The 230,686-nt window shown below is 68.7% G+C and carries 178 protein-coding genes, 4 tRNA genes, 6 rRNA genes, 3 pseudogenes and 1 riboswitch (2 of these 192 cut by a window edge); of the genes and pseudogenes, 77 read left to right on the plus strand and 114 right to left on the minus strand.

What is annotated here, in order from left to right:
- Both ACS5PM_RS07105 and ACS5PM_RS07110 read left to right on the plus strand, forming a co-directional pair.
- Positions 1-1,124, plus strand: partial view of a hypothetical protein gene (locus tag ACS5PM_RS07105; protein ID WP_439386902.1) — the 3' portion only. It extends 73 nt beyond the left edge of the window; 1,124 of the gene's 1,197 nt are visible here — the last part of the coding sequence; its start codon lies off the left edge, out of view; the stop codon is at positions 1,122-1,124.
- The gene (locus ACS5PM_RS07110; protein WP_439386903.1) at positions 1,121-2,389 is read left to right on the plus strand and encodes a glycosyltransferase; all 1,269 of its coding nucleotides are present in this window, start codon (positions 1,121-1,123) and stop codon (positions 2,387-2,389) included. Before ACS5PM_RS07105 ends, ACS5PM_RS07110 begins: the two co-directional genes overlap by 4 nt.
- An 89-nt stretch (positions 2,390-2,478) precedes the next feature.
- Here the strand turns inward: ACS5PM_RS07110 and rrf (ACS5PM_RS07115) are convergent.
- The 11 genes from rrf (ACS5PM_RS07115) to ptsP form a co-directional block, all read right to left on the minus strand.
- Positions 2,479-2,591, minus strand: a 5S ribosomal RNA gene (gene rrf, locus ACS5PM_RS07115).
- A 142-nt stretch (positions 2,592-2,733) separates the two neighbouring features.
- Positions 2,734-5,611, minus strand: a 23S ribosomal RNA gene (locus ACS5PM_RS07120).
- A 313-nt stretch (positions 5,612-5,924) separates the two neighbouring features.
- Positions 5,925-6,000 (minus strand) — tRNA-Ala (locus ACS5PM_RS07125).
- A 17-nt stretch (positions 6,001-6,017) separates the two neighbouring features.
- A tRNA-Ile gene (locus tag ACS5PM_RS07130) sits at positions 6,018-6,094 on the minus strand.
- A 225-nt stretch (positions 6,095-6,319) separates the two neighbouring features.
- Positions 6,320-7,848 (minus strand): 16S ribosomal RNA (locus ACS5PM_RS07135).
- 247 nt (positions 7,849-8,095) lie between these two features.
- Positions 8,096-8,208, minus strand: a 5S ribosomal RNA gene (rrf, locus tag ACS5PM_RS07140).
- Positions 8,209-8,350: 142 nt separating this feature from the next.
- Positions 8,351-11,228 (minus strand): 23S ribosomal RNA (locus ACS5PM_RS07145).
- 313 nt (positions 11,229-11,541) lie between these two features.
- Positions 11,542-11,617, minus strand: a tRNA-Ala gene (locus ACS5PM_RS07150).
- 17 nt (positions 11,618-11,634) lie between these two features.
- A tRNA-Ile gene (locus ACS5PM_RS07155) sits at positions 11,635-11,711 on the minus strand.
- Between the two features lie 225 nt (positions 11,712-11,936).
- A 16S ribosomal RNA gene (locus ACS5PM_RS07160) occupies positions 11,937-13,465 on the minus strand.
- The 16S, 23S and 5S rRNA genes sit together here with 4 tRNA genes alongside, the layout of an rRNA operon.
- A gap of 386 nt (positions 13,466-13,851) precedes the next feature.
- Positions 13,852-15,618 carry a phosphoenolpyruvate--protein phosphotransferase gene (gene ptsP, locus ACS5PM_RS07165; RefSeq protein WP_439386904.1) on the minus strand — a complete coding sequence of 589 codons (1,767 nt, stop codon included), beginning with the start codon at positions 15,616-15,618 and terminating at the stop codon, positions 13,852-13,854.
- 138 nt (positions 15,619-15,756) lie between these two features.
- Here ptsP and ACS5PM_RS07170 point away from each other — a divergent pair, with 138 nt between their 5' ends.
- Positions 15,757-16,653, plus strand: coding sequence for a GNAT family N-acetyltransferase (locus ACS5PM_RS07170; protein WP_439386905.1), 897 nt, complete (start codon positions 15,757-15,759; stop codon positions 16,651-16,653).
- 38 nt (positions 16,654-16,691) lie between these two features.
- Here ACS5PM_RS07170 and ACS5PM_RS07175 read toward each other — a convergent pair whose 3' ends face one another.
- Genes ACS5PM_RS07175 through ACS5PM_RS07185 form a run of 3 tightly spaced genes read right to left on the minus strand, consistent with a single transcriptional unit; the run spans position 16,692 to position 17,975 of the window.
- A complete protein-coding gene (locus ACS5PM_RS07175; protein WP_439386906.1) occupies positions 16,692-16,961 on the minus strand; it encodes an HPr family phosphocarrier protein in 270 nt (89 codons plus the stop codon).
- Positions 16,930-17,385 carry a PTS sugar transporter subunit IIA gene (locus ACS5PM_RS07180; protein WP_439386907.1) on the minus strand — a complete coding sequence of 152 codons (456 nt, stop codon included), beginning with the start codon at positions 17,383-17,385 and terminating at the stop codon, positions 16,930-16,932. The genes ACS5PM_RS07175 and ACS5PM_RS07180 overlap by 32 nt, the downstream gene beginning before the upstream one ends.
- Before the next feature lie 23 nt (positions 17,386-17,408).
- Positions 17,409-17,975, minus strand: a complete 567-nt coding sequence (locus ACS5PM_RS07185) for a hypothetical protein (protein ID WP_439386908.1) — start codon at positions 17,973-17,975, stop codon at positions 17,409-17,411.
- 69 nt (positions 17,976-18,044) lie between these two features.
- Here ACS5PM_RS07185 and ACS5PM_RS07190 point away from each other — a divergent pair, with 69 nt between their 5' ends.
- The gene (locus ACS5PM_RS07190; RefSeq protein ID WP_439386909.1) at positions 18,045-19,400 is read left to right on the plus strand and encodes an ATP-binding protein; all 1,356 of its coding nucleotides are present in this window, start codon (positions 18,045-18,047) and stop codon (positions 19,398-19,400) included.
- An 18-nt stretch (positions 19,401-19,418) separates the two neighbouring features.
- Here ACS5PM_RS07190 and ACS5PM_RS07195 read toward each other — a convergent pair whose 3' ends face one another.
- Positions 19,419-20,114, minus strand: a complete 696-nt coding sequence (locus tag ACS5PM_RS07195) for a DUF4197 domain-containing protein (RefSeq protein WP_439387289.1) — start codon at positions 20,112-20,114, stop codon at positions 19,419-19,421.
- A 12-nt stretch (positions 20,115-20,126) separates the two neighbouring features.
- Between ACS5PM_RS07195 and ACS5PM_RS07200 the strand changes: the two genes are divergently transcribed.
- Positions 20,127-20,630, plus strand: coding sequence for a TlpA disulfide reductase family protein (locus tag ACS5PM_RS07200; protein ID WP_439386910.1), 504 nt, complete (start codon positions 20,127-20,129; stop codon positions 20,628-20,630).
- Positions 20,631-20,696: 66 nt separating this feature from the next.
- Here ACS5PM_RS07200 and lipA read toward each other — a convergent pair whose 3' ends face one another.
- Positions 20,697-21,695 (minus strand): lipoyl synthase, encoded by a 999-nt coding sequence (gene lipA, locus ACS5PM_RS07205; protein ID WP_439386911.1) that lies wholly within the window; start codon positions 21,693-21,695, stop codon positions 20,697-20,699.
- 12 nt (positions 21,696-21,707) lie between these two features.
- Positions 21,708-22,400, minus strand: coding sequence for a lipoyl(octanoyl) transferase LipB (lipB, locus tag ACS5PM_RS07210; protein ID WP_439386912.1), 693 nt, complete (start codon positions 22,398-22,400; stop codon positions 21,708-21,710).
- 85 nt (positions 22,401-22,485) lie between these two features.
- On the opposite strand from lipB, the gene ACS5PM_RS07215 reads away from it, so the two are divergent.
- Positions 22,486-23,163: a tetratricopeptide repeat protein gene (locus ACS5PM_RS07215; protein ID WP_439386913.1), complete on the plus strand. Its 678-nt coding sequence runs from the start codon at positions 22,486-22,488 to the stop codon at positions 23,161-23,163.
- Here ACS5PM_RS07215 and ACS5PM_RS07220 read toward each other — a convergent pair whose 3' ends face one another.
- Genes ACS5PM_RS07220 through ACS5PM_RS07250 form a run of 7 tightly spaced genes read right to left on the minus strand, consistent with a single transcriptional unit; the run spans position 23,164 to position 28,229 of the window.
- On the minus strand, positions 23,164-23,439 hold the full coding sequence (locus ACS5PM_RS07220) for a DUF493 family protein (RefSeq protein ID WP_439386914.1): 276 nt from the start codon (positions 23,437-23,439) through the stop codon (positions 23,164-23,166).
- A gap of 6 nt (positions 23,440-23,445) precedes the next feature.
- Complete coding sequence (locus ACS5PM_RS07225; protein WP_439386915.1) at positions 23,446-24,351, minus strand: D-amino acid aminotransferase; 906 nt, start codon at positions 24,349-24,351, stop codon at positions 23,446-23,448.
- Positions 24,352-24,394: 43 nt separating this feature from the next.
- On the minus strand, positions 24,395-25,558 hold the full coding sequence (locus ACS5PM_RS07230) for a D-alanyl-D-alanine carboxypeptidase family protein (protein WP_439386916.1): 1,164 nt from the start codon (positions 25,556-25,558) through the stop codon (positions 24,395-24,397).
- 34 nt (positions 25,559-25,592) lie between these two features.
- Complete coding sequence (locus ACS5PM_RS07235; protein ID WP_439386917.1) at positions 25,593-26,222, minus strand: alpha/beta hydrolase; 630 nt, start codon at positions 26,220-26,222, stop codon at positions 25,593-25,595.
- A 21-nt stretch (positions 26,223-26,243) separates the two neighbouring features.
- Entirely contained in the window at positions 26,244-26,570 is a 327-nt protein-coding gene (locus ACS5PM_RS07240; protein WP_439386918.1) for a (2Fe-2S) ferredoxin domain-containing protein, read from the minus strand.
- Between the two features lie 51 nt (positions 26,571-26,621).
- A complete protein-coding gene (locus ACS5PM_RS07245) occupies positions 26,622-27,764 on the minus strand; it encodes a VanZ family protein (protein WP_439386919.1) in 1,143 nt (380 codons plus the stop codon).
- A gap of 24 nt (positions 27,765-27,788) precedes the next feature.
- On the minus strand, positions 27,789-28,229 hold the full coding sequence (locus tag ACS5PM_RS07250) for a CopD family protein (RefSeq protein WP_439386920.1): 441 nt from the start codon (positions 28,227-28,229) through the stop codon (positions 27,789-27,791).
- Positions 28,230-28,465: 236 nt separating this feature from the next.
- Between ACS5PM_RS07250 and hemB the strand changes: the two genes are divergently transcribed.
- A complete protein-coding gene (gene hemB / locus ACS5PM_RS07255; protein WP_439386921.1) occupies positions 28,466-29,467 on the plus strand; it encodes a porphobilinogen synthase in 1,002 nt (333 codons plus the stop codon).
- Between the two features lie 22 nt (positions 29,468-29,489).
- Positions 29,490-30,596: a magnesium transporter CorA family protein gene (locus ACS5PM_RS07260; RefSeq protein WP_439386922.1), complete on the plus strand. Its 1,107-nt coding sequence runs from the start codon at positions 29,490-29,492 to the stop codon at positions 30,594-30,596.
- 4 nt (positions 30,597-30,600) lie between these two features.
- Here ACS5PM_RS07260 and ybeY read toward each other — a convergent pair whose 3' ends face one another.
- From ybeY to ACS5PM_RS07275, 3 genes are read right to left on the minus strand one after another with little or no spacing between them, the layout of a single operon-like run.
- Positions 30,601-31,062, minus strand: coding sequence for an rRNA maturation RNase YbeY (ybeY, locus tag ACS5PM_RS07265; RefSeq protein ID WP_439386923.1), 462 nt, complete (start codon positions 31,060-31,062; stop codon positions 30,601-30,603).
- The gene (locus ACS5PM_RS07270; RefSeq protein ID WP_439386924.1) at positions 31,059-32,015 is read right to left on the minus strand and encodes a PhoH family protein; all 957 of its coding nucleotides are present in this window, start codon (positions 32,013-32,015) and stop codon (positions 31,059-31,061) included. The genes ybeY and ACS5PM_RS07270 overlap by 4 nt, the downstream gene beginning before the upstream one ends.
- 60 nt (positions 32,016-32,075) lie before the next feature.
- On the minus strand, positions 32,076-34,358 hold the full coding sequence (locus tag ACS5PM_RS07275) for a YncE family protein (RefSeq protein WP_439386925.1): 2,283 nt from the start codon (positions 34,356-34,358) through the stop codon (positions 32,076-32,078).
- A gap of 186 nt (positions 34,359-34,544) precedes the next feature.
- On the opposite strand from ACS5PM_RS07275, the gene ruvA reads away from it, so the two are divergent.
- Both ruvA and ACS5PM_RS07285 read left to right on the plus strand, forming a co-directional pair.
- The gene (gene ruvA / locus ACS5PM_RS07280) at positions 34,545-35,117 is read left to right on the plus strand and encodes a Holliday junction branch migration protein RuvA (RefSeq protein WP_439386926.1); all 573 of its coding nucleotides are present in this window, start codon (positions 34,545-34,547) and stop codon (positions 35,115-35,117) included.
- Positions 35,118-35,275: 158 nt separating this feature from the next.
- Entirely contained in the window at positions 35,276-37,378 is a 2,103-nt protein-coding gene (locus tag ACS5PM_RS07285; protein WP_439386927.1) for a TonB-dependent receptor, read from the plus strand.
- Positions 37,379-37,384: 6 nt separating this feature from the next.
- On the opposite strand, the gene ACS5PM_RS07290 is transcribed toward ACS5PM_RS07285, so the two are convergent.
- The 3 genes from ACS5PM_RS07290 to ACS5PM_RS07300 all read right to left on the minus strand — a co-directional run bounded on the left by ACS5PM_RS07290 (position 37,385) and on the right by ACS5PM_RS07300 (position 39,305).
- Positions 37,385-37,819: a copper chaperone PCu(A)C gene (locus ACS5PM_RS07290; protein ID WP_439386928.1), complete on the minus strand. Its 435-nt coding sequence runs from the start codon at positions 37,817-37,819 to the stop codon at positions 37,385-37,387.
- A gap of 16 nt (positions 37,820-37,835) precedes the next feature.
- Positions 37,836-38,816 carry a transporter gene (locus tag ACS5PM_RS07295; RefSeq protein ID WP_439386929.1) on the minus strand — a complete coding sequence of 327 codons (981 nt, stop codon included), beginning with the start codon at positions 38,814-38,816 and terminating at the stop codon, positions 37,836-37,838.
- A 108-nt stretch (positions 38,817-38,924) separates the two neighbouring features.
- On the minus strand, positions 38,925-39,305 hold the full coding sequence (locus ACS5PM_RS07300) for a DUF2946 family protein (protein WP_439386930.1): 381 nt from the start codon (positions 39,303-39,305) through the stop codon (positions 38,925-38,927).
- Between the two features lie 38 nt (positions 39,306-39,343).
- On the opposite strand from ACS5PM_RS07300, the gene ruvB reads away from it, so the two are divergent.
- A complete protein-coding gene (ruvB, locus tag ACS5PM_RS07305) occupies positions 39,344-40,417 on the plus strand; it encodes a Holliday junction branch migration DNA helicase RuvB (RefSeq protein ID WP_439386931.1) in 1,074 nt (357 codons plus the stop codon).
- Between the two features lie 66 nt (positions 40,418-40,483).
- On the opposite strand, the gene ACS5PM_RS07310 is transcribed toward ruvB, so the two are convergent.
- On the minus strand, positions 40,484-41,419 hold the full coding sequence (locus ACS5PM_RS07310) for a hypothetical protein (RefSeq protein WP_439386932.1): 936 nt from the start codon (positions 41,417-41,419) through the stop codon (positions 40,484-40,486).
- 131 nt (positions 41,420-41,550) lie between these two features.
- Between ACS5PM_RS07310 and ACS5PM_RS07315 the strand changes: the two genes are divergently transcribed.
- The 4 genes from ACS5PM_RS07315 to ACS5PM_RS07330 all read left to right on the plus strand — a co-directional run bounded on the left by ACS5PM_RS07315 (position 41,551) and on the right by ACS5PM_RS07330 (position 47,051).
- Positions 41,551-42,129, plus strand: a complete 579-nt coding sequence (locus ACS5PM_RS07315; RefSeq protein WP_439386933.1) for an RNA polymerase sigma factor — start codon at positions 41,551-41,553, stop codon at positions 42,127-42,129.
- A gap of 48 nt (positions 42,130-42,177) precedes the next feature.
- Entirely contained in the window at positions 42,178-42,750 is a 573-nt protein-coding gene (locus ACS5PM_RS07320; protein WP_439386934.1) for a carboxypeptidase-like regulatory domain-containing protein, read from the plus strand.
- Entirely contained in the window at positions 42,734-45,589 is a 2,856-nt protein-coding gene (locus ACS5PM_RS07325) for a CHAT domain-containing protein (protein WP_439386935.1), read from the plus strand. Before ACS5PM_RS07320 ends, ACS5PM_RS07325 begins: the two co-directional genes overlap by 17 nt.
- A gap of 130 nt (positions 45,590-45,719) precedes the next feature.
- Positions 45,720-47,051, plus strand: coding sequence for a S8 family serine peptidase (locus ACS5PM_RS07330; protein WP_439386936.1), 1,332 nt, complete (start codon positions 45,720-45,722; stop codon positions 47,049-47,051).
- A 59-nt stretch (positions 47,052-47,110) separates the two neighbouring features.
- Here ACS5PM_RS07330 and ACS5PM_RS07335 read toward each other — a convergent pair whose 3' ends face one another.
- Positions 47,111-47,494: a hypothetical protein gene (locus ACS5PM_RS07335; protein ID WP_439386937.1), complete on the minus strand. Its 384-nt coding sequence runs from the start codon at positions 47,492-47,494 to the stop codon at positions 47,111-47,113.
- Between the two features lie 225 nt (positions 47,495-47,719).
- Here ACS5PM_RS07335 and ACS5PM_RS07340 point away from each other — a divergent pair, with 225 nt between their 5' ends.
- Complete coding sequence (locus tag ACS5PM_RS07340) at positions 47,720-48,835, plus strand: hypothetical protein (protein ID WP_439386938.1); 1,116 nt, start codon at positions 47,720-47,722, stop codon at positions 48,833-48,835.
- A gap of 54 nt (positions 48,836-48,889) precedes the next feature.
- Here the strand turns inward: ACS5PM_RS07340 and ACS5PM_RS07345 are convergent.
- The 5 genes and pseudogenes from ACS5PM_RS07345 to ACS5PM_RS07365 all read right to left on the minus strand — a co-directional run.
- Positions 48,890-49,960 (minus strand): annotated as a pseudogene (locus ACS5PM_RS07345) (sterol desaturase family protein); the annotation flags it as partial.
- Positions 49,961-50,062: 102 nt separating this feature from the next.
- Positions 50,063-50,701, minus strand: coding sequence for a histidine phosphatase family protein (locus ACS5PM_RS07350; protein WP_439386939.1), 639 nt, complete (start codon positions 50,699-50,701; stop codon positions 50,063-50,065).
- Positions 50,701-51,039, minus strand: a complete 339-nt coding sequence (locus ACS5PM_RS07355) for a DUF1840 domain-containing protein (RefSeq protein WP_439386940.1) — start codon at positions 51,037-51,039, stop codon at positions 50,701-50,703. Before ACS5PM_RS07355 ends, ACS5PM_RS07350 begins: the two co-directional genes overlap by 1 nt.
- Before the next feature lie 44 nt (positions 51,040-51,083).
- Positions 51,084-53,216, minus strand: coding sequence for an EAL domain-containing protein (locus ACS5PM_RS07360; protein ID WP_439386941.1), 2,133 nt, complete (start codon positions 53,214-53,216; stop codon positions 51,084-51,086).
- Complete coding sequence (locus ACS5PM_RS07365; protein WP_439386942.1) at positions 53,216-54,496, minus strand: cyclic di-GMP phosphodiesterase; 1,281 nt, start codon at positions 54,494-54,496, stop codon at positions 53,216-53,218. The genes ACS5PM_RS07360 and ACS5PM_RS07365 overlap by 1 nt, the downstream gene beginning before the upstream one ends.
- 168 nt (positions 54,497-54,664) lie before the next feature.
- Here ACS5PM_RS07365 and pcaF point away from each other — a divergent pair, with 168 nt between their 5' ends.
- The gene (gene pcaF, locus ACS5PM_RS07370) at positions 54,665-55,867 is read left to right on the plus strand and encodes a 3-oxoadipyl-CoA thiolase (protein ID WP_439386943.1); all 1,203 of its coding nucleotides are present in this window, start codon (positions 54,665-54,667) and stop codon (positions 55,865-55,867) included.
- A gap of 50 nt (positions 55,868-55,917) precedes the next feature.
- On the opposite strand, the gene ACS5PM_RS07375 is transcribed toward pcaF, so the two are convergent.
- Positions 55,918-56,838: a helix-turn-helix domain-containing protein gene (locus ACS5PM_RS07375; protein WP_439386944.1), complete on the minus strand. Its 921-nt coding sequence runs from the start codon at positions 56,836-56,838 to the stop codon at positions 55,918-55,920.
- Positions 56,839-56,933: 95 nt separating this feature from the next.
- On the opposite strand from ACS5PM_RS07375, the gene pobA reads away from it, so the two are divergent.
- Together pobA and ACS5PM_RS07385 are read left to right on the plus strand one after the other, a co-directional pair.
- Positions 56,934-58,106: a 4-hydroxybenzoate 3-monooxygenase gene (gene pobA / locus ACS5PM_RS07380; RefSeq protein ID WP_439386945.1), complete on the plus strand. Its 1,173-nt coding sequence runs from the start codon at positions 56,934-56,936 to the stop codon at positions 58,104-58,106.
- A gap of 48 nt (positions 58,107-58,154) precedes the next feature.
- Positions 58,155-59,213 (plus strand): homocysteine S-methyltransferase family protein, encoded by a 1,059-nt coding sequence (locus ACS5PM_RS07385; protein ID WP_439386946.1) that lies wholly within the window; start codon positions 58,155-58,157, stop codon positions 59,211-59,213.
- A gap of 20 nt (positions 59,214-59,233) precedes the next feature.
- Here ACS5PM_RS07385 and ACS5PM_RS07390 read toward each other — a convergent pair whose 3' ends face one another.
- The 3 genes from ACS5PM_RS07390 to ACS5PM_RS07400 form a co-directional block, all read right to left on the minus strand.
- Positions 59,234-60,406 (minus strand): hypothetical protein, encoded by a 1,173-nt coding sequence (locus tag ACS5PM_RS07390; RefSeq protein WP_439386947.1) that lies wholly within the window; start codon positions 60,404-60,406, stop codon positions 59,234-59,236.
- A 303-nt stretch (positions 60,407-60,709) separates the two neighbouring features.
- Complete coding sequence (locus tag ACS5PM_RS07395) at positions 60,710-61,933, minus strand: HD-GYP domain-containing protein (RefSeq protein ID WP_439386948.1); 1,224 nt, start codon at positions 61,931-61,933, stop codon at positions 60,710-60,712.
- Positions 61,934-62,010: 77 nt separating this feature from the next.
- On the minus strand, positions 62,011-62,625 hold the full coding sequence (locus ACS5PM_RS07400) for a hypothetical protein (RefSeq protein ID WP_439386949.1): 615 nt from the start codon (positions 62,623-62,625) through the stop codon (positions 62,011-62,013).
- A gap of 94 nt (positions 62,626-62,719) precedes the next feature.
- Positions 62,720-62,832, plus strand: a riboswitch (S-adenosyl-L-homocysteine riboswitch).
- A gap of 71 nt (positions 62,833-62,903) precedes the next feature.
- On the opposite strand from ACS5PM_RS07400, the gene metH reads away from it, so the two are divergent.
- Positions 62,904-65,678, plus strand: a complete 2,775-nt coding sequence (metH, locus tag ACS5PM_RS07405) for a methionine synthase (protein WP_439386950.1) — start codon at positions 62,904-62,906, stop codon at positions 65,676-65,678.
- 56 nt (positions 65,679-65,734) lie between these two features.
- Here metH and ACS5PM_RS07410 read toward each other — a convergent pair.
- The 4 genes and pseudogenes from ACS5PM_RS07410 to cysQ form a co-directional block, all read right to left on the minus strand.
- Positions 65,735-66,844: pseudogene (locus tag ACS5PM_RS07410) on the minus strand (capsule polysaccharide biogenesis protein); the annotation flags it as partial.
- A gap of 402 nt (positions 66,845-67,246) precedes the next feature.
- Positions 67,247-69,370, minus strand: a complete 2,124-nt coding sequence (locus tag ACS5PM_RS07415; protein WP_439386951.1) for a capsule polysaccharide biogenesis protein — start codon at positions 69,368-69,370, stop codon at positions 67,247-67,249.
- On the minus strand, positions 69,354-70,880 hold the full coding sequence (locus ACS5PM_RS07420) for an alkaline phosphatase D family protein (RefSeq protein ID WP_439386952.1): 1,527 nt from the start codon (positions 70,878-70,880) through the stop codon (positions 69,354-69,356). The genes ACS5PM_RS07415 and ACS5PM_RS07420 overlap by 17 nt, the downstream gene beginning before the upstream one ends.
- Before the next feature lie 90 nt (positions 70,881-70,970).
- Positions 70,971-71,756, minus strand: a complete 786-nt coding sequence (gene cysQ / locus ACS5PM_RS07425) for a 3'(2'),5'-bisphosphate nucleotidase CysQ (protein WP_439386953.1) — start codon at positions 71,754-71,756, stop codon at positions 70,971-70,973.
- An 84-nt stretch (positions 71,757-71,840) separates the two neighbouring features.
- Here cysQ and ACS5PM_RS31985 point away from each other — a divergent pair.
- The 9 genes and pseudogenes from ACS5PM_RS31985 to ACS5PM_RS07470 all read left to right on the plus strand — a co-directional run.
- Positions 71,841-72,029: pseudogene (locus tag ACS5PM_RS31985) on the plus strand (helix-turn-helix domain-containing protein); the annotation flags it as partial.
- Positions 72,030-72,482: 453 nt separating this feature from the next.
- Positions 72,483-73,727 carry a sulfate adenylyltransferase subunit CysD gene (gene cysD, locus ACS5PM_RS07435; protein WP_439387290.1) on the plus strand — a complete coding sequence of 415 codons (1,245 nt, stop codon included), beginning with the start codon at positions 72,483-72,485 and terminating at the stop codon, positions 73,725-73,727.
- A gap of 117 nt (positions 73,728-73,844) precedes the next feature.
- Positions 73,845-75,746 (plus strand): sulfate adenylyltransferase subunit CysN, encoded by a 1,902-nt coding sequence (gene cysN / locus ACS5PM_RS07440; RefSeq protein WP_439386954.1) that lies wholly within the window; start codon positions 73,845-73,847, stop codon positions 75,744-75,746.
- A 141-nt stretch (positions 75,747-75,887) separates the two neighbouring features.
- Positions 75,888-77,765, plus strand: a complete 1,878-nt coding sequence (locus ACS5PM_RS07445) for a DUF1800 domain-containing protein (RefSeq protein WP_439386955.1) — start codon at positions 75,888-75,890, stop codon at positions 77,763-77,765.
- Positions 77,766-77,793: 28 nt separating this feature from the next.
- A complete protein-coding gene (locus ACS5PM_RS07450) occupies positions 77,794-79,326 on the plus strand; it encodes a DUF1501 domain-containing protein (RefSeq protein ID WP_439386956.1) in 1,533 nt (510 codons plus the stop codon).
- A 121-nt stretch (positions 79,327-79,447) separates the two neighbouring features.
- Positions 79,448-82,285, plus strand: coding sequence for a glycosyltransferase family 61 protein (locus ACS5PM_RS07455; RefSeq protein ID WP_439386957.1), 2,838 nt, complete (start codon positions 79,448-79,450; stop codon positions 82,283-82,285).
- Positions 82,286-82,320: 35 nt separating this feature from the next.
- Positions 82,321-85,215, plus strand: coding sequence for a glycosyltransferase 61 family protein (locus tag ACS5PM_RS07460; RefSeq protein ID WP_439386958.1), 2,895 nt, complete (start codon positions 82,321-82,323; stop codon positions 85,213-85,215).
- On the plus strand, positions 85,212-86,318 hold the full coding sequence (locus tag ACS5PM_RS07465; RefSeq protein ID WP_439386959.1) for a DegT/DnrJ/EryC1/StrS family aminotransferase: 1,107 nt from the start codon (positions 85,212-85,214) through the stop codon (positions 86,316-86,318). Before ACS5PM_RS07460 ends, ACS5PM_RS07465 begins: the two co-directional genes overlap by 4 nt.
- On the plus strand, positions 86,315-87,100 hold the full coding sequence (locus ACS5PM_RS07470; RefSeq protein ID WP_439386960.1) for a class I SAM-dependent methyltransferase: 786 nt from the start codon (positions 86,315-86,317) through the stop codon (positions 87,098-87,100). Before ACS5PM_RS07465 ends, ACS5PM_RS07470 begins: the two co-directional genes overlap by 4 nt.
- A 42-nt stretch (positions 87,101-87,142) precedes the next feature.
- On the opposite strand, the gene ACS5PM_RS07475 is transcribed toward ACS5PM_RS07470, so the two are convergent.
- From ACS5PM_RS07475 to rfbC, 8 genes are all read right to left on the minus strand, one after another.
- Positions 87,143-87,574, minus strand: a complete 432-nt coding sequence (locus ACS5PM_RS07475; RefSeq protein ID WP_439386961.1) for a sugar 3,4-ketoisomerase — start codon at positions 87,572-87,574, stop codon at positions 87,143-87,145.
- A gap of 77 nt (positions 87,575-87,651) precedes the next feature.
- Complete coding sequence (locus ACS5PM_RS07480) at positions 87,652-88,623, minus strand: GNAT family N-acetyltransferase (protein WP_439386962.1); 972 nt, start codon at positions 88,621-88,623, stop codon at positions 87,652-87,654.
- 6 nt (positions 88,624-88,629) lie between these two features.
- The gene (gene lpxA / locus ACS5PM_RS07485; RefSeq protein ID WP_439386963.1) at positions 88,630-89,412 is read right to left on the minus strand and encodes an acyl-ACP--UDP-N-acetylglucosamine O-acyltransferase; all 783 of its coding nucleotides are present in this window, start codon (positions 89,410-89,412) and stop codon (positions 88,630-88,632) included.
- The gene (locus ACS5PM_RS07490) at positions 89,409-90,713 is read right to left on the minus strand and encodes a porin family protein (RefSeq protein ID WP_439386964.1); all 1,305 of its coding nucleotides are present in this window, start codon (positions 90,711-90,713) and stop codon (positions 89,409-89,411) included. The genes lpxA and ACS5PM_RS07490 overlap by 4 nt, the downstream gene beginning before the upstream one ends.
- 147 nt (positions 90,714-90,860) lie before the next feature.
- Positions 90,861-92,255, minus strand: coding sequence for an undecaprenyl-phosphate glucose phosphotransferase (locus tag ACS5PM_RS07495; RefSeq protein ID WP_439386965.1), 1,395 nt, complete (start codon positions 92,253-92,255; stop codon positions 90,861-90,863).
- A 130-nt stretch (positions 92,256-92,385) separates the two neighbouring features.
- Entirely contained in the window at positions 92,386-93,840 is a 1,455-nt protein-coding gene (locus ACS5PM_RS07500) for a mannose-1-phosphate guanylyltransferase/mannose-6-phosphate isomerase (RefSeq protein ID WP_439386966.1), read from the minus strand.
- A gap of 189 nt (positions 93,841-94,029) precedes the next feature.
- On the minus strand, positions 94,030-95,370 hold the full coding sequence (locus ACS5PM_RS07505; protein ID WP_439386967.1) for a UDP-glucose dehydrogenase family protein: 1,341 nt from the start codon (positions 95,368-95,370) through the stop codon (positions 94,030-94,032).
- Positions 95,371-95,377: 7 nt separating this feature from the next.
- Positions 95,378-95,923 carry a dTDP-4-dehydrorhamnose 3,5-epimerase gene (gene rfbC, locus ACS5PM_RS07510; protein ID WP_439386968.1) on the minus strand — a complete coding sequence of 182 codons (546 nt, stop codon included), beginning with the start codon at positions 95,921-95,923 and terminating at the stop codon, positions 95,378-95,380.
- A 227-nt stretch (positions 95,924-96,150) separates the two neighbouring features.
- On the opposite strand from rfbC, the gene ACS5PM_RS07515 reads away from it, so the two are divergent.
- On the plus strand, positions 96,151-96,849 hold the full coding sequence (locus ACS5PM_RS07515) for a helix-turn-helix transcriptional regulator (protein ID WP_439386969.1): 699 nt from the start codon (positions 96,151-96,153) through the stop codon (positions 96,847-96,849).
- Between the two features lie 131 nt (positions 96,850-96,980).
- On the opposite strand, the gene rfbA is transcribed toward ACS5PM_RS07515, so the two are convergent.
- From rfbA to ACS5PM_RS07545, 6 genes are all read right to left on the minus strand, one after another.
- Positions 96,981-97,877, minus strand: coding sequence for a glucose-1-phosphate thymidylyltransferase RfbA (rfbA, locus tag ACS5PM_RS07520; RefSeq protein WP_439386970.1), 897 nt, complete (start codon positions 97,875-97,877; stop codon positions 96,981-96,983).
- The gene (locus tag ACS5PM_RS07525) at positions 97,874-98,737 is read right to left on the minus strand and encodes a WecB/TagA/CpsF family glycosyltransferase (protein WP_439386971.1); all 864 of its coding nucleotides are present in this window, start codon (positions 98,735-98,737) and stop codon (positions 97,874-97,876) included. Before ACS5PM_RS07525 ends, rfbA begins: the two co-directional genes overlap by 4 nt.
- A 14-nt stretch (positions 98,738-98,751) precedes the next feature.
- Entirely contained in the window at positions 98,752-99,939 is a 1,188-nt protein-coding gene (locus ACS5PM_RS07530; protein WP_439386972.1) for a glycosyltransferase family 2 protein, read from the minus strand.
- A gap of 111 nt (positions 99,940-100,050) precedes the next feature.
- Positions 100,051-102,174 (minus strand): NAD-dependent epimerase/dehydratase family protein, encoded by a 2,124-nt coding sequence (locus tag ACS5PM_RS07535; protein WP_439386973.1) that lies wholly within the window; start codon positions 102,172-102,174, stop codon positions 100,051-100,053.
- 14 nt (positions 102,175-102,188) lie between these two features.
- Entirely contained in the window at positions 102,189-103,196 is a 1,008-nt protein-coding gene (locus ACS5PM_RS07540; RefSeq protein ID WP_439386974.1) for a glycosyltransferase family 2 protein, read from the minus strand.
- 144 nt (positions 103,197-103,340) lie between these two features.
- Positions 103,341-104,936, minus strand: a complete 1,596-nt coding sequence (locus ACS5PM_RS07545) for an O-antigen ligase family protein (protein WP_439386975.1) — start codon at positions 104,934-104,936, stop codon at positions 103,341-103,343.
- Positions 104,937-104,992: 56 nt separating this feature from the next.
- On the opposite strand from ACS5PM_RS07545, the gene ACS5PM_RS07550 reads away from it, so the two are divergent.
- Positions 104,993-106,435, plus strand: a complete 1,443-nt coding sequence (locus ACS5PM_RS07550; protein ID WP_439386976.1) for an oligosaccharide flippase family protein — start codon at positions 104,993-104,995, stop codon at positions 106,433-106,435.
- A 13-nt stretch (positions 106,436-106,448) separates the two neighbouring features.
- The gene (locus ACS5PM_RS07555; protein WP_439386977.1) at positions 106,449-107,396 is read left to right on the plus strand and encodes a glycosyltransferase family 2 protein; all 948 of its coding nucleotides are present in this window, start codon (positions 106,449-106,451) and stop codon (positions 107,394-107,396) included.
- Here the strand turns inward: ACS5PM_RS07555 and ACS5PM_RS07560 are convergent.
- From ACS5PM_RS07560 to ACS5PM_RS07605, 10 genes are all read right to left on the minus strand, one after another.
- On the minus strand, positions 107,363-108,619 hold the full coding sequence (locus ACS5PM_RS07560) for a glycosyltransferase family 4 protein (protein WP_439386978.1): 1,257 nt from the start codon (positions 108,617-108,619) through the stop codon (positions 107,363-107,365). The two genes, ACS5PM_RS07555 and ACS5PM_RS07560, sit on opposite strands and share 34 nt — an antisense overlap.
- Positions 108,620-108,782: 163 nt before the next feature.
- Entirely contained in the window at positions 108,783-110,627 is a 1,845-nt protein-coding gene (locus ACS5PM_RS07565; protein ID WP_439386979.1) for a hypothetical protein, read from the minus strand.
- Positions 110,628-110,859: 232 nt separating this feature from the next.
- On the minus strand, positions 110,860-112,719 hold the full coding sequence (locus tag ACS5PM_RS07570; protein WP_439386980.1) for a hypothetical protein: 1,860 nt from the start codon (positions 112,717-112,719) through the stop codon (positions 110,860-110,862).
- 167 nt (positions 112,720-112,886) lie between these two features.
- The gene (gene epsI, locus ACS5PM_RS07575; RefSeq protein ID WP_439386981.1) at positions 112,887-113,585 is read right to left on the minus strand and encodes an exosortase-associated protein EpsI, B-type; all 699 of its coding nucleotides are present in this window, start codon (positions 113,583-113,585) and stop codon (positions 112,887-112,889) included.
- 4 nt (positions 113,586-113,589) lie between these two features.
- A complete protein-coding gene (xrtB, locus tag ACS5PM_RS07580; RefSeq protein WP_439386982.1) occupies positions 113,590-114,414 on the minus strand; it encodes an exosortase B in 825 nt (274 codons plus the stop codon).
- A 140-nt stretch (positions 114,415-114,554) separates the two neighbouring features.
- Positions 114,555-115,466 (minus strand): CpsD/CapB family tyrosine-protein kinase, encoded by a 912-nt coding sequence (locus tag ACS5PM_RS07585; RefSeq protein ID WP_439386983.1) that lies wholly within the window; start codon positions 115,464-115,466, stop codon positions 114,555-114,557.
- A 12-nt stretch (positions 115,467-115,478) separates the two neighbouring features.
- On the minus strand, positions 115,479-116,909 hold the full coding sequence (epsF, locus tag ACS5PM_RS07590; RefSeq protein WP_439386984.1) for a chain length determinant protein EpsF: 1,431 nt from the start codon (positions 116,907-116,909) through the stop codon (positions 115,479-115,481).
- A gap of 10 nt (positions 116,910-116,919) precedes the next feature.
- Positions 116,920-117,792: a polysaccharide export protein EpsE gene (gene epsE / locus ACS5PM_RS07595; RefSeq protein WP_439386985.1), complete on the minus strand. Its 873-nt coding sequence runs from the start codon at positions 117,790-117,792 to the stop codon at positions 116,920-116,922.
- Positions 117,789-118,781, minus strand: coding sequence for an EpsD family peptidyl-prolyl cis-trans isomerase (locus ACS5PM_RS07600; protein WP_439386986.1), 993 nt, complete (start codon positions 118,779-118,781; stop codon positions 117,789-117,791). Before ACS5PM_RS07600 ends, epsE begins: the two co-directional genes overlap by 4 nt.
- Before the next feature lie 178 nt (positions 118,782-118,959).
- Entirely contained in the window at positions 118,960-119,802 is an 843-nt protein-coding gene (locus ACS5PM_RS07605) for a hypothetical protein (RefSeq protein WP_439386987.1), read from the minus strand.
- Between the two features lie 294 nt (positions 119,803-120,096).
- On the opposite strand from ACS5PM_RS07605, the gene ACS5PM_RS07610 reads away from it, so the two are divergent.
- Complete coding sequence (locus ACS5PM_RS07610; protein ID WP_439386988.1) at positions 120,097-121,086, plus strand: alpha/beta hydrolase; 990 nt, start codon at positions 120,097-120,099, stop codon at positions 121,084-121,086.
- A 72-nt stretch (positions 121,087-121,158) separates the two neighbouring features.
- Here the strand turns inward: ACS5PM_RS07610 and ACS5PM_RS07615 are convergent, their stop codons facing one another.
- The gene (locus tag ACS5PM_RS07615; RefSeq protein ID WP_439386989.1) at positions 121,159-121,842 is read right to left on the minus strand and encodes a sulfotransferase family 2 domain-containing protein; all 684 of its coding nucleotides are present in this window, start codon (positions 121,840-121,842) and stop codon (positions 121,159-121,161) included.
- A gap of 15 nt (positions 121,843-121,857) precedes the next feature.
- On the opposite strand from ACS5PM_RS07615, the gene ACS5PM_RS07620 reads away from it, so the two are divergent.
- Entirely contained in the window at positions 121,858-123,102 is a 1,245-nt protein-coding gene (locus ACS5PM_RS07620; protein WP_439386990.1) for a hypothetical protein, read from the plus strand.
- Positions 123,103-123,109: 7 nt separating this feature from the next.
- On the opposite strand, the gene ACS5PM_RS07625 is transcribed toward ACS5PM_RS07620, so the two are convergent.
- From ACS5PM_RS07625 to ACS5PM_RS07635, 3 genes are all read right to left on the minus strand, one after another.
- Positions 123,110-123,811 carry a sulfotransferase family 2 domain-containing protein gene (locus ACS5PM_RS07625; protein WP_439386991.1) on the minus strand — a complete coding sequence of 234 codons (702 nt, stop codon included), beginning with the start codon at positions 123,809-123,811 and terminating at the stop codon, positions 123,110-123,112.
- Between the two features lie 30 nt (positions 123,812-123,841).
- Positions 123,842-124,771: a sulfotransferase family protein gene (locus tag ACS5PM_RS07630; RefSeq protein WP_439386992.1), complete on the minus strand. Its 930-nt coding sequence runs from the start codon at positions 124,769-124,771 to the stop codon at positions 123,842-123,844.
- 94 nt (positions 124,772-124,865) lie between these two features.
- A complete protein-coding gene (locus tag ACS5PM_RS07635; protein ID WP_439386993.1) occupies positions 124,866-125,558 on the minus strand; it encodes a sulfotransferase family 2 domain-containing protein in 693 nt (230 codons plus the stop codon).
- 73 nt (positions 125,559-125,631) lie between these two features.
- Here ACS5PM_RS07635 and ACS5PM_RS07640 point away from each other — a divergent pair, with 73 nt between their 5' ends.
- Positions 125,632-126,333, plus strand: a complete 702-nt coding sequence (locus tag ACS5PM_RS07640; protein ID WP_439386994.1) for a sulfotransferase family 2 domain-containing protein — start codon at positions 125,632-125,634, stop codon at positions 126,331-126,333.
- A 210-nt stretch (positions 126,334-126,543) separates the two neighbouring features.
- Here the strand turns inward: ACS5PM_RS07640 and ACS5PM_RS07645 are convergent, their stop codons facing one another.
- From ACS5PM_RS07645 to ACS5PM_RS07755, 23 genes are all read right to left on the minus strand, one after another.
- Positions 126,544-127,281: a sulfotransferase domain-containing protein gene (locus tag ACS5PM_RS07645; protein WP_439386995.1), complete on the minus strand. Its 738-nt coding sequence runs from the start codon at positions 127,279-127,281 to the stop codon at positions 126,544-126,546.
- Positions 127,282-127,381: 100 nt separating this feature from the next.
- Entirely contained in the window at positions 127,382-128,191 is an 810-nt protein-coding gene (locus ACS5PM_RS07650; protein WP_439386996.1) for a hypothetical protein, read from the minus strand.
- Positions 128,192-128,266: 75 nt separating this feature from the next.
- Positions 128,267-130,615: a glycosyltransferase gene (locus ACS5PM_RS07655; protein WP_439386997.1), complete on the minus strand. Its 2,349-nt coding sequence runs from the start codon at positions 130,613-130,615 to the stop codon at positions 128,267-128,269.
- A 214-nt stretch (positions 130,616-130,829) separates the two neighbouring features.
- The gene (locus ACS5PM_RS07660; RefSeq protein WP_439386998.1) at positions 130,830-131,585 is read right to left on the minus strand and encodes a hypothetical protein; all 756 of its coding nucleotides are present in this window, start codon (positions 131,583-131,585) and stop codon (positions 130,830-130,832) included.
- 135 nt (positions 131,586-131,720) lie between these two features.
- Positions 131,721-132,902: a glycosyltransferase gene (locus ACS5PM_RS07665; RefSeq protein WP_439386999.1), complete on the minus strand. Its 1,182-nt coding sequence runs from the start codon at positions 132,900-132,902 to the stop codon at positions 131,721-131,723.
- On the minus strand, positions 132,899-133,930 hold the full coding sequence (locus tag ACS5PM_RS07670) for a hypothetical protein (protein ID WP_439387000.1): 1,032 nt from the start codon (positions 133,928-133,930) through the stop codon (positions 132,899-132,901). Before ACS5PM_RS07670 ends, ACS5PM_RS07665 begins: the two co-directional genes overlap by 4 nt.
- On the minus strand, positions 133,927-135,231 hold the full coding sequence (locus tag ACS5PM_RS07675) for a glycosyltransferase family protein (protein WP_439387001.1): 1,305 nt from the start codon (positions 135,229-135,231) through the stop codon (positions 133,927-133,929). The genes ACS5PM_RS07670 and ACS5PM_RS07675 overlap by 4 nt, the downstream gene beginning before the upstream one ends.
- A 26-nt stretch (positions 135,232-135,257) precedes the next feature.
- On the minus strand, positions 135,258-136,238 hold the full coding sequence (locus ACS5PM_RS07680) for a hypothetical protein (protein ID WP_439387002.1): 981 nt from the start codon (positions 136,236-136,238) through the stop codon (positions 135,258-135,260).
- Positions 136,239-136,288: 50 nt separating this feature from the next.
- A complete protein-coding gene (locus ACS5PM_RS07685; RefSeq protein ID WP_439387003.1) occupies positions 136,289-137,041 on the minus strand; it encodes a DUF6478 family protein in 753 nt (250 codons plus the stop codon).
- A gap of 48 nt (positions 137,042-137,089) precedes the next feature.
- Positions 137,090-138,022: a sulfotransferase family protein gene (locus ACS5PM_RS07690; protein WP_439387004.1), complete on the minus strand. Its 933-nt coding sequence runs from the start codon at positions 138,020-138,022 to the stop codon at positions 137,090-137,092.
- 76 nt (positions 138,023-138,098) lie between these two features.
- Entirely contained in the window at positions 138,099-138,863 is a 765-nt protein-coding gene (locus ACS5PM_RS07695) for a hypothetical protein (RefSeq protein ID WP_439387005.1), read from the minus strand.
- Between the two features lie 189 nt (positions 138,864-139,052).
- Positions 139,053-140,810, minus strand: a complete 1,758-nt coding sequence (locus ACS5PM_RS07700) for a sulfotransferase family 2 domain-containing protein (RefSeq protein ID WP_439387006.1) — start codon at positions 140,808-140,810, stop codon at positions 139,053-139,055.
- Entirely contained in the window at positions 140,803-141,594 is a 792-nt protein-coding gene (locus tag ACS5PM_RS07705; protein ID WP_439387007.1) for a hypothetical protein, read from the minus strand. The genes ACS5PM_RS07700 and ACS5PM_RS07705 overlap by 8 nt, the downstream gene beginning before the upstream one ends.
- Before the next feature lie 2 nt (positions 141,595-141,596).
- Positions 141,597-143,324 (minus strand): beta-1,6-N-acetylglucosaminyltransferase, encoded by a 1,728-nt coding sequence (locus ACS5PM_RS07710; protein WP_439387008.1) that lies wholly within the window; start codon positions 143,322-143,324, stop codon positions 141,597-141,599.
- Complete coding sequence (locus tag ACS5PM_RS07715) at positions 143,315-144,295, minus strand: glycosyltransferase family 2 protein (RefSeq protein WP_439387009.1); 981 nt, start codon at positions 144,293-144,295, stop codon at positions 143,315-143,317. The genes ACS5PM_RS07710 and ACS5PM_RS07715 overlap by 10 nt, the downstream gene beginning before the upstream one ends.
- Before the next feature lie 4 nt (positions 144,296-144,299).
- On the minus strand, positions 144,300-145,550 hold the full coding sequence (locus ACS5PM_RS07720) for a ParB N-terminal domain-containing protein (RefSeq protein WP_439387010.1): 1,251 nt from the start codon (positions 145,548-145,550) through the stop codon (positions 144,300-144,302).
- 4 nt (positions 145,551-145,554) lie between these two features.
- Positions 145,555-147,324, minus strand: coding sequence for a sulfotransferase family 2 domain-containing protein (locus tag ACS5PM_RS07725; RefSeq protein WP_439387011.1), 1,770 nt, complete (start codon positions 147,322-147,324; stop codon positions 145,555-145,557).
- A complete protein-coding gene (locus ACS5PM_RS07730) occupies positions 147,321-151,649 on the minus strand; it encodes a glycosyltransferase family 2 protein (protein WP_439387012.1) in 4,329 nt (1,442 codons plus the stop codon). The genes ACS5PM_RS07725 and ACS5PM_RS07730 overlap by 4 nt, the downstream gene beginning before the upstream one ends.
- Positions 151,650-151,665: 16 nt before the next feature.
- Positions 151,666-154,299, minus strand: a complete 2,634-nt coding sequence (locus tag ACS5PM_RS07735) for a glycosyltransferase (protein WP_439387013.1) — start codon at positions 154,297-154,299, stop codon at positions 151,666-151,668.
- A 62-nt stretch (positions 154,300-154,361) separates the two neighbouring features.
- The gene (locus ACS5PM_RS07740; protein ID WP_439387014.1) at positions 154,362-156,125 is read right to left on the minus strand and encodes a polysaccharide biosynthesis/export family protein; all 1,764 of its coding nucleotides are present in this window, start codon (positions 156,123-156,125) and stop codon (positions 154,362-154,364) included.
- A 4-nt stretch (positions 156,126-156,129) separates the two neighbouring features.
- Positions 156,130-157,227, minus strand: a complete 1,098-nt coding sequence (locus tag ACS5PM_RS07745) for a KpsE/RkpR family capsule polysaccharide export protein (RefSeq protein ID WP_439387015.1) — start codon at positions 157,225-157,227, stop codon at positions 156,130-156,132.
- Positions 157,224-157,898: an ABC transporter ATP-binding protein gene (locus ACS5PM_RS07750; RefSeq protein ID WP_439387016.1), complete on the minus strand. Its 675-nt coding sequence runs from the start codon at positions 157,896-157,898 to the stop codon at positions 157,224-157,226. The genes ACS5PM_RS07745 and ACS5PM_RS07750 overlap by 4 nt, the downstream gene beginning before the upstream one ends.
- 7 nt (positions 157,899-157,905) lie before the next feature.
- Complete coding sequence (locus tag ACS5PM_RS07755) at positions 157,906-158,691, minus strand: ABC transporter permease (RefSeq protein ID WP_439387017.1); 786 nt, start codon at positions 158,689-158,691, stop codon at positions 157,906-157,908.
- A 268-nt stretch (positions 158,692-158,959) separates the two neighbouring features.
- On the opposite strand from ACS5PM_RS07755, the gene ACS5PM_RS07760 reads away from it, so the two are divergent.
- Positions 158,960-160,189 (plus strand): glycosyltransferase, encoded by a 1,230-nt coding sequence (locus ACS5PM_RS07760; RefSeq protein ID WP_439387018.1) that lies wholly within the window; start codon positions 158,960-158,962, stop codon positions 160,187-160,189.
- A 16-nt stretch (positions 160,190-160,205) separates the two neighbouring features.
- A complete protein-coding gene (locus ACS5PM_RS07765; protein WP_439387019.1) occupies positions 160,206-161,201 on the plus strand; it encodes a glycosyltransferase family protein in 996 nt (331 codons plus the stop codon).
- Positions 161,202-161,208: 7 nt separating this feature from the next.
- Here the strand turns inward: ACS5PM_RS07765 and ACS5PM_RS07770 are convergent, their stop codons facing one another.
- A complete protein-coding gene (locus ACS5PM_RS07770) occupies positions 161,209-162,753 on the minus strand; it encodes a YifB family Mg chelatase-like AAA ATPase (RefSeq protein WP_439387020.1) in 1,545 nt (514 codons plus the stop codon).
- A gap of 247 nt (positions 162,754-163,000) precedes the next feature.
- Here ACS5PM_RS07770 and ACS5PM_RS07775 point away from each other — a divergent pair, with 247 nt between their 5' ends.
- The 4 genes from ACS5PM_RS07775 (at position 163,001) to gshA (ending at position 167,084) form a co-directional block, all read left to right on the plus strand.
- Complete coding sequence (locus tag ACS5PM_RS07775) at positions 163,001-163,723, plus strand: TorF family putative porin (protein WP_439387021.1); 723 nt, start codon at positions 163,001-163,003, stop codon at positions 163,721-163,723.
- A 25-nt stretch (positions 163,724-163,748) separates the two neighbouring features.
- Positions 163,749-164,087: a P-II family nitrogen regulator gene (locus ACS5PM_RS07780; RefSeq protein WP_439387022.1), complete on the plus strand. Its 339-nt coding sequence runs from the start codon at positions 163,749-163,751 to the stop codon at positions 164,085-164,087.
- Positions 164,088-164,114: 27 nt separating this feature from the next.
- A complete protein-coding gene (locus tag ACS5PM_RS07785) occupies positions 164,115-165,623 on the plus strand; it encodes an ammonium transporter (protein WP_439387023.1) in 1,509 nt (502 codons plus the stop codon).
- A gap of 165 nt (positions 165,624-165,788) precedes the next feature.
- A complete protein-coding gene (gene gshA / locus ACS5PM_RS07790) occupies positions 165,789-167,084 on the plus strand; it encodes a glutamate--cysteine ligase (protein ID WP_439387024.1) in 1,296 nt (431 codons plus the stop codon).
- Positions 167,085-167,407: 323 nt separating this feature from the next.
- Here the strand turns inward: gshA and ACS5PM_RS07795 are convergent, their stop codons facing one another.
- From ACS5PM_RS07795 to ACS5PM_RS07805, 3 genes are all read right to left on the minus strand, one after another.
- Complete coding sequence (locus tag ACS5PM_RS07795) at positions 167,408-169,318, minus strand: potassium transporter Kup (protein ID WP_439387025.1); 1,911 nt, start codon at positions 169,316-169,318, stop codon at positions 167,408-167,410.
- A 228-nt stretch (positions 169,319-169,546) separates the two neighbouring features.
- On the minus strand, positions 169,547-170,239 hold the full coding sequence (locus ACS5PM_RS07800; protein ID WP_439387026.1) for a response regulator: 693 nt from the start codon (positions 170,237-170,239) through the stop codon (positions 169,547-169,549).
- On the minus strand, positions 170,236-171,837 hold the full coding sequence (locus ACS5PM_RS07805) for a sensor histidine kinase (RefSeq protein WP_439387027.1): 1,602 nt from the start codon (positions 171,835-171,837) through the stop codon (positions 170,236-170,238). Before ACS5PM_RS07805 ends, ACS5PM_RS07800 begins: the two co-directional genes overlap by 4 nt.
- An 84-nt stretch (positions 171,838-171,921) precedes the next feature.
- On the opposite strand from ACS5PM_RS07805, the gene crcB reads away from it, so the two are divergent.
- A complete protein-coding gene (gene crcB / locus ACS5PM_RS07810; RefSeq protein WP_439387028.1) occupies positions 171,922-172,311 on the plus strand; it encodes a fluoride efflux transporter CrcB in 390 nt (129 codons plus the stop codon).
- On the opposite strand, the gene ACS5PM_RS07815 is transcribed toward crcB, so the two are convergent.
- Positions 172,294-174,354 carry an ATP-dependent helicase gene (locus ACS5PM_RS07815; RefSeq protein ID WP_439387029.1) on the minus strand — a complete coding sequence of 687 codons (2,061 nt, stop codon included), beginning with the start codon at positions 174,352-174,354 and terminating at the stop codon, positions 172,294-172,296. The two genes, crcB and ACS5PM_RS07815, sit on opposite strands and share 18 nt — an antisense overlap.
- A gap of 120 nt (positions 174,355-174,474) precedes the next feature.
- Entirely contained in the window at positions 174,475-174,897 is a 423-nt protein-coding gene (locus ACS5PM_RS07820; protein ID WP_439387030.1) for an Lrp/AsnC family transcriptional regulator, read from the minus strand.
- Between the two features lie 223 nt (positions 174,898-175,120).
- Here ACS5PM_RS07820 and ocd point away from each other — a divergent pair, with 223 nt between their 5' ends.
- The 4 genes from ocd (at position 175,121) to ACS5PM_RS07840 (ending at position 179,563) form a co-directional block, all read left to right on the plus strand.
- Positions 175,121-176,191: an ornithine cyclodeaminase gene (ocd, locus tag ACS5PM_RS07825; protein ID WP_439387031.1), complete on the plus strand. Its 1,071-nt coding sequence runs from the start codon at positions 175,121-175,123 to the stop codon at positions 176,189-176,191.
- Between the two features lie 128 nt (positions 176,192-176,319).
- Complete coding sequence (locus ACS5PM_RS07830) at positions 176,320-176,907, plus strand: CBS domain-containing protein (protein ID WP_439387032.1); 588 nt, start codon at positions 176,320-176,322, stop codon at positions 176,905-176,907.
- A gap of 72 nt (positions 176,908-176,979) precedes the next feature.
- A complete protein-coding gene (locus ACS5PM_RS07835; RefSeq protein WP_439387033.1) occupies positions 176,980-178,554 on the plus strand; it encodes an alkaline phosphatase D family protein in 1,575 nt (524 codons plus the stop codon).
- 1 nt (position 178,555) lies between these two features.
- Positions 178,556-179,563 carry an AEC family transporter gene (locus tag ACS5PM_RS07840; protein ID WP_439387034.1) on the plus strand — a complete coding sequence of 336 codons (1,008 nt, stop codon included), beginning with the start codon at positions 178,556-178,558 and terminating at the stop codon, positions 179,561-179,563.
- Here ACS5PM_RS07840 and ACS5PM_RS07845 read toward each other — a convergent pair whose 3' ends face one another.
- A complete protein-coding gene (locus tag ACS5PM_RS07845) occupies positions 179,564-180,148 on the minus strand; it encodes a GNAT family N-acetyltransferase (RefSeq protein WP_439387035.1) in 585 nt (194 codons plus the stop codon).
- Positions 180,145-181,200 carry a S66 family peptidase gene (locus ACS5PM_RS07850; protein ID WP_439387036.1) on the minus strand — a complete coding sequence of 352 codons (1,056 nt, stop codon included), beginning with the start codon at positions 181,198-181,200 and terminating at the stop codon, positions 180,145-180,147. Before ACS5PM_RS07850 ends, ACS5PM_RS07845 begins: the two co-directional genes overlap by 4 nt.
- A 177-nt stretch (positions 181,201-181,377) precedes the next feature.
- Here ACS5PM_RS07850 and ACS5PM_RS07855 point away from each other — a divergent pair, with 177 nt between their 5' ends.
- Positions 181,378-182,382, plus strand: coding sequence for a peptidylprolyl isomerase (locus ACS5PM_RS07855; RefSeq protein WP_439387037.1), 1,005 nt, complete (start codon positions 181,378-181,380; stop codon positions 182,380-182,382).
- Between the two features lie 213 nt (positions 182,383-182,595).
- Here ACS5PM_RS07855 and ACS5PM_RS07860 read toward each other — a convergent pair whose 3' ends face one another.
- The 3 genes from ACS5PM_RS07860 to ACS5PM_RS07870 are packed head-to-tail and all read right to left on the minus strand — an operon-like array spanning position 182,596 to position 184,088.
- Positions 182,596-183,276 (minus strand): helix-turn-helix transcriptional regulator, encoded by a 681-nt coding sequence (locus ACS5PM_RS07860; protein ID WP_439387038.1) that lies wholly within the window; start codon positions 183,274-183,276, stop codon positions 182,596-182,598.
- Positions 183,276-183,665: a VOC family protein gene (locus tag ACS5PM_RS07865; protein ID WP_439387039.1), complete on the minus strand. Its 390-nt coding sequence runs from the start codon at positions 183,663-183,665 to the stop codon at positions 183,276-183,278. The genes ACS5PM_RS07860 and ACS5PM_RS07865 overlap by 1 nt, the downstream gene beginning before the upstream one ends.
- A 24-nt stretch (positions 183,666-183,689) precedes the next feature.
- Entirely contained in the window at positions 183,690-184,088 is a 399-nt protein-coding gene (locus ACS5PM_RS07870) for a VOC family protein (protein ID WP_439387040.1), read from the minus strand.
- A gap of 140 nt (positions 184,089-184,228) precedes the next feature.
- Here ACS5PM_RS07870 and ACS5PM_RS07875 point away from each other — a divergent pair, with 140 nt between their 5' ends.
- The 10 genes from ACS5PM_RS07875 (at position 184,229) to ACS5PM_RS07920 (ending at position 198,989) form a co-directional block, all read left to right on the plus strand.
- Complete coding sequence (locus tag ACS5PM_RS07875; protein ID WP_439387041.1) at positions 184,229-184,780, plus strand: ECF-type sigma factor; 552 nt, start codon at positions 184,229-184,231, stop codon at positions 184,778-184,780.
- 12 nt (positions 184,781-184,792) lie between these two features.
- A complete protein-coding gene (locus tag ACS5PM_RS07880; RefSeq protein WP_439387042.1) occupies positions 184,793-187,600 on the plus strand; it encodes a serine/threonine-protein kinase in 2,808 nt (935 codons plus the stop codon).
- Positions 187,601-187,676: 76 nt separating this feature from the next.
- Positions 187,677-188,351 (plus strand): hypothetical protein, encoded by a 675-nt coding sequence (locus ACS5PM_RS07885; protein ID WP_439387043.1) that lies wholly within the window; start codon positions 187,677-187,679, stop codon positions 188,349-188,351.
- Between the two features lie 438 nt (positions 188,352-188,789).
- The gene (locus ACS5PM_RS07890) at positions 188,790-191,402 is read left to right on the plus strand and encodes an RICIN domain-containing protein (protein ID WP_439387044.1); all 2,613 of its coding nucleotides are present in this window, start codon (positions 188,790-188,792) and stop codon (positions 191,400-191,402) included.
- A gap of 345 nt (positions 191,403-191,747) precedes the next feature.
- Positions 191,748-193,565 carry a GDSL-type esterase/lipase family protein gene (locus tag ACS5PM_RS07895; RefSeq protein ID WP_439387045.1) on the plus strand — a complete coding sequence of 606 codons (1,818 nt, stop codon included), beginning with the start codon at positions 191,748-191,750 and terminating at the stop codon, positions 193,563-193,565.
- A 315-nt stretch (positions 193,566-193,880) separates the two neighbouring features.
- A complete protein-coding gene (locus tag ACS5PM_RS07900; protein WP_439387046.1) occupies positions 193,881-194,471 on the plus strand; it encodes a DUF2087 domain-containing protein in 591 nt (196 codons plus the stop codon).
- Positions 194,472-194,543: 72 nt separating this feature from the next.
- On the plus strand, positions 194,544-195,845 hold the full coding sequence (locus ACS5PM_RS07905) for a tryptophan--tRNA ligase (RefSeq protein ID WP_439387047.1): 1,302 nt from the start codon (positions 194,544-194,546) through the stop codon (positions 195,843-195,845).
- A 16-nt stretch (positions 195,846-195,861) separates the two neighbouring features.
- On the plus strand, positions 195,862-196,605 hold the full coding sequence (locus ACS5PM_RS07910; RefSeq protein WP_439387048.1) for a glycine-rich domain-containing protein: 744 nt from the start codon (positions 195,862-195,864) through the stop codon (positions 196,603-196,605).
- A gap of 145 nt (positions 196,606-196,750) precedes the next feature.
- A complete protein-coding gene (locus ACS5PM_RS07915) occupies positions 196,751-198,034 on the plus strand; it encodes a DUF805 domain-containing protein (RefSeq protein ID WP_439387049.1) in 1,284 nt (427 codons plus the stop codon).
- A 58-nt stretch (positions 198,035-198,092) separates the two neighbouring features.
- Positions 198,093-198,989, plus strand: a complete 897-nt coding sequence (locus tag ACS5PM_RS07920; protein WP_439387050.1) for a COG3904 family protein — start codon at positions 198,093-198,095, stop codon at positions 198,987-198,989.
- A gap of 55 nt (positions 198,990-199,044) precedes the next feature.
- Here the strand turns inward: ACS5PM_RS07920 and ACS5PM_RS07925 are convergent, their stop codons facing one another.
- Both ACS5PM_RS07925 and ACS5PM_RS07930 read right to left on the minus strand, forming a co-directional pair.
- Positions 199,045-199,812, minus strand: coding sequence for a hypothetical protein (locus ACS5PM_RS07925; RefSeq protein ID WP_439387051.1), 768 nt, complete (start codon positions 199,810-199,812; stop codon positions 199,045-199,047).
- A gap of 135 nt (positions 199,813-199,947) precedes the next feature.
- Positions 199,948-200,991 carry a Gfo/Idh/MocA family protein gene (locus ACS5PM_RS07930; RefSeq protein ID WP_439387052.1) on the minus strand — a complete coding sequence of 348 codons (1,044 nt, stop codon included), beginning with the start codon at positions 200,989-200,991 and terminating at the stop codon, positions 199,948-199,950.
- Positions 200,992-201,167: 176 nt separating this feature from the next.
- On the opposite strand from ACS5PM_RS07930, the gene ACS5PM_RS07935 reads away from it, so the two are divergent.
- Positions 201,168-201,707 (plus strand): hypothetical protein, encoded by a 540-nt coding sequence (locus tag ACS5PM_RS07935; RefSeq protein WP_439387053.1) that lies wholly within the window; start codon positions 201,168-201,170, stop codon positions 201,705-201,707.
- 11 nt (positions 201,708-201,718) lie between these two features.
- Here ACS5PM_RS07935 and glpK read toward each other — a convergent pair whose 3' ends face one another.
- Positions 201,719-203,215 carry a glycerol kinase GlpK gene (glpK, locus tag ACS5PM_RS07940; RefSeq protein ID WP_439387054.1) on the minus strand — a complete coding sequence of 499 codons (1,497 nt, stop codon included), beginning with the start codon at positions 203,213-203,215 and terminating at the stop codon, positions 201,719-201,721.
- The gene (locus ACS5PM_RS07945) at positions 203,212-203,979 is read right to left on the minus strand and encodes a DeoR/GlpR family DNA-binding transcription regulator (protein ID WP_439387055.1); all 768 of its coding nucleotides are present in this window, start codon (positions 203,977-203,979) and stop codon (positions 203,212-203,214) included. The genes glpK and ACS5PM_RS07945 overlap by 4 nt, the downstream gene beginning before the upstream one ends.
- A gap of 210 nt (positions 203,980-204,189) precedes the next feature.
- Here ACS5PM_RS07945 and glpD point away from each other — a divergent pair, with 210 nt between their 5' ends.
- The 13 genes from glpD to ACS5PM_RS08010 all read left to right on the plus strand — a co-directional run bounded on the left by glpD (position 204,190) and on the right by ACS5PM_RS08010 (position 220,071).
- Positions 204,190-205,770: a glycerol-3-phosphate dehydrogenase gene (gene glpD / locus ACS5PM_RS07950; RefSeq protein ID WP_439387291.1), complete on the plus strand. Its 1,581-nt coding sequence runs from the start codon at positions 204,190-204,192 to the stop codon at positions 205,768-205,770.
- Positions 205,761-206,831, plus strand: a complete 1,071-nt coding sequence (locus ACS5PM_RS07955) for an ABC transporter ATP-binding protein (protein ID WP_439387056.1) — start codon at positions 205,761-205,763, stop codon at positions 206,829-206,831. Before glpD ends, ACS5PM_RS07955 begins: the two co-directional genes overlap by 10 nt.
- A 173-nt stretch (positions 206,832-207,004) precedes the next feature.
- A complete protein-coding gene (locus tag ACS5PM_RS07960; RefSeq protein ID WP_439387057.1) occupies positions 207,005-208,078 on the plus strand; it encodes an ABC transporter ATP-binding protein in 1,074 nt (357 codons plus the stop codon).
- The gene (locus tag ACS5PM_RS07965) at positions 208,075-208,962 is read left to right on the plus strand and encodes a carbohydrate ABC transporter permease (protein WP_439387058.1); all 888 of its coding nucleotides are present in this window, start codon (positions 208,075-208,077) and stop codon (positions 208,960-208,962) included. Before ACS5PM_RS07960 ends, ACS5PM_RS07965 begins: the two co-directional genes overlap by 4 nt.
- Positions 208,959-209,774 carry a carbohydrate ABC transporter permease gene (locus ACS5PM_RS07970; RefSeq protein WP_439387059.1) on the plus strand — a complete coding sequence of 272 codons (816 nt, stop codon included), beginning with the start codon at positions 208,959-208,961 and terminating at the stop codon, positions 209,772-209,774. The genes ACS5PM_RS07965 and ACS5PM_RS07970 overlap by 4 nt, the downstream gene beginning before the upstream one ends.
- A gap of 259 nt (positions 209,775-210,033) precedes the next feature.
- The gene (locus tag ACS5PM_RS07975) at positions 210,034-210,342 is read left to right on the plus strand and encodes a DUF2160 domain-containing protein (protein ID WP_439387060.1); all 309 of its coding nucleotides are present in this window, start codon (positions 210,034-210,036) and stop codon (positions 210,340-210,342) included.
- Positions 210,343-210,442: 100 nt separating this feature from the next.
- Positions 210,443-212,173 carry an ABC transporter substrate-binding protein gene (locus ACS5PM_RS07980; RefSeq protein ID WP_439387061.1) on the plus strand — a complete coding sequence of 577 codons (1,731 nt, stop codon included), beginning with the start codon at positions 210,443-210,445 and terminating at the stop codon, positions 212,171-212,173.
- A gap of 223 nt (positions 212,174-212,396) precedes the next feature.
- Entirely contained in the window at positions 212,397-214,301 is a 1,905-nt protein-coding gene (locus ACS5PM_RS07985; RefSeq protein ID WP_439387062.1) for a TonB-dependent receptor plug domain-containing protein, read from the plus strand.
- Positions 214,274-214,849 (plus strand): YfiR family protein, encoded by a 576-nt coding sequence (locus tag ACS5PM_RS07990; protein ID WP_439387063.1) that lies wholly within the window; start codon positions 214,274-214,276, stop codon positions 214,847-214,849. Before ACS5PM_RS07985 ends, ACS5PM_RS07990 begins: the two co-directional genes overlap by 28 nt.
- 9 nt (positions 214,850-214,858) lie before the next feature.
- Positions 214,859-216,976 (plus strand): putative bifunctional diguanylate cyclase/phosphodiesterase, encoded by a 2,118-nt coding sequence (locus ACS5PM_RS07995; protein ID WP_439387064.1) that lies wholly within the window; start codon positions 214,859-214,861, stop codon positions 216,974-216,976.
- Between the two features lie 87 nt (positions 216,977-217,063).
- Complete coding sequence (locus tag ACS5PM_RS08000; RefSeq protein ID WP_439387065.1) at positions 217,064-218,785, plus strand: TIR domain-containing protein; 1,722 nt, start codon at positions 217,064-217,066, stop codon at positions 218,783-218,785.
- A gap of 34 nt (positions 218,786-218,819) precedes the next feature.
- On the plus strand, positions 218,820-219,419 hold the full coding sequence (locus tag ACS5PM_RS08005; protein WP_439387066.1) for a hypothetical protein: 600 nt from the start codon (positions 218,820-218,822) through the stop codon (positions 219,417-219,419).
- 88 nt (positions 219,420-219,507) lie between these two features.
- Positions 219,508-220,071 (plus strand): DUF3617 domain-containing protein, encoded by a 564-nt coding sequence (locus tag ACS5PM_RS08010; protein WP_439387067.1) that lies wholly within the window; start codon positions 219,508-219,510, stop codon positions 220,069-220,071.
- 214 nt (positions 220,072-220,285) lie between these two features.
- On the opposite strand, the gene trhA is transcribed toward ACS5PM_RS08010, so the two are convergent.
- Positions 220,286-220,957 carry a PAQR family membrane homeostasis protein TrhA gene (gene trhA, locus ACS5PM_RS08015; RefSeq protein WP_439387068.1) on the minus strand — a complete coding sequence of 224 codons (672 nt, stop codon included), beginning with the start codon at positions 220,955-220,957 and terminating at the stop codon, positions 220,286-220,288.
- 68 nt (positions 220,958-221,025) lie between these two features.
- On the minus strand, positions 221,026-221,775 hold the full coding sequence (locus ACS5PM_RS08020; protein WP_439387069.1) for an SDR family oxidoreductase: 750 nt from the start codon (positions 221,773-221,775) through the stop codon (positions 221,026-221,028).
- 311 nt (positions 221,776-222,086) lie between these two features.
- Between ACS5PM_RS08020 and ACS5PM_RS08025 the strand changes: the two genes are divergently transcribed.
- Positions 222,087-222,770 carry a hypothetical protein gene (locus ACS5PM_RS08025; protein WP_439387070.1) on the plus strand — a complete coding sequence of 228 codons (684 nt, stop codon included), beginning with the start codon at positions 222,087-222,089 and terminating at the stop codon, positions 222,768-222,770.
- 108 nt (positions 222,771-222,878) lie between these two features.
- The gene (locus ACS5PM_RS08030; RefSeq protein WP_439387071.1) at positions 222,879-224,558 is read left to right on the plus strand and encodes a tetratricopeptide repeat-containing sulfotransferase family protein; all 1,680 of its coding nucleotides are present in this window, start codon (positions 222,879-222,881) and stop codon (positions 224,556-224,558) included.
- On the opposite strand, the gene moaC is transcribed toward ACS5PM_RS08030, so the two are convergent.
- On the minus strand, positions 224,535-225,014 hold the full coding sequence (gene moaC, locus ACS5PM_RS08035; RefSeq protein ID WP_439387072.1) for a cyclic pyranopterin monophosphate synthase MoaC: 480 nt from the start codon (positions 225,012-225,014) through the stop codon (positions 224,535-224,537). The genes ACS5PM_RS08030 and moaC overlap by 24 nt on opposite strands.
- 132 nt (positions 225,015-225,146) lie before the next feature.
- On the opposite strand from moaC, the gene ACS5PM_RS08040 reads away from it, so the two are divergent.
- From ACS5PM_RS08040 to ACS5PM_RS08055, 4 genes are all read left to right on the plus strand, one after another.
- Entirely contained in the window at positions 225,147-226,790 is a 1,644-nt protein-coding gene (locus ACS5PM_RS08040) for a M48 family metalloprotease (protein ID WP_439387073.1), read from the plus strand.
- A 64-nt stretch (positions 226,791-226,854) separates the two neighbouring features.
- Positions 226,855-227,547 carry a lysoplasmalogenase gene (locus tag ACS5PM_RS08045; protein WP_439387074.1) on the plus strand — a complete coding sequence of 231 codons (693 nt, stop codon included), beginning with the start codon at positions 226,855-226,857 and terminating at the stop codon, positions 227,545-227,547.
- A 189-nt stretch (positions 227,548-227,736) separates the two neighbouring features.
- Complete coding sequence (locus ACS5PM_RS08050) at positions 227,737-229,530, plus strand: S8 family peptidase (protein WP_439387075.1); 1,794 nt, start codon at positions 227,737-227,739, stop codon at positions 229,528-229,530.
- Between the two features lie 138 nt (positions 229,531-229,668).
- On the plus strand, positions 229,669-230,686 hold the 5' portion of the coding sequence (locus ACS5PM_RS08055) for a S8 family peptidase (RefSeq protein ID WP_439387076.1). It continues 827 nt past the right edge of the window; only the first 1,018 of its 1,845 coding nucleotides appear in the window; its start codon is at positions 229,669-229,671; its stop codon lies off the right edge, out of view.

The following is a 230,686-nucleotide window of genomic DNA, read 5'->3' on the forward strand; positions in this document are numbered from 1 at the left end:
TTCAAGCGAGCGTGAACGGGGTGCGAATCGACGTCGGTGCGAGGCAACGGTCTGGCTCGAATGCTGCCTGGGACGTGCACTGGCATTCGCCCGATGGCGCAATGGCCGTGGAGACACGCTACGAATTCCTTCGTTGGGATGACATCGTGCGGCAGCATTGGCCGCGCGGCCAGGGGCGCTTGCTGGCGCTGACATTGGCGGCTACAGCCCGCATGCTGGCCAATGGTTCGCTGTGGCGCATCTTGCAGACCAGCTGGCCAGCCTTCGTGGCGCTTGCCGCCCCAGCGGCCGTGATCCTGGCCGTGACGGTCGGCCTGCTGGGCATCGGCGGGCTGGCCGGCTGGGTTTGGCGCGCCTCGCATCCTGCTCTGGCAGTCGGTGGGGCCGCGACGTTGGTCACGCTGCTGTGGGCGCTGGCGCGCCGCGCGCAGGCCAAGGTGCAGATGGCTTGGCTGATGAGGAGCGCGAGCGTCATCCTCGAGCAGGCCCGAGGTCACCTGCCCGCTCTGGAGCAGCGCCTGGACGATTTCGCGTCCCGCCTCATCGAACTGGCGCGCTTGCCGGAGGTCGATGAAGTCCTGGTGGTCGGGCACAGCTCCGGCGCCATGCTGGCGGTCAGCGTGATGGCGCGTGCCTTGGCACGGGAGCCCCGGCTACTCGAGCAGAACGCCTGTGTGGCACTGCTTACCCTTGGCCACTGCATTCCGGTGCTGAGCTATCAGCCGGAGGCGATGCGCTTTAGAGGTGAATTGGCGCGGCTGCGGCAAGAGCAGCGGCTGACCTGGCTTGACTTCACGGCACCGCCGGACGGGTGCTGTTTCGCCTTGATGGATCCGACCGAAGTGTGCCTCGACGGACTGCAAGGCTCGGGATCACTCCCGCCGGGCGGGCCCAAGCGTCTGTCCCCTCGATTTGCACAGAGTTTCTCGTCGGCTCGCTATCGCTCGATACGGCGCGACAAGTACCGCTGCCACTTCCAGTACCTCATGGCCACTGAGGTGCCGGCGGCCTACGACTATTTCAGCGTGACGGCAGGGCCGATCCGCCTGGCCGACCGGTTTGCCAATCTAAGCAGCGTCACCGGGTTCCGAGACTTTCAGTGTTTCGGTGGACCGAAGCGATGAAGTTCGCCATCGTCACGCTGGGCAGCGCAGGCGACCTCCACCCGTTCCTTGCGATCGCCCGCGCACTGGTGGAACGCGGACATGAAGTGCACCTCCTGACCCAGGCGCCATACGAATCGGAGGTACGGGCGGAGGGGGTCGATTTCTTCCCGGTCGCAACGCAGGACGAGCATGAGCGCACTCTGCGGCACCCTTTGCTCTGGCATCCGCTGCACGGGTTCGGCGTGCTTTGGCGCCATCTCGCCGTGCCAGCCATAGGTCCTACCCTTCACGCGATCGACCTGCTTTCTGCGAGCGGGTCATTGACAGTGCTCGCCTCTCCCCTTGCGGCCGGGGCACGCCTGGCGCGAGAGCTCTGGCCCGGTCGCGTTCGACTTCTTTCGGGCTACACGGCCCCCATGGGACTGCGCAGCACTTCCGATCCGATGTTCATGGGGTCTTGGCGGGTCCCCAGCTTCGTGCCGCGCGGCGTGCGAAGTGGACTGTGGAAAGCCCTGGATCGATGGAAGCTCGAGCCGATGGCGCAGCCCGCCATGCGCCAGTGGACCCATCGTTTGGCGCTGCCCCCGTTCAGTGGCTCGCTTTTCGGCGAAGCTCTGCATTCACCGGATGGGGGAGTGGCGCTGTTTCCGCCCTGGTTCGCCTCGGTGCCGCTCGAGTGGGCGAGGCGAGGCGTACGCCAGACGGGTTTTCCAGTCTTCGAACCAACCCAGACTCTCGGACTCGGCGAGGACGTGGTCTCGTTCCTCGACAAACCGACCCGCTTTGCCGTGGTCTACCCTGGGTCAGCGGATCGACGAGCTGAGTCAGTCACCGGGCCCATCCTGGCGGCCTGTCGCGAGCTGGATCTGCGCGCGTTGGTGCTATCACGATTTGGTCCTCAAGGCGCCACTCCGGAGGCCAACACTCTGTGGACCGCCAACGCCCCGCTGAGGCTGATCCTGCCTGCCGCGTCCGCCTTTATTCACCATGGTGGCATCGGCAGCATCGCGCAGGCCTTTGTCGCCCGGGCGCCACAGCTCATATTGGCTTCGGCTTACGACCAGTTTGAAAATGGAACCAGGGTCGAACAACTGCACCGAGGTCGTTGGCTTCAGGCAGCAAACGCATCCGCGAAATCAGTTCGCGGCGCATTGGAAGAGCTCAGCGCCATGGCGAAGGCAACTGTCGTGATCCCGCTCCAACTCGCCAGCCTACCTGGTCGCCCCAATCAGGCGGTACAAGAAACCTGCAATATTCTCGAGGACCGCAAGGGTGCTGCTTGAATCCGCGCCCCTGATCCGGTCAGCTCCCGTCTCGCAGCCCAAAAAGAAAAAAGCCCGAACGCTATCAAGCATTCGGGCTTTTGATATTAGCCTGACGATGTCCTACTTTCACACGGGAATCCGCACTATCATCGGCGCAGAGGCGTTTCACTGTCCTGTTCGGGATGGGAAGGAGTGGGACCACCTCGCTATGGTCATCAGGCTTAACTTGTTGCCTGGCAGTCGAGTGGACTGCCAAGCCAATTCAATAGAGTCGAATCAGATGATTGCGTACACCGAGATTTTCGGCATAACTATAAATTCTCACCCAGTCTGCTCTGACGTAGATTCTACATCAAAGTTATAGGGTCAAGCCTCACGAGCAATTAGTACTGGTTAGCTTAACGCATTACTGCGCTTCCACACCCAGCCTATCAACGTCCTGGTCTCGAACGACTCTTCAGGGGGCTCAAGGCCCCGGCAAGACTCATCTTGAGACGAGTTTCCCGCTTAGATGCTTTCAGCGGTTATCTCTTCCGCACTTAGCTACTCGGCGATGCCACTGGCGTGACAACCGATACACCAGAGGTGCGTCCACTCCGGTCCTCTCGTACTAGGAGCAGGCTCTCTCAATCTTGCAGCGCCCACGGAAGATAGGGACCAAACTGTCTCACGACGTTTTAAACCCAGCTCACGTACCTCTTTAAATGGCGAACAGCCATACCCTTGGGACCGGCTACAGCCCCAGGATGAGATGAGCCGACATCGAGGTGCCAAACACCGCCGTCGATATGAACTCTTGGGCGGTATCAGCCTGTTATCCCCAGAGTACCTTTTATCCGTTGAGCGATGGCCCTTCCATACAGAACCACCGGATCACTTTGTCCTACTTTCGTACCTGCTCGACTTGTCAGTCTCGCAGTCAAGCACGCTTATGCCAATGCACTATCACCACGATTTCCGACCGTGGCTAGCGTACCTTCGAACTCCTCCGTTACACTTTGGGAGGAGACCGCCCCAGTCAAACTGCCCACCATACACTGTCCCCATCCCGGATAACGGGACAAGGTTAGAACCTCAAACACACCAGGGTGGTATTTCAACGTTGGCTCCATGGCACCTAGCGGCACCACTTCAAAGCCTCCCACCTATCCTACACAGATCTGTTCAAAGTCCAATGTAAAGCTACAGTAAAGGTTCATGGGGTCTTTCCGTCTTTCCGCGGGGAGATTGCATCATCACAAACATTTCAACTTCGCTGAGTCTCTGGAGGAGACAGTGTGGCCATCGTTACGCCATTCGTGCAGGTCGGAACTTACCCGACAAGGAATTTCGCTACCTTAGGACCGTTATAGTTACGGCCGCCGTTTACTGGGACTTCAATCAAGAGCTTGCACCCCATCATTTAATCTTCCAGCACCGGGCAGGCGTCACACCCTATACGTCGACTTTCGTCTTTGCAGAGTGCTGTGTTTTTAATAAACAGTCGCAGCCACCGATTCTCTGCGACCCCATTGGGCTCCGTTTGTACAACTTCACCTACTAGGGGTACACCTTCTTCCGAAGTTACGGTGTCAATTTGCCGAGTTCCTTCTCCAGAGTTCTCTCAAGCGCCTGAGAATACTCATCACGCGCACCAGTGTCGGTTTGCGGTACGGTCGTCTATAGCTGAAGCTTAGTGGCTTTTCCTGGAAGCAGGGTATCACTCACTTCGGAGGCAAGCCTCCTCGTTATCACACCTCAGCTAAGCCCTCCGGATTTGCCTAGAGGGCACGCCTACATGCTTGAACCGGGACATCCAACACCCGGCTGAGCTAACCTTCTCCGTCCCCACATCGCACTATAGATCGGTACAGGAATATTGACCTGTTTCCCATCAGCTACGCATCTCTGCCTCGCCTTAGGGGCCGACTCACCCTACGCCGATGAACGTTGCGTAGGAAACCTTGCGCTTACGGCGAGGGGGCTTTTCACCCCCTTTAACGCTACTCATGTCAGCATTCGCACTTCTGATACCTCCAGCAGACCTCACGATCCACCTTCACAGGCGTACAGAACGCTCTCCTACCACTTGCTATTGCTAGCAAATCCGCAGCTTCGGTAACTGGCTTAGCCCCGTTACATCTTCCGCGCAGGACGACTCGATCAGTGAGCTATTACGCTTTCTTTAAATGGTGGCTGCTTCTAAGCCAACATCCTGACTGTTTTAGCCTTCCCACTTCGTTTCCCACTTAGCCAATTTTGGGGACCTTAGCTGGCGGTCTGGGTTGTTTCCCTCTTGAGTCCGGACGTTAGCACCCGGTGCTCTGTCTCCCAAGCTGTACTCATCGGTATTCGGAGTTTGCAATGGTTTGGTAAGTCGCCATGACCCCCTAGCCATAACAGTGCTCTACCCCCGATGGTAATACTTGAGGCACTACCTAAATAGTTTTCGGAGAGAACCAGCTATCTCCAGGTTTGTTTAGCCTTTCACCCCTATCCACAGCTCATCCGCTAGTTTTGCAACACTAGTCGGTTCGGACCTCCAGTGCGTGTTACCGCACCTTCATCCTGGCCATGGATAGATCACCTGGTTTCGGGTCTACACCCAGCGACTAAGACGCCCTATTCGGACTCGGTTTCCCTTCGCCTACCCTATTCGGTTAAGCTTGCCACTGAATGTAAGTCGCTGACCCATTATACAAAAGGTACGCCGTCACCCTTGCGGGCTCCGACTTTTTGTATGCATGCGGTTTCAGGATCTATTTCACTCCCCTCCCGGGGTTCTTTTCGCCTTTCCCTCACGGTACTAGTTCACTATCGGTCGATTACGAGTATTTAGCCTTGGAGGATGGTCCCCCCATCTTCAGACAGGATTTCACGTGTCCCGCCCTACTTGTCGCACGCCTAGTTCCACAATCGGCTTTTTTCATACGGGGCTATCACCCGCTATGGCCGGACTTTCCAGACCGTTCTGATAAACCAACTGCTAAAACGTGCAGGCTGTTCCGATTTCGCTCGCCACTACTTTCGGAATCTCGGTTGATGTCTTTTCCTCGAGCTACTGAGATGTTTCAGTTCACCCGGTTCGCCTCGCATGACTATGTATTCATCATGCGATACCCTAAAAGGGTGGGTTTCCCCATTCGGAAATCTCCGGATCAAAGCTAATTTGCCAGCTCCCCGAAGCTTATCGCAGGCTATCACGTCCTTCGTCGCCTGTAATCGCCAAGGCATCCACCACATGCACTTAGTCACTTGACCCTATAACTTTGACGTCCAATGCTTTAGAACGTCGGTCAAGGACTGGTATCCATCGCCCACGCTAGAGCGATCGATATTGTGAGTATTCGCGTTATGCCGTTCTTCAATCTTGCTGTGCAAGTTGAAGTCTGGTGACGCAATCATATGTCGTCGACGGCACGGTGCACTTCAGGCCTTTACCCCCGAGATGCTTTCCGTCGACAACTAGATTCGACTCTATGAATTGTTAAAGAACAACAGCCAACTTTCGTCAGCAAACCCAAGCACCTGGACCAGATGTTTGGGTTTGCTTGCGAAGCGTGTGAGTGAAGGTTGGTGGAGGATGACGGGATCGAACCGACGACCCCCTGCTTGCAAAGCAGGTGCTCTCCCAGCTGAGCTAATCCCCCACGATGTGACAACCGTGTGGTGGGTCTGGTTGGATTCGAACCAACGACCCCCGCCTTATCAAGACGGTGCTCTAACCGACTGAGCTACAGACCCACGCATCTCTAACGAACGCGAGCCCGGTGTCTTTCCACGTCAGCCGGCTTGCTAGACAACAACCAAGGCCATCTTGACGCTCACCAGGCTCACGCTCTCTCACTCACTGTTGTGTTCACAGCCGATAAGTGTGGGTGCAAGAATTTGAGTGCTTCTGTTTTGACCTTGGCTACGCTTTGCACTGCTCTTGCGAACAACATCAAAGTCGCGCTTCGGTATTTCCAGAAAGGAGGTGATCCAGCCGCACCTTCCGATACGGCTACCTTGTTACGACTTCACCCCAGTCACGAACCCTGCCGTGGTAATCGCCCTCCTTGCGGTTAGGCTAACTACTTCTGGCAGAACCCGCTCCCATGGTGTGACGGGCGGTGTGTACAAGACCCGGGAACGTATTCACCGCGGCAAGCTGATCCGCGATTACTAGCGATTCCGACTTCACGCAGTCGAGTTGCAGACTGCGATCCGGACTACGACCGGTTTTCTGGGATTGGCTCCCCCTCGCGGGTTGGCAGCCCTCTGTACCGGCCATTGTATGACGTGTGTAGCCCTACCCATAAGGGCCATGAGGACCTGACGTCATCCCCACCTTCCTCCGGTTTGTCACCGGCAGTCTCATTAGAGTGCCCTTTCGTAGCAACTAATGACAAGGGTTGCGCTCGTTGCGGGACTTAACCCAACATCTCACGACACGAGCTGACGACGGCCATGCAGCACCTGTGTCCTGGTTCTCTTTCGAGCACTCCCACATCTCTGCAGGATTCCAGGCATGTCAAGGGTAGGTAAGGTTTTTCGCGTTGCATCGAATTAAACCACATCATCCACCGCTTGTGCGGGTCCCCGTCAATTCCTTTGAGTTTCAACCTTGCGGCCGTACTCCCCAGGCGGTCAACTTCACGCGTTAGCTACGTTACTGAGAAGGAACCTTCCCAACAACCAGTTGACATCGTTTAGGGCGTGGACTACCAGGGTATCTAATCCTGTTTGCTCCCCACGCTTTCGTGCATGAGCGTCAGTGCAGGCCCAGGGGATTGCCTTCGCCATCGGTGTTCCTCCGCATATCTACGCATTTCACTGCTACACGCGGAATTCCATCCCCCTCTGCCGCACTCAAGCCTTGCAGTCACAAAGGCAGTTCCCAGGTTGAGCCCGGGGATTTCACCTCTGTCTTACAAAACCGCCTGCGCACGCTTTACGCCCAGTAATTCCGATTAACGCTTGCACCCTACGTATTACCGCGGCTGCTGGCACGTAGTTAGCCGGTGCTTATTCTTCAGGTACCGTCATCCCCCCGGGGTATTAGCCCAAAGGATTTCTTCCCTGACAAAAGCGGTTTACAACCCGAAGGCCTTCTTCCCGCACGCGGCATGGCTGGATCAGGCTTGCGCCCATTGTCCAAAATTCCCCACTGCTGCCTCCCGTAGGAGTCTGGGCCGTGTCTCAGTCCCAGTGTGGCTGGTCGTCCTCTCAGACCAGCTACAGATCGTAGGCTTGGTAGGCCTTTACCCCACCAACTACCTAATCTGACATCGGCCGCTCCAATAGCGCGAGGTCTTGCGATCCCCCGCTTTCACCCTCAGGTCGTATGCGGTATTAATCCGGCTTTCGCCGGGCTATCCCCCACTACTGGGCACGTTCCGATGCATTACTCACCCGTTCGCCACTCGTCGCCAGGTTGCCCCGCGTTACCGTTCGACTTGCATGTGTAAGGCATGCCGCCAGCGTTCAATCTGAGCCAGGATCAAACTCTTCAGTTCGATCTTGAATTTCGCTCAAAGAATTGAAGTGAACTTCACTTCCATGAGCATTTAAAGTCTTGCGACTCGCTTGATTTCTCAAGCAAGCACTCGCCTTCAAACACCCACGCTTATCGGCTGTTACTTGTTAAAGAGCAGTGATCTTTCGATCTATCCAGCTTATCGCTGAAGGATGAGATCATAACACAATCTCATCCTTCAGAGATAAAAACGCCCGGCTTACACCGGGCGTTTTCCTCGGATATTAGCCTGACGATGTCCTACTTTCACACGGGAATCCGCACTATCATCGGCGCAGAGGCGTTTCACTGTCCTGTTCGGGATGGGAAGGAGTGGGACCACCTCGCTATGGTCATCAGGCTTAACTTGTTGCCTGGCAGTCGAGTGGACTGCCAAGCCAATTCAATAGAGTCGAATCAGATGATTGCGTACACCGAGATTTTCGGCATAACTATAAATTCTCACCCAGTCTGCTCTGACGTAGATTCTACATCAAAGTTATAGGGTCAAGCCTCACGAGCAATTAGTACTGGTTAGCTTAACGCATTACTGCGCTTCCACACCCAGCCTATCAACGTCCTGGTCTCGAACGACTCTTCAGGGGGCTCAAGGCCCCGGCAAGACTCATCTTGAGACGAGTTTCCCGCTTAGATGCTTTCAGCGGTTATCTCTTCCGCACTTAGCTACTCGGCGATGCCACTGGCGTGACAACCGATACACCAGAGGTGCGTCCACTCCGGTCCTCTCGTACTAGGAGCAGGCTCTCTCAATCTTGCAGCGCCCACGGAAGATAGGGACCAAACTGTCTCACGACGTTTTAAACCCAGCTCACGTACCTCTTTAAATGGCGAACAGCCATACCCTTGGGACCGGCTACAGCCCCAGGATGAGATGAGCCGACATCGAGGTGCCAAACACCGCCGTCGATATGAACTCTTGGGCGGTATCAGCCTGTTATCCCCAGAGTACCTTTTATCCGTTGAGCGATGGCCCTTCCATACAGAACCACCGGATCACTTTGTCCTACTTTCGTACCTGCTCGACTTGTCAGTCTCGCAGTCAAGCACGCTTATGCCAATGCACTATCACCACGATTTCCGACCGTGGCTAGCGTACCTTCGAACTCCTCCGTTACACTTTGGGAGGAGACCGCCCCAGTCAAACTGCCCACCATACACTGTCCCCATCCCGGATAACGGGACAAGGTTAGAACCTCAAACACACCAGGGTGGTATTTCAACGTTGGCTCCATGGCACCTAGCGGCACCACTTCAAAGCCTCCCACCTATCCTACACAGATCTGTTCAAAGTCCAATGTAAAGCTACAGTAAAGGTTCATGGGGTCTTTCCGTCTTTCCGCGGGGAGATTGCATCATCACAAACATTTCAACTTCGCTGAGTCTCTGGAGGAGACAGTGTGGCCATCGTTACGCCATTCGTGCAGGTCGGAACTTACCCGACAAGGAATTTCGCTACCTTAGGACCGTTATAGTTACGGCCGCCGTTTACTGGGACTTCAATCAAGAGCTTGCACCCCATCATTTAATCTTCCAGCACCGGGCAGGCGTCACACCCTATACGTCGACTTTCGTCTTTGCAGAGTGCTGTGTTTTTAATAAACAGTCGCAGCCACCGATTCTCTGCGACCCCATTGGGCTCCGTTTGTACAACTTCACCTACTAGGGGTACACCTTCTTCCGAAGTTACGGTGTCAATTTGCCGAGTTCCTTCTCCAGAGTTCTCTCAAGCGCCTGAGAATACTCATCACGCGCACCAGTGTCGGTTTGCGGTACGGTCGTCTATAGCTGAAGCTTAGTGGCTTTTCCTGGAAGCAGGGTATCACTCACTTCGGAGGCAAGCCTCCTCGTTATCACACCTCAGCTAAGCCCTCCGGATTTGCCTAGAGGGCACGCCTACATGCTTGAACCGGGACATCCAACACCCGGCTGAGCTAACCTTCTCCGTCCCCACATCGCACTATAGATCGGTACAGGAATATTGACCTGTTTCCCATCAGCTACGCATCTCTGCCTCGCCTTAGGGGCCGACTCACCCTACGCCGATGAACGTTGCGTAGGAAACCTTGCGCTTACGGCGAGGGGGCTTTTCACCCCCTTTAACGCTACTCATGTCAGCATTCGCACTTCTGATACCTCCAGCAGACCTCACGATCCACCTTCACAGGCGTACAGAACGCTCTCCTACCACTTGCTATTGCTAGCAAATCCGCAGCTTCGGTAACTGGCTTAGCCCCGTTACATCTTCCGCGCAGGACGACTCGATCAGTGAGCTATTACGCTTTCTTTAAATGGTGGCTGCTTCTAAGCCAACATCCTGACTGTTTTAGCCTTCCCACTTCGTTTCCCACTTAGCCAATTTTGGGGACCTTAGCTGGCGGTCTGGGTTGTTTCCCTCTTGAGTCCGGACGTTAGCACCCGGTGCTCTGTCTCCCAAGCTGTACTCATCGGTATTCGGAGTTTGCAATGGTTTGGTAAGTCGCCATGACCCCCTAGCCATAACAGTGCTCTACCCCCGATGGTAATACTTGAGGCACTACCTAAATAGTTTTCGGAGAGAACCAGCTATCTCCAGGTTTGTTTAGCCTTTCACCCCTATCCACAGCTCATCCGCTAGTTTTGCAACACTAGTCGGTTCGGACCTCCAGTGCGTGTTACCGCACCTTCATCCTGGCCATGGATAGATCACCTGGTTTCGGGTCTACACCCAGCGACTAAGACGCCCTATTCGGACTCGGTTTCCCTTCGCCTACCCTATTCGGTTAAGCTTGCCACTGAATGTAAGTCGCTGACCCATTATACAAAAGGTACGCCGTCACCCTTGCGGGCTCCGACTTTTTGTATGCATGCGGTTTCAGGATCTATTTCACTCCCCTCCCGGGGTTCTTTTCGCCTTTCCCTCACGGTACTAGTTCACTATCGGTCGATTACGAGTATTTAGCCTTGGAGGATGGTCCCCCCATCTTCAGACAGGATTTCACGTGTCCCGCCCTACTTGTCGCACGCCTAGTTCCACAATCGGCTTTTTTCATACGGGGCTATCACCCGCTATGGCCGGACTTTCCAGACCGTTCTGATAAACCAACTGCTAAAACGTGCAGGCTGTTCCGATTTCGCTCGCCACTACTTTCGGAATCTCGGTTGATGTCTTTTCCTCGAGCTACTGAGATGTTTCAGTTCACCCGGTTCGCCTCGCATGACTATGTATTCATCATGCGATACCCTAAAAGGGTGGGTTTCCCCATTCGGAAATCTCCGGATCAAAGCTAATTTGCCAGCTCCCCGAAGCTTATCGCAGGCTATCACGTCCTTCGTCGCCTGTAATCGCCAAGGCATCCACCACATGCACTTAGTCACTTGACCCTATAACTTTGACGTCCAATGCTTTAGAACGTCGGTCAAGGACTGGTATCCATCGCCCACGCTAGAGCGATCGATATTGTGAGTATTCGCGTTATGCCGTTCTTCAATCTTGCTGTGCAAGTTGAAGTCTGGTGACGCAATCATATGTCGTCGACGGCACGGTGCACTTCAGGCCTTTACCCCCGAGATGCTTTCCGTCGACAACTAGATTCGACTCTATGAATTGTTAAAGAACAACAGCCAACTTTCGTCAGCAAACCCAAGCACCTGGACCAGATGTTTGGGTTTGCTTGCGAAGCGTGTGAGTGAAGGTTGGTGGAGGATGACGGGATCGAACCGACGACCCCCTGCTTGCAAAGCAGGTGCTCTCCCAGCTGAGCTAATCCCCCACGATGTGACAACCGTGTGGTGGGTCTGGTTGGATTCGAACCAACGACCCCCGCCTTATCAAGACGGTGCTCTAACCGACTGAGCTACAGACCCACGCATCTCTAACGAACGCGAGCCCGGTGTCTTTCCACGTCAGCCGGCTTGCTAGACAACAACCAAGGCCATCTTGACGCTCACCAGGCTCACGCTCTCTCACTCACTGTTGTGTTCACAGCCGATAAGTGTGGGTGCAAGAATTTGAGTGCTTCTGTTTTGACCTTGGCTACGCTTTGCACTGCTCTTGCGAACAACATCAAAGTCGCGCTTCGGTATTTCCAGAAAGGAGGTGATCCAGCCGCACCTTCCGATACGGCTACCTTGTTACGACTTCACCCCAGTCACGAACCCTGCCGTGGTAATCGCCCTCCTTGCGGTTAGGCTAACTACTTCTGGCAGAACCCGCTCCCATGGTGTGACGGGCGGTGTGTACAAGACCCGGGAACGTATTCACCGCGGCAAGCTGATCCGCGATTACTAGCGATTCCGACTTCACGCAGTCGAGTTGCAGACTGCGATCCGGACTACGACCGGTTTTCTGGGATTGGCTCCCCCTCGCGGGTTGGCAGCCCTCTGTACCGGCCATTGTATGACGTGTGTAGCCCTACCCATAAGGGCCATGAGGACCTGACGTCATCCCCACCTTCCTCCGGTTTGTCACCGGCAGTCTCATTAGAGTGCCCTTTCGTAGCAACTAATGACAAGGGTTGCGCTCGTTGCGGGACTTAACCCAACATCTCACGACACGAGCTGACGACGGCCATGCAGCACCTGTGTCCTGGTTCTCTTTCGAGCACTCCCACATCTCTGCAGGATTCCAGGCATGTCAAGGGTAGGTAAGGTTTTTCGCGTTGCATCGAATTAAACCACATCATCCACCGCTTGTGCGGGTCCCCGTCAATTCCTTTGAGTTTCAACCTTGCGGCCGTACTCCCCAGGCGGTCAACTTCACGCGTTAGCTACGTTACTGAGAAGGAACCTTCCCAACAACCAGTTGACATCGTTTAGGGCGTGGACTACCAGGGTATCTAATCCTGTTTGCTCCCCACGCTTTCGTGCATGAGCGTCAGTGCAGGCCCAGGGGATTGCCTTCGCCATCGGTGTTCCTCCGCATATCTACGCATTTCACTGCTACACGCGGAATTCCATCCCCCTCTGCCGCACTCAAGCCTTGCAGTCACAAAGGCAGTTCCCAGGTTGAGCCCGGGGATTTCACCTCTGTCTTACAAAACCGCCTGCGCACGCTTTACGCCCAGTAATTCCGATTAACGCTTGCACCCTACGTATTACCGCGGCTGCTGGCACGTAGTTAGCCGGTGCTTATTCTTCAGGTACCGTCATCCCCCCGGGGTATTAGCCCAAAGGATTTCTTCCCTGACAAAAGCGGTTTACAACCCGAAGGCCTTCTTCCCGCACGCGGCATGGCTGGATCAGGCTTGCGCCCATTGTCCAAAATTCCCCACTGCTGCCTCCCGTAGGAGTCTGGGCCGTGTCTCAGTCCCAGTGTGGCTGGTCGTCCTCTCAGACCAGCTACAGATCGTAGGCTTGGTAGGCCTTTACCCCACCAACTACCTAATCTGACATCGGCCGCTCCAATAGCGCGAGGTCTTGCGATCCCCCGCTTTCACCCTCAGGTCGTATGCGGTATTAATCCGGCTTTCGCCGGGCTATCCCCCACTACTGGGCACGTTCCGATGCATTACTCACCCGTTCGCCACTCGTCGCCAGGTTGCCCCGCGTTACCGTTCGACTTGCATGTGTAAGGCATGCCGCCAGCGTTCAATCTGAGCCAGGATCAAACTCTTCAGTTCGATCTTGAATTTCGCTCAAAGAATTGAAGTGAACTTCACTTCCATGAGCATTTAAAGTCTTGCGACTCGCTTGATTTCTCAAGCAAGCACTCGCCTTCAAACACCCACGCTTATCGGCTGTTACTTGTTAAAGAGCTGCGTCGTAAGCTTTGCTTTTCGACGTCGCCGATCAGTGATCAGCAAAGAAGGTGGATTATGGTTCGATTTAAAAACCTTGTCAAGCGCTTGGTTATCTACCTGACATCACCTTCTTCCGTTTGCGCGGGATTTCTTTGGAAATCCCGGGTGCGCCTTGGTTTCGTTAGAAACTTCGAAAGCACCCTGCAACCGAGCCCACGACTATAGCAGCGTTTTCGGCCGCAGCGCAAGTGCTTCGGAACTTTGCGTCAATGGGGACGCATCTTCATCAACGCCATCGACGCTTCCAGCGGCGACTCTGCTGCCAGGACCGCGCCCAGCTGCGCTTGGAGCGTGCGGACGTCCGCGCGCAAGACGCGCTGCTTGATCGACGCCACTTGTGCGGGGTGCATGGAGAAGCTTCGCAGCCCCATCGCGAGCAACAGCTCCGTGAAAGCTGGATCACCCGCCATTTCCCCGCACACACTGACCCCCTTGCCCGCCTCGTTGGCGCAGGCGATCGTTCGCTCGACCAACTGCAGCACGGCTGGATGCCACGGGTCGTAGAGGTGCGCCACGGACTCGTCTGCCCTGTCGATGGCGAGCGTGTATTGAATGAGATCGTTGGTGCCGATCGAGACGAAGTCGAAGTGGCGCACGAGCGTCGGCATCATCAGGGCCGCGGCCGGCACTTCGATCATGGCTCCGAGCTCAACGGCAGAGTAGGGATGGCCGGTGGCGTCCAGCTGCGCCTTGGCGCGCTCGACGGCCTGGGCGACCTGCCTGGCCTCGCCGACGTGGGCCACCATGGGGATCAGGATGCGCACCTTGCCGAAGGCGCTGGCACGCAGGATCGCGCGCAGTTGCTCGCCGAACATCTCCGGCTCAGCCAGGCTCCAGCGGATGGCTCGCAGACCCAGGGCCGGATTGAGTGAATGCTCATGCCTCAACTCATGGGCCGACATGCGGTCCAGCGGCTTGTCCGCCCCGATATCCACGGTGCGAATGGTCACCGGAAGTCCGCCCATCGCCTGCACCACGGTGCGATAAGCCTCGAACTGCTCATCCTCGTTGGGCAGCTGGCCTTCGCGATTCATGAAGAGGAACTCGCTGCGGAAAAGGCCCACTCCGACCGCGCCTGCTTCGATCGCAGGCGTCGCGTCCGACGGCAGCTCGATGTTGGCCAACAGTTCCACCACCTGGCCATCGAGCGTGACCGAGGGCGTGTGCCGCAGCCGGTTGAGCTTGGCGCGTTCCAGTTCAATCTGGCGCTGCCGGAACCGATACTCCTCGAGCACGATGGGCGACGGGTTCACGATCACGAGGCCGGCATCGCCATCGATGATGACCCAATCGTCCTGGCGGACGATGCGGCTGGCTTCACGTGCCCCGACGACTGCTGGAATGTCCATGCTCCGGGCGACGATCGCCGTGTGCGACGTCCTTCCGCCGACATCCGTGATGAAGCCCGTGAAGACGCTTCGCTTGAACTGCAGCATGTCGGCGGGCGCGATGTCGCTCGCAACCAGGATGAGCGGATCCTCGCCGGCGAAATCCCTTGCCGCACTCGAACTCGCCGCGGCTCCGGTCCCGGCCTGCCGAGACAGCGCCTTCAACAGCCGCTCGACCACCTGCTCCAGATCGGCCTTGCGCTCGCGAAGGTAGTCGTCCTCCATCTCGTCGAACTGGCGCGCGATGACCTCCAGCTGCGCCGACATCGCCCATTCGGCGTTGTAGTGGCGCTCGACGATCCACTGCTTCGTCGCGTCTGAAAGGAGCTCGTCGTGCAGAAGCATGAGGTGCACGTCGAGCAAGGCGACGAGTTCCGCGTGGGCCTCCTCGGGCACCTCGCTCTTGAGTGCCACCAGTTCGGCCGCCACCTCGTTGCGGGCGTCCCGAAGGCGGGCCACTTCTGTCTCGATCTGCTCGGGATCGATGAAGTAGTGCGCCACGTCGACTCGACTGGAAGCCACCAGCACGGCGCGGCCTATCGCCACGCCACGAGACACCGGCTGACCGAAGACCTGGATGCTCATGGGCTCACTTTAGCAGCCGCTACGAGGGCCTCGTAGTGGGCATAGGAGTCCTGTCACGCCAGCGTCACCGCGCGGTCATGCGCGGGTCACGGCGCAGGGCCAGCATCGGTGCCGAAGATGCCAAAGGAAGACGCTGTCATGAAGGAACTGCCCAGTCCCACCCTGCCCTTGACCAGCCTGCTGGACTTTCGTCTGGGTTTCGGGTTGCTGTCGCCACGCAGTCGCATCCAGTCGGCCAGGACCCAGGCGCGTCCGCCCGTCGCCGCACCCGAGTTGCCGCTGCGCCAAGCCGACGCCAGCCCCGAGTTCGAAGTCGTCTGGGCGCGCCATGCGGACGACGTCCGTGCAGCGCAGCGCCTGCGCCACGAGGTCTTCGTCGACGAAATGGGAGCCCGTCTGAACGTCCCTGCCGGCACGCCGCCGGGACATGACGCAGACCTGTTCGACGACTTCTGCGAGCACCTGCTCGTGCGCGTCCCGTGTCGTGGAGACGCGCCCGCTCAAGTGATCGGCACCTACCGTGTGCTCACCCCTTCTGCTGCGCGTAGAGCGGGCGGCTACTACAGCGATACCGAGTTCGACCTGACACGCCTGCGCCCGTTGCGCGAGCGGATGGCGGAGCTGGGCCGCTCCTGCGTTCATCCGGAGCACCGCTCGGGCGGCGTCATCATGGCGTTGTGGGCCGCGCTCGCCGCCTTCATGAACAGCAACCGGCTGGACACCATGGTCGGCTGCGCCAGCATCGGCATGCGCGATGGCGGCCATGCCGCCGCCAGTCTGTGGGCACGTCTTCGCCAGACGCATCTGGCCGGCGTCGAGTACCAGGTGCGGCCGCGGCTGGCCCTGCCCGTGGAAGAACTGGAGCAGGCGCTTGCAGTCGAGCCGCCGGCGCTGGTCAAGGGTTATCTGCGCTGCGGAGCCAAGGTGCTCGGGGCGCCGGCATGGGATCCGGACTTCAACACCGCCGACCTGCCGATGCTGTTGCGCCTGGCCGACCTGCCTGCGCGCTATCGCAAGCACTTCCTCGGGGAGTGAGGCGCCAGGGTCGTCGCCGCCAGGAGGACCGGGACGCTCTACTGACCTTCGCCGAACTTGTCGTCGATCAGTGCGACGATGGCATCCATCGCTGCCTGCTCGTCGGCACCTTCGATCTCGATCTCGACTTCGGCGCCCAGGCCAGCCGCCAGCATCATCACACCCATGATGCTTTTGGCATTGACGCGGCGCCCGCTGCGGCTCATGAACACCTCGGACTGAAAGCCCCCCGCCAGCTTGGTCAGCTTGGCCGATGCGCGGGCGTGCAGGCCCAGCTTATTGCTGATGGTGACTGTGCGACGGATCATTCGGCACGCAGTGTAGTGGCTGGTCCTGCGGTTTCTGGACAGACGCCGGCATCACTCCCTGAGTCGCGCCGGAGAGCGCTCGCTCGACCAGTTCATCCAGCGGACGTTCGGCATAGCAAAGTGCCCGCCACAGCATGGGGACGTTGACACCGCAGACGAGCCGCCACCGCGTCCCGTCCGCCACGCGCTGCGCCGCGTTGCTCGGCGTGGCGCCGAACACATCGGCCAGGATCAGGATCTCCCTTGCCGTGCCCGCCGCCTGTTCCACCGCCGTTCGCAGTGCCGTCTCGGCCTGCTCGGCCGACCACTGGGGCAGCACATCCACCGCGACCAGCCCCGCAACCCGATCGGGAAACACATGCGCGGCAACCGCCTGCAACGCGGTCGCCAAGGGCGCATGGGCAACGATCACCAGGCCAGCCATGGGCGGATTATTGGCGATGCCGGTCAGCGGACAAATCGCAGCCCCTCGAAGAAGGGCTCGCTTTCTCGACCAGTGGCCGTCGCCGAGCCGATCACGCTGGCCTGCACCACCCATGTGCCACGCGCAAAGACGGCCGTATCCATCCTCACCGGCGGCCGCCCGGCTGGTACATGCGTCAATGTCCACCGACCCGCGGCAGGCTGCGGCGTCATGCCGGCCACCTGCCAGGCGTCGCTGGCGGCGGATGCACCCTGCGGCGACCCGAGCTTGGCGAGACTGGAGTCACGCAAGGAGTTCAGCACGGCGCCCACCTCGGCCGGATCATGCACGTCCACCGCCATCACGGCATAGGTCCCACCATCGGACTCGCACGCGTCCAGTCGGGGCGAGAGCGCAAGGCCTGCCAGCACCACTTCGCGCGTCTGCGCGACGGGCCGGCAGGGGAACATCGCCACCAGGCCCGGCCCCTCGAGCCTGACCTCGCGCCAATTGAGGGCAGGCGAGCATCCCGACACGGCCAGCGATGAAAAGGCCGCGGTGCAGGCTGCAGCACACCTCGCCCGCGAAGCACGGTCCTGCCCCAGTTTCATGCTCGGATTATCCCGTCCGACCCCGCGCCAACTTTCGGTGACTCATCCAGGGTCAAGCCTGGCCGCGCCTTGACGCACGCTCCGGCTCTGCCGACCATCGCACCTGTTCCCAACAGACGACATGGCGCCGAAGCGAGCATTAGTTCACGGGAATCCGCGCTGAGGCCCCCACATCCCAACAACTGTGGGATGTCAGGTCTTGTCACAGACAGTCACCATTCGCGCCAGCTGCCGGGTCTTGACCGGCCCCGTGACCGACCTGCCATGAACGCGCCCGAACGACTTCCTTCCACCATGCGTGCCACGAACGCCCCTTGGCCGCCCGAAGGGCAGGAAGAACATTTCCGGGCGCTCATCGCGCAGATCGGCAGCGAAGTCGGCTCATCCCTGTCGAGCGCGCTGGAACGGGTCAACATCTTGGCCACGACAGGCAAGATAGACCGGCCCAGCCTCCGCGCCCTGCGCGACGAGATCGAGCAGGCCCGCCGGGTGGGAATGATCGGCCAGCAACTGGCGCGGTTCGCGTCTGGCCGCATCCGCCAATCGCCTGAAGCCCTGAGCCTGACGCAGATGCTGCGCGACGTGCTGATGCAGCGTGGGCGCGAGATCTCGGCGCGCGGCATCGATGTGCGTCAGGCCATGCGCCCGGTGGAGGTCATCGTCGACGCCACCTTGCTGCACACGATGCTCCAGGCGCTCATCGACTGGACGCTCGAGCATGCCTTGGCCAACCTCGAGTTCCGCATCGACCTTCGCCCCTGGCCGCCGCACGCGCGCCTGAGCTGCCACTTCAGCCACCGCCCGGTGGCGGAACTGAATGACGGCGTGGTAGCGCGGCACGATGTCGACGTCCCTCCCGATGCGCTGGACACGCTGAGCTGGCGGCTCGTGCAGCAGGTTGCCTGGTCGCTCAAGCTGGGCCTGGAGAGACACGACGGCCCGGAGGGCATCACCGCGGTGACGTTCGAGTTCCCGCAGACGGTGACCGAACAGATGGAGGGCGTCACGGCGATCGAGATCGACCAGGGCTTCGGCGTCTCGGACAACTCCAAGCCCTTGGCCGGCGCCCATGTCCTGGTGCTCGCGGTGCGGCGCGACCTGCGCAACGACATCCGCGAGGCCACTCGCCACATGGGCCTGGTTGTCGACTTCGTCGGTTCGGTCGAGGAGGCGGAGGAGTTCTGCCGGGAGACGCTGCCGCAGGCGGTGATCTACGAATCCTCGCTTTCCGGACAACGCTTCGAGCGCCTGCGCAAGGGCATCGAAAGCGAAGTGCCGGACTTCGTCTTCATCGAGATCGCGCAGGAGGGCCACAGCTTCGCGCTTTCGAACGAAGGCGATCGCCAGCACGCCACGCTCGGCCGGGAAGCGGTGCTGAGCTCGCTGCCTTCGGCTCTGATCTTCGAGCTTTCCCGTACCCTGTGAGCGGGGACGGGGCGCCGTTCAGCCCCGGCCGAACACTTGCTTGAGGATGTCGCTGCCGGTGCCCACCGGGTCGCGGCGGATCTTCTTCTCCTCCTCGCCGATCATCCAGTACAGGCCGTCGAGAGCCTTGCGGGTCACATAGACCTGGACGTTCGCGTCGTCCTTCTTGATCAGGCCGAATCCGCTCGCCTTGCCGGCGACCGCGTTGTATTTCTCGGCCAGGGCCACCTTCTCGGTGGCGGCCGTGACGATCGGCAGGAACTTCTCTCCCAGCGGCGTGCGCGTGCGAGTCGAGAAGTATTGGGTAACCGAGGTCTCGCTGCCTCGCACGATCTTCACCGCATCCGCCACGCTGAGGGACTTGACGGCGTCCAGCAGCAATGCCTCGGCCTCGGGCACCGCGGCTTCAGCCGCCCGGTTCATCGCGGTGACCAGTTCGTCGACCTGCTTCTGCTGGCCGGCGAACTTCAGCAATTGCGCCGCATCCTTCAAGGCGCCAGGCAGGGGAATCATCACCTTCGGATTCTTGAGGAAGCCGTCGGTGCGCCCGAGCAGGCTCACGGCCGCCTGTGCACCGCGCTCCAACGCCGTCTTCACGCCCAGGGACGCATCGCCCTCGCTGAGGAATCCCAGGGCGGCACGAACCGGCGCCGACATGCCAAGGCCTGCCAGCAGCGTACCGCCAGCCACCGTCGTAAACTTCCTTCGCTTCATCGCCTCACCTCCATGGACATCCAGCGTCGCCGCCATCTTGCCTTGTCGCTCGGGTTGGCCGCCAGCACCTTCGGCCTGGCGGCGTGCTCGGCGCGAGAGCGCGCGCCCAACGTAAGCTACACCCTTCTCGACGGCGCCAGTTCCGATTTGAAGGCCCGGCAGGGCAAGGTGGTGCTGGTGAATTTCTGGGCGACGAGCTGCACCACGTGCATGCACGAGATGCCGCAGATCATTTCCACCCACGAGAAATTCAAGGCACGCGGCTTCGAGACCCTGGCAGTCGCCATGAGCTACGACCCGCCGGCGTACGTCTCCAACTACGCGCAGTCGCGACAGTTGCCGTTCGGGGTGGCAATCGACAACACCGGTGCCATCGCCAAGGCCTTTGGCGACGTCCGCCTGACGCCCACCACCTTCCTCATCGACAAGCGAGGCGGGATCGTCAAGAAGTATGTCGGAGAGCCCGATTTCGCTGCCCTCCACGGACTGATCGAGGATCTGCTGAAGGAGGCCTGACGCCGCCCCCGGTGAGGCCCTCCTATCGCCTCGGGGCGGCCTGTTCGAAGCCGCCGCCGAAGCAGCTCAAGCGTCGGTCTGGGCGACCACGCCGGCCTGGGCGGCCTGCTTGTCGGCGTGGTAGCTGGAGCGCACCATCGCGCCCACGGCGGCGTGGCTGAAGCCCATCCTGCCGGCCTCCTCTTCGAACATCTTGAAGGTGTCCGGATGCACGTAGCGGCGCACCGGCAGGTGGTGGCCGGACGGTGCCAGGTACTGGCCGATGGTCAGCATGTCGACGCCGTGCGCGCGCAGGTCGCGCATCACCTGCAAGATCTCTTCATCGGTCTCGCCCAGGCCCACCATCAGGCCGCTCTTGGTCGGCACGTCGGGCACGGCCTCCTTGAAGCGCTTGAGCAGGTCCAGGCTGAACTGGTAGTCGGAACCCGGCCGCGCTTCCTTGTACAGGCGCGGCGCGGTTTCGAGGTTGTGGTTCATCACGTCGGGCGGCGCGGCCTTCAGGATGTCCAGCGCCCGGTCCATGCGGCCGCGGAAGTCGGGCGTGAGGATCTCGATCCGCGTCGCCGGCGACTGCTCGCGCACCTGGCGGATGCAGTCGACGAAGTGGCCGGCACCGCCGTCGCGCAGGTCGTCGCGGTCGACGCTGGTGATCACGACGTACTTCAGCTTCAGCGCCGCGATCGTCCTGGCGAGGTTCGCCGGCTCTTCGGTGTCCAGCGGGTCGGGCCGTCCGTGGCCGACGTCGCAGAAGGGGCAGCGGCGGGTGCACTTGTCACCCATGATCATGAAGGTGGCTGTGCCGTGGCCGAAGCACTCGCCGATGTTGGGGCAGGAGGCTTCCTCGCAGACCGTGTGCAGCTTGTGCTCGCGCAGGATCTGCTTGATCTCGTAGAAGCGAGTGCTCGGCGAACCGGCCTTGACGCGAATCCAGTCGGGCTTCTTCAGCACCTCGGCCGGCACCACCTTGATCGGGATGCGAGCCGTCTTGGCCTGCGCCTTCTGCTTCGCGGTCGCGTCGTAATCGGCGCCCGTCTTGGCTTCGTGGGTGGTGTTCTGCGTGGCCATAGGACTCCGGTCTCAGCGGCTCAGATGCATCGCCAGCCGCTCGGCCAGGAGGCCCGCGACGTCGTCAGGGTTTGCACGAATGCCCAGTGTAGCCAGGTCGACCGTGCGAAGGCCTGCGTAGCCACACGGATTGATTCGGCTGAAAGGCTCAAGGTCCATCGCCACGTTGAGCGACAAGCCATGATATGTGCAGTGGTTACTCACTTTGACGCCAAGGGCTGCAATCTTGCCCAATCCCTGGAACGGATCCGGCCTGGGGCCGGCGGGCAGGCGGGCAGTCAGCGGATCGGCGAGGTTCACGTAGATCCCCGGCGCACCTGCGACCCGGAACCCCACCACCCCGAAGGCCTCCAGACTCTGGATGGCCGCCACCTCGAGCCTGAAGACGAATTCCTTGACGAAGTAGCCCAGCCGGCGCAAGTCGACCAGCGCATAGGCCACCACCTGCCCCGGGCCGTGGTAGGTGACCTGACCGCCCCGGTTGGAGGCCACCACGGGGATGTCGCCCGGCGCCAGCACATGCTCGGCCTTGCCGGCCAGGCCCTGGGTGAACACCGGTTCATGCTCCACCAGCCACAGCTCGTCGGGCGTCTCCGGCTGGCGCCCGGCGGTGAACCGGCGCATCGCGTCGTAAGTTTCGGCATAAGGTTGCCGACCGAGAAAACGGGTACGCGGCGTGCTCGGGCTGTCGGGCATGGTCGACATTGTCGAGCCGACGCGCGAAGGCCCCGGCGGCGCGATGTCGGGCCGAAGCAGGTATACGGACAGCTGACGCACCGGGAAACCGAATATGACGATGAACCAAGGCTGGATGGGGCTGCTGCTGGCGGCCGGTTTGTTGGCAGGTTCCGGCGGCGCCCGGGCAGACGAGATGACCCCCGCCGAGCGGCATACGGCCCTGGCCCAGGCGGTGGCGGTGTACGAGAGGGGCGATTTCGCCGCGGCGGAATTGCGCTTCACCGCCCTGGCCAACGCCGGCGAACCCGCGGCGTGGCACAACCTGGCCGTCATGCATCTGCGCGGCGAGTTGCCGGGGGCGAGCGACGACAAGGCGCGCGAACTCTTGCTGAAGGCCGCCGAGCGTGGCTTCGTGACGGCCGCACTGGCCCTGGGAGAGCTTTACGAAAGCGGCCGGCTGGGTGCGAAGGACCTGCCGCAAGCCCTGGCCTGGTATCAGCGCGCCGCCGACGCCGGCAGCGTCGACGCGCAGGTGGCCACGGCCACCGCCTACTTCATGGGCCGCGGGACCCGGCCCGATGCGGTGCAGGCGGCCCACTGGTACCGCATGGCGGCCAACGGCGGCGACGTGGGAGCCCAGTACATCCTGGGCTCCATGTATGAGAAGGGCGACGGCGTGGCGCCGGATCTCCGGCTGGCGCGCTACTGGTATGCGGCGGCGGCCCGCCAGGGCGACGAGGCGGCGCCGGCCAAGCTCAAGGAGATCGACTCCCGGCTGGGCTCGCAGTGACTACAGGACGACCTTCACCATCGGGTGGCTCGACAGCGTGCGGTACAGCTCGTCGAGCTGCTCGCGGCTGGTGGCCGTGACGGTGATGGTGATGCCCAGGTAGTTGCCGCCCTTGCTGGGCCGCTTCTCGACCGTGGCCGGATCGAAGGCGGGGTCGAACTGCACGGCGACGGCGACGATCGCCTCGACGAAGCCCTCCACGTGGGCCCCCATCACCTTGATGGGAAAGGCGCTGGGATATTCGATCAGCGACTGGTCGGGCGGGATGTCAGGCATCGGGATTCAGATCGATTGCTCGCGCTTGGCGCGTTGGTAAGCCTCGTACAGGCGGGCGTAGACAGGGCCGGGCTTGCCACGCAAGGCGCCGTGGCCCACCGGGTCACCATCCAGGCGTGTCACCGGCAGCACCTCGCGCCCGGCGGAGCTGAGCAGCAGCTCGTCGGCCGCGCGGACATCGGCTTCGCTGATCGGGCGCAGGTTGAAGGCGATGCCCTCCTCCTCGCACAGCTCGCGCAGCAGGGCGACGCGTATTCCCTCGAGCAGGTGCTCGCTCATCGGGGGGCCCAACAGGGCCCCTTCATGCACGATCCAGACGTTGCTGGAGGAGCCCTCGGTGAGCCACGGGCCGCCCTGCGGCCCCTCGCGAAAAAGGATGGTCTCGGCCGCACCCTGGTCCACCGCGATCTGGCGTGCCATCACGTTGCCCAGCAGCGAGGTGCACTTGATGTCGCCGTGCTCCCACCGGACGTCGCGTGCGCCGACACACGCGACACCGTGGTGACGCTGTTCCGCCGGCACCGGCTTGTAGGGGTTGCTCATCATGAACACCGTCGGCTCGAGACCGACCGGCATCACGTGGTCGCGCATCGCCACCCCGCGGGTGACCTGGATGTAGAGGAACTGGTCGCTCGAAGGTTGCGCGGCGATGACCCGGCGGGCGCGGGCCAGCCAGTCGTCGCGATGGCCTAGGCCGGTCGGCGCGGGGATGCGCAGCTTGTCGAGGTTGCGCGCCAGCCGGGCCATGTGCTCGTCGAAGCGGAACAGGCGCCCGCCGTAGACCGGGATGGCTTCGTAGATGCCGTCGCCGAAGATGAACCCTCGGTCCAGCACGCTGACCTTGGCCTGCGACAGCGGGAGCAGTTCGCCATTCAGGTCGCACAGGGTGTCGGGAAGCGGCACGGGGCTCATCGGGTCCTCCGGGGCACCTGGCAGTCCGGTGCAAGCAGGCAGATTACTTGATCCACAGGCGAATGGCATCCCAGGCGCGGCCGAAGATGCCGGCCTGCGGCACCTCTTCGGCCACCACCAGGGGCAAGGCAGCAACGGGCGTACCCGCGGCGGTCGTGACCTTCAAGGTGCCCACGCGCTGTCCCTTGGCGAGCGGCGCGACCAGCGGATCCGTGCGCTCGATCGAGGTCTTGAGCTTGTCGCCCTCTCCGCGAGGCACGGCGACGAAGACAGGCCCTTCGGCCACCAGCTTCGCCTCGTTGGCCTGGCCCTTCCAGACGGGAACAGTGGCGATCGGCTTGCCGGCTTCGAACAGCCGCACGTCGTCGAAGGCGGTGAAGCCCCAGTTGAGAAGCTTCTGGCTCTCGTTGGCACGGGCCTGGGTCGAATCGGCACCCATCACCACCGAAAGCAGGCGCCGCTTGCCGTTCGGGAAGTCGCGCTGGGCCGACGCGATCAGGCAGTAGCCGGCGGCGTCGGTGAAGCCCGTCTTCATGCCGTCGACGGACGGATCGCGGCGCAGCAGCAGGTTGCGGTTGTCCTGCCGGATGTTGTTGAAGCTGTATTCCTTGACCGAGTAGTACGGATAGCGGTCGGGAAAGTCGCGGATGATGTGCTGGGCGATCACGGCCAGTTCCCGCGTGGTGCTCGAATGACCCGCCTCGGTCAGCCCGGTGGCGTTCTTGAAGCTGGTGTTCTTCAGGCCCCATTCCTGCGACTGCCGGTTCATCATCGCGACGAAGTTCTCGACCGTGCCGCCCACGCCCTCGGCCAGGGCCACGGAAGAGTCGTTGCCCGAGACGATGATGGTGCCGCGCAGCAGCTCGTCCACCGTAGGCGTCATCTTCGGGTCGATGAACATCAGCGAGCCCCCGCCCTTGCGCTCGGCCCAGGCGCGGGTGGACACGGGCAGGCGCTGCTCCAGCGTGAGCTTCTTGTCGCGCAGGGCGACGAAGGCCAGGTAGGCCGTCATCAGCTTGGTGAGCGAAGCGGGCTCCGCGGGGGCATCCGCGTTGCGCTCGGCCAGCACCTGGTTGGCCGTCATGTCGACCAGGAAGTACGAGCGCGCGGCGATCTCTGGCGGCTGCGGCGGGGTCTGGGCGAAGGCGCCCAGGCTGAGGGTGGCGCCGAGCAGGCTGGCGCCCAGGACTCTGAGGGTTCGGTTCATCGAAAGAGGAAGAGGGAAAAGAAAAGGGATCGCGTCACGCCGGCCGGTGCCAGGCGTTGACCACGATGGACTTCAGCAGCGTGAGCTGACCGTGGAAGAAATGGCCGACCCCGGGCACCACGACCACCGGCAGGTGCTGGGGTCGCGCCCAATCGAGCGTGGCGGACAGCGGCACGACGTCGTCGACTTCGCCGTGGACCACGAGCGTGTCGGCCGGCACGGGCGCGACCTCGAAGTTCTGCGTCGCCGGGCCGACCAGCACGAGCCGCTCGGCCGCCTCGCCCGCCTCGGCCAGGCGGCGCGCGGCCTGCGATGTGACATAAGCGCCGAACGAGAAGCCGGCCAGCGCCAGGGGCAAGCCGGCAACGCGCTGCCCGGCGATCACGGCCAGCGCGTCGTCGATCTCGCCACGGCCTTCGTCCCAGCGGCCCTGCGAGCCCCCGACGCCCCGGAAGTTGAAGCGCACGGCCCGGTAGCCGAGCTGCACGAAGGACCGCGCCAGCATCTGGGCGACCTTGTTGTCCATCGTGCCCCCGTGCTGGGGATGCGGGTGGCAGATCACCGCCACGCCGCGGAGGGCGGAATCGCCCGGCGGCACATCGATGGCGATTTCCAGCGCGCCGGCCGGTCCGGGAATCTGCAGGCGCTGGGTGTTCGCGTTCATCGTCGACAGGGTGGGACCGGCTCAGCGGCCGACGTCCGGCGCCAGGATCAGCCGCTCGACGGGCTGGCCGCCCTTCAGGTGCGATTCGACGATCTCGTCGATGTCTTCCTCGTCGACATACGTGTACCAGACACCTTCCGGATAGACCACCGCCACGGGCCCGCCCGCGCAACGATCCAGGCAGCCGGCCTTGTTCACCCGTACCCCTCCGGGTCCGGCCAGACCTGCGGCCTTGACCTGCGCCTTGCAGCGCGCGAAGCCCTCCTGCGCTGCATGCTGCATGCAGGCCGCCTCGCCGTTGTCGCGCTGGTTCAGGCAGAAGAAGATGTGGTGCTTGTAGTAGCTCATCGTCCGAAATTGTAGGAGCCGGGGTCGGGCGGGTCGGTTCCGTGCCTGGCTTCAGGGAGGCGGCTCGGACCGCGAGGAGGCCAGGTGAGCCGCCAGCCACAGCAGCGCGGCCAGCGGCCACAGCCACCCGACCCACTGCGCCAGGCCGTGGAAGTGGATGAAACGCCCTTGTTCCCAGGCCTGCAGGCTGAGCGCGAAATATGGATCCGATGGCGCCTGGGCGACGAGCATGAGGCCGGCGGAGGTCACGGCGAGGCCCAGCGCGGCCGCCATCCGGCCCGCCGAGCGCAGCAGAAGCGCCGCCAGGCCGAGCGCCAACAGGCAGGCCGGCGCCACCAGCGGCGTGAGCCAGGCCAAGGCATGCGTCGGCCCGAAGTTGAGCGCCGCCGACAAGGTGGTGGTGGCCAGCCCCACGACCGCGATGGCGACGCTCACCGCCGCCCGCCGCCAGCCCGGCCGCGTCACCACGAAGGCCAGCAGGCAGGGCGCCAGCAGGCCGAGCGCGATGCCAATGGCCTCCGGCAACGCGGAGAGCTGGCCCGCCGGGGGGGGCGAGTTCTCGAGCCAGGTCAGCAGGTCCTCGGCGCCGCGCACGTCCACCAGCAGGTCCATCAGCCCGTCCTGCAGCCGGCTCCAGCTCGGCCCCAGGCCGAAGGGCATCGGCGTGGGAAACAGCAGCCCCAGCGGCCAGGCCAGCAGCAGGGCCAGGGCGCCGGCGCTGCGGCGGATGAACCATCTGTCCCGGGCCGCCTGCCAGTGGTCCGTCCAACCCAGGCGCAAGGCCAGTGCCGAGAGCGTGGCCCCGGTGGTGGCGCCCGCGGCGTTGAGCGCCCAATCGAGCCGCGACGGGAAGCGCGGCGGCAGGAACTGCTGAGTCAGTTCCATGGCATAGGACAGCAGCGCACAGCCCACGGCAGCGGCGATCCAGCAGCGCCAGGGTCTGCCACCTCCGCGCACACCCGCCGCATACACCAGCCCGGCCACCGGCGCATAGCCGAGGTAGTTGGCCCAGATGTCGAAACGGTAGCGCTGTGGCGGCAACGGAAGCCACATCAGTTCGGTCAGGCTCGCGCCTGCGGGCCATCGCCAGTCCGTGAAGGGATACAGGCTGGCGTAGATCACCAGGCACACGGCCAGCCCCGCCAAAGGCAGTGCCGAGCTCACGTGGCGGCGCTGGGCGGCCGGGGTAGGCACGGGGTGCGCCAGCTCTTCAGCCGCTCAGAACGGCTTGACCACGACGAGCACGACGATCAGCGCGAACAGCAGCACCGTGAGCTCGTTGAAGACGCGGAACCAGCGCTCGCTGCGCCGGTTCTGCAGCGACTCGAACTTGCGCAGCAGCGTGAGGCACGCGTGGTGATAACCCACGGCCAGCACCACCAGCACCAGCTTGGCATGCAGCCACCCGTGCCCCGCCCCGCGCCAGACCGAGAAGCCCAGCCACAGCCAAAGCCCGAGCAGCAACGCAGGCACCATCAGCAGTGTCGAAAAGCGGTAAAGCCGCCGCGCCATCATCAGCAGTCGCTCGCGCTCGGCGTGGCTGTCGGACGGCACCGAAGCCAGGTTGACGAAGAAGCGCGGAAGGTAGAACAGACCGGCGAACCAGCTCGCCACGAACACCAGATGGAAGGCCTTGACCCAGAGATACAGACTCGTCATCCGGCCGATTATGCGGTGCACAATTTCACGTTTTGCACCGCACAAAGAAAGAGCCCCGGCCATGGGCCGGGGCTGAAAAGCCTTGACGCTGTCATCACGTAAAGGCACCTGCTCAGGGAGGAAAAGCAGGGAGAAACGCCCTCACGGGCATCGCTCAGGAGCAACTTTAACACCGCTTGCCGGCTCTGTACCATAGCTGCCGGTCACAAATTTAGCCCTTGCGGCGTCCCCTTTTCATGCTGCCAGCCTATCCCGCCAGCCGCCCCCGGCGCCTTCGCCGAGATGCCTTCAGCCGAGCCCTGGTGCGCGAGCATTCGCTGGCATCTTCGGACTTGATCTACCCGGTGTTCGTGCTGGATGGCGAGCAGCGGCGCGAGGCCGTCGCGAGCATGCCCGGCGTCGAGCGCCTGAGCGTGGATCTGCTGTTCGCGCAGGCCGAATCCTGCTTGTCGCTGGGTGTGCCGGTGATGGCACTTTTCCCGGTCATCGACCCGGCGCTGAAGACACCCGACGGCAGCGAAGCCACCCGGCCCGATGGCCTCGTCCCGCGGGCCGTGCGGGCGCTGAAGGAGCGCTTTCCCGAACTGGGCCTGCTGACCGACGTCGCGCTCGATCCCTTCACCAGCCACGGCCAGGACGGCCTGCTCGACGAGCGCGGCTACATCATCAACGACGAGACCGTGCAGGTCCTGGCGCGACAGGCCGTGGTGCAGGCCGAGGCCGGCGTCGACATCGTCGCTCCGTCGGACATGATGGACGGCCGCATCGGGGCCATCCGCTCGGCGCTCGAATCGGCGGGCCACATCCACACGCGGATCATGGCCTACAGCGCGAAGTACGCGAGCGCCTTCTACGGTCCCTTCCGCGACGCGGTGGGCTCGGCCAGGAACCTCGGCAAGAGCGACAAGAAGACCTACCAGATGGACCCGGCCAACAGCGACGAGGCGCTGCGCGAAGTGGCGCTGGACATCGCCGAAGGCGCCGACATGGTGATGGTGAAACCCGGCATGCCCTACCTGGACATCGTGCGCCGGGTGAAGGACGAGTTCCGCATGCCGACCTTCGCCTACCAGGTCAGTGGCGAGTACGCGATGCTCAAGGCCGCGGCTGCCAACGGCTGGCTGGACCATGACGCGGTGATGATGGAATCGCTTCTCGCCTTCAAGCGCGCGGGCGCGGATGGCGTGCTCACCTACTTCGCGCTCGACGCTGCGCGGCTGCTCAGGCCAGGCGCCTGAAGGCGTCATCCAAGGGCCGCCGATGCGCATCTTCCACATCACGGCCGACCGCTTCGCCGAATGCGAGGAGCTGCCCGAGCAGCTGCCTCCGCAAGGCTTCCTCTGGATAGGCAGCGGTCGGCGCGAGTTCGAGGTCCAGCGCGAGCTTCTGCAGGGCCGGCTGCAGCGCTGGGTCGGCGCGGGCATCGTCGACCTGCACGTCAGCGACCTGCTCAACAACCAGCTGCCGTCGCACTTCGAAGACACCTCCTGGTACGACATGCTGGTCTTCCGGCGGCTCGCCGCCGCCAGCGCGGGAAGAAACCTCTTCGTCGACGACGAGCACGGCACGCTCGCCTCGGCCCGGCGCGCACTGGACGCGATCGACACCAGCCCCGTGGGCTTCGTCGTCTTCGACCGTGTGCTGTTGACCGTGCATCCCACCGAGTGCTCGGTCCGCGAGCACTTCGCACGGCGCCTGACGCAGCATTCGCAGGAGTCCGACCTGCGCGGCACGGGCCGCCTGCCCAGCAGCCCGGCCGACCTGATGCTGCGCATGCTGAACTTCATGGTCGACAGCTACCTGGACCTGCGGCGCCTGCTCACGCGCCAGCTCACCACCCTGCAGAACGAGCTGCTCGATCCCAAGGGCCACTTCCGCGACTGGCAGGTGCTCCTGGCCAGCCGCAATGCGCTGAACGTGCTCGAGGACACCTGCGAGGATCAGCGCGCGGCGGTGCAGGAGTGGATAGACGCGCTGGACGAATGGCCGATCCAGGCCGATGACAGCGCAGCCAGGCGCGAGCGCGAGCTGCTGCGGGTGCGCTCACGGGACGTGCTCGAGCACATCGAGCGCGTGCTCACGCATGTGCGAAGGCTGGAGTCCTCGGCGGAGGCCGCCGTCCAGATGCACTTCTCGGCGCTGAGCCACCGTACCAACGACATCATGCGCACGCTCACCGTGCTGACCGCGATCTTCCTGCCGCTGAACCTGATCACCGGGATCTTCGGCATGAACTTCGAGGTGATCCCGCTGACGCACGCGGTGACCGGATTCTGGGTCGCCATCGGCATCATGGCCGCCACCGCCCTCGGCCTGGGCGCCTTCTTCTGGCGAAAGCGCTACCTGGGGACGCACGTCCGGCCGTGAGGCCTCAGCGGCGCTTGCGGTAGGGGTCCTTCAGGCCCAGGGCGAGCAGGATCTGGGTCTCGCGGGCCTCCATGGCCTCGGCGTCTTCTTCGCTGGTCTCGTGCTCCCAGCCCTGGGCGTGCAAGGTGCCATGCACCAGCAGGTGGGCGTAATGGTCGGCGACCGCGATGCGCAGCTCCCGGGCCTCGCGCGCGACCACCGGCGCACACAGGATGAGGTCGGCCTGGACCACCGGCTCCCGCAGGTAGTCGAAGGTGAGCACGTTGGTCGCGTAGTCCTTGCCGCGGAACTCGTGGTTGAGCGTGCGGCCCTCGTCTTCGTCGACGATGCGCACGGTGATTTCGCCCGGCGTGGCCAGGGCCGAACGCACCCAGCGCGCCACCCGATGGCGGGGCAGCTGGTCGCGATGGCGAGGGTCGGCGAACTGCAGGCTCAGGGCCAGCGAAGGGCGTGCGACTCGACTCACGAGGGAGCCTTCTGCTGCGCCTCGTAGGCCTCGACGATGCGTGCCACCAGCGGATGACGAACCACGTCGGTGGAGGTGAAGCGCGTCATGGCTATGCCCTTGACCGTCTTCAGCACCTCGGCCGCATCGACCAGCCCGCTGGGCATGCCGCGCGGCAGGTCGATCTGGCTCACGTCGCCGTTGACCACCGCCTTGGAGCCGAACCCGATGCGGGTGAGGAACATCTTCATCTGCTCGGGCGTGGTGTTCTGCGCCTCGTCGAGGATGACGAAGGAGTGGTTCAGCGTGCGCCCGCGCATGAACGCCAGCGGTGCGACCTCGAGCAGGCCCTTCTCGAAGGCCTTGGTGACGCGGTCGAAGCCCATCAGGTCGTACAGCGCGTCGTACAGCGGGCGCAGGTAGGGATCCACCTTTTGCGTCAGGTCGCCGGGCAGGAAGCCCAGGCGCTCGCCGGCTTCCACCGCCGGGCGCGTCAGCAGGATGCGTTGCACGCCGCTGCGCTCCAGCGCATCCACGGCGCAGGCCACCGCGAGGAATGTCTTGCCGGTGCCGGCCGGGCCGATGCCGAAGGTAATGTCGTGCGAGAGGATCTGCCGCAGGTACTGGACCTGGTTGGGCGTGCGGCCGGTCAGGTCGGCGCGCCGCGTGTGGAGCACGATCTCGCCGTCTTCGCCCAGTGCCACGTTGGCCGAGGCGGGCCGGCGCAGGTCATCCAGTGCCAGCTGCAGGGTCTCGGCATGGAGCGGCTTCTTCGCCCGCTCGTAGAGCGACACCAGCAGCGCCAGCGCTCGCTCCGCATCGCGCTTGGCCCCCTCGACGCGGAAGGTGCCCTGCCGGTGCGTGATGGTCACCGGCAGCGCCGCCTCGATCGCGCGAAGGTGCTCGTCGAGCGCTCCGCACAGGTGCGAAAGACGAGTGTTGTCGAGCGGGGTGAAGGTGTGGCGGAGGATCAAGAGCCGGGCTCGCGGTTCGGTCGAGCCCGGCATTGTCCGGCAAACGCCGGCTGGCCGGGCTCAGGGGCCGACCGGGATGAAGACCAGCTTGGGATCCGTCGTGGTCGCCACGAGCATCAACGCATCGCCGGTGAAGACCAGGTTCTGCCCCGCCAAGGTCTGGGCGTAGCCGGCGACCTTGTACTTGCGAAGCAAGGCCCCTGTCTTGCTGTACAGGCAGATGTCGTAGTCCTCGTAGGTGCCCGACACGCCGCCCGCGACGCGGCCGTCGCTGGCGGCCTCGACGCTGGTCGGCCAGATGGTCACCGGCGGCAGGTGCCCGATGGCCGAGAGGGTCGTCGCGTCAAAGGTCTTGAACACGTACGGCGCGCCGTTGTTCGAGGTGCTGCTGGCCGTGTACAGCGTCGCGCCATCGGCCGACACGGCGATGTCGTCGCCGTCGCTTCCCACATCCATCGAACTCGGTATCGGCGTGGTCAGCAACGCGCCGCCAGCGGCAGCGGTGTAGTCGGCCACATAGCCGCCGGCGCTGGCCGGGCTCAGGCCCCAGTTGATGTAGTAGAGATGCGAACCGTCGCGCGACGCCGTCATGTGATAGCGCAAACCGGTCGCGAGTGAAACCACGGCACCGTCGCTCGCACGGTAGGCGGTGCCATCGCCTCCGAGAAGAACCTCGACGCCGGTGACGCGCGTCGCCACCAGCGTGTAGCCGGCGTCCGTCGGGCCGCTGGTCGTGATGGTCCGGGTCCTGGCCATCGTGTTGAGGTCGATCACCGCGATGCGCTTGAAGCCTTCATCGACCACATACAGGTTGCGGCCGTCGGTGCCGACGGCCATGTCCCGCAGGGTGTTGCCCACCCCCGTGATCGTCGCGACCTTGGCCCCGGTGTAGGCGTGATAGACGTCGATCGTCGACGTGCCATCGTGGGCGTAGACATATGGCCGGACCGGGTCGTTCGCTATGCGGATGTAGTTGACCCCCGTCTTGGTCACGACCGCCGCCGGCGTGCTCGCTCCCTTCCACAAACCCACGCGCACCGTCGCGTTGGCGATCTTGGAGTCCGAGGTCTTGATCGTCACGGTCGCGATCGAGAGCGAATCGGTGGCCACAGCCGCGGGATTCGCCGTCAGCACCAGATTGCCGCCCGCCACGCCGCTGGAGGTCACCGACAGCCAGGACTTGTCGGAACTGGCGGTCCAGGCCACCGCCTGCCCGAAGTTCTCGTTCACCTTGATCGTGCGGGTCAGGCGCGACCAGGAGGGCGTCGAAGCGAGCGCTACGCCATCCTCGCTGGCGTGGAGCCGATGCCCGTCCACCTTGAGCGCCACGCTCACCTGCTGCTCGACGAGGTCTCCATTGACGTGGGCGACGAAGGTCAGGGTCGCGCTGGACTGGCCCTGGCCCGCTGCCGCGAAATCCGGCGTGAAGGAGACGTCCTGCGGCGCGGATGAGACCGTGCCGCTGGTGGCGCTCGGGATCAGCCAGGCCGGGAACGATTGCAGCTCCCACTCGTACGCGTTGCCGTCGGTTCCCAAGCTGAGTTGCAGCGTCTGCGCACCGGCGTCCCGGCCGGTGGCCCCCCCGAACGACAGGCTCGTCGACGACACGCTCAGCGAAGTGGAGGTGAGGGTGAAGGTCACCGGGATCGTGATCGACTGCCCGTCGGTCGAGGTGATGACGATGCTGCCGGCATGAGTTCCGGAGGCCAGCCCGCTGTCATCGACATCGACGTCGATCTGCGCCGGGCCCGTCCCGCTGGCGTTGCCGATCCTGATCCAGCCCTGCGGGCTGCTGGCCGTCCAACTCAAGCCCTCGCCCGACACGCTGAAGTGCACCGTCTCCGGCGCAGCCGCACCGTTGACGCCTTCCATGGCGATCGTCGGCATGTCGGTTCGAAGGCGGGCCACGACCTTGTAGGTCACCACGATGGGCGTCGAGTCCAGCACATTGCCCTTGTCGTCCACGGCGCCGAAAAGCAGGTGGGCCGTGTGTTCGCCGGGCGTGGTCGGCGATGCGGCGCCGATCGTCAGCTGGTAGGACGGCGCTGCGCCGGCCAATTCGGCGCCTACCCAGTCCTCGGCCGGATACGCCGGGTCGTAGGCCAGGCCGACATCGGCGATGCCGTGTCCGGTCACCTGCACGTTCAGGGTCTGGGGCGCCGGATATTCATCCTCATAGGTGTCCGCCAGGGCAACCGTCGAGCGGTCGACAGTGACCGTCGCCGCGGGGCCGTCGCTGCCGCCGCCCCCACCGCAGGCCGACAGCACCGTGGCGATGGCCAAGGCGGCGAATACGCGAACACGCCAACCCGCCTGCGCGAGGCGCGGGAAATACGAAATCATGGATCCCTCCGTGGATGCGACCGGGGCGTCGCTTTTTCGAAACCAGGCGCTGGCGCCCTGCCGACGCCTTGCGTCGTCGGCCCTCCCTTTACAAATCCTAACCGAGAGGCCCCGAATCTCGATGAGCAGTTCTCATCGAATTGCTCAAGCGCGCACGCTCGCCGCCCAACCCGATAATCCGCCGCCATGATCGGCCGACTCACTGGAATGCTGGCGGAGAAATCGCCGCCCTTGGTGCTCATCGACGTCAATGGCGTCGGCTATGAGGTCGACGTGCCGATGAGCACGTTCTACAACCTGCCGGCCCTCGGCGAACGCGTCACCCTGCTGACCCACCTGGTGGTGCGCGAGGATGCGCACCTGCTTTACGGATTCCTCACCGCCGCGGAACGCAGCACCTTCCGCGAGCTGGTCAAGATTTCGGGCATAGGGCCACGCACCGCGCTGTCGGTGCTGTCGGGTTTGTCGGTGGCCGAGCTTGCCGCCACCGTATCGCGCCAGGAGGGCGGGCGCCTGCAAAAGGTGCCCGGCATTGGCAAGAAGACCGCCGAGCGCTTGCTGCTGGAGCTCAAGGGCAAGCTGGCCCCCGAGCTCGGCTCGCCGGCCGCGCAGGTGGTTTCCGACGCCCAGGCGGACATCGTGCAGGCGCTGATCGCGCTGGGCTACAACGAGAAGGACGCGGCGGCGGCGCTGAAGAAGCTGCCGGCGGACGTGGGCGTGAGCGAGGGCATCAAGCTGGCGTTGAAGGCGCTGGCGTGAGGCGCAGAGCCGGGCGGTGAGGACTGGCCTCCCGTTCAGGCGGCTTTGCAAAATTCCTGCAATGGGCGGGCCGTAGGCTTCGCGGGTGAATCGCTCGCGACGCATCCGCCGCGGCTGGACGGGCGTATCTGCAGCACACCGCCCGCGAGACCGCCTCGATGCTCCACGCCCCCTTTCGCCGCAGGCCGCTCGCGGCCTTCCTGTTCGCCGCATGGGCGGGCCACGTCGCCGCCCAGTCGGCCAGCAACGACGACACCCTCACCGTGGCCGCTGCCCAGCAGATCGAGGTCATCGGCCGGCACTACGACAACGCCATCGGCATGAGCGACGCGGCCTCGCAAGGCACGATCCGCGCGGAGCTGCTGAGAAGCCGCCCCGCCCTGCGTCCCGGCGAGGTGCTGGAGTTCGTGCCCGGCCTCATCGTCACCCAGCACTCGGGCGACGGCAAGGCCAACCAGTACTTCCTGCGCGGCTTCAACCTCGACCACGGCACCGACTTCGCGACCACCGTCGCCGGGATGCCGGTCAACATGCCCAGCCATGCGCATGGCCAGGGCTACACCGACCTCAACTTCCTGCTGCCGGAGCTGGTCGACCGCATCGACTACCGCAAAGGCCCGTACTTCGCCACGCACGGCGACTTCGCCTCGGCCGGCGCCGCCGACATCGTCTACAAGACCCGGCTCGATGCGCCCTTCGCGCAGCTCACGCTGGGCGAGAACGGCTATGCGCGCGCCGTCGGAGCCGCCTCGTTCGACTTGTCCACGGGCGGCACGCTGCTCGGCGCCGTGGAAACGATGGTCAACGACGGCCCGTGGACCGTGCCCGAGGGCCTGCGTCGGAACAACGCCTTGCTCTCCTATGCGCAGGGCTCGCGCCAAGGCGGCTGGTCCGCCAGCCTCATGGCCTACGACGCGCGCTGGACGGCCACCGACCAGGTGCCGCAATCCCTCATCGACCAGGGCCGGCCCGACGGCACGCCCTTCGGCCGCTTCGATTCACTGGATCCGACCGACGGCGGCAGCACCTCGCGCTACAGCCTCTCGGGCGAATGGCACCGGCGCGGCGATGAAGGCGACACGCAGGTGTCGGCCTATGCCATGCGCTACCGCCTGAAGCTCTTTTCCAACTTCACCTACGCGCTGGAGCGCCCGGACACCGGCGACCAGTTCTCGCAGCAGGATGCCCGCACGGTGTGGGGCTTCAAGGCATCTCACGGCTTCTCGCACACGCTCGCCGGCCTGGACGCCTTCAGCGAATTCGGCCTGCAGCTGCGCCACGACGATGCGACGGTCGGCCTCTTCGGCACCGAGCGCCGCGCCCTCATCGGCACCACACGCGTCGATGACGTGCAGGAGACGATGGTCGGTGTGTACGGCCAGACGCAGCTCACGCTCACGCCCTGGCTGCGCAGCGTCATCGGACTGCGTGGCGACCACGTGCGCTTCCATGTCGACAGCCTCGGCAGCGCCGCCAACTCCGGCCGCACATCGGACCAGCAGCTGTCACCGAAGCTCTCGCTGATCGCCGGCCCCTGGGCCCGGACCGAGTTCTTCTTCAACGCCGGCCGCGGCCTGCACAGCAACGACGCGCGCGGCACGACCGCCACGGTCGACCCGAAGACCGGCGACCCGGTGGACAAGGTGCCGGGCCTCGTCGCCTCGCGCGGCATCGAGTTCGGCCTGCGCACCGAGGCCATCAAGGACCTGCAGAGCTCGGTCGCGCTGTGGCAGCTGAAGTCCGATTCGGAGCTGGTCTACGTCGGCGATGCCGGCGCCACCGAGGCCAGCGGCGCGAGCACGCGCCGCGGCATCGAGTGGAACAACCGCTGGACGCCCGGCGAGCACTTCCTGCTCGATGCCGACCTGGCGTGGACGCACGCCCGCTTCGACAACGCAGACCGCATCCCGAACGCCGTCGACTCCGTCGCCTCGGTCGCGGCCGCGGTCAGGAACATCGGCCCCTGGTCGGCCAGCCTGCAGTGGCGCTGGCTCGGCCCGGGTGCGCTGGTGGAGGACAACTCGGTGCGGTCGTCGCCCTCTTCGACCTTCAACCTGCGCATCAGCCGAGCCCTGCGCGACTGGCTGCAGCGCGACGCCGAGCTGACGCTGGACGTCTTCAACCTGCTCGACGCGAAGGTCGACGACATCCAGTACGTCTACGAATACCGGCTGCCGGGCCAGCCGACCTCGGAGACCGGCAAGGTGATCCACCCGGCCGAGCCTCGCAGCGCGCGGCTCACGCTGCGGGTCGCGTTCTGAACCCGGCTATTGCCCCAGCGCCTTCACCGGCGCGGTGACCTGCAGCGTCTCTTTCTGGCCGCCCTTGCCTTCGATGGTCAAGGTCAACGGCACCTTGTCACCCGCCTTGAGCTGCTGCTTCAGCCCCATCAGCATGACGTGGTAGCCGCCGGGCTTGAGCTCGACAGCCTGGCCGGCAGGCAAGTCGAGCGAGGGCACGGCGCCCATCTTCATCACGCCGCCGTCCATCTTCATCTCGTGCACCTCGACGGTGGCCGCCACCGGCGAGCTCACGCCCACCAGCTTGCCGCCCTCGGCCGAGGTGATGCGCATGAAGGCACCGGAGGCCTGCTGCTGCGGGACGGTGCCGCGCGCCCAGGCGTCGGCAACCGTGGTGGCGGCATGAGCGGTTCCCAGCGCCGCGAAGAACGTGGTGGCGGCGATGACGGAGTTGAACTTCATGGCTTTGTCCTTGGAGTCAGAAGGAATGGGTCCAGCCGGCGGCGAGGCTGGCGGAGGGAACGAGCTGGACGCCGTTCACCCGCTGCACAACGGGCACTTGCACCAGGCCGTAGACGACGTCGTCGTGACCAAGCGAAACACTCACGCCCGGCGAGAGGCTGAGGCTGGTGCTGCCGCTGTTGTCCGGTTCGGCTTCGGCGCCCCGATCGCGGCCGCGCCAGCTGGCATTGGCCTGCAGCAGCAGGCTCCACGCCGGGGACATGGCATGGGCCCAGCCGAAAGACAGGTCGACCCGGTCGCCGGGGCGGTAGCCCTCGCTTTCGCCGAAGGCGTGGGTCCAGGTGGCTTGCAGGTTCAGGGCGTCCGCGAAAGTGACGACCCAGCGGGCCGATGCACCGAGCACGCCGGCCGTCGTGCCCGTGCCCGGCTGCAGGCTGCGCTCGGCCACCGCACCTTCGGCATTGGCTACGTCGTGGCTGCCGGTCGGCAGCTGCAGCCCGGCGGTGAGCGCCCAGGCGAAATCGGCATCAGCCGCGACCGGCGCCTGCCAGCGGGCGAGCGCCTGCACGTCGCCCAGGCGGGTGAAGCGCCAGCGCTCGCGCGCGCCGAGCTCACCCGTCTCCTCGTCGATCAGGTCGTGCAGATGGTCGCGGTGCATCACCGGCAGGCGCAGGGCCAACGACCATTGCGGGCTGAGCGCGTAGTCCAGCGTCGTGACCAGGTTGGTGCTGCGGGTGTGGCGTTCCACGGCCTCCTCGCCCTCGGGCAGTTCGTCGGGCGAGAGGGTGTGGCTGCCGTGGCGCAGCTTGTCCTGGTCGATGGTCTCGACACGCAGGTCGACGCTCCAGCCCTGGTGATCCCAGGTGCCCAGGGCGAAGCGGTCGTTCAGGAGGTTGCAGAAGGCGGCGCCGCAGGAGGCGTGCGCCAGCGGGACGCAGAGCAGGGTCAGGGCGGCGGCGAGGGCACGCGGCCGCGCAAGGCAGACAAGAGGCTGCATGGGAGGGGTCTTTCGTCGATGCAGCCCGCGAACGCGCGTGGGATCGAACGCGAGCACGCGGGCAAGAGCCGGACCGGCGCGCGAAGGCGGCGCCGGGAACTGTGAAGCTCAGGCGATCGACGGCGGCCCGCGGGGCCGGGAGGATGTCCACGCGAACAGCGGGCGCGGCGAGGCGCCGAACAGGCGCGGCAGGCCCTCTCGCAGGGTCGGCAGCGGCAAGGCCGCGGGCGACGTGGGCGGCAGCAGTGCGACGCCGGCCAGGCTGCACAAGGGGCAATGGTCCAGGTGCGCATCGGCCAGCACGGGTGCCGGGGACTCGCTGCCGGTCGCCACGCGTTTGAGGCCGCTGGGCGTGCAGACCTCGGCCAGCTCGGCGCTGCCCGTGGCTTGAGCCAGCAGGCGCGACACCGTCGGCAGCAGTGCGAGCGCGGCGATCGCCAGCAGGGCGAAGGCGGTGAGCTCACGGAGGTGGCGGCGCAGGGTCAGCACCGGGCGATTCTAGTTTTGGCCAGGGCGATAATCGCTGTATGTCCATCCAGACCGACGACTTCGGCCTGCCCGAGCGCCAGGCGGCGCCGCGCATCATCACCGCCAGCGCGGCCTCGCCGCAGGAGGAGGCGCTCGAAAGGGCGCTGCGGCCCAAGGGCCTGGCGGAGTACGTCGGCCAGGCCAAGGCCCGCGAGCAGCTGGAGATCTTCATCGGCGCCGCGAAGAAGCGCAGCGAGGCGCTCGACCACGTGCTGCTCTTCGGCCCGCCCGGCCTCGGCAAGACGACCCTGTCGCACATCATCGCCAACGAGCTGGGCGTGAACCTGCGCCAGACCAGCGGCCCGGTGCTGGAAAAGCCCAAGGACCTGGCCGCCATCCTGACCAACCTCGAGCGCCACGACGTGCTCTTCATCGACGAGATCCACCGCCTGTCGCCGGTCGTCGAGGAGATCCTCTACCCCGCGCTGGAGGATTACCAGATCGACATCATGATCGGCGAGGGCCCGGCGGCCCGCTCGATCAAGCTGGACCTGCAGCCCTTCACCCTCGTCGGCGCCACCACCCGCGCCGGCATGCTGACCAACCCGCTGCGCGACCGCTTCGGCATCGTGGCCCGGCTGGAGTTCTACACGCCCGAGGAGCTGGCCCGCATCGTCGGCCGCTCGGCCGGCCTGCTCGAGGCGCCCATCGATCCGAGCGGCGCGATGGAGATCGCCCGCCGTTCACGCGGCACGCCGCGCATCGCCAACCGCCTGCTGCGCCGCGTGCGCGACTACGCGGACGTCAAGGGCAACGGCCACATCGACAAGCCCACCGCCGACGCCGCGCTGAAGATGCTCGACGTCGATCCGGTGGGCTTCGACGTGATGGACCGCAAGCTGCTCGAGGCGGTCGTCCACCGGTTCGACGGCGGCCCCGTGGGCCTGGACAACGTGGCGGCCGCCATCGGTGAAGAGCCGGGCACGATCGAGGACGTGATCGAGCCCTACCTGATCCAGCAGGGCTACCTGCAGCGCACCCCGCGCGGCCGCGTGGCCACGGTGATGGCCTATCGCCACCTCGGCCTCACCCCGCCGGTGCGCGGCGGTGGCGACCTGTTCGAAGCCAGCTGAGCGGCGTGCGCGCCGCAGCGACGCGCAGAGCTCTCGACCAGACCGGCAGCCCTGTGCGCCTGGCTTTCACGGCGCGCGCGGGTTCAGACGATCGGCGGCCCCGACCGGGAACGGGGAGCCCAGCACCACCGCCTTGCCCTGCACGCGGTTGCGCGCCTGGCATTCCTTGTCGCATTCCTTGGCCGACGGCGCGACTTCCACCGCGTCCTCGCCCATCACCATGCCCATGCGGCCGCCGCTCTTGACATCCCAGCGCGAGACGCCGCCGCAGTGACTCACCGTCACCGGCTGGCCGAAGCGGTTGATGATGGTGTTGGGGCAGGTCGGCTCGCTGCGGCGCGTGGCCAGCTGCGGGCTGTCGCGGCCGACGAACTTCGGCGAGAAGTCGTTGCCGAAATTGACCCGCGCCGTCACCGTCATGAAGACGTCGCCGAAAGGCAGCTGATCGCCCTCGCGCTCGCGGAAGTTCCGGTTGTCGAAGTAGAAGGGCGTCAGGTTCTGGTTGGCCGGGTTCGTGGCCAGCGTGTGGGTGAACAACGTGGCCTGGCCGTCGTCGCGCTCGACTTCCATCTGGAAGATGCCGCCCTGCGCGCAGTCCTTGGCCTGGATCTTCATGTCCACCTTGCCCTGGCGGCGGATCACCAGATCGCCGTCCTTCAGCTCCAGCTCCGCCGGGCCGGACAGGACCGCACCGCGCAGGTCGGGCACCTTGCTCTCGAACACCGGCGTGCGCACGCCACCGGTGATGTCCAGCGCGTTGGCGGCTCCGGTCATGGCGTAACGGCGCACGGCAAAGGTGGCCGAGTCGATCTCGAACTCCACGTACTTGCCGCGCACGGCAAAGCTCGTGCCGAGTTGGGCCGCCGGGACGTCGACCTTCACGTTGCCGCTGTAGCCCAGGGCACTGAAGCCTCCGCCCTTGCAGGCCGCGGAAGTGGCGGCGAAAGCCGGCGCTCCAGCCAGGCCGGCGGCGAGCACCAAAGTCGTCAGACGAAAGAACATGCAGTCACTCCTTCAAACAGGATCACGGGATGGGGATGACCCACAGAGCGGCCGCCTGTGCTTGAGATACATCAACCTTTCCGGCACCTCGCTTGCACTCACAATGCCGCCCACGCTGTGCTTCACCCGCCTTGACCGCCTCGTCCGACCTCGATGACACCCAGCTGATAGAGCGCTGCCGCAGTGGCGACGCCTCCGCCTGGGGCGCGCTCGTCTCGCGCTACCAGCGCCTGGTCTACGCCATCGTCACCCGCATGGGGCTGGACGAACACGCGGCGGCGGACGTCTTCCAGACGGTGTTCGAGAAGCTGATGCGCCACCTCGGCGGCCTGCGCGAACCCGACCGGCTGCAGGCCTGGATCGTCACCACGGCCAAGCGCGAAGGCCTCGCGGCGCGGCGCGCCGGGCAGCGGCACGTGTCCATGAGCCGGGCCGACGAAGCGGATCCGGAGGGCCACGAGGAATGGGACATCGCCGACGAGACCCCTCGCGCCGAGGAGCAGCTGGAGGGACTGCAGGAGTTGCATCGGCTGCGCGTGGCGCTGGACCGGCTGGACGAACGCTGCCGCGAGCTGCTGCTGCTGGTCTTTCGCGACGAGGACGACCGCCTGGGCTACGATGAAGTCAGCCGCCGGCTGCAGCTGCCGGTGGGCAGCATCGGGCCGACGAGGTCCCGCTGCCTGGGCAAATTGCGCAAATTGCTGCCGTGATCTGCCTCGTCACTTGTATTTGCTGGTGAGCACCGCGCTCTGTCCCGCATGGATGCCGATCGCACCCCCGACCCGCTGAAGCAGCTCGCCGACGATGAACTGCTCGCCCGCCTGCCCGCGGCCGCCGCGCTGCCGGATGCGCCGGCCGCCTGGGTGCAGCGCGCCATCGAGGCCTGGCAGCCCTCGCTCTCGGTCCGCCTGGCCGAGGCCGCGCAGGGTCTGCGTGAACAGGTCCAGGCCTGGCTGCGCTTCGACAGCTGGACAGCGGCGCCCCTGGCAACCGGGCTGCGCTCCACCGGCACCTCGGCCACGCGGCAACTGATCTTCAGCGCCGAAGGCCGCGACGTCGACCTTCGCATCGTGCCGGCCGAAGGCTCGCACTTCAGCGTCAGCGGCCAGGTGCTGGGTCCGGACGAGCGCGGCACGATCACCCTGGCCCGCGAAGACGGCACCGCCGCCCGCGAGGCACCGCTGGACGACTTCGGCGAGTTCCACCTGCCGGCCGTCGAGCCCGGGCGCTACCGGCTTCGCCTCGTGCTGCCGACGCAGGAGGTGCAGCTGCCGGCCTTCGACGTGGGCGGCCCGATCCGCTTCGTCGGCAAGGATGGCGACCCCGCCTGAACCCGCGGCGCTGGCCCAGGCGCTGATGAACGGCGGCCCGCTGCCAGCGGCGCCGGACGAGCCGGACGAGGCCATCGCCCTGGCCTGGGCCCTGAAGGACGCCTGCTACGCCGCCTGGAGCAGCGAGCCGCGGCGCGCGGTCGACGCCGCCGCCAGGCTCCACGACTGGCTGGCTCGCCTGCAGGCGAGCCGTGGCGACGGCGACTGGCGCGAGGTGCGCGCCCTGGCCCACTGGACCCGGGGGATCGCCGAGGTGACCGATGGGCGCATGACCGAGGCCGTGGCCTCCTTCGATGCCGCGGCCACTGATTTCGACGCGTTGCAACAACCCGGTCCCGCCGCCCAGACCCAGGTGCCCAAGATCATGGCCCTCGGCATGCTGGGCCGCCACGCCGAGGCCCAGGCCTGCGCCGAGCGGACCCAGGCCGCCTTTGTCGGGCAGGGCAACTGGCACGCCGCGGCCAAGGTCGGCCTCAACCTGGGCAGCCTGAACCTGCGCCAGGATGACTACGCCCCGGCGGCGCGGCACTACCGCGAGGCGGCGAGGCTGTTCGCCCGCGCCGGGGACAGCGAGCATTCGGTGATGGCCGACATCGGCCTGGCCGACGCGCTGACCGCCCAGGGCGATCTCGACGAGGCCGAGCGCATCTACACCCGGGCCGGTGTGCGGGCCGCGGCGCACGGGCTGCCCGTGCTGGGGGCGCTGGTCCATGAATCGATGGCCCTGCTCGATCTTTCGCGCGGCCGCTATGGCGCCGCCCTGGCCGGCTTCGAGCGCTCCCGCTCGGCCTACGAGACGCTGGCCATGCCTCAGCACTTGGCGATCGCCGAGAAGCAGCTGGCCGACGCCTACCTCGAGCTGCGCCTGCTGCCCGAGGCCGAGCGGCTGCACGGGCTGGCCCTGTCCCAGTTCGACGCGCTGCAGATGCCCGACGACCGGGCCTGGACGCTGGCGCAGCTGGGCCGAGGCCGCGCACTGCAGGGTCGGGCCGCGCAGGCCGGTGCAGCCTTCGACGAGGCCCTGGCCCTGTTCGACGCCGAGGGCAACGCCGCCGGCCGGGGGGCCGTTGCGCTGGCCCGCGCCGAACTGGCCCTGTCGCAACAGGACGCTGCCGCGGCGCTGGAGGCCGCGCAGGTCGCCTTCGCCGCCTATGCCGATGCCGGCGCCGACGATGGCGCGGCACGCGCCGCCCTGGTCAGGGCCGAGGCCCTGCGCCTGGCCGGCCGGCCGGCGAAGGCGTTCGAAGCCTTCGATGCGGCGCTCGGCCAGGCGCGCCAGCAGCGGCGCCTGGCGGCCGAGGTGCGGGCCCTCGTCGGGCGCTCCCTGGCCGAGCAGGCCCTGGGCCGGGACGCCGCCGCGCGAGCCGGCTTCGAGGCCGCCGTCGCCTTGTTCGAGGACCTGCGCCTGGCACTGCCGGGCGACGAGATCCGCCGCGCCTTCCTGGCCGACCAGCTGCGGCCCTATCGCGCTCTGCTGCACTACGCCTTGGCGGATCACGAGCGCGAACCCACGCCGGCGCATGCGGAGGCGGTCCTGCTCGCGGCCGACCGCCTTCGGGCCCGCACGCTCAGCGAGCGCCTGGCCGTCGTCGCGCAGGCCGAGGCGCCGGCGGACGCGGACACGGCCGCGCTGCGGGCGCGGGTGAGCTGGCTGGCGCGACGCGCCGAGGGCCTGCAGGACGACGACGACGTGCCCTCGCCGGCCCTGCGCGAGGAACTCCAGGCCAGCGAGCAGAGCCTGCTGGAGCGGGTGCGCCGCCAACGCCTGGCCGCGGCCACGCCAGCCGCCACCAGCGATGGCCTGGACGCCCGGCGCCTGGCCGCGACGCTGGGCCCCGGCGACGCCCTGCTCGAGTTCGCCCTCGACGGCGACGAACTCTTCGCCTGCCTGGTCCGCCCCGACGGCATCGACGTGCATCGCCGGCTCGCGAGCTGGCCCGACGTCTTGCAGGCGGTGCAGGCAGCGCGCTTCCAGCTGGAGGCGCTGGGCCACGGTGCCGCCGCATCGCTGCAGGACAGGCTGCCCACCCTCGCCGCCCGCTGCGACGCCCGGCTGGCGCAGGTCCACGCCCTGGTGTGGGCGCCGCTGGAGCCGTTGCTCCACGGCGTACGGCGGGTCCTGCTGGTCGCGCCGCCGCCCTTGTCCGCCCTGCCCTTCGGCGCCCTGCATGACGGACAGGCGCCGCTGGCCGCCCGCTTCGAGCTGGCCTGGGTACCGAGCGCCGCTCACGCCGCCTCGGCTTCGCAACGCGTTCCGTCCAGTTCCCCCGGCGCCGCTTTCGTGCTGGGCGAATCCAGCCGGCTGCCGCATGCCGGCGCCGAGGCGCGGGAAGTGGCCGCGGCCTTGCCGGGTGCCACCTTGCGGCTGGACGCCGAGGCCACGATAGTCGCCCTGCGCTCGCCGGACGCCGCCGCGGCCGGGCTGCTCCACCTGGCGTGCCATGCCCAGTCCCGCACCGACAGCCCCACCTTCTCGGCGCTGCACTTGGCCGATGGAGCCCTCACCGCCGAGCAGGTGGAGGCCCTGCGCTTGTCGGCCCGGGTGGTGGTGCTGAGCGGATGCGAGACGGCCGCCGGCGACGATGCGATCCGGGCCGGCGGCGGGGACGAATGGGTCGGCCTGGTCCGCGCCTTCCTGCTGGCCGGCGCCGGCCGGGTGGTGGCCAGCCTCTGGCCGGTCGATGACCGGATCACCGCCGGCTTCATGTCCCACCTGTATGCCGCGCTGGCCGCCGGCACCTCGCCGGCAGCGGCCCTGCGGCACGCGCAGCTGACCTGGCGGACCGAGCATCCCCACCCCTTCCACTGGGCTGCCTTCGCGCTGTACGGAGGCCTTTGAACGTGCCCTCAGCCATTTGTTGAGCCCCGGCAGGAACGATCGAGGGGAACCCACCGTACGCTCGTGTATCAACCCGGTGCGCGCCGCCTCTGTTGCGCGTCGAAGACCGTTGACCGAACCGAGGTGGCCCATGCGCATCGTCAGAACTTCCCGTGCCCGTCCCGCTCCGCCATCCCGCCTGCTGCGGGTGACCCTGGGCGTCACACTGGGCGTGCTGAGCCTCGCGGCCAGCGCGAAGGACCCCAGGGACCCTTATCTTCCCGGCGAGATCCTGGTGCGCCTGCATTCGGCCGCCAACATAGGCCCGCTGATGGCCCAGCACCACCTGAGCCTGGTGTCGCAGTCGGGCCAGCGGCCCTTGTTCAGGCTGGACGTGCAGGACGGCATGTCCGTGCCCGACAAGGTCACTGAGCTGCTGCTGGACCCGGAGGTCATCGCCGCCGAGGCCAACGTGCAGCCGCGTTCGCCGGAGGCACGCAAGAACGTGGTCTGGGCCATAGGCTCGGAGACGGAGTACCACGAGCAATGGGCGCCGGCCGCCATGCGCCTGGCCCAGGCCCAGGCCATCACCCAGGGGGCCGGCGTGCGCGTGGCGGTGCTGGACACCGGCGTCGACCCGACCCACCCGGCCCTGGCCGGCAAGCTGCTGCCCGGCCATGATTTCGTCGACGACGACGGCGACCCGAGGGAGGAAGGCACGAAGGACGACCCGGGCTTCGGCCACGGCACGCACGTGGCGGGCCTGGTCGCCCTGACCGCGCCGGCGGCCCGGATCCTCCCGGTGCGGGTGCTGGACCCGGCCGGCCGCGGCAACGTGTGGATGCTGCAGACCGCCCTGCTGTATGCGATGGACCCGGACGGCAACCCGGCCACGGACGACGGTGCACACGTCGTCAACATGAGCCTGGGGACGCTGGACCGCACCCGCATCATGGACGCCGTGATGACGCTGGCCGCCTGCGTGATCCCCAAGCAGACCGCCCAGCCCGACACCGACTACAGCGACCCCGGCTACGACGCCGACAAGGCGCGCTGCGCCGCCAGGCACGGCGCCGTCATCCTGGCCGCGGCGGGCAACGAGGGCAGCCGCCGGGCCAAGGAGTACCCGGCCGCCGAGGGCCTCTACGGCCTTGCCCCCGTGGGCGCCACGGCCGAGGACCACCGCTTCGCCGACTTCAGCAACAAGGGTTCCTGGGTGGACATCGCCGCGCCCGGAGACAAGATCACCAGCACCGTGCCGGGCGGCGGCTACGGCACCTGGAGCGGAACCTCCATGGCCTCGCCGCTGGCGGCCGGTGTCGCGGCCCTGGTGCGCGCCCAGTCGCCGAGGCTCAAGCCCAAGGACGTCGCGCGGCGCCTGGAGGATTCGGGTGCGCAGATGTGCGGCGACACCAACACCGTGCAGGTCGACGCGCTCGCCGCCGTCACGAACCAGGTGGCCCCGCCCCTGACCTGCAAATAGCTCCTGCGCAAACAACAAGGCGGCCTCGAGGGCCGCCTTGTTCATGGTGAAGGCCGCGATCAGCGCTGGCGGCAGTTCACGGTCTTGCTGGCAACGACATTGCCGTTGGCGTTCAACAGCTTGCCGGTCGCCTGGCCGTTCACGATGAAGTTCTTGGCGATCTCGGTCGCCCCCTGCCGGACGTCACGGCGGTTCGAATCGAAGTCGAATTCCACCTCGTCGCCGACGGTGTGCTTCGGCAGGCTCTGGGCACTGTTGGCGCCGGAGACCAGCACCGCGGAGTAGTTGCCCGAGGCCAGGTTGCTGCCGTCGACGGAGGCCCTCGAGCGATCGGAGCGGACCTCGCAGGTGACGCGCAGCGCGGCGCTGGCATCGACGGCGAACACGCTCAAGGCGGACAGCGTGGCGAGCAGGGTCAGGGTGCGGGACAGGGTCTGAGACATGGCTTTCTCCAGTGATGGTGGTTGGTGAGGGTTCGTCAGGGACATGGGACCGAAACCTTCCGGGGCTCGGTCTCCCACAGAGCACCTTCTCGAAAGCCAGATACATCAGACGTGAAATCCTGCCCGTGAAGGACATGCGTACCACTGGGGTGCTAGGGATGCTTTGTGCGGCGCGCCCTTCCTACAGTCCCCGCGCATCCACCAACGACCACAGGGGGCCCTTCCATGGATTCATCCTTCGCCACGTTTTCCCGCTGCAGCGCCGTGCTGCTCGGGCTGATCGCCGTTTGCGCCCACGCCGGCCTGCCGCGCTACAGCTGCGAGCACCTGGCCGCCACGGGCGACGGCCGGTACGCCGAGCCGAACGCGATCAACAAGTACGGCCGCGTGGTCGGCACGGCCTCGTTTTCCATCGGCGGCGGCCACTGGCAATGGGGCGCCGTCCACTGGAAGGACGGCAGCCACGCGACGCCGCTCGATCCCCTGCTGCCGCCCGGCTACATCGGTGCGCAAGCCCATTCCATCAACGACAACAACCTGATCGTGGGCATCGCCCAGCCCGAGTGCGACGAGGACTGCTGGATCACCCACCCGGTGGCCTGGCATGGCACCACCGCCACGCTGCTTTCGCTGCCGCCGGGCAGCCTCTCGGGCCGGGCCTACGCGGTCAACCGGCACGGTCGCATCGTCGGCCGCTACTCTCTGCCCGACTCGTTCACGGAGCACGCCGCGATGTGGCACGGCGGCCGACTGCGCGATCTGGGGACGCTCGGCAGCCGCAAGAACCGCGACTGGCAGGACAGCACCGCCACCGCCGTCAACGAAACCGGCACCATCGTCGGCTTCAGCGACACGGACGACTTCCAGACGCATGCCGCGCGGTGGGATACCGACGGCCAGGTGCACGATCTCGGCGGCCTGCCCGGACTGCTCGAATCGCAGGCCTGGTCCATCAACAGCAGCGGCCTGGTCGTCGGCAACTCCATGCACTGGCAGGGCAGCGACCGGCTCACGCATGCGGTCGCCTGGGTCGACGGCAGCGTCGTCGACCTGGACCCGCAGGCGCCGGCCGACGCGCGCAGCACGGCCACTCAGGTCAACGACCAGGGCGCCATCGTCGGCTACAAGCTCAAGCCGAATGGCACCGTGGCAGCGCTGTACTGGCCGCGCTGGGACCACAAGGCGGTCCACCTGGCGGACCTGGTCGACGGCGACTGCCATGCAGGCGGGGAATCCTTCAGCCTCGGCTACACGCACGGCATCAACGACAGCGGCGCCATCGTGTCCACCGGCCAGAGCGCCAGCGGCCGCACCGCGGCCTTCCTACTCACGCCCCGCTGACGCAAGCCGATCGCCGGCGCCGAGTCAGTGCGCGGCGATGCCGGCCGCTGCGGGCCCGGACCGCGGCGTGCAAAGCTCGCCGGCGATCCACAGCAGCGCCACCACGCCCGCGGCAGCAGCGGCGAGCGCGCTGCCAGCCAGCGCGTGGGCAAACCACAGCAGCCACAGCGTGGCCGCCATCGCGGCCACGAAGGCCACGCCGGCGGCCACCTGGCGTGCCGGCGTCAGCGGCAGGTCGTAGCGCTCGCGGTGCAGGTCGAAAGCTTCGCCAGGGAAGCGCTGCGCCACGTCGGCCGGCCGCCACCCGGGCGGGGCGAACCAGCGCCGGAGCTTGTCGGACCAGCGCCGCGTGTGCCAGCTGTCACGCGCCAGCTCGGCATAGAAGCTGAGGTTGGCCCAGACCGGATTCCAGCTGCGAAGCGGCTTGAGGGTGCCGTAGACGCAGGGCTCGGCGTCGTCCTCCTCGACGAAGGTGCCGAACAGGCGGTCCCACACGATCAGGATGCCGCCGTAGTTCCTGTCGAGGTACTTCTCGTTCACCGCGTGGTGCACCCGGTGGTTCGAAGGCGAGCAGAACCAGCGGTCGAACCAGCCGAGGCGGCCGATCTGCTGGGTGTGGACCCAGTACTGGTAGAGCAGGTCGACCAGCGCCACGACGCCGAAGACCAGCGGCGGGAAGCCCAGCACCGCCATCGGCAGGTAGAACAGCCAGCCGGCGATCCAGCCCGACGAGGTCTGGCGCAGCGCGGTCGAGAGGTTGTAGTCCTCGCTCTGGTGATGCACCGAATGCGCTGCCCACAGCAGCGCCATGGTGTGGCCGAAGCGGTGCAGCCAGTAGTAGCAGAAGTCGTAGGCCAGCAGCCCCACGATCCACACCCACACCGCATCGGCCGGCAGCCTGACCAGCGCGGCGTGGTCGTAGACCCAGGTGTAGAGGCCGATCGCCGCCAGCTTGGTGAACAGGCCCACCACCTGGCTCATCATCCCCAGCCCGATGCTGTTGAAGGCGTCGGCCAGGCGGTAGGTGTTGCGGCCGCGCGCCCAACCCACGGCGAACTCGACCGCGATCAGGCCGAGGAACACCGGCGTGGCCAGGACGATGACTTGGGCGGGCGTCAGGCTCATGGTGGCCCGATGATCCTGCAAGCGGCGCGGCGCCAGGAGTCGACCGAGGGAAAGTCCTGCTCGGCATCGCACGTCATCCGGGTGACGTGCGGCCGCTTCGGGTCAGAGCTCGTCCAGCGCGAGGTCGTCGTTCAGGTGCTGGGTGTCGCCCCAGCCGACCAGCGTGAAGCCCTCGGGCGTGTAGAGAAGGCGGTTGACGCCGGTGTTCGCCAGCTCCCAGGTGCGCGGCGCATTCAGCGGGATGCGCGAGGCCGCGCGGTACAGGCAGTCCAGCACGCCGCCGTGGGTGACGAGCAGCAGGGTGCGGCCGGGATGCGCGGCCGCCAGGCGGGTCGCGGTGGCGACGCAGCGCTCGTAGAAGCCGGCGAGCGTCTCGCCCCCGGGCGCGCCGAAGTCGGGTTCGCGCTTGCGCCAACGGGCGCTTTCCTCGGGCCAGCGCTGCTCGACTTCGGCGTAGGTGTGGCCCTGGAAGATGCCGAAGTGACGCTCGCGCAGGCCGGCGTCCGTGGCGAGCGGCAGGCCGGTGCGGTCGGCCACCGCCTGGGCGGTGTCGCGGGCGCGCACGAGATCGCTCGTGACGATCGCCTCCACGCCCTCGTCGGCCAGCGCCTCGGCCAGGCGCCGCGCCTGCTCCTGGCCGATGGCGTTGAGCGAGATGTCGGTCTGGCCCTGCAGGCGCGTGTCGACGTTCCAGGCCGTCTCGCCGTGGCGCACGGCGAGGATTCGGGTGACCTCGTCCACTACACGCCCCAGGTGATGGGTTCGTTGGCGGCCTGGGCTCGCTTCATCATCTCGACGAGGGGCCAGACGCGCTGGCGCAGCGAGACCTTGTCATGGCTGCCCGCAGCGGCATCGTCCTCACCGGCTTCGCGGGCCTCTTCGCCCGAGGCGCGGCGTGAGCGCGCGGCGTCGTCGGCGGCCACCGCATCGGCCAGGGCCTGGATGGCGGCCGGCATCTGGGCGGGCTCGATGATGCCTTGCGGAGTCACGTCCTTGCCGATCAGGCCCAGTACCCGGTCGCCGGTGGGCTGCAGCATGATGACGTCGCCCGCGGCCTTGCTCTTGAACTTGTAGATCATGACCTGGCGATCATCGCACGAGCGATGCCGGCCTGGGGCCGTGTTCAGCGCACGCGGGCCAGGCCGGCGCCGCCGATCTTCCGGTCCTGCGCCAGGCGCGTGACCATGCTGGCCGCATCCAGCGGCCGGCTGTGCAGGAAACCCTGCCACCCGCAGACGCCCAGGGCCAGCAGCGGCTGCCGTTGGGCCTCGGTTTCCACCCCTTCGGCATGGACGATGAGGCCGCAGGCACGAGCCGCCGTCGCCAGGGCTGATGCCAGGCCGGCATCCGGCTGGCTGCCGCGGGCCAGGCCCTGGACGATCTCGCGGTCGAGCTTGACGGCGTCCAGCGGGAAGCGGCGCAACAGCGCCAGGCTGGCCTCGCCGCTGCCGAAATCGTCGAGCACCAGTCGCACGCCCAGCTGGCGCAGGGCCTGCAGCTGGGCCAGGGCGAGCTCGGGTTCGGCACGCAGGGCGGCCTCGGTGATGTCGAGCTCCAGCAGCTCGGCGGGCCAGTCGACCGTCTGCAGCGCCGCGGCGATGCGGCGCGACAGGCCCGGCTGCAGGCATTGCCAGGGGCTGAGGTTCATGTTGATGCGCCAGACGTGGCCGGCTGCGCGCCAGCGCGCCGCCTGGTGCAGGGCCTGCTCCAGCGCCCAGTCGTCGAGGGCGCCGGCCAGCCCGGCCCGCTCGGCCAGGCCGAGGAACTGCGCCGGCGGCAGCAACCCATGTTCTCCGTCGTGCCAGCGCAGCAGCGCCTCGACGGCCTGGATCCCGCCGCTCGCGACATCCAGCCGCGGCATGTAGCGCAGGCGCAAGGACTGCCCGGCGCCGCCTTCGCGCAGGCAGCGCTGCAGGCGGGCCAGGCGCGGGCCGTCGTCGGTGCCGTGGAAGCCATGCACGCTCCAGGCCGAGCCGCCGGCGCGGCGGGCCTGCTCGAGCGCCCGCTCGGCATGGTCGAGCAGGTCCTCGGCGCACAGCCCGGCCTGCGGATAGGCTGCCACGCCGATCGACACCATCAGGCCCTCGGTGGCCAGCAGGCCGCCCGAAGCCGACCGGCCGTGGTCGACCAGCCGGCGCGCCACCGCCTCGGCCGCGGCCTCGCCGCCCTGGCGGACCAGCACGCCGAAGCGCACGCCGCCCAGCCGGGCCAGCTGGTGCTGCACCGGCACGTGGGCCCTCAGGCCCTCGACGATCTCGCGCAGCGCCCGGGCATGGGTTTGGCCGTCCAGCGCATACAGCCGGTCGCGGTCGAACTCGACGCACAGCAGCGCCAGCGGCGTGCCATCACGGCGCGAGGTGCCCACCGCATCGTCCATCTGGGTCACGAAGCCGCCGCGCTCGGGCCACTGGCTCGCCTCGTCGACGGCGCCTCCGCGCAGCAGCCGGGGGGCACCGCGGCGGTTGGCGTTGAGTTCGCGGAAGGAACAGACCCGCCCGATGGGCCGGCCGCGGCTCCACTGGGGGCGGATGTGGCGCTCGAGCTGCGCGCCGTCGAGCAGCTGGACGGTGTCGACGGCGGTCAGCAGCGCGTGCGCCTCGATCTCCGCCAGCCGCGCCAGGTAGGAAGCCGGGGCCAGCGTCTGGCTGCTCATCCAGCGCTGGATCGCCTCGTCGTCACGCTGCGTCAGCGCCGATTCGGGCAGCGACCACAGCTCGGCGAAGCGGCGGTTGAAGGAGCGGATGCGGCCGTACAGGTCGGTCACCAGGATGCCGTCGGCCGTGGCTTCGAGCGTCGCTCGCAGCTCGGCCAGCAGCGCGTCGCGCTCGCGCTCGCCGCGGTACTCCTGGCTGCGGTCGCGCAGCAGGACGAGGTAGGCGCCGACGCCGCCGCGTGGCCCTCCAGCGCCGGCAGCGCGGACGAGGTCGCCGATAGGCACGATGCGCCTGTGGACCCAGGCCGCCTGATGGTCCGGCCGCGCGAGCTCGGTGTCACTGGCCAGCCCTCCGTGGGCGCCGCCGCGCACGTCCGCCCAGAAGGCCTGGTCCTCCAGCGTGGGCAGCAGGCTGTCGGCCGGCCGGCCCTGCAGCGCCGACGCCTCCACGCCGAACCAGGCGGCGGCCGCGCGATTGGCATGCAGCACGCACGCGTCGGCCGCGTCGACGAGCCACGCCGGGTCGTCGAGGCTGTCGACGAGTTCGGCGCGCGCGCCGGCCTGGCCGGTCAGCCACGCGATGCCCGCATCCGGCGCGCTCATCACACGGGCTCTTCCTGCGCCGGCCGCGCCGACACGTCGAAGAAGTAGGCCACCCGCTGCCGAGGCGCCAGCACCTCGGCCGCGCGGGCGGGCAACTGGCTGGGCTTGAGGCTGCGGCGGATGCCGAGGTCGGGGCACTCCTCCAGGTTCAGGTGCAGGCTGCGATTGCCGCCGCGCGAGGTGTCGTGCACGCGCACCTGCGGTTTCAGCGGCCGCGAGGAGTTCACCGAGGTCACCATCGCATAGCGGTCGTCCGACAGCTGGACCAGCGAGCCGGGCGGATAGATGCCCATCATCCGGATGAAGCCGTTCAGGATGGCGGCGTCGAACTTCGCCCGCGACTGGGCGAACATGCGGGACAGCGCCTCGTGCGGCGTCAGCGACTTGCCCACGTTCGCGGCATTGCACAGGTTGTCGTACTGGTTGACCAGCGAAACGATGCGCGCGCTCATCGACATGCGCTCGGAGGTCACGCCCTTGGGGAAGCCCGAGCCGTCGGCCAGCTCGTGGTGCTGCGCGACCACCAGCAGCGAGCCCGGCGGCAGCCCCATGCGCCGCGCCTGGGTGATGCCGTGGGCCACGTGGTCGCGATACAGCGAGGCTTCGGCGTGGGTGAAGTCGTCGTGCGGCAGGCGCACGCGATCGGGCAGGTCGAGCTTGCCCATGTCGTGCAGCAGCGCGCCGGTGCCGAGGTCGGCCATCTCGGCCTCGCCGACCTGCATCGAGCGGGCCAGCAGCAGCGAGACGACGGTCACGTTGATGGCATGGGCCGACTGCCGGTCGCCGGCGGGCTCGCCCAGCACGCGCACGCACAGCTCGCCGTCCACCAGCATCTTGTCCAGCAGGGCGCGGGTCAGGGCCTGCGCGCTTTCGCGGGCACGCTCGGGTTCCCCGCTGATCGATTCGTTGATTCGCCGCAGGTCGCGGCAGGCCTCGTGGTACTGGCGCTCGCACACCCTCAGGGCGGCCGCCTCCGCCTCCGCACGGGCCTCGGCCAGGCGGCGGGCCTGCTGGGCCGGGTCTTCCTCGACCGGCGCGGCAGCAGGCTGGGCCTCGGCCACGCCGCCCGTCCCCGCGGCACCCGAGACGACCTCGGCGGGCAGGTCGCTGCGCTCCGGGCTCCAGCGGACCTTCTTCAGGCCGAGGGAGCGGATGGTCTGGATCTGCTCTGCGCTGGCGATCTTGAAGCTCGACAGCGGAAACGGATGCGACATCCATCCTCCATCGAGGTGGATGAACATGCCGATTCGCAAATCCTGCGGTTCAACGGTGCTGGTCATGTAGCGGCGTCCCTGCCCCGGGCAGGCGAGCCCGGTCTTCTTCCCTGTGAATCGGCACGCCCGACGGAAAACTTGAGACGCCGGAACAAGCCAGCCGTGGCGAGCTAGCATCGGCGACCGCCCTTGCGGCCACCTTTCGGGCGCCGGCCCTGCTCCGGCGTTGCTGCCATGACCCACGCCTACATCTGTGATGCATTGCGCACTCCCTTCGGCCGCTACGGCGGCGCCCTGTCGGCGGTGCGCGCCGACGACCTCGCCGCAGTGCCCATCAAGGCCCTGATGGCGCGCCACCCGGGCCTGGACTGGGCGGCTGTCGACGACGTGCTCTACGGCTGCGCCAACCAGGCCGGCGAGGACAACCGCAACGTCGCCCGCATGGCCGCGCTGCTGGCCGGCCTGCCGGTGGACGTCCCCGGCGGGACCATCAACCGCCTGTGCGGATCGGGCATGGACGCCATCGGCTCGGCCGCGCGCGCCATCCGCGCCGGCGAGGCGCAGCTGATGTTCGCCGGCGGCGTGGAGAGCATGAGCCGTGCGCCCTTCGTCATGCCCAAGGCCACTTCGGCCTTCTCGCGCGAGAACGCGGTCCACGACACCACCATCGGCTGGCGCTTCATCAACCCCTTGATGAAGGCGCAGTTCGGCGTCGATTCGATGCCCGAGACGGCCGAGAACGTGGCCAGCGACTTCGGCATCTCGCGCGAGGACCAGGACAAGATGGCGCTGGCCAGCCAGCGCAAGGCCGTCGCGGCCCAGGCGCGCGGCTTCTTCGATGCCGAGATCACCCCGGTGACCATCACGCCCAAGAAGGGCGAGCCCATCGTGGTCGCGAAGGACGAGCATCCGCGCGAGACCTCGCTCGAGTCGCTGGCCAAGTTGAAGGGCGTGGTGCGCCCGGACGGCACCGTGACCGCCGGCAATGCCTCCGGCGTGAACGACGGCGCCTGCGCGCTGATCCTCGCCAGCGAGGAGGCCGTCGCCCGCCACGGACTGACGCCGCGTGCCCGCGTGGTCGCCATGGCGACGGCCGGCGTTCCGCCGCGCATCATGGGCATAGGCCCCGCGCCGGCCACCCGCAAGGTGCTGCAGCTCGCCGGCCTGTCGCTCAGCCAGATCGACGTGATCGAGCTGAACGAGGCCTTCGCCGCACAGGGCCTGGCGGTGCTGCGCCAGCTCGACATCGCCGACGACGACCCGCGCGTCAACCCCAACGGCGGTGCGATCGCGCTGGGTCACCCGCTCGGCGCCTCGGGCGCGCGCCTGGTCACCACGGCGATCAACCAGCTCTACGCCAGCGGCGGCAAGCGCGCGCTGTGCACCATGTGCATAGGCGTGGGCCAGGGCATCGCGATGGTCGTCGAGCGGGTGTAGGAACGAAGGGACGTGCTCGCGTTCAGCGGGATCCGGCCGGCGCGCCGGATTCAGGCCTGGTGGGCCTGCTGCCTCCAGGCGGTGGGCGACACGCCGCACAGGCGCTGGAAGAAGCGCGTGAAGTAGCCGGGGTCGGCGAAGCCCAGGTCCAGCCCGATGCGCTTGACGCTGAGGGTGGTGTAGGCGAGCTGGCGCTGGGCCTCCAGCGCCATGCGCTCGTGCAGGAGCTCCAGCGCCCCGCGGCCGAACTGGGCGCGGCAGAGCCGATTCAGCTGGGTCGCGCTGATGCCGAGTTCGCCCGCCAGCGAGGCGACGCTGGGCTGCAGGCGGAAGCGCGCGTCCACGAGCGCCCGGTAGCGCGCCAGGTGCGCGGGCAGGCTGGCGGCGGCCGGGCCCGCAGCCGCGTCCGGCAGCGCGCGTGCGAGGGCCAGCAGCAGGCGCGTCAAGGCCGCGTCGATGGCCGCCTGGCGCCAGCGCTGGTGGCCGCCGAACTCGTCGGCCAAGGCCGAGACGGCCGAGGCGACGGGCCGCTCGTCGCCCTGCGCGCGCAAGCCGCCGGCCGCTGGTGCCGCGTCGCCCCAGCCCAGCAGGAGCGGCCTGTCGAACACCGGCCACAGGCCCGGCTCGCCAGCCAGCAGCGAGCGCACGTGCAGTTCCTGCGCCGTGATCACCCAGCCGTCGACCGAAGGCTCGAACGCGAAGCCGTGGGCCGTGGCCGCCGGCACCAGCACCGCCGCGGGGCCGGCAAGAGCCGAGGCCCGGCCGTCCAGCCGGGCCTCGGCATGGCCGCGGGCGATGTACAGAATTTGAAACAGCAGTTCGTGCCGGTGGGGGCGGATCTCCCAGTCGTGCAGGCGGCTGCGCGAGGAGATGGTCTCGACGTGGAGCCGCTCGGGGACAGAGGCCGCGCCGGGTTCGCCGTAGAGCTGGTAGGAGGGCAGCGAACGGGCGGCGCGGCGAACGGGCGGCATGTTCGAATTGTGCAAGGCTTGGCCGAATCCGTCCATTGAAGACAGGCCCCTCGCGGCCTACGCTGCGAGGCATTCCACATGAACGGAGACAAGCGATGCGCACCCAAGTCGCGATCATCGGCGCGGGCCCGTCGGGCCTGTTGCTCGGCGCCCTGCTGCACAAGCACGGGATAGCCCACGTCATCATCGAGCGCCAGACCCCCGATTACGTGCTGGGCCGCATCCGCGCCGGCGTGCTGGAGCAGGTCGCGGTCGACCTGCTCGACGAGGCCGGCGTGGGCGAGCGCATGCACCGCGAGGGCCTGCCGCACGACGGCTTCTCGCTCGCCTTCGACGGCGGCCACCACCGCATCGACCTGCATGCCCTGACCGGCAAGCGCGTCATGGTCTACGGCCAGACCGAAGTCACGCGCGACCTGATGGACGCGCGCCGCTCCGCCGGCCTCACCACCGTGTACTCGGCCGAGAACGTGAGCATCGCCGGCTTCGACGGCCGGCGCCCGACCGTGCGCTACACGGTCGACGGCCAGGCGCAGGAGATCGAGGCCGACTTCATCGCCGGCTGCGACGGCTTCCACGGCGTGGCCCGCGCCAGCGTTCCGGTGAGTGCCATCCGGAACTACGAGAAGGTCTACCCCTTCGGCTGGCTGGGCGTGCTGGCCGACGTGCCGCCGGTGCACGAGGAGCTCATCTACGCCAACCACCCGCGCGGCTTCGCGCTGTGCAGCATGCGCAGCAAGACCCGGGTGCGCTACTACGTGCAGTGCTCGCTCGACGACCACGTCGAGGACTGGAGCGACGAGCGCTTCTTCGGCGAGCTCAAGCGCCGCCTGCCCGAGGCGGACGCCGCCCACCTGATCGAGGGCCCGTCGATCGAGAAGAGCATCGCGCCGCTGCGCAGCTTCGTGGCCGAGCCGATGCGCTTCGGCCGGCTCTTCCTTGCGGGAGACGCCGCCCACATCGTGCCGCCGACCGGCGCCAAGGGCCTGAACCTCGCGGCTTCGGATGTCGCGCTGCTCAGCCGCGCGATCGCCGAGCACTATCGCGGCTCGGACGCCGGCCTCGACAACTACTCGCAACGCGCCCTGTCGCGCGTGTGGAAGGCCGAGCGCTTCTCCTGGTGGTTCACGTCGCTGATGCACCGCTTTCCCGAGACGGGCGAGTTCGGCCGCAAGATGCAGCAGGCGGAGCTGGACTACCTGGTGAAGTCCGAAGCCGCGATGCGCTCGATGGCCGAGAACTACGTCGGCCTGCCCCTGGACGCCTGACCCCTTGGCGGGCGGGGGACAAGGGCCGGCTTTCTACAATCGGGCCCCATGAAGCCCACCCCCGCCTACACCCGCGGCGCCGCCCTGCCGGCCATCCTTGCGCAACGCATTGCCATCATCGACGGGGCGATGGGCACCATGATCCAGCGCTACAAGCTGGGCGAGGCCGACTTCCGCAACGAGGCGCTGAAGGACCATCCCAAGGACCTCAAGGGCAACAACGACCTGCTCGTGCTGACCCGGCCGGACGTGATCCGCGAGATCCACGAGCAGTACCTGGCCGCCGGCGCCGACATCATCGAGACCAACACCTTCGGCGCCACTTCCATCGCGCAGGAGGACTACGGCCTGGCGCCTCTCGCACGAGAGATGAACGTGGCCGCCGCCCGGCTGGCCCGCGAAGCGGCGGATCGCTACAGCACCCCCGACAAGCCTCGCTTCGTCGCCGGCGCGCTCGGCCCGACGCCGCGCACCGCGAGCATCAGCCCCGACGTGAACGACCCGGGCGCGCGCAACGTCAGCTTCGACCAGCTGCGCGAGGCCTACAAGGAACAGGCCGCCGGCCTGCTGGAAGGCGGCGTCGACCTGTTCCTGGTCGAGACCATCTTCGACACGCTCAATGCCAAGGCCGCCATCTTCGCGCTCGACGAGCTGATGGAAGAGACCGGCGAGCGGCTGCCGGTGGTCATCTCCGGCACGGTGACGGACGCCTCCGGCCGCATCCTTTCGGGCCAGACGGTCGGCGCGTTCTGGCACTCGGTTCGGCACGCGCGGCCTCTGGCGGTGGGACTGAACTGCGCCCTCGGCGCGGCGCTGATGCGCCCGTACATCGAGGAACTCGCGCGCCTGGCCGACGACACCTACGTCAGCTGCTATCCCAACGCGGGCCTGCCCAACCCGATGAGCGACACCGGCTTCGACGAAACGCCCGAGGTCACCAGCGGCCTGCTGGAGGAGTTCGCGAAGAGCGGCTTCCTCAACATCGCCGGCGGCTGCTGCGGCACCACGCCAGAGCACATCGCCGCCATCGCCAAGCGCGTGGGCAGCTACCGGCCGCGCCATCGGCGCGATCCGCTGCTCACGCACCTGGTGGCCGAAGCCGCCTGAGACGTTCGCCGGCCGCAGGCTCAGCTCGCGGTGGCCGTTGCCATCGCGTGCCCGCTCAAGCTGGAGGTGACCCGCTCTCGCAGGCGCTGCAGCGCGCCTTCGCCGACATCGTCCGAGGCAGGCGCGTGCGCCAGGGTGTTCAGCACGTGGGCCTTGGCCAGCTTGTAGTCGGCTTCGGGCAGGACGCTGGCGAGCCAGGCGAACTGCACTTCGATGCCGCAATCGGCGGATTTCTGCGGCGTCATCTGCGGCCCGGTCGGCTCCAGGTCCACTCCGTCGGGGCCGAAGGTCTGCAGCCACACCCACAGCGGCAAGCCGGCGCCCGGGGCGCGCCAGGCGCCGTCCTCCTGCTCCGTGCGGTCCGAGAAATTGACGACGCGGTTGTTCAGGAACCCCATGGCACGGCCCGCGTCTTCAAGCTGCATGACCTTTCCAATGGCGGGATGCCGGGTCGTGAGACCAACTGCAAGACCGAGGCCGTCCGACAGATGGCCCCAGCCGTGCGAATTGAAGATGCTCAGCTGGACCTGCCTGCCTGGCAGCCGGGTGGCGGAGATCGCGAGGGCGTGGGCCTCGTCTCCCACCTCCTGGGAGACTCTCACGAGCAGATGCTCCCCTTCCTTCAGGCGGCTCAGCCTGTCACCCGGATCGACGGGGTCGCCATCGGCCGCCCTGCTGAGATAGCCGCCCGACGGGGTCGGCACCAACTCGACAGCAATCGATTTCGCCAGCGATTCGCGTGCACGCCGCACGGCCGCCGGGTCGGTGCAGTTCGCCTCGATGTGGCGCAATGCGCCTTCCATGACCCTGGACAGCGCGGCTTCTGCGGAAGCGGACACGCCGGCAGCCGGCGTGCCGGCCGCTGTCCGGGCCAACATCTGCAGCAAGTCAGGCTCGACGCGCGACACGGTCTGCATCAACGCCGGCTCGACGTACAGCTCTTCACCCGGCGACGGCCCTTGGGCCAGGTTCACCGGGATCGGTCCCGGGTCGAGCCCGCTGCGCGCCGGGCGCTGTTCGCAGCGGCTTTCGAGCGGCCCGCTCACGCCATCGGCCAGGAAACGAAGCGTGTCGGAAGGGCCCGCCTCCAGCCGACCAGAGGAGGCCTCGCCGTTCGGCCATCGAAGCACCGCCCGAGGCGGCAGGAAGGCATCGGCCTGCGGACTCGACGCCCTGCTTTCGCGCGCAGACAAGCCCTCCGGCGAGGGCGACGGCTGGGCTGCGGTCGGTCGCGGCGCTCCTTCAGACCGGTTGGCGCCAGCGTCGCGCGTCAGCGAGGGGGAGTGGGCTTGATGACGATGTGCTTTCGTCGAGAGGCATTGACCCATGGTGTCGCAGGCAGGACGCTTCGGAAGTGCACGGATCGCGACAGTAGGGTCGCTGCGCCTGGCTTGTCGAACCCATGCGAAGGGGCGAGCGACTTCCCGAAGCCGACCGCTCCCGCCGACCAGCGAATGCAGGCGCCGAATCCTCCAGCGGCTGGCGAAGCTCGAGGCTCAGACCAGCTTGTGCAACGCGTCCAGGTTCGGCTGCACCCGCACCTCGCCCGCGGGCACGCCCGTCTCGACCTGGTACTTCGGCAAAGCCGTGTGGCGCACCGCCGGCACGGCCAGCGGCAGGCCTTCGCGGTTGACCAGGCTGACCACCGTCAGCGCGGCCTTGGGGTTGGGCTGGCGCTTCATCACGAGCGCGATCTCGCCGCAGGTCAGCTTCACCCACGCGCCGGGCGGATGCAGACCCGTCTCGGCCAGCAGCGCCTGCCCGGCCTCGTCGGGGTGGCCTCCTTCGTCGAAGAAGGCCGCCTGCGCGGCCGCCTTGGCCGACAGCGCCGCGCGGTGGCGCCGGGCCGACAGTCGGGCGGCATAGCGGTCGGCCCGCTGGATCAGTCGCGCCAGCCGCAGGCCGGGCTCCAGGCGATCCAGCGATCCGCTGGGGGCGTCGTGGTGATGGCGCACCACCTGCAGCCACAGAGGGTCCTCGATCCCTGCCGACGCGAGCAGCTCGACGCCGCGTGCGGCATGGGCATCCACCTGGACCCGCTGGGCCGGACTCAGGGGCCGCGTCTGGCGGACCAGTTCGTTCTGCAGCGGCACCATGCCGACGTTCATCGACAGGGCCGCGCGGGTCAGCGGCCGCCGCCATTGCGGCTGCCAGCCGGGCAGGCGCGGCCCGGCCAGCGCGCACAACAGCATCACCAGGATGGCGTGCAGCGTGCTGTAGTCTTCGGGCCGACTGGCGGCGGCGTGGAAGAAGCGCAGCAGCGTCGCATCGACCTGCCGCTGCAGCCTCGCCAGCATCTCCTCGGCCAGTTCGTCCAGGCGCTGCTCCCAGCGGGAGGTGCGGGTGTCGGCACCGGACCCGGGGGCGCTCAGCAGGACGCGTGCGCGGGCCTCTAGATCCGGCCATTCGAGCGGACGCTCGCCCGGCTTCGGCAGCTCGACGGCGCGCCGTTCGTAGTCGGGCTTGAGCGCGGCGATCTCGGCCAGCGTCGCCTCGCCGGTGCGCAGCAGGTGGTCGACCTGGGCGTTGAGCTGGCGCTGCACCAGGTCCTTCTCACCCTCCTCGATGAACAGCGCCCGCGCCAGCAGGTAGCCGAGCTGATGCGGATCGGCGATCGCCGAACCGCGGTGCACGAGCACCTGGCCGTTGACATCCCGCAGCGAGAAGGCCAGCGGAATGCCCGGAGCGAGACCGTCAGGGGTGATGGGGACGAGTTTCATGGCGGACAGGCACCGGCCCGTCGCGCGGGGCGGCCGGGCCTTCCGGGGATTTCGGCCGCCGACCGGGGAAGTTGAGCTCAGCGAGAGGCGCTGCTGGCGGCCGCCGCGGGGGGCGGCACGACGCGCGGCGCCGGCGGCAGGGTGGCGTCGTCCAGCTTGCGCAAGCCCCCGGCCGGCGCGACCAGGCGCAGCAGCACCTGGTCATCCTCGGCCGAGGCGGCCGCGGCCACGCGCCAGCTCGGCACGCCGCGCCCGGCCAGATGGGTGCGGATCGCCGCCATGCGCTCGGCCGAGGCCTTGCCCGAGGGCGGCGCCGCCTGGAGCCTGGCCGCGGGCTGGCGCTTCAGGCTCTGGGACAGCTTGTCCAGCACCGCCTGCAAGGGCGGCTTGGGCGCCGCGGCCGCCGGAGCATCGAAGGCGTATTTCATCGGCACCACCAGCCGGACGCTGCCGTCACGCTCGCCGCTGACCTGCACCGGCGTGCCCGCGAAGAGCTCGCCCAGCCACCGCGACTCGGCGGCGAGCGGGGCATCGGGCGGCATGGCGGGCTTGCCGGGAGAGGGCTCGACCGCCTCCGGAGCCCCCGGCGCAGGCGACGGGGTCGTGGCCGGCTGGGTCGTCCGGCAGGCCTGCAGCGCTGCAAGCAGAAGCAGGCACAGCCCGAGGCGGGAAAGAAGACGGCCGGGAGTCATGGCGGCATTCGAGCAAACAGCCTGCCCGGTAGCGAGCGTCCAGGTGTAAGCGTCGTCAGGCTGGGTGAATGGGGGCTTGCGTAGAATCCCTGAACCGTCCGAGGAGCGTTGCGACGGCGTGCCCGCGAGACTGCCGCCGGTTGCGCCGCCAGGCTCGGCACGGTGCGCACGGCAGCCCGCCGGGCGCTCCAACGGCGCTCACCCGGGCCGCAGCGCGGCCGCCGCGGGTGAGCCGTGGTGGTGGTCGCGGCCCTTTCCCCGCTGTCCCCTCCGCCGCCATGAACGCCATCGCCTCCTCCGCCGAACGCTCCGCCAACGTCGCCCCGCCGCCCATGCGCCTGTCGGGCCTGGAGCCGGTGTCTATCGGTGCCGGCACCCTCTTCGTCAACGTCGGCGAGCGCACCAACGTCACCGGCTCCAAGGCCTTCGCCCGGATGATCCTCGCCGGCGAGTACGAGAAGGCGCTGGCCGTGGCGCGGCAGCAGGTCGAGAACGGCGCCCAGGTCATCGACGTCAACATGGACGAGGCGATGCTCGACAGCCAGGCGGCGATGGAGCGCTTCCTCAAGCTGGCGATGAGCGAGCCCGAGATCGCGCGCGTGCCGATCATGGTCGACTCGTCCAAGTGGAGCGTCATCGAGGCCGGGCTGAAGTGCCTGCAGGGCAAGGGCATCGTCAACTCCATCTCGATGAAGGAAGGCGAGGCGGAGTTCAAGCGCCAGGCGAACCTCGTGCGCCGCTACGGCGCGGCCGCGGTGGTCATGGCCTTCGACGAGCAGGGCCAGGCCGACACCTTCGCCCGCAAGACCGAGATCTGCGCCCGGGCCTACCGCATCCTCGTCGAGGAGGTCGGCTTCCCGCCCGAGGACATCATCTTCGACCCCAACATCTTCGCCATCGCGACCGGCATCGAGGAGCACGACAACTACGCGGTCGACTTCATCCAGGCCACGCGCTGGATCAAGCAGAACCTGCCAGGCGCCAAGGTCTCGGGCGGCGTGTCCAACGTGAGCTTCAGCTTCCGCGGCAACGAGCCGGTGCGCGAGGCGATCCACACGGTCTTCCTCTACCACGCGATCCAGGCCGGCATGGACATGGGCATCGTCAACGCCGGCATGGTCGGCGTGTACGACGAACTGGACGCCGAGCTGCGCGAGCGCGTCGAGGACGTGGTGCTCAACCGCCGCAAGGATTCGACCGAGCGGCTGCTGGAGATCGCCGAGGCGGTCAAGGGCGCCGCCAAGGATGACTCGACGCGCCTGGCCTGGCGCAACGCGCCGGTCGAGGAACGCCTGTCGCACGCCCTGGTCAACGGCATCACCGACTTCATCAACGAGGACACCGAAGAGGCCTGGCGTGCCATCGAGGCCCGGCAAGGTCGGCCGCTGCACGTGATCGAAGGGCCCTTGATGGCGGGCATGAACATCGTCGGCGACCTCTTCGGCGCCGGCAAGATGTTCCTGCCGCAGGTGGTCAAGAGCGCCCGGGTGATGAAGCAGGCGGTCGCGCATCTGCTGCCCTACATCGAGGCCGAGAAGGCCACGCTGGCGGCCGCCGGCGGCGAGACGAAGGCCAAGGGCAAGATCGTCATCGCGACCGTCAAGGGCGACGTGCACGACATCGGCAAGAACATCGTCACCGTCGTGCTCCAGTGCAACAACTTCGAGGTCGTCAACATGGGGGTGATGGTCGCCTGCCAGGACATCCTCGAGAAGGCGCGGGCCGAGGGCGCCGACCTCATCGGCCTGTCGGGCCTGATCACGCCCAGCCTGGAGGAGATGCAGCACGTAGCGGCCGAGATGCAGCGCGACGCTTGGTTCCGCGAGAAGAAGCTGCCGCTGCTGATCGGCGGCGCGACGACCAGCCGCGTGCACACCGCCGTCAAGATCTCGCCTCACTACGAGGGCCCGGTCGTCTACGTGCCGGACGCGTCCCGCGCGGTGGGCGTGTGCTCTGAGCTGCTGTCCGACGACCGCGCCGCCGCCTACGTCGACGAGCTCAAGGCCGACTACGACCGCGTGCGCACCCTGCACGCCGGCAAGAAGGCCACGCCGCTGGTCAAGCTCGCGCAGGCCCGCGCCAACAAGACGCCGATCGACTGGTCGACCCCGCCCGCGAAGCCGCGCTTCATCGGCCGGCGGCTGTTTCGCCACTACGACCTGGCCGAGCTCGCCCAGCACATCGACTGGGGCCCCTTCTTCCAGACCTGGGACCTGGCCGGCCCCTACCCCGCCATCCTGCAGGATCCCGTCGTCGGCGACGCGGCGCGCAAGGTGCTCGAAGACGGCCAGAGGCTGTTGAAGAGGATCATCGACGGCCGCTGGCTGCAGGCCCAGGGCGTGATCGGCCTGTACCCGGCCAACACGGTGGACGACGACGTGATCGAGGTCTACGCCGACGAGTCGCGCGAGCAGGTGCTGCTGCGCTGGGCGCCGCTGCGCATGCAGAGCGAAAGGCCGGTGATCGACGGCGTGAAAAGGCCCAACCGCTCGCTGGCCGACTTCGTCGCTCCGAAGGGAACGCAGCCGGACTACGTCGGCCTGTTCGCCGTCACCGCGGGCATCGGTGCCGATGCCAAGGCGGCCGAGTTCGAGGCTTTGCACGACGACTACCAGTCCATCATGCTCAAGGCCCTGGCCGACCGCCTGGCCGAAGCCTTCGCCGAGCGGCTGCACCAGCGCGTGCGGACCGAGCTCTGGGGCTATGCCGCGGACGAGCAACTGAGCACCGAGGAGCTGATCGCCGAGAAGTACCGCGGCATCCGCCCCGCCCCCGGCTATCCGGCCTGCCCGGACCACGGCGTGAAGGCGGACATGTTCCGCGTGCTGGGCGCCGACGAGATCGGCATGGGCCTGACCGAAAGCCTGGCGATGACGCCGGCGGCGAGCGTGAGCGGGTTCTACCTCGCCCACCCCCAGTCGACCTACTTCAATGTCGGGCGGGTCGGGGAGGACCAGCTGGCGGCCTGGGGCGCGGCGCTTGGCCTTTCGGAGGCCACCGCACGCCGGCGGCTCGTCTCGGTGATGGACGGCAGCCCGGGCGCCGCAGCGTAGAAGCTGGCGTTCAGCTGGGTCTCGCGCACGAGGTAGGTGCGAAAGCGCTGGAACAGCTCGCTGTCGACCGGGCCGGGATCGGCCCAGAAGCTGTCCAGCGGCCCGGGGTGGACCAGGCCCTCGATCGCGTACATGCACTCCCCCAGCGCGATCACCGGCGTGCCGTGGTAAAGCGCCTGCAGGCCGGTGGTGCTGTTCACCGTGACGACGCCGCAGGCATGCTTGAGCAGCGTGGGCAGGTGCTGGTCGTGGATGTAGTGCACCCGCGCGTCTATGCCCAGGCGGCGGGATTCGCGGGCGATCAGGCGGGTGTAGTCGTTGTACGGCCGATCCAGGGGATGGTGCTTGAAGACCAGCAACTGGTGGCCAGGCGCATGCGCCGCGAAGGAGGCCAGCACTTCGCGGATGAAGGCGGGCACGCTCTTGTAGCGGGAATGGCGGCGGATCTGGCTGTCGTTGTAGACCTGCAGGGGCACCAGGAAGAAGCGCTTGTGCTGCTCCGGCGCGCTGAGAAAGGCCTGCATCTCCCGCTCCGCATAGCGGTACCACCACTTTCGCCAGGCTCCGTGGGCCCACTTCAGGCCCTGGCTGACCGGCGCTATCGAGCGGTGGTGGCGGTAGTGCGGGTAGCGCGCATGGCCGAAGGCGCGCGCCATGGAGTAGGCGATGGCCGCCGCCGCGACGGCGCGGAAACTCTGGCCCGTCGGAACCGGTGCAGGCAGCGGCTCGGCATTCAGGTCGCGATAGAAGGCCGGATCGCGCGGCAGCGACGAAGCGGCGTTGACGCCGCCGACCTCCAGCGTGACGTAGTCGGGCCGGACATAGCCCTCCTCGAACACGAACACCGTGATCCCCAGGGCCTCGGCTTCGGCAATCGCTGCCTGGTGCATGCGGCGCGACTGGCCGAACAGCACGATCGCGTCCAGCCTCAGCTCGGCCACCAGGCGCCGCAGGCGCGCCGGCCACTCGTCCATCGGCTCGCGGAACTGGATCACCTGCTCGCCGCGGAAGAACAGGTCGTCACCGGCGTTGAAATTGACCTTCCAGACCTGCTGGCCGTGGGCCCCGAGCGTGACCGCCAGCCGCTCGAAGAACGGCCCCATCGGACCCTGCAACAGCAGCGTCCGACGCTGGCAGAGCAGGCGGTCTAGGGAGGTCGGAATCATCGGAGAACTTCGAACAACGGTCCGTGGTGCCGGTCAGGGTGGCGACACCCTGGACCGTATGGGGTAAAGCTTGAAGACCTGGCAACCCGCATTCCCGCCGGATCGGACGCCCCGGCCGGTGCGCACGCGGCGCTCGGTGACGATTCACTGTGACACTCTAGGCAGGGGAGCGCGAGGTGACGATCCCACGAATTGGTGTCAGCTGGCCCGTATTTGATGTTTGTTGACGGTGTCTTCGGCCGCGAATCCGACACGGACAGCTTCGGGGGCACCACCTTGGCCGGACGATTGTGCAGTACAGCACGAACAGGCTTGTGACGAGTTGCGTGGGCCAGACCGGTGCGCAGCAGGCACCAACATCGCTCACCTGCTGCAAGAAGCGCCGAATGTGCGCTTCAGGTGTCAGCGGGCCTCGCCTGTCCACAGCCGGCGCAGCGCCACCGTGTGCCTCAGCGTCCATCGCCAGGCCCGCCGGCCGATCGAGACCTGGGACGCCACGGGCGGTACTCCCCGGGCACGCCACGCCTGCAGCTCGTCCAGCGCCCGCTCGGCCGTCGTGAAGTGCCCGGTGTCGCGGCTGACGTAGGTGGGATACAGCAGCAACGCGCCGGCGACCAACGCATCCAGGCTGAGGCGCCTCCGCCGGCGCGGCATGGGCTCGCGGTCGTCCGTCAGCCCCCAGCCGGCGTAGAACGGGCAACCCCAGCACGTCACGGGCTTGCCACGCAGCAGCGCCTCGAAGCCGGCGAGCGAGGTGATGACGTGCACTTCGTCGACCTGACGCAGCACCTGGTCCATGGGAGCGTCCACAACGATCTCGTCGCACCATCGGGCCGCCTGGCCCTCGCCCCGGCCGGCGTCGCGCAGCTGCGCCACGACGTCGGGGTGCGGCTTGTAGACGAGATAGGCGTCCGGGCGGGCGGCGCGCACCGCCTTGAGCAGGCCGAGGTTGAAGCGCAGGCCGGGCGCGCCCAGGCGGATCGAAGCGTCGGCCTCCACCTGCCCCACGACCAGCACCACGGGCCGGTCGACCGGCGGCCGCTGCCACGACGCCTGGCCCACGTTGTACTTGGTCAGGCCCGCGGCCAGGATGCGCTCGCGCAGGGCCGCCGCCCGGGCGCACAAGGCCGGGTCGAATTCGGCCCCGCCCAGCACCTGCTCCAGCGCCGACGGCGCGGTGGCGTCGTAATACATGCCGACGTCGTCCATGACCCATGACAGCGGCCGCACCAGGTCGGCCCCCAGCCCCACCGAGCGCAGGAAGCCGTCTTCCAGCCGGACCTGCACCGCCGCCGCCTGGCCCTGCGGCACCGGCCGCCGGCCCCACAGCACCAGCCCGGCGCCCTCGGGCAGAGGCTTGTTGGCCCCCTGGAACCGCAGCTCGCTGCCGGCAAAGAAGGCGCGGGCGATGGGCTTCTTCCAGCGCGAGAAGCCCACGGCCACCATCTGCGCAGGGAAGCGCTCGCGCATGCGCCGCTGCAGGGCGATCCACTCGAGCAGGCGTTCGGGTTCGCAACGCTGCCGCGTCTCGGGATCGAGGTAGCGCGGATAGTCGACGAGCGCGGCATGCCACAGCGCGGCGGCGCTGGCGCCTCCACGTCGGGCCGGCGGTGGCAGCTCATCTCGCGTGAGGCCCCAGCCGGCGTAGAACGGCAGCCCGAAACAGCGCACTGGCCGCCCCCAGAGCAAGGCCTCGAAACCCATCTGGGAAGTCACGGTGTAGACCGCCTGGGCCCGCTCCAGCAATCCGCACGGATGGGCCGGGCTCGCCAACAGTTGGACCCGGGCTGCCGCGCCGGGCGAAAGTTGCGCGAAATGGCCGCGCTTGCGACCAGCGAGCACATCGGGGTGGACCTTGAGCAGCACCCGTGCGGCGGGCTGCTCGTCCAGCGCCGCCTCGAGCATCCGGTGGAAGCTGGTGGGCGTGGCAACGCCGTAGGCGATGGACGCATCGCCGAAGGTCTGGTCCACCACCAGCACGTCGCCTTCACGCACCAGCGCGGCCGCTTCGCGCGCCTGGTTGTACTTGGAAGCGCGTGCGGCCCGCCACTGCGCGGCCAGGGCCAGGGCCCGGTCCTGCTGCGACGGGTTCAGGGGGCTGGCGATCAAGCGCTCCAGGCGCGACGGCGCGCCGGCGTCGTAGTAGATGCCCAGGTCGTCGACGACGATGGACAGCGGCGGCTCTTCGTTGCCGAGCCCGACCGAGCGCAGGAAGCCGTCCTCCAGGCGGATCAGCGGCAGCCCGCGAGCCGCCGCCCAGGCCTCGGCGTGACGCGCACTGGGCTTGCGGCCCCAGGCCAGCACGCCGTCGGGGCGGCGCCGGCCGGCCTGGCGGCGATTGATCAATTCGATTTCGGGCAGCAGTTCCGGCAGCGTCGGCTGCCGGGTCAGCAGCGCCCCGCCGTGGACCAGCGCGCGCCGCCAGCCGGCCAGCGGATCCTCGCGAGGGGAGGATGCGCCCGCCTCGGCCGTCAGCGGCCTCGGCGTTTCGAGGGCAGGGTTGTCCGGGCTATCGAGCGAGCTCAAGGGTCATGTCCACGGGACTTCCGTCGGCAGCATAGCCGCGCCGGAGCTGGCCGGCCGAGTCCATCACGCGGAGCGTGGCCGTGCTGGCGGTCACGTCGACCTTGAGGTAGCCCGGGTTGGCAGCCCCGGGCAGCGGGTACGGCGGCGGCCCGAGCGGTCCGACCCGCTTCTTCGAGTAGTCGGTGCCCAGGCAGGCGACGGTCGCGCCCTGCAGGTTGGGGTCGACCAGGCCGCCCTTGGTCCAGGTGCCGCCCGCGCTGAGGAGCACGCGGCTGTCGTTCGGGTCCAGCCGGCAGTAGGTGTCGACCCAGGTCGACGGCATGTTGGCGTGCGGCACCGAGGCTTCGGGCAGGCCCGCATGGCTGCCGTCGTCCAGCGCACCGCCGGAATGGATGTCGGCGCTCAGCACGACCACGTTGCGGATGCCGTGGGCGGCGATGAAGTCCAGCACTTCCGAACGCTCGGCCCCGAAGGCCCCCCAGGCATCCCAGGGCTTGGTGCCGGGATTGAAGGTCACCGGGGAGACGATGAACTTCCAGGAGGCGGTCGAGGCCGCCAGCCCGTCGAGCAGCCATTGCTTCTGGCAGGCGCCCAGCATCGTCGTGCCAGCCCGGCCGCGCTGGCTGCGGGCGTCGAGCAGGAAGAACTCGGCCAGGCCGCCGTGGGTGAAGCGCTGCCAGACGCCACCGGCAGCCCCTGCGCATCCCGCGAGCCCGTTGTCGGCCGCCGGGACGAAGTACTCCGCGTAGACCTGTCGCGCCGGGTCGCCGAAGGGGCAGGCGCCGTCGGCGCCGTTCATGCAGAAGTCGTGGTCGTCCCAGACGTAGTACAGCGGGATCTGCAGCTGCTGCGGCGTCTTGGAGGCGACGAAGGCCTTCACGAAATCGGCGCCCACCGGACGCGCCGGGTCGCGCATCGCACGCCGCATCTGGCGCAGGTTGGCCACCACGGTCGGCGCGTCTTCCGGCGGAAGGTAATCCTGCGTGCCGGGTTCGCGTGCCGGATCGGAGTGGTCGAGGTCGCCGATGATCAGGCCGAAATCCGGCCGAGGCGTGGCCGCGCTGCGCAAGGCGGCGGCCGCCTTCTCCTTCGTCATGAAATCGGCCAGGACGACGAAGCTCAGCGAGGTCGGCAGCTTGGCCGGGGTCCGGAACCAGGCGTTGGGGGTGTTGGCCGTCTCGCCGGTGTCGGCCGTGAATTGCAGCGTGTAGAGGTAGCTGGTGTTCGCCTTGAGGCCCGCCAGCGCGAAGCTGCCGGTGAAATCGTGATCGGCGGTGATGGTGGCGGTCGGACCGTCGACGAGCGTCGGGCTGCCGGTGGGGCGGTAGCGGATGCGGGCCGTTCCCGGTGCGTCCCAGCGGCTCCAGACCACCACCGAGTCGGTGCGCAGCGCGCCGACCATCGGCCCGTGCGTCAGACCGGTGGCACCCGCCGGACCTGCCAGCCCCAGCCCCGCCAGCAGCGCGGCGGCCGCCAGGCGGCGCAGTGATTTCCAAGCAGGCATGGCCATGCTCCCTTGTTGTTGCTCGTTACGCCGGAATTCTGGCGTGCCAGGCACCGCCCGGGAGCATGGGCAGCGGCAGGCGCCTCAACGTCTTGATCAGTTCAGGCCGCTGGCCGCGAAATGCGGGTTGTCGAAGCCGGGCTTGCCGTAGCGCAGGTCCGCGCCATCGGCTACCACCGTGACGCGGCCGCCTGCCGCCCGCAACACCGCGTCGCCGGCGGCGATGTCCCACTCCATGGTTCGGCCCAGCCGCGGGTAGAGATCGGCTTCGCCGGCAGCCACCAGGCACAGCTTGAGCGAAGAGCCCGCGTTGGTGCGCGAGGCCACCTTGCGACCGTTCAGGAAGGCATCCAGCGCCGCCTCGTCGCCGTGCGAGCGGCTGGCGACCACGGTCAGGCCGTCGGCCGGAACCGCGCGGCAGCGGATCTCGCGCAGCGCCTTCCCGTCTTCTTCGAGCCAGGCGCCCAGCCCGGCGGCACCCGTGAACAGGCGGCCGATGGCCGGCGCGTAGACCAGGCCCAGCACCGGCCGGCCATGGTCGATCAGCGCGATGTTGACGGTGAACTCGCCGTTGCGGCTGATGAACTCCTTGGTGCCGTCCAGCGGGTCGACGAGAAAGAAGCGGTCGCTCACATCGGGAATATCGCCTGCGGCGACGGCCTCTTCGGCCACGACCGGAATGTCCGGCGCGATCTGCTTCAGGCCCGCCAGGATCACGGCCTCGGCCTTCTGGTCGGCCTGGGTGACGGGCGAGTCGTCGCCCTTCTTCGTCACGTCGAAGTCGGTCGCGTAGATGTCCATGATCACCTGGCCGGCGTCACGGATCAGGGGCTTCAAGCGCTCCAGCAGTGCAGCGGCGTCGGACGTGGAAAAGGTGGTCATGAGCATGAATAAGCAAATGAGGGATACGCCATTGTGCCGACTGCGTGCCACAATCAAACCCCCTAAAACATTTTCTGACCGTGATTGGCCGCCCCACCCACCCCAGACATCGCTGCGCTGAATGCGCGCCGTCGCCGTGCGGTGGAGTTGCGCATAGACGGGCGCAGCCTGAGCGAGATCCACGCGGCCATCGGCCTGTCGGTGCCGACCATCATCCAGGCGTGCAAGGCCTTCGAGGCGGGCGGCTGGTCGGCCATCGCGGTAGGCCCGCGCGGCCGGCCCAAGGGCGATGGACGGGTGCTCAGCAGCGCACAGGAACAGTCCTTGAGGCTGGCGGCGCTGGGCGACCCGCCCGAGAAGCACGGCCTGCCGCCGGCGCTGTGGACGTCGGACGGCCTTCGCCAGCTGGCCCATCGCCATTTCGGCGTCACCCTGGAGGCGCGGGCCGCCTCACGCCTGCTCGAGCGCTGGGGGCTGGCGCTGGTCTCGCTGCGCTCGTCGCAGGCCAGCCGCACGCCGGCCGAGGCCGGCTGGCTGGCCCACGTCTGGCCGGCAGCGGTCGAATCGGCGCGCGCAGCGGGTTCTCAACTGGCCTGGGCGGGCAGCCTCGCGCACCCGGACAGGCCGGCGCCGGGCGGGCTGCTCGTCGCCTCCCGCCCCGTGGGCAGCCTGGCCTGGCTGCCCGTGACCGGCTCGCTGGCCTCGGCCGACGCCTGGCTCGATTTCATGGCACGCCTGCTCCGCAGCGACGCCGCACCCTGGCAGCTTTGGCTGCACGGACCGGACTTCCGCCGGGTGCCCGCCGTCCAACGCTGGCTGCAGGGACATCCCCGGCTCAGCTTGCAAGCCGGCGTTCTGCCACCCCGCGTGCGGCGAGCGGCCGAGCCGGCCCGGCCCGCCGAGCCCCTGCCGGCCGTGCCGTTGCAGGCCACGCCGACATCCGTCACGTTTTCCCCCGACGAAGCGCCGGTAGCGCCAAGCGCCCCTGCGATCATCGCGGCGCCCCGCAGCCGGGCCGCCGCATCCGCCTCAATCCCACCTTCCCTGCCTGACCACACGGACGCAAACCCCATGAACCTGACCCACCTTCAGCGGCTGGAGGCCGAGAGCATCCACATCATGCGCGAGGTCGTCGCCGAGTCCGACAACCCGGTGATGCTGTACTCGATCGGCAAGGACTCGGCGGTCATGCTGCACCTGGCCAAGAAGGCCTTCTTCCCGTCGCCGCCGCCCTTCCCGCTGCTGCACGTGGACACCACCTGGAAGTTCCGCGCGATGTACGAGATGCGCGACCGCATGGCCAAGGAACTGGGCATGGAGCTTCTCGTGCACCACAACCCCGAGGCGATGGAGCTGGGCATCAACCCCTTCACCCACGGCTCGCAGATCCACACCGACATGTGGAAGACGCAGGGGCTGAAGCAGGCGCTGGACAAGTACGGCTTCGACGCGGCTTTCGGCGGCGCCCGCCGCGACGAGGAGAAGAGCCGGGCCAAGGAGCGCATCTTCAGCTTCCGCTCGGCGCAGCACCGCTGGGATCCGAAGAACCAGCGCCCCGAGCTCTGGCGCCTGTACAACGGCCGCAAGCAGAAGGGCGAGTCGATCCGCGTGTTCCCGATCTCGAACTGGACCGAGCTCGACATCTGGCAGTACATCTACCTCGAGAACGTGCCCATCGTGCCGCTGTACTTCTCGGCCGAACGCCCGGTGGTCGATCGCGACGGCACGCTGATCATGGTCGACGACGACCGCTTCCCGCTGCGCGACGGCGAGGTGCCGATGATGAAGAAGGTGCGCTTCCGCACGCTGGGCTGCTATCCGCTGTCGGGCGCCGTCGAGTCCGAGGCCGACACCCTGCCTTCGATCATCCAGGAGATGCTGCTGACCAAGACCAGCGAGCGCCAGGGCCGCATGATCGACCACGACCAGGCCGCGTCCATGGAGAAGAAGAAACAAGAAGGTTACTTTTGAACCCCCACGCCCCCCTGCCAGGGGGCTGCCCCCCGAGGGGGCTCGCGCAGCGGACCGGCAGAGCCGGATCCGCGCACGCCCTGGGTTGAAGACTCCACCGTATTTAAGGAAATCGACATGTCCCACATCTCGGACCTGATCGCCGTCGACATCGAGAAGTACCTCAAGCAGCACGAGAAGAAGAGCCTGCTGCGCTTCATCACCTGCGGCTCGGTGGACGACGGCAAGTCCACCGTCATCGGCCGGCTGCTCTATGAATCGAAGATGCTCTTCGAGGACCAGCTCGCCGCCATCGAGAACGACTCCAAGAAGTGGGGCACGCAGGGCGGCGACATCGACTTCGCGCTGCTGGTCGACGGCCTGGCCGCCGAACGCGAGCAGGGCATCACGATCGACGTGGCCTACCGCTTCTTCTCCACTGACAAGCGCAAGTTCATCGTCGCCGACACCCCGGGCCACGAGCAGTACACGCGCAACATGATCACCGGCGCGTCCACTGCCGACGTGGCCGTGATCCTGATCGACGCGCGCAAGGGCGTGCTGACGCAGACCCGCCGCCACAGCTTCCTGGTCAGCCTGATCGGCATCCGCAAGGTCGTGCTGGCCATCAACAAGCTGGACCTGGTCGACTACTCCGAGAAGGTCTTCCGCCAGATCGAGGAGGAGTACCGGGAGTTCGCCAAGCAGATCGGCCTGACGGACATCACGCCCATCCCGCTGTCGGCGCTCAAGGGCGACAACATGCTGGAAGCCAGCGCGAAGACGCCGTGGTACCACGGGCCGACGCTGATGGGCTTCCTCGAGACCTGCGAGATCGACGAGACCCGCCTGCAGGGCCTGCCCTTCCGCATGCCGGTGCAGTGGGTCAACCGGCCCAACCTCGACTTCCGCGGCTTCTGCGGCGTGGTCACCAGCGGCATGGTCAAGCCGGGCGACAAGATCCGCGCCCAGCCTTCCGGCCGCGAGAGCAAGGTCGCCCGCATCGTCACCGTCAACGGCGACCTGCCGTTGGCCGTCGCCGGCCAGTCGGTCTGCATCACGCTGGAGGACGAGATCGACATCTCGCGCGGCGACGTGATCTCGGCCACCGATTCGCCGGCCGAGGTCGCCGACCAGTTCGAGGCCTCGCTCGTGTGGATGCACGACGAGCCGATGATGCCCGGCCGCTCCTATCTGCTGAAGATCGGCAGCCAGACCGTGACGGCGTCCATCACCGAGCCGAAGTACAAGGTGAACGTCAACACGATGGAGCACCTGGCGGCCAAGAAGCTCGACCTGAACGAGATCGGCGTCGTCAACCTCGCCCTCGACCGGCCGATCGCCTTCGACGCCTACACGGACAACCGCGACACCGGCGGCTTCATCCTCATCAACCGCCTGACGAACAACACCGTCGGCGCGGGGATGCTGCACTTCGCGCTGCGCCGCTCGCACAACATCCACATGCAGCACGTGGACGTCGACAAGGCGGCACGTGCCCAGGCCAAGGGCCAGCGCCCCGGCGTGCTGTGGTTCACCGGCCTGTCGGGCGCGGGCAAGTCGACCATCGCCAATCTGGTCGAGAAGAAGCTGCACGCGATGGGTCGCCACACCTACCTGCTGGACGGCGACAACATCCGCCACGGGCTGAACAAGGACCTGGGCTTCACCGAGGCCGACCGGGTGGAGAACATCCGCCGCGTGTCGGAGGTCGCGCGCCTGATGGTGGACGCGGGCCTCATCGTGCTGACCGCCTTCATCTCGCCGTTCCGCTCGGAACGGGCGATGGCGCGCGGCCTGCTGAGCCCGGGCGAGTTCGTCGAGATCCACGTCGACACGCCGCTGTCGGTCGCCGAGGATCGTGACGTCAAGGGCCTGTACAAGAAGGCGCGCCGCGGCGAGATCGCCAACTTCACCGGCATCTCCAGCCCCTACGAGGCCCCGGAGTCGCCGGAGCTGCGCATCGACACCACCTTGCTCAACTCCGAGCAGGCGGCCGACGCCGTGATCTCCAAGCTCAAGGAGCTGGGCCTGATCTGAAAAAAGTCACGCCTTGTGCCGCCAAGCGGCCACGAGGCGTGAGCTTTACCGAACACTGGCTACAACCCCAGGAGGACCCGCCGATATCTCGAGACAGAACGCGCCCGGAAGGCGCTTCGCCACTTCTGCATCGAGATTCGAATGTCCTCCTCTCCCGCTCCGGCCCCCTGGCGCCTCACGCGCCTGGCGGCGCTGCTGACGACGATCTGCCTGGCCGCGTGTGGTGGCGGCGGCGGCGATTCCTCCACCGATACCGACACCGGCGTCGGTGCCGGCTCCGGTGACACCCAGACCGGGGGCCAGACCGACGGCTCCGGCGGCCAGACCTCCGGCACCGACACCGGCGGCGGCGCAGGTGTCGATGGGGGCGACGGCCAGGGCGTAGGCACCACCCGCGCCGATGCCTTCCGTCTGTTGACGCAGGGGACTTTCGGCCCAACCCCGGCCGACATCACCCGCACCATCTCGCTCGGCGCCGCCGGCTGGGTGGACGAGCAGCTCGCCAAGCCTGCTCAGGCCGTGCACGTCGCCCGCTGGGACGCCGACGACGCCGCCGTCAAGCTCAAGAACCCCAAGGACACGGCCGGGGCGCCCAGCGTCATCTCCTCCTTCTACCAGCAGGCGCTGCAGGCCGATAACCAGCTGCGTCAGCGCACGGCCTTCGCGCTGTCCGAGATCTTCGTCGTCTCGCTCACCGACCTGGCCAGCGAACGCGGCCGCGCGGTCGCCTCCTACCAGGACATGCTGGTGCGCAACGCCTTCGGCAACTTCCGCACGCTGCTGCAGGACGTGGCCACGCACCCGGCGATGGGCTTGTACCTGTCGCACATGAAGAACCGCAAGGAGGATCCGACGGTCGGTCGCGTGCCGGACCAGAACTTCGCCCGCGAAGTGATGCAGCTGTTCTCCATCGGCCTGGTGCAGCTGAACAACGACGGCACCGTCAAGCTCGATGGCAACGGCAAGGCGATCGAGACCTACGGCGTCGCCGACATCGAAGGCCTGGCCTCGGTGTTCACCGGCTTCGCCTGGGGCGGCCCCGACACGCTGACGTCCCGCTTCGCCGGCAGCCTGCAGGACCCGAACCGGATGATCCTGCCGATGCAGGGCTACCCGCAGTTCCACTCGACGCTGGCCAAGAGCTTCCTCGGTACCGACGTGGCGCCGCAGTCGCCGGCCAACCCCGCAGCGAGCCTGAAGGCCGCCATCGACACGCTGTTCAATCACCCGAACGTCGGGCCTTTCATCAGCCGGCAGCTGATCCAGCGCCTGGTGACCAGCACGCCGAGCCCGGCCTACGTCGGCCGCGTGGCCGCCAAGTTCAACAACAACGGCTCGGGCGTGCGCGGCGACCTCAAGGCGGTGGTGCGCGCCATCCTGCTCGACGACGAGGCACGTTCCGCCGCCACCGCGGCCGGCGCCCAGTACGGCAAGCTGCGCGAGCCGGTGCTGCGCCTGACCGCGTTCCTGCGCGCCTTCGGCGTCAAGAGCGACAGCGGCCGGGTACTGATGACCTACACCGACGACCCCGGCCTGACCCTGGCGCAGACGCCGCTGCGTTCGCCGAGCGTCTTCAACTTCTTCCGCCCCGGCTATGTTCCGCCCGGCGGCGAGGCCGCAGCCGCCGGCATGACCCTGCCGGAGATGCAGATCACCAACGAGGCCAGCGTCGCCGGCTACGCCAACTACATGATCGCCGGCGTGCAGCGCGGTGTCGGCCAGAAGGGCGCGGATGGCAAGGCCGTCCGGCCCGACCTTCAGGTCGACTACAGCGCCTTCCTGCCGCTGGCCACCGACCCCGGGGCGCTGGTCGACAAGGTCAACGAGCGCCTGCTCGCCGGCGCGGCGGTCAACCCCACCCTGCGCAGCGAGCTGGTGGCCGCCGTGGGCTCGATCACCATCCCGGCCCTGCGCGCCGACGGCAGCAACCTCGCGCTGGTCGACAAGGCCAAGGCCAACCGCGTCTGGGCTGCCACGGCACTGGTGCTGGTGACGCCCGAATTCATCGTCCAGAAGTGACGGTCATCCCGACGAACACGTGCAAGCCATGAACCGTCCGCTCTCCAATCCGACCCGCCGCGAGCTGCTTCGCCGTGGCGCCCTGCTGGGCCTGTCGCAACCGGTGCTTTCGGGCCTCGGCGGCTTCGGCCTTTCGCTGGCCGCGATGGGGCCCGCTGCCGCCGCCAACACCGGCGGCTACAAGGCCCTGGTCTGCCTGTTCCTGTTCGGCGGCAACGACGCCTACAACACGCTGCTGGCCACCGACAGCGAGTCCTGGACGGCCTATGGCGCCGCGCGTCAGTCCGGCACCGAAGGCATTGCCCTGGCCGCCCCGGGCGTGCCGCCGAAGAGCGGCGCCTCGCTGCATGCGCGGCTGGGTGGCGTGCTGCCCATCAGCCCGCTCAACCCGCAAGGCCGGACGCTGGCCCTGCATCCGGTCCTGTCGGGCGTGCGCGATCTCTTCGGCGCCCAGCGCCTGGCCCTGGTCAGCAATGTGGGCCCCTTGTCCGGCCCGACCACCAAGGCGGCCTTCCTCTCGGGGACCGCGCCGCGGCCGCCGAAACTGTTCTCGCACAACGACCAGCAATCGGTCTGGCAGGCCTTCTCGACCGAAGGCGCCACCCGGGGCTGGGGCGGGCAGATGGCCGACCGCGTGCTGGCCGGCAACGGCCGGGCGATGTTCACCTCGGTCTCCCTGTCGGGCAATGCGGTCTGGCTGTCCGGCCAGTCTGCGCGGCAGTACCAGCTCTCCCCCTCGGGGGCGATCCACATCGGCGGACTGACGGACAAGACCTTCAACTCCGCCACGGTGCAGCAGAAGATGCTCTCGCTGATGCGCAACGTGCGCAACAACAGCGTGGCCGAGCGCGAGCACGCGGCCGTCGTCGGCCGCTCGGCCGACGCGGAAGCCCTGCTGCGAACCACCCTGCCCGCCTCGGGCGCAGGCCCCTGGGGCACGGGCGGCCTGAGCGGCACGCAGGTGGACCCGCTGCTGCAGCTCAAGGATCCCGAGACCGGCACACTCATGGTCAACCCGGCAGCCGAGCAGCTGCAGGCCGTGGCCCGCATGATCGCCGCGCGCAGCGCGCTCGGCATGTCGCGCCAGGTGTTCTTCGTCGGGCTTGGCGGCTTCGACACCCACGACACGCAGCAGCAGCGCCACACCCGCCTGATGGCGCAGCTCAACCACGCGCTCGCCTACTTCGACGGCGTCACCACCCAGATGGGCGTGTCCGAGCTCGTCACCACCTTCACCGCCAGCGACTTCGGCCGCACGTTTGCCGCCAACGGCGACGGCTGCGACCACGGCTGGGGCGGCCACCACCTGGTGATGGGCGGCGCGGTGCGCGGTGGCGACCTGTACGGCAAGCTGCCGGTCTACGGCCTGTCCGACGGCAAGGGCGGCTTCTCGAGCGACGACCAGCTGGAGTCCGGCGCGCTGCTGCCCTCGACCAGCGTCGAGGCCTATGCCGCCACGCTCGGCAAATGGTTCGGGCTGACCGACAGCGAACTGCTCGCGGTGCTGCCGAACCTGAAGAACTGGAACCAGAGCCAACGCAACCTCGGCTTCATGGCCTGACGTGCTCTGACGAGCGGCCAGGGGGTGCTGAAAACAGGCAGGGCTGTGGTGTACTTGATGCGTGCCTTCCGCCGCAGTACCCACCTCCCTGCTCGTCCCGCCACCGCCTGACGCGCTCCTTGTGCGATTGCGGTCGCTGGCCGCGGCACGACATGGCGACGGTGCCGTGCCCGGCGGCGAGGCGCTCGCCGCCAAGCTCGAAAAAGGCGCGGCTCCCCCAGCAGCCTGGGGCCGCATGGCCCACGCCATCCATGCCGATTGGCTCAAGGGCCATGACCAGCCGCCGTCGGAGCACCAGGCGCTCTTCGTCGACTGCGTGGCCCACGCCTGGCAGGGCCTGGACGACGCCGAGCGCCTGCGCAGCGGCTTGTACCCGGCGCTCATACGCGCGCTGGCCGCCGCGGGACAGGACGAGGCGCTGTCCGCCCTGGCCCAAGCGCTGGCGCCCCTGGCCGCGCAGGACGATGCCGAGCACGCGCTCGCCGCCCTGCTGCGCCAGTTGCGCCAACGGCGGCTGTTCGTCCCGCTGCATGGCCTGCTGGATGCGCTTCGGCCCGCCTGGCGACCCTCGCGGTCCTGGAGCGCACCGCTGCTGGCCGGCGTGCTGGCGCTGGCCCGGGACGCGGACGATTTCGACGCCCTGCAGACCGCCGCCGCGTGGCTGCCCGAGCTCGTCGACGCGGCCCGCGCGGAAGAGGCGACGGACGCGGCCACCTGGCGCGAGCTCGGCAAGCTGGCCTTGCGCACGCTGCAGGTCGGCCCCATGCAGAAGGCCGCACAGGCCCTGCTGGACGACGGCGGCCTGCAGCAGTCCGAGACGCAACCCCTGCTGCTGCAGCTGCTGGGCCTGCTCGCCACCTTCGCACCCGACGACACGACGCGCGCGTTGCTGGCCGAGGCCACCGGCCAACCGCCAGGGCATGCCGCCCTGCGGCTGGCCCTGGCGCGCATCGCCCACGCCGAAGGGGCAGACACCACGGTGCTGCGCGGCCTGCTCGAAGGCATCGAGCCCGGCCAGCCGGGCGGCGCCGCGGCCCTCGGCTGGCTCGCGGGAACGCTCTTCCACAACGGTGACGAAGGCGGGGCGCGCGCCCTGTACGAGCAGCTTGCCGACCAGGAGCTACTCACCGGGCCGGACCACCTGCGCCTCGCACACCTGAGGGCTCGCGACGACAGCGCGGCACCGGCGTCCGGCAGCGCCGCGCCCGCCGAGGCGCCGCCCGCATGGCCCACCGACATCGTGAGCCCCTTCGCGCCCGCCTTGGAGCCGCTGATCGAGCTGCTGGAGAGCGCTCCCGTGCACGACAACCCCGACGACGCAGCCACCCTCGCGCTGGCCGGGGAAGCCGCCGTGGCAGCGTGGCGAGCCGCGTTGCCCACCTTGCCTGAGCTCAGCATGCAGGCCTGCCTCCAGCTGGCCCGCCACCTGGCCCAGCTCGAGGCCGCCGTCTTCGCGGCGCACAGCCAATGGATCGAGGCCTTCCCCTTCCCGCTGGGCCCCGCCTACGGAAGGATCGACCCGATGCGCTGCCGCGCCCTCGGCCAGGCCCTGCTGCGACACATCGTGGTGCTGGCCGATTTCGCGCTGGACCGGCCTCATCCGCTGCAGGGCTCTCCCGGCCAGGCCAGCCTGCGCCAGGCGCTGGACCTGGCGGAGCTGCGAAGCGAAGCCCGCTGGAGCCTCGGCGAAGCGGAAGATGCGCTGGGCGACGTGGCCTCGCTGCAGCAGCGACTGGGCGCAATGGGCGCCGCTCCGTTGCAGGATCTGAAGGCCCGGGCCCTGCTCACGCTCGGCCGCCTGGACGAGGTGCGTGAGTGGGTCGCGGCAGGCGGCGACGAGGTCCTGCCCCTCGTCGGCTGGGACGATTGGATCGCGGCGGAGGACAAGCAGCCGCACACCCTGGTCGACGACACCCCGCCCAGCGGGAGCTTCGAGGCGGTCGGGCCGGACGGCGTCGTGCGCCAGCATGCCCACGCACTCGCGCCGACGCGCATGTCCGCCCTGCACCACACCGACCTGGGCGTGCGCAATTCGCACCTGCTGATCGGGCCGCGCGCCGGCATCCTGCGGCCCGGCCCCTGGCATCTGAGCATGGGCGAGTACCCGTACGAGCATCGCCACGTCCGACTGCGCGGCGGCGGGCCGCGCTCCTGCGGCGCCGTGCTGCGGCCGGCGCGATGGCAGACGGTGTCGACGCCGGTGCTGGTGCTGGCCAACATGGACGCCACCTACCACCGCAACTACTACCACTGGATGCTGCTGCTGCTCACCCGAATCGAGGCGGTGCGGGCGCGCGGCCTGCTGCTCGGCGGGCGCAAGCTGCTGCTGCCGAGCGAGCTGTCGGGCTGGATGCGCAGTTCGCTGGCCGACCTCGGCCTGGGGGAAGAGCACCTGCTGCTGTACACGCAGGACGATGACCTGCGACTCACCGACGCGCTGCTCGTCTCGCCGCTGGACTATGCCTGCCCCTCGCTCGTCGAGGGATTGCGCCAGGCGCTGTGGCGGCGCGCAGGGCTGGAGCCCTCGGCGCCGCCCGCGGCCGAGCGGCTGCTCTACATTTCGCGCCGGGGCGAAGGACGCCGACCGCTGGTGGAGGAGGCCCGGATAGAGCTCGCCGCCAGCGCGCTGGGCTTCGAGACGGTCGCTCCGGAGACGCTGAGCCTGTCGGACCAGGTGCGCCTGTTCGCCACGGCACGCGGCATCGCAGGGCCGCCCGGCGCCGCCTACACCAACCTCGTCTGGGCCCAGCCGGGCGTGCGCGTGCTGTCGATCTTCAAAGAGGAAGCCAACTTGCCGACCTTCATCGACCTGTCCATCATCCGCGGGCAATCGCACCGCTGGCTGCTCGGGCGAAACCTGCCGGGCTATGCACTGATGTCGAGCGTCAATGCACCGTTCAGCGTCGATGTCGCCCTGGCCGAACGCGAGCTGGCCTGGGTCGCCGGCGCCAGGGTCTGAGGCGGCAGGAAACAAGCGCCACGAGAGGGATGGGGATGAGCAGTTCACAAGCCGTGGTGCCCGCGCTGGGCCGCGTGTGGCTAGACCGGCTGGCCGATCGTTGCGGCCGCGAGGGCCTGCTGCTGCCGGGCGGCGAGAGCCTCCACCGCAAGCTGGCCCAACCGGACGTGCCGGTGGGTCTGCGGGGCAAGCTGGCGCATGCGATCCACGTCGACTGGGTCAAGGGCCGCAACGAGGCGCCCCCCTGGCAGCTGGAGACGCTGGTCGAGGCCATAGAGGCCTGGTGGCACGTCCTGCCGGAAGGCGAAGAGCCGCTGTCGGCCGGCCTCGCTCCGGCCTGGGTGCGCGCGCAGGGGGCGCTGGAAAGGGTCGAGCCGCTGGCCGAGGCCGCCCTGCGATGGCGCGAAGCCCTGGCAGCGCCCGAGCACGAGGCCGTGGCGCTGGCGCTGCTGCGCCAGTTGCGCCGGCTCAAGGGCGAGGCCGCGATCGAGCCGAGCCTGGCGCTGGTGGACGCGCTGGGCAGCCGCTGGGAGCCCGGGGTGGCATGGACGGCCGACGTCGCCGGCACGCTGGCCATGGTGGCCCGCAGCGCCGAAAGCCTGGCGCCGTTGCAACGCGTGGCCGGATGGGTGGAGCGGCTGGCCCCCCATGCCGCAGCCTCCCCTGGCGAGCCGTGGCTCGCGCCCTTGACGGCCGCCGCCGTGCGTTGCGCCTGCCTGCCGGCGCTGCAGCAGCTGGTCACCGCGATGCTGAACCTGGCCGACCCGGAGCCGGGCATGGGCCTGACGCTCGCCAGCGCCATCGAGGTCCTGGCCGAGTTGATGCCCAACGACGGCGCCCGCGGGCTGGTGATGCGTGCGGCCAAGGCCTGGCCGAAGCAGCCGACCATCCAGATGGAGCGCGCTCGTCTGGCACGCGCCGCGGGGGCGACGGTGCAACAGCTTTCCACCTCCCTGCTCGCGCTGGAGGCCACCCATCCGGCCACTCCGGCGGCCTGGCAACTGCTCGCCGAGTACGCCTTCCACGATGGCGATCTCGAGCTTGCCCAGGAGTGCTACCAACGGCTGGCCGAGCTGGACCAGCTGGATGACCAGGCCCAGCTGCGCCTGGCCCACCTCAGCCTGCGCCGCACGGGTGCCGGGGGACCGCTGCCGGCAGACGTGCCCGAGGCCGGCCCGCCGGAACTCGACGAGGGCCAGCTCGGGGCGCTGGCCCCGCTGCTCGCGCCGCTAGGCCAGCTGCTCGCGCTTTCGCCACGCCATGACAGCCCCCACACCGTGGCCGACCTGGAAAGGCGCGCCGCTGCCATCCTGTCCGCCTTCGAAGTCGCGCTGGCCGGCGAAGACGAGCTGACCCTGGCCGACGCCAGCGCCGCGGCCAGCCACCTGTGGGAACTGGCCAATGGCGGGGCACTGGACCTGGCCCACTGGGAAGGCGTGTTCCCTTTCGACCTGGGCCCGGCCTTCGGAACGCTGGACGGCTACCGCTGCCGCGCCCAGTGCCGCGCGGTGCTTGGCCACCTCGTGGCGCTGGCCCGCCACGCGTGGCGGCGCGAGCGGCCGCTGCGCGGTGCGCCGGGCGACGCCAGCGTCGAGATGCTGATCGAGCTGCTGCGCCAGCAGCTCGATGCCCAGCTGGCCCTGAAGCAGCCGCGCGAGGCCGGGGCCGACATGGAGCAGGCCAGGGAAAGCCTGGGCCCGCTAGGCGCCACCGCCCTGCTCGCCCTGCGCGAACGCGCCCTGCTGGCCGCCGGCGAGATCGATAGGCTGCGAGCCGATCTCGCCGCCGTGCCCGGCGCCCAGCCCGAAGCGCCGCGCAGCCCGGAGCCGCTGCCCCTGCGAGAGTGGGAGGACTGGCTGCGCGCCGAGGGCGCATCGGCCCATGCGCTGGTGCAGGATCCGGCCCTGCCCGGCCGCTTCGAGGTCGTCGATGTCGATGGCCGGGTGCGCAGCGAATCGCACGAAGCGCTGGCCACCTCCCTGAGCCTCACGCGCATGACCGACCTGCGCGTGCGCAACCTGCACCTGCTCGTCACGCCGCGAGGCGGCGTGCTCAAGCCGCATGCGTGGCACCTGCAGATGGGCGAGTTCCCCTATCCGCATCCCAACGTGCTGGCGCGTGGCGAGCAAGGCACGGTGCTACGCCGTGCCGGCTTGTGGAAGCGACTGGACGAGCCGCTGGTGGTGCTGGCCAACATGGACGCGCCCTTCCACCGCAACTACTACCACTGGATGGTGCTCACGCTCACGCGCATCCAGGCCCTGGCCGCGAACGGCATCCTCAAGACCCGCAAGCTGCTGCTGCCGAAAGAGCTCACGGGCTGGATGCTCGGCTCGCTGCGCGACATCGGTCTCGATGAGTCGCGCATCCGTTGGTACACCGCGGAGGACGACCTGCGGCTGACGGATGCGGTGGTCGCCTCGCCGGCCGAATTCGCCAGTCCCACGCTCGTCGAGGGCCTGCGCCGCACCCTGATGAAGTCGGCCGGCCTGGATCCGCAGGCGCCTCCGGCGGGCGAGCGGCTCATCTACCTCGCCCGCCGCGGCGAGACACGCCGGCCCATGGTCGAGGCGGAGCGGGTCATCGACATCGCGGAGGAACTCGGCTTCGAGATCGTCGCCGCCGAGACCTTCAGCCTGCTCGACCAGGTGCGCCTGTTCGCCTCGGCACGCGGCATCGCCGGGCCGCCGGGCGCGGCCTTCACCAACCTGATGTGGGCGCCCGCCGGCGCGCGGGTGCTGACCCTCTTCAAGCAGGACATCAACGGCCCGACGTTCTTCGACCTGTCCTTCCTGCGCGGGCAGCAGCACCGCTGGCTGCAGGCCAGGAGCATCGCGGGATTCGAGTCGGTGTCCATCGTCACGTCGCCCTTCTCGGTCGACCTCGCGCTCGCGCGGCGCGAGCTGCAATGGGTGAAGGACGGCTCATGATCAGGTTCCTGGACCTGCAAGCGGTGTATCGGCAGGACCAGTCCGCCTACGACGCCGCCTACCGCCGCGTGATGGACAGCGGCCGCTGGATCCTCGGTCCCGAGCTGGAGGCCTTCGAGGCCGAGTTCGCGGCCTTCGGCGGAAGGCGCCATGCCATCGGCGTAGGCAACGGGCTGGATGCCCTCGCGCTCGCGCTGCAGGTGGCCGGCATCGGGCCCGGCGACGAGGTGCTGGTGCCGGCGCACACCTTCATCGCGAGCTGGCTGGCGGTGCGGCTGGTGGGCGCTGTGCCGCGTCCGGTGGAGCCGGCCCCGGGGCTCTACAACATCGACGCGGCCGGGGTCGAGGCGGCGCTGACATCCCGTACCCGGGCGGTCATGCCGGTCCACCTGTACGGCGCACCGGCCGATCCCGCGGCCATCCGCCGCCTGTGCGAAGAGCGAGGCCTGCTGCTGCTGGAGGACGCGGCGCAAGCCCACGGCACGCGCCATCGGGGCGAGCCGACCGGCGGCTTCGGCCGCCTGGCCGCGTACAGCTTCTACCCGGGCAAGAACCTGGGAGCTTTCGGCGACGCCGGCGCCGTGGTGACGGACGACGATGCCCTGGCCGCGGCGCTGCGCAACCGGCGCAACTACGGCAGCGCTGTGCGCTACCAGCACGACAGCGAAGGCGTGAACAGCCGGCTCGACGAGTTGCAGGCGGCCTTCCTGCGCGTGCGCCTTGCGCGCCTGCCGGCCCACAACGAGCTGAGGTGCGCACAGGCTGCACGTTATGCGGTGCGGCTGGCTGCAGCGCCCGATCTCGCGCTTCCGGCCATTCCCGAGGGCGACGAGCCGGTGTGGCACCTCTTCGTCGTGCGCCATCCGCGGCGCGACGCGCTGCGCGAAGCGCTCGCCGCCCAGGGCATAGAAACGCTGATCCACTATCCCAAGCCGGTCTACCGCTTCCCGCCCTTCGCGCAGCATGCGACGGCGGGGCGCAGTGCGAGCGATGAACTCTGCGACGAGGTGCTGAGCCTGCCGATCGGGCCACACCTGGGGCTGGACGAGATCGATCGCGTGGCCGACGCGGTGTCGGCGTTCTGCGAAGGGCGGCCGCGGTGAGCGCCGGCGAGGCCCCGGCCGGCAAGGCCCTCAGCGCAGACGAGTACGCGGCCCGCCACGACGCCGCGCTGGATTTCGAGACGGTGTGCCTGGCGGCGCGGCAGCAGTACAACCTGGACCAGGTCGAAGCCCTGCAACCCGCCGTGGTGCTGGAGGTCGGCTGCGGGCCGGAGCTGCTGAGCCTGCAGGCGCTGGCGCGTCCCCACCGCCTGCGCCAGTGGGTCGCCGTCGAGCCGGCCGCACGATGGGCCGACGCCGCCCGCACGGCCGCAGCGAACGAGCCGCGGCTGCACGTGGTGCACGACTACATCGAAGGCGCAGCACAAGCGCTTGGAGCGCTGTGGGGCGACCAGCCGGCAGCCGACCTCGTCATCGTCTCCGGCGTGATCCACGAGACCGCCGAGCCTGAGGCCCTGCTGCATGCGGCTGTGCGCTGGCTGGCACCGGGCGGGCACCTTCTGGTCAGCGTTCCCAATGCACTGTCCTTCCACCGGCTGCTGGCGGTACAGATGGGCCTGATCGAGGCGCCGGAGGTGTTGAGCGAACGAAACCGGCTGCTGGGCCAGCCGCGGGTCTACCGGCCCGAGGACCTGCGCGAGACGGTGGCCGGGCTGGGGCTCACCGAGATTCGCCTGGACGGCTACCTCTTCAAGCCCTTCACCCATGCCCAGATGGCGCTGCTGCTGCCATCGCTGGGCGAGCGCGGCGTGCAGGGCCTCATCGAGCTGGGCCGGCAGTTCCCCGCGCAGGCGGCCGAGATCGCGCTGGTCGCGCGGCGGTGACGTCTGTGGATGGCGTAGCGCGGCCGGCACAGGGCCGCGGCGCTAACCCGCCGCCGGGGGCTGCTGTTCCTGGAACCAGCGCATGAAGTCCACGTGTTCGCGGATGTAATCGGCTTCGTCGAACAGCTCCGAAGCGAGCACCAGCAGGCAGGCGTTGGAAGAGAAGCCGTGCAGCTCGCGCCAGATGCCGGGCACCATCAGCAGGCCCTCGTTGGGGTGGCTGAGCGTCACCACGCGCTGGTGCACGCCGTCATCCAGGTGGACCTGGAAAGAGCCCGACATGGCCACGTAGAGCTGGCGCAGCTTCAGGTGCGCATGGCCGGCGCGCGAGGCGCGCGACGGCACGTCGTAGGTCCAGTAGGCGCGCTTGATCGGGAACTCGAAATCCACGCCGGATTCGACGAAGGAGATCGACCCGCGGTGGTCGTAGACCGTGCGCAGCTCGACCAAGCGGCAATCGTCGACATGGGCCATTCCTCATTCCCTCCAAGCAAGTTCCACGAACCGATATTCGCGCCGTCGCTGAACTGTCCACCCAACCAGGATGGGGCTCAACAGGTGATGAGGTAATGATCATGCACCACGGTGCTGGCGCCGAAGCTTTCCTTGTAGAAGGCGAGGCCCGGATTGAGCTCGCGGCCCTCGTGCTCGTTGGAGTGGCCGAAATCGAACCACTTGCCGGCCGTCTGGGCCCGGGCGATGGCCTGCTCCAGCAGCAGGTCGAGCGCTGCGCAGCGCCGGCCCTGGTCGGCGGCGGCCATGTACTGCAGGTGCACGACGGTGGGCGTCTCGAACAGCACCAGGCCGCCCACCAGCTCACCCGACCAGCGCGCCCACTGCAGGGAGATCGCGGCGGGAAAGCGTGCGGCCAGCAGGCGGATCTCATCGGCGCTGTGCACCGGGTGGCTGCCGTGCCGTGCCTGCAACTCGCGCTGCAGCAGGACCCAGAAGGCCGACCAGTCCTGCACCGCTTCTGCCGGGCAACCCGCGTGGCCGCCCAGCGCCAGCTCCGGGCGTTGGCGCGTCGCCCGGGTGATGGCCCGGCGCCGGCTCGCCGGCCAGTGAGCCGGGGTGGGGCCTATCACGGCCAGGGCATCGCGCCTGGCCAGCTGCGCGCCGCAGCGCCACAGTGCCCAGCGGTCTTCCTCGCACGGCAGCCGGTGGTAGATCGAGGGCACGGTCTTGTACAGCAGCTCGCTGACGCCCTGGGCCCGGCAGTGCCGCTGCAGGGCTTGCAGCAGATCCCAGGTGGCTTGCTGGCCCAGCGTGTCGGCCAGCACCAGGCCGCCGTAGCTCAGGCCGCCATGGCTTTCCAGACGCCGCCCTAACCGGTTCGCGGGCAGCACGGCGGCCAGCCTGCCGCGGCGCTCGATCACCAGCGACGCGTCGTCGAAGCGATCCGCGTGGTAGCCCATGAAGCCGCGATCGAACAGGAAGGTTCCGTTCGGGCTCGCCGCGACGAGCGCGTTCCACGCGGGCTCGTCAGCGGCGACGTACGGCCGGAAGCTGAACTCGTCGGCCATCGCGGCTCATCGGGTGATGCCATGCACCGACGGCGCCCGGGCGAAGTCCAGCACACGCCGCACGACCGGATGGGCGGGATCGAAATCGGCCTCGGCATCGGCGATGACCTGCGCCAGCGACTTGTCGGTGCCCTGGAAGCGCTCCAGCAGGTGGCGGGCAATGTCGATGTCCTCGCGCGTGAAGCCGTGGCGCTTCAGGCCGATCAGGTTGGCGCCGCGCAAGTGCGCCAGGCCCTCGCTGCCGTAGGCGATGGAATACGGCAGCACATCCTGCGCCACGGCCGACATGGCCGAGACGAAGGAGTAGGCGCCTATGCGCACGTACTGCTGCATGCCGACCATGCCGGCGATGACCGCGTGGTCGTCGATCGTGCACAGGCCGGCGATGCCGGTGTAGCTCGTGATGCGGCAGTGGTGGCCCACCTCGACGTCATGCGCGAGGTGGACGTAGGCCATGATGAAGTTGTCGTCGCCCAGCACGGTGCGGCCGTGACGGCGCGTGGTGCCGCGGTGGATGGTGACGAACTCGAAGACGTGGTTGCGGTCGCCGATGACCACCTCGGTCGCCTCGCCGCCGTAGGCCTGGTCGTGCGGCTCGCCGCCTATCACCGCATGCGCGCCGAAGTGGTTGTCGGCGCCTATCGTCACCTTGCCCTGCAGCGAGACCCCGTTCATCAAGCGGGTGCGAGGGCCGATACGGATCTCGCCTTCGAGCACGCACCAGGGGCCGATGTGCGCGCTGGGGTCGATCTCGACCTGGCCGCTGATGACGGCGGTGGGATGAATCATGGGCGGAACCAGAGCGTCGCCAGGCAGCCGGCGACGAGGGAGTCGTACGGCCGGGTGACCGTCTGGTCCACGGTGTTGGTCTCTCGGTGCTCGTGCCCGATGTCGCAGCCCAAGTCCAGCCAGCGTTGCGGGCTGTAGCGCAGGCCCAGCTTGAGGGCCGTCGTGCGGTCGACGACGTGGCTGGTGGTGGCCGGGATCAGGTCGGAATAGCGGCGGCGCGAATATTCGGCGCCGGCGGTCAGGTTGATCTTGGACGTGGCGGCCCACTGCGCCGTCCAGATGAAGGCGTCGCGCAGCAGGTCGCCCGCGCGTGCCGGCGCTGCGCCGGTGGCATCCGGCGTGATGACGCTGCCGCTGCCGCCTTCGGCGTCGCGCAGCAGCTGGGTCTTCAGCAGCAGCTTGCCGCTGGGCATCCAGTCCCAGCCGATGCCGCCGGTCCAGTAGCTGCGATCCTCGGCCACGCTGTGCTTCTCTTCGGCGCGGCCGATTCGCAGGTCCAGCTTGCTGGCCCCGGTGGCCTGCCAGTTGGCACTCAGCTCGGCCTCCCTGCGGGCCACGTCGTCGCCGGGCACCAGGTCGGTGTCGGGCCGCGAGATGCGGGTGTAGCGAAGGACCAGCATGGTCGACAAGTCCGGGCTCGGCTTGTAGCCGATGCCGCCTTCGCTGCTCCACTGGGACAGGCGGTTGAGCTTGTCGAAGGTGTCGTCCGAATACTTGCGGTCCAGCGAATCCGCGCCGGCATGCAGCGACCACAAGCCCATGCCGCCCAGTTGCGCGCGGAAGTTCGCGGCCTGGGTGCTCTCGATGTTGCGGCCCTGGAAGGGCGAGGCGCTGTCGAGGCCGAACTGGTACTGGCGTTTCACCGACTGCACGCCCAGCACGCCGGACAGCTCGCCTATCGTTTCCCAGTCGAGCTCGAGGCCGAGCTGGTGGCCGGTGTTGTCGAGATCGTCATGGTCGCGGTAGCGGTTCGCCTGCAGCGAGCCGATGCCGCGCAGGCGCTGGCGGCCGAAGGCCTCGTCGAGCGCGAAGTTCAGTGCCGTGGTCGACGTCCAGTCCGACTCCTCCCCGGAGCTCAGGCGGAAGATGTTCGATTCGTGCGTCAGCGTCTGCGACACGCCGATGCTGAAGGGCGAGGCGGGCGGCGTGGCCGGCTGGGTGATCGGCGGTGGCGAAGCCACCGGAGGCGGCGGCGGTGCGTCGACCTGGGCCTGCGCGAAAGCCGTGCTGCCCAGGCAGCCGAGCAGGGCCGCCAGCGCCGTGCGGCGCGGCTCGAAGGCGGTCGGGAGCTTGGTGATCATGGCGCCTCGTCGTCGGTTCGTTGTCGTGGTTCACATGTCGTTCGACTCATGCCACTGCGCGCCGGTCTCAAGGTACCGAGGGTCGCTCCCGAGTTCCCGGATCCCCTCGGGGGGAAGCCGTGCAAAAGCATGGCCCTGAGGGACCGCTCAGTACGCCTTGCGATCGAAGAACATCAGCTTGGCGGTGCGGGCGATGATCAGCAGATCGAGCCCGAGCGACCAGTTGCGCAGGTACTCCAGATCGTACTCGACGCGTCGCGCCATCTTGTCCACCGTGTCGGTCTCGCCACGCAGGCCGTTGACCTGGGCCCAGCCGGTGATGCCGGGCTTGACCTTGTGGCGGGCCATGTAGGCCTTGACGATCTTGCGGTACTGCTCGTTGTGGGCGACCGCGTGCGGGCGCGGCCCGACGATGCTCATCTCCCCCTTGAGGACGTTGAAGAACTGCGGCAGTTCGTCGAGCGAAGTCTTGCGGATGAAGCTTCCGAACCTCGTCACCCGCGGGTCGTTGCGGGTGGCCTGCTGCACGACCGAGCCGTTGTCCTGCACGGTCATCGAACGGAACTTGTAGACCTCGATGATTTCGCCGTCCAGGCCGGTGCGCCGCTGGCGGAAGATGACCGGCCCGCGCGAGCTGAGCTTGACGCCTATCGCCACCGCGAGCAGCACGGGCGAGATCAGCAGCAGGATGAGGGTGGCCAGCACCAGGTCGCTGGCGCGCTTGAGCAGGCCGTTGATGCCGGTGAAAGGCGTCACCAGCAAGCCCACCACCGGCACGCCGCCCATGTCCTCCAGCCGGCCCTGGATGATGCTCACGCCGAAGACATCGGGCACGAAATGCACCGAGGCCGTCGTGTTCTGCAGGGTCTCCATCAGCTGCAGGATGCGCGGCTGGGAGGTCAGCGGCAGCGTGATGAAGACATCCTTGATGCCGCGCTGCTCTATGAATTGGGGCAGCTCGTTCAGGCCGCCCAGCAACGGCACGTCGAGGGGCAGCTCGAGCCGGGTGGCGGAGCGGTCGTCGAAGTAGCCGAGCAGGTCATGGCCGTAGCCCTTGCGGGCGCTGAGCATCTCGGCCACGCGCTGGCCCATGCGGCTCGCGCCCACGATGACCGCCGGTCGCCGGTACTCGGGCAGCGCCGCGCGGTGCCGCATGTAGGCGGTGCCGAGCACCACGCACAGCCAGTGCGCCAGCGGCGTCGCGATGGCCCAGCCCAGCAGCAGCCTCGGCTCGAAGGCGCCCAGGCCGCCGGTGGCGTAGCCCACCATCAGCAGCACGGCGAGCACGCCTATCCACGACAGGAAGATGTCGATGCCGACACCGATGCCCGTCTTGCCGAAGCGGTTCAGCCCCGGGAACATCAGGACCAGCAGCAAGATGGCCATCGCCATCGCCGCGCCGCCGAAGGGCTCGTCGAAGATGGCATGGAAGACCGCCAGCATGACGGCGGCCAGCACCGGCTCCAGCACCGCGGCGATGGCCGACGGCACGCTCGGCGGCGCGTTCAGGAATTGCTTGCGGGCGCTTCGTTCTTCAAACATCTAGCCAAGCCGCGTTCGCCGCCGCGACACAGGTCGCCGCCAGGCCGTCCCACAGACGACTGGCCCCCAGCGCCCGCAAGGGGCTCTCTCGAGGGCTTGGAACTCCGTCGCCGCAGGCGACGCAGGGGGCTCACGCCGTCCTGCCGTACGTATCCTCGTAGCGGACGATGTCGTCTTCCCCGAGGTAGCTGCCCGATTGCACCTCGATGATCTCGAGATCGACCTTGCCCGGGTTGGCCAGCCGGTGCACCTCGCCGAGCGGGATGTAGGTGCTCTGGTTCTCCGTCAGCAGGATCTTCTTCTCGCCGCAGGTCACCTCGGCGGTGCCCGTGACGACGATCCAGTGCTCGGCACGGTGGTGGTGCATCTGCAGGCTCAAGGTGGCGCCCGGGCGCACCATGATCCGCTTGACCTGGAAACGCGGGCCCGCGTCGATGGAGTCGTACCAGCCCCAGGGGCGGTGCACCTTGCGATGCAGCAGGCCCTCGCCGCGGCCCTTGGCGGCCAGCTTGCTGACGATCTTCTTCACGTCCTGGCTGCGCGCGGTGTCCGCCACCAGCACCGCGTCGGCCGTCTCGATGACGACCAGGTTGTCCACCCCGACCGTGCTGACCAGCCGCCCCGAGGCGTGCACCAGCGTGTTGCGGGTGTCTTCCATCATCACGTCGCCGACCGAGGCGTTGCCGGCCGTGTCCTTGCCCGCGACCTGCCACACCGCGTCCCAGGCGCCCAGGTCATTCCAGCCGGCGTCCAGGGGCACCATGCGGATGTCGAAAGCGCTGCCGGGGCACCGCTCCATCACGGCATAGTCGACCGACTCGGCCGGCACCTGCTCGAACTCCTTCTTGCCGGGCCGGATGAACTTGGCATCCGCGCGCTTGGCCTCCCACGAGGCCTTGGTCGTCTCGAGGATGTCGGGACGGAAGTGCTGCAGCGCCTTCAGCCACACCGAGGCCTTGAGCACGAACATGCCGCTGTTCCAGTAGTAGCCGCCCTCGGCGAGGTAGCGCTCGGCGGTCGGCAGGTTCGGCTTCTCGACGAACTGCGCGACGGCGGCCAGCTCCGCCCCGACGGCGCCCGGGCTGACGCGGATGTAGCCATAGCCGGTCTCGGGCCGGTCGGGCGTGATGCCCAGGATGACGATGGAGCCTTCGGCCGCGCCGCGCACCGCGCGTTGCAGGGCGGTGGTGAACGCGGGCAGCTCGGCGACCGTCTGGTCCGCGGGAGTCACCACCAGCACCGGATCGGCCCCGCCCTCCTGGGCCTGCAGCGCCGCGAGCGTCAAGGCGGGCGCCGTGTTGCGGCCCGCCGGCTCCAGGATCACCGCCGTGCTGTCCATGCCCAGCTCGCGCAATTGCTCGAGCACCATGAAGCGATGTTCGGCATTGCCGACGACCACCGGAGATTCGACCTGGATGTCGTCACTGGCCAGCTGCGCCACCCGTTCGGCGGCCTGCTGGAACAGCGTGGTCTCGCCGGTCAGCACGAGGAACTGCTTGGGATAGCCGGCACGGGACAGCGGCCACAGCCGGGTGCCGCTGCCGCCGGCCATGATCACCGGCAACACTGGAATGGATCGGGACATGAACACCTCTATGGCTGGTCTGCAATGCGGGCAGCGAGACGGCACTCCGCCTGGCGCAGGGTCCGGACTATTGTGGCAAAGATACCTGGGCCGGCCGGCCCCCTAACAGGTCGGGCCGGGGCCGTGGGACGCGGCAATCCTTCACGTTGCGCGGCCGCTGAAAACTGCACCGTGATCGAGCGGTGTGGCTCAGCGCCGGCCGATCGAGCGGTAGTCGAGGCCGAACCCGCGCACCAACGCGGGGTCGTACAGGTTGCGGCCATCGAAGATGCGCTTGTCCTCGAGTGCCGCCGCGAGCGATTCGAAATCCGGCGTACGGAACTCCTTCCACTCGGTGACGATGATCAGGGCGTTCGCACCGGCCACCGCCGCCGGCGCGGAAGACGCGAAGCGGACGCTAGCCATCGCCTGCGGGCCCAGGTCAAGCGCAAGCACGCGCCGTGCCTCGGCGGCGGCGACCGGGTCGTAGGCCTGGACCGAGGCGCCGCGCCGGACCAGCTCGGCGATCACGACGCGGCTGGGAGCCTCCCGCATGTCGTCGGTGTTGGGCTTGAAAGCCAGGCCCCAGACCCCGAAGGTCCGGCCCGTGAGGTCCTCGCCGTACACCCCGACGACCTTCCTGACCAGCACCTGCTTCTGCTCATCGTTGACGGCCTCGACGGCCGTCATCATCTTGCTCGGCAGGCCTGCGTCGGCGGCCGTGCGGGCCAGCGCCTTCACATCCTTCGGAAAGCAGCTCCCGCCGTAGCCCGCGCCCGGATAAAGGAAGTGCGTGCCGATGCGAGGATCGGAGCCTATGCCCACCCGCACCTGCTCGATGTCGGCGCCCAGCGCTTCGGCCAGCCGCGACAGCTCGTTCATGAAGCTGATGCGGGTGGCGAGCATCGCGTTGGCCGCGTACTTGGTGAATTCGGCGCTCCGGATGTCCATCACCAGCAACCGGTCGTGGTTGCGCACGAAGGGCGCATAGAGCGCACGCAACAGCAGCGTGGCACGCTCGTCCTCGGTGCCGATGATGATGCGATCGGGCTTGAGGAAGTCGTCGACCGCCGCGCCCTCCTTCAGGAATTCGGGGTTAGAAGCCACCGAGAACGCCAGCTCGATGCCGCGCTTGGCGAGTTCATCCGCCACGGCCTCTCGCACCCGGTCGGCGGTGCCGACGGGAACGGTGCTCTTGTCGACGATGACCTTGTGGTCGGTCATCAGGCGGCCGATGTTTCGCGCGGCGGCGGTGACGTACTGCAGGTCGGCCGAGCCGTCCTCGTCCGGCGGCGTGCCCACGGCGATGAACTGCAGGGTGCCGTGGGCCACCGCGCGGGCGACGTCGGTGGTGAACTCCAGCCGGCCGGCGGCGGCATTGCGCTGCACGATCTCCTGCAGGCCGGGTTCGTGGATGGGGATGCCGCCGCTGTTGAGGATTTCGATCTTGCGGGCATCGACGTCGAGACAGACGACGTGATTGCCCATTTCGGCGAGGCAGGCGCCGGTGACCAGGCCGACATAGCCGGTGCCGATGACGGTGACTTTCATGGGGTGTTCAGACGGTGAGCTCGCTCAGGCACGGCGCGGCGGCGTCCTTGGGGGACAGCAGGGCAGGCACGCCGGCGTCGGGCCAGTCGATGCCGATGGCCGGATCGTCCCAGCGCAGCGAGCCCTCGGCCTGCGGGGCGTAGTAGTCGGTGGTCTTGTAGAGGAAGTCGGCGCTGTCGCTCAGCACCAGGAACCCATGGGCCAGACCGGGCGGGATCCACATCTGGCGGTGGTTCTCGGCGCTCAGCACCGCGCCGGCCCAGCGTCCGTAGGTGGCGCTGCCCGGACGGATATCGACGGCGACGTCGAACACCGCTCCGCTGGCCACCCGCACCAGCTTGCCCTGGGCATGCGGAGCGCGCTGGAAATGCAGACCTCTCAGCACGCCGCGGGTCGAACGCGAATGGTTGTCCTGCACGAACGCCACGGGGTGCCCGACCGCTTGCTCGAACAGGCGCTGGTTGTAGCTCTCCATGAAGAAGCCGCGCTCGTCGCCGAAGACCTTGGGCTCGAAGATCAACACGTCGGGGATCTCGGTTCTCTCGAACTTCAATTCACCCCCTCGGCGCTGCGCGCGGTCCCCGGGAGGGGGTATCCATCCTTGAGGCGGCTGTGCAATCTCATGCGCCGGGATTGTCCCATGGGGCCCCGCGCGGCCGCTCAAGCCGTCCATCAGTAACCAATTGTTCACGCTTTGGTGCCCGGCGCACCGCGCGGCACCCTGTCGGATCGCGGCGAGCTGACCGATGATCAAGTGACCCCCTTTGCAGCCGCCCCGTCTTGAACCCTCCCATCATGAATGCCGCGCTCGTCGTCGCCCTGGAAACTGAGCTGGCCTACCGCGGCCCGGAACGCCGTGGCGGCGAGAACGCGGGCCTCGTGCGGCTGATGGCCGCCGTGCTGGACGAGGTCGACTACGGCCTGATGCTCTTGTCGGCCGACGGCCTGGTGGTGCACGCCAACCACGCGGCCCTGCGGGAAATGGGTTCCGCCCATCCGCTCGAACTGCGCAGCCGCCGCCTGCGCGCACGGGACCCGCACGAGCAGCAGCCCTTGGTCGACGCCCTGGAAGCGGCGCGCCACCGGGGCGTGCGCTGCCTGCTCAACCTGGGCAGCAACGAGGCCCGCATCGGACTGTCCATCGTGCCGCTGCCTCTGGCACTGTCTCGCCACGCCAGCGGGAACGCGGTCCTGATGACGCTGCAACGGACGCAGCTGGTCGAAAAGCTGTCCGTCGGGGCCTTTGCCCGGGCGCGTGGCCTTTCCCAGCGCGAGGAAGAAGTATTGACTGCGTTGTGCGAGGGACTCCGGCCGACACAGATCGCCGAGCGCATGGGCGTCGCAGTGGCCACGGTGCGCAGCCACGTGCACAACCTCAAGGAGAAGACGCATTGCCGCAGCATGGTCGAGCTGGTCAAGCAGATCGCGCTGCTTCCGCCGCTGGTGACGGCCTTGAAGACCCCGGGTCGCATGGTCTGAGGCCCGCGGGCCGGCCGGATCCGCTGGCTGGGCGCAGCCCGACCCTGGGGGCACTCAAGCAAATGTGGCTCTGCCACTTTGCTTGAACCCCCTCGGGGGGCGGGCCGGGTGCAGCCCGGACCTGGGGGCAATCAGAAAACGCGGTCCTTCAGGATCTGCTGCAGGTACTGCCCGTACCCGCTCTTGGCCAGCGGGGTGGCCAGCGCGGCGAGTTGCTCGTCGCTGATCCAGCCCTGGCGCCAGCAGATCTCCTCGGGGCAGCAGACCTTCAGGCCCTGGCGCTTCTCGATCGTCTGCACGAAGGCTCCCGCCTCCAGCAGGCTGTCATGGGTACCGGTGTCGAGCCAGGCATCGCCGCGCCCGAAGATCTGCACATCAAGCTGGCCCGCCTCGAGGTAGCGGCGGTTCAGGTCGGTGATCTCGAGCTCGCCCCTGAGACTGGGCTTGAGCGCCCTGGCATGCGCGACGACCTGCTCGTCGTAGAAGTACAGGCCGGTGACCGCATAGCGGCTCTTGGGCTGCTTCGGCTTTTCCTCCAGGCTCACGGCATGGCCCGCTTCGTCGAACTCGACGACGCCGTAGCGCTCGGGATCGGTCACCGGGTAGGCGAACACCGTCGCGCCGCTGTGCCGAGCCGCGGCGGACTGCAGCCGTCGGCCGAGGTCATGGCCGTAGAAGATGTTGTCGCCGAGCACCAGCGCGCTCCCGGCCCCGGCGAGGAACTCTTCGCCGATCAGGAAGGCCTGGGCCAGCCCCTCGGGCCTGGGCTGCACCGCATAGCGCAGCGACACCCCCCAGTTCGAACCATCGCCGAGCAACTGCTCGAAGCGGGGCGTGTCCTGCGGCGTGGAGATCAGGAGGATGTCGCGGATGCCCGCCAGCAGCAGCGCCGACAGCGGGTAGTACACCATCGGCTTGTCGTAGACCGGGATCAACTGCTTGCTCAGGGCCAGCGTGGCCGGGTGCAGCCGGGTGCCGGCGCCGCCGGCCAGGATGATGCCCTTGCGGGCGGGCAGGTCTGTGCTCACGGGCGGTCTCCTGGAAGGGGCCTGGGCAGGGCGACGGCCTGCGGGAAGGGATCGCGATACTGGCCGGCGCGGTCCTGCGCCATCCACCAGAGAAAGCGCGCATTGCGCAGGTAGCGCCGGCCGTAGCGCCCGGGCTCGGTCAGGACGCGGTAGCTCCACTCCAGGCCCAGCTTGCGCATCCACACCGGCGCGCGCCGGACCTCGCCGGCTTCGTAGTCGATGGTGGCACCCACCCCGATGAACACCCGCACCTGGGGCAGGGCCGCTCGATGGCGGGCGAGCCAGATCTCCTGCTTGGGCGCCCCCAGGCCGACCATCAGCGCCGTGGCGCCACTGGCCCGCACCATCGCGAGCACCGACTCGATCTCGGCGGGGTCGTCGACGAAGTCCATCGACGGCCCATGCGCCCCGACGACCAGCTCGCGGCCGGCGGCGGCGTTGATCCGGTCGGCGGCTTTCCGGGCGACGCCCGGTTTCGCACCGAGCAGGAAGATGCGCACCGCGGGATTGGAGGCGTGGCGCCGGAAATACGCCGGCACCAGATCCGAGCCGGTCACCTTCTCGGCCACGCCGCAGCCCTGCCAGCGCAGCGCCCACCAGACGTACTGGCTGTCCACGGTGACGAAGTCCGCCGCCCGGTAGGCCGAGACGAAGGTCGCGTTCGTCTGCAGGTGGTAGAGGTGGTCGGGATTGACGGTGAAGACCAGGCCACCGTCCGCATCCAGGCGATCGAGCAACTGGTCCATCGTGAGGTCGTCCGCCCACACGTTCAGCAGCGGGACGCGCCGCCAGGGCCGCGCAGGGATCGCGAAGGCCGGCCCGGGGGCAGCGGCAACCGGAGGCGCGGTCTTGGCAGGCACGCGGTTCATTGTGCTCACTTCCTGTCGGTGCGGACCCAGTCCTTCTGCCGGCGCGACCAGAAGCGCAGGTAGATGGCCAGCTTAGACACGGCGTACAGCGGCGCGCCGAGCAGCTGCAGCGGGGAAAGCACGTCGCGCCCCCAGCGGATCCAGGCCGCCAGCACGGCCCCGGACAGCAGCGCCAGCAGCAGGCTGCAATACCACCAGGGGCCTGATCCACCTAGCGTCCACGCGGCCAGCGCGGCCAGGCACCACAGGGCCGCGGTCACCAGCACCAGCAACGCCAGCGGGGGCACGGCCAGGTCGAGCGCGAGGCCGAACAGCCCCCAGTCGCCGCACCTGAGCGCCTGTCGCAGCAAGGGCAGCGCGTGGTGGCCGATCAGACCCAGGTGACCATGCTCCCAGCGCGTGCGTTGGCGCTGAGCGGCGGCCGTGCCGGAAGGGAAGTGGCTGTCGACCAGGGCGGCTTCGCAGAAGCGCGGGGCCTGGCCCTCGCGCGCCAGAGCCAGGCCGAGCTGCATGTCCTCGACGATGCTGCCGCTGGCCAGCGGCGCCTCGGCGATGAGCGGCCAGGGGAAGGCCATGCCGCTGCCGGTGAGCTGGCAGGGCCAGCCCAGCCGCGCCGCGCCGCGCGGCCGCACCCGGTTCTTGACGCGCCAGGCGAACTCGGCGATGCGACCGTTCAGGCCGACGGGCCCGGCGTTGCGCATCAGGTAACAGGCCTGCACCGGTGCGTTCCAGCGCACGCAGGCCGCGGCCAGGGCATCGAGCGCGCCATCTTGCGGCAGGCAATCGGCATCGACGATCACGACCAGCGGCGGCGGCGCCTCGCGCAGCCGCTCGACGCCGAATGCCAGTGCGTAGCCCTTGCCGCGCTGCTCCGCGTGCTGGCGCTCGGCCACCTCGGCGCCTTCCGCACGGGCAACGCCAGCGGTGTCGTCGCTGCAGTTGTCGGCCACCACCAGCAGCCGGTCGCCGGGGCGCAGCTGAGCTCGCAGCGCACGCAGCGTGGCCGCGATGCCGGCCGCCTCGTCATGCGCCGGCACCAGCACGGCCAGCTCCGGCCGCGGCAACGCGCCGACGCCACGCCGAGCCGGCAGCCAGGCGGCAGCGACTTCCAGCACGAACACCAGCACCGGCACCGCCAGCATCAGGACGAGCAGCCCGATCAGGCCCGTGGCCAGCAGGGACAGCACCGTCATCACGCCACGCTCCCGGCACGCTGCACCAGCACGACTTCATGCCTGCAGGCCTCGGTCGCAAGGGGGCGGGAACGGTCGGCCGGCCGGGCGCGTGCACTCATGCGCAAGTGCTCACCGGAGGTAGTGGCGGACGGAGGCCGCGATGCCGCGCTCGACGAGGGCCTCGCGCGTGCCGGCGGGCTGCCAGCCCAGCGCCTGCCGGCTGTGGCTGTTGTCGAAGCGTGCGGCCAGCTGGCGGCACGCCCAGTCGTGATGGCTGGGCCGCTTGCGGTTGGGATGCCGGATGGCGTTCTTCACGGTCTCCTTCACGACATCGAGCAGGAAGAACTTCCACACCGGCACCGGCGTCGCTCGCAGGCGCGTGCCGGTCAGGCGCGACACTTCGGCCACGTACTCGCGCGCCGTCAGCAAAGGTGCGTCGGTGAGCAGGAAGGCCTGGCCCTCGATGCCGGGCTTGTCCAGCCCGAGCACGAGCGCGTCGGCGACATCGTCGACCAGCACCAGGGGCAGCTTGTGTTCGCCGCTGCCCCAGTACTGCACGCGGGTGTCCGAGTGGAACATGCCCACGCCCCAGTGCGCCGGCGGGCAGCCCTCGCCTATCACCACCGCCGGCCGGAAGATGACCAGCGGCAGGCCACGGCTGCGATGCAGGTCCAGCAGCAGCGCCTCGCAGGCGGCCTTGGAGCGGGCGTAGAGATTGCGCGAGCCGATCGCCGGGTCCAGCGGCGTGCCGCCGCCTATCACCTTGTCGGCGCTGGCGGCGTCGTAGGAGTCGATGGTGCCGGTGTAGATGAATCGCTTGACGCCCGCCGCGAGCGCGGCTTCGGCCAGGACGCGGGTGGGCTTCTGGTCGCCCTCGACGTAGTCCTGCCAGCGCTGGCCAATGGCCTTGGCCAGGTGATAGACCACCTCGATGCCCTGCAGCGCGCGGCTCACCGCCGCCGGGTCGTCCAGCGCCCCTTCGGCGACCTCGACCGGCAGGCCCTCCAGCTCGTATTGCGCGCCGGCCCGGCTGCGCGACAGCACGCGCACGCCGTGCCCGGCTGCCAGCAGCGCGCGCACCAGGCGCTTGCCGATGAAGCCCGTGCCGCCGACGACCAGCACCTTGGCCGGCTGCGCGGGCACCGGGGCGGCCGGCGCCGGCCGCGGCTGCGCCGAGGCACCACAGGCCGCCGCGATGCGCTCGCAGCTGCCTATCACTTCGGCACCGAAGCGGCCGCCCAGCCGCTCGTCGAGCCGGCCTTCCTCGATGCCGCGGTAGAACGCCGCCACGCTGCGCGAAATGCTCTCCAGGAAGACATTGGCCTGCGGGCCCTTGCGCAAGGTCGCCGCGAACTGGCGCCGGAAGTTGGACCAGGCCTGCCCGCGCCAGGCGGCCGAGCCGCGGCGTGCCTGGCCCAGGCTGTCGAACAGCGCGCTGTTGCTGCGAGCCTCGGCGGTCAGCAGCAGGTCGCGCTCGAAATCCAGCTCCGCGCTGGCGGCGTAGCCGCGCACCCGCAGGCTGCGGTCGGGCTGGCCGGGCTGGACCGACAACTCCAGGCTCACGCCGGTGGTGCCACGGCGGCCGATGACGCTCCAGTGGCGCCAGACGCGCTGCGCGCCTGGCAGCTCGATGGGCAGCGAGGCACTGGCCTGCAAGTCGTCCAGCGGCCCGACCAGGTCGTGCAGGAAGGCCAGCAGGTGCGGCCCCAGCTCGAACAGCAGGTTGGACTCGGCCCTCAGCATCCAGTTGTTGTAGGGCCCGAACTGGATCAGGCCCAGCGGGTAGAGCCAGCGCAGCGAGACGTGGTCCAGGCGGCCGATGGTGCCGTCCTTCACCTGTGCGCGCAGGCGCTCGTAGGCGGGCAGGAAGAGGAAGTTGTGGTTGACGCCCAGCATCAACCCGCGCGACTCGGCCTGCGCGGCCAACGCGTTGCAAGCCGCCGCGTCCAGGCCCATGGGCTTCTCGACGAAGACATGCACGCCCGCATCGAGCAGGCGGCGGGCGACATCGACGTGCAGCTGCGGCGGCAGCAGCACGTGCACGGCATCGAGGCCGGCGGCGAGCATCTCGTCGACCGACGTGAAGACGCCGGGGATGCCGAAGGCCGCCGCGGCCGCCGCGGCCCGGCCGCGCGAGACATCGCAGACGGCCGCGAGCTCGACCTGCCCGGGCAGAGCCCGGAGCGCCTTGGCATGGGCCTGCAGGATGTAGCCGGCGCCCAGCAGGCCGACACGCCTTGGTCTTGTTGTCATGTTCCCTATGCGTGTTACTTGTATTCGATGATCCGGTAGCGGCCGCGCGCCAGGTTCCAGTGGAACTTGATCAGCCCCAGCGCATTGGCGAACTTGGCCAGCAGGTTGAAGCGGGCGTACAGCGCGCTGTCGGCCGGGCTGTCACCGCGCACACGCCGGTACCGCCAGATACGCCAGCCCAGCACGCCGTAGCCGCCCAGCAGCAGCACGCTGGCTCCGCGCGTCGGCCACAGCGTGAGCAGCACCCACAGGGGCAGCGCGACGCCCCAGAACCAGGTGCTGCGTCGCTCGCGCGCGCAGTCGCGCTGCGGGCCGGCGCCGTGCAGGTGGGCACGCTGGCCGATGGCGTGGCCGGCCCGCACGGCGCGCGTCCACCACTGCGAAAACCGGTGGATGTCGGCGTCGTGCTGCGCCATCGGCACATCGAGCTTGCGTACCTGGTGGCCGGCGGCGCCGACACGAACGCCGAACTCCGAATCCTCGCCGGCGATGACCTCGGTGTTGAAGCCGCCCAGGGCCTCGAAGACCGAGAGCCGGACCATCATGATGCCGCCGAGCGCGCCGAAGTTCTCGATCACGCCGGCCGGTGCCAGCCACTCGAGCGCGCACAGCCGGTTGTAGACGGAAGCGTTGGGGTGCAGCTCCTGCAGGTGGCCCAGCACGACGGCCGTCGCGGGCACGGCGCGAAGCGCTCCTTCCGCGGCTTCCAGCCAGTCGGGCAACATCAGGCAGTCACCGTCGAGGAACTGCACATAGCGCAGATGCGGGTGGCGGGCACGCAGCAACGCGGCACCCTCGTTTCGTGCTCGTGCCGCCGAGAACGGCCGCGACGGATCCAGCGGCAGCACCGCATCGACCAGCCCGCGCGCACGCTCGACGCTGCCGTCGCTGGAGCCCGAGTCCACGTAGATCACCGGCCGAGGCTGGGTGCGCAGAGCCTGAAGGCAGGCCACCAGGCGCTGGCCCTCGTTGCGGCCGATGACGACGATGCCGGCGGCGGGCAGCTCTTCAGGCGTGCTCATGGTGCGGCGCCGCGGGGGCGGCGAACGGCAGGCAACAAAGGGGGCGCGGAGCGGGTGCGAAGGCCATGCAAGGGGTGCGCGAACGCAACCCGCCAGAAGCACGCGCCGACTGGCCAGCCGCGAGGCGCGGGCAGCGAGCGCGCATTATGGTCGACGCACCGGCAGCAGGCCCGGGGGGGTCGAGGGCCTGGCCAGAGGCCGCTGCGGCGGGCCGGCGGGACGGCCGGCCATGGGCCCCGCATCGGGTTGCAACCGCCCGCGCTCGGGCATGTACAACCGCGCGCACGAAACGCTGAGCCCGGCCAGCATGTAGGTCAGTTGCAGGACCACCACGATGCTGCTGGTGGTGACCAGCACGAACAGCAGCGCGATCGTCGTGGCGATCAGGTAGTTGGCCATGTGCCGACCCTCTGCACTGGCGTCGGCGTGCCCCCGTAGCCGCCAAAGCGACGACAGGGTGGCGAGGAAGATGCCGACGAAGCAGGCCAGGCCCACCACGCCGGTGGTCAGCGCGATGCCGAGGTAGGAGTTGACGATGTCGATGATGCCCTGGCCCTGGCGCAGCTCCTCCATGTAATTCAGGTAGCCGGGCACCCCGAGCCAGGGGCTGTTGGCGATCAAGCCGAGCGAGATCTCGAGCAGGCGCTGCCGGTATTCGACGTTCTCGGAGTCGACGTGGCCTACGAAAGGCAGCATGTCGACCACGAAGTGCAGGGCCGGGATCAGCGACGCCACCGCGACGATGCCGATGCCACCGACCACCGCGTAGACGAGCCGGCGGCCGGCTCCTTCGCCCAGGAAGATCAGCAGCACGAACATCAGCGCAGCCCCGAGCCACGAGCCACGGGCCAGCGAGGCGGCGAGCCCACCCACCAGGGCCAGCGTGCCGAGCCAGGCCAGCGCCCGGTAGCGGACGTCGTTCTTGATGGCGCCCCAGAAGCCCAGGCCCAGCACGAGCACGCAGCCGAACATCAGCGAATGTCCGGCCGACGCCTTGGCGCGAAGGAATCCGGCCCGCTCGAGGAACACGTTCATGTCCCAGTCGATGTTCCAGCCCTCGGGCACCGCGTCATACAGCGGCCAGCGGCGCACCGACTCGAACATCGCGAGCAGGGACAGCACCATCGCCACCAGCACATAGGCCCGCAGGGCGCTGCGAAGGCCCTCCGGCGTGGTGAAGGCGCGGCTGAAGACCCAGTACGGCAGCAGCGTGTCGACGCCGAGCACGAAGGCCTGGCGGATGAGGTCGGTGCGCGACGCGTAAGGCAGCATCACCGCCAGCTGGACCCCGAAATAGGCCAGCACGAACCAGTCGGCCGCGACCCCCAGCGGACCGGGTTGGCGCGGACCTCGGCCGATGCCCAGCATCGCCGGCAGCAGCAGGGCGAAAGTGAGAGCGCGCGAATGCGTCATCTCGAAGAAGTTGCCTATCGATCCGAAGCCGGGGATGTAGGCACCGAGGTTGGGCACGGCCAGCAGCAGCAGCGCCCACAGGATGGCTGCGCGCTCCGCCTTCTGCCTGGCCGGCAACATGAAAGCGAGCACCACGACGGGCATCGCCAGCGTGTAGACCCAGATGCTGGGCGAGACGAACGACAGCGTCGTGACGATGAGGAAGGCCCACCGCAGGCGGCCGATCTCGCCTTTGCGCGCCTGCTCGGGCCAGGCCAGTCCGGCGATCCAGAACAGCAGCAGCGCCGTCGCCAGGATGATGGGCAGCGGCTTGAGATGTGGAGACATGTGTCGGTGCGAAGGCTGCGGCGCGCAGCAGGCCGAAGCAGCAAGGAGCGTACCGCATGGCCGCCGCCGGACCGGTGATGCGGCACGGCGAAAGACCAACCATCTTGGTCACAATAGGCGGCTTCGCCCACGCCATGCCGCCACCACCCGCCGCCACATCGCCCGCCACCGGAACCTTGCGCCAACGGGCCGGCTCCGCCGCGCTGTGGATTGGCCTGGGCTTCGCCCTCACCCAGGCCGTGCGCCTGGGCAGCAGCATCATCCTCACCCGGCTGCTGGCGCCGGAGATGTACGGCCTGATGACGATGGGCACGGTCATCATCGCGGCGGTCGTGATGATGTCCGACTTCGGCTTCTCGCAAAGCGTCATCCACAACCCGCGCGGCGACGAGCCGGAGTTCCTCAACACCATCTGGACACTGCAGCTGGCCCGCGGCCTGGCGCTGTTCGTGATCATGAACCTGGCGGCGCTGGCGCTCTGGGGCGCGCACACCTGGTGGCCGGGCCTGCTGCGCGGCAGCTATGCCGATCCGAACCTGCCGCCGGTGGTGGCCATCCTGTCGCTGGTGCCCATCGCCATGGGGCTGGAGTCCACCAACCTCGCCCGGGCGCAGCGGGCGCTGGCCATGGGGCAGGTGGTGCGCAACGAGGTCATGGTCCAGCTGGGCGTGACCGCGCTGATGATCTACCTGTCCCTGCACTGGCCGGCGTACTGGGTGCTGCCGGTGGGCTGGCTGGTGTTCGCAGCCGCCGTCTCCGTGCTGAGCCACCTGACCCTGCCGGGGCCGCGCAACTGCCTCGGCTGGGACCGCAGCGCCGCTCACGCGGCCTGGCACTTCTCGAAGTGGATCCTGCTGTCCTCGCTGCTGACCTACCTGTTCCGCGAAGGCGACCGCATCCTGCTCGGCGGCATGCTTTCGACGGCGGAGCTGGGCATCTACGCGATCGGCGTGCAGCTGGTGAACGCCACCAAGGAGGTCATCTACCGACTCGCCGCCTTCGTGGGCATGCCGGCGCTGGCCGAAGTGGCTCGCGAGCAGCCCGACAGGCTGGCCCGCGTGTACCGCCAATGCCGCTGGCCCATCGATGCCGTGTGCGTAGCTGGCGCCGGGTTCCTGTTCGCCGCCTCCGATCGCATCATCGGCCTGGTCTACGACGGTCGCTACGGCGCCGCCGGACACGCCCTGGCGGTGCTGTCGCTCGGACTGATCGCCTTCCGGTACACGGTGATGGACCAGTACCTGATCGCCACCGGCGAGACCCGGCAGCTGTTCAAGCGCGGGGTGTTGCAGAACATCACGCTTTACACGGCCGTGCCCGTCGGATTCGCGCTGTGGGGCACGACGGGCGCCCTGGCAGGCATCCTGCTAGCCCAGTCCTCGGTGGTGCCGTTCATGTTCAAGGTGCAGCACGACCGCGGGCTGCTCGACTGGCGTTTCGAGATCGGGACGCTGGCCTTCTTCCCGCTGGGCTGGGCCCTGGGATGGCTCGTGAGCTGACTGCGTTGGCACCATGCAACTGACCACCATCATCGTGAGCTACAACACCCGGCACCTGCTGGACGACTGCCTCGCGTCGCTGCATGCGGCCGAGGCCGCCATCGGCGGCGGCGCCTGCGTGGTGGTCGACAACGCTTCACGCGACAGCTCCGCCGATCACCTGGCGCAACGGCATCCCGAAGTGCAGCTGATCCGCCTGCCGCACAACGTGGGCTTCGGGCGTGCCAACAACGCCGCCCTGCCGCACGTGCACACGCCCTTCGTGCTGCTGCTCAACACCGATGCCTTCATGACGCCGGAGTCGCTGCGCCTGTCGCTCGACTACATGGCCGCCCACCCCCGCTGCGGCGTGCTGGGCGCCCGGCTGCTCAATCGCGATGGCAGCCCGCAGCCCAGCGCGCGGCGCTTTCCGACGCCGTGGAACGTCTTCCTGCTGCAGGCCGGCCTGGAGCGCTGGTTCCGCGGCACGCCGCGGATCGACCCCAGCGACTGGGACGCCGACCGGCCGCAGGAATGCGATTGGGTGCCCGGCTGCTACTACCTCATCCGCAAGTCGGTGATCGACCAGGTGGGCCTCTTCGATCCCTTGTTCTTCCTCTACGCGGAAGAGGTCGACCTGTGCCGGCGGGTCAAGAATGCCGGTTGGCAGGTTCACTACTTCCCGGATGCGCACGTGGTGCACCTCGGAGGGGAGAGCGCCAAGGCCGAGGGCGAGGTGACGGCCAGCCGTCAGCTCGACGCCCTGTCCATCGAGAGCAACCTGCTGTACTTCCGCAAGCACCACGGCCGCGGCGGCCTGTTCGCCCACGTCTTCCTGGAGGGCCTGGCCGCGCTGCTGGTGGGCCTGAGGGAGCTGGCGCGGCGCAGCAGCCTGAGCCGTCTCGCGACAGGCCTTCAGCGCTGGCGTGCGACGCTGGGCCTGCTGCGTCAGACGGCGTTCGGCACCCGCCCGACGCGCTGAGCGGTCAGCGACCGGTACAGCCCCAGCCACTGCTGGACCACCTCCGGCCAGCGCCAATCGGCCGCCTGCGCACGCGCGGCGATGGACATCCGCTCCGCGAGGGCCGGGTCCTGCGCCAGCCGGTCCAGTCGATCCGCGATGCCGCGGGTGATCGCCTCCAGGCTGTCCGGCCGCACCAGGAAGCCGGATTCGCCATCCTTGACCAGGAGTTGCGGCCCGCCCCAGTCGAGGCACACCGGCGGCAGGCCGAGGGCCATCGCCTCCTGCACGACCATGCCGTTGGCATCCTCGATGCTCGGCAGCACCATGCCGCGGTAGGCATCGAAGCTGGCGATCAGGTCCTCGTGCCGCTCATACCAGTCGAGGAAGCGCACCCGGCCTTGCAGGCCGAGTTCCTCCACCACCTTCCGGCAGGTCTCCAGCTCGGGGCCGCGGCCGACCACATCCAGCTCTATCGGCAGCTGCGTCTGTGCCAGCGCGCGGATGGCGAGCGCCGTGCCCTTGTGGAAGACGAGCCGGCCGAAGTGCACGAAACGCAGGTTGACCCCGTGGTGCGTCAGCCGCGGCCGCGCCAGCAGCGACTCGGCCACGCCGCAGTCCACCGTGTCGACCAGCGTGCCGTCGTCCATGCCGGCGGCCAGCAACGACTGGCGCGTGCGCTCGCCACCGGCCACGAGCACCAGCTCGGCATCCCTTCGCAGCGGGGGCAGGCAGCGGCGCAGCCACTGCAGCGGCATGTGCAGCCGGCGGCGCATCCCGGCGCTGAAGCTCTCGTGCCGGCGGAAAAGCCGCGGATAGTAGATGTTGCCGTTGATCGGACCCAGGACGTTCGGGAAGCGGCGCGACAGCCACCGCGGCATCACCGGAGAATTCGGCTCGACCTGGTGGATCACGATCGCCCTTCCGGCGCTGGCAGGCTCGCGCGCCAGCTGCTCGGCCAGCCGCACGGCTTTCCAGGAGAACCACGGCCCGAGTGCCGGGCGAAAGACCACGCTTCGCCACAGCAGCAGTGACAGCCGGGTGTCCGACACGAAATGCACCCCGGCGAGGCCCAGGCGGGCGATCTCGGCGCGGTTGCGGTCGTGGGTGATCTGCAGCGTCTCCGGCAACACCCGTTTCAGCTCCCGCAGGATCTGCAGGGCCTTCATGGCCTCTCCTCCCATCTGCTCGCTCACGTTGGGCGCGATCAGCATCACCAGAGGGGGGACAACGGCATCGTTCAAGGGCGGCTCGGCAAGCTTCATGGGGCGGGACGCAGTGGCGCCCTGCAGCATAAGGCTTCACGCATCAGGAAAGAAAAAGGCTGGCGGGCGAGCGGAACAGGCGGCCCCCAAAAAAAAGCCGCCGGCTGGACGCCGGCGGCTTGTCTTGCAGGGGACGCTCAGGTCAGCGGGCGCAGCCAGCCCACCAGCAGTCCTTGGTGTCGCGGTAGGGCAGGACGGCTTGCCACTTGACGTTGTTGTTCTGGAACTCGGTTTCCTTCAGGCCCCAGACGCCGTACTTGCTGGGCGTGTACACGTGGTTGAACATCGTGTAGATCGTGCCGCCCACGGCTTGCCAGTCGGTCAGCGTGCGGGTGTAGGCCGTGGCCATGCGCGGGTCGCGGTTGGCGGCGGTCATCAGGTTGAGCCACTGCTGGTCGGTGTCGCCGGGGTACATGATCAGGTGCTGGCCACCTTCGTAGGCCAGCATCGGCAGGCCGCGGGTCGACGAGACGTTCTTGTTGGCCGTCATCCAGGTCTTGACCTGAGCGACCGCGCCGTCGATGTAGGACTCCTTGGTCTTGCCGTACAGGGGCGGGGTGACCTTGTTGCCGTTGGCATCCTGGCCCAGGATCTCCTGGAACAGCTTGCCCACGCCGCCGTCCGAGTCGGTGTACCAGGTCTTCACCGTGCCGCGAACCGCCGGGTCACCGATGTAGCCACCGAAGTACGGGGCGACCGCCAGGCCGTCCATGCCCTTGTAGCAGGCCTGCCCGCCCATCTTGGACAGGGCATACGGGCAGTCGAGCTGCTGCTGGCCGATCCAGGAATTCGAAGCCTGGCCGTTGAACACGCACTTGACGCGGGAAGCATCGGCACCGAATTCGGTCTTGACGATCTTGCACAGCTGCGCGGCGCGCATGCCATACCAGCTGGGCTGCAGCTCGTAGACGCTCACGCCCTTGGCGATCTGGTCAGGCCAGGTCGCGGCGGCCTGGTCACGCATCCACAGGGCCTGGCTGAAACCGTAGTTCCAGGGCTCGTTGCTGTACTCGAGGATCAGGTTCAGCTTCGGCGCCAGCATGCCCTTGATCTGGCGGGCGAACTTCAATGCGTAGTCGTCCGTCGCGTGGGTCGGCAGGTTGACCCAGGGGTCGGCGCCGACTTCGTTGGCCAGCGAAACCATGGCGTTCACCGGCACGCCGGCGGGGCCGGTCCACAGCGCATCGGCCAGGCGCGGGCGGTCTTCCCAGTTCGCCAGGGGCGAAGAGTTGGTCTTGTTCCAGTCCAGGAAGCGCAGGGTGCGGAAGCCCTTCAGGTCGGCGACGAACTGCGGGTGCCAGATGCGACCGGTCGTGTTCTCGAAGGTGACCAGGCTGCCCAGGCCCTTGCTCGCGCATTCGGCGTCGGTCAGCGCGAAGACGGCGCGGTTGCCCGAGCAGACGCCGCCCGGGGGCAGGACACGGATGTTGCGGATGTAGTTGCTGGGGTTGGTGGCGCTGATGGTCAGCAGCAGGCCCGAGGAGTCGCTGTTGGTGACCTGGACGACGTCACGCCCGGGCTTGGACTCGGCGGCCACCTTGGTGCCGGCCATGGCGTATTCGATGGTGCCTTCGCCCTCGTACACTACGGTGTACTTGCCGGCGGGGTGGACGCGGCTGTCGTCCTGGAACATCAGGACCGACACGCGGCGGTACTTGACGTTGGTGTCGTTGGCCGCCGGCAGGCTCGTGGGCCAGCCGTTCGCGTCCAGGTTCATCTTCGACTGCTCGAGCGTGTCCCAGCCGCTCTGGCCGTTGGTGAAGTTGTTGCAGCCGGCGTCCTTGGGGTAGCTGCACTGGGTGAACCAGCCGCCCGCGCGCTTGAACTGGTCGACGGTCGGCATGTCGGGCGAGTAGTACTCGAAGGCGTTCAGGTTGACGCCAACGCCGTGGTTGGACGGCACGCCATAGGCGTGGGCCGCGCCGGCGAAAGTGAGGGCCACGACGGCGCCGAGAGAGGCGCGGCGGGCGGTCAGTTTGATGTTCATGGGTGGCAAACCTTAGGGGGAAGGGAATTCGATGCAGGAGGAGGCCAGTGCCGCTTCACCGAACAACACCGATCTGCATGAGCGACGAAGAGCTGATCGACGTCACACCCGGGGCGTGAACCTGACGACCGCAAGAAAAGCCTCGCTTCTGAAACGAAAGGCAACTCGGGGGTGATCCATGCGTTTATCCGCGGATCGAGGCCTACAGCCTTGAAATACACGGCCGGGAGCGTCACTGCTCGCAACCCGGCCACCAGCAGGCCAGGCCGTCGCGCTGGGCGCGGACGGCCTGCCACTTGGTGCTGTCGTCGGAGAACTGCGTCTCCTTGAGTCCCCACGCGCCGGCCTGCGAGGGCACGGCCAGGTGGTTGAACCAGACGAAGAGCTGCCCGCCGGCGGATCGCCAGTCGGACAGATGGCGTTCGTAGGCCCGCCCCATGCGGCGATCGCGGTTGGCGGCCACTATCAGCTTCAGCCAGGCCGGATCTTCGACACCGCCGGGCGGCGTCAGGTGCTGGCCGCCTTCGTAGGCCCACATGGGCAAGCCGTGGGCATCGGCCACGGCCTTGGCCGCGCGCATCCAGCCGGCCGACTGGGCCAGGGCACCGGCGTCGGCGGCATCTTTGTGGCCTTGCAACGGGGGGCGAGCACGGGCGCCCTGGGGATCCTCGGCCAGCAACTCCTGGAACAGGCGGTTCAGGCCGCCATCGGGATCCTTGGGCCAGGACACCACCGCCGTCCGCAGGCTTGGCTCGGCGAGGTAGCCGCCGAAATAGGGCGCGATGGCCACCGCGTCGACGCCCTTGGCGCAAGCCTTGCCGATCTGCGCGGCCGCCTGAGGGCAGGCCAGCACTTGCCGGATGAGTTCGGGATTGGCGGCCTGGGTGTTGACCACGCATCGCACCGGCGCCGCCTGGGCGCCCCATTCGGCCTTGACCATCTGGCAGATCTGCACCGACCGCCACGCATACCAGTTGTTGGCCAGCGCGACGTCGCCTCCGACCTTCCTGCCGGCCCCGGGCCACTGCGCCTGCGCCCGCTGGTGCATCCAGCCGGCCACCGGGAAGGCCTGGTTCCAGGGCTCGTTGGCGTACTCGACGATGGCGACCCGGCCGGGCGGAAGCTGCTGGCGCAGCAGCTTGGCAAAGCCGCGCACATAGTCGTCGCTGGCCCGCATCGGCAGGTTCAGCCAGGGGTCGGCCCCGGCGACGCGGGACAGGTCGAGCATGGCCTCGATGGGCACGCCGGCATCGCTTGCCCAGATGGCCGCATCGGGCTGCGCGCGCTCGCGCCAGTCGGTCACGCGCGTGCTGTTGGTCTTGCCCCAGTCCATGAAGCGAAGCACCCGAAAGCCCCGCAGGTCCTGCACGAAGCGCGGGTGCCATCGGCGCTCGGCCGGGAACTTCTCGAAGGGCACGAAGGCCCCTTGAGTCTTCGGTTCGCACTCCGCCGGTGTGGCGGCGTAGCGGTCGAGATCCTTCGCGCAAGCGCCGCCCGGCGGGAAGACACGGATGTTGCGGAGGTGGTCCTTGGGATCGGTGGCCTGGATGGCGATGCGCCAGCCGCCGTCGGCCTGGTTCGAGACCTCCACCACGTCGCGCCCTGGGCGGGACTCGCGATCGATCTTGCGGCCGAGCAGGTCGTGCACCAGCACGCCCTTGCCCTCGTAGGTAACGATGTACTTGCCCGCCGGGTGGGCGTGGCCGTTGCCGTTGAACAGCAGCACGCCGACCGACCGGAAGCGGACGTTCGGGTCATCCGACGCGGGCAGCCGCTTGACCCAGCCTTGCGCGTCGAGCTCGAGCCGATCCTCCTCGCGGGTATCCCAGGAGCTCGCCTCGCCGCTGAAGCCCTGGCAACGGGTGTCACGGCTGGGTTCGCACTGGGTCAGCCAGCCGGAGCTGCGCTTGAACTGGTCGACCAGCGGCAAATCGGGGCTGAAGTAATCCCAGGTGGCGAGGTTGAGTCCGATGCCGGAACGGGCTACCGCCGGCGAACCGCCGAGGGCGGCCAGCAGCAGCACCGAGGCGAGGCAGGCCCGCCGCCAGCCGCAAAGCTTCTCCCTCCCGACCTCAGCCGAGCCCTCCTCCACGCCGCCAGCTCCCGAATTTGAATGATCTAGCGCCCTCCCGGATTAGGGGTTGCGCATCCAGCGACAGATCATGCATTCAGTGCCCCGCCCGTGCAGTGACAGGACTCCCGCAATTGGTAAGAGATTGCTGCTGTTATGGGTGAGTAAAGTAACGAGGCGTATCGTCGTCACGGGAGCGCGGCGAGCCGTCGCCGGGCGGCCGGCGTGAGGCTGGCGAGCAGGTCCCGGATGAACTGGTCCTGCAGGGCAAAGGCGGCCGCGGTGTCGATGTTGATCGACGAAACCCGAACCAGCATGCCGTCCACGATCTCGCCCCGCAGCCCATGGCGGATCTCGGCCAGGCGCTTGTCCAGCCCGCTCATCGTCAACTCGTCGCCGATCACCGTCCAGTAGGTCACCGGCTCGTGCCGGACGGTGGAGAAGGTGGTCTCGAGGCGTCGCACCGGGATCCTCCCGTAGGGCAGGTCCAGCCTGTCCTCGCGACGACCTTCGAGCTGGAATCCCTGGGCGGGATAGCAGACCTCCGGATAGTGCATCTGCAGGCTCACGTCGGACTGGTCGGCGCCGTAGGCGATCGACAGCATGATCCGCTCGCCCGGGCCGCGCACGTAGGTTCGCTCCAGCGTCTCGGTGTAGATGCGGCGCAGCAGTTCCTCCGTCTGCGGGTTGACGACGATGCCCCGCGCCCGCGGATCGACGACCCAGCCGGCGAATCGCTCCGGCACCGCCTCGGCCAGGGTGAACTGTCCGCGCCGGTCGGCCATGCGTCGCGTCGGGATGAGCGCGGCGCCCAGCGTCGATGCGCCGACCATGAGCGCCGCCAGCACGGCCGCACGGCGGTTCAGCGGCGGCGTGTCGGCGGCCATCGGGTCAACTCGCCGGGCGCGCCCAGCGCAGAAGCGAATCGCAGCCCACGATGAGCATCAGCGCCGACAGGAACAGCACCATGCCTGCCAGCCCATGCAGGAAGCCCTGGCCCGCGGCGTCGCCGAGGTGGTAGGTGATCAGGGACAGGGCGATCACACGGATCACGTTGGCGACGAAGGAGATGGGCACGATCAGCAGCGCCAGAAGCACGTTGCGCACCGTCGACGAGAAGCGCACGACGTTCAGGTAGAGCAGGCCCATCGCCTCGAGCGTGAACAAGGTGTACAGGCCGGCACAGGCGTCGGCGACCAGCAACTGGTAGGGCCCGACCTGCAGGATGACGCCGCTGCGCGCCACCGGATAACCCACGGCATAGAGGAGGTCGGCCGCCACCGACGACACGGCGAGCTTCATCGGCTGGGTCACCGCTTCGACCAGCGCCGCCGGCAGCGGCACCAGGAAGAGCATGAACAGCAGCGGGAACCACATCGCCCGCGCCGCCCGGACACCGCGGAACAGCAGCAGGATCCCCAACAGCACGGGGACGGCCGACAAGGCCTGGGCGCTCAGGATGCGCTGCGAACGGCCGAACACGTGCAGCAGCAGCGCCACGGCCAGGATCGCCCAGCCCCAGGCGGGCCGGGTGAGATCAATGCCCGCCCGTGGCTCGGCGAGCGCGCTGCGCTGGCGCCAGAACAGCCACAGGCAAAGTGCCAGGACGACCGGGCCGTGCCCCTGCTCGTCGGTGGACCAGACCGTCTGGAACAGGTCGCGCAGCGTCGGGCCGTACAGCGCCGCCAGGCCCGCGGCCGCGAGGGCCCACGGCACCCACCTCGCCGAAACCTCGGACGTCGGAGCCGGCGGGACGGCCGTCGATGGCACGGCGGTGGGCCTCTCAGGCCAATGTGGCTTGGCCACTTTGCTGGCCCCCTGGGGGCGGGAATGACGCCGTCATTGCCTGGGGGTTCTCAGTACTCGTTCATCACCACGCCAGCCAGGCGGGTGTTGGCGGATTGCAGCGAGGCGACCAGGTCCTGCAACTTGGAGATCTTGCTGGTGTTGCGCCGGGCGACCACCAGGGCCGCCCCGCACCGGGCGGCCACCACCACCCCGTCGGTGCCGAACACCGAGGCCGGTGAATCGATCAGCACGTGGTCGAACTTCGAGGTGAGTTCGCGCAGCAGCAGGCCGAAGGCCGGGCCCTCGACGAGCTCCAGCGGGTTCGGCGGCTGCACACCGACCGGCATGACCCAGAGGTTCGGCACGTCAGGCACCGCCTTGACCACGTTCTTGCCGCCCCGCCCGGCCAGCAGGTTGGACAGGCCCTTGGAGTTGTCGACGCCGAAGATCTGGTGCATGCGCGCTCCTCGCATGTCCGCATCGACCACCAGCACCTTGCCGCCCAGCTGGGCCAGCGCGACGGCGAGGTTGGCGCAGAAGTAGGTCTTGCCGTCGCCGCTGTCCGGGCTGACCACGGCCAGCGCGCGGCGCATCGTCTCGTCCTCGGTGTGCATGCGCAGCAGGATCTGGCTGCGGATGGCCCGGAAGGCCTCGGCCTGGTGGCCGAAGGGCTGCACCAGCGCCACCAGCTCGGGATTGGCCTTGCGCCGGTGCTCGTCGCCGTACGCATACTGGAATTGCTGCGACAGCGCATACAGCACGTCCTCGGCGTTGGCGAGTCCCAGGGCGATCGCGGCCTCGCCGAAGCGCATCTTGTGCTCGCGCTGGTACTTGCTGATGCGCTCCACGTCCTCGGCCGACAGGTTGCGCGCATCCCGGATCAATTCGCCGATGGCGCGGACCTTGGTCTCGGCCACGTCCATCGGCGAATGGATGGAATCGGAGAAGTCGTGCTGGGTGGGATCCCCGGTGTCGCTCATGGACTGCTCTGGTTAGGCCTTCGGAGGCGCCGGCAATCGGCGCCCCGAGATCATGCGGTCCTGGTTCTGGGCCAGCTGGACCCGCATTCGCCGGCCGATGGTCGGCGTGGGCATGATGCCTATGACGGGCAGTCCCAGGGCACTGAGCGCGTCCGACGGGACGCGCAGACGCTTGTCCAGTTGCTCCAGCGCAAAGGCGACGCCCAGCCCGACGGCGACGCCGAAGAACATGCCGATCAGCATGTTGGCAGCCACCTTGGGCGAGGAAGGCGCCCCGGGCGGCGTGGCCCGCGCCAGCATCGACGCGTTGCTCTGCCGGTTCTGGCTCTCGAGATTGCTCTGGTTGTAGCGGTTGAGCAGCAGGTCGTACGAGCGCTGGGCGTTCTCGACATCCCGCTGCAGCACGCTGCCCTGGTCGCGCACCTGTTTCAGCCTCAGCACCTTGGCGCGCTGCTCCTCCAGGCTGGCGCGGACCTGCCCCTCGCGGGCGCGGTCGATGTTGGCGCTGACCGAGACGCTGCCGGTCACGTTGCGGGTCTCGGTGGCCAGGCGGTTGCGCAGCTCCGCCAGGGTCGCCTTGGCCTCGAGCACCTGCGGGTGCTGGTCCCCGTAGCGGGCATTGAGCTCCTTGACCCGCGCCTCCGCACGGCCGACATCCGCCTTGATCGCCGCGACCAGCGGGTTGTTCAACACGTCGGACATCCGGTCGGCATTGTTGGCCACCTGGGCCTGACGGCTGGAGGATTCGCTGCTCAGCGCCTGCGTCGAGACCAGCTGCTGGCTCAGCATGTTCAGCCGGGCCATTTCGACGTCGTAGCGCTCGTCGGTGACGATGATGCCCTGGTCCTGCTGGAACTTGGACAAGCGCTGCTGCGCCGCCTCCAGCGCCGTCCTGGCCTCGTCGACCTGCTTGCCGAAGAAACCACTGTACTCCCGCGCCGGGTCGACCCGCAGCTCGACCGCCGTCTCGAGGTAGGCCTGCACGAAGGCGTTGGCGATGGTCGCGACGAATTGCGGCTCGGTGCCCCGGTAGGCCACGTTGACGACGTTGCTGCCCGCCCTGGCGACTTGCACGTCCAGGTTCTTCAGCATGAACTCGACCAGCCAGTCCTCGATGGTGCCGTCGCCCTTGCTGACCTTTTCCCACAGCTTGCGGATGGGCGGCACCTCGGTCAGCTTGAGGTTGCGCACCACCCGCAGGGCCACCCGGTCGCTGCGGATCACCTCGACCTGGGTGTTCATCATCGCCGGCGAGGCGGCGCCGCCGTAGAGCATCGAGGTGACCGGATCCGGCTTGATGTCGATCACCAGCGTCGCGGTGGCGGTGTACATCTTGGGCGCCAGCATCGTGTAGCCGATCGCGGCGCCGAACACCAGCGCGAAGGCCAGAACCGCCGGCAGCCAGCGGGCCTTCAGGACGGCAATGACATTGGCCAGATTCATGATGGGATTCCTAGAACAGGCTCTCGCGGACGAACACCACGTCGCCTGTTTGGAGTGCATCGTCCAGCGTCAGTTCGAGCTGCTGCACCTGCCCGTTGGCGGCGCGCCGGCTCACCCTCAGGCCACGCTGGGTTCCACGCTGGGTCAGGCCGCCGGCGCTGGCCAGGGCCTGCATCACGGTCATCCCGCGCTCCAGCCTCAACTGGCCCGGGCGCTGCACTTCGCCGTAGAGGTAGACCACCGGGTAGCGGTCGACCCAGATGGCGTCGCCCGGCTGGATCACGATGTCGTGCTCGCGCCCGCCCGGGGCGAACACGCGCGGCAGGTCCACCTCGCTTCGGAAGGGCTGGCCGTTGCGAAGACCGGTCACCACCACCGTGTCCGAGCCGGCATTTGCGGCCACCCCGCCGGCCAGGGCCAGCACGTCCGTCAGCCGCATGCCGGCCACGTCCAGGGGGATGCGGCCGGGCTTGCCGACCTGCCCGAGCACGTTGACCTGGTTGGCCCGCACCTGGGTCACCATCACCGTGACCTGCGGGTTCTTGATGAAGTCGCCCTTTTTCAAGGCGGCGGCCAGGGCCGCCTCGGCCTCGCTGACCGTGCGGCCGCCCAGGCGGATGGCTCCGATCAGCGGATAGCTGATGACCCCCGCTTCGGTCACGCGGGCCTCGAGCGTGAGATCCGGACTCTGGTAGACGGTGATGCGGACCGTGTCTCCGGGGCCGATCCGGTAGAGGTCGGTGTCGATCGCCGCCGGTGGCGGTGCCGGCGGCTGCGCGGGGCGCGCACCGGCCTGGGCCGCAGCACCAGGAGCCCAGACGAGAAATGCCGTCGCGAGGGCGAGCGCCGGCAGGATCTTCACCGAATCAGACAAATGCTTCATTTCAGTCCCATCCCTTTCTTGGCCAAGTCCGGATCCATGGCGCTGCCGGCGGCGCGGGGCAGCGGAGCGGCGTCCGGCATCGCCAGCCGCACGGGCTCGGAAGAGCCCTCCTCCGGCAGCGCCACCTGCACCGGCACCGGAGACATCGGTGGCAAGGCCGGTGCCGAAGCGCCCGCCGCGGCGCTGGCCGGCCCGCCCGCGAACTTGCCCTGGTAGGTGATCTGCGCGGCCGTGCGAAGCGCCTTCAGGTTGTCGTCGATCGCCCGGCGCCGGGCCAGCGTCGCCAGGTACTGCTCGATGGCCGGAGCGGCACGCTCGTACGACACCGGCTCCGTGCGCGAGGCGGCGACGAACACCACCCGCATCGCCGGCGCATCGGCCAGGATGGCCGCCTCGCCATCCTTCATCTTCGCGAAGCGTTCGACCAGCCCCATCGGCAACTGTTCCGCCGGCTTCACGGCGTGGCTGCCGCTGTAGCGCAGGCCCTCGGCCTTCAGGGCGTCGGCGAAGTCATCCACCGAGGTGGCCCGGGCGAGCCGCTCCTTGATCCAGTCCTGCCGCGCCGGCGGGGCGTCGATGAGCAGTTCCTGCAGGGAATAGACCCTGCGCTGGCTGAACAGGTTCGGCGTGCTGTCGTAGAACCTTCGCGTCTCCTGCGGCGTGGGTCGCGGGGCCCCCTGCGTGATGCGCTCCTTGTAGGCCCGCGCCAGGACTTCACGGCGGGCCGCCTCCAGCGCCTGCACGGTCTGCGGATCGCGGTCCAGCTTGAGCTCGACGGCCTTCTGCACCGCCAGTTCCTGGTCGATCAGCGACTCCAGGATCCGCTTGCCAGCGGAGTCGGACTGGTCCGGCCGGACGTTGTGCTCCTGCTGGAGCACGAAATTGATCTGGTGGACCGTGATGTCGCTCTGGTTGACCCGCGCGGCGACCTGGGTGGCATCGGCCTTGCGTTCGCCGCAGGCGGCCAGCGCCAGGGCCAGGGAGACCATCACGAGTGCACGGCTAGCGGATGGCGAAGCAGGCCGCGCAGGCGGGCGTCGGCAGGGATGCGGTCGGGTCTCGTCGGCGAGCGTCATGCAGGTCGGGCTCCTGGCCGGCGGCGTGTGGCGCAGCCTCGTTGCGAACGATTCTACGAACGCGGGCAGATGCCCGCCCCGGGGGCCGCGTTCAAACGTGGGGGCGCGTGTAGCCGAATCGCTCAATGATGAACTTCTCCCGGCGCGTCACGAGATCGGTGCTCGCGGCATCGTAGAAGCGCTCGATGCCCATGGAACGGGCGGCCTTGCCGGTCGGCTTGGCGTCATAGATCATCTTGCGCTGCTCGTCGGTGAGGCTGACACCACTACGCTCCAGGGAGCTGACCAGGTCCTCGGTGAGGCTGTCCTGGCGGATGATGTGGTCGAGCACCAGGTGCTGGGCTTCGAAGGAACGCAGCCCCTCCTGGGTGCCGATGGTGACCGGGATGTGCGAGGCCCCGCGCACGTACAGCTGGAAGTAGCGGTAGGTCATCAGGCCGGCGACCTTGCTGATCGGGGACTGGGCGAAACCGGACTCGACGACCCGGCGGGTCTGCAGCGCGCACACGACCCGCAACCATTCCCGGAAAGCCTCGACGTTGTCGTCGCTGGCGTACCAGAAATCGCGTGCCCTCTCGGCTCCCAGCTGCTCCGGCAGCGAGATGCGGCGGCTGTCGTCGGCCGGCGCCTCCTTGCTGCGCGCCTTGGCGTTGGCCTCGATCTTCTCCAGCAGCTTGCGCCACGACTTCTCGTTGACCATGCGCTGGTAGAGCTCGCCCTGCTGCGCGCAACCAAAGGTCCACAGCGACAGGTACCAGCCCCAGGGGTCGCGGATCGAGCCGAACATGGGCCGCTTGCTGGCCAGCAATTCCTCGGTCGGCACGCGGATGGTGTTATCGACCTCGCCGCCGACGATCTTCAGCAGCAGTTTCTCGACATGGGAGGCGCCGGTGTTGCGGAATTCGATGAAAACAAGCTTGTCCGAAATGAGCATGCGGTCGGCGCCTTGCGAGCGAAATCAACAACAATCCTCATGCGCCGCACGCGGCCGCGGCGGCAGGCACAGGGCGCTGCGATCATAGACGACAGCCGCGCCCCCAAAAGGGCCGCCAAGGCGTGATGCAGCACACGTGCTGATCGCCCCGGGCATCGTTCTTGCGAAGGCCCACTGTGCTAGCATCGTCTGCACGCTTGTTCAGCAGTCGCGCGCGGTTTTTTCCGCTCTCACGAAGGGCTTTCGGCACCCTGCCCGGTCGCTTCGGTTCCTCAACCTTGCAAGCAGTCCTCCATGTTCAATCTTGTGCCCGATGAGGGCTCCGACATTCCCTTCCTGCCGGACAACAACGCCGAGATCACACGCGAAGCCGCGTCGACGGTCGAATTGAATGGCGACTGGACCATTCCCGCCAAGGCCATCACCGTCCTGCGCGTGAAGACGGGCCATTTCAGCGTCAACGTGTCGATCAACACGCTGCGTCCGGCGGACAAGCTGGTCGTCACCTTCCAGGGCGCACGCGCCGGCGGCAAGGAGACCACCAACGCCATGCGCCCGATGTTCGCGCGTCGCAACTGGGAGGCGCTGTTCGAAGCCCCCATCCTGGCCATCAGCGATCCGATGACCGAGATCGACTGGAACTCCAACGTGCCTCGTTGCGGGTTCTACATGGGCACGCTCGAGAACGACCTGGTGCCTGAGCTCAACGCGCTGATCGACGTGGTCTGCGCCAAGCTCGGCATCCCGGTCGACAGGGTGATGATGTACGGCTCGTCGGCAGGCGGCACCTCGGCCATCCTCGTCGGTAGCCAGCGCACGACCAAGACCGGCATCGTCGCCGTGTGCCCGTTCCTGCGCCCGGACAAGTACCGCGAAGGCGTGGTCGCCGCCGGCATGCGGGCCATCGGCAAGACGATGGACGACTATGAGGAGATGATGCAGAAGACGCCGTGGCGCTTCAATGCGCTGACGGCCCTGAAGGATGCGCACAACGAAGGTCGCGACATCCGCCTGGTGGTCGGCCAGAACCTGAAGGACGTGACCACGATCAACCGACACTTCCCGGGCCTGTGGCGCCGCTGGGACGTGGATCCCGAAGGCGGCGTGTCGCCCGACGGTCACGTGATGACGCTGATGTACAACTCGGCCGAAGCAGGCCACGGCCCGGAGCCGGTCGAACTGTCGATGCCGCTGTGGAAGCGTGCCGTTGAATTCTTCGAGGCGCCGCTGAAGCGCACGCCGAAGAAGGCCAAGAAGACGGCCGACGCGAACAACGACGACTGAGCGAGCGGCAACGCATTGCGACAAAGGGGTGCCAACGGCGCCCCTTTTTGCTGGCGGCCCGCCCTGGGCGCCTCAGCCGAACCGGTAGTCGAAGCGCTCGATGATCGGCGCATAGGCCCGCGCGACCAGCTCGCGACTGGCGTCGTCGTAGAACTCCGTGTAGTGGCGTTTGGCGCTGCCCTGTGCGCGTTCGCTCGTGACGTTCTCGGACACGATGGGAATCGGCCGGTCGATGCCCAGCCGCTGCAACACTTCGTCAAACCCGGCTTGCAGCGCCTCGAAACGAATCACGTAGTCGGCATGGTCGAGGTACTCCAGCGGTCCCTTGACGGTCTTGTCCTTTTCCGTGTGGCGCTTGAGCTGGCCAGCCAGCCACTCGGGGAACGGCAACTCCTGCGCCGCCTCCATGCTGGCCTTGATCTTCGGGTTGTCCTGCGCCCAGCGGTACTTCTCGGGTTGGTCGACGAAGCGCCCCTTGCGCTTGAGGTAACGACTGACCAGCAGATCGTAGGGGTTGCGCACGCTCGTGAACTTGAAAAGCCTGTCGAGCTGTTCGCGCGTCATCAGGCCGGCCTCCAGCAGCTGCCGCCATGTGGCGTGATGCTTCTTGGCGATCACCTCACCGCTGCGGGTGATCTCCCTGTCGGGCATGGGCTGCCCTTCGAGGGCCTCCTGCAGCGTGCGCGCGATGGCCTTGCTCGCCGTCTGCGGATTGGCGAAGAAGATGTAGTTGTAGCGAGGAGAGTAGACAGCCAAGACAGACCCCCAAATTTGGATGCGGCGCGCCGCCGCGGCCCGCGAAGGTGCGAACCTATACTAGGTCCGCCTTGCCAACACAAGACCAAATCCGCCATGCTCACCTCCGACAAGCTGATCCTCGTTGAACTTCACAAGGTCGGCTCCACGCGATTGAAGAAGCTGGTCGGTGATCTGGTCGGGGGCGAGACGAGTGCCAAGCAGTCCGCCTACTCTGATGACCTCGCGGCCATGGGCAAGCCTGTCGTTGGCTACGTGTGCAACCCATTGACCTGGTACCTCGCCCAATGGAAATTGGGTTGCAGCGGCAAGGGCGAGTTCCACAAGCGCCTGACCGATCAGACGAAGTGGGATCTGCTTCGTTCGAAGCGCGCCCAGTTGCCGCCGAAGACCGAAGCGGCCGGACAAGCCAAGGCCCTGCCGGAAGGCTGGAACGCCGCGCACGCCAAGGACTTCTGGTACGGCGACGCCGACAACGTCGAGGCCTTTCGTGAATGGCTGCAGGCCGTGGCTGCGCATCGTGGCCTGCGGCGGCTCGTCGACCATGGCTACAACAACTCGCCAGTGGCCAAGCTGGGTGGCCTGATGACCTACCAGTTCCTTCTCATGTTCGTGCGCAACGCCGAGAACATGGAAAAGTCAGTGGACTCGATGGAAGCGCTGGAAGCGCGCTATCAGCAGCAGGCCATCACGTCGCACTTCATCCGCTCAGAGGCCATCAGCGAAGACCTGAAGAAGGTGCTGGAGGCCTTGCACGTGCCCTTGAACGCCGAGCAGCGCGCAGCCGTGGAGGGCCTGAGGGTGCGGTCCAGTGCGCAGGACGAGGCGATCATCCGCTTCTACGACCCCACCAGCCTTCGCTTGATCGCCAAGCGCGAAGCCTTCATCAACAAGCTCTTCGACTATGGTCCCCCCAGCGCAGAATCGCGCACCGTCGCGCGTGCCGCGAGGAACGAGAAGGCGGACAGCGAAGGCAAGGCCGGCAAGGGCGAAGGCGCCAAGCTGAGCAAGGCCGAAAAGGAGCAGAAGCGCCAAGCCCGTGCCGAGCGCCAGGCCGCCAAGGCGGCCAAGGCGGCCCGGAAGGAGGCGGGCGGAAAGAAGGAAGAACCGGCAGCAGCGCCGGAGACCGGCAAGCCAGCCCGTCCCGCCCGAAAGACGGAAAAGAAGGCCGACAAGAGTGCCGCAGCGCCCAAGCCGGAAAAGCTCAAGCGCGTGAAGAGCAGGCCCCTGGACGAAGACGTGATCGAGACCGACGAATGAAGCTCGCTCAGTCGCCGAAACGGTAGTTGAAGCGATTGATGATCGGCTCGTAGAGCTTCTCGACGACCTCGACGCAGGCCGTGTCGTAGTACTCGGTGTAGTTCTTCTTCTTTTTCTTCACCTTGGCCGCATCCGGCGCGGCAGCGCCTCCCTCGGCGCGCCCCTTGGTGATGTTGTACTCGGTCACCGACAGCGGCTCAGTCACGCCGATGTGACGCAGGAACTCGTCGAAGCCCTCCTGGAGCGCTTCGAACCGGATCACCAGGTCGGCGTGGTTCAGGAACTCCAGCGGGCCCTTGGCCAGCTTGTCCATCTCGCCATAGAGCCGGCTCAGGTGCGCCACCCATTGGGGGAAGCTGTTGTCCGGCGCGGCGGCCTCGACGCCTTCCAGCCAGGGGTACTTGGACGGGTCGTTCGCCAGGCGGTCGCAATGCTTGATGTACTTGCTCACCAGCTGGTCGAAGGGGTTTCGCACACAGGTGAACTTGAACAGCTTGCCGAGTTGATCCTCGGTCAACAAGCCAGCCGCCAGGATCTGGCTGTAGGTCGTGTGATGAGCCCGGGCCACGGTCTTGCCGTTGCGCGTGATTTCGCGGTCCGGCAACGGCACGCCGCTCAGGCTGCGCCTCAGCGTCAGCGCGATCGCCTTGCTGGCGGTCTGCGGGTTGGCGAAGAAGATGTACTGGTGCTCAGCTGAATAGACGGCCACTTCAAGTCTCCCTCCGGGACGATTCCTCGGTCAGCCGAGCGCGCCCGGCGTGCTCCACTGCTGGATCCAGGGCGCGCAGGCCGCCTGGATCTTCTCGATCTCTTCGGGCAACAGCACCTTGTGCGCGTCAGAGGCGCGCTTCTGGATGGCGTGAGCCTTTTCCGACTTGCCTTCCGCCTTGCTGCCCGTGGCTTCGGACGCAATCATGTTCGGCACGAACTCCATGCCGGCCCATTCGCAGATGGCCTGGATCGAATCCGCCGGCGAGTCGATCAGCCAGTCGTACGGCGCCATGTACATGGACTTGCCGTACTTGGGAATGGCTTCGTTGACCAGGCGGGTGAAGCGCTCGAACACCCCGATCATCTCGTCCACGCCCTTGTCCAGCCAGCCGGTCTTCTCGGGCGGCTCGCCGTCCGCCTTGGCCTTGACCAGGCGCTTGCGATAGGAGGCAACGACATCCACCGGATCGCGGCTGCAAACGAGGATGCGCGCGTGGGGGAAGACGTCGAAGACCAGGTCCAGCTTTCTGAGGTGGCCTGGCGTCTTCTCCAGCGGATGCCGGCCCGGATAGATGCGGTTGCCGGCGAAGTAGAAGAAGGCCCTGATCGAATCGGCCTCGCCCAGCTCGCCGAACTCTTCTTCGTAGGGCTCTATCCACTCGCGCAGCGCCATCAGGTTGGGCCGGCCCTTGAGGTAGGCGCGAGTCGGGAAATGGATCGGATCGACGTAAGGCTGTCGTGGCCGCAGGAAGATGAAGGTTTCGCGGCAGTTGGCGATGTCGAACATCGTCGGATGCTGAGCGAAGGCCACCTGCAGCATCGACGTGCCCGAACGGGCCAGGCCCACGATGAAGATCGGGCGGCTTTGCTCGCACCAGCGCCGCAGTTCGGCCAGGTCGAGCATCGGGGCGGATTCAGCCTCCGGCTGTCCGGTCAGTCGCTTGAGCAAGGTGCGCATGGGTGTAACGAATTCTAGGAGTTCATCGCTGGACGCCCGGCCCCCTCACTCGCCTCCCGGCCCCTTCGGATAAGGGGGGCGGGCGTGATCGCTTTCACGTCTTGAAGCGAGGGTAGCCAAAGGTCTCGAAGTCATCCTTGTACGCCTCGTACAGCGCCTGTTCCACTTCCGGCTCGTCGGTCAGCAGCTTCTGCAGGGCCTCGTCGTCTGCATCGCTCTTGTTTCGCTTGGGCGCGGCCAGGGTCTGCTGGGGGCGCTTGGGCAGGCCGGGGATGGCCTCCTGGATCAGGCGCAGTTCCGAGTCCAGCGACTCCAGATGCCCGACCTGGCTGACGAGCAGCTTGCCGGACTCGTCGCACAGCCATTGCGTCTGCGACCAGAGCAGGCGGTGGTACTGCTTGCGCTTGAGCTTGGGGCTCAGGGCGAAGGTACGGAAGTCCGGCATGTTCTCGATGAACTTCAGGCGATCCATCTCCTTGTTGCCGCGCCAGCGCTTCATGAAATGGAAGGTGCTCTGCGCGCGGGCATAAGGATTGCGAACGATGCCGAACGAGTAGTAGCTGGACCACAACTCGGGCCCCACGATGGAGCGGATCTCGCCGGCGGTGGCGTGCTTGGTGAGCCCGTAGCGCTTCTTGAATTCGTTCTGCATCGCCTCGCCGAGCGCCGTGCCGCCGACTTCGAGATCGCGGTAGCTGCTGTACTGGCTGAACAGTTCGGTGACCGAGGTACCTGCCGACTTGGGAACGTGAACGAAGATGAATTTGTGGGTATGGTTGACGATCACAGGGGTCGGCTCCAATGCGGGTCACGGATAATAACGACGCCCCGGCGGGAGAAGGCGTGCGAAAGAAACATCGATGATCATTTCACTCAACAAGCGCTACGTATTCGTTCACATCCACAAGTGCGCCGGGACGAGCATCGAGGTCGCTCTCGCCAAGATGCTGCGCCACAACGACATCGTGCTGGGCTCGACCAAGAGCGGCGAGAAGTACCAGGAGTTCTTCAAGCGCACGATCGGCCTGAACAAGCACAGCACCGCCCTGGAAGCGCGCGACTTCCTCGGCGAGACCCTGTACGGCAAGTTCTACAAGTTCGCCTTCGTACGCCATCCGATCGATCGCCTGCATTCGCTGTACTCGTATGCCCTGAAGCTCGCCCACGATGCTGAAATGAGCGACGACGAGCGACGCAACTTCGATGCCCACGGCCGCTGGCCGGACCGGCCACCCTTCCGCTACAAGGCGGTGGCCGCGGCCCTGGAGTCACGCTCGTTCAGCGACTTCGCCCTGCATCCGCTGACCTGGGCCGACGCCGGTGCGCAGCCGCAGTGGCAGAGCGTCTGCGACGCCTCGGGCAAGCTCATCGTCGATTTTGTCGGCAAGGTCGAATCGATCGAGCAGGACTTCACCCAAGTGTGCGAGAAGCTCGAGGTCAGCGTTCCGCTGGAGGTGCGCAACTCCAGCCTCGAGAAGAAGTCGGCCCTGGAACTGTCACCCCTGGCGCTTTCGACCGTGCGGGAGCGCTTCGCTCGGGACTTCGAGCTCTTCGGGTACTAGAGGCCCCCACGGCCCCTACCGGGGCCTGCCCCCCGAGGGGGTTCGCGCAGCGGACCGGCAAAGCCGGATCCGCGCACGCACTCGTATGGAGCGGCGCTGCGCGCGCTAGGAGGGCAGCCCCTGCCGGGCCTGCCCTGAAGGGGGGTCGCGCAGCGGACCAGCGGACCGGCAAAGGCGGATCCGCGCACGCCCAGGGTCGGTCCCCGGTGGCTACCAGTTGGAGCTTGATTCGTAGCCCAGGCGCTGCAGGGCTTCGGGGAAGCGTTCCTTGAAGGCTGCCTTCAGCTCGGGGGTGAAGGTCTTGACCCACTGGCGGCTCTCGCCGGAGCGGATGTGGTCGGCGGGGTCGGAGCCGGCGGCACCGCCGAACAGGGACTGCTCGGCGACGTGCTTGAGTGCCATCTCCAGGCGCTCGCCTTCGTAACCGAGGAATTCCATCATCGGCCTGAACACCTTCAACTCGCGGTCGACGATCAGGTCCTCGTAGCGCACCTCGAAGCACAGGTCCTTCTGGGTGTAGTCCCAGCCCTGCATCTCGCGGATCGTCTTGCCCGCCGTGTGGTCCATCTCGAACACCAGCTTCTCGTGATCGGTCGGCAGGGCGCTGATGGCCTGGCGGTAGGACTTGCCACCGTATTCCTTCTTCGGATTGTTGGCCCACTTCTCGACGGTCTTCACGTGATAGAAGGCGCCCGAGATGACCACGTCACGAGGGTCGCGTATCACGTGGACCGCGCGCACGCCCCGCTTCGGGAAGCGGGCCTGGAGCGCCTTCAGATCGACCTTGCTGTGGTCCTGCAGGAAGATGTCCGTGGCCGGGGGCAGGTCGGCCTGGGCCTTGTAGTGCAGCTGCAGCTTCTCGGCGCGCTTGATGGCGCGAAAGATGTTGGCCATCCAGACCGAACCGGTCTTGTGGTGGGTGCAGACGACGATCAGCGGGGATTTCATCGGGCAAGGCAGGGCGCGCTCGGTCGGCGCGCCAGGATGGGATGGGGGTGGGGCGCGCGAGCCTCGGCATCTGCGGCCTACACGGCCGGCCGGGCCAGGCTCACAGCGCGGCGGTTTCCAGGTCTCGGATCTCTTCGTAGTTGGTGATCACCGCCGACAAGGGCTCGTCGATCACCTTCTTCAGGGCCGGCTGGCGCTCGAACTGGTTGTCCACGCCAAGGAACTCGGCCAAGCGCTCGCACACCGCGGGCTGGAAGTCGCCCGCCTCGTCGAAGACGCCCTCGTAGTCGATCGACAGGCGCTGGGCGTCATCGAACCCGCCGTCGACGGTGTCGGCGGCGCGCTTGCGCTTCTTCATCGAGGACAGCACCAGGGCGCGCTCCACGGAGACCGGACGCTTCTCGGGCAGCTTGGCAGAGTCGTCCGCCGGCTTGTGGTAGCGGCCGGTCTGCACCGCGACGAGGTTGGACAGCACCGAAAAGAAGTGCTGCCGCCGCAAATGCACCACCTTGAGGCCGGTGCGCTTGATGAGGCGCAGCATCGGCGGGTTGGTGAAAGGCAGCTGCCAGGCGTCGTGGATCAGGTTCAGGTGCTCGTACTTGATGTCGAGCAGCGCGATGCCGTCCTTGTCCTTCGGCACCAGGGACGCCACGTAGCCCAGGAACACCTTGCCGTGGTGCTCCGGGAAGGCGAGGTCCGGGTTCTGGGCGATCTGCTCGCGGAAGTACTTGAAGAAGCCCTGGGGGTTGTTCGAGTTGAAGATCTCGCCGCGGTCGCGCACCCGCGGGTGAGAGGCCAGCATGCGGCGGAACACAGTGGTGCCCGAGCGCACGCCTCCCATGAAGAGCACGATGCGACCCAGGTCCTCTTGGCGGATGGGATCTTGGGCCGGACGGTCTTTCTGCTTCATGCGCGCTGGCTCCCGATGGCTTCGATGGAGAAACGTTGTTGGCCGCGGGGCAGCCAGATGATCAGTTTAAGCGGCCTACCAGAGCACATTCTTGACCGAGATGGATTTCCAGATCTGATTCCAGCCGGCATCGCTGCCGTAGCGTGCCTTTTCCTCGCGCTGCGCCTGCGCCGCCAGATGAGCAAGATTCCGGCCCAATCCCAGCACGAGCTCGGTGAGCTGCCACAGGCTGATCTCGTCGAGGCGGCCATTGGCGCCTGCCGGCTGGATCACCGGCACCTCGGCGCGGCGGAAGGTCTCCCTGAAGACCTCGTACTCCGGCGCGTCGCCCGACAGGTCGAGCACGGCCAGGGGCAACGGTCGCAACAGGCGGAAACGGCCCAGCATGGACCCGGCGTGCAGCCGCCGGCGCCGGCTGCCCTCGCCGGCCAGCGGCACGGCCAGCGTCGCATCGCCGACCACCACCTGCGACGGCTGCCAGTCCGGGTGGAAACGGTCCAGCGCGTCGGCCAGGGTCTCGGCCAGCTGGAGCTGGTCGTCGCGGGCCAGAAGAAGCACCCGCTGGGGGCTGCCGTCGTTGTTCAGCAGCCAGGGCCGCCAGCGCCAGAACGGCACGGTCACCGACCGGGCTTGCGGCGCCGCGGGCACCGGCTCGGCCAGCGGATGGCTGTCGATCAGCGTGGCCTCGTGGAACTGTGCGGTGAGGTGCGCCATGGCGCTGCCGAGCATCGCCGGCTGCAGCATGCGGATCACGTCTAGCCGCACGAACAACGGCAGGCGCGCGGGCTGCTTGCCGAGCGTCAGCATCTCCGGGCACACGCGTGTGACCCACAAGGTGACGCGGCCATAGGCGCTCAGGACCTCCTGCAGGCCGGCCTCGGCGCTGGGCAATCCCAGCGAGCGGCCGCCGGGCGGCTCTATCCCGGGCGCGACCGCGAGCTTGCAATGCGTGGCCATGCCGTGGAAGGCCTCGAACAAGGCGCCCTGGTTGGCCGGCAGGGGCTGGTCGAAGTACAGCACCACCTGCGCCAGGTGGCGCATGAGGTTGACGGTCTGGAAGATGTGTTCGCGGTAAGGCGAATCGAGCTCGAAGAAACCGCGGTCGACGGTCATCACCACCGTCGGGAAACTGGTCAGGCGGCGCAGGGTGTCGTCGAAGGCGACCTTGGCCTGGGCGCGCACCAGCTCGTAGGTATGGGTCGTCGACTCGTTCAGGCCCTTGAGCAGCTGCCGGTCGAAGGCGACGTCGCAGCAGACCTCGGCCACCTCCTCCATCGACTCGCACCGGTGCCACGGGTGCCTGGTCGGGATGCCCTCGAGCGCGTGGCCCATGGCGACCAGCGGCATGCCGGTGGCGAAGGCCTCCACTGCCTTGATCTTCAGGCCGGTGGAGAAGGCCAGGGGCACGATCACCAGGTCGACGTCACGGTAGAACTCGTCGGTCGAATCGACCGGGCCCATCAGCTCGACGCCGGGCAGGCCTTCCAGGTCAGGCAGCTTGCTGCACATCACGCCGACGAAGCGGATGACGACCGGCGCCTCGCGCCGCGCAATGATCGGCAGGGCGACCTCGACGAAGGCGCGCGCGTTGTTGACGTTGATAGCGTTGCCCGAGCCCAGCATGCCGATCACCAGGCGGTCGCGGTCTTCGGGACGGCGCACGCGAGCCACTCGAGCCTCGGGCTCGATGTGGGGCATGGTGATGCAGGGCGTGGAGCTGATGCTGCGGTAGAAATCGCGCTCTTCGTCCTTGATGGCCCAGACCAGCTGCGCGCGGTTCATCGCGATCGCTTCCTGGTCCTCCGTCGTGTAGAAGAACTCGGGCGCGATGCCGTTGTCGTCCAGCAGCTTGCGGCGGCCGGTGAACTTGTCGTGCGTGTCGAGGATCTTCAGCGTGTTCGCGGGCGCGTACTCGAACGCCTTGCTCAGGTAGGCGTAGTTGACGATGAAGGCGTCGTAGCGGTTGCGCTTGAACAGCCACTGCAGGTAGTCGCGGATCGAGTCGTCCCACCACTCGTCGATCTTGTAGTCCGCGCCCTCGGGGCGGGTGTAGGTGTGGCGGGTTGCGGGCAGCAGGTGGAAGCTGTCCCACTGCTTGCTCATCTCGCGCACCAGGTCGTCCGGCAGGTAGTCGAACCACCACTCCTGCGGATAGAAGACGAAGTGGATGCGCGCGCCGCGGCGCTGCAGTTCACGGCAGACCGCGTAGATGCGCTTGCGGTTGCCCTGGTCCGTCGGGGCGGTGGGCGTGGGGGAAAGCACCAGGATGTCGGAGCCGAGCAGGCTGACCTCGGGCTCTAAAAGGCGCGCTCTCAGCTCGACGTGCAGCGGATCATCTGCCTCGGGCGAGGGGACGGCCGCCAGCACTCGTGACCCGGCAGCGGCAGCGGCTCGCGTCGGGGTGGCTTCGGCTCGACGATTCATGGGAGCACCCTGGGTCCTGCGGCCGGTCCCGCCAGGCGGAAATGAGCCTCTACGGGCGGCCGAGCGAGGTTCATGGGCACCCTACGGCCTGCGGCCGGTCCCGCCAGGCGGGAATGAGCCCCTACGGGCGGCCGGGCGAGGTTCATGGGCACCCTACGGCCTGCGGCCGGTCCCGCCAGGCGGGAATGAGCCCCTACGGGCGGCCGGGCGAGGCTCATGACGCCGCGTCGGTCGTGGCCGGTGCAGCCTGGGGGCGGTTCGGCGCCACCGTGTCGCCGGGCTCGACGGCCTTCAGCCAGTCGGCCACTTCGGCCTCGCTCGCCTCGTTGACCGCCAGTCGCAGGAATGGCACGCCGAGCTGGCGGGTGGCGTTCTCGTCGGAGTCGGACGTGACGGTGCTGACACGCTCCGCGATGAAGGTCAGGCGGGTGACGCCGAGCGCTTCGCGAGGCATCAACAAACCTTCGAAATCCAGCACCCGATGGCCCGCTCGGCGAACGAGCGGCAGGGTCATCTCGTCGCTCATCGCGCGCAGGCCGGCGGCATGGTCCCCACCCCACTGCGGCATCTGAAGGATGAAGCGCAGCGGCACGGAGCGGTCGAGGTGGAAGTCGAAATGGAAGGCCTGGCCCGGACCTGTCCAGCGGAACGGGTTGCCGACGCCGTCGCGCTCCAGGGCGTAGAAGCCGTGGTCGGCGGGCATAGGCATGCCGGCTTCGACCACCGCCTTGCGGCGCCCGGCGTACTGGTTGCGAGCCTGGGGCAGGAGGATGTCGCGGCTTTTCTGGACCAGGCGGATCGCCTCCAGCTCGCGCTTGAGGCCCGCCATCTCCTGTGTCAGCTCGGCGATGGCCAGACGCCCTGCGGCGAACTCGCGCGCCAGCGCATCCAGCACGTTGTGTTCGCCCAGCTCATCACGGATTTCGCGCGCGAGCGCCTTCAACCGTACTGCCTTGTCTTCGTCGCTCATGTCTGAAACCTGTGGTGCGGGTCAGCGCCAGTGTAGGCGGCGGAGATTACCAGCCGACCCCAGGAGCGCCCTTCCCTAGGATGGTTACGTCGAGTCACCCACGCCCGGCGGCGAGCATGCCGGGCGTGACGCGATTCACACTCGCGAGGCCAGCCATCGGGCCAGGCGTTCGACCTGGCCGTCGTATTCGGCATCCAGCGCCCGTCGGGTGGTGGCCGCCTGCGCGGTCAGGTGAGCCAGGAGATCGCGGCCGCCCCGCGCGAAATTCTCGAAGAGGTAGTCCGTCAGCGCGTTGTTGTCCTCGAACATCGGCAACTGCCACAAGTGGGTCAGGCCCTGCGCCCCAGGCAGCGTGGTGAGCACCGGGCGGCCGTAGCAAAGCGGTTCGACGGTCTTGATCTTCAGGCCGGTGCCGCCGACCATGGGGTTCAGCGCGATGTCGATCGCGTCGTAGAAGGTGTGAAGCTCCTGCACGAAGCCGAGCTTGATCACGCCGGCGCCCTCTCGCACATGGCGGCACACGCCGCCGGCGACGACGATGGGATGCGGAAACGGCACGCCGCGCGCCTGCACCTTGGACAGGAACTCCGTCATGCTGAGGATGTTCCAGTCGTTGGCGCTGCCCAGGTAGCCGAAGGTCAGGGGCCGATCGCCGCCCCGCGGCGCGAAGGGGCGCAACGCCGGCTCGACGTAGGGCAGGTAGAGGATGTTGCGGTGGCCGCGACCGGCGAGTTCGGCCGCCTCCTCCTTCTGGATGGCGAGCGCCGCATCCGCGCGGCGCAGGGCGCTGTCCTCGTCGGCGTAGGTGGTGCTGAACCACTGGGGCTTCATGCCGGCGGCGGTGTACTTGGCCCGGCGCTCGCCGAAGATGTCGTGCGTGTCGAGCACCTTGACCACATCCGGGCCGAACTGGTCGAACAGGGGCGCATACCAGACGTAGTTCACGTGCACGACGCTGTAGCCGCGCAGGCGGTGCATGTCGCGCGCGGCGGCTTCGAGCCCGCGGTCGTACCAGTCGGCGATCCGGCACACGTGGCCGGGCTGGATGTGCTTCGGTGCCCTCGACCGGACCACGTTGACGCGGCCGAACTCGGACGTGAGTGCATGCGACAGCGCGGGGTCGAACCCCTCCTCGTTGTGGTACAGGAGGTCGACTTCGAAACCCTGCGCCTTGTACAGCCGGACCATCTGCATGATCCGGCGGGCGTTGCCCTGGTCGGCCGGCACCAGACGGTTGAAGCTGACCACCAGGACGCGCGGCGCGGCCAGGCCGCTCGGCAGGAACGGCACGGGCGAAGTGTTGGACAGATCCATCATGCCGTCTCGACGGTGAACTCGGCCGCACCGATGTCGCAGAAGCCGTCGCCCGGGACGGCGTCCCGCGGCAGCGACAGGTGCAGCAGAGCATCCTGCCCGGGCGCGACGGCCGGTATCGCGAGCCGAAGGAATGCACCATGGTCGGTGTAGTCGACGGCCGTCGGCGAAAGCGCGTGCTCTCCCAGGGCGATGGCACTCGAGTCGACGCGCGCTCGAACGTTGCGCAGCAGCAGGCGCGCCTGGCAGGGCGCGCCCCAGGGCAGCAGGATGGCCCCCAGTCCACGGCTGTTGAACAGTGCCCGGCCTTCGTGGGCGATGTGGTGGGCCAGCGTCTGGCTTCCGGCAGCCACGACCTGCACCGGGTCGATGCGAAGGCGCAGCTTCACGCGGCCATCGTGCAGCCTTTCGAGCAGCAGGTCGGCCTGGCGCGAGCGGGCGAGTTGCGCGGAAAAGGTCAGGGCACGCTCGATGTCGCGCAGGCCGGCATCGCCCAGCAGGCCGGCGAGGCCGGCACTGGCCAGCACGCGGGCGTCGGAGGCCTGGACCGGCTGCAAGGCGCCCTGCCGGATGATCCCCTCGAAGGCCGGCCAGCCTGCCACCGCGGGCGGCCCGTACAGCAGCACCGGGACCCGCGCCTGCAGCGCCTTGGACACCAGGGCCGCCATCTGGATCGCCGGCGCCCGCTCGGCCGGCACCGCGGCCAGGCACAGGGAGGCTCGACGCAGCAGCCGGGCGGCATCGCCGGGCGCGCCGGCGGCATCTATGCGCAGACGCGGCGCCGGTTGCCCTTGGGCCACCGCCATGTAGTCCTGGTATCGCCAGGGGGCGGCGTGGATCCAGCCGACGGGGCCCTGGGACTCCAGCAGCGGCAAAGCCCGGAGCGTGTCCGTCAGGACCACCGGCAGGCCGTTGCCCAGGGCGCCGTTGCGGGCCACGGCGGCGGCGAACAGATCCACCCACACGTCGATGACCAGGCCCGCGCGGGGCGAGGCCGGCGCGCTGGCGAGTACCGAATCGGCGTCGATCATCGGACGCCCTCCCAGGCCGTATCCAGCAGCTTGCGCACGCGGGGGTACAGCGCGCGCGGGCTCAGCGACTCGACGCGTTGCGCTTCGGCGGCGCGCCTCTCGGCGCGGGCAGCGACGCTGGGCAGGCCTGCACAAGCCGATTCGATGCTGGCATGAAGCGCATCGACCAGGCCGGCGCCTATCGACACGTGATCGATCAGTGGCGATTCGAACTCGGGGTAGGAGCCGATGTCGACCGTCACGACACGGCCGCCTCCCATCACCGCACGGGGCAGGATGCCGGAGGTCTCGCCATACGTCGGGTAGCGCAGCACGAACGACAGGTCGGCGCGGCCGAGCAGGACATCGAGCTCGCGTGCGTCCAGGTAACCGGTCACGCGCGGGCCATCGCCGTCCGGCCACAGCCGGCGGATGCGATCCGACACCGCGTACTCGCTGGCGCGTTCCTCGCCGGCGAACAGCAGCTTCAGCCGAGGATGGGCGGCGCGCGCTCGCGCATAGGCGACGAGCACCTCGTAGAGCATCTTGTTGCCGGTGAGGAAGCCCGGCACCAGCAGCAGGATGTCCCCGGACTCCACACCGAAACGCTGCAGCACTTCTTGCGCATCGGCTGCCGCGGGCGCCGGCGGCAGGACGAAATGCGGGATGCGCTCCACCGGCCGGCCGTGCTCCACGCCGAGCGGCACGTCGAACGCGCCGCCGCGAAACCGCGCCTCGGCGTAGCGGCTGTGAAGCATCAGGCCGCGCGCCGAGCCGGCGATGCGGCGGACCATCAGGCACTCCTGGTACAGCAGCCCCGGCGTGCGGGTGAGCGAGCCGTCGCGGCCGACGAAATCGGCAGGGACTTCGTAGCCGGTGTCGCGCACCCAATGGTTGAACATGCCGTTGGCGCGCTCCATCTGCAGCGCCACCTGGTGCAGGTAGAACAGCGACACGTCATGAACGATCACCGTGCCCGGGAAGCGGTGCAGATGGTCGAGCATGTAGGCGCAGTCGCCGTTGTTGCCGACGTTGTAGAGGATCTGCGCGCCAGGCTCCGGTTGACGCGCCAGGAAGGCCGCCTCGTCGAGCACCTTCAGCCGCATTCCGGCCAGCGCGGCGGAGGCCTCTGCAGTGCGGCCACTTTCGGCCACCAGGCACAGCTCGAAATCGGCCGCGAGCATCGGCAGGTACTCGACGATGTAGTCGGCCAGGCCGTTGCGCTGAGGAGGTAGCGGGGAGAACAGGTACAGGCGTCGGCGCGCGCCCGGCCAGCGGGCGGGCGGGGGCGTGCGGAGACCGGTGTCGGAAAAGTTGAACACGGCGCGCGAATCTTCCCTGCGCGACTTCAGGCCTTCGTCGCGGCCGACTGGCCGCCCCGGGCGCTCGCCACCGCCGGCCTGGCACCCGGCGCAGGGGCCGCCTGGCCAGGCTCCAGCGCGGCGATCTCAGGGCGGGCCAGCCATTCGCGTTCGAAGTTCGTGCGCTGCAGGGTCAGCATCTCCGAGCAGATGTTGACGATCTCGCTCTTGAGCAGTGCCAGTCGCGCCGGCAGTGCCTCCGGGTTCTGGGTCAGCACCAGGCGCTTGAGGAAGGCGACCTCGGCCTCCAGGGCCGCCAGCTTGCGGTCGTGGTCGCCCAGGGTGGCCACGCCGACCTGGATCGGGTAGCTGCCCAGCGGCTGGCCATCCGGGCCCACCACGCTGATCTGGTTCGCGCCGTCGACGAGGCGGTCTATGCGCACCGGGATCGAGAAGTGGTGCACGCTGCCGTCGGCGGCCGACTCGTAGAACGCCAGCGGCTCGGCGTTCTGGTCGTTCAGGCGAGCCATCAGCGCCGGGCGCTGGCTGACCCGGTGCAGGTTGGTCACGCAACCCTGCACGGCGCCGCCGGTCAGGCCGTGGAAGCGCACCTGGTAGAGCAGGTCGACCGGGGCACCGTCGGTCAGGCGCAGCAGCTCGTGCAGGCCCTGGACCGTCGTCTCGAGCACCGGCGTGCCGCGGGCCGAGCGGACCTCGAGCATCACCGCGCCCTCGCCCACCTGCCCCGGCAGCAAGGCCGCCTGGGGGATGCGCAGTTCGAACGCGGAGTGCTCGCGCGAGGGCAGGTTGAGCCCGGCCAGGTCGCGCACGAAATCGAACACCGACAGGTTGGCCACGGCCGAGGCCACGCAACGGCCGTCCAGCCACAGCTGGACCACGTCGAAGGCCAGGGCGTCGTCGCCCGGGACCGAGAAGCCGATGATGCGGCCGCGCCCCCAGTCGATGCGGGCCTGGGCAAGCGGCGCGGCGCCGATGGCGGCGGGGTCGTTGGCGTCGGAGGGTGTCATCGTGGGACCTGGCTGGACAAGGGCGGCGGCCAGGAGGCCGCCGCGGCGCCTCAAGGCGCGGTTTCGAACACGCTGGAGGTCAGCGGCGCTTCGCTCGGCGGCGTGACGACCAGCCCCGCGGTGAGGCGGCGGATCTCGAAGCTGCCGCGGCCGACCGGGTTGAAGAACAGGTGGAAATCGAGCGCGTTGATCTGCGACGGATCGAGCATGTCGATCGCGAAGCTGTCGGCGGCCAGCTGGCCTGGCGACAGGCGCAGCGCCCGCTCGCTCCAGTGTTCGCCGACCTTCCAGGCGCACTTGGCATTCAGCCCGGGCGCCGGGGTGCCGCGCACCTCGACGGCCAGCGACAGGCGCGCCGGGCCGGCCGGCATGTCGGCCAGCAGCGCGCGCGCATCGACCACGATGGACAGGAAGCTGCCGTCGAAGTCGGCGTGGTTGACGACCAGCGCGTAGCGCTCGTCGGCACCATGCGGCTGGTTGACCTGGATGATCTGGATGAAGCCGTTGCGGTAGTCGCTGTACAGCGCGGTGTCGTTGGCCAGGCGATGGCCCGACACCGGATTGCTGGCCGAGGCGCTCGCGCTCGGCACGCGCAGCCAGGACGGCGCCAGGCTGCGCTCGGCGTTGCCGCTTTCCTGGCCCGCCAGCGGCGACAGGCCGACGGGCGCGCCACCGATGTCGTGGCCGGCGACCAGCTGGCACAGCTGGTCGATGGTTTCGTTGAGGCGCCCGCGCAGCGCCTGGAGCTCCAGCGTCAGCCGGTGCACCTGTTCGTGGCGGCGGGCATCGATGGGTTGGGACATGGGCAATCGAACGGCAGAGGACGGATCCCGCATGGGGCTCGGGTGATATTAGCTCGCGGCCGGCGACAACTTCGTGGGCTTGCGTGCACCTGGAACTTTGTTTGAGATCATGCCGCCCGACGCCGCATCGGCCGTCTGGGCGGGATGCTCGTAGCCATAGCGGCGGCGACCGGCCGAGCAAAGGCGCCGGACCACCGCCAGCTCGTCGGCCGAGAGCACGCCCTCGTCCTGGTGATCCACCTGGCGCGTGTTGAGCGACGAGAACCACTTCGGGTCGAAAGGCTCGCCGATGAAGTCCAGCAGCAGTTTCAGCTGGGTGGCCGGCTGGGCGACGAAATCCTCGTAGCGCAGCTCGTAGACACGGGCCGGATAGCCGCGCTTGAGGCCGCCGACGATCTGCACCGCCTCGTTCCAGTAGTTGCACGCGCCGGTCAGGTTCTCGACCTTGACGATGCGGCCGATGCGCAGGCTGGCCACGACGTTGACCGGCTCGCGCACGATGTGGATGAACTTCGAGCGCGGCATGCTGGTGGCGGCCAGCAGGGCGCCGTAGACGTTCTGCGGCGTCTTGTCGAACCAGCGCCTGGCGCCCGGCTTCTTGCGCTGCATGTACAGGGCCATGTAGCGCATGTAGAGCTCGGCGCGCGAAGTGCATTGCTTGAGCAGCTCGGCGAACTCGGCCTCGCTGATGCCGTCGAGATCGCGGTGCTTCTTCAGCACGGCGTTGTTCGACAGCGCGCGGCTCATCGCCTCCGTCCCGTAGGGCTCGCCCCAGCGGAAGAAGTGCGTCTCCTCGGGGCAGGCCAGGTGCGGATGCATGCGCAGCGCATCGCGCAGCATCGTGGTGCCCGAGCGGACGCAGCCGACGACGAAGAAAGGTGCCGGCATCTGCGCGGCATCGTGCTCCGCCCGGCCGGCAGCTGGCTTGGCGGACGCCGTGCGGGGGGGCGTCTTGGGCGCGGGAGCCGATTTGTCGTTCATGGATCGAGGTCGGGTCGTCGAGGGTTCCAGGCCCGGAAGGGCCGGGGCGTTCAGATGATAGGTTTCAGGGTCCGGCTCAACGGAACCATCGGGCCAGCTGGCGGCGCTTGAGCTCTTCCAGCAGCTTCGGGAAATCGAGGATGCGCTCTTCGAGCGTGCCCGGGTTCTGCTTGCGGATCGGCTCGGTCACGGCCTTGAACTGGTGTTCGGAGCCTACGAAGCGGGCGATCTCGTTGAGCTTGGCGAGATCCTTGATCTCGTTGTAGTCGACCTGCAGGTAGCGCTGGCCTGTCTGGTGCAGCACCGTCTGCACGTCGTTGTAGTAAAGGCTTTGCCGCAGGGCGAAGGTGACGAGCTTGTTGATCTCGACCTTGACCGGCTTGGGCGGGGCCTTGGCGGCCTCGGTGGTCAGCCACACGCCGGTCTCGCGCGCGGTCTCGAGCGAGATGTAGGCCTCGAGCAGGTTGCGCGACAGCACCACCTTCGCCACGCCCGGGTCATACAACAGGCGCGCGGTCATCTGCGCACTGTGGTCGAGGAAAAGGCGCAGGCCGACGACGCGGCGGTCGCAGGCCTGGTCGACCTGGGCGATGAAGGCATCCTCGTCCGCGTTGCGTGCGCCCGTGTCCTCGCGGGCGTAGCCGGGGGGTCGGCCGGCCGCCTCGTGGCCCAGGCCGACGAAGGCCGGATTGAACAGCTCGCCATGACAGCGCACGTCCGGCAGCAGGTTGAGCTGGCGCTCGAGGAAGTTCGATCCGCTGCGCATCATGCCCACCAGCAGGAAGGCCGGGCGCTTGAAGACGGGAGTCCTGTTCTGTGGCGTCTTGATGGAGATCTTCAATCAGCAATTCCTTGAGAGCGCCTCAGGCCGACGACATCGTCGCCCACCCCCGAGGGAATGAGTCAAATGGCGGATCCCATTGACTCAAGAGCAGCTGGCAACGCCACGCAGCGCGCGGGAACTGTACCCGAATGCTCCCTGTGCAGACGCCACTGGGCGCAGTGGATCGGAAACCGTGCGTAGCAGGCTTCACGCCAGCTGCCGCGGCCCGTCGTCCACCGCCCGGGCCCGATAGCCCAGGTGGCGGTAGTCGGAGCCGTATAGGCGATCGAGCCGGGCCTGCAACTCGGGCGTGATCACCTCGTCGAACGAATACGGCGCGGGGGACGTCTGCCAGGGACGGTACAGCACATCCGGAATGCGGCGCACGCCCGCCTTGTGCAGCACCAGGGCCATGTCGGCGGCGAAATTCTCGACCTTGCCCACGACGTCGATCTTCAGGTGCTGGCGGTACTGCACCAGCATCGGGCCCTGCGGGCACCAGTGAGGGTCGCGCCGGATGTCGGTGTCGCCGGCCAGGTTGGCCTCGACGAAGCGAAGGAAGGCCGCGAAGTTCTCACGCTGGCGCTCCAGCGAAGGCGACTCGTCCGGCGCTGGCGGGCGCAGGCCCCAATCCCTCTGCAGCACCTGGCGGATCGCCATGAAGCTGTGCCGGCCGGTCAGCATGAACTTCTCGTGGAAACAGGCATAGGCCCGGCGGCCGGGATCGCGCACGAAGGTGAAGACCAGTGCCCCCTCACCCAGCTGGCGTCCGATCAGCTCGTGCGTCTCGTCGCTGTCCTCGCGGCTGCGACGCAGGCCCGGGTGCTGGTGGATGGCCTGCGGATTGTCGGCGTAGCGCCCGTGGGCGATGTAGAGCAGGTGGTTCTGCAGGGTCGTGCTGGCGGACTTGGGCAGGTTCAGGTAGACCAGCGGCACCCGCGCCGCCGTGACCACGCCCATCGGCCAGCGCTTCACGCGAGGGGTGGCAGGGGCTGCAGCGGCCGGGGGCGGGGCAGCATCGCCGCCCTGCCCTTCTGCCGGCACGGCCTCGGGCGGCGCAGGCTCTGCGGGCACGGCGGCGCGGGTCCATAGCGGTTGCAGCAGCGTCGCCCGGGCGTTCGAACGGTCCATCGCCAGGGCCCGATCGAGCTCGCGCAGCCGGCGCGGCATCCACACGCCGCGTTCGGCCAGTCGGCAGTGGTAGTCGGCCAGTTCGCTGCGCTTGCGCGCCATCTCGCGAAAGCCGGCTTCGTCGAGCGTTCCGGCCAGGGCCTGGTCGAACACCGTGCCCAGCAGGCCGAGGGCGTTCAAGGTCTGTGGGGTCGTGTGGCCCACGAAGGGCAGGCGCAGGTTGACGCGGTTGTGGGCAGGCAGCCGCTCGGCGTGAAGCCGGTCCTTGATCTGGTAGGGGTCGTAGCAGACGTAGACGCGACGGGCCAGCTCGGCGCCCTGCACGCCATCGACGAGATCGCCGGCCCAGGCGGCTGCGCGGGCGCCGGCGAAGCGCTGGTCGAACCACACCTTGTCGGGCGCCAGGCTCGACTGGGGATTGAGCGCGAGCACGGTGCAGCCCGGAGCGCAGGCCGCGAAGGCGAGCGCCGCAAAGCCCCCCATCGAGGGACCGTAGAAGATCACCTGCGGGAACCGGTCGAACCATCCGGCCGCCTGCAGGGCCCGGAAGGCCTGGTGCAGGCCGGGATTGCGGTACCAGTCCGTCGCGACCCGCTTGACGCCCAGCACCGAGTGGCCGCGGCGCTGGAGGTAGGCCTGGCCCCAGGCCGGTCGATCGAGGTCGGTCCCGGCCTTGCCGAGGGCGGCGGGCTCGAAGGTGACCGCGAGCACCGGCCCGCCGGGAAGGAAATCGACCTGGTGCTTGCCCAGGCGAAGGCTCGCCAGCTGCATCGCCTGGCAGCGTTCGACGAAGGCCGCGCTGGAGGTCACGGCCTGCGGGCGAGGCTCAGGCACGGGCGTCCGCCGCTTCGGCCGGCGCCGGCTGCTGTGCTTGCAGGCGTGCCAGTTCGCTCTCGATGCCACGGCGCAGGTCCAGCAAGGCCGGCGACCACGCCGCCAGGCCCGCGGTGTAGTGCTGCCCGGACCAAAGGAAGCGCAGCAACGAGGCGTCGTCGATCGCCGCCTCGCGCGGGCCCAGCCCGGCGAAGGCGAACATCTCGTCCACGGCGGCCAGGCCGGCCACGCCCCGCAGGAACAGGCGCTCGTACCGGCACACCAGCACGCTGGCGGCGCAGGCGCCCACGGCGCGCTCGAACCACTGGTGCGTCTGCCATTGCTGGTCGATGCGCTGTCTCAACTCCTGCGCGGACGGGGTCGCGAGCTCCTCGCCCGCCTGCAGCCGCTCCCGCAGGCGCACCACCGCAGCCGCATCGCTGCAGTCATGGGCGTCGGCCACGATGATCGAGAACAGGTGCTCCACGCTGGGCGCACGTTCGACGAACAGCACGTGATAGCCCGCCTGCGCCAACGCGTCCAGAAGCATCTGGTTGAAGTCCCAGGACTCGGCGTCGTAGCAGTGCCGGAACAGCGCCCCGGCGCCCAGCGCCTCGTCGAGCAGCCCCCGCGCGCGCTCGGGCGAGCCCTGGTGGAACTCGCGAGACACCTCTCCCCAGGCGTTGTCCCAGTGGAAAGGCTGGGCCCCGACCGTCGGGCCGCCCAGGGCCGGCCCCAGCAGGCGAAGGACGGCATCGGCGCCACTGCGCCGGGCCGAGAGGATGGCAAGGCGATGGGCAGGCATGGTCATTCGCTCGTGTCACCGAACAGGCGAAGCCGGGCGTCGGCCTCGCTCGTCGCGAAATACGCCCGGGCGTCGACCGCCCGCCAGGCCTGCCGCACGGCCAGCAGGGTCGGGTCGGCTTCGCCGGGGGCGATCGAATCCACGGCCAGGAAGCGGCAGCGGTGCTTGGATTCGCGATGCGCCTGTTCGAAGTGATCCTGCGGCAGCCAGCCGGGCACGCCGGCGGCACGGACCGTCTGCTCGAACAGCGCGGCCTCTTCCATCGCGCTGATGTCGCGCAGCGCCGCTTCGGCACGCTGCAGCTTGCCGAGCCCGCGCGGATCGCAGCAGACGAGCGTCGCGTGTTCGTCCCACAGAGCGAAGTCGCGCAGCCATGACGGCGTGGCGGCGTCGACGCACATCACCGTCCTGTGCAGCGGGTCCAGGTGGATGAGCTCGTGCGCGAAGCCGGCCGGGTCGTGATCCCGGCGCGCGCGCATGCCGCACTGGATGCCACGCCAGGCAGCAGCTTCTTGCGCAGGCACCAGGCGCAAGGGATCGAACACGAAATCGAAGGCCGGCAGCGACGGATCGTGCCTTCGCATCTGCCGGGCCACGGCCGCCGCCAGCCGGCGCGACGCTGCGTAGAGCAGCACGTACGGACGCTCGTTGAGGCCCATCACGCCACGCCAGGCGTCGGGCTGTGTCGCGACGCGAGAGCGCGAGATGTTCACCGTCAGCGCCCGCGCCAGGTACTTCGCGTAGTGGCCGCTCGGCGAGCCGACATGGGCGAAGTAGCTCCAGTCCAGTTCGGGGTTCGCCACGTGCTCGTGGATCTGCTCGGAGAGTCGGGCGGCATGGGGCGACAGCTTGCGGGCGAAGAAGAAGGGCTGGCGCAACAGGTGCTCGAAATGGCCGTTCTCGAGCACCAGCGGCCGGCCCTGGTCGTCGAATTCGTAGTAGGTGAGGTTGTGCCCGGCCACGCGCTCGGGCCGCTGCGCCGCCATCACCAGCGACTGGATCGCGAACTCGTCGGGGATCCAGCTGGCGGCGAAGAATTCGCGCAGCGCCGGCTCTGCCAGGCGGGTGGCCACGGACGCAGCGGTGGCGCGCGTGAGGCAGAACCACTGCGAGCCGAAATGGATCTTCAGTCCGCCGGGCGGCTGGCGCCTGCGGCCCAGGCGGCGCTGCAGCGCGGTGAAGCGCTCGAACGCCCAGCGATGGGTGCGGAAGTTGAAGGGAAAGCGGAACTCGTAGCGCTCCTTCTCCAGCCCGCCCTTGACCCAGCTGCGGCGGTTCACGTCCACCGCCTGGATGAAGTCGATCCCGTCGCGCCGCCGCAGGAACTCCTGCAGGCTGGCCAGCGGCCGGATGGGCACGCAGCTCGCGCTGCTGAGCAGCAGGTAGTCGGGGGTGAAGGACTCGTCGCCGATGGCCGCCTTCAGCATGCGGTGCGTGGCCTCGACCAGGGTGTAGTCGCCCCACGCGCAGGCGACACGCTCGGCAATGAAGGCGTGCTGCACCTGGGGCGGCACGAGCGCCGCCAGGGCCTCGCGCTCGGCCTCGCTGCGGCGCGCGTCGTAGTGGATGTAGAGCTTCAGGTCGGCACTGGCGAAGAAGGGCGAGCGCAGCGTCTGGGCCACCTGGCTCGGCGACTCGTGGCACAGCAGCAGCACGGCCACCCGTGGCAGCCGCTCGTCGGCCTTGGAGGCTCCCGGCGCAGCCATCGGACTCTCGGCACTCAGAACCATGTACCGGCCTGCATGAAGCCCAGCCGCTGCAGCTGGCCGCTGCCGGCATAGCGCAGCGAGATCTCGGGGTCGTACAAGCGCACGTCGCCCGCCTCGAAGTAGGCCTTGTACTCGGTGCTGCCGGCGTAGTGCTCGCCGCGGACCATTTCTTCCGAGGCCTTCTCTCGAAGCAGGCTCACGTACTTGAAGTGGAACAGCACGCCCGACACCGCATCCGCCCGGCCGTTGACGGTGCAGTTCAGGCTGGTGTCGTTGAGGTGGTGCATCGAAGAGACGTAGCGCAGGCCGTTTGCCCACCGCACCAGCGGCACCTTGTTCAGCGCCGGCGCCTGCTCGGGGTTGTCGGCGAAGAAGCGCCGCATCCGCACACCGCCCTGCACCCAGAAGCTCTGCGTGCCGGCGTCGAAGCGCTGGGTGAGGTTGAAGCGGTCGAACCAGGGGCAGACGGCGAACGGATCGGCGCCGGGCGTCAGCGTGGTCTGGCTCAAGGGGCCTTCGCCATAGGCGTCCAGCAGCACCGTGAACAGGCTGGGCTGGCCGATCGCCTCCAGCCGCACGGTGAGGCTGTGCAGGTCCCGCTCTTCGCAATGCGGGTAGACCAGCAACTCGTCCGGGTCCACCGTCACGCACCACTTGCCCACGCCGTACTGCGCGAGCAGCACGTTGCACCAGTCCATGCCGAAGTTCGAAGCCTTGTAGCTGCCGTCGGCCAGCCAGGACGAGCAGTCGGGCTGCTGGCCGAGGTAGTCCTGCAGGCCATCCTCGGACTGGTTGTCGACCACCAGGAAGTGCCCGACACCCAGGCGCCGATAGTGGTCGAGAAAGGCCGGCATGCGGGGCATCTCGTTGCGCGCGCAGCACACGAGCAGGCTCCAGGCGGAGGCGATGGCCTCGGCGCGCACGGTGCGCGGCCGCAGCTGCTGCCGGCTTCGTTCGATGCGGCGTTCGGCGGTTCGGTCCGTGCGGATCATCGGGTCAGCGGCTCGGGCCCAGGGCCTCTTGGTTCCAGAAGTAGATCTTGCCGACCCAGCCCGGCAGGCGCACGGACACACTCGGCGGGACGCCGTCGTTCCATTCGGTCAGCTGCTCCTCGGTGACGCCGGTGGACGCGCCGCCGGCGGCGGCCGCATCGTACTGTTCCGGCACGACCATGACGAGATTTCGCCCCACGCGCCGGGCCTCGAGGAAGCACTCGCGCTGCATCGGCCACAGGTGCTGCAGCACGCGCAGCGCCACCACCACTTCATAGCGCTTGTCGGCCACCGGCCAGGGCAGCTGCTTCGGGTCCTGGTGGAAGACCTGTCCCTGGCCTTCTCCGGCGCCCTTGTCCGCCCATTTGCCGGTCGGATCCAGGGTGTCGCTGCCCTTCACGATCGGCACGCCCTGCGCGCCGATCTCGAGCACGTCCGAAGCGCTGGCGGGCTTGCACAGCCGCGCGAAGTCGATCGCGCTCTTGTAGTACTCCCAGCGGGCCTGGGCGTTCTTCGCCGGGCCATCGGGCACGCGGCGGATGATGGCCAGGTAGTCGGCCTGGCTGATGAAGGCCGCCGGCCGGTCGTGCGCCGCGTTCAGGCGGTCGAACAACTCGCCCAGCATCGCCGTCATGGCCGCCGGGTCGCTGGCCGCCTCCGGCCGGTGCTGGCGAACGTACTCGGGGTGCACGAATACCACCCGCACCGGGATGCGGGCGATGCCCAGCAGCTTGGCGATCGCCATCCGGTGTCGGCCGTCGAGGAAGAGCAGCCGCCCGTTCTCGCTGACGCCGAGCTTGATCTCGTGCGTCGGGCTCAGGCTGCTGTGGTAGTCGTCGCCGGCGAAGCGAGCAAAGACCTCAGGCTCCCGGTGCGCACGCTCGGCGATCTCATCCTGCCGCAGGAAGCCGTGCCGTGCCATCGAGGCGTACAGCGAACGCACCTCGCGGTTCAGCCGCTCCAGCAGCTCCTCGCCGCTGCGGCACTCCCAGAGCACCCGGCCCTTGCGGATCAGGCCGAGGTTGTACTTGAACCAGCGGGTCGACTCCCAGGGCTGGCCGGCGACGAACACGGCGTGGAAGGCCTCGTGGACCATGCCCTCCTCGAAGCGCGTGCCCTCGCCCAGCGGCGCATCGGGCGCCAGCTGATGAAAGCGGTTGACCTTGCCCCAGTTGTCGGTGCCGAAGGCGCTCGGGCTCAGGGGCGACTCATAGACGTCCGTCCGGCTGTGGATGTGGAAAAGCGCAGGCGGCATGTCGTCAGCGCAAAGCCGCGGGCGAATACAGCCCGGCGAGCATCTCGTAGTCGGCCGCGTACAGCTCCACCAGCTTGTCGAAGGCCTTCGCCGGCAGCTGGTCGAGCGGGATCCTGGAGGCGCGCTGGGAATGCGGCAGCTGGGCCTGCAGGCCGGTCCGCTGCTGCAGGTCGGCCACCATGTCGCGCAGACGCTCGAAGGGGTAGACCTTGTCGAAGGCGGCGAGCGAGGCGCAGAACTCGCTGACGGGGCGGCAGTGGTGGGCGATGGTCGGGATGCGGCGGTAAAGGTCGAAGCGTTCGACGAAGGTCTGCAGGTCCGGGTCGAAGGGGAAATCGTCCCAGTCGATCGCGGGGTCGAGCTGCAGGTTGAGCAGCTTTTCCCGCGACAGCTCGCGGTGACGCAGCACCCGGCTGCTGTAGGCCGAGAGGAAGCGCTTGATGGGGTCGCGCACGACCACGAAGCGGAAGGCTGCCGCGCTCACGTCGCGGTGGCGCTGGGTGAAGTAGTTGTGCACATGGCGGGCGCCGTCCCCCAGCGCCGGCGAGAACGGCTGGCCCACCGTCATCCGGAACAGCATCTCCTTGATCGACGTGCAGGCCGCCTTGGGGATGGGCTGGTAGCCGATCGACCAGCGGGAAAGGTAGATGCCTTCGATCGGCTCGCGGTCGATCGGCTCGAAGGCCAGCTCGGCCACCGGCACGGCGCGAGCCCCGGCCTGGGCAGCGAGGGTCAGCTTGACGGGGTGCCGGCGCGACGCCCGCACGCCGACGGGCCGGAATCGCGCCATGTGGGCCGCCTCGACATCGCCCAGCCGCGCGGCCACGCCGGGAGAGGCCTGGCCCCAGTTCAGGCGCCGGCGGTCGCCGGCCTGGTGCAGCCAGAGCCTGCCGCCTGCGGCGGGCGCCTGCGCCGGCACGACCACGCCGGCCAGGCGGACCGCTTCACCTTCGCGCAGCACGGGCGGCAGGCGATCGAGCTTGACCAGGCGGACCGGCCGGTCGGGGCCATCCTGCGCCCGTAGCACCGGGGCCATCGCGGCGGGCGGCAGCTCCAGGCCGGCGGACCACTGGGCCTCGCGCGCCAGGCGATCCTGCCAGGCGGGATCGAGCGTCGCGAGAGCGGCTTGCAGCTCGTCGCGCAGGCGCTGCGGCCAGCGGGACGCCTGCGACCGTGCCGGGATCGCGCCGAGGAAGTCACGCAGCGACTGCCAGGCTGGCGATTCGCCCGGCGCGCCCGCGGCGAGGCCCTCCAGTGCCAGCCTGTGAACCGGCACGCCTGCGCGGGACAACGCCAGCTCGGTGCAGGCCAGGTGGTCCATGACCGCACGGTCCTGCTGCACCAGGGTCGCCACGGCGGGCGGCATCGGCAGGCCGGCCAGTTGGTCGGCGAGCCGCAAGGCCGGGTCGGACAGGCTGAGGATCAGGTGCCGGATGGGCCGCCGGCCGGCGGCCGCCACCATCGCCCGCAGCACCGCCGGGTCGCAGTCGGCGACACCGTGGGAAAGGGCTCGCAGGGGCTTGAGCAGCCGGGCGAGGCGTTTGTCGTCCGCCTCGCGCGGCGGATCGGTGCGCCAGGCTTCCACGGCCTCGCGATGCGGGCCCCCAACGGCCAGGGGCTGGACGGCCGGCGCGACGTGGCCCAGTGCCTCCAGCAGGGCTTGCGGGAACCAGCGGCCGGCGCGGCCCAGGCCATGCCAGATCCAGACAGCCGGCGGCAAATCGATACTCGCGGCCGCCGGGGATGCCGCGTCGGATGCAATCAATGGGGTCATCTCGGGTTCAACCAGGTCCGGCTGCCAGCGTAGAAGGCGCTGGTGCCCGGCTCGTGCAGCGAGCGCCGTGCTTCGGCCAGCATCGCAGCGTACTTCTTGTATTCCTCGGCTCCATTGAAGTGCTGGAGGCGGGCGACCTCGGTGTGAACCTTGCGACGAAATCCGGCGTGGTACTTGAAGTGGGCGAACCACACGGGCTCGGGCGCCGGCCGCAGGTTGCTGGCGTAGTGCAGGCCCTCGGCCAGCCGCACCCACGGTGCGTAGCGGAAGACAGCGATCTTCTGCGAGGTGTAGAGGTTGGGCGCCGAGTCGGGGATCAGCCGGTGGCGCAAGGCGCTCAGGTAAGTGGGCGCATTCGAGTACGAGCCCGAACCGAGCGCCCAGTGCACCAGCGGCTCGCGGTCGAAGCAGGGCGCCGCCTCGAACGGCGCCTGCAGGCTGAAATCAGCCTGGTCCATGTCGCCCGCGGGGTACATGTCGACCATCATCACTCGGGCGGCGTCGTGGCCGGCGGCCTCGAGCTCGTCGAGCCAGGCGCCGATGGGGCGCTGTTCGCAGTCCGGGTAGACGAGGAACTCGTCCAGGTCGGCCAGCACCACCCACTTGCCGAGCGCGTGGGCCCCCAGCACCGCCTGCTGCCAGCTCACGCCGTAGTGCGAGTGCCGATACTCGGTGTCGGCCGAATACAGCACGACGTCCGGTTGGGCCGCCAGGAATTCCCGCGTGCCATCGTCCGACAGGTTGTCGATGAAGACGAAGGCCTGCACGCCCAGCGAGCGGTAGTGCGCGAGGAAGTGCGGCGCCAGCACGCGCTCGTTGCGGGCGACGGCGATGAGCACCACCGGCGCCGTGGCGAGGATCTCCAGGCGCGAATCGGGGCTGGGGGCGCTCACCAGCTCCAGCTGGTTGGTGCCGGAGCCTCCGAGCCGCACGGGCCCATGGGTGGGCCACACGCGGGGCGGCAGGAGGCGATCGCCCGCCTGCCCGGCCTGCACGGCGGGGAGGTCTTCGTGTCCATCGAGGTGCGAGACCAGCGTCGGGCTGTATCGCGAGGGATAGAACAGGTTCTCGAAGGCGTTGACCGGGATCGCGCCGGGCCCGAATCGCCGCCTCACGAGGCTGTAGTGCCCTTCGTTCGACAGGTCGATCCCGCGCAAGGCGAGCAGGTCGCCCAGGAGCTTGTCCTCGAGGAAGGAGCTGCGCACCAACCGGGCGCCGGCGGTGGTCTGCAGCGCCTGGACGACCTGCGCCATCGCATGGCGGCTCAGGCAGTAGGCGGCGCCACCATCGGCGTAAAGCGAGGGTTCGGGCGATTTGTCGGCGGAATGGGCCGCGCGCTCGGTCGAGGAACGGTTCTGGTGCCAGACCCGGTCGGTGCCGCCGATGCCACGGTGCAGGCGCCGGCCGTGGTAGTGGTGGGCCAGGTACGGCGCCGCAGCGAAGTAGGCGGCCACCGAGAGATGACAGTCGTCATCGATCTTCAGCAGGTGCTCGAAGCGGGTGTGGCGCCAGGCCCAGTCCACCAGGGCCAGGGTCTTGGCCGGCAGCGCCTCGTAGGCATCGGAGACCGCGAGCTCCAGCACGTCGCCGTTCAGCTCCCCGGCCCCGTCGCCCACTACCACGATCCAGGGGATGCCCAGCGCGTCGAGATCGCGGCCCCAGCTGTCGCGGATCGCCTGCACGCGGGTGGGCAGGTTGCGGCGGCAGGAGTAGATGGCCACCAGGGTCGAGTAGGCAGGCCCGCTGACGGCCAGGCTTGGCTGGGCGCAATGGCGCCCTTCGGAGCAGCTCACACGCTCGCCATAGCGCTGCTGCAGCCGTTGGCGCCACTCCGCCACGACGCGGGCCAGCACTCCGTCCGGCCGATCGGCCAACGCGCCATCCAGCAGGCTGAAGGCGCTGATCAGCGCGGCCGGCGGATGGGGCATGTCGGAGCAGGCATCGAAGGCCTCGATCCACAGCTCCCGCAGGGCGACAAGGGCGGCCTCGCGCTGCGGCGCCGCCAGCGTGTCCCGGCATCGCAGCCAGTCGGCCGCCGCCAGCCGGACACCGAGGAAGTGGCTGCGGCGCCGGCCCAACGCCCTCACGGCCCGTACCGCAGCGGGATTCAAAGGGACGGCTCCCGTCCGATCGGCCAGGCAACGCGCGATCAGGTCGGCCGCGACGGCCCGCTGGGGGGCGGCCGCCACCTCGGCGAGGGCACGGATGTCGTCCGCCAGTCCGGCCATGCGCTGCGGCGACAGCACGCCGGGCGCCGCGCCCGGGCTGGCCGCCAGACGCAGCAGGTCGTTGCTCTCGTGCAGCAGCACAGCCGTGGCCTGTGCAGCGACGCTGGTCGTGGCGCGGGAAGCGAGGGCCATGGCAAGCTCCCGCGCCACCAGGTCGGCGTCCACGTTTTCGAGCGACCGCAGCCAGGCAAACGGCTCGACCAGCGCCGTCAGCGCCGTGACGTCCACCTCCTCCGGCCGGGCCAGGGCCTGCCGAAGCTGCTCGAAACCGGCCCGGGCGCGTTGCAGCGCGGGCGGCCAGCCGCCGACGGGCTCTTCCACGCCGTCCAGTGCCCGCCAGAAATCCGGCACCAGTGCGCAGGCCCGCAATGCCAGCCATTCGGCGTGCGACTGCAAGGTGTCGTCGACCGCCCCCGCGTTCGCCAGCACCGCGGCCAGGCCCTGCAGCAGGTTCGCGTCGTGCAGGCGCGACCAGTAGCCGACCGAAGCGAGGTGCGCCAGCAGATCCAGGAAGCCATGCAGAAAGGCGGAGACGGCGGTCGCCTGGCGCGGCACGCTCTCGTGGCTGGCCAAAGCGGCTCGGACCGCAAAGGCGACGCAATCGGTGTTCAGCCACCCGGCCCGTCCGGCAGCAATCTTCTTCATGGCCAGCCGGGCGAGTCGGAAGTCACCGGAGGCGGCCGCTTCGGGCAGGAGCAGCGAAAGCTCCCAGGCGGATTCCGTGCGGACCAGCTGGCGCAGGCGGCCGGCGTCCAGGGAAGGCCGCAGCGCCGCATACCGCCCCAGGCTGCAGAAATAGGGGATGACCGACCAGAGCAGCCGCTGGCCGACCGTGCCGGTGGCCCGTCCGTCGGCCAGCACGGCCTGCAGCGCCGCCTCGGGCTGCGCCGGATCCTGGTTCACACGAGCGTTGAAGTCGCGCAGCAGGCGCCAGACGACCGTGGTGGCGTAGTCGTCGGTCGCCGCGCCGTCGACGACCGGATCCGCGGCAGGCTCGTCCGCGGGTGCATCGGCGAGCAGCGCGCCCACGCCGTAGCGCTGCGCCTGTTCGCGCACGAAGCGGCGCTGGGCCTGGTCGAGCCCGTCCCACAGGCCGGCAGCCGAGACATGCTCGACGAGAAGAAGGGTCGCGTACTGGCGTTCGCGGCGCTGGTCCGCCGTTTCTTCCGCCGGGGCCGAGGCTTCGACCTCGCGCTGCTGGTCCAGCCAGGCGCGCAGCGTCTCGCGCCGCAGGACCCACGGCGCCGCGCCGAGTGGCCGGCCGGCGACCCACACGCTCAGCGCGAGCTCGCCCGACTCGCCGGCGCGCTGCCAGAGTGTTGCGGGCAGCTCGATCTCGAAGCCCAGCCGCTGCCGAGCGGAATTCAAGGCGCGCTGCACGTCGGCGCGTTCGACCCGGATGACCGAGCAGTCGACCGGCTCGCCGTTGCAGCTCAGGCCGATGGCCTCGTCGTCGAGGAAATCCAGGCACGCCCAGCCCTGGAGGACGCCTCGGTCAACGCGCTCGACGTGGCCGAGCGGCGCCACGCCGGCGTGGCTGGCCAGCGCGTCCAGCACGGCCCATCCGCCGCGCAGGCGCACCTGCGCTTCGAGCCAGTCGCGAAGATCCGCCTTCAGGTCAGCCTGGGCACCGAGCTGCCGGACCTGCAATGCCAGCTCGACAAAACGATCCTCCCAATCGCCGTCGCGGCCGTGACGCAGGGCCTCGACAAGCACTTCGATGGAGGCCGGCAAGGCCACTGGCACCTGCAGCGTATCGGCTCGCAACTCGACGTGGGCGGGGGCGGCGCCCGCACGGCGCCACACCTCGCCCGGCAGGTGAAGCCTGAAGCCCAGTGGCGTGTCGCCTGAGGCCTGCAGGGCATCCAGTACGTCCTGCCGGTGCATGCGGTCGACACGCGCCGCTACCGGCTGGCCGTCGACCAGCAGCACGACCTCGGCACAGGCGCCGCCTGGGCGTGCCGCCCAGCCGACCACCGTCAAGCCTTCGATGCGCTCGATCACCAGCCGGGTCGGCGCCTCGCCGGCAGTGGCGACGGCTGGGGCCGAGGCCGCGGGGATTCCAGGCGAAGAGGAACGGAAGAAGGACAAGCTCATCGAGACGCGGTGGGACTCATGCCGCCGGGCGCCACTGCGCCGGTTCGGAGTCGATGTAGACGGTGGCGAGCAGGCGGTCGGCCAGCTCGTCGGGCCGTGTGGCGAGCTCCAGCGGCAGCAGCAGATGGCGCGGATCATGCCGGCGGGCCCGCTCGGCCTGCGCTCCGAGGTCGAACACCGCGATGCGCCGGCCGCTCCTCAAGGCGCCGGAAAGCACATAGCAGTACGTCTCGGGCCAGATGGAGGGGATGAGCACGATGTGCGGGTCGGCCGCGCTGATCTTTTCGAGCAGTTCGTTGTCGAAGTAGCGGCCCAGCAGGGCGACGCCCTGGTCGGCCAGGCGGGGGTCGTCCATCGAGTAGCCGAGCAGCGAGACCTTCAAGGGCAGGCCCCGGGCCCGGACCGAATGCGCCAGGCCGTGCACGACGTCATACCCCTTGATCCGGCTGATCGCGCCGATGACCAGCACGCGCAGCGACTCGCCAGGCGCGAGGACAGGAGGCGCGAGCTCGTGCGGAGGGGGCTCGTCCTCGTGCGGCTCGATGGTGACGCGCAGCTGCGGCGCCATCTGGGCCAGGCGCCGAGCCACGTCGGAAGACGGCACCACCACCTGCTGGGCCGCCGACAGCAGGTGCAGGGACTCGGCGCGCCAGGCCTCTATCGGGCCGGTCTGCTCGATCAGGCGATCCTGGGCCAGGCAGTGGTTGCAATCGGCGGTCGTCGGCTCGCCGCAGTGCCTTCCGTCCGGGGTGACGAGGTTCACCCGCGGGCAGACGGCGTAGTAGTCGTGCACGGCCAGGCGGATAGCCAGGCCCAGCCGCTGGGCGGCGCCGAGCAGGTGCTGCGCGGTGCCGCTCGGGAAGTCGATCAGGTGATGCAGGTGGATCTCGGTGATCGCGAGCTCGCGCAAGGCCTCTTCCAGCATGCCGTCGACGTGCAGCGGCAGGGCGGCCAGGTTCTGCAGGCCGTAGAGGCCGGGATGCAACAGCGCGACGCAGCCGGCCTCGTGCGAGGGCCGCAACTCGAAGGCCGCGGCACCCTGGGCCAGCAGGTGCTGCGACTGCTCCAGCAAATGGCGCTCGGTTCCGCCGCCGCGGTTGTGGCACACCAGGAGCACGTTTCGTTCGGCCTTCAGGCGCTTCAGGCGAGCCAGGTCGATGCGGGTCCGGTAGACCCAGGCCGGATCGTCGGAGATGTGGCGCGCGACATCGGCTTCGTAGTGCGGATGCAGCCGCGACAGCGTCTTGATGGCCTTGGCCGTGCGCTCGGCCGCTTCGCCCTTGAAGCTGACCGAGCCGACGTGGCGCACGTAGGTGTCGCAGGCGATGGCGTTGGTCCAACCTCGCCGGATGGCGCGCTGGCAGAAGTCGTTCTCTTCGCCGTAGCCGCGCCCGAAATGGCGCTCGTCCAGCAAGCCGATGTCGCGGATCGCCTCGCGCCGCATGTACATGCAGAAGCCCACGCCGGTGGGGGTGGGCACGTGCTTGCCGGGGTTGACCGCCGCGGCCATCTGGTCGATCTCGGCGTGTCCCACCTCCAGGCCGAGCCGGTTGTCCGACAGCGTCTCGGGGTAGCTGCAGATGGTGGCGTTGTTGGACAGCGGCGTGACGGTCGCCAGGCGGGGGTGCTCGGTGGCGTGGCGCAGCAGGCGGTCGAGCCAGTCGTTGTAGACCTCGGTGTCGCTGTTGAGGATCACCACGTCGCGCTCGCGGTGCATGCGCAGGCCATGGTTGACCGTCTTGACGAAGCCCTGGTTCGCCCGGTGCTGCTCCAGCGTGAACAGGCCGCGACCAGCCAGGCTGCGCAGCATGGCGTTCAGCTCGGGCACGGGGCCGGCGTCGTTGATGACGATCACCTCGTGCGGCGTGGCCACCGGCGTCGTCAGGACGGTGTAGAGGCAGCGCAGCGTCTCCTGCGCGCCGCCGTAGACGGGGATCAGCACGTCGACCGTCGGCTCGACCGTGCGCGGCCGCGGCTGCACGCCGGCCCAACGGGCCGGATCCAGCATGTCGACGTCGGCCACGTCGACCACCGGCGGCGGTGAAGGGACACGCGCCTCGCGGTGATCCATGCCCTTCAGGTGGTGCGCCAGGTGGCCGTTGGCGAACAGCGTCAGCGGATTGCCCTTGGACACGCGCAAGCCCGGCTGCGAGCCGAGCAGGCGGCGCATGTCTATTCCCGGCAGCGGGCTGCGGCCCTCGCGCCAGCCCCAGCGCTGGAAGTGCTCCAGCGCGTCGAGGCCCGACTGCGCGACGTCCGGGTTGCTCTGCAGGTAGTACTCGGCGTCGAACCAGGGCGTCGGCGACATGCCGCGGAAGCGCGCCACCAGGCCGTAGTGCAGCAGCCGGTTGACGTGGCGGCGGCCGCACAGTGCGTCGTAGTGGCGCAGGTCGAACAGCGGCGTCGGCGAGAGGTTGGCCGCGTCACCAATCAGCACATAGTGACGCAGGGGCGACATGCCTCGCAGCTCGCTGGGCTCGATCTGCGCGAGGTAGTGCTCGCGATCGAACAGCCCCAGGTGCCGGGTGAGCTCGATCTCGAACGACAGCAGCGCCTGTCGATTGCCCCACAGGCGGCCGACGGCGCGCACCAGGCGGATGCCTTGCAGCATCACCTGCGCGTCGAAGGCCCGCTTGGGTACTGCGATCACAAGGCTGCCTCCAGATCCGACTTCTCGCCTGCGCCGGCCGGCCCGAGGGCCGGCCCTGACCGTCAGAAGGTGGTCAGCACCTTGGCCGAGATGGCCAGCTGGTACAGGATCGACGTGATGCCACGCGCGACCTCCACCCACTTGGTCTCGACCTTCGGGAACACGATGATCTCGTCGCCCGCGCCCGGCTTGGCGCCGCTCGGCGCGATGCTGCCGTCGGGACGCAGCAGCAGGATCTTGCTGCGGTCCGAGCGCTGGGTATAGCCGCCGACGAGGTCGACGTACTGGTCGACGTCGTAGCTCGGGTTGTAGATCAGCGTGTTGGCGAAGGTGACCTCGCCGCTGACGGCGACCAGGTTGCTGCGCTCGGGCAGGCGGACCACGTCGCCGTCTTCCATCACGGTCTCGCCCGCCTGTTCCTTGCTGGCGAGGACCACCTGGCCCTTGGGCACGATGGCGCGGGCGCGCTCGACGAACTGCAGGATGAGGTCGGCCTCGGTCTTGCGCAGCGTTGCTTCCTCCATCGTCGAGGAGCGTGCCGTCAGGGCGGCCACCTCGAGCCCGCGCAGGGTCTGGTCCAGGCTCTCCTTCTGCTTGGCCGCCACCGACAGCCGGTACAGCTGCAGGGCATCGATGTTGGCCTGCGGTGCCGGCTTCAGGCGGGCGACCACGTCCTTCAGGCGCGAGCCGTAGGGCATGACGAAGGAGCGCTCGCCGAGGTGGGCGCCGTCGATTCGCACCAGGATAGTCGCGGGGTACTTGTCGGCCGTCACGCCGACCACGTCGCCCGCCTGGATGACGACCTCGCCCGCCTTCTCGATCGGGTGGTATTCGCTGCGCCGCTCGGCGCCGATCGAACGCACGATGCTGATGTGGGTGGCGTTCGGATTGGGCTGGGCCAGGGCCATCAGCTCGGCCGCGGTGACTTGCGGCTTGTTCAGCTCGAACTGGTAGGGATTGAGCACCTCGCCGGACACGACGACCGAGTGCTGGCGCGGCGGCACGACGATGGTGTCGCCGTCCTGCAGCTGCAGCGCCTCGATCTTGCCCTTGAGCAGGAACTGGTAGAGGTCTATGCGTGCGCGCTGCTTGCCGTTGCGCATCACGTCGACGGCCAGGTAGCTGCCGCGGTCCGGGTCGATGCCGCCGGCGCGGTCGAGGTAGTACAGAACCGAGTCGGAAGACAGGCCGCCATACAGGCCCGGGGCGCGCACGAAACCGGTGACGTAGACCTTGACCGGCTGTGCCGCCTGCAGGGTGGCGTACACGCCGACATTGGCGCGGAACACCTTCTTCACCGCGGTGTCGACCAGTTGGTTGAGGTCGCCGTTGCGCACGCCCACGACCTTCACGGGACCGACGTTGGGAATGAAGATGTTGCCCTGCGCATCGATCGGCTGGACTGCCTCGTAGACGATGGCTCCCCACAGCCGCACCAGCACGTTGTCGCCGACCGCCAGCTGGTAGTCGGGATTGAAACCGCTGAAGGTCACGGCGCCGAAGCGGCCGGAGAACATCTGCGAACCGAAGACGACGGGCTTGGCGCCCGTGGTGCTCGTCGGCGACGGCGGCAAGGGCGTGGCGGGCTGCGGCGGGGCGACGACCGGGGCGCCGACGGGCACGGGCGCCGTTGGCGAAGCCGCCGTGCCGGCCGTCGGCACGCCGGTGTTGGGCGTGGGAGTCGCGCTCGTCGTCGTCGTGCCGGTGGTCGTGGTGCCGGAAGGCGGCGTGCCGTAGCCGGGTTGCTGCGTCTGCGCCGCCGCGAAAGGCACCAGCACACTCAAGGTTAGGGCAGCGATCAGGGCGCGTGCGGACAGTCGGTTCATGGTGTTAGTCCTGATGTTCTTGGATGGTGGCGACGATCAGCCGGACCACCGAGTAGACGATGGCGCACAGCGCAAGCAAGGTCAGTAGGTTGTAGATGCGGCGCGGGTACTCGGCGGTCTCGGCCTTCACCGGCGCCTGCACGATGACCAGGCTCTTGAGCTTGCGCGCGGCCTCTATGCGCGCGGCCTCGAGAGCGGCGTTGGCCTGCTTGTACTGGTCCTCGGCGATGGCCGCGTTGAGCAGCAACTCCTGGTACTTGGTGTTCAGGGTGCCGAGCCGGTCGCCGCTCTGGCTGCTGGTGGTGCGGGCCTTCTCCGCCTCCAGCTGGGCCCGGTTCGCATTGACCTGCTCGCGCAAGGTGACGATCTGCGGCGCATCCGGCTGCATGAAGGACAGCTTGCTCTTGAGCTCGGCCTCCAGCCGCGCGACGGTGGCCTGCAGCTCCGCGGTCAGCGCCGACGCGGCGGTCGTCTGGGCGATCGGGTCGAGGATCCTGTTGGTGGACTGGAACTCGTTGAGCTTGGCCTTGGCCCCTTGCCACTTCACGGCGGCGGCATCGAACTCGCCCTGCGAGAACAGCATCTGTTCGGCGGCGATGCGGTGGGAGAACTCGTTGACGAAGCGCTCGGCCGAATTCAGGATGGCGCGGTTGATCTCCAGCGCCTTTTCGGGCGTGAAGCCCTGCGTGCGGATGGTCAGCAGGCCGTTGACATCGCTGAACTCCACCTCGACGCGCGAGCGGAAGTACTTGACGAACCACTCGTTGCTGATGCCCGGCCACAGGCGGTAGAGCAGGTCCGGGCCGGACTCCTGGTAGTGCTTGCGCAGCCCGAGCTTCTGGTCGAGATCCAGCGCCAGGGGCGTGGAGTGCACGTAGTCCATCACGTACAGCGTGTCCTGCCAGCCGAGCAGCCCGGTGCCGGCGCCCAGCGAGACGGGCCCTCCGACGCCGGGACTGACCAGCGCGGACTGCACCGCGATCATCGACTCGCTGGTGTAGCGGTCGGCTGCGATCACCGTGTAGTAGATCGCGCCGAGCAGCATGGGCACCGCGATCAGCGCGATCTTGAGCCGCCGGGGCGTGAATGCTTTTGCCTTCATGGTTGCGATGCCTTCAGTAGCTCCTGGAACGCCGCGAGACCTTCGTCCACGTCGTCATAGACCGCCGCATGACCGTTGTGAAGGAACACGACGGTACTGCAGAAATCCTTGATGTCCTTGTGGTTGTGCGAGACCAGGATCACGCCGGCGCCCGCCAGCTTCTCCCGGAACACCGCCGCCGCCTTCTTGCGGAAGATCGGATCCCCCACGGCCATCACCTCGTCGATGAGGTAGTAGTCGAAGTCGAAGGCCATGCTGATGCCGAACGCCACGCGCGACTTCATGCCGGGCGAGTAGGTGCGCATCGGCAGGTCGAAGTAGTCGCCGATCTCGGCGAACTTCTCGACGTACTCGATCTTCTCGCGCTTCTCCGGGCCGGTGGCGCCGAACACGCGGCACACGAACCGCACGTTGTCGCGGGCGGACAGCGAACCCTGGAAGCCGCTGCCCAGGCCGACCGGCCAGGAGATGCGCTGGTTCGTGACGACCTCGCCGCGGTCGGGCGAATCCAGCCCGGCCAGCAGCTTGAGCAAGGTCGACTTGCCGGCGCCGTTGCGGCCAATCAATCCGACGCCCGAGCCGGCGGGCAGCGTGAAGGACAGGTCCTTGAAGACGTACTTGCGCCCGTGAGGCGTGGGGTAGGACTTGGTGAGGCCTCGCAGCTCGATCATCTCGGCCTCACTCCCGGATCATCAACCGCTGGCGGTTGACGAAGAACAGCGAAACGCCGAGGAACAGCACGACCAGGCCCCAGATGAGCGGGTATTCCACCGTCACGCCCATCAGCGGGTGATAGGTCGGGAAGAAGGCCCACCGGGACAGCTCGACCATGTGCAGCAGCGGGTTCCACAGCAGGATGGGAATGACGGTCGCCGGAAAGGAGTTGACCGGAATCAGCACGCCGGAGGTGATGTACAGCGGGAACGAGGTCAGGTGCAGGAAGGTGTCCAGCGCGGGGTACTTCTTCACCCCGACGGCCGACATCAGGCCCAGGCCGACGCCCCACATGATGAACAGTCCGACGACGCCCAGGTACTCCAGCGGCTGGTACGGCACCGAGCGGTAATCCATCCAGGCGAAGATCAGCATGAACGCGAGGAAGATCATCGCGTACATGGTCGATTCCATGATGGCGCGCGCCGCCATCGCGTCGGCCGGCTTGACCTGCCGGTAGCCGAACAGGCCGGCGTTCGCGTCGACCGCCGACATCATGCGAAACCAGATGTTGCGGAAGATGAAGAACGGCAGCATCGCCACCACCAGGTACACCGCCGGCTCGATCTGCACCCCGGTGTAGCGCTGGCGCACGACCACGCGGAGCACGAGCACGCTGCCGATGTTGGCCATCGGCTCGAACAGCACCCAGAACAGCCCGACCATGCGGTTGCCGAAGCGAGTCTTCAGCTCGCGCAGCATCAGCGCGAAGACGACGGCTTTCTCGATCTGCCAGGAGCTGCGTTTCATGGTCGGTGGGCGGCATTGCCGGCCATGGGCGGCGGCAAAGGCGGAACTCTATCCGACCCTTCGAGGACCCTCCCGAGCGGTCTGTCAGCAAGTATCAGCACGTCGGTCCCTCCGCGGCCGGCACCGGGCGGCCAGCGCGTGTCTTGTCATTCGCGCTTGCATTCTGCCCCCCATCGGTCGTGACCCACTCCACGAATTTGGGGGGATTCGCCTCCACATCGGGCCCAGGCGTGATGTGTTTGCCACAAGACACAATTCGGCGCCCGCCATGAACATCCTCTTCATCCACCAGAACTTCCCCGGCCAGTTCCGGCACCTCGCGCCGGCGCTGGCCGCGGCCGGGCACCGGGTCGATGCGCTGGCCATGCACCGCCGCCCTCCGCCTGCGGGCGTCACCCAGCATGCCTACGGCGTCAGGCGCCCGGCGGGCAAGGATGTGCATCCGCTGTTGCGCGAGGCCGAAGCCAAGGTCCTGCGGGGCGAGGCCTGTGCGGCGGCCATGCTGCACCTGGCCCGTGGCGGCTACCGGCCGGACCTGGTCGTCACCAACCCCGGCTGGGGCGAGGCGCTGTTCGTCAAGGACGTGTTCCCGGACGCGAAACTGGTCAGCCTGCTCGAGTTCTTCCACGGCGCGCCGGGCGGGGATTTCGGCTTCGATCCGGAATTCGGCCAGCCCTCGCTCGAAGCGCGCATGAAGCACCGGCTGAAGAACCTCGCACTGGTCGAATCGCTGCTGGCCATGGACCACGGCGTCGCGCCGACCACCTGGCAGGCCTCGCGCCTGCCGGCCGAATACCGGCACCGCGTGGACGTCATCTTCGACGGCATAGACACCGACCAGGTGCGGCCCGATCCCGACGCGCACTTCACCCACACGCAAGTGCCCGAGACGCTGCGCGCAGGCGACCCCGTCGTCACCTTCGTCAACCGCAACCTGGAGCCCTACCGCGGCTACCATGTCTTCATGCGCGCCCTGCCGGAGATCCAGCGCCGCCTGCCCGATGCCCGGGTGCTGCTGGTCGGCGGGGATGGCGTCAGCTACGGCGCCGCCGCCCCGGCCGGCACCACCTGGAAGCAACGATTTCTGGACGAAGTCGCCCCACGGCTGGACCTTGCGCGCGTGCACTTCCTCGGCCAGCTGGCCTATGCCCAATACCTGAAGCTGCTGCAGGTCTCGGCGGCCCACGTCTACCTCACCTACCCGTTCGTGCTGTCCTGGAGCTGTCTCGAGGCCATGAGCGCCGGCTGCCACGTCATCGCGAGCCGGACGGCGCCGGTGGAGGACTTCGTCGAGGACGGCGTCAACGGCCACCTGGTGGACTTCTTCGACGCGCAGGCGCTCGCCGCGGCCGTGCAGAGCGCCGTGCAGGATCGCGATCGACATGCAGGCTTGCGCGCGACGGCCCGCCGTACCGTGGTCGAACGTTGCGACCTCAGACGCGTCTGCCTGCCGCAGTGGCGTGCGCTGCTGTCGCGCCTGGCCGGGCAGCCGGCATGAGGGGAGCAACAGCCTGATGTGGCAGCGCCTGCTGGGCCGCACGCTGCCGCCCATCCCGCCAGCCGGCACGCCGAAGGACGCTGCGGCGGCCCGCCGGATCCTGCTGCTGGAGGAAGGCACCACCCCCAGCGGCGACTACATCCTTGGGCCCTGGCTCGCCATGCTGGGTCCGCCGGTGCTGCGGATGGACGCACGCCAGCCGCCACGCACGGGGCAGATAGAGCGTGGCGACTTCGTCGTCGTGCAGCGTTACCTGCACGCACCCTGGCGCCATGCGCTGGAGCGCCAGCGCCAAGACCTGGCCGGCCTGGCCTGGTTCCTGGATGACGACCTGCTCGACGAGCGGGCGCTGGCCGAGCTGGCGGCGCCTTACCAACGCAAGGTCCGCCAGCTCGCGTTCCGCCAGCGGCCGTGGTTCGAACAGATGGGCGCGCAATGGTGGATGGCCACAGAGGCGCTGGCGCTCAAGTACGCCGCCGCTTCGCCGACCGTGCTGCCCTTCGCGCCGCCGCGCGCGCTGGCCTCGCCCGCGCACGGGGTGCGCATCGTCTACCACGGCACCGCGTCCCACCAGGCCGAGATCGACTGGCTGCGCCCGGTGATCGCCGAGGTCCAGCGTCGCCGGGACGACACGCACTTCGAGCTGTTCGGCGAGTTGCCGGTGAACCGCGGGTGGCGCGACCTGCCCCGCGTCGCGGTCCTGCACCCCATGCGTTGGGAAAGCTACCTCGCCCACACCGCCGCGCACCCTGCGGACATTGGCCTGGCGCCCTTGCTGCCCGGGGTGTTCAACGCAGCCCGCGGCCCGGTCAAGTTCGTCGACTACACCCGGCAGGGAGCACTCGGGCTCTACAGCCGCGTGCCGCCGTACGAGGCCTACGTTCGCGACGGCGTGGACGGCGTGTTGCTGCCCAACGAGCCGGCCGCGTGGGTCGAGGCCATCGTGCGCTGGGCCGGCGACGCGGCCGGGCGTGCACGCTGCGTGGCCGCAGCGCGCGATCGTTTCGTCTGAGGCGGGATCAACGCTCCGGCAGGGCCCGCCGGTACTGCACCGCCTCGGCCACCGCGGCCATGCCCACATCGGCCGCCCCGGCCAGGTCCGCGATCGTGCGGGCCAGCTTCATCACCCGGTGCAGGCTGCGGCCGGACCAGCCGAGGCGCCCGGCAACGCCCTGCAGGAATTGCGTGGCCGATGGCTCCAGGCGGCAGGCGGCATCCAGCTCCGATGCCGGCAGCGCGCCGTTGGCCGCGCCCTGGCGCTCGTGCTGCCGCGCTCTTGCGGCCACCACCCGCTCGACCACCGCGGCGCTCGGCTCACCGTCCGCCGCGGCCATCAGCTCGGCCGGTGCGATGGCCGGCACCTCGACCTGCATGTCGATCCGGTCCAGCAGGGGGCCCGACAGCTTGCCCTGGTAGCGGGCGACCGCCTCGGGCGTGCAACGGCAGCTGCGGCCGGTCGCGGCGAAGGCGCCCAGCCAGCCGCAGGGGCACGGGTTCATCGCCGCCACGAGCTGGAACCGCGCCGGGTAGTGCGCCTGGCGCGCGGCCCGTGAAATGGTGATGTGGCCGGTCTCCAGGGGCTCTCGCAGGGCCTCCAGCGCCATGCGGGGAAACTCGGGGAGTTCGTCGAGGAAGAGCACGCCGCCGTGCGCCAGGGAGATCTCGCCCGGACGCGGAGGCGAGCCGCCCCCGACGAGCGCCACCGCGCTCGCGCTGTGATGTGGCGCGCGCACCGGCCGCACCCGCCACTGGGCCGCCTCGAAGCCCCCCACCGAAATGCTCTGCAGGGCCGCCGTGGCCAGCGCCTCGTCATCGTCCATCGGCGGCAGCAGGCCGGGCAGGCGCTGGGCCAACATCGACTTACCTGTGCCTGGCGGGCCGACCAGCAGCAGGCTGTGGCCGCCGGCGGCGGCGATCTCCAGCGCGCGCTTGGCGACGGTCTGGCCCTTCACGTCGCGAAGGTCGCGCCCCGTCGCCGGCTGGCGGGCCGCTTCGGGGCGGGCACGCGGCAGATCGGGCGCCGCCGCGCCGGCAACTTCGCCTGGCACGGGCTGCAGGGCCTGGACCACCTCCGCGAGATGGCGCGCGGCTCGGATGTCGAGGCCTTCCACCCGCGCCGCCTCGGCTGCACTCGCGGTGGGCAGCACCAGGATCGGGCGCGGCGCTGCCTCGCGGGCCGCGAGGGCCAGTGCCAGCGCACCACGCACGGGACGCAGTTCGCCCGCCAGCGACAGCTCGCCGGCGAACTCGACACCCGCCAGGCGCCTGGCATCGACGATGCCCTGCGCAGCCAGGATGCCGAGCGCGATGGGCAGGTCGAAGCGACCCGACTCCTTGGGCAGGTCGGCCGGCGCGAGGTTGACGGTGATGCGCTTGTTGTGCGGGAAGGCGAAACCGCTCTCCGCCAGGGCGGCCCGCACGCGTTCGCGCGCCTCCTTGACCTCGGTGTCGGCCAGGCCGACCAGCGTGAAGTGGGGCAGCCCATTGGCCAGGTGCACTTCCACTCGCACTTCGGGCGCCGCCAGCCCGTCCAGGGCGCGGCTGGCGACAACGGCCAACGACATCGTTCCCCCTTTGAATGTCCCCGGGATTGTGCGGAGCCAGTTCGCCCGGGGCTTCCCCCCGCTTGGGGGACCCCTCTCGTCGCACACGATTGGTGCGCACACACCACCAATCACCATGAAGGTGCGCCTTCGGCCGGCATTCACGCACCGAGTTGCGCCGGGCCCGCCGTCCATGCACCGGCCCGGTCGTGGCACGGAAGCTGCAGAGCTGGCCCGGGAGCTTTTTTGTTTGAGGAGTGGACACAAGATGACGAGCAAGACCCTGGCATTCATGGCGGCCGCACTGACGGCCGGCGCACTGGCCCCGACGGCTGCCTTCGCGGACGACTATTCGCTGGCATACAACGTCGGCGCCGTCAGCGAGTACCGATACCGCGGCATTTCGCAGAGCCGGCTGAACCCCGCGGTGCAGGCGGGCATCGACCTGGGCCTGCCCGCCGGCTTCTATGTCGGGACCTGGGCATCGCAGATCAGCTGGATCAAGGATGCCGGCGGTGGCGCCGACGTCGAGATCGACGTCTACGGCGGCTGGAAGGGCGAGGTCTACAAGGGCCTGACGCTGGACGTCGGCGCGCTGACCTACCAGTACCCCGGCAATGACCTGCACCCCAGCACCAACACGACCGAGCTCTACGGCGCGCTGACCTACGACGTCGTCACGGCCAAGTACTCGCACAGCCTGACCAACCTGTTCGGCTTCGCCGACTCCAAGAGCAGCTGGTACCTCGAGATCGCCGCCACGATCGAAGGCCCGTACGGCATCTCCATCACGCCGCACGCCGGCCACCAGCGCGTCGAGAACGTCCCGGCCGCCAGCTACAACGATTACTCGCTGACGTTCAGCAAGGACTTCAACGGCCTGGTGCCCAGCCTTTCCTTCGTCGGCACCAGCACGCCCAACTACGTCGACAAGTTCGGCAACGACCTCGGCAGCACGCGCACGGTCGTCGGCGTCAAGTACAACTTCTGAAGCCCTAACCTAGGAGCAAGCAACCATGAAGATGGTGACCGCCATCGTCAAGCCGTTCAAGCTGGACGAAGTGCGTGAGGCCCTGAGCGCCATCGGCGTGCAAGGCATCACGGTGACCGAAGTCAAGGGCTTCGGCCGTCAGAAGGGCCACACCGAGCTGTACCGCGGCGCGGAGTACGTGGTCGACTTCCTGCCCAAGGTGAAGATCGAGGCGGCCATCGACGATGCGCTCGTCGATCGCGTCATCGAGGCGATCGAGGCCTCGGCCCGCACCGGCAAGATCGGCGACGGGAAGATCTTCGTGACCGCGCTCGAGCAGGTCGTGCGCATCCGCACCGGCGAGACCGGCAAGGACGCCCTCTAACTACATATCGACCGAGACAACCCGATCATGAGAAAATTCCTCGTCTCCCTCGCCTTGGGGCTCGCCGCCCTGGGATTTGCCGGGGTCAGCGCCGCGCAGGACGGCGCCGCCTCGGCGCCCGCCGCCGCCACGGCCAGCGCGCCGGCCGCCACCACGGGCGCGGCCGCGGCCGCCGCCCCTGCAGAGGCCGCCTCGGCCGCCCCGGCCCCCGTGCCGAACAAGGGTGACACCACCTGGATGCTCATCTGCACCGCGCTGGTGATCATGATGAGCATCCCCGCCCTGGCGCTGTTCTACGGCGGCCTGGTGCGCAGCAAGAACATGCTGTCGGTGCTGATGCAGGTGTTCGTCACCTTCTCGCTCATCACCGTGCTGTGGGTGATCTACGGCTACAGCCTGGCCTTCACCGAGGGCAACGCCTTCATCGGCGGCTTCGACCGGCTGTTCCTGAAGGGCATCTTCGACCCGGCCACCGGCTCCTTCGCCAACGCCGCGACCTTCAGCAAGGGCGTGGTGATCCCCGAGCTCGTGTTCGTCGTCTTCCAGGCGACCTTCGCGGCCATCACCTGCTGCCTGATCGTCGGCGCCTTCGCCGAGCGCATCAAGTTCTCGGCCATGCTGATGTTCATGGTGCTGTGGTTCACCTTCAGCTACGCGCCCATCGCCCACATGGTCTGGTTCTGGATGGGTCCGGACGCCTACACCGGCAAGGAAGTGGTCGACGCGATGAACGCCAAGGCCGGCCTGGCCTGGCAGTGGGGCGCGCTGGACTTCGCCGGCGGCACCGTGGTGCACATCAACGCTGCGGTCGCAGGCCTGGTGGGCGCCATCATGGTCGGCAAGCGCATCGGCTACGGCAAGGAAGCCTTCACCCCGCACTCGCTGACGCTGACCATGGTCGGTGCCTCGCTGCTGTGGGTGGGCTGGTTCGGCTTCAATGCGGGCTCCGCCCTCGAAGCCGGCAACAGCGCCGCGCTGGCCTTCCTGAACACCTTCTCGGCCACCGCGATGGCGGTGCTGGCCTGGTGTGCCGGTGAAGCGCTGCACAAGGGCAAGGCCTCGATGCTGGGTGCGGCCTCCGGTGCCGTGGCCGGCCTGGTGGCCATCACCCCGGCCGCCGGCAACGTCGGCATCGTCGGCGCGCTGGTCGTCGGCGCGGTCGCCGGCTTCGCCTGCCTGTGGGGCGTGAACGGCCTGAAGAAGCTGATCGGTGCGGACGACTCGCTGGACGTGTTCGGCGTGCACGGCGTGGGCGGCATCGTCGGCGCCCTGCTGACCGGCATCTTCAACAACCAGGCGCTCGGCGGCCCGGGCCTGGTGACCGACTGGGTCACCGCCACGGTCGGCTCCAACGGCATCTTCGACCAGTTCCTGATCCAGGCCAAGAGCGTCGGCCTGACCCTGGTCTGGTCCGGCGTGGTGTCCTTCGTCTGCTACAAGATCGTCGACCTGGTGATCGGCCTGCGCGTCACCGAGGAAGAAGAGCGCGAGGGCCTGGACATCACCTCGCACGGCGAGACCGCCTACAACCGCTGATTCGAGTCCCCTCGATTCCAGCCCAGGCCGCCTTCGGGCGGCCTTTTTCATGGCGCGATTCGCTTTCCTTGCGCCTGCATCGCGGCCGTCGCCGGCACCCTTGCCAAACGGGGCGCCCGACCCCATCTGACAGAATCGATCCTCCACCGCCGCCTCGTCCACGCCATGGTCCCGCACCTCGTCACCGCGCTCACCGGCCCGATCAACGAACTGGAGCAGCGCATCCTGGAGTCGATGCCGGCCATCGAGCGCTGGTTCCGGCTCGAGTGGATGGAGCACACGCCGCCGTTCTACAGCTCGGTGGACATCCGCAACGCCGGCTTCAAGCTGGCGCCGGTGGACACCAACCTGTTCCCCGGCGGCTTCAACAACCTGACCCCCGACATGCTGCCGCTGGCGGTTCAGGCGGCGATGGCGGCGATCGAGAAGATCTGCCCCGAGGCCAAGAACCTGCTGCTGCTGCCCGAGAAGCACGACCGCAACAAGTTCTACCTGATGAACCTGCAGCGGCTGATCCAGATCTTCTCGCTGGCCGGACTGAACGTGCGGCTGGGCACGCTGGACGAATCGATCACCGAGCCCACCACGCTGGACCTGCCCGACGGCAGCCACCTCACGCTCGAGCCGCTGGAGCGCAGCCGCCGTCGACTGGGGCTGAAGAACTTCGACCCCTGCACCATCCTCCTCAACAACGACCTGTCGGCCGGCGTGCCCAAGGTGCTGGAGAACCTGCACGAGCAGTACCTGCTGCCGCCGCTGCACGCGGGTTGGGGCATGCGCCGCAAGACCCACCACTTCCACGCCTACGAGGAAGTGGCCAAGAAGTTCGCCAAGCTGCTGGGCATGGATCCGTGGCTGATCAACCCGATGTACACCCGCTGCGGCCAGGTCGACTGGGCGGCCGGCCAGGGCCTGGACTGCGTGCGCGACAACGTCGACGCGCTGCTGTCCAAGATCCGCCGCAAGCACAAGGAATACGGCATCAACGAGAAGCCGTTCGTGGTCGTCAAGGCCGACAACGGCACCTACGGCATGGGCATCATGACCGTGCGCGACGTCAAGGAGCTGGACGACATCAACCGCCGCACCACCGACAGGATGGCCGCGGCCAAGGACGGCCAGACGGTGACCGAGGTCATCATCCAGGAGGGCGTGCCTACCTACGAGCGCGTCAACGACGCGGTGGCCGAACCGGTGGTCTACATGATCGATCGCTACGTCGTCGGTGGCTTCTACCGAATCCACGCCGACCGCGGCATCGACGAGAACCTGAACTCCCCGGGCGCGAGCTATGTGCCGCTGGCCTTCGCCGAGAGCCACCACCTGCCCAAGCCGGGCGCGAAGCCGGGCGCCAGCGCTCCCAACCGCTTCTACATGTACGGCGTGATCGGCCGGCTGGCGATGCTGGCCGCCGCCTACGAACTCGAAGCCACGGACCCCAACGCCGAAACGTATGAATAGTTGGCCCCCACGGCCCCTCCCGGGGCCTGCCCCCGAGGGGGCTCGTGACATGGTGCCCCCACGGCCCCTGCCGGGGCCTGCCCCCCGAGGGGGCTCGCGCAGCGGACCGGCAGAGCCGGATCCGCGCACGCCCTGGAGGGGAGCGGCGCTGCGCGCGCTCGGAAAGCGTCGCTGACCTGGCAAGAGGGGCGCAGCGGACCGGCAGAGCCGGATCCGCGCACGCCCTGGAGGGGAGCGGCGCTGCGCGCGCTCGGAAGGCGGCGCCGACCTGGCGAGAGGGGCGCAGCGGACCGGCAGAGCCGGATCCGCGCACGCCACTGGGTCTAGATCTGCACGCGGGTGCCGAGTTCGACCACGGTGTTGTCGGGCAGGCGGAAGTACTCGGCGGCGCTCTTGGCATTGCGCGACATGGCGGCGAAGACGCGCTCGCGCCAGGTCATCATGCCGGCGCCGGGCGTCGGCACCACGGTCTCGCGGCTGAGGAAGTAGCTGGTCTCGAAGGCGGGGACCCGCAGCAGGCCCTGCTTGTCCATCTGGGCCAGGGCCTGGGGCACGTCGGGCGTTTCCATGAAGCCAAAGTGCAGGCTCACGCGCCAGAACGCGTTGCCCAGCGCCTGCACCGTCACGCGTTCTTCCGAAGGCACCCAGGGCACCTCCTCGTAGTGCACGGTGACGATGAGGTTGCGCTCGTGCAGAACCTGGTAGTGCTTCAGGTTATGCAGCAGGGCCTGCGGGACCATCTCGGCATTGGCCACCGGATAGACCGCCGTGCGGGTGCTGCGCTGCAGGTCCGATGGATCCAGGCTCGCGATGAAGGGCTGGAGCGCCAGGCCGTCGCGCTCGATGCTGTCCAGCACCAGCGTGCGGCCGCGGGCCCAGGTGCTCATGGCGGCGAAGATCAGCAACCCCAGGGCCAGTGGGAACCAGCCGCCGTCGGTCAGCTTGACGGCGCAGCTCAGCACCAGCACGCCATCGACCGCGAGGAAGAGCGCCGTCGCCCCCCAGGCCAGCGGCGCCGGCAGGCGCCAGCCCTCGCGCACCACGAAGAAGGCCAGCACGGTCGTGATCAGCATCGTCATCGTCACCGCGATGCCATAGGCCCCGCCGAGAGCCGAAGAGCTGCCGAATCCCAGCACCGCACCCAGCACGCCGGCCAGCAGCACCCAGTTGACCGCCGGCAGGTAGATCTGCCCCATCTCGCGGGCGGAGGTGAAGCGGATCGTCATGCGCGGCAGGTAGCCGAGCTGGATGGCCTGGCGGGTCATCGAATAGGCGCCGGAGATGACGGCCTGCGACGCGATGATCGCGGCCAGGGTCGCCAGGCCGATCATCGGCAGCACCCAGGCGGCGGGAAACAGGCGGAAGAACGGGTTCTCGAGCGCCGTCGGGTCGCCGATCAGCAAGGCGCCCTGGCCGAGATAGTTGAGCGCCAGCGAGGGCATGACCATCGCGCCCCAGGCCAGCTGGATGGGCAGCCGGCCGAAGTGACCCATGTCGGCGTAAAGCGCCTCGGCGCCGGTCAGCGCCAGCACCACCGCGCCGACCAGCGCGAACACGTGCCAGCCGCTGCCGCGCAGGAACTGCCAGGCCCGCAGCGGGTTCAGGGCGTGCAGGATCTGCGGCTGCTCGGCGATGTGGACGATGCCGATCACCGCCAGCACGAGGAACCACAGCACGATCACCGGCCCGAACAGCCGGCCGACGGCGGCGGTGCCGAAGCGCTGCACGACGAACAGCCCGACCAGGATCAGGATGGACAAGGGCAGGATCCAGCTCTTGAGGTCCTCGGAGACGATCTCCAGCCCCTCCATCGCGCCCAGCACCGAGATGGCCGGCGTGATCACGCTGTCGCCGTAGAAAAGCGTGGCACCGAAGACGCCCAGCAGCAGCAGCACCTGGCGCAGCCGCGGCTTGCCCGCGACCGCATGGGCTGCCAGCGCGGTCAGGGCCAGCGCCCCGCCTTCGCCCCGGTTGTCGGCACGCAGGATCAGGACCACGTACTTGAACGTGACGACGAACATCAACGCCCAGAAGATCACCGACACCGCGCCGATCACGTTGTCCGGCGTCAGCGCCGCGCCGGTCGATGGCGAGAAGATCTCCTTGACCGTGTAGAGCGGGCTGGTGCCGATGTCGCCATACACCACGCCGATCGCCCCCAGCGTGAGCGCCCCGAGCGACGAGCGCTGCAAGTGGGCGGCCGGCGTCTCGGCCGTGGCTGCGATCGAACTCATGAAAGACCTTCTTCGGGATGGAACAGCCCCGATGGTCTTCACCCCCCCGTCAGGAACGCATAAAGATTTGTGAAGATGTGACACCCGGCTGCGGAGTACCGCAGCCACCCTCCGAGGGGGTGCGCGGCCGCCGAACTGCGACACCCGGCTGCGGAGTACCGCAGCCACCCTCCGAGAGGGTGCGCGGCCGCTTCGGAGCGGCCGTGCGCTGGCCACGCCAGACCCCCGTCAGGCGCTTTCGGCGAGGCGGTAGCCCACGCCGGGCTCGGTCAACAGCCGGCGCGGGTCGGCGGGGTCGGCTTCGAGCTTGGCCCGAAGCTGGCCCATGTACAGGCGCAGGTAGTGGGTGTGCTCGGTGAACTCCTCGCCCCAGACGTCGGCCAGCAGCTGGCGGTGCGTCACCACCTGGCCGGCGCTTCGCACCAGCCGGGCCAGCAGCTTGAACTCCGTCGGCGTCAGGTGCACCGCCTCCCCGCGCAGGTCGACGCGGTGAGCGGCCAGGTCGACCGTCAGGTCGTCGGCCTCGTACCGCGTGAGTGCGGGCTTCAGCGCGGTCCCACGGTGACGCAGGGCCACCCGCATCCGGGCCAGCAACTCGCCCACGCTGAAGGGCTTGACGAGGTAGTCGTCTGCCCCGGCATCGAGCAGGCGGATCTTCTGGCCGTCGGCCTGGCGGGCGGAGATCACCAGCACCGGCGTCGACTCGCGGCGCCGCAGCGCGGCCAGCAGCGTCTCTCCGTCGCCATCGGGCAGGCCCAGGTCGAGCACGACCAGGTCCGGGCCGCTGCGGGCATGGGTCCACAGCGCGAGGCCTTCGCTCAGGCTGGCCGCCGTCGACACGTCGTAGCCTTCCAGGGCCAGGGCGTCGCGCAGGGTCGTGCGCAGTTCGCGGTCGTCCTCGACCAACAGCACCCTCATCATTCGGCGGCCTCCGCGGGCGGCGTCACGACCGGCAACCAGAGTTCGAAGCTGGTGCCCCCGTGCGCCCGCGGGCGAAGCCGCAGCTCGCCGCCATGGGCGCGGGCGATCGCGCGGCACACCGCCAGGCCGACGCCGACGCCTCGGGCGGCACCGGGCGCACCGGCCGCATGGCCGCGCTGGAAGACCTCGAACACCCGCCGTCGGTCCGCCGGCGCCACACCGGCGCCGCGATCGCGAACGGCGATCACGACGTGTGCGGCGCCGGTCTCGCCGGGCAGGGCCGCCTGGTGGCGGACCACCAGTTCGACCGGGCCGGTGCTGTACTTCAAGGCGTTGTCCACGAGGTTGTCCAGCAGCTGGGACAACAGCATGGCGTCGCAACGCAGCAAGGGCAAGCCCGGCTCGAGGCGGGCGCGCACCCGATGGTCATTGTCAAGGCGACGGGCATGGGCCAGGGCGGTGCCCACGATCTCCTCGGACGACTCCCAATCCAGCCGCAGCGTCACGCCAGGCGCATCGAGGCGGGCCAGCTGCAGCGTGTTGTCGGTCATGCGCGACAGGAGGCGGACCTCGTCGACGATCTGCGTCGCCAGGTGCGCACGCTGCGAAGCTGACAGGCGCTCCCCCTGGTCCTGCAGGGACGAAGCCGCGCCGAGGATGACCGCCAGCGGCGTGCGGTAGTCGTGCGAGATCGAGGCGAGCAGGGCATTGCGCACGCCTTGCGATTGCGCCATTTCGCGCGCCGCTTCGCTCTGTCGCGCCAGGGTCGCGCGCTGCAAGGCGACGCCGAGCAGGTCGCACAGCGCCTGGGCCCGGATGCGGCAGATCTCGCTCGCCGAGCCGGGGTCCGCCAGCCGGACGAGGGCGGCGCCATGGCTGCCACCGCGCGAACGCAGCGGCAGGTACCACGCCGGCTGCTCGGTGTGGCGCCCGGTGCCGGGACCGAAGGACTGCGATTGCCTGAGGCACAGCCACAGGCCGGCACGCTCGTCGGCGTCGATGGTCCCCTGCACGCGCACAGCCTCGGCGCTGTCGGCCGGCGGGAGTTCATCGTGCAGCAGCATGAGGGCGGCCGGAGCGCCCCCCAGATCGGCCAGCGCCTCGGCGACCGGCCGGGCCTGGTCGGCCGGCTCGGCGCTGTCGCGCAGGGCCTCGCCCAGCGCCTGCAAGCGGCCCGCCCAGCGCGCCGCATCACGCGCTGCGGTGGCCTGCGCGCGCAGGCGCCAGACCAGCCCGGCGATCAGCCAGCTCACCGCCAGCATGGCCGCGAGCAGCACGGCGTGTCGCTCGAAGTCGACCTCCAGGCTGCCCCGGGGCGGAACGAAGCCCCAGTTGAAGCTGAGCATGCAGGCCAGCGCGAAGGCGAAGGCGGCCGGGGCCGACAACCAGATGCTGGCCACCACCGAGGCGATGACGAACAGCATCGCCTGGTTGGCCAGATCGACGTGGTGGTCCAGGACGGTCGCCCCGCCCCACGCCGCTGCCCAGAGGACCGCGGCCCCGGCCCCCCCGGCCACGCGGCCGCGCCAGCTGGCGCGCCGTGGCGCGGCGATCACGGTGTAGAGCCCCTGGTTCAGGCCGAGCATGACGGCGTTCATCCCTGCGAGGCTAACCTCGGCGGCGTCAGGATGGCATCAGGACGTGCGGACGCTCGACATAATGCCGCGCGAAAGGAAAAGAACATGAGCGGGCTGGCGTTGTTGGCGGTATTCGCCGGGGCAGGAATGGGGGCGCTGCTGCGCTTCGGACTGGGCGGCTGGCTCAACCCGCTGTTTCCCACGGTGCCGCTGGGCACGCTGGCCTCCAACCTCATCGGCGGCCTGCTGGTCGGCCTGGCCAGCGCCTTCTTCCAGCTCCATCCGCAAATACCCCTGGAATGGCGCCTCCTGGCGATCACCGGCTTCCTGGGAGGGCTGACGACCTTCTCCACCTTTTCCCTGGAAGTGGTCACGCTGATGGGCCGCCAGCAATATGGCTGGGCCCTGGGCGCCGCCGGCATCCACCTGCTGGGCTCGCTGGCGCTGACGGGCATCGGCTTCGCGTTAGCGACGGCGCTATTCGGCCGCGGATGAGGCCGGGGCCGCCTTGGCGGCCAGCTCGGCGCGCAGGCGCTTCAGGCGATCCTTGGGATCCTCGCCGGCCCGCGCCTGGTCGAGCTTCATCTCGGCGATGAAGCGGCTGGGGACGCCGGCCACCGTGTCGCGCCCCTTCTTGCGACGGCGCAGGGTGCTCACCACCAGCGTCTTCTGGGCGCGCGTGATGCCGACGTACATGAGGCGCCGCTCCTCCTGCAGGCGCTCGGGCGTCATCTCCTCCTCGTCCGCCTTGAAGGGCAGCAAGCCCTCGTTGACGCCGACCAGCACCACGTGCGGCCACTCCAGGCCCTTGCTCGCGTGCAGGGTGGACAGCACCACCTGGTCCTGCTCGTCGCCGCGCTCGGCCAGCGAGAGGATCACGCTGATGGTCTGGGCCACGTCGAGCACGCTCTTCTTCTCGGTCTCGAAGGTGCCGCCTTCCTGCGTGATCTCGCCGCCGCAGCGCTTGGCCACCCAGTCGACGAAGTCCATCACGTTGGACCAGCGCGAGGCGGCCAACTTCTCGCTGTCCTCGCTGTCGTACAGGTGCTGTTCGTAGCCGATGTCCTTCAGCCAGCCCATCAGCAGCGCCTTCGCGTCCTCGGCGCCGACGGTCGTGCGGGCCTTGTGCTCGAGGTCGTTCACGTAGCGTCCGAACTCGTGCAGCGAGCCTATCGCCTTGGCCGGCAGCGCGGTGCCGAGGCTCTCGGCGAACAAGGCCTCGAACATGCTGGTCTTCCACTTGCCCGAGAACTCTCCCAGCTTGCCGATCGTCGTGTGGCCGATGCCGCGCTTGGGCGTGGTCACCGCACGCAGGAAGGCCGGGTCGTCGTCCTGGTTCACCAGCAGGCGCAGCCAGGCGCACAGGTCCTTGATCTCGGCCTTGTCGAAGAAGCTCTGCCCGCCCGAGACCTTGTACGGGATCTGCGCCGCGCGCAGCTTCTGCTCGAAGGCGCGGGCCAGGTGGTTGGCGCGGTAGAGGATGGCGAAGTCGCTGAACTTGATGCGCGCGTCGTTGCCGCGCAGGGCCTGGATGCGGGCCACCGCACGCTCGGCCTCGTGCTCCTCGCCGTCGCACTCGGCCACACGCACCGGCTCGCCCTCGCCGTGCTCGCTCCACAGCTTCTTCGGGAAGATCTTCGGGTTGCCGGCGATCACCTCGTTGGCCGCGCGCAGGATGGCGCTGGTCGAGCGGTAGTTCTGCTCCAGCGGGATGACCTTGAGCTGGGGGAACTCCTCGGGCAGGCGCTTGAGATTCTCGATGGTGGCGCCGCGCCAGCCGTAGATGCTCTGGTCGTCGTCGCCCACCGCGGTGAACATGCCGCGCTGGAGCTCGTCCGGGTGATCCACCAGGGACTTCAGCAGCTCGTACTGCACGGCGTTGGTGTCCTGGTATTCGTCGACCAGCACATGGCCGAAGAAGCTGCGCCACTTGGCCTTCGCCTCGGCGCAGCGGGTGACGAGCTTGAGCGGCAGGCTCATCAGGTCGTCGAAGTCCACCGCCTGGTAGGCCGCGAGCCGCTCTTCGTACAAGGCCATCACCCGGGCCGCGACGCGCTCGTCGTCGTCCTTGGCCGCGGCGAGTGCGCCGCTGCTGTCCAGGCCCTGGTTCTTCCACAGGCTGATCGTCCACTGCCAGCGCTTGGCCATCGCGTTGTCGGTGCAGGCGCCCGCGTCGCGGATCACGCCGAGCACGTCGTCTGAATCGAGGATGGAGAAGTTCTGCTTCAGGCCCAGCTGCTCGCCGTCCTCGCGCAGCATGCGCACGCCCAGCGAGTGGAAGGTGCTGATCGCCAGATCCTTGGCGGCCCGAGGGCCCACCAGCGCCTTGGCGCGCTCGCGCATCTCCATCGCCGCCTTGTTGGTGAAGGTGATGGCGGCGATCTGCCTGGGCGCGAGGCCGGCCTGCAGCAGGCGCGCGATCTTGTGGGTGATGACGCGGGTCTTGCCCGAGCCGGCGCCGGCCAGCACGAGGCAAGGGCCACGCAGGTACTGCACGGCCTCCATCTGGGCCGAATTCAGCGTCGCGGGAGCATTCATAGTGTCAACTTCCGAACCGCGCCGACCCAACCAAGGGATTTGCGCGGATCCGGCTCTGCCGGTCCGCTGCAAAAGCCCCCTCGGGGGGCAGCGACCGGAAGGGAGCGTGGGGGTCGCATTTCACAGTTTGTGGGTGGAGAGCAAGAGGCTCGTCTCGGTGTGGGCGATGCCTTCGATGAGTCGGATGCGGCTGAGGACGCGGTCGAAGGCCTCGAGGCTGTCGGCTCGAAGCTCGGCCACGATGTCCCAGCGGCCGTTGGTGGTGTGCAAGGTCTGGACCGCCGGGTCACCTCGCAGCGCGCGGATGACCGAGTCGGCGGCATTGCCCTCGACCGCTATGGTCATGAGGGCCGCGATGCGGTTGGTCTCGGTCTGCGGCTTCAGGCGCACGGTGTAGCCGACGATGGTGCCGTTGCCCTCGAGCTTGGCGATGCGGTTCTGGACCGTGCCGCGCGCGACCCGCAGCGACTTGGCCAGCGAGGCCACCGAGGCCCGGGCATCTTCCCGAAGCAGGCTCAGCAGTTGGTGGTCGACGTCGTCCATGGCAAATGATCAAAGTGCCAAGCCATTCTAGCGTTCTGCTCAAAGCTTCGATCAGATTGCACAGTTTGTTGTCTTCTTGTTGGCTTCACACCTGAAGACAATCCAGTTCAAGGCGTTGTTCGGGGGCCGCGACCGACGCTGTTGGCACTCACTCACCCACCCCATCGGCGAGTGAGAGCCCATTCGAGACACCCAGGCCCACCAACCGCAAGACGAGAGTCCCATGGTCGACTACATCGGCATCGCCGACATCCAGCGCCTGGTCCAGCAGATCGGGCCCGGCACCTTCATCGAACGCCTGGCCACCGAGATTGAATCGGACTACCGCCGCTGGGCCCAGTTCGAGAAATCCGCCCGCCTGGCCAGCCACTCCGACGTGGGCGTGATCGAGCTGATGCCCACCTCCGACGGCCAGCTGTACTCCTTCAAGTACGTCAACGGCCACCCGAAGAACACCTCCGAAGGCCTGCTCACCGTCACCGCGTTCGGCGTGCTGGCGGATGTGGACACGGGCTACCCGGTGCTGCTGTCCGAGCTGACCGTGACCACCGCGCTGCGCACGGCCGCCATGTCGGCCCTGGCCGCGAAGTGGATGGCGCGGCCCGACAGCCGGGTGATGGCACTGATTGGCAACGGCGCCCAGAGCGACTTCCAGGCGATCGCCTTCCACCGCATCATGGGCATCCGCGAGCTGCGCCTGTACGACGTGGATCCGCAGGCCACCGCCAAGCTGGAACGCAACCTGCGCGCCCTGCCCGAGCTGGCCGACCTGGCCATCATCCGCTGCGCCTCCACCGGCGAGGCCGCGATGGGCGCCGACATCATCACCACCGTCACCGCCGACAAGCGCAATGCGGTGATCCTGGAGCCGGCCATGATCCGGCCCGGCGTGCACATCAACGGCGTCGGCGGCGACTGCCCCGGCAAGACCGAGCTGCACCGCGACATCCTGCTGCGCCCGGATGCACGCGTCATCGTCGAGTACGAGCCGCAGTCGCGCGTCGAAGGCGAGATCCAGCAGCTGCCGGCCGACTTCCCGGTGACCGAGTTCGCCGACATCGTCGCCTCGGGCCACAGCGCCCGCACCAGCGGCGCGCAGGTCACCATCTTCGATTCGGTCGGCTTCGCGCTGGAGGATTTCTCCGCCCTGCGCTTCCTGCACCTGCTGCTGAACGAACAGCGCGAAGGCGCGCGCCAGATCGACCTGGTGCCGCGCCTGGACGACCCGAAGGACCTGTTCGGAGGCGTGCTCGGCGGCACGCCGGCAAGGGCCAAGCTGCGGCGCGTCGCCTGAGCCACATTGCTGCTGCGTAAAGAAGCCCGGCGCCGCCCGGGCTTCTTCGTTTTCGCCAGCGTGTCCTTATGCGGCCCTGATGCGGCGAGTCACAAGCTGCAGGCATTCGAACCACCGAAAGGCATCACATGCCCTCGCTCGCCGAGTTCCAACGCCTGCCGCTGACGCCCGTCTCCGGCCCCCTGCAGCTGGCCGCCTTCGCCCCCCGCGCGACCCTGACCGACGCCGCCACCAGCCTGATGACCGACCTGGGCCTATCGTCCTGCGTCACCGTCGACCAGCACGACGCCATCGCGCCGACGCTGCACGTGATGCAGCGCGCCGGCGTGCGCATGGCCTTCGTCACCGGCCTGGGCGGAGAGCTCGTCGGCCTGGTCACCGCCGACGACCTGCAAGGCGAGCGTCCGCTGCTGCGCGCCCTCGCCGACCACATCGCCCTCGAGGAGCTGACGCTGGAGCAGGTGATGCATCCGCGCAGCGACTGGCTGGTGGTCGACGCCTGGCAGGTCGAGCACAGCCGCCTCGGCAACGTGGCCGCCACCATGCGAGCCCACGGCCTGGCCTATCTGCTGGTGGCCGAGCGCAGCGAAGCCAAGGCCAGCCGCATCCGCGGGCTGTTCTCCGCCCGCCGGCTGGAGACGGCGCTGGGCGTCGATCTCGCCACCGGCCCGGTGTCGCGCAGCTTCGCCGAACTCGAAGCCGCGCTCGTCCGCTGATCCGCTGCCGGCGGCGCAGGCCGCAAGGTAAGCTCGGCCGCCCGCCGCGATGCGGCGTCCCGAGCCGGTGCCTTGACGTACGCCCTGCCTCGCCCGCCTGCCGGGCCTGACCGCCGAACCGATCCCCGCCGCCGCGCGCTGCTGGCGGCCGCACTTGCCGCCGGCGCCGCGCCCGCCTTTTTGCGCCACGCGCTGGCCGCGGACCAGCCGCGTTTCGAGCTCGGCGTCTCCAGCGGATTTCCGCGGCCGGACGGCATGGTGCTGTGGACCCTGCTCACCGGCCCGGCCCTGCCGGAACGGGTCGAGGTACGGTGGGAGGTCGCCCGCGACGAGGCCTTCCGCGACATCGCCGCCCGTGGCACCGAGAACGCCGAAGCGGCCTGGGGCCACAGCGTTCACGCCGAGCCCGCCGGGCTGGACGCGGGCCGTTGGTACTTCTACCGCTTCGAGGCGCTGGGCGCCCGCAGTGCCATCGGCCGCACGCGCACCGCACCGGCATCGGATGCCGAGGCGACGCTGAACTTCGCCATCGCCAGCTGCCAGCGCTACGACCACGGCCGCTACGCCGCCTGGCGGCAGGCGGCCAGCGAGCCGCTGGACCTGCTGCTCTTCCTGGGCGACTACATCTACGAGTACCCCTCGCCACCCACGGCGCCGCGCTTTCACGAAGGCAGCTGGCTGCGGACGCTGGACGACTACCGTGCCCGCTACGCCACCTACCAGCGAGACCCGCAGCTGCAAGCCGCTCATGCCGCCTTCCCGTGGCTGCTGGTGTGGGACGACCACGAGGTCGAGAACGACTACGCCGGCCTGCAGGGCAACCAGCTGCAGTCCTGGTTCCCGGCCCAGCGCGCCGCGGCCTACCAGGCGTACTGGGAGCACCTGCCCCTGCCCAGGAGCATGCGGCCGCGCCTGGACGCGCCCGGTGCCGAATCGCGGATCTACGGCGCGCACGACTGGGGCCGGCTCGCCCGCATCCTGCTGCTGGACGACCGCCAGTGGCGCGACCCGCAGGCCTGCCCCAGGCCGGGCCGCGGCGGCTCCAACACCGTCGCGCTGAAGGACTGCGCCAGCCTTGCCGACCCGCGCCGCACGCTGCTCGGCGAGGCGCAGGAGCGCTGGCTCGCCGGCGCCTGGAGCAGCGGCCATCCGTGGAACCTGCTGGCTCAGCAGACTTTGATGTCCCGCTTCGCCTGGTCAGACCCTGCCGGCGCCGACGGCGGCCAGTACTGGACCGACGGCTGGGACGGCTACGCGCCGGCTCGCCAGCGGCTGCTGAACGACCTGGCCTCGCGCAAGCTCGGCGGCGCGGTGGTGCTCGGCGGTGATGTCCATGCGCACTACGTGTCCGACCTCAAGGCCGACTTCGCCGACCCGCGCTCGGCCACACTGGCCACCGAGTTCTGCGGCACGTCGATCACCAGCCAGGGCCTGGAGCAGGCGCGCATCGATGCCGCGCGCGGCTTCAACCCGCACCTGCGGTTTGCGCGTGCCGACCAGCGCGGCTACGTCAGCTTCAGCCTGTCGGCCGCCTCCCTGCAGGCGCGGCTGATGGCGGTCGCGGACCCGCTCGATGCGAACAGCCCGGTGGCCATCGCCGCCCGCTTCCACGTCGAGGCCGGCCGCCCCGGCGCGCAGCCGGACTGAAATGGTCCAGATCTTCGTCGTCACCCTGCCCTTTTTCGCGCTCGTGCTCTGCGGCTACGTCGCTGCGCAGCGCCACCTGTTGCCGGCCAGCGCCATCCCCGGCCTCAATGCCTTCGTGCTGTTCTTCGCGCTGCCTTGCATGCTGTTCCGCTTCGGGCTGAGCACACCGCTGCTGCAACTGCTGAACCCGGCGCTGCTGAGCGTCTACCTCGTGTCGGCACTGGTGATCGTGTTCTTCACCATCGCCGTCACGCTGTCGGCGCGCATAGGCTTGAAGGACGCCGCTTTCGGCGCGCTGGTCGCGGCCTTCCCCAACTCCGGCTTCATGGGCGTGCCGCTGCTGGTGGCGGTGCTCGGCCAGACCGCGGCCGGGCCGGTGATCTGCACCATCTTCACCGACATGCTGGTGACCAGCTCGCTGTGCCTGGGGCTCTCGCAGGCGGCCGGCGCGGGCGCGGCCGGTGCCCGGGCGGCCGCCGGTCGTGCACTGCGCGGCGCCTTGTCCAACCCGCTGCCGTGGTCCATCCTGCTCGGAGCCGCGGTCGGTGCCGCGCCGTTCACGCTTGCGGGGCCGGTGCAGGCAGTGATCCGCATGCTGGGCGATGCGGCCAGTCCGGTGGCGTTGTTCACCATCGGCGCGGTGCTCTGGCGCTCGGGCGACCCGGCACACCGCAGCACCGACGTGCCCGATGCGTCAGTGCCGATGCCGGCGACCACGCCGCTGGCCGACGTGCTGCCGGTGGCCGCCATCAAGCTGCTGCTGCACCCGCTGCTGGTGTTCGCCCTGTGCCTCGCCGGCATCCGGGCCGGCCTGCCGATCAGCAGCGGCCAGCTCACCGCCCTGACGCTCACCGCGGCCCTGCCCAGCGCGAGCAACGTCTCGATGCTCGCCGAGCGCTACGGCGCCGACAACGGCCGCATCGCGCGCATCATCCTGGCCTCGACCGTGCTGGCCTTCTTCAGCTTCAGCGCGCTGGCGGCGCTGTTCGAGGTGCGGCCGGGAGGCTGATCAGCGGCGCGCCATCCAATCGGCGCGCAGCAGCCCGTACATGGCCGAATCGGAGACCTCGCCAGCCACGATCCAGCGCTCGCGCAACAGTCCCTCGCGTTGGAAGCCGAGGCGCTCGAGCGCGCGACAGGAGGCGGCGTTGCGGGGGTCGATGTCGGCCTCGATGCGGTTGAGCTGGAGGTCGTCGAAGGGCGCGCCGGGGCGGTGGTCGAAGGCGCAGTCGATGACCGCGGCCAGCGCCTCGTTCATCAGCCCGCGCCCTTGCTCGGCGCGAGCCAGGGCGTAGCCGATGTCGGCGCTGCGGCAGGCGGCGTTGATCTTGTACAGGCTGAGCGTGCCGACCACGCGGCCATCGCCGCCGTGCGGCACCAGCCCCAAGCGCAGGTCGCGCCGGCCCGCGAGCGCCTCGCGCTCGCCCTCCAGCAAGCGCAAGGCCTGGGCGGTATCTGCCCATGGCGGGGTCGACCAGTAGCGCATCACCGCCGGGTCGGAAAAGATCGCGAACAGCGCGTCGGCGTCGCCATCGTCCAGCGGGCGCAGCAGCAGCCGCGGCGTCTGTATTCGCAGCTCGGCAAAAGGCGTCATGCCATGTTCTCCCAGGTCTGAGCCAGGCGACCGGTGCCGCCTTGGTAGTGGAGTTCGCCCAGCGCGCCGTTGACCAGCGTGAGCTGGGGCTGCCGGTGGCCGATGTCGAGGTCCAGCAGCACCGGGCAGGGCAGGTCGCCCAGCGCGTCGCGCACGGCGGCGGCGTGGGACAAGCGCGACTCGTCCGTCACCTCCGGCGCAGCGCTGCGGCCCAGCAGCACGCCGGCCAGGCCATCGAACCAGCCGTGCAGGCGCAGGCTGACGAGGCTGCGCAGCATCTCGCAGGGGCTCAGCTCGCAGTTTTCGAGGTACAGCAGCGCACCGTCGGCACCGTGCTCGCGCACGAAAGCGGGCACGTCGCCGAAGGCCGTGCCGGCGAGGCGGCTCACGGTGTCCAGGCAGCCGCCGATGAGCCGGCCGCGCAGTGCCAGCGGCTCGTCGTCGCGGCCGTCCAGGCGCCGCCAACGCGTGGTCTCCGTCTGGTTCCAGCGCGCCGCAGCGTCGGTCTCGAAGGGGATCCAGTGGACCTGGTAGTGCGCCGAAGCGTGCTGGACGAAAGCCTGGCGTCCGTCGTGCGCGAGCAGGTCGAACACGCCGGTGACGAGCGGCTCCGTCTGGCTCGGTGCCACGTCCATCAGGTTGCTGCCGTGGGCGCTGGCCCAGCCCGAGCGCAGGGCCAGCGGCATCTGCAAGGTGCTGATGTCGGAGAAGCCCAGCAGCCACTTCGGCGGCAGCCCGCGCAGCGCATCGAAGTCGAGCAGGGGCAACAGCTCCATCGCACGCTCGCCGCCCCAGGGCGGCAGGACCGCAGCGATCTCCGGGTCGGCCAGGAACCGCATCAACTCCCGGGCGCGCTGGGCGGCCGGCGCGCTCTGGTCGTGCCGCTGCGCGCGCAGGTTCTCCCCTTCGACGACCTGGAAGCCGCGTTGTCGCCAGTGGCCCAGCACCAGGTCCAGGCGCTGCAACGCGCCGGCACTGCCCACGCCGGATGAGGGTGCGGTGATGGCGACGGTGTCGCCGGGGCGCAAGGGGCGGGGAAAGCGAAGCGTCATGGGAGTCGTCGGCCATCGAAGGCCCGACAGACTAACCCAGGCCCGAGCCGCGTTCGCCTGGCGGCCGCGGCTCTGGCCTGCTGCGAGGTGCAAGCCATGAATCCAGCCGAATCAGCCGGGCGTGGGACGTCCTGGTGCTGGCGTAAGCTGCAGCGCTTTGGTTCAGCTGCCGTTGCGATGACCCGACTCCACCGTGCCTTCCCCGCGATGCTGGCCGTCGCGGCCTTGCTCGCCGCCCCGGCGGCCTTTGCCGCGACGACGACCACGCCCGGCAAGTCGGCCAAGCCGGCGACGCCCGTGCGCAAGCCCGTCGCCAGGAAGCCGGTCGCGGCGGCGGCGTCGACGCTCACCGTGGCCGAGGTGCTCCAGCAATCACCCGCCAGCGACTGGCGCCCTCTGGACCCGCAGAACACCCTGTTGATGGAGCTGGCCTCGGGGCCGGTGCTGATCGAACTCGCGTCCCGCTTCGCTCCCCGTCACGTGGCCAACATCCGCGCCTTGGCACAGCAGGGCTACTGGGACGGCCTGGCCATCGTCCGCGTGCAGGACAACTACGTCACCCAGTGGGGCGACCCGGATGCCGAATCGGCCGACAAGGCCAGGCCGCTGGGCAGTGCCGCGCGCCAGCTGCCCGCCGAGTTCTCGGTGCCGCTGAAGGGCTTGGCGCTGGATCGCCTGCCGGACGCGGACGGCTGGGCGCCGCTGAACGGCTTTGTCGACGGCATGCCGGTCGCCGCCGATCCGAAGACCGGCCGCGCCTGGCTGGCGCACTGCTACGGCATGGTCGGCGCCGGCCGCGACATGGCCCCAGACAGCAGCAACGGCGCCGAGCTCTACGCCGTGATCGGCCAGGCGCCGCGCGGCCTGGATCTCAACATCACGGTGGTGGGTCGCGTGCTGCAAGGCATGGAGCGGCTTTCTTCGCTGCCCCGCGGCACGGCCGAGATGGGTTTCTACGCCGAGCCCGCCCAACGCACGGCGATCCGCCGCGTGCGGCTGCTGGCGGACGTGCCGGAGGCCGAGCGCCCGGCGCTGGAGGTGCTGCGCACGAGCAGCGCCACCTGGCGCGCCCTGCTCGACGCGCGTCGCGTGCGGCACGAGGAGTGGTTCGTCCACAGCCCGCGCCACATCGGCCTGTGCAACGCGACGGTGCCGGTGCGGCCCAGGGCCGCGACGAAGTGACTGCGTGCCGCCCCTAGGCGATCGATCCCCTCGGCGGACCGACGCCGAAGGCGGCGTAGGGGCCCTCAATCGCCGACGGGCCGCCCCTAGCGATCGATCCCCTCGGGGGACCGACGCCGACGGCGGCGTAGGGGCCCTCAATCGCCGACGGGCCGCCCCTAGGCGATTGATCCCCTCGGGGGACCGACGCCGAAGGCGGCGTAGGGGCCCAAATCAGTCTCCCTCGTAGGCCCGCTGGAAGTCCGCCAGCGTCTTGCCGGCCTCGTCGCGGAAGGGCTCGTCGAGCATCGTGAGCGTGACGATGCGGTCGACGCGGAAGCTGCGGAAGTCGTCGCGGTGCTCGCACCAGGCCCCCAGGGTCCAGACGGCGCCCCAGAAGAAGCAGCCGAGCGGGCGGATGGTGCGCTCGCTGTCGCGGCCGCCTTCGTCCCGATAGGCCAGGTGCAGCTTGCGGCGCAGCTCGATCGCGCCACGCAGGCGCTCCAGCCGCTCGCGCACCGGGTCGTGGCCGCTCCACGAGGGCGCGTAGATGGCGAGGCTCTCGGCCGCGGCGCGCGCAGCCGACGGCAGCACCGCCAGGATCTTCGACAAGGCGCCTTCGGCCGCGGCCGCCAGCTCGCCGTCCAGCCGCGGCTGGGCGATGCGGACGGCGGCCACCAGGGCCTTGGCTTCGTCGGACGAGAACATGAGCGGAGGCAGGTCGTAGCCCGCGCCGAGCCGGTAGCCCACGCCCGCCTCGCCCTCGATCGGCACGCCCTGCGCCTGCAGGTCGGCCACGTCGCGGTAGACGGTCCGCAGCGAGACCTCCAGCCGCGCCGCGAGGAACGCCGCCGTGGACAGGCGGCGCCCGCGGATGAGCTGGACGAGTTCGAACAGTCGGTCGGCTCGGCGCATCAATCCATCGCGGTGCAGATCTCGACCAGCGTGCCGTCCGGGCAGCGCACGTAGGCCACGGTCTGTCCCCAGGGCTTGACCTTCGGCGGCGCGAGCAGCGTCGCGCCGGCGGCGACCGCACGCTCGCAGGCCGCCGGCACGTCGGTCGCCACGAGCCCGATCTCCATGCCGAGCGGCTGCTTCGAGCCGTCGGCCGCCACGTAGTCCTGACCCAGGTTGCCGCGCGCGATGTCGTGGTGGGCGAAGGACAGCGTGGTGCCGCCGGTGTCGAGCTCGCCGTAGCCCTCGCCGGGCGCGAGGAAGCGGCGCTTGAGCCCGAAGGCACGCTCGAAGAAGGCCAGCGACTTCTCGACGTTGGCCACGTAGACGATGGTGTAGGCGAAGTGCATGACGACCTCCGGCAAACCGATACCCTACTTCAACGAATGAAGGCCGACGCGGTTGCCTTCGGAGTCCTCGATGTGGGCAAAGGCACCCATGCCCTCGGGCAGTTCCGTGCGCGGCACCAGCAGTTTGCCGCCGGCCTCGGGCAGGCGGGCCAGCACCACATTGAGCGAAGGCTCCGCGCTGAGGTAGACCACCGTGCCCTCGGTGGTCGGGGCCGGGGCCTTCGAGCCGGCATACAGGCAGCCGCCGACGCTCGTCCCCGGCTCGTATTCGAAGACGGCCAGCGTGGTCTCCGGGCCCATGGCCTCGCGCCGCAGCGGCCGATGGAACAGGGTCTCGTAGAAGCGCTGCGCGCGGTCCATGTCGCGCACCGGGATCTCGAACCAGTGGATGGCCTGGGTGGGCTTGTGGGTGGTCTCGCTCATGGGTTTCTCTCCTGTCGGTTAGGGGGTGGGCGCGCCCGGCTCCAGGGCGCCTGGCAGGGCTGGATGCTGCGACACGGCTGCTGACAGCGTGATGGCAGCAAGGGATTGCGCGGCGCGGGCGGCAGGACTCCAATCGCCGGATGTCGCCCACCGAGCTCCCGCCCGAGGCCGGGCCACCGCACGGCCAGCTCGACGCCCTGTACGCCGATGCCTATCGCGAACTGCGGCGCCTGGCGCGCGCACGCCTGCACGGCGGCGGCCGCAACACGGTGCTCGACACGACCGCGCTCGTGCACGAGAGCTATCTGCGCCTCGCGCGGCACGGCGAAGTGGCGTTCGAGGACAGGCTGCGCTTCATGGTCTACGCCGGCCGCGTGATGCGCTCGGTGATCATCGACCTGGTGCGCGAGAGGCAGGCCGAGCGGCGGGGCGGCGATGCGGCCCACGTCACCCTCAACACCCAGCTCGGGGCGGACCTGGGGCCCGACGCCGGCGAGGCCGAGATCCTGCGGGTGCACGATGCGCTCGACGAGCTCGCGAAGGTCGACGAGCGCATGGCCCACGTCGTCGAGCTGCGCTACTTCGCCGGCATGACCGAGGGCGAGATCGCGCAGGCGCTGGGCGTCACCGACCGCACCGTGCGGCGCGATTGGCAACAGGCCCGCTTGTTCCTCGCAGAGGCGCTGAGGTAGCGCTTCTTCGCCGTGAGCGCCGCACCGCTGTTCGATCTCGCCCCCGGCGATTTCGCGGTGTTGCGGCATCTGCTGGACGAGGCCCTCGACCTGCCGCCCGGCGAACGTGCGGCGTGGCTCGCGAGGCTGCCCGAGGAGCAGGCCGCGCTGCGGCCGCGGCTGGAAGGGCTGCTGGCGCACGCCGATGACTCCGGAGAAGGGCAGCGCACCACCTCGCGCTTCTCGCTGCCCAGGCTGAAGCCGCTGGACGAAGCCGAGCCCGCCCTGCCGCCGGACGCGGGCCCCTACCGCGCGATCCGCCTGCTGGGCGAGGGCGGCATGGGGCGCGTCTGGCTCGCGGTGCGGACGGACATGCTGCACGGCCGGCCGGTGGCGCTGAAGCTGCCGCACGCCGCCTGGCGCCACCCGAAGCTGGCCGAGCGCCTGGCGCAGGAGCGCGAGATCCTGGCCGTCCTCGACCACCCGAACATCGCCCGCATCTACGACGCCGGCGTCGCAGCCGACGGCCAGCCCTACCTCGCGCTGGAGTACGTGGAGGGCGAGCGCCTCGACACCTACGCCCAGCGAATGGCCCTGGGCGTGCGCGATCGCGTGCGCCTGTTCCTGCAGGTGACCGCGGCGGTGGCCCACGCCCATGCGCGCCTGGTGGTGCACCGCGACCTGAAGCCCGGCAACATCCTGGTCAGCGGCGACGGCCAGGTGCGGCTGCTGGATTTCGGCATCGCCAAGCTGCTGGCGGCCGACGCCTCGGCCGCCGAGCTCACCGCCCCGGCCCAGCGCGCACTGACGCCTCAATACGCCGCGCCCGAGCAGATCCTCGGCCTGCCCATAGGCACCGCGGCCGACATCTATTCGCTCGGCGTCGTGCTCTACGAGCTGCTGACCGGCGAACTGCCCTACAAGCCCCGCCGCGCCTCGGCCGCCGCGCTGGAAGAGACCATCGTCCAGGCCGAGCCGCCGCGGCCCAGCCAGCGCGCGGCCGACCCACAGCGCCGCCGTGCGCTGCAGGGCGATCTCGACACCATCCTGCTCAAGGCGCTGAAGAAGGAGCCGGCCGAGCGCTACCCCACGGCGCAGGCTTTCGCCGACGACCTGGCGAACTGGCTGGCCGACCGGCCGGTGAGCGCGCGCCCTGACGGCGCCTGGTACCACGCCCGCAAGTTCGTCCGGCGCAACCGGCTGGGCGTCGGCGTGGCGGCGGGCTTCGTGCTCTCGCTCGGCGCGGCGCTCGGTGTCGCGCTCTGGCAGGGCAGCCAGGCACGGGCCGAGGCCGCCAAGGCGCAGGCCATCACCGGCTTCCTCGTCGGCCTGTTCAAGGCGAACGACATCGAGCAGGCCGACGGCGCGGCCAAGCGCCAGCAGAGCGTGCAGCAGCTGCTCGAGCACAGCGCCGACGCGCTGGGCGACGGCCTGGCCGGGCAACCTGCCGTGCGCGCCGAGCTGCGCCACATCGTCGGCGGCCTGCTGAGCGACCTGGAGATCAACGGCGCGGCCATCCGCCTGCAACGCCGCCAGGCCGAAGACCTCGCCAGCCGGGGCGCCCCGGCGGCCGAGCAGGTCGCGGCCTGGCGCGCGCTGGGCCAGAGCCTGTTCCGCGACAGTGACCTGAAGGCCGCGCGCGAGGCGCTCGCCCGGACCGACGCGGCCTGCGCCTCGCCGAGCGGCGACAAGGTCCCCGGGCTCTGCCTGGGCGTGGCACTCGACCGCGCGCAGATCGACAAGACCCAGGGCCGGCTGGATGCCGCGCAAGCTGCCGCCGAACCGTTGCCTGCGGCTCTCGCCCAGCACCCCGAATCGGCCGACGACCTGGCCGATGCCTACGAACTGCTCTCGCAGATCCGCGACCTGCGCAACCAGCCCGAAGAGGCACGCGCCTTCTTCGAGCGTGCGCTGGCCCTGCGCCGCGAGCAGTGGGGCGAGGGCTCGGTGCGCCTGGCGCAGATGCGCTACCGTTTCGGCCGCATGCTGTGGAACCTGCGCCGGCTGGCCCAGGCCGAGGCCGAGATGACCGCCGCGTGGCAGGCCACCCGGGCCGCGCTCGGGCCCGAGCACGTGGCCAGTGCGCGCAACGAGCTGCACCTGGGTCGCCTGCAGTTCTACGTCGGCACGAGCGACGAGGGCATGACCCGCCTGCGACATGCGCACGCCGTGCTGTTGGCGCAAGCCCAGCGGCTGGATCCGCAGGAGCTGCTGACGGCCCGGACCTTCCTGGCCAACGCGCTGGTGCTGGACGAGCGCTGGGCCGAGGCCGGCCCGGCGCTGGACGCCGCCGAGCAGGAGCGCGAGCGACTGGGCCGCAATGCCGGCTCCGGCGTGACGCTCGACCTGTCGCGCGCCCTGTGGCTGGCGGGCGTCGGCCGCCTGGACGAATCCCGCACCCTGCACCAGCGCCTGCGCGACGACACCATCGCCCAGCTGGGCCCGCGCCATCCCTATGTCGCGGAACGGCGCCACCGGCTCGCCCGGGTGCTGCTCGCCCTGGGCGACACCGCCGCAGCGCAGCAAGAGCTGCAGGCTGCGCTGCAGACGCAGGACGGCGTCGAATCGGTCTTCGGCTCGGCCAAGCACCGGGCGCGCATCGCGCAGGTCCTGCTGCAGGTGGCCGAACGGCAGGCGAACGAGGCGGCCGCACAGGCCGATGAACTTCTGGCGCAGGCCGCTCGAACCGACCGCCGGGAGATCTACCGCGAGACCCTCGCGATGCTGCACGACGCGGCAGCGCGCGCCTACCAGGCCGCGGGCCGGACCGCCGAGGCGCAGGCCCAGCGCGAGAAGCTCGCGGCTGTCCCCCACCCCACGTCCGAGGGGGCGGCACGCTGAGCATGTCCGGATCCCCGAGCCCCAAGCCGTCTCTCTCGACAACCCGCTGTCATCGCGAGAACCAGGAGCCTGCACCATGAGTCGTTTCGCCCCCATCCGCCTGCTGCCCCGCGCCGCGCTGGCGACACTGCTCGGCCTGGCCAGCGCCCAGGCCGCGGCCCACGGCCCGGAGGCCGACAAGTGCAACGAGAACCAGGGCCTGCAGGGCGCGGTGTTCGACGCTGCGCCCCTGCGCGCCGACCTGACAGGCATCCCGCTGTTGCCCGGCCACACCGAGCTGACCGAAGGCACCAACCTCAGCGAATCGGGCGAACTCGTCGGCCCGCTGGAATTCGAGCTCACCGGCAAGTTCAAGTTCATGGCGGCCGGTGCCCTGGTGCAGGGCAGCTATGCCGAACAGAACTACACCGGCACCGACAAGCGCTGCAAGCAGCACCTGAAGGTCAAGGTCAAGAACGGCTGCATCGAGAAGGTGCGCCTGCATCAGTACGTCCATCCCCTGGCGCTGGACCTGGTGGCCGACTTCCGCGACGACCTGCCGGGCCAGATCCGGTCGGACACCGCGAGCCGCTCCGTCGACGGCACGGTCATCGAGTTCCACCTCGCGACGCCGGTGTGCGCCGGCCACAACACGCGCTGGCTGCTGCTGAACACCAGCATCGACACGATGATGCTCGTCAGGGGCCTGGAGTTTGTCGCCCCGACCGGCGAGCACTCCAGGCTCAGGCCGATCCACGTGCCCCTGCACTGAATCACGCGGCCAGGGTCTTCTGGCCGCTACGCCGTCCCCGAAGGCCCGACAGGCATGACCACGGGCGGCGACTCACGCGGGCGTGAATCCGGCATCCGGCGTCCGCTCTGACGCGCGGACAACCGGCGCGGCAGTGCGCCCGTGCAGGGCCTCGTGAGGCGCCGGCCTGCGGCGTGAGCCGGATCAGTGTTTACCTGGAATTGTTCATGCGGCGAACAAACTAACATCGGTGATATAGCGCTACATCATCTCGGGCGCTCTGCCCATCCCATGTTCATCCGCTCGTCCGTCCGTCGTTCGCCGCTGCGTCCTGCCGGACACCCTTGACTCGCGCAGCCGGCCGACGACCGCCGGCCCCGCTCGAGCTGCGCCAACAGCGACCTGCGCACCCGCCATCCCGTTGCGCGGAGGAAATGGTCGCCCACAACGGAGACGTTCATGACACTTGGGTTCCTCAGGCCGCTCCTGGCCTTGATTCTTTCCCTGGCGGCGGGCACGGCGCTCGCTCAGGGCTACCGCTGGCAAAACGTGGCCATGGGTGGCGGCGGCTTCGTGTCGGCATTCATCCCGAGCCGCACGCAGCAAAACCTCTTCTACGTGCGCACCGACGTCGGCGGCGCCTATCGTTGGGACAACGCGAACGCGCAGTGGATACCGCTGACCGACTGGCTGTCCGAGGACGACATGGGCCTGATGGGCGCGGAGTCGCTGGCGCTCGACCCCAAGAACTCGGCCGTCGTCTACCTGCTGGCCGGCACGTCCTACTTCAGCAACGGCAAGACCGTGGTCATGCGATCGACCGACTACGGCGCCACCTTCTCGCAGATCACGGACGTCAGCAACCAGCTGCGCGCGCACGGCAACGGCATGGGCCGGCAGAACGGCGAGCGCCTGCAGGTCGACCCCGGCAGCAGCAGCGTGCTCTTCCTGGGCTCACGCAACAATGGTCTGTTCAAGAGCACGAACAGCGGGGCCAGCTTCTCCCGCGTCAGCGCCCTGAACGTGACGACCACGCTGAACGGTGCCGGCATCAGTTTCGTCTGGCTCGACCCGTCGAGCGTTTCGGGTGGCGTCGCGCAGCGCATCGTCGTCGGCGTGTCGCGCCCGACCAGCGAAGGCGCCAACCTCTACCTCAGCACCAATGCCGGTGCGAGCTTCAGCGCCATCTCCCCGGGCGCACCGGCCAGCCACATGCCGCAGCGCGCGGCCTACGCGAGCAACGGCAACCTCTACATCACCTACGCCAACGGCGCCGGCCCGCACGCGCAGGAGATGAAGGACGGCAACGGCAATGTCATCCGCACCGACGCGATGAACGAAGGCCAGATCTGGCGCTACACCGTCGCCACCGGCGCGTGGACCAACGTCACGCCCTCGGGCTACACGACGCCGTTCTCGGGCATCTCGGTCGACCCGGGCAACGCCTCGCGGCTCGTCGCTTCCACCATCAACACCTACATGGCCCAGGGCAGCGCCTGGGGCGACCAGTTCTTCGTCAGCACGAATGGCGGCGCGAGCTGGACCAACGTGGTGCAGCGCGGCTACGCGCTCGGCACGGGCGGCGTGACCTGGGTCGGCAACCAGTCGATCCACTGGGCCGGCTCGATCGAGTTCGATCCGTTCAACGCCGCCGCGGTGTGGGTCACCTCCGGCAACGGCGTGTTCCGCACGGCGAACATCGACAACACGCCCGCCACCTGGACCTTCACGGTCAAGGGGCTCGAAGAGACCGTGCCGCTGAACCTGGCCAGCGTGACGGGCGGCCCGCTGCTTTCGGCGATCGGCGACTACGACGGCTTCCGCCACACCGATCTGGCGGCCTACGCGCCCATGCACTCGCCGGCCATGGGCACCACGCCCGGGCTGGCGATGGCGGCCGGCAACCCGCAGCTGCTGGTGCGGGTGGGCAACTCGATGTACTACACCACGAATGCCGGCTCGAGCTGGTCGCAGGTGAACAACATCAGGGGCACGCACGGCCAGGTGGCGCTGTCGGCCAACGGCTCGGTGCTGCTGCACACGGTGACGGTCTGGAACAGCGATGGCAGCTCCACGACCACCACCTATCGCTCGGCCAACTTCACCAGCGGCAGCCCCAGCTGGACGACGGTATCGGGCCTGAGCAACAACGCGACGCGCCCCTTCGCCGACCCGGTGAACTCCAACAAGTTCTACGCCTACGACAACACCACCGGCACCCTGCTCGCCAGCAGCAACGGCGGGCTGACCTTCACCAACGCCGGCTCGCTCTCTGCCTGGGGCGCCAGCATCGGCCGCGCGGCGCCCGGCCGCGAGGGTGACCTCTGGATCGCGCTCAACGGCGGCGGCCTCGCCCGCTCGGCGAACTCCGGGGTCAGCTTCTCGACCTTCTCGAATGTGAGCCAGGCCAGCGCAGTGGGCTTCGGCAAGACGGCCACCGGCGCGAGCTACCCGACCGTGTTCATCTGGGGCGTGGCCAACGGTGGCCCGCGCGGCGTGTACCGCTCCACCGATGCCGGCGCGAGCTGGGTGCGGGTGAACGATGCCACCCACCAGTACGGCGGCCCGGGCAACGGCCAGTTCGTGATGGGCGACATGAACACCGAGGGCGTGGTGTACATGAGCACCGTCGGCCGCGGCCTGGTCTACGGCGCGCCGACGACCAGCCGACTGCAGGCACGTCACAGCAGCAAGTGCATGGATGTCCCGGGCGCCAGCACCGCCTCCGGCACGGGCCTGGTCCAGTGGGCCTGCAACGGCGGCGCCAACCAGCAGTGGGCGGCTGATGACCTCGGCAACGGCTACGTGCGGCTGAAGGCGGCGCACAGCGGCATGTGCGCGGACATTGCCAGCCAGAGCACATCGAACGGCGCGGCCATCGTGCAAGCATCGTGCGGTGCCGGCAACAGCCAGCAGTGGGTGAAGGAGACCACCGACAGCGGCTACTTCCGCCTCAAGTCGCGCCACAGCGGCCTGTGCATCGATGTGAACGGCGCGAGCAACTCCGACGGTGCGACGCTGATCCAGTGGACCTGCGGCGGCGGCACCAACCAGCAGTGGCGCAGTAACTGACCCTGCCACTGTAGGCATCGCGGCCGACGACGAGGCTCGCCACGAGCGCACCAGCGCCATGGCGATGCCTCGTCCCAGTCCAGGGGCATCGGCACTTCGGCACGGCGGAACAAATGCTCAGTCGTTACGTCCTGCGACAACGTGAAAACCACACGGCCGCAAGTCCGCCTCCAGACCTTGCCTTGGGGTATTCCTGGAGTGGTCCGTGGGATCACCCCCCTAGGATCGAACCATTGATATGGCGCCATATCAATGGAAGTGGCAGTTGCAGTGCACCTATTAGAAAGGTAATGAGACATGACTCGTGGTGGTAGTACAGCCAGGAATTCGGTCCTGGGGCGTTCCGTGCGTTTGGCTCTGTTGGGGATGATGGTCACCGGCAGCGCGTCCGTCCTCGCGGGCATCGGCAACGGTGACCTGACGGACACCAACATCAACTACGTCGGACGCTGGGACAAGAGCAGCAGCACGACCTACCGCAGCTACTGGAACGGCACCTACCTGACGACGAAGTTCACCGGCACGACGGTGAAGGTCAAGGTGGGGACGGTCAAGCACTTCACGGCCATCGTCGACGGTGTCGCCAGCGACTACTGGGATGCGAACGGCACGATCAACCTCACGCCCACGCCGCTCGCGAGCGGCACGCACACCCTGAAGATCGTCGCCAAGTACAAGGAGATGGACAAGGAGATCCCGTTCCAGGGGCTGGTGCTGGACGCCGGAGCCTCCACCGTCAAGGCCGACGCCCTGCCCATCGTGGAGTTCATCGGTGACTCCATCACGGCCGGAGAAACCTTGAACGACTTTGCGCTCGGGGACTACGCCTGGCAGACCGGCGAAAGGCTGGGCGCCGACCACACCCAGATCGCCTACCCCGGCATCACCCTGTCCCAGGGGTACCACTACGACTGGAACAAGTTCCCGGGCATGGAGACCCTGTACTTCAAGATGCAGCAGGCTGACCGCTGCGTCGACGAGACGTGCGCCGCCAACCCGGCGTGGGACTTCTCCAAGTACACGGCCAAGATCGTCGTCGTCAACATCGGAACGAACGACGCCAACAACTCGGTGCCCTCGGCAACCTTCCAGAGCCGCTACACCACCTTCCTGCAGAACGTCCGCGCCAAGTACCCGAACGCGGACATCTTCGCGCTGCGCACCTTCGGCGGCTACTACCAGGCCGAAACGCAGGCGGCGGTGACCGCGCGGGTCAACGCGGGTGACGGCAGGGTGCACTTCGTCGATACCTCGGGCTGGCTGCAATCCCCCGGCGACTTCAGCGACGGCCTTCACCCGAACGCGGGCGGGCACATCAAGGTCACCAACCAGCTGATGCCCATCCTGCTGCCCTACATCGGCAACGTGACCAGGAACGACAACCAGTTCAGCTACGACAGCGCCAACAACTGGCCCAGCGGCTGGCAGGGCGGCGCCTACAACAACGACAACCACTGGTCGAGCGTCTCCAATGCGTACTACCAGGTCCCGTTCAACGGCACCCAGGTCCGGCTCTTCGGCGGCAAGGCGCCGTCGCACGGCATCGCGGCGGTCTCGGTCGACGGCGGTGCAGAGACCTTGGTCGACACCTACGCTGCCTCGCGGGCTGACGGCGTGCCTTTGTGGAGCAGCCCGGTGCTTTCGGCCGGCAACCATACGCTGACGGTGCGCGCCACGGGCCAGAAGAACGCGAGCTCGTCCAACACCTTCGTCACCGGCGACCGGGTCGACGTGATCAACGGCGGCGTGAACCTGCTGAGCAACCCCGGCTTCGAGGCCGGTGGCAACGGCTGGAGCGTCGTCTCGTCGGGATCGAACCAGTCGGTCATCGACACGACGCGGCCCAACTCCGGCGCGTCGCACCTGACCCACTCCAGCACGGTCCCGTACTGGGTCGCCACCTACCAGATCCTGAGCGGCCTGCCCAACGGCTCGTACACCCTCAAGGCCTGGGTCCGTGGCACCGCGGGGCACCAGCTGTACGTCAAGAACTTCGGCAGCCCGGACTCGATGTCGATGACCACGTCGGCATCGGATGCCTATACGCAGCTCGTGATCAGCAACATCAACGTCACCAACGGCTCCGCCGAGATCGGCTTCTGGACCAGCGATGGGTCGGGCGGCTGGCTGAACGTCGATGACATGACGTTCTACAAGCAATAGGCGCTCGCGACGCCGGCGCGCAGGGATGCGCGCCGGCTTGTGAACGAGGCAAGCGGGCGCAACGCCTGCAAGCGGTCAGGACCAGAGGGGCGCTGCCCGCCGGCGCTATGATGCGCGCCGGTCGGCAGTTCACCCAGGCGTCGCCGCGGGACCCTCCCGAGCTAAACCTGCCCTTCTTTCCCTTCATGGCCTTTCGGTTGCGTGTGACGGCTTTCCTGCCGCGCGTGAGCCGCCAGGCTGCAAGTCGGCGACCCCAGCCCCCGGTCCACCGCCGGGCCCTGCGGCTCATGCGCGCGCTTTGACGAAAGACGCACCATGACGACCTCACCCGCCTCCTCCACCGACACCCGCGGCCGCGAGCGCATTGCGCTGCACAGCGACGACCTGTCGCAGTTCGCCAAGACCCTGCGCCAGCAACTGGCTGATCACCTGCAGAAGAGCGAAGGCACGGCGCCCAGCCACGTGCAGATGCTCAACATGCTCGCCCGCGCGGCCGGGCACCGCAGCGTCCAGGCGCTGCGGGCCCAGGCGCTGCTCAAGCCCTCGGCACCTCCGCCCTCGGCCGCCGATGCCCCGCCCGCCCTGAGCGCCCACGCCGCCAAGGCGCTGACGCAGTTCGACGCCCACGGCCGACTCTCGCGCTGGCCCTTCAAGTTCGCCGTCCAGCGGCTGGCGATGTGGGGGCTGTGGATGCGTTTCAATTCGGGACGCACCTACACCGAGCGCGAGGTGAACGACATCCTCAAGGCCTGGACGACCTACGGCGACCACGTCACGCCCCGGCGCGAGCTGGTCGAGATGGGCCTGCTCGGGCGCAAGGACGATTGCTCGTCGTACTGGAAGCAGCCGCAGCGGCCGAACGATGAAGTGCGCTCGCTGCTTCAGGCACTCAGATCGCGGCGCTGAGCACAACGAGACGCGGCGCGGCGCCCGGCCCGCCGCTTCTTGAAGCCCGTTGAAAGCCGCGACAATCGACCCATGACCACCCGCGTACTCACCGGCATCACCACCACCGGCATCCTGCACCTGGGCAACTACGTGGGCGCGATCCGCCCATGCATCGTCGCGAGCCGCCAGGCCGACGTGGAGAGCTTCTTCTTCATGGCGGATTACCACGCGCTGATCAAGTGCGACGACCCCGACCGCATAGAGCGCTCGCGCCTGCAGATCGCCGCCACCTGGCTGGCCGCCGGCCTGGATCCGTCCAAGGTCACCTTCTACCGCCAGAGCGACATCCCCGAGATTCCCGAGCTGACCTGGCTGCTCACCTGTGTGACGGGCAAGGGCCAGATGAACCGGGCCCATGCCTACAAGGCCTCGGTGGATGCCAACCTGGCCGCGGGCGAGGACGCGGACGCCAACATCTCGATGGGCCTGTACAGCTATCCGATCCTGATGGCCGCCGACATCCTGATGTTCAACGCCCACGTCGTGCCCGTAGGCAAGGACCAGGTGCAGCACATCGAGATGACCCGCGACGTGGCCCAGCGCTTCAACCATCTCTTCGGCCAGGGGCACGACTTCTTCGTCCTGCCCGAAGCGCAGGTGGATGCCGAGATGGAGCTCCTGCCCGGCCTGGACGGCCGCAAGATGAGCAAGAGCTACGACAACGTGATCCCCTTGTTCGAGGGCGGCGCCAAGGCCCTGCGCGAGGCCATCGCGCGCATCGTCACCGACTCGAAGCTGCCCGGCGAGCCCAAGCAGGCCGAGGGCAGCGCGCTGGTCACGATCTACGACGCCTTTGCCACGCCTGCGCAGCGGGCGGCCTTCCGCGCCGAGCTGCAGGCGGGCCTGGCCTGGGGCGAGGCCAAGCAGCGGCTGTACGACCTGATCGACGCCGAGATCGGCCCGATGCGCGCGAAGTACGAGGCCCTGATGGCCCACCCGGAGCGCATCGAAGCCACGCTGCAGGAGGGCGCGGCCAAGGCGCGCGCGCTGGCCGCACCGCTGATGGCCCGCCTGCGCGAGGCCGTGGGGCTGCGGCGCTTCCAGGCGCTGAAGGCCAGCACCAAGGAAGTGGCCAAGGCCAGGCCCGCGCTGCCGGTGTTCAAGCAGTACCGCGAATCCGACGGCCGCTTCTACTTCAAGCTCAGCGCCGCCGATGGCCGTGTCCTGCTGCAAAGCCAGGGCTTCGAAGGCGGCCGTGACGCGGGCGAATGGGTCAAGCGCCTGAAGACCGAGGGCGCTGGCGCGCTGGCCGCCGCACCCGTCGAGCGCGGCGAGGGCGTGAGCGAAGCCGAAGTCGCCGAGGCCCTGTCGGCGCTGCTGGCCGCCGAGTGAAGCCCGCGCACAGCGGATGCCGGCGACCCTGGCCCTGACGACGCTGCTCGCCGCCACGGCCGGTGGCGGCTGGTGGCTGTGGAGGCGCCAGGTGGCCTACCGGCGCGAAGCCTTCATCCGCGAGGCCGTGCTGCCTCGCGGCCTGTACGACAAGCTTCGCCAGCGCCGTCCCGAGCTGAGCCTGAAGGACTGCCAGCTCGTCGGCAACGCGCTGCGCCAGTTCTTCCTCGTCTACCTGAAGAGCGGCCGGCGCTACGTGTCCATGCCTTCCCAGGTGGTGGACGAGCTGTGGCACGAGTTCATCCTCCACACCCGCAACTACGACGCCTTCTGCCGCCAGGCGTTCGGCGGCTTTCTTCACCACACCCCGGCCGTCGTCCTGCAGCGGCGCGCCGACCAGGCCAATGCAGGCCTGCGACGCTGTTGGTGGTACGCCTGCCTGGAGGAGCACCTCAATCCACGCCGCCCCACCCGGCTGCCGCTGCTCTTCGCGCTGGACGCCAAGCTCGGCATCGCGGGCGGCTTCCTCTACGTGCTGGACTGCTCCGGCCTGAGGAGGGAAGGCGCCGACGGCAGCACCGTCGTCCATTGCGGCGGCGACTTCGACAGCCCGGCCTTCGATGGTGGCACCGAGGGCTTCGGTGACGGCGGCGGCTGGGGTGAAGGCCATGGCGGCCAGGGCGAAGGTCACGGCGGCAGCGATGGCGGCGGTGACGGCGGCGGCAGCAGCTGCGGCGGTGGCGGTTGCGGCGGCGACTGAGCAGCGGAACAAGCGCTCAGCAATCCGTTGAGTTCCGGCCCGCAGACCCCGCGCGGCGTGACTTCCTGCGCCCGTCGAACGCCCTGACGCTGCTGATAATCCGCCGCGTTCGAACACAAGAACGACGGCGCAGGAGGGGCGCGCGATGGAGGGAACGGTCCAACTCATCTATTCCGGCGAGGTGCTGGAGGGCTTCTCGGCGGACGATGTGCGGCGGCGCCTGGGCGAGCTGTTCAAGCTCGACGAGACCAGGCTGGCCGCGATGTTCTCGGGCAGCCAGGTGGTGGTCAAGCGCGGCCTCAGCCCCGAGCTTGCCAGGCACTGGGTGGCGCAGTTCCAGGCGATGGGCGCGCGGCTGCACATGCAGCAGGTGGTGTCGTCCGTGCCCGACACGGTGGCACAGCCCATGGCCAAGGCGCGCGATCCGCTCGCGCCGGCGCCCGCCGCCATCGTCGTCAACACGCTGCCACCGACCGAGGAGATCACCTGCCCGAACTGCGGCGAGCGCCAGCCCAAGCGCATCCTGTGCCGCTCGTGCGCGACCGACATGCCGCGCGCCATTGCCGCCCGCGAGGAAGAGGCCGCCGCCGAACGTGCCCTGCGGCGTGAACAGGCGTTGGCGCGGCGTGGTGTGCGCAGCACCTCCACGCACGCTTCGAGCCGCTTCTCCGCATCTGTGGACACCAGCGACGGCGACGCCCCGCTGTTCGGCCTGTCGTTCAGCGGCCGCATCAGCCGCATGCGGCACCTGCTGGGCAGCCTGCTGAACCTCGCGCTGCTGGTGTGGCTGCTGATCCTCGTGGGCCTGGCCCCCGGGCGGCTGACCGGCATGCTGCTGGTCCTCGGCCTGGCGTTCTCGGTTGTCTGGGGCTGCCGCCTGACCGCCCTGCGCCTGCATGACACCAACCACAGCGCCTGGTGGTTGCTGTTGATGTTCGTGCCCTACCTCAACGTCATCTTCGGCCTCGTGCTGCTGCTATGGCCCGGCGAGGATGGCGACAACGAGCATGGTTCGCCACCCCAGGCCGACGACTCCATCCCCGCGGTCGGGGCGCTGGTGGTGCTGTGCCTGAGCGTGGCCCTGGGCTGGAGCATGGTCTCGTCTGCGTTGCAGCGGCAGTTCGCCGAGTTCAGGGACTCCGCGCAAGCCGAGGAGCAGGCCGATGCCGAGGAGCCCGCGCTGCCCGCTCAGGAACTCCGGCGCGTGCTGCACAGCGACGAGGCCGTGGGCGAGTTCCATCGCTACATGGGCGCGCCGGGTCACCGCGCGTTCGCCGTGTCCGGCAGCGGAGCCTGGGGCTGGCACTCCGGCGCCGCGCGCCCCGACCAGGCCGCCGAGACGGCCCTGGCCGATTGCGAACGCCGACGCCCGCCCTACACCGGCAACTGCCGGCTGGTGCACCTGAACGACCAGTGGGCGATGAACTGAGCTCGAGGCCCTGCACAGACTCCAGCATCTTCCGGCGAGCGGATCGGTCGCCCCACCCATGACATCCCACTTCTATTACGGCACCGGCCGCCAGGGTCCGGGTCCGGTGCTGAAGCACCTGCTGGGCGAGTACTCGCTGGCGCGGTCCTACTGGCTGCACACCGTGGTGCTCGGCTGGGGCTTCGCGGCGCTCGGGGGCTGGCTGCTGCATGCACTCGCCGAGCGCGCGCCCATGCGGCATGTGGCGGTGGCTGCGCTGGTGTTCGAGGCCTTCGCCCTGCTCGTCTGGCTGTGGTCCGCCGCCGGCACCTGGATGGCGGCCCTGCGCCGGCTGGTGATGGGCGGCGGACGCTTCTGGGCCGTGGCCGCCATCCTCACCATCGGCCTGGCGATGTTCGCGACCGTGCGCGAAGCCTGGGAGTGGCGGCCCGGCGTGGAAGACCTGTGGGCCGTGGCCCAGGGGCGGCAGCCGACGCAGAGCTTTGAACTCAAGCTGCAGCCCGGGGGCCGCGAGCTGCTCTACCGCGGCGGGATCAACGAGGGCGCGGCCGAGGCCCTGGAGCGCGAGCTGGCGAAGGCATCCCCCGCCTTGACCACGCTGCTGCTGGACTCGCCCGGCGGCTGGATCCGCGAAGGCCAGCGCCTGGCGGACACGGTGCACCGCCACCGGCTCGACACCCGCGTCGCGCACGAGTGCTATTCCTCCTGCACCCTGGTGCTGCTGGCCGGACGCGAGCGCAGCGCGGCGCCGGGCGCCGTGGTGGGCTTCCACCGCGGCCGCCCGATGGGCCAGACACGCCGCCCGACCACCCCGGCCAAGGCGGAAGAGGCCCAGCTCTACCTGGACGCGGGACTGGCACGGGATTTCGTCGACCAGATCCTCGCCACGCCCAACGATTCGATCTGGATCCCCAGCCGACAGGCCCTGCTCGAGGCCCGCGTCCTGACGCGCTGAGTCCGGCTCTCGAGCCTACGTGGGCGGGCCAGGCGCGGCCAGGCCCTGGGATCCCTCAGAACGCGTACTGCAGACGCAGCGTGAACATGCGGGCGCGCTGGTTGTAGGCGCGGCCCACCAGCACGGCCGCCTGGTAGAGCAGGGACTGTTTCGAGCCCTGGCCGAGGTCGACGCGGCCGAAAAGAGCCGGTCCGGCGCGGTGCGACTGGCTGCTGGCGTCGCCCCAGTGATCCCAGGCGCCCACTTCGCCGAAGCCCTGCACGCCGAAGTCCATCCAGTGCTGCCAGCGGTGGCGAACCTGCCACTGGTACTTGAGCTGGATCGGCGTCGGCTCTTCGCTGTCGAAGCTGCGCTCGAAGAACAGGTTGGCGTTCAGCTGCGTGCGGCCGACGTCGGTCTGCAGTACCGGCCCGTATTCGAGCGAGTAGTGGGGCTCGTAGCCGATCTCGCGCACCAGCATCGCGTGCATGGCCACGTCGACCGGCCACTCGCCCTGGGTCAGCAGGATCTCGTTCTGCCAGCTCAGGTTGCTGGGCACGATGTCCCAGTTCGAGGGGCCGATGGTGCTGTACAGCAGCTCGGTGTACCAGCGGCTGTTCACGCCGTAGCCGAGGCCCAGCTCGGGCCAGATCTTCTCGCGCCGGCCGGAGCGCTTGACGCTCCAGTAGCGCAGGTCGACCGAGCGCTGGCCTTCGTTGTCATAGGCGGTGACGACGTAGTAGCCGGGATCGGCGTGGGCGTTGGCGCACGGTGCGAGCCAGGCCGACAGCCAGCCCAGCCCGAGCGTCACCACGCGGGCAAGGAGCAGGCAGGCTCGGCGCACGGGGTTCTCCAGAGGGCCGCGCAGGGGCTGCGGCCTCAGGCAGAAGTCTGGCCGCCGCGGCCCGCGCCGATGCGCCGAAAAAAGCGTCGAAGTCCCGCCTGAACGATCGCTCAGCCCTGAGCGCGGGCGATCAGTTCAGTCGAAGGCGTAGCGCACGCCCAGCCGCGCGCGGATGGCGTCCATCCACCCCAGCACCGCGAGCGTGTCGGCGTGCGGGATGGTGGGGCTTTCGACCAGCCCGGCGCGTGCGCAGCGCATGGCCTCTTCGATCTGCCCTTCGAAGCCATTGATCGCGAAGGGCGCCGGCACGATCTCGGGATCGGCGCCGGCGCGCCACAGCTGCGCCTCGGTGGCCTGCCAGAACTCGCGCGGCACGACGATGTGGCCATCCTCGCCCGACAGGCGCAGCCCGTTGTCGGCCGCACCGTCGCTGCCGCAGGTGAACTGCGAAACGATGCCGCCGGGAAAGGCCAGCATGCCCCAGACGCGGCTGTCGACCCCGGTCGGCGCCAGGCCGCCCTGGACATGCATGGCCTCCGGCTCGGGACATGGCACACCCGAAGCACGGCCGATCAGCCACTGCGTCATCGACAGGTTGTACACGCCGAGATCCAACAGGGCCCCGCCGGCCAGCGCGGGGTCGAAGATGCGGTCGGCCGGGTCGAACGGCACGTGGAAGCTGAAGCTGGACTGCAGGCCGCGCACCGCGCCTATCGCCCCTTCGTCCAGCCAGCGCGCCACCTGCGCGTAGGCGGGCAGGAAGCGCGTCCACAGCGCCTCCATCAGCAACACGCCGCGCTGCCGGGCGAGCTCCACGAGCGGCCGCGCCGCGGCGGCACTCGTCACCAGCGGCTTCTCGCACAGCACCGCCTTGCCGGCCTGCAGCGCGGCGCGGATGGCCTCGGCGTGAAAGGGATGCGGCGTCGCGATGTAGACGCCCTCGACATCCGGGCGGGCCAGCGCGGCGGCGAGGTCGGTGGTCGCCTCCACCGGCACGCGGCCGGTGCGCGACCAGGCTTCGGCGAACTGCCTGGCGCGTCCGAGGTCGCGACCTTGCACGACCACCAGCCGCGCAGCGGGCAGGCGGTCCACGGCTTCGGCGAAGCGCCGGGCGATCCGCCCGGGCCCGACGAGCGCCCAGCCGAAGGGATTCGCGCAGGAGTCGGTGGCTGCATTCATCGGCCGATTATGGGCACGTACCCGGCCGTAACCAGGCGCCGTGAGTGCCTCTGCGCCCGAGGTCGGTTCAAGCCGCCGGCCCCCTAGAAATCGCCTATCGCGCCGACACGCGGCGGTGCTAGCTTGTGGCCGCGCCAGCCCGCCGGGCGGGCGTCAAAACCCTCCAGGAGCGACCCATGAAATTCTTCTTGACCCTGCTCGGCGCGGCCCTGCTGAGCACCGGCGCGATGGCCGCCGGCTACAAGGAAAGCAAGTCCGGAGACCTCTCGAACGACGGACTGAACCCGACGAGGGTCAAGCTCGCGCTCGGCGACAACGTCATCGACGGCGACTACGGCAAGAGCGGGACCGTCGACCGGGACTACTTCGTGATCAGGATTCCCGACGGACAGCAGCTGTCGGCGATCGTGCTCGACGCCAGGACCCAGGTCGGAGGGAACGTTTCGTTCATCGGCGTCCAGAAGGGCAAGCAGGTGACCGTGGACCCGCTGGGCGGCTCGCCCGAAGGCCTGCTCGGCTGGACGCACTACGGCACCAGCGACGAAGGCACCGACCTGCTGCCGGCCATCTGCGAGGGCGCGGGCGCCAAGGGCTGCACGCCGCCGCTGGGCCCGGGCAGCTACGCCTTCTGGGTGCAGGAGACCGGCACCTGCGCGTGCCACTACCGCTTCATCTTCAAGGTGTCGGCGGCGGCCGAAGCCCGGCCGCGAGACTGACAGTCAGACCGTCAGACCACCACCGCCTGACGCACGGCGCGCTCCCAGCGCGCCATCAACTCCTCGGCGCGTTCGCGTGGCAGCGTCGGCTCGAAGCGACGCTCGACCTGCCACTGCGCCGCCAGTTCATCGAGGTTCTTCCAGACCCCGGTGGCCAGCCCGGCCAGGTAGGCCGCGCCGAGCGCGGTGGTCTCTATCACCTGCGGCCGCACGACCGGGATGCCCAGCAGGTCGGCCTGGAACTGCATCAGCAGGTTGTTGACGCAGGCGCCTCCGTCGACGCGCAGCTCGGACACTGCGCTACCGCCAGCGGACATCGCATCTCGACTCATGGCTTGCAGCAGCGCGGCGCTTTGAAAGGCGATGCTCTCCAGCGCAGCGCGGGCGATGTGGCCCATGGTGGTGCCACGAGTGAGGCCGACGATCGTGCCGCGCGCCTCGGGCTGCCAGTAGGGTGCGCCCAGGCCGGTGAAGGCCGGCACGAACATCACGCCCCCCGCATCCGGCACGCTTTCGGCCAGGGCCTGCACTTCGGAGCTGGACTTGATGGCGTTCAAGCCGTCGCGCAGCCACTGCACCACCGCACCGCCGATGAAGACGCTGCCTTCGAAGGCGAACTCGGCCCTCTGCGTGGGCTGCGCGGCGCTGGTGGTGATCAGGCCGTTTGCGCTGGTGCGGAAGGCTTCGCCGGTGTGCATCAGCATGAAGCAGCCGGTGCCGTAGGTGTTCTTCGCGAGCCCGGCCTTGAAGCAGGCCTGGCCGAAGAGGGCGCTCTGCTGGTCACCCGCGATGCCGGCGATGGGCACGGACGTGCCGAGCAGCCCGGGCTCGCTCTCGCCGTACACGTGGCTGCTGGGGTGGACCTGCGGCAGCAGGCTGTCGGGCACGTGCAGGGCCCCGAGCAGCGCGTGATCCCAGCGGTTGTGCCGGATGTCGAACAGCATCGTGCGCGAGGCGTTGCTCACGTCGGTGGCGTGCACGCGGCCGCCGGTGAGCTTCCACAGCAGCCAGCTGTCCACCGTGCCGAAGGCCAGCTCGCCTTGCGCCGCCGCGATGTGGGCGCCCGGCGCATGGTCCAGGATCCAGCGGATCTTGGTGCCGGAAAAGTAGGCATCGATGACCAGGCCCGTGGACTCTCGCACCTGCGGCTCCAGGCCCTGCTCGCGCAGCTGCGCGCACAGGGGCTCGGCGCGGCGGTCCTGCCAGACGATGGCGTTGTGCACCGGCTGGCCGGTGCGGCGATTCCACACCAGCGTGGTCTCGCGCTGGTTGGTGATGCCTATCGCCTTCAGGTCCTTCGCCGCGAGGCCGGCCTGGGCCAGCGCCTCGCGCGCGGTGGCGAGCTGGCTGGACCAGATCTCCTCGGGGTCGTGCTCGACCCAGCCGGGCTGCGGGTAGATCTGGCGGAACTCCCGCTGCGCCATCGCGACGATGCGGCCGCGTTCGTCGAAGACGATGGAACGGGAAGACGACGTGCCTTGATCGAGGGCCAGGATGAACGAGGTCATGGTTGAACGCACTCCAGCTGCACGCCGGCCTCGGCCAGCAATGCAGGATACGGCGACGGCGGAGGCTGGTCGGTGAAGAGCAGGTCGAGCTGGTCGACGTGGGCCACCTCCACCATGGCCGGGCGGTTGAACTTGCTGTGGTCGGCGGCCAGCCACACCTCGCGCGACTGCTCGATGATGGCCCGCGAGACCTTGACCTCGCGGTAGTCGAAGTCGCGCAGGGAGCCATCGGCCTCGATGCCGGAGATGCCGATCAGGCCGATGTCGACGCGGAACTGGCGGATGAAGTCGACCGTGGCCTCGCCGACGATGCCGCGGTCGCGGTTGCGCACCACGCCACCGGCGACGATGACCTCGCAGTCCATGTTGTCGGCCAGGATGGTCGCCACGTTGAGGTTGTTGGTGATGACGCGCAGGCCCTTGTGCTGCAGCAGGCCGCGGGCCACGGCCTCGGTCGTCGTGCCCAGGTTGATCAGCAGCGAGCAGCCGTGCGGCACGCGCGCCGCCACCGCCTTGGCGATGCGCATCTTGGCGTCGGCATTGAGGGCCTCGCGCTGGCGGTAGGCGATGTTCTCGGTGGTCGAACTGGGCAGACGCACGCCGCCGTGAAAGCGCGCCAGCAAGCCGGCCTCCGCCAGCAGCTTCACGTCGCGCCGGACGGTCTGCAGCGTGACGCCGAAGCGCTCGGCCAGGGACTCGACCGTGGCCACGCCGTGCGCGTGCACGGCATCGAGCAGCTCCGACTGGCGCGGGTTGGGGGTCATTGGGCGATTGTCTCGAACACGAACACGAAACCAAACAATCGTATTCGCGCTTGCAAACGAACATTGTCTGCGTTAAAACGAAAAAAGAAGAACGCGGAGTCGGCGCGAGGCGCCGGCATGCCGCCCACCCACCTCAACGAGTGAACGAGGAGACTGCCGTTGTTCAACGACGCGCCCGAGCGGGTGCCCGCCAGCGATGCGCCGGTCGGCATGGGCGGCCATGCCTGCGACGTGCTGGTGGTCGGCGGCGGAATCAACGGTTGCGGCATAGCGCGCGACCTCGCCGGACGCGGCTTTCGCGTGCTGCTGGTCGAGCAGGACGACTTCGCCTCGCACACCTCGTCGTCCTCGACCAAGCTGATCCACGGCGGCCTGCGCTACCTCGAGTACTACGAGTTCTCGCTGGTGAGAAAGGCCCTGCAGGAGCGCGAGGTGCTGCTCAAGAGCGCGCCGCACATCATGTGGCCGCTGCGCTTCGTGATGCCGCACGATCCCTCGATGAGGCCGGCGTGGCTCATCCGCCTCGGCATGTTCCTCTATGACCATCTCGCCAGGCGCGAGGTGCTGCCCGGCTCGCGGGGCGTGGACCTCAGCCACCACGCCACGGGCGCGCCGCTCAAGCCCGAGTTCAGCCGCGGCTTCGTCTACTCCGACGGCTGGGTCGACGACGCGCGGCTGGTGGTCCTGAACGCCATCGATGCCCGCGCCAAGGGCGCCGCCTTGATGACCCGCACCCGATGCATCCGCGCAGAGCGGCGCGAGCGCACCTGGCATGCCACGCTGAAGCATGACGACGGACGCGAGCAGCACGTCGCCGCCCGCGCGCTGGTCAACGCGGCCGGCCCTTGGGCCGAGGCCTTCCTGCGAGGCACCGCCGTGCCGGCCAGGGGCGAAGCGCTCGCGACCAAGAGCCTGCGCCTGGTCAAGGGCTCGCACATCGTGGTGCCGCGCTGCTTCGCGCACGACCACGCCTACATCTTCCAGAACCCCGACAAGCGGATCATCTTCGCCATTCCCTACGAGCGCGACTTCACCCTCATCGGCACCACCGACGTCGAGCTGCAGGGCGACCCGCGCGGCGCGCACATCAGCGAGGTCGAGACGGCCTACCTCTGCGCGCAGGCCAGCCGCTACTTCCGCCGCCCGGTCCTGCCTTCGGACGTGGTGTGGAGCTACGCCGGCGTGCGGCCGCTGCTGGAGGATTCGGCTGGCGACCCTTCGGCCGTCACGAGGGATTACCTGCTCGAGGCCAACACGCAAGGCGCGCCGCTGCTGAGCGTGTGGGGCGGCAAGATCACCACCTTCCGCAAGCTGGCCGAGGATGCCGCCACCGAGATCGGCCAGATGCTAGGCGAGCACCGGCCGGCCTGGACGCACGGGGCCTTCCTTCCTGGCGGCGAGTTGTCGGCCTGGATAGGCCCGGCCCAGCGGCCGGACACCGACTACGAGCGCCTCGTGCACGCCGTGGGCGCGCGTCATCCCTGGTTGCCGACCTTCCTGGTGCGGCGCCTGTGCCGCGCCTACGGGGCGCGCATCGGCGAACTGATCGGCGGCGCGCAAGCCCTGTCCGACCTCGGCCATGAGGTGGCGCCCGGCTTGTACGAGGCCGAGCTGCGCTTCCTGCGCGACACCGAATGGGCGATGACCGGCGAGGACGTGCTGTGGCGCCGCAGCAAACTGGGCCTGCACTACACGCCGCAAGAGCGTGCGCAGGTGGGCGCCTGGATGGATGCGCACGCCCGGCGCCAATCGACAGATGAAACAACGATGAAGGATTCCCCATGCAGCTGACGCTGGAAGGCATCAGCAAGAAGGTCGGCGCCGAGACCTGGCTGCACGACATGAGCCTGGCGCTGCAACCGCGCGCCGTGACCGTGCTCCTGGGCGCGACCCAGGCCGGCAAGACCAGTCTGATGCGCATCATGGCCGGCCTGGACACGCCCAGTGCGGGCCGCGTGTCGGTCGACGGCAGCGACGTGACCGGCATGCCGGTGCGCGAACGCAACGTGGCCATGGTCTACCAGCAGTTCATCAACTACCCGTCGATGACGGTGGCCGACAACATCGGCTCGCCGCTGAAGCTGCGCGGCGAGAAGAACGTGGCCGAGCGGGTGCGGGCGCTCGCCGCCAGGCTGCACATCGAGCAGTTTCTCGACCGCCTGCCCGCTGCCCTCTCCGGCGGCCAGCAGCAGCGCGTGGCCCTGGCCCGCGCGCTGGCCAAGAACGCGCCGCTGATGCTGCTCGACGAGCCCCTGGTGAACCTGGACTACAAGCTGCGAGAGGAGTTGCGCGAGGAACTCGCCGCGCTGTTCGCCGCGGGCGACTCGACCGTCGTCTACGCCACGACCGAGCCGGGCGAGGCGCTGCTGCTGGGCGGCTACACCGCCGTGCTCGATGCCGGCGAGCTGCTGCAGTACGGCCCGACGGCGGAGGTCTTCCACGCGCCGGCTTCGATCCGCGTGGCGCGCGCCTTCAGCGATCCGCCGATGAACCTCGTCGCGGGGGAAGCAGTGAACGTCGGAGTCCAGATGAACGCCGGGCCGGCATTGCAGATCCCGTTGCCGGCCGCCGCTTCTCGCGCCCTCACGCTCGGCGTGCGCGCCAGCGCGCTGCGCGTGCAGGCGCGGCCTGGCGACGTGACCCTGCCCGGCACCGTCGAGCTGGCCGAGATCTCGGGCTCGGACACTTTCGTGCACGTCGCGACCTCGGTCGGTGAGGTGGTCGCCCAGCTCACCGGCGTGCACGACTTCGACCTCGGCGCCCCGATCACGCTGCACCTGAACCCGACGCAGGTCTATGTCTTCGACCAGGGCGGCCGCTTGCTGGTCGCCCCGCAGCGCGGGAGGAACTGACATGAGCCCCCCCGCCGTTCGGGCTGAGCCTGTCGAAGCCCAAGCGCACAGCCACCCACCCCTTCGACACGGGGCCTTCGACAAGCTCAGTCCCCTGCTCAGGGCGAACGGTGTGGAATCGTTCGGGCTGAGCCTGTCGAAGCCCTTGCTTTCCAGCGTACTGGAACCGTGACATGGCCCGCATCGACCTCGACCTCGCCCACTCCTACAAGCCGAACCCGAAGGAGGACGCCGACTACGCGCTGATGCCGCTGAAGATGAGCTTCGTCGACGGTGGCGCCTACGCCCTGCTCGGCCCCTCGGGCTGCGGCAAGACGACCATGCTCAACATCATGTCCGGCCTGCTGGTGCCCTCGCACGGCACTGTGAGCTTCGACGGCAAGGACATGACCCGCGCCACGCCGCAGGCCCGCAACATCGCCCAGGTGTTCCAGTTCCCGGTCATCTACGACACGATGACGGTGGCCGAGAACCTCGCCTTTCCGCTGAAAAACCGCAAGGTGCCCGAAGCGCAGATCAAGCAGCGCGTCGGCCAGATCGCCGAGATGCTGGAGATGAGCCACCAGCTGAACCTGCGGGCGGCCGGGCTGGCGGCCGACCAGAAGCAGAAGATCTCGCTCGGCCGCGGCCTGGTGCGGCCGGATGTCTCGGCCGTGCTTTTCGACGAGCCGCTGACCGTCATCGACCCGCACCTGAAGTGGCAGCTGCGCCGCAAGCTCAAGCAGATCCACCACGAGCTCAAGCTCACGCTGATCTACGTCACGCACGACCAGGTCGAGGCGCTGACCTTCGCCGAGCACGTGGTCGTCATGACGCGGGGCAAGGCGGTGCAGATCGGCTCGGCCGACGCGCTGTTCGAGCGGCCGGCGCACACCTTCGTCGGGCACTTCATCGGCTCGCCGGGCATGAACTTCGTGCCGGTGGAAGCCCGCGGCGGCCTGCTCAGCGTGGGCGGCCGGGCCCTGGGCGACGCGGGCCGCCCGCTGCCCGACGGTGCGCTCAAGCTCGGCATCCGCCCCGAGTACCTGCGCCTGGCGCCGGAAGACGATCCGCGCGGCCTGCCGGCCACGGTGACGCAGGTGCAGGACATCGGCACCTACGTGCTCGTGACCTGCAAGGCGGGCGAGCAGATGCTGAAGGCCCGGCTTGCGCCCGACGCCTCCTTCCCCGCGGTCGGCGATCCGGTCCGGCTGCAGGTCCTGGGCAGCCACACCTGCTTCTACGCGAACGAGGAGCTCGTCGCATGAGCATCCAGAAACCCGTCAACCAGAAGGCCTGGTTCCTGATCCTGCCCGTCCTGGTCTGCGTGGCCTTCTCGGCCATCGTGCCGCTGATGACGGTGGTGAACTACTCGGTGCAGGACATCATCTCGCCCGAGCGGCGAGTGTTCGTCGGCACCGAATGGTTCGCCTCGGTGATGCGGGATGAGGACCTGCACGCCGCGCTGTGGAACCAGCTGCGCTTCTCGCTCGCCGTGCTGGCGGTGGAGATCCCCCTGGGCATCGCCCTCGCACTGGCCATGCCGGCGCAAGGCTGGAAGGCCTCGGCCACGCTCGTGATCGTGGCGCTTTCTCTGCTCATCCCGTGGAACGTGGTCGGCACCATCTGGCAGATCTTCGGCCGGGCCGACATCGGCCTCATGGGCGCGGCGCTGGCCGGGCTGGGGATCGAATACAGCTATACCGGCGACGCCACGCAAGCCTGGCTCACGGTGCTGCTGATGGACGTGTGGCACTGGACGCCACTCGTCGCGCTGCTGTGCTACGCCGGCCTGCGCTCCATTCCCGATGCCTACTACCAGGCGGCCCGCATCGACGGCGCCTCCAAGTTCGCCGTCTTCCGCTACATCCAGCTGCCCAAGATGCGCGGCGTGCTGATGATCGCGGTGCTGCTGCGCTTCATGGACAGCTTCATGATCTACACCGAGCCCTTCGTGCTCACCGGCGGCGGCCCCGGCAACGCCACCACCTTCCTCAGCCAGTACCTCACGCAGAAGGCGGTCGGCCAGTTCGACCTCGGCCCCGCGGCGGCCTTCTCGCTGATCTACTTCCTCATCATCCTGCTGTTCTGCTTCGTGCTCTACAACTGGATGCAGCGTGTCGGCACCGCCGACAAGGAGGGCGTGGAATGAACGCCGAGCAGCGCTATCAGAAGCGCAGCATCCTTCTGCTGCTCTACATCGCCTTCGCCCTGTTGCCCATCTACTGGATGGTCAACATGAGCTTCAAGACCAACGAGGAGATCCTGTCCAGCTTCTCGCTGCTGCCCCAGCACTTCACCTGGGACAACTACAAGGTGATCTTCACCGACGAGAGCTGGTACTCGGGCTACATCAACAGCCTGATCTACGTGGCCATCAACACGGTGATCTCGATCACCGTGGCACTGCCGGCGGCCTACGCCTTCAGCCGCTATTCCTTCCTCGGCGACAAGCACATCTTCTTCTGGCTGCTGACCAACCGGATGACGCCGCCGGCCGTCTTCCTGCTGCCTTTCTTCCAGCTTTACACCACCGTCGGCCTGATGGACACGCACATCGCGGTGGCCATGGCGCACCTGCTGTTCAACGTGCCGCTGGCGGTGTGGATCCTGGAAGGCTTCATGAGCGGCATCCCAAGGGAGATCGACGAGACGGCCTACATCGACGGCTACACCTTCCCGCGTTTCTTCCTGACGATCTTCGTGCCGCTGATCAAGGCCGGCGTAGGCGTGGCGGCCTTCTTCTGCTTCATGTTCAGCTGGGTCGAGCTGCTGCTCGCTCGCACGCTGACCTCGGTCAACGCCAAGCCCATCGTCGCCACGATGACGCGCACGGTGAGCGCCTCGGGCATGGACTGGGCGGTGCTGGCGGCCGCGGGGACGCTGACCATCGTGCCCGGCGCGATCGTCATCTGGTTCGTGCGTCACTACATCGCGAAGGGCTTCGCGATGGGTCGGGTGTAAGCCATGTCACGCACCGCTCCCGCACCGTTCGCCCTGAGCCTGTCGAAGGGCCTGCTGGCGACACATCAAGGCTTCGACAGGCTCAGCCCGAACGGGGAGGGGTTGCGGTCTCCGTTCGCCCTGAGCTTGTCGAAGGGTCCAGGGGCACAAGGCTTCGACAAGCTCAGCCAGAACGGCGAAGAAGCGAGCGCACGAACCACTCCACCGTTCACCCTGAGCTTGTCGAAGGGTCCCATGCACAAACGAATCGAGGCAAGCCATGTTTGACTGGATGGTCTGGACCACGCCCGTGGCGGTCTTCTTCACCTGCATCGTGCTGATGCTCATCGGCATGACCGCGTGGGAGATCAGGAGCCCCACGATCCTGCGCAAGGGCTGGTTGCCGATCGCCACCACGCGGGGCGACCGGCTGTTCATCGGCCTGCTCACCGCCGCCTACATCAACCTGGCCTTCATCGGCCTGGCCGGCAAGTTCGCCGAATGGTTCTCGCTCGACAGCGAGCCCAGCATCTGGATCAGCTTCGTCATCTCGATGGTGGCGCTCGCCGTGGTCATGCGCAAAGGCTGAAGGCGCCGACCGACTCAATACGAGGGAATCCGGCCCGGTGCGTCCCCGGGGCCTGGTCACCCAACCGCAGACGGGGACGAGAGCATGAGGAGACATTCAAATGAAGGTGCGCTATTCCGCCCTCGCCCTGGCCGCCGCCTGCGCGCTCGCCGGACATGCCTGGGCCGGCGAGGCCGAGGCCAAGAAGTGGATCGACAGCGAGTTCCAGCCCTCCACGCTGAGCAAGGACCAGCAGATGGCCGAGATGAAGTGGTTCATCGAGGCGGCCAACAAGCTCAAGGCCAAGGGCGTGAAGGAGATCTCCGTCGTCTCCGAGACCATCACGACGCATGAATACGAATCGAAGACGCTCGCCAAGGCCTTCGAGGAGATCACCGGCATCAAGGTCAAGCACGACATCATCCAGGAGGGCGACGTCGTCGAGAAGCTGCAGACCAGCATGCAGTCCGGCAAGTCGATCTACGACGGCTGGATCTCCGACTCCGACCTGATCGGCACCCACTGGCGCTACGGCAAGATCATGCCGCTGTCGGACTACATGGCCGGCGAAGGCAAGGAGTTCACCAACCCCGGGCTGGACCTGAAGGACTTCATCGGCACCAGCTTCACCACCGCGCCGGACGGCAAGCTCTACCAGCTGCCCGACCAGCAGTTCGCCAACCTGTACTGGTTCCGCGCCGACCTGTTCGCCCGCAAGGACCTGCAGGACAAGTTCAAGGCCAAGTACGGCTATGACCTGGGCGTGCCTCTGAACTGGTCGGCCTATGAGGACATCGCCGAGTTCTTCACCAACGACGTGAAGACCATAGACGGCAAGCCCATCTACGGCCACATGGACTACGGCAAGAAGGATCCGTCGCTCGGCTGGCGCTTCACCGATGCGTGGCTGTCGATGGCCGGCACCGCCGACAAGGGCATCCCGAACGGCGTGCCGGTCGACGAGTGGGGCATCCGCGTGGACGACAAGAAGTGCGCCCCGGTCGGTGCCTCGGTCGAGCGCGGCGGCGCCACCAACTCGCCGGCAGCCGTCTACGCGTTGACCAAGTACGTCGACTGGATGAAGAAGTACGCGCCCAAGGAAGCCACCGGCATGACCTTCGGCGAGGCCGGCCCGGTGCCGGCACAAGGCCAGATCGCGCAGCAGATCTTCTGGTACACGGCCTTCACCGCCGACATGACCAAGCCGGGGCTGCCGGTGGTCAATGCCGACGGCACGCCCAAGTGGCGCATGGCCCCCGGCCCCAACGGCCCCTACTGGAAGCAGGGCATGCAGAACGGCTACCAGGACGTCGGCTCGTGGACCTTCTTCAAGGATGGCGACGCGAACCGCAAGGCCGCGGCCTGGCTGTACGCGCAGTTCATCACCGCCAAGACCACGTCGCTGAAGAAGTCCATCGTCGGCCTGACCTTCATCCGCGACTCGGACATCCGCAGCGACTACTTCACCCAGAACGCGGCCAAGTACGGCGGCCTGGTCGAGTTCTATCGCAGCCCGGCCCGAGTGGCCTGGACGCCCACGGGCACCAACGTGCCCGACTACCCCAAGCTCGCCCAGCTGTGGTGGAAGAACGTGGCCCAGGCGGTGACCGGAGAGAAGACGCCCCAGGGCGCGATGGACAACCTGGCCAAGGAGATGGATGACGTGCTCGCCCGCCTGGAGCGGGCCGGCATGGCGACCTGCGCGCCCAAGCTCAACAAGAAGGAAGACCCGAAGAAGTGGCTGTCCGACAAGGGCGCTCCGTGGGCCAAGCTGGCCAATGAGAAGCCCAAGGGCGAGACCATCGCCTACGACAAGCTGCTGAGTGCCTGGAAGGAAGGCCGGGTGAGGTAGGACAGCACCCGCGACGCCGTCGGCGTCGCTCCTGATCAGACGATCAATCGTCACCGCGCCGCCACGGGAGTCCGCTCACCTGGCGGCGCGGTCGTTTCCGGCGGCTCCCCTGCGTGAACGCCATCACGCCCAGGACAAACAAGCAGCCGTTCAGGCGACAGTTCGACCCCTTGCCGCCGAAAACGCTGACGACAATGACCCTCTGCGCACCAGATCTGATCGCGTGCAACCATCTCTTCGCCGCTTCCTGCCGTTCCATGCCGTTGCCGCGAGGGCCCGCCGCCGCTGCGCCTTCGCCTGCGCGCTGGCCCTGGCCACGGCGGCGCCGGCGAAGGCCCTGGGACAGGAACTGACCGACCTGCCGCTCGAAAGCCTGCTCGAGACGGAGGTCGTCAGCGCCGCCCGGTTCGCCCGCCAGGTCACCGACGCCGCGTCGGCCGTGTCGGTGCTCACCGCCGACGACATCCGCATCTTCGGCCTGCGCACCCTGGGCGAAGTGCTGGACCAGATGCGCGGCCTGCACGTCAGCCATTCGCTGGACTACGTCTTCCTCGGCGCGCGCGGCATCGGTGGCCCGCAGAGCCTGGCCGGCCGGGTGCTGCTGCTGATCGACGGCATCCCGGCCGTGGACAACCTGTACGACCAGCTCTACCTCGGCCACGACGAGCCGATCGACGTGGCGCTGATCGACCGCATCGAATACGCGCCGGGCAGCGGCTCGGCCATGTACGGCAACAACGCCTTCCTCGGCGTGATCAACGTGGTCACCAAGCGCGGCCGTGACCTCGACGGCCTGCAGGCCACTGCCTCGGTTGGCAACTGGGGCGACCGCAGCTGGCGGCTGACGAGCGGCCAGCGCCTGGCCAACGGCGCCGAGTGGCTGCTGTCGTTCTCGATGCACCAGAACAACGGCATTCCCGGCACCGAGACCGGAGACGTGCTGGACGGTGTCGAAGCCCACGACCAGCGCCTGTTCTTCAAGGGCCAGTTCGAGGGCTTCAGCCTGGAGGCTCTGACGGCCCAGCGCAGGAGCCGGACGGATGCCCGGCCCGACTGGGCCAACGATTACATCGACCGCAATGAACTGGTCTCGCTGGGCCACGACGGCAAGCCGGCCGAAGGCTGGCGCTCGTCGGTGCGGCTGCAGGCCGGCCACTACGCCTACCGCTACAGAGAAGAGGACAGCGAGGGCGGCAGCTCGCGGATCGCTAACGATGGCGTCTGGTGGGCGCTCGACACCCAGCTCGGCTACGACGGCCTGGCCGACCATCGCATCGTGCTGGGCGCCCGCGTCCGCCGCGACCCGGTGCTGCGCTACCACCGGGTGGAGTACGACGGGTACGTCGATCGACAGGACGACTACCGGCGCAGCGTGGGCTTGTCGGCCGAGGACGAGGTGACGCTGTCGCCCGAATGGCGCGTCACCGGCGGCCTGCGGGTGGACCGGCGCAGCTTCTATTCCTGGACCTGGAGCCCGCGTGCCGCGCTGGTCTGGGCGCCCGCGCCGGAGTGGTCGCTCAAGCTCTCGCAAGGCCGGGCGACGCGCTTCCCATCGGCGGCGGACCGAGGCTTCGGCACCACGCCGGACCAGAACGAAGAGCGCGTCACCACCCGCGAACTGGTGACCGAGTACAAGCGCGACGGACTGCGCCTGCTGGGCAGCCTCTACAGCTACCGCGTGCATCCGTTGATCGACGATGCCGGGCTGGGCACCAACCGCATCGACGGGCGCGGGCTGGAGCTGGAGGCGGAATGGCAATGGCACGGCTGGTGTCTGCGCGGCAGCCAGGCCTGGCAGCACGCCAGGGCGGGCGAGGCCGTCGAGCTGCCCTATTCGCCACGCACCGTGACCAAGCTTCAAGCCTCGGCACCGCTGGACGGCGAGGCCTTGCGCGCCAGCCTGGCACTGCGCCGCACCGGAGCGTTCACCACCGGATTCACGCCCGTGCCGGCGCGCAACCTGCTGGACCTGACCCTGGTGTCGCAGAAGGCCGTCGCCGGCCTGGACCTCCGCATCGCCTGGCGCAACTTGCTGCGCGAGCGGGACGGCTCGCTGGCCGACTACCTGGGCGAGCCGAGCGGGCGCCGCACGCGCTCGGCGTGGATCGAGCTGACGGGCAACTTCTGATGGCGCGCCGGGCCCGAAGCCTCCTGCCACCGCGGCGCAAGCTGCTGCTGGCGGCGCTGCTGGCGGGTCTCGCGCAACCCGGCACGGCCCAGGTCGACGAGCGGGCGCTGAAGGTGGCGTACCTGTTCAATTTCATCCAGTTCACCCAGTGGCCGGCGCCGCCTGACGAGCCCTTTCGCCTGTGCGTGCTCGGCCGCACGCCGCTGGACGAGCAGCTGGCTCAGCTGGAGGGCAAGCCGGTGCTGGGCGGCCTGCACGTCAGCGTGCGCCACGTCGGCGCTCGCGAGTCGCTGGGCAGCTGCCATGCGCTGTACCTGGACGACAGCCAGCGCAGCCACGTCGACGAGGTGCTCGGCAAGCTGGGCAACGCCCCCGTGCTGACCGTGACCGACAGCGACGGCCTGGCCGACCGCGGCCTGATGATCGAGATCCACAAGCACGACGCGCGACTCGGCTTCGAGGTCAATCTGAAGACGGCCCGCAAGGCCAACATCAGCTTCAGTGCCCGCCTGCTCAAGCTGGCCAGCTACGTGGCCGGCAACCTGTAGGCGACACGCATGCCGGCCTTTCCCACACTCCGCCGCCAGACCATCCAGCGCCAGATCACGGCGCTGGGGCTGGCGCTGACGGCGCTGGTGCTGGCCGGCTTCGCGTTCGGCATGGTGCTGCACGAGGTGGCCAACCGGCGCCAGGCGCTGGAGTCCAGCATGACGACCGAAGCCGAGATCATCGGCGCCAACAGCGCCGCGGCCATCGCCTTCGGCAACGAGGAGGAGGCCAACGAGATCCTCGCTTCGCTGGCCGCCTCGGCCGACGTGCTGCAGGCCTATGTCTTCATGCCCGACGGGCGCACGCTGGGCCGCTACAGGCCCCGGTCGGACGACGATGCCGACTGCCATGTGCTGCAGCCCGAGACGCCGCCGGGCTGGGACCTGCGCTGGTGCGGCGCGTCGGTCGTGCGGCCCATCCTGCTGCACGGCAGGCAGGTGGGCACGATGGCGATGGAGATGGGGCTGCGCTCGACCTACCGCGCGATGGCGGGCACCATCGCCGCGAGCCTCGCGCTCGCCGGCCTCGCCTTCGGCCTGTCGATCCCGTTGTGGCGGCGCGTGGCCACGCGCCTGGCCGAGCCGCTGACGCACCTGGTGCAACTGACCGAGCGCGTCAGCGAAGAGCAGGATTTCGGCGTCCGGGCCGGCGTCAGCGGCAGCCGCGAGGTCGACGCGCTGGCCCACGCCTTCAACCAGATGATGAGCCAGCTGGAGCAGCGCGACGAGCGGCTCAACCATGAGCTGCACCAGCGCCGCCAGGCGGAGGTGCGGCTGAACGACCTGGCCTACTTCGACCCGGTGACCGGCCTGCACAACCGGCACTACTTCCGCGAGCGCATCGACGCGGCGGTGGCCCGCGCCGGCCGCGAGCATGGCCGCTGCGCGCTGATCTACATCGACCTCGACGGCTTCAAGCAGGTCAACGACACGCTGGGCCACGACCGGGGCGACGAGTTGCTGCGCGAGGTCGGCCGACGCCTGAACGAGACCCTGCGCCGCAGCGATGGCGTGTGCCGCCTGGGCGGCGACGAGTTCGCCGTCATCATCGACGACGACAGCCACGAGCAGCAGGTCGGCGCGGTGGCCGCCAAGCTGGTCGAGGTGCTGGCCTCGCCCTACCGGCTGGGCGACCGCGGGGCACCCGCCGTGTCGGCCAGCATCGGGGCCTGCCTCTATCCCGACGCGGCCGACGACCGCGACAGCCTGATGCGCCACGCCGACAGCGCGATGTACCGCGCCAAGGAGCGCGGCAAGAACCGCTACTGCCTCTACCAGGCCGGCGGCGCCGAACCGCCGAGCCGCCACCAGCAGCTGGAGCAGGCGCTGGAAGGCGCGCTCGCGCGCGGCGAGCTGCACCTGGTCTACCAGCCGCAGGTGATGCTGCCGGCCGATGCCGAGCCGGGCGCCACGCCGGCGGTGCTGGGCTTCGAGGCCCTGCTGCGCTGGAGCCATCCCTCGCTGGGCGCCGTCGGGCCGTGCGAATTCATTCCCCTGGCCGAGGCCAGCGGCGCGATCGAGCCGATCGGCGAATGGGTGCTGCGCGAGGCCTGCGCCCGCCTGAAGCAATGGCGCGCGGTCCACCCGGCACTCCAGATGAGCGTGAACCTCTCGGCCCGGCAGCTCGCCGGCGAAGAGACCCTGGAGCGCCTGGCCCGGGTGCTGGCCGACAGCGGTCTGCCGCCGGGCGCGGTGGAGCTGGAGCTGACCGAGACGTTGATGGTCGACCGCAGCGAGCGCATGATCGGCCGCCTGTCGCATCTGCGCTCGGCCGGTTTCGGCCTGGCGATCGACGACTTCGGGACCGGCTACTCGTCGCTGGCCTATCTCGACAGCTTTCCCATCACCACGCTGAAGATCGACCGCGCCTTCGTGCGCAAGCTGGGAACTCCCGCCGCGCACGGCGACGCCATCGCCCGCGCCATCGTGGCCATCGGGTCGGCCCTCGGGGCCGACGTGATCGCCGAGGGCATAGAGACACCGGCCCAGGCGCTTGCCCTGCGTGCGCTCGGCTGCCGCCGCGGTCAGGGCTACCTGTACGCCCCGCCGCTGGCCGAGAGCGCTGCGCTCGCGATGTTGCGAGCGCACCCGGCCGTGACCGCGGCACAGGCCGTCTCCGTCGTCTAGGGCCTCCCCAACCCAGGGGGTGGACCGTCTTGCAGCGCCGCGGCTTTGCCGCCATGCTGGCCGCCGGTCACCACGACGGGGCGCGCCATGCCCGACCTGTTCATCAGTTATGCCCGCGAAGACCGCGACACCGCGCTCGCGCTGGCCCGGGCGCTGCAGTCGCGCGGCATCGACGTCTGGTGGGACCGCGAGCTCACCGGCGGCGGCGACTTCGCGGCCGAGATCGAGCGCAACCTGAAGGCCGCGCCGGTGGCGGTGGTGCTGTGGTCCGCTGCTTCCGTGCGGTCGGATTTCGTACGCGACGAGTCGAGCCGGGCCCGCGACCTGGGCAAGCTGCTGCCGGTGCGCATCGCCGATGTCCAGCTGCCGCTGGGCTTCGGCACACTGCACACGCTCGATCTGCTGGACTGGGACGGCGACGCGACGGACGACGCCTGCGCAGCCCTGATCAACCAGGTCCTGCAACGCCTGGCCGCGGCGGGGCCGCGCGACGGCCGCACCGACGAGGCCCAGCGCCTGGCCAACCTGGCGCAACTGGCCAGCGAGGACACGCTGTCCCACCGCCGCTCGCGCCGGCGCCTGCTGCTGGCCGCGGGGGCCGCCGGAGTCGCCGGCGTCGGCACCCTGGGCTGGATCGGCTGGACGCGCGTCAACCGGCGCGAGGCGCTGGACCATCTGAGTGCCGGGCTGGAAGACCACTTCGCCACGCCGCCGAGGCTGGAGAGCGCGCAAAGCCAGTACACCAGCGCGCTGGAGCTCGACGACAGCCTGGCACCCGCCCACTACTACCTCGGCCACCTCTACGCCCAGCTGATGCTGCGCGGCAGCCCGCCGCCCGCGGGCGAAGTGCTCGATGCCCTGCGCGAGGATGCACGGTTCCATTTCCAGAGCGCGCTGGACTGGGAAGACGGGCTGGACAGCGTGCAGCGCGTGGTGGCGCGCAGCCAGCTCTCGTTGCTGACGATGGCGGATGCCGCCCCGCCCCTGACCCGGCCCGCCGAGGTGGCCTCCGTCGGCACAGGCGCGGCCAGCCCGTCGATCACGCCACCTCCGCCGCCGTCTTCCGGCTCCGCGGCGTCGGAGCCTTCACGCCCGCGGGCCCCGCGGGTCAGCGCCGAGCCGGCCGTCGCACAGGCCGCGCTGAGCCGCAGCGAGGCGCTGTTCAGCGCCGACCGCGACACGCGTCTCGCGGCCGGCACCTCGCTCACCCTCGATCCTGCCGGCGCCGCCGAGTCCCTGCCATCGGCCATCGCCGAGGCCCGCCGCGCGCTGCGCTCCGCTCCCGGGGCCGAGAGCACGGCGCAGGGCGTGGCCAGCACCCTGGCCCTGCTCGAACGCGCCAGCCCTGCCACGTTGCGCGCCCAGCAGGAGAGCCTCCAGGCCTTTCTCGGCGAACTCGCCGACTCACCACTGGGGGCGGCCCAGCGCGACCGGGCGGCCAGCCTTTCCGCCGCCTTGCAAAGAAGCGGGGCGCGCCAGCCGGTGGCCTACCTGCAGATCGCGCGCGAGAGCCAGCGCCCGCTGGCCCAGGCGCTGGCCCGCCGCCTGTCGGCAGCCGGCTATGTCACGCCCGGCATCGAACTCACCGGCGAAGCGCGTGCGCCGGACCGCCCCAGCTTGCGCGTGCAGGGCGCAAGCGATCCGGAGCTGGCCCGCTGGTGCCAGCGCGCGCTGGCGGAGGCGGTCGGTGCGCCGGTCGAGCTCGTCGCGCTGCGCCGGGCCACGCCGGGCACCGACACCTATGAACTCTGGTTCGACAAGTCGCTGTGCGCTCCCGGTGGCCGGCAAGCGAACGGCTGTGCGGCATGATCGCCGCCTGAGCGAACTCCGACCTCACGCGACCTTGAACCCATCGCACCACCTGACCTGCTTCGTGCCCAGGCAGGTGTTCCTGTTCTCCGGCCACATGATCGACGCGCCCGGTCGCCCGAGTCCCCGCTTCCCGCCCTCCTGCGAGGCCGCCGCGGCCCGGGAAATCGGCGCCGTGCTGGACCGCCTCGGCGCGGGCCCGGGCGACCTGGCGATCAGCCAGGCCGCCGCCGGCGGCGATATCCTCTTCCTCGAGGCCGCCGAGGCCCGTGGGCTGCGCTGCCAGGTGATGCTGCCCTTCGACGAGCCGGAGTTCATCCGCCGGTCGATCCTGCCGAGCTGCGACGGCCCCTCCTGGCGAGACCGCTGGCTCGCGCTGCAGGCCCGACTCGTGGAGCCGACCCGCGTCATGCACCGCGACCTCGGCCCCACGCCGCTGGGTGTCGACGACTTCGAACGCGCGAACGACTGGCTGATGGACACCGCGCTCGGCTTCGGGCCCGCCAAGGTCCGTTTCATCTGCCTGTGGAACGGTGCCGGCGGCGACGGCCCCGGCGGCACGCAGCACATGATGGACGAGGTCCGCCGCCATGCCGGCCAGGCCCACTGGATCGACACGCGCACGCTGTGCTGAGAGCCCACTTCGGGGGGCTTGCCGGGCCCCTGGAGCGGCCGCACACTGGCCTGCGCGGCGTCGTGCCGCCTGCTCACCGGAGGCCAGCATGAAGACTCCTTCCGTTCCCATGGCCCTGATCGCCCTGGCCGCCATCGCCGCCCCTCCCGCAGTCGCCCAGCCGGGCAAGCTGCAGCCCGGGCTGTGGGAGCAGACCATGACGATGAAGAGTGCCAGCGGCCAGATGGAGTCGCAGATGGCGCAGATGCAGCAGCAGCTGGCCAGCATGCCGCCCGAGCAGCGCAAGATGGTGGAGGAGATGATGGCGAAGCAGGGCATGGCCATGGGCAGCGCTGGACGCAACACCACCGTCAAGATGTGCATCAGCCCCGAGCAGGCCGAGCGCGGCGACGTCCCTCAACAGGAGGGCGACTGCAAGCAGGAGGTCGTCGAGCGAAGCGGCAGCACCCTGCGCTTTCGCTTCGCCTGCAAGGGCAACCCGCCGACCAGCGGCGAGGGCGAATACAACATGGCCAGCCCGACCAGCTACAGCGGCCGCACCACGGTGTTGACTCAGGTTCAGGGCAAGCCCGAGAAGATGGAGATGACGCACACCGGTCGCTGGCTCGGCGCCGACTGCGGCACGATCAAGCCGCGTGTCAGCGCACGCTGACACGTGGCCACTGCCAAACGTTTGTCCTCCCAGCCCTTCCTCCACGAGGAGGGCACTACTGGTCAGTCCGTCGAAGGGCACCGACCCCTCGTCATTCATGCCAGTGCCTCCCTCTCGGAGGGAGGCTGGTGGGAGCCCACTGCATGCTGGAGCTCCCGCTTGGAGGGGGCTCGGGGGAGCTGAATGTTCAGCCGCTGTGGTACGGCATGACGGCTTACGCCGTCATGCCGTACCACAGCGCCGCAAAGAAGTGGCAGGTGCTGCCGCCCAGCACGAACAGGTGCCACACGAAGTGCGCGTAGCGGACCCTGTCGTCCAGCAGGAAGACCACCGCCCCCAGCGTGTAGCTCAGGCCACCGGCCACCAGCCAGGCCAGGCCCGGCGCGGCCATGCGCTCGATCAAGGGCCCGGCCGCCACCACCGCCACCCAGCCCATCGCCACATACAGCGCCGTGGACACCAGCGGGTGCCTGAGGCGGTCCAGCAGCTTGATGACCACGCCGAAGGCCGCCGCCGCCCAGACGATGCCGAACAGCGTCCAGCCCCAGCCGCCACGCAGCACGCCCAGCGTGAAGGGCGTGTAGCTGCCGGCGATGAAAAGGTAGATCGCGGCATGGTCCAACCGACCCAGCCAGCGCTTGGCCGTGCCCGAGGGGATCGCGTGGTAGAGCGCAGAAATGAAGTACAGCAGGATCGCCGTGCCCGCGAAGACGCTGGCCGCCACCACGTTCACTGCACTGCCGCGCTCGGCGGCGTAATAAACGAGGATGGGCAACGAGGCGATCGCCAGCAGGCAGCCCAGGCCGTGACTGATGGCGTTGGCGATCTCTTCGCCCAGGGTCTGCGGACGGGCGGCGGCCAGGGTGAGGGGCGCGGCTTCGGTCATGGTGCTTCGATGGTACCCACCTCGTGTCGAGGCCATCCATCCCGCGCCACGCCGATGAATGTGGGAGTTCAGCGGCCGCCCGCCACGTCCAGCAGCGCGCCGCTGACGTAGCCCGCCCCGTCCGACAGCAGCCACACGACGCCCTCGGCCACTTCCTTTGCCGTGCCCAGGCGCGCCATCGGGATGATCTGCACGCTGGCGTCGACCCGCTCGCGGTGGCCGCTGGTGGCGTGGATCTCGGTGTCGATGATGCCGGGGCGCACGGCGTTGACCCGGATGCCGTCGGCCGCGACCTCGCGCGCCAGTCCGGTGGTGAAGTGATCGATGGCCGCCTTGCTCATCGAATAGTCGAGGTACAGCCCCGGCGAGCCGACCCGCGCGGCCGCGGACGAGACGTTGACGATCACGCCGCCCGCGCCCCCATGGCGCCTCGACATGCGGCGGATCGCGGCCCGCGCGCAGAGCATCGGGCCACTGAGATTGATGGCCCACATGCGCTGCAGGCGCTCGGGCGTCATCTCCTCGACCCGCGCCGCCACGTCGACCACGCCCGCGTTGTTGACCAGGCCGTGCAGCGGACCCAGCTCGACATCGACGCGTTCGAACAGCCGATCGATGTCCGCCGGATCGGCCACTTCAGCGGCCACGACGACTGCGCGCCTTCCGGTCCGGCGAACCGCTTCGGCCACGCGTTCGGCGGCCGCGAGATCGCGACGGCAATGGATCACAACGTTCCAGCCTGCCTCGGCCGCCAGCAAGGCCACGGCCGCGCCGATGCCGCGGCTGGCTCCCGTGACCAACAGGTTTCGCTCGCCCATTCGCGCACTCCTTGTCGCCGATGCAAAGGGCCCGGCCGCCATGACCGCGCTGTTCCATTGTGGCCAGGCTCGAAGGGTTCGCTGCCGCAGCGCATGAAGCACGAGGGAGCCATCGACGTACCCAGTTTCGGTTCACCCCCCTAAGCTTTAGGAATCTAGCGTTTGCCCTTATGACGTTGGCGTTCTCACTGGTTAACTTGCATCTCGCTGGATATACCCAGCTGACTTGTTCAAAAGATCCAACTGAGGAGTTAGGGCTCAGTACATCGGTTAGACAGTCAGTCATTTCTGTCCTATTCACGAGGATGTGTATGAAGAAGACTTCTCTCCTGGCCGCTGCGGCCGTTCTTGCGCTCACCTCCGGCTTCGCCTGCGCCGCTCCCACCGCTGCAGCCTCCAGCCACGGGGCCTTGCGGGTCGTGCCTGCCCAGAATCCGGACGCGGTCCTTTACGACCAGATGGACAACGACTCCGGCATCGGCATCACGTCGCAGAACTTCGAGGCCAGCTTCGACATTTACGACAACATGGGCGCGGACGACTTCACCGTGCCGACCGGCTTCATCTGGAAGGTGTCCGAAGTCGACGTCGCTGGCGTCTACTACAACGGCTCCGGCCCGGCCGCCTCGGTGCACGTGGCGTTCTACAAGAGCAAGGGCGGCCTGCCCAACAAGCTGGTGGCCGACTTCCCCGCGGTCCCCTACACCGACAGCACCGGCTTCGGCTCGTTCAACGTCAAGCTGCCGACCAAGGCCAAGCTGAAGGCCGGCAAGTACTTCGTCGGCGTCGCGGCGAACATGGACTTCGCGATTGGCGGCCAGTGGGGCTTCGAGACCCGCACGGTCCAGAGCGGCAACCCGGCCGCGTGGCAGAACCCCGGTGACGGCTTCGGCACCGGCTGCACGACCTGGGGCGTCGAAAGCGTGTGCATCGCGGCCGGCCAGGGCCCGGACAAGATGTTCCGCATCATCGGCAAGTCCGTCGCGGCTCAGTGACGTAGCCGGATGGCAGGGGCCGAGCACTTCGGTCCCGATGTCCATCGCTGAAGAAGGCGGCCCCGGCCGCCTTCTTCTTTGGCGCCCTGGTGGCCTACCCTCGATTCGATGAGCTCCGATGTCTTCGCCCAGGCCGGCACGCGCCTGGCCGCCCAGCGGCCCCTGGAGGATCCGAGACTGCAGAAGATCGCCGCGCTGCTGCGGCCCGACCAGCCGCCGGCACTGGCCCAGGTGGCGCTGGATTCCTACCTGCGCGAGCGTCCTCGCGACGCCGATGCGCTCAACCTGAAGGCCCGTGCCTGTGCGCGCCAGGGCCGCACCGACGAAGCGATCGCGGCGCTCGAGCTCTGTCTCGAGGCGGCACCGGATTTCGCCATCGCGCGCTACAACCTCGCCCACCTGCTGCTCAAGCAACATCGGCTGGAAGAGGCGCTGGTGCAGCTCGAGCAGCTGCTCTCTCGCGACCCACAGAACCCGCTGTATCGAGAGATGAAGGCGGCCCTGCTCGAGACCGGCCTGGACCTGCCACGAGCGGTGGAGATCCACCGCTCGCTGGCCAACGAACATCCGCAGCGGGCCGAATCGTGGCTGCAGCTCGGCCATGCCTTGCGTGCCGCCGGCGAACGCGAACAGTGCGTGGCAGCCTATCGCCACGCGATCGCGTGCCGCCCCGGCATGGGGGCAGCGTGGTGGGGCCTGGCGAACCTGCGCACGCTGGCCTTCGATGCGGACGACCTTGCCGCCATGCAGCTGCAACTCCAGCGCAGCGATCTGGCGCCGGCCGACCGCACCGGCCTGCACTACGCGCTGGGCAAGGCCTGCGAGGACGAGCATCGCGACGAGGAGGCCTTCGCTCACTACGCCAAAGGACACGCGGCCCTGCGCCAGCGCATCAAGTACGACGCCGGCGCACTGACCCGCAGCGTCGCGCAGCAGAAGGCCGTCTTCACGCCGGCCTTCTTCGAGGCCCGCCGGGGCGCCGGCTGCGACTCGCCGGATCCGATCTTCGTCCTCGGCCGGCCGCGTTCGGGCTCCACCCTGGTCGAACAGATCCTGGCCAGCCATCCGGCGGTCGAGGGCACGGCCGAGCTGCCCTACGTGGGCGCGATCGCGAACGCCCTGGCCGTCGAGTCCAGCGGCCGGCCCGATGCCGCCTTCGGCGTCGAGCACCTGAAGGCGCTGGCGAAGCTGCCTCCCTCCAGGCTCGCCGAACTGGGCCAGCTTTACCTGCAGCGGGCCGGTCGTCACCGCCGCCTGGACCGGCCGTTTTTCATCGACAAGATGCCGGCCAACTTCTTCCACGTCGGCCTGATCACCCTCATCCTGCCCCGGGCCAGGATCATCGACGTGCGGCGCCACCCTGTTGCCTGCTGCCTGTCGATCTTCAAGTCCTACAGCAGCAAGGGCATCCTCGACTTGGCCGAGCTCGGCCGCCTGCACCGCGATTACGTCGACCTGATGGCCCACTTCGACCGCGTGCTGCCGGGGCGCATCCATCGCGTAACCTACGAGGCGCTGGTGGCCGATCCTGAAACCGAAGTGCGCCACCTGCTGGACGCGCTCGGCCTGCCCTTCGACGAGGCCTGCCTGCGCTTCCACGAGACGAAACGGGCCGTGCTGACGCCCAGCTCAGAGCAGGTTCGCCAGCCGGTGTTCACCAGCGCCGTGGACCACTGGCGCCGCTTCGAGCCCTGGCTTTCGCCGCTGATCGAGAGCCTGGGCGCGGTGCACACCGACTACCCCGCGATCCCGGCGGAGTTCGCCTCAGGTCGCGACCCAGTGGCCTGACTTGCCGCCCTGCTTCTCCAGCAGCCGGATGTCGCCCATCACCATGCCGCGGTCCGCCGCCTTGCACATGTCGTAGATGGTGAGCAGGCCGACCTGCACGGCAGTCAGCGCCTCCATCTCGACGCCGGTGCGGCCGAAGGTCTCGGCCTGCACGGTGCAGTGCACGGCGGACGCAGCCTCATCGAGCGTGAACTCGGCGCTCACGCGTGTCAGCGGCAAGGGATGGCACAAGGGGATCAGCTCGGAGGTGCGCTTGGCGGCCTGGATCGCCGCGATGCGGGCGATGCCGATCACGTCGCCCTTGCCGGCCTGGCCGCTGGCGATGAGCGTCCAGGTGGCAGGCTGCATGCGGATCGTGCCAGTGGCGCGCGCCACGCGGTGGGTCTCGGCCTTGGCCGAGACATCGACCATGTGGGCCTGGCCGTGGCTGTCGAAATGGGTCAGCGGGTCGCTCATCGGCAAAGGCCGGACACACTCCATGTGCCGGGCGGTGTCATGATAGCGAGCACCGCCGGCGCGCCGCGGCCGGAACCTCTGGCACGGCGCCGACTCCATCGGGGTCCTTCGCCCCTGCCGCCGCTGCCCGCCTTGTTCGAATCCAAGCCTCGCCGGCGCCGCCCGGCCCGCCTCGCCCCCTTCGCCCTCGGCCTCATGGCCGCCGCGCTGATCGCCAGCTGGCCCGCCAGCGCGCCGCAAGCCCAGGTGCGGCTGCCGGCGCTGGGCGATTCGGTGTCCGAGGAGTTCGACATCCTCACCGAGCGTCGCTACGGCGACCGCATCATGCGGGAGATCCGCCGCGACCCGGCCTACCTGGACGACCCGACGCTGCAGGAGTACCTGCGTTCGCTGTTCGACCCGCTGGTGCAGGCCGCCCGCTCGCGCGGCGAGATCGGCCAGGACCTGGACAACGCCTTTGCGTGGGAGCCGTTCCTGGTCGAGGACAAGGTCGTCAATGCCTTCGCGCTTCCGGGCGGCTACATCGGCGTCTACCTCGGCCTGATCTCGCTCACCGGCAGCAGCGACGAGCTGGCCTCGGTGCTGGCGCACGAGCTCTCGCACGTGACGCAGCGCCACATCGCCCGCAGCGCCATCAGCCAGCAGCGCCAGGGCCTGGCCGCGATGGCCGGCATGATCCTGGGCGTGCTGGCCGCCAGCCGTGCCAACAGCACCGATGCCGCGCAGGCCGTGATCATGGGCACCCAGGCCGCCGCCGCGCAGGGGCAGCTCAACTTCTCGCGCGAGATGGAGCGCGAGGCCGACCGCATCGGCATCGAGGTTCTGGGCAGTGCCGGCTTCTCGCCCGCCGGCATGGTGGGCATGTTCGAGAAGCTCGACAGCGCCATGCGCCTGAACGACAGCAACCAGTACCCCTACCTGCGCAGCCACCCGTTGACGATCGAGCGCATCAGCGACGCGCGGCTGCGCGTGCGCGAGGCGGGCCTGCCCGCCCCCGTGCACTCTCCCGTGCCGCACGCGCTCATGCAGGCCCGCGCGCGTGCGCTCATGGATCCGACGGACCAGGCCATGATGCGGCTGCAGGGGCTGGGCATCTCCGCGGTCCCCGGCACCGGGCCGTCCGCCGACGTGGCCCGGCTCGCGACGCTCTACGGCGGGGCCCTGGCCTCCCTGCGCCTGCGCGATTTCGACCGAGGGATGCAGATCCTCACGGCGGGAGAAGCGCTCGCCCGCGGCGCCTTCGCCAAGGAGCCGGAGGCGGCGCGCCAGTTCGCCTTGCTGAAGGTCTCCTTCCTCTCCGAACGGGGCGGCCCTGCGGCGCAACTCGGCCCCGCGCTGACCGACGCGCTGGCGCCCTTGAAATCCGACAACTCCCGCCCGGTCCTGATGGTCCGCGCCCAGGCGGCGCTGGCGCGCCAGCGCAGCCGCGATCCGGGCGCGGCCGAGGCATTGCGGCAGGCCACCGAGTCGCTGCAGACCTGGGTCGCCGAGCACAAGCGCGACGCCCTCGCGTGGCAGACGCTCGCCCAGTGCGCCGAGCCGCTCGGGCTGCGCCTGCGCTCGCTGCATGCCGGCGCCGAAGCCGCCTACGCCGGTGGAGACATCCTCGGCGCCGTCGACCGGCTGCGCGCCGCGCGGCAGATCGCCCAGGACACCCGCTCGGACGATTACATCGAGGTCTCGGTCATCCAGGCCCGGCTGCGCGAGATGGAAGTCGATCGCCGGCGCCTGCTGGCCGAGATGCGCGGCGACCGGCATCCGGAAGACGTCAACTAGGCAAAGTCCCGCCACGCTTTTCCGGATGGGCCTGCGCGCCGGGCGCGGCCACAGTGCGCCGTCCATGCCGCCCCGCGCCCTGCCCATGCTGCTGGCCGCCGCCCTCGCGGCAGCCGTGCTCGCCATCGCCGCCGAACCGGTCGGCCAGCCCTGGCTGCTCTTCACTTTCAAGCCGCTGGCGACGGCGCTCCTGATCGCCTGGGCCTGGCCGCGCGGCGCGGACCACCCGGCACGACGGGCGTGGATCCGTGCGGGGCTCGTCCTTTCGTGGTTCGGTGACGTGGCCTTGTTGTGGCCCGACTCCGGCTTTCTCCCGGGCCTCGTGGCCTTTCTTCTGGCCCACCTCGCGTACATCGCGGCCTTCAGCCACTGGCAACGCTTCGGCGTGCCGTGGTGGCCTTTTGCCGGCTATGCCCTGCTCGCCGCTGTCATCCTGTCTCGGCTGTGGCCGGGGGTGCCCTCCGCCTTGCAGCTGCCCGTGCTCGCCTACGTGGCTGCGCTGGCCTGCATGGCCGCGCAGGCGGCGGCCGTGGCGGTGGCGCGGCGCGGGGATGCCGACGCCAGCCTCGCCCGACGGGCGATGCTGGGAGGAGCGCTTTTCCTGGTCTCGGATGCGACGCTGGCCTTCAGCCGCTTTCACGCAGCGGTGCCGATGTCCGCTTTGTGGATCCTGGCGACCTACTGGCTCGCCCAGTGGGCCATCGCCGCGTCGTTGCAATCTGGCGCAAATTCTCCTGAAGATGCACGAAAGCGGTGATAAAAGACCGCATCAGTCGGCAACTCGACAATCTTGAACATTGATGACGCTTGGCGAGGGTTTGCCGCCTTGCCGTTCTAGGGGGGCCGGCGCGCATCATCCGCGCGCCCTCACCCAGGGCGTTCGAGCCGACGGCGCGATCGGTGCCGGCGGCCCATCAACCAAAGTCGTACAGATCGAGGAGTGTTCATGAGTCTCTTTGCACGCAGAGGGTTTGTCGCCTCCTGCCTGGCCGTTGCCGCCGCGCTGGCCTGTTCACCCGCCGCCTTTGCCGACGGCCCGTCGGATGACCTGGCAGGCCTTCAAGCGGCCATCGCGGGCCACACCGACCGACTCATCATCAAGTACAAGGCCGGCACCCCTGCCCTCGCCCACGCGGATGCGCAGGCGATGGCGCGAGCCCACGAAGCGGTCAACCGCGCCGGCGTGCAGATGCGCTACCTGCGCAGCAACGCCTTCGGCGCCCACGTGATGAAGCTGGACCGGCTGCTGACGCTGGCCGAAGTCCGTGGCCTCGCCCAGGCGGTGGCCGCGGCGGACACGGAGGTCGAGTTCGTCGAACCCGACCGTCGCATGCACGCGCTGATGACGCCGAACGACACCAGCTACAACCTGCAATGGCACTACTACGAGGCCACCGGCGGGCTGAACGCGCCCTCGGCGTGGGACAAGTCCACCGGCTCCGGCGTCGTCGTCTCGGTCATAGACACCGGCTACCGGCCTCACGCCGACCTGGCGGCCAACATCGTCGGCGGCTATGACTTCATCAGCGACACGGCCGTCGCCAACGACGGAGGCGGCCGCGACAGCGATGCCAAGGACCCGGGCGACTGGGTGGCCGCCAACGAGTGTGGCGGCACGCACGCGGCGCAGAACTCGAGCTGGCACGGCACCCATGTGGCCGGCACGATCGCAGCCGTCACGAACAACGCGAGTGGCGTCGCAGGCGTGGCGTTCAGCGCCAAGGTGGTCCCGGCACGGGTCTTGGGCAAGTGCGGCGGCTACACCTCCGACATCGCCGACGCCATCACCTGGGCCTCGGGCGGCTCGGTCAGCGACGTGCCCACCAACGCCAATCCGGCGCGGGTCATCAACATGTCGCTGGGCGGCAGCGGCAGCTGCGATTCGACCACCCAGGCGGCCATCAACGGCGCGCGTGGCCGTGGCACGGTCGTCGTCGTGGCGGCTGGCAACTCCAACGCCAACGCCGCGAACTATTCGCCGGCCAGCTGCTCGGGCGTGATCACCATCGCTGCCACCGGCCGCACCGGCGCCCGGGCCTACTACTCGAACTACGGCTCGGTCATCGACGTGGCAGCGCCTGGCGGCGACATGAGCGGCAGCCAGAGTGACGGCATCTACTCGACGCTCAACACCGGCACCACCACGCCAGGATCGGATTCGTACGCCTACTACCAGGGCACCTCGATGGCCACGCCGCACGTGGTCGGCGTGGTGGCCCTCATGCTGGCCAAGAACAGCGCGCTCACGCCGGACCAGGTCGAGTCGATGCTGAAGTCGACCGCGCGTGCCTTCCCGGGCAACTGCGCGCAGTGCGGCGCCGGCATCGTCAACGCCAGCGCCGCGGTGGACGCGGCAGCCGGTGGAGGCGGCGGCGGCAACAACGTGGCGGAGGTCGAGCCGAACAATTCGATCTCGGCCCCGCAGGCCATCAGCGTCAATCCGGCCAACGTCTCCGGCACCATGGGCTCGTCGACCGACGGCGACTACTACAAGCTCACCGTGGGCGCCGGCAAGACGCTGACCTCGACCCTGACGCCCAACGCCAGCTCCGACTACGACCTGTACCTGTACAACTCGTCCGGCAGCCAGCTGGCCAGCAGCATCAACGGGACCGGCCAGGTTGACCAGATCACGCGAACCAACACCAGCGGTTCGGCCGTCACCTGGTACGTGCGCGTGAAGTACTACTCGGGCAATACCGGCGCGAGCGGCACCTACACGCTGGGCCTCAGCCAGTGACCGCCCACGACTACATGAAGTAGTTGGCAAACTTGAGCCGGAAAAGAGCTCATTTCACCGGCCAGTTGGTCGAAATGCAGAAGGCCTGCGGTGTCCGCCGCGGGCCTTTTCCATTTGCCCGCGACTGGAGCCGCCCGCATGCGTCCGACCCCTGCCACCCGCCGCCTGAGCCGACACCCCGCCTTCGCGCTGACCGCACTCGGGGTGCTCCTGGTGGGCGCGGCGCTGCTGACGCCGCGTGCCCAGGCGAGCACCGGCCCGTCAGGCGTCGTGACCGAACCCGATGAACCGGACTGGCGGGCCGTGCGTGGCACGGGACAGGAAATCGAAGCCACCACCGACCGCCTGATCGTCCACTACCGCGGAGCCAGCAGCGGCGGCCGGCGCTCAGCCCTTCAGGCGCCGCCGAGGGCAACGGCGCTGGCGGTGCAACGCCTGCAGACGGCCGGCCTGCAGGCCCTGGCGGTCCACCGCAACGGCCTCGGCTCCCACGTCGTGCATCTGAACCGCAGCGCCCGGGTGAGCGAGCTCGAGGCGCTCGCCCGCCAGATCATGGCCGACGACCCGACGGTGCTCTACGCCGAGCCCGACCGCCGCGTGCAGGCCCTGGCCACGCCGACCGACCCGCTCTACACCAGCCAGTGGCACTACTTCGAGGCCAAGGGCGGCCTGAACCTACCCTCGGCCTGGGACGTGTCGACCGGCTCCGGCATCGTGGTCGCCGTGGTCGACACCGGCGTGCGGCCGCACGTCGACTTGGCCGACAACCTGCTCACCGGCTACGACTTCATCAGCGGCACTTCCGCGTCCAACGACGGCGACAGCCGCGACGCCGATCCGGCCGACCCGGGCGACGGCTGCAATGGCGGCCAGTCGAGCTGGCACGGCACCCACGTGGCAGGCACCATCGCGGCGGTGACGAACAACGGCGAGGGCGGCGCCGGCGTCGCCTACGACGCGAAGATCCTTCCCGTGCGGGTGCTGGGCTGCGGCGGCGGCTATTTCTCGGACATCTCCGACGGCGTGCTGTGGGCCTCGGGCACCGCCGTGGGCGGCGTCTCGGCGCCCAGCCAGCCGGCGCGCGTGATCAACATGTCGCTGGGCGGCCGCTCGTCCTGCCCGACGACGATGCAGAACGCCATCAACCAGGCCCGCG

Origin of the sequence: Ideonella flava, from assembly GCF_051857595.1 — a bacterium.
In the GTDB taxonomy this organism is placed as follows: domain Bacteria; phylum Pseudomonadota; class Gammaproteobacteria; order Burkholderiales; family Burkholderiaceae_C; genus Ideonella.

Excerpts from the sequence above, each read along its gene's own strand:
- ACS5PM_RS07740 (WP_439387014.1), bottom strand. The coding sequence starts at position 156,125 with ATGAACCGACTGTCCGCACGCGCCCTGATCGCTGCCCTAACCTTGAGT.
- ACS5PM_RS07250 (WP_439386920.1), bottom strand. The coding sequence starts at position 28,229 with ATGACGAGTCTGTATCTCTGGGTCAAGGCCTTCCATCTGGTGTTCGTG.
- ACS5PM_RS07535 (WP_439386973.1), bottom strand. The coding sequence starts at position 102,174 with ATGACAACAAGACCAAGGCGTGTCGGCCTGCTGGGCGCCGGCTACATC.
- ACS5PM_RS07905 (WP_439387047.1), top strand. The coding sequence starts at position 194,544 with ATGACCACCCGCGTACTCACCGGCATCACCACCACCGGCATCCTGCAC.
- metH (WP_439386950.1), top strand. The coding sequence starts at position 62,904 with ATGAACGCCATCGCCTCCTCCGCCGAACGCTCCGCCAACGTCGCCCCG.
- ACS5PM_RS07285 (WP_439386927.1), top strand. The coding sequence starts at position 35,276 with ATGCTCCACGCCCCCTTTCGCCGCAGGCCGCTCGCGGCCTTCCTGTTC.
- hemB (WP_439386921.1), top strand. The coding sequence starts at position 28,466 with ATGCTGCCAGCCTATCCCGCCAGCCGCCCCCGGCGCCTTCGCCGAGAT.
- ACS5PM_RS07550 (WP_439386976.1), top strand. The coding sequence starts at position 104,993 with ATGGCCGCCGCCGGACCGGTGATGCGGCACGGCGAAAGACCAACCATC.
- ACS5PM_RS07800 (WP_439387026.1), bottom strand. The coding sequence starts at position 170,239 with ATGATGAGGGTGCTGTTGGTCGAGGACGACCGCGAACTGCGCACGACC.
- ACS5PM_RS07710 (WP_439387008.1), bottom strand. The coding sequence starts at position 143,324 with ATGGTTCTGAGTGCCGAGAGTCCGATGGCTGCGCCGGGAGCCTCCAAG.
- ACS5PM_RS07630 (WP_439386992.1), bottom strand. The coding sequence starts at position 124,771 with ATGCGCACCTTGCTCAAGCGACTGACCGGACAGCCGGAGGCTGAATCC.
- lipA (WP_439386911.1), bottom strand. The coding sequence starts at position 21,695 with ATGGCCACGCAGAACACCACCCACGAAGCCAAGACGGGCGCCGATTAC.
- ACS5PM_RS07815 (WP_439387029.1), bottom strand. The coding sequence starts at position 174,354 with ATGAATGCTCCCGCGACGCTGAATTCGGCCCAGATGGAGGCCGTGCAG.
- ACS5PM_RS07795 (WP_439387025.1), bottom strand. The coding sequence starts at position 169,318 with ATGAGTTCGATCGCAGCCACGGCCGAGACGCCGGCCGCCCACTTGCAG.
- glpK (WP_439387054.1), bottom strand. The coding sequence starts at position 203,215 with ATGACCTCGTTCATCCTGGCCCTCGATCAAGGCACGTCGTCTTCCCGT.
- ACS5PM_RS07605 (WP_439386987.1), bottom strand. The coding sequence starts at position 119,802 with ATGCTCATTTCGGACAAGCTTGTTTTCATCGAATTCCGCAACACCGGC.
- epsI (WP_439386981.1), bottom strand. The coding sequence starts at position 113,585 with ATGGCCGCCGACACGCCGCCGCTGAACCGCCGTGCGGCCGTGCTGGCG.
- ACS5PM_RS07725 (WP_439387011.1), bottom strand. The coding sequence starts at position 147,324 with ATGACCCCATTGATTGCATCCGACGCGGCATCCCCGGCGGCCGCGAGT.
- ACS5PM_RS07780 (WP_439387022.1), top strand. The coding sequence starts at position 163,749 with ATGAAGATGGTGACCGCCATCGTCAAGCCGTTCAAGCTGGACGAAGTG.
- ACS5PM_RS07865 (WP_439387039.1), bottom strand. The coding sequence starts at position 183,665 with ATGCACTTCGCCTACACCATCGTCTACGTGGCCAACGTCGAGAAGTCG.
- ACS5PM_RS07660 (WP_439386998.1), bottom strand. The coding sequence starts at position 131,585 with ATGAGCGACGAAGACAAGGCAGTACGGTTGAAGGCGCTCGCGCGCGAA.
- epsE (WP_439386985.1), bottom strand. The coding sequence starts at position 117,792 with ATGAAGCATTTGTCTGATTCGGTGAAGATCCTGCCGGCGCTCGCCCTC.
- ACS5PM_RS07230 (WP_439386916.1), bottom strand. The coding sequence starts at position 25,558 with ATGAACCGAACCCTCAGAGTCCTGGGCGCCAGCCTGCTCGGCGCCACC.
- ACS5PM_RS07665 (WP_439386999.1), bottom strand. The coding sequence starts at position 132,902 with ATGATGGATCTGTCCAACACTTCGCCCGTGCCGTTCCTGCCGAGCGGC.
- ACS5PM_RS07600 (WP_439386986.1), bottom strand. The coding sequence starts at position 118,781 with ATGGTCTCCCTGGCCCTGGCGCTGGCCGCCTGCGGCGAACGCAAGGCC.
- ACS5PM_RS07540 (WP_439386974.1), bottom strand. The coding sequence starts at position 103,196 with ATGAGCACGCCTGAAGAGCTGCCCGCCGCCGGCATCGTCGTCATCGGC.
- ACS5PM_RS07640 (WP_439386994.1), top strand. The coding sequence starts at position 125,632 with ATGATCATTTCACTCAACAAGCGCTACGTATTCGTTCACATCCACAAG.
- ACS5PM_RS07215 (WP_439386913.1), top strand. The coding sequence starts at position 22,486 with ATGACGATGAACCAAGGCTGGATGGGGCTGCTGCTGGCGGCCGGTTTG.
- ACS5PM_RS07445 (WP_439386955.1), top strand. The coding sequence starts at position 75,888 with ATGTCCTCCTCTCCCGCTCCGGCCCCCTGGCGCCTCACGCGCCTGGCG.
- ACS5PM_RS07945 (WP_439387055.1), bottom strand. The coding sequence starts at position 203,979 with ATGACCCCCAACCCGCGCCAGTCGGAGCTGCTCGATGCCGTGCACGCG.
- lipB (WP_439386912.1), bottom strand. The coding sequence starts at position 22,400 with ATGTCGACCATGCCCGACAGCCCGAGCACGCCGCGTACCCGTTTTCTC.
- ACS5PM_RS07260 (WP_439386922.1), top strand. The coding sequence starts at position 29,490 with ATGCGCATCTTCCACATCACGGCCGACCGCTTCGCCGAATGCGAGGAG.
- ACS5PM_RS07320 (WP_439386934.1), top strand. The coding sequence starts at position 42,178 with ATGGATGCCGATCGCACCCCCGACCCGCTGAAGCAGCTCGCCGACGAT.
- cysD (WP_439387290.1), top strand. The coding sequence starts at position 72,483 with ATGGCACGCCTGCTCCGCAGCGACGCCGCACCCTGGCAGCTTTGGCTG.
- ACS5PM_RS07785 (WP_439387023.1), top strand. The coding sequence starts at position 164,115 with ATGAGAAAATTCCTCGTCTCCCTCGCCTTGGGGCTCGCCGCCCTGGGA.
- crcB (WP_439387028.1), top strand. The coding sequence starts at position 171,922 with ATGAGCGGGCTGGCGTTGTTGGCGGTATTCGCCGGGGCAGGAATGGGG.
- ACS5PM_RS07555 (WP_439386977.1), top strand. The coding sequence starts at position 106,449 with ATGCAACTGACCACCATCATCGTGAGCTACAACACCCGGCACCTGCTG.
- ACS5PM_RS07965 (WP_439387058.1), top strand. The coding sequence starts at position 208,075 with ATGAGCATCCAGAAACCCGTCAACCAGAAGGCCTGGTTCCTGATCCTG.
- ACS5PM_RS07565 (WP_439386979.1), bottom strand. The coding sequence starts at position 110,627 with ATGAACATCAAACTGACCGCCCGCCGCGCCTCTCTCGGCGCCGTCGTG.
- ACS5PM_RS07890 (WP_439387044.1), top strand. The coding sequence starts at position 188,790 with ATGACACTTGGGTTCCTCAGGCCGCTCCTGGCCTTGATTCTTTCCCTG.
- ACS5PM_RS07650 (WP_439386996.1), bottom strand. The coding sequence starts at position 128,191 with ATGAAGCAGAAAGACCGTCCGGCCCAAGATCCCATCCGCCAAGAGGAC.
- ACS5PM_RS07730 (WP_439387012.1), bottom strand. The coding sequence starts at position 151,649 with ATGAGCTTGTCCTTCTTCCGTTCCTCTTCGCCTGGAATCCCCGCGGCC.
- ACS5PM_RS07420 (WP_439386952.1), bottom strand. The coding sequence starts at position 70,880 with ATGGCCATGCCTGCTTGGAAATCACTGCGCCGCCTGGCGGCCGCCGCG.
- ACS5PM_RS07910 (WP_439387048.1), top strand. The coding sequence starts at position 195,862 with ATGCCGGCGACCCTGGCCCTGACGACGCTGCTCGCCGCCACGGCCGGT.
- ACS5PM_RS07920 (WP_439387050.1), top strand. The coding sequence starts at position 198,093 with ATGACATCCCACTTCTATTACGGCACCGGCCGCCAGGGTCCGGGTCCG.
- ACS5PM_RS07715 (WP_439387009.1), bottom strand. The coding sequence starts at position 144,295 with ATGATCCGCACGGACCGAACCGCCGAACGCCGCATCGAACGAAGCCGG.
- ACS5PM_RS08000 (WP_439387065.1), top strand. The coding sequence starts at position 217,064 with ATGCCCGACCTGTTCATCAGTTATGCCCGCGAAGACCGCGACACCGCG.
- ACS5PM_RS07875 (WP_439387041.1), top strand. The coding sequence starts at position 184,229 with ATGTCGCCCACCGAGCTCCCGCCCGAGGCCGGGCCACCGCACGGCCAG.
- ACS5PM_RS07235 (WP_439386917.1), bottom strand. The coding sequence starts at position 26,222 with ATGAACGCGAACACCCAGCGCCTGCAGATTCCCGGACCGGCCGGCGCG.
- ACS5PM_RS07850 (WP_439387036.1), bottom strand. The coding sequence starts at position 181,200 with ATGACGCTTCGCTTTCCCCGCCCCTTGCGCCCCGGCGACACCGTCGCC.
- ACS5PM_RS07900 (WP_439387046.1), top strand. The coding sequence starts at position 193,881 with ATGACGACCTCACCCGCCTCCTCCACCGACACCCGCGGCCGCGAGCGC.
- ACS5PM_RS07935 (WP_439387053.1), top strand. The coding sequence starts at position 201,168 with ATGAAATTCTTCTTGACCCTGCTCGGCGCGGCCCTGCTGAGCACCGGC.
- ACS5PM_RS07760 (WP_439387018.1), top strand. The coding sequence starts at position 158,960 with ATGAACATCCTCTTCATCCACCAGAACTTCCCCGGCCAGTTCCGGCAC.
- ACS5PM_RS07295 (WP_439386929.1), bottom strand. The coding sequence starts at position 38,816 with ATGCAGCCTCTTGTCTGCCTTGCGCGGCCGCGTGCCCTCGCCGCCGCC.
- cysN (WP_439386954.1), top strand. The coding sequence starts at position 73,845 with ATGTCCCACATCTCGGACCTGATCGCCGTCGACATCGAGAAGTACCTC.
- ACS5PM_RS07755 (WP_439387017.1), bottom strand. The coding sequence starts at position 158,691 with ATGAAACGCAGCTCCTGGCAGATCGAGAAAGCCGTCGTCTTCGCGCTG.
- ACS5PM_RS08020 (WP_439387069.1), bottom strand. The coding sequence starts at position 221,775 with ATGGGCGAGCGAAACCTGTTGGTCACGGGAGCCAGCCGCGGCATCGGC.
- ACS5PM_RS07275 (WP_439386925.1), bottom strand. The coding sequence starts at position 34,358 with ATGATTTCGTATTTCCCGCGCCTCGCGCAGGCGGGTTGGCGTGTTCGC.
- ruvA (WP_439386926.1), top strand. The coding sequence starts at position 34,545 with ATGATCGGCCGACTCACTGGAATGCTGGCGGAGAAATCGCCGCCCTTG.
- ACS5PM_RS07915 (WP_439387049.1), top strand. The coding sequence starts at position 196,751 with ATGGAGGGAACGGTCCAACTCATCTATTCCGGCGAGGTGCTGGAGGGC.
- ACS5PM_RS08025 (WP_439387070.1), top strand. The coding sequence starts at position 222,087 with ATGAAGAAGACTTCTCTCCTGGCCGCTGCGGCCGTTCTTGCGCTCACC.
- ACS5PM_RS07705 (WP_439387007.1), bottom strand. The coding sequence starts at position 141,594 with ATGCCTGCCCATCGCCTTGCCATCCTCTCGGCCCGGCGCAGTGGCGCC.
- ptsP (WP_439386904.1), bottom strand. The coding sequence starts at position 15,618 with ATGAGCATCCAGGTCTTCGGTCAGCCGGTGTCTCGTGGCGTGGCGATA.
- ACS5PM_RS07885 (WP_439387043.1), top strand. The coding sequence starts at position 187,677 with ATGAGTCGTTTCGCCCCCATCCGCCTGCTGCCCCGCGCCGCGCTGGCG.
- ACS5PM_RS07770 (WP_439387020.1), bottom strand. The coding sequence starts at position 162,753 with ATGTCGTTGGCCGTTGTCGCCAGCCGCGCCCTGGACGGGCTGGCGGCG.
- ACS5PM_RS07830 (WP_439387032.1), top strand. The coding sequence starts at position 176,320 with ATGCCCTCGCTCGCCGAGTTCCAACGCCTGCCGCTGACGCCCGTCTCC.
- ACS5PM_RS07855 (WP_439387037.1), top strand. The coding sequence starts at position 181,378 with ATGACCCGACTCCACCGTGCCTTCCCCGCGATGCTGGCCGTCGCGGCC.
- ACS5PM_RS07765 (WP_439387019.1), top strand. The coding sequence starts at position 160,206 with ATGTGGCAGCGCCTGCTGGGCCGCACGCTGCCGCCCATCCCGCCAGCC.
- ACS5PM_RS07170 (WP_439386905.1), top strand. The coding sequence starts at position 15,757 with ATGAAGGAACTGCCCAGTCCCACCCTGCCCTTGACCAGCCTGCTGGAC.
- glpD (WP_439387291.1), top strand. The coding sequence starts at position 204,190 with ATGGGCGGCCATGCCTGCGACGTGCTGGTGGTCGGCGGCGGAATCAAC.
- ACS5PM_RS07220 (WP_439386914.1), bottom strand. The coding sequence starts at position 23,439 with ATGCCTGACATCCCGCCCGACCAGTCGCTGATCGAATATCCCAGCGCC.
- ACS5PM_RS07460 (WP_439386958.1), top strand. The coding sequence starts at position 82,321 with ATGAGCAGTTCACAAGCCGTGGTGCCCGCGCTGGGCCGCGTGTGGCTA.
- moaC (WP_439387072.1), bottom strand. The coding sequence starts at position 225,014 with ATGAGCGACCCGCTGACCCATTTCGACAGCCACGGCCAGGCCCACATG.
- ACS5PM_RS08050 (WP_439387075.1), top strand. The coding sequence starts at position 227,737 with ATGAGTCTCTTTGCACGCAGAGGGTTTGTCGCCTCCTGCCTGGCCGTT.
- ACS5PM_RS07450 (WP_439386956.1), top strand. The coding sequence starts at position 77,794 with ATGAACCGTCCGCTCTCCAATCCGACCCGCCGCGAGCTGCTTCGCCGT.
- ACS5PM_RS07720 (WP_439387010.1), bottom strand. The coding sequence starts at position 145,550 with ATGCCGCCTGCGCTTTTCCACATCCACAGCCGGACGGACGTCTATGAG.
- ACS5PM_RS07175 (WP_439386906.1), bottom strand. The coding sequence starts at position 16,961 with ATGATCCGTCGCACAGTCACCATCAGCAATAAGCTGGGCCTGCACGCC.
- ACS5PM_RS08010 (WP_439387067.1), top strand. The coding sequence starts at position 219,508 with ATGAAGACTCCTTCCGTTCCCATGGCCCTGATCGCCCTGGCCGCCATC.
- ACS5PM_RS07960 (WP_439387057.1), top strand. The coding sequence starts at position 207,005 with ATGGCCCGCATCGACCTCGACCTCGCCCACTCCTACAAGCCGAACCCG.
- ACS5PM_RS07610 (WP_439386988.1), top strand. The coding sequence starts at position 120,097 with ATGTTCAATCTTGTGCCCGATGAGGGCTCCGACATTCCCTTCCTGCCG.
- pcaF (WP_439386943.1), top strand. The coding sequence starts at position 54,665 with ATGACCCACGCCTACATCTGTGATGCATTGCGCACTCCCTTCGGCCGC.
- ACS5PM_RS07180 (WP_439386907.1), bottom strand. The coding sequence starts at position 17,385 with ATGGCTGGCCTGGTGATCGTTGCCCATGCGCCCTTGGCGACCGCGTTG.
- ACS5PM_RS07465 (WP_439386959.1), top strand. The coding sequence starts at position 85,212 with ATGATCAGGTTCCTGGACCTGCAAGCGGTGTATCGGCAGGACCAGTCC.
- ACS5PM_RS08045 (WP_439387074.1), top strand. The coding sequence starts at position 226,855 with ATGCCGCCCCGCGCCCTGCCCATGCTGCTGGCCGCCGCCCTCGCGGCA.
- ACS5PM_RS07200 (WP_439386910.1), top strand. The coding sequence starts at position 20,127 with ATGGACATCCAGCGTCGCCGCCATCTTGCCTTGTCGCTCGGGTTGGCC.
- ACS5PM_RS07240 (WP_439386918.1), bottom strand. The coding sequence starts at position 26,570 with ATGAGCTACTACAAGCACCACATCTTCTTCTGCCTGAACCAGCGCGAC.
- ACS5PM_RS07360 (WP_439386941.1), bottom strand. The coding sequence starts at position 53,216 with ATGAGCGCGCCGGATGCGGGCATCGCGTGGCTGACCGGCCAGGCCGGC.
- epsF (WP_439386984.1), bottom strand. The coding sequence starts at position 116,909 with ATGAATCTGGCCAATGTCATTGCCGTCCTGAAGGCCCGCTGGCTGCCG.
- ACS5PM_RS07840 (WP_439387034.1), top strand. The coding sequence starts at position 178,556 with ATGGTCCAGATCTTCGTCGTCACCCTGCCCTTTTTCGCGCTCGTGCTC.
- ACS5PM_RS07750 (WP_439387016.1), bottom strand. The coding sequence starts at position 157,898 with ATGATCGAGCTGCGAGGCCTCACCAAGTCCTACCCCACGCCTCACGGG.
- ACS5PM_RS07325 (WP_439386935.1), top strand. The coding sequence starts at position 42,734 with ATGGCGACCCCGCCTGAACCCGCGGCGCTGGCCCAGGCGCTGATGAAC.
- ACS5PM_RS07400 (WP_439386949.1), bottom strand. The coding sequence starts at position 62,625 with ATGACTCCCGGCCGTCTTCTTTCCCGCCTCGGGCTGTGCCTGCTTCTG.
- ACS5PM_RS07500 (WP_439386966.1), bottom strand. The coding sequence starts at position 93,840 with ATGTCCCGATCCATTCCAGTGTTGCCGGTGATCATGGCCGGCGGCAGC.
- ACS5PM_RS07680 (WP_439387002.1), bottom strand. The coding sequence starts at position 136,238 with ATGACACCCTCCGACGCCAACGACCCCGCCGCCATCGGCGCCGCGCCG.
- ACS5PM_RS08030 (WP_439387071.1), top strand. The coding sequence starts at position 222,879 with ATGAGCTCCGATGTCTTCGCCCAGGCCGGCACGCGCCTGGCCGCCCAG.
- ACS5PM_RS07685 (WP_439387003.1), bottom strand. The coding sequence starts at position 137,041 with ATGTCCCAACCCATCGATGCCCGCCGCCACGAACAGGTGCACCGGCTG.
- ACS5PM_RS07185 (WP_439386908.1), bottom strand. The coding sequence starts at position 17,975 with ATGAAACTGGGGCAGGACCGTGCTTCGCGGGCGAGGTGTGCTGCAGCC.
- ACS5PM_RS07495 (WP_439386965.1), bottom strand. The coding sequence starts at position 92,255 with ATGTTTGAAGAACGAAGCGCCCGCAAGCAATTCCTGAACGCGCCGCCG.
- ACS5PM_RS07330 (WP_439386936.1), top strand. The coding sequence starts at position 45,720 with ATGCGCATCGTCAGAACTTCCCGTGCCCGTCCCGCTCCGCCATCCCGC.
- ACS5PM_RS07290 (WP_439386928.1), bottom strand. The coding sequence starts at position 37,819 with ATGAAGTTCAACTCCGTCATCGCCGCCACCACGTTCTTCGCGGCGCTG.
- ACS5PM_RS07645 (WP_439386995.1), bottom strand. The coding sequence starts at position 127,281 with ATGAAATCCCCGCTGATCGTCGTCTGCACCCACCACAAGACCGGTTCG.
- ocd (WP_439387031.1), top strand. The coding sequence starts at position 175,121 with ATGGTCGACTACATCGGCATCGCCGACATCCAGCGCCTGGTCCAGCAG.
- ACS5PM_RS07670 (WP_439387000.1), bottom strand. The coding sequence starts at position 133,930 with ATGATCGACGCCGATTCGGTACTCGCCAGCGCGCCGGCCTCGCCCCGC.
- ACS5PM_RS07980 (WP_439387061.1), top strand. The coding sequence starts at position 210,443 with ATGAAGGTGCGCTATTCCGCCCTCGCCCTGGCCGCCGCCTGCGCGCTC.
- ACS5PM_RS07955 (WP_439387056.1), top strand. The coding sequence starts at position 205,761 with ATGCAGCTGACGCTGGAAGGCATCAGCAAGAAGGTCGGCGCCGAGACC.
- ACS5PM_RS07355 (WP_439386940.1), bottom strand. The coding sequence starts at position 51,039 with ATGATCTACAAGTTCAAGAGCAAGGCCGCGGGCGACGTCATCATGCTG.
- ACS5PM_RS07870 (WP_439387040.1), bottom strand. The coding sequence starts at position 184,088 with ATGAGCGAGACCACCCACAAGCCCACCCAGGCCATCCACTGGTTCGAG.
- ACS5PM_RS07975 (WP_439387060.1), top strand. The coding sequence starts at position 210,034 with ATGTTTGACTGGATGGTCTGGACCACGCCCGTGGCGGTCTTCTTCACC.
- ACS5PM_RS07340 (WP_439386938.1), top strand. The coding sequence starts at position 47,720 with ATGGATTCATCCTTCGCCACGTTTTCCCGCTGCAGCGCCGTGCTGCTC.
- ruvB (WP_439386931.1), top strand. The coding sequence starts at position 39,344 with ATGTCCATCCAGACCGACGACTTCGGCCTGCCCGAGCGCCAGGCGGCG.
- ACS5PM_RS07365 (WP_439386942.1), bottom strand. The coding sequence starts at position 54,496 with ATGACCAGCACCGTTGAACCGCAGGATTTGCGAATCGGCATGTTCATC.
- lpxA (WP_439386963.1), bottom strand. The coding sequence starts at position 89,412 with ATGATTCATCCCACCGCCGTCATCAGCGGCCAGGTCGAGATCGACCCC.
- gshA (WP_439387024.1), top strand. The coding sequence starts at position 165,789 with ATGGTCCCGCACCTCGTCACCGCGCTCACCGGCCCGATCAACGAACTG.
- ACS5PM_RS07110 (WP_439386903.1), top strand. The coding sequence starts at position 1,121 with ATGAAGTTCGCCATCGTCACGCTGGGCAGCGCAGGCGACCTCCACCCG.
- ACS5PM_RS07820 (WP_439387030.1), bottom strand. The coding sequence starts at position 174,897 with ATGGACGACGTCGACCACCAACTGCTGAGCCTGCTTCGGGAAGATGCC.
- ACS5PM_RS07395 (WP_439386948.1), bottom strand. The coding sequence starts at position 61,933 with ATGAAACTCGTCCCCATCACCCCTGACGGTCTCGCTCCGGGCATTCCG.
- ACS5PM_RS07745 (WP_439387015.1), bottom strand. The coding sequence starts at position 157,227 with ATGAAGGCAAAAGCATTCACGCCCCGGCGGCTCAAGATCGCGCTGATC.
- ACS5PM_RS07845 (WP_439387035.1), bottom strand. The coding sequence starts at position 180,148 with ATGACGCCTTTTGCCGAGCTGCGAATACAGACGCCGCGGCTGCTGCTG.
- ACS5PM_RS07335 (WP_439386937.1), bottom strand. The coding sequence starts at position 47,494 with ATGTCTCAGACCCTGTCCCGCACCCTGACCCTGCTCGCCACGCTGTCC.
- ACS5PM_RS07480 (WP_439386962.1), bottom strand. The coding sequence starts at position 88,623 with ATGGCCGACGAGTTCAGCTTCCGGCCGTACGTCGCCGCTGACGAGCCC.
- ACS5PM_RS07930 (WP_439387052.1), bottom strand. The coding sequence starts at position 200,991 with ATGAATGCAGCCACCGACTCCTGCGCGAATCCCTTCGGCTGGGCGCTC.
- ACS5PM_RS07805 (WP_439387027.1), bottom strand. The coding sequence starts at position 171,837 with ATGAACGCCGTCATGCTCGGCCTGAACCAGGGGCTCTACACCGTGATC.
- ACS5PM_RS07530 (WP_439386972.1), bottom strand. The coding sequence starts at position 99,939 with ATGACGGTGCTGTCCCTGCTGGCCACGGGCCTGATCGGGCTGCTCGTC.
- ACS5PM_RS07385 (WP_439386946.1), top strand. The coding sequence starts at position 58,155 with ATGAAGCCCACCCCCGCCTACACCCGCGGCGCCGCCCTGCCGGCCATC.
- ACS5PM_RS07375 (WP_439386944.1), bottom strand. The coding sequence starts at position 56,838 with ATGCCGCCCGTTCGCCGCGCCGCCCGTTCGCTGCCCTCCTACCAGCTC.
- trhA (WP_439387068.1), bottom strand. The coding sequence starts at position 220,957 with ATGACCGAAGCCGCGCCCCTCACCCTGGCCGCCGCCCGTCCGCAGACC.
- ACS5PM_RS07655 (WP_439386997.1), bottom strand. The coding sequence starts at position 130,615 with ATGAATCGTCGAGCCGAAGCCACCCCGACGCGAGCCGCTGCCGCTGCC.
- ACS5PM_RS07690 (WP_439387004.1), bottom strand. The coding sequence starts at position 138,022 with ATGAACGACAAATCGGCTCCCGCGCCCAAGACGCCCCCCCGCACGGCG.
- ACS5PM_RS07475 (WP_439386961.1), bottom strand. The coding sequence starts at position 87,574 with ATGGCCCATGTCGACGATTGCCGCTTGGTCGAGCTGCGCACGGTCTAC.
- ACS5PM_RS07310 (WP_439386932.1), bottom strand. The coding sequence starts at position 41,419 with ATGTTCTTTCGTCTGACGACTTTGGTGCTCGCCGCCGGCCTGGCTGGA.
- ACS5PM_RS07775 (WP_439387021.1), top strand. The coding sequence starts at position 163,001 with ATGACGAGCAAGACCCTGGCATTCATGGCGGCCGCACTGACGGCCGGC.
- ACS5PM_RS07995 (WP_439387064.1), top strand. The coding sequence starts at position 214,859 with ATGCCGGCCTTTCCCACACTCCGCCGCCAGACCATCCAGCGCCAGATC.
- ACS5PM_RS07860 (WP_439387038.1), bottom strand. The coding sequence starts at position 183,276 with ATGCGCCGAGCCGACCGACTGTTCGAACTCGTCCAGCTCATCCGCGGG.
- ACS5PM_RS07225 (WP_439386915.1), bottom strand. The coding sequence starts at position 24,351 with ATGAGCCCCGTGCCGCTTCCCGACACCCTGTGCGACCTGAATGGCGAA.
- pobA (WP_439386945.1), top strand. The coding sequence starts at position 56,934 with ATGCGCACCCAAGTCGCGATCATCGGCGCGGGCCCGTCGGGCCTGTTG.
- ACS5PM_RS07970 (WP_439387059.1), top strand. The coding sequence starts at position 208,959 with ATGAACGCCGAGCAGCGCTATCAGAAGCGCAGCATCCTTCTGCTGCTC.
- cysQ (WP_439386953.1), bottom strand. The coding sequence starts at position 71,756 with ATGACCACCTTTTCCACGTCCGACGCCGCTGCACTGCTGGAGCGCTTG.
- ACS5PM_RS07545 (WP_439386975.1), bottom strand. The coding sequence starts at position 104,936 with ATGTCTCCACATCTCAAGCCGCTGCCCATCATCCTGGCGACGGCGCTG.
- ACS5PM_RS07195 (WP_439387289.1), bottom strand. The coding sequence starts at position 20,114 with ATGAAGCGAAGGAAGTTTACGACGGTGGCTGGCGGTACGCTGCTGGCA.
- ACS5PM_RS07490 (WP_439386964.1), bottom strand. The coding sequence starts at position 90,713 with ATGATCACCAAGCTCCCGACCGCCTTCGAGCCGCGCCGCACGGCGCTG.
- ACS5PM_RS07585 (WP_439386983.1), bottom strand. The coding sequence starts at position 115,466 with ATGAGCGACACCGGGGATCCCACCCAGCACGACTTCTCCGATTCCATC.
- ACS5PM_RS07505 (WP_439386967.1), bottom strand. The coding sequence starts at position 95,370 with ATGAAAGTCACCGTCATCGGCACCGGCTATGTCGGCCTGGTCACCGGC.